Source organism: Pseudomonas sp. KNUC1026 (genome assembly GCF_021650705.1).
Classification (GTDB): domain Bacteria; phylum Pseudomonadota; class Gammaproteobacteria; order Pseudomonadales; family Pseudomonadaceae; genus Aquipseudomonas.
The window spans coordinates 4,081,374-4,312,059 of the sequence record NZ_CP087138.1; the positions used below are offsets into that span (position 1 = coordinate 4,081,374).

Here is a 230,686-nt window from a genome sequence, read left to right on the forward strand (position 1 = left end):
GCGTCTCGACGGTGGTGTAGCCGATCACCATCTGGCGGCCGTCACGCTGGGCGTGGGCCTGGGCGTTCTGCTGGACCTGGAACAGCGCAGGTTCACGGCTCCAATAGATGCCGATGCCAACGGCTATCAGCAGGTAAAGGCCCACCACGCCCAGCACCGCGCGGCTGAGCAGCAGCGCTTTCCAGTGGCCGCGGCGCGGCTGGCCAACGTTATCGGCGCGGCGATTTCGCCGATCTTTCTTCGAGCTGGCGTTCGCCGAAGCATTGCCCGAAGGGTTCGCGGCGGCGTCGGCGGCGGCATCGGAAGGGGCATCCGCTTTGCCCGTGCGCTTTTTCCAGTCCAGCATGGCGTGGTCCTTGTGCTGTGCGAATTCAACATCCTTCGACCACGCCACCCACTCAAGGTGCGGCCGGCCGAACGAGGCACATGATAATCCATCGGCCGCGACAGGGGCCGGGCCTTGAGCGACACTCATCGCCCCGTTCCGTCCGTCGCGCCACAGGCCCTTTGAGCCGGAACATGACGCGCGGCAGAGAACGTAATGGGATTGAGTGATATCATAGAGCCATCACCTTTCCACGCTGCCTCGGCACGGTCGTTGGCTTATGCACTTGCTCGAAGACACCACGCGCGATCGCCTGCACCGGCATCTGGCGCAACGGCTGGCCAACCAGGCGAGGGAGATTCTGGCGATCTGGCAGCGCCTGGGTGAAAAGGGTTGGGGCCATGCCGACCTCGCTCAGCTCGATGCTGCCAACGAACGCCTGGGCCGTAGCGCCGAGCGTTTACAGCAGGTCGAGCATCTGTTGCTGTCGATGGCACTGAGCGATTGCCTGGCGCGGCTGCGTGGCAACTCCGGGCAGTTGAGCCAGGACACCCTCGAAGACTTCAACCGTTTGATGAACAAGCTCGCCCGCAGCAGCCTGCGCCATGGCGACACCCTTGAGGGCACGCCGCTGCCCTACCCACCGGGGCCTGTGTACCTGATGCTGTTCAACCAGGACGCAGCCGAGCGCTTGGCGCGCCAGCTAGGCTCATTCGGCCTGGACGCCATCGCCCTGCCCAGCCCCCTGGCTGCCAGGCAAGCACTGGCTCATGCGCAACCTTCGGCAATGGTGGTGGACGTGGACTTCCACGGTATCGGCGGCGGCCTGGGCCTGGCCGCCGAAATCCAGGACGGGCTCGCCTCGCCCGTGCCGCTGCTGTTTTTCAGCCAGCAACCGGCCGATACCCCCACACGCCTGGCTGCCGTGCGCAGTGGCGGGCTGGATTTCTTCACCGGCGCCCTGGAAGCCTGGGCGCTGCTGGAGCGGCTGGAGCGGCTGACCCGCGTCACCCGTTTCGAGCCTTACCGGGTACTGGTGATCGACGACTCGCGCGCCCAGGCCATGAACAGCGAGCGCATGCTCAACAACGCCGGCATTCTCACCCGCTGCCTGAGCGACCCGATGCGCGCGATGGCCGAGCTGGCTGACTTCCAGCCCGACCTGGTGTTGCTGGACCTCTACATGCCAACCTGCTCAGGCCCGGAGCTGGCCCGCGTGATTCGCCAGAACGAGCGCTACGTGGGCCTGCCGATCATTTACCTGTCCACTGAAAACGACCTGGACCGGCAGCTGGATGCCCTGAGCGAAGGTGCCGACGATTTCCTGGTGAAGCCGGTGCGCTCGCGCCAGCTGATCTGCGCGGTGCGCACCCGTGCCGAACGCGCCCGCGAACTGCGTGCGCGCATGGTGCGCGATGGGCTCACCGGCCTGTACAACCACACCCACATCCTGCGCGAGCTCGACGATGCGTGTTTCACGGCACGGCGCAGCAAGGCACCGCTGTGTTTTGCGATGCTCGACCTGGACCACTTCAAAAAGGTCAACGACACCTACGGCCACCCTATGGGCGACCGGGTGATCAAGAGCCTGGCGCTGTTCCTGCGCCAGCGCCTGCGCAAGACCGACCTGATCGGCCGCTACGGCGGCGAAGAATTCGCCATCGTGATGCCGGGCACTGATGCAGCCTCGGCCTGCGCAGCGCTGAACGACATTCGCGAGCGTTTCGCCGAAATTCTCTATCCCGGCATGCCCGACGAGCTGCACTGCACCTTCAGCGCAGGCGTGGTGCAACTCAGCGGCGGCATCGACAGCCTGATGATGGCGTCGCTGGCGGACGAAGCGCTGTACCGTGCCAAGGCCGCCGGGCGGAATCGCGTCTTGCCGGCCGGCTGATAAGAGCGCCTTAATCGGCAGTTATAGATACAGCAGGTATGATCGGCCGCAGTGATTTGCCGTGAGACTGCCATGCGTCGTTTTTTCCTGCTCCTGCTGCTCTGCCTTGCCCTGCCTGCCGGCGCCGATGTGTTCGGCAGCCGCCCCAACCCCGGGCTGGGCGCCCCGCTGGACAACAGCAGCGATTTCCTGCCGGTGCGCGAAGCGTTCCAGCTGAGCCAGGCCGACAGCCGGCCCGAGCAGATCACCCTGCGCTTCGTGGCTGCCGAAGGCTACTACCTCTACCGCCAGAAGTTCGCGTTCAAGGCCGAGCCCGCCGGCGTAGTGCTTGGGCAACCTGAATTCCCGGACGGAGAGAAGAAGCACGACGAGTACTTCGGTGAGGTCGAGGTGTATCACAACATCGTCGATGTCACGTTGCCGCGCCCGGCGAACGCCCGTGGAGCTTTCACACTGCTGGTGACCTACCAGGGCTGCGCCGACAAAGGCTTGTGCTACCCGCCTGAAACTCAGCGGCTGGCCATTGCAGCCTTGCCTGGTGCGGAACCTGCCGGCAATGCCAGCGCTGTAGCACCAGCGCCCGCCTCTGGCTGGAGCTGGAAGGATTTCGCGTGGTATTTCCTGGCCGGCCTGGGCTTGACCTTCACCCCGTGCGTGCTGCCGATGCTGCCCATTCTCTCGGGAGTAGTGCTGCGTGGCCAAACCGGAGGCCTGCGCGGCTTCACCCTGTCCCTGGCCTATGTGCTGCCGATGGCAGCGTGCTTCGCGTTGCTGGGCGCGCTTATCGGGCTGTTCGGCGCCAGCCTCAACCTGCAGGCACGCCTGCAATCGCCTTGGGTGCTGGTGCCCTTCGCCCTGTTCTTCGTGGTGTTCGCCCTGGCGATGTTCGGGTTGTTCGAACTGCGCCTGCCGCGATCGATTACAGACCGCCTCGATGCCGTGGCCAATCGTACACAGGGTGGCTCCATCGTGGGAGCCGCAACGCTGGGCGTGCTATCCAGCCTGCTGGTATCGCCCTGTGTATCAGCGCCCTTGGCCGGCGCCCTGCTCTACATCAGCGCCAGCGGCGATGCAGTGGGCGGCGGCCTGAAGCTGCTGGCTCTGGGCCTGGGCATGGGCGTGCCGCTGGTGGTGGCAGGCACCGGCGGCGCAGCACTGCTGCCGCGCAGCGGGGCCTGGATGAATGGAGTCAAGGCGGCTGTCGGTGTGCTGTTGCTGGCGGTGGCGATCTCGCTATTGGAACGCGTGTTGCCAGGCCCGATGACCTTACTGCTGGCTGGCGCGCTGGCTGCGGGCTGCGGGTTGTTCCTGGGAGCGCTCGATTTCGTGCCCAAGCCGCCGCGCGAGCGCCTTGCACAGTTGCTCGGCCTGTTGCTGCTCTGCTATGGCCTGGCGTGCTGGTTCGGCGCATTGCAGGGCGGCGGCAACCCCCTGCAACCCCTGCCACAGCCCAGCGCCGCCACCGGGGCGCAGTCCGCAAGCCAACACCTGGCGCACCGTCACCACGGCGCAGGCGCTGGACGATGCCCTCGCCCAGGCCCGCAACGCAGGCAAGCCCGTGGTGCTCGACTGGTACGCCGACTGGTGCATCAGCTGCAAGGTGATCGAGCACGAAGTGCTGCCCGATGCGCAGGTGCAAGCCAGGCTCGCAGGCTACGAACGCCTGCGCTTCGATGTGACCGAGAGCAATGCCGAGCAACGCGCGGTGATGGACCACTACGGGCTGTTCGGCCCGCCTGCTATCCAGTTTTTCGCCCCTTCCGGCGAAGAACTGCGCAGTGCGCGGGTAGTGGGCGAAACGAACGCCGCCGATTTCACGGCGAACATTCCCGGCACTGCCGCTCAGTAGCGGCTATACCCCTGTGTAGCCGCATTTCGCCACTCCGTGACCGCAAGGCGATAATTAGTCATCTGTTTTCGCCCAACTTGCGGGTTACTGCGGCTAACTGGACAAAAGGGCCGGCTTTCCGGCATAGTCGCCGCCGTCGAACGATAACCAGAACCAAGGGAACGCCATGCCCACGACCTCGCGCCGGTTTTCATCCAGTGATCCATTCACGAACGTGACGTGCCAGCGCCGTTGAGCATCCCACTGTTCGATGCGCGTTTTTCACCTTGAGCATTCACAGACACTCTGGCCTCTGCCGACGAGCCCTTTCAGGCCCGGCGGCGGCCATCGGCCCACAAGCGGGCCGAACGCAATGGCTTGCATAGTCTGCCTTGAAACCCCTGAACATCCTTGGGAGTTGATGATTAATGGATATTCGTAAAGTCAAGAAACTGATCGAGCTGCTGGAAGAGTCCGGCATCGACGAACTGGAAATCAAGGAAGGCGAAGAGTCCGTACGGATCAGCCGCCACAGCAAAGCCCCCGCACAACAGTTCTACGCACCTGCGCCGATGCCTGCCCCGGCTGCCGCACCGGTCGCTGCTGCCGCCCCTGCTGCCGACGCCGCCCCTGCCGCGCCGAAACTCAACGGCACCGTGGCGCGCTCGCCGATGGTCGGTACCTTCTATCGCAAGCCTTCGCCCACTTCGCCCAACTTCGCTGAAGTCGGCCAGGTCGTGAAGAAAGGCGACACCCTGCGCATCGTCGAAGCCATGAAGATGATGAACCACATCGAAGCTGAAACCAGCGGCACCATCGAGTCGATCCTGGTAGAAGACGGCCAGCCGGTCGAGTTCGATCAGCCGCTGTTCACCATCGTTTGACGAAGGGAGAGCCTGCGATGTTGGAAAAAGTACTTATCGCCAACCGTGGTGAGATCGCCCTGCGGATCCTGCGTGCCTGCAAAGAGCTGGGCATCAAGACCGTCGCCGTGCATTCCACGGCCGACCGCGAGCTGATGCACCTGGGCCTGGCCGACGAGTCGGTCTGCATCGGCCCGGCGCCCTCGACACGTTCCTACCTGCACATCCCGGCCATCATCGCCGCTGCCGAAGTGACTGGTGCTACCGCTATTCACCCCGGCTACGGCTTCCTGGCCGAGAACGCCGACTTCGCCGAGCAGGTGGAAAAGTCCGGTTTCGCCTTCATCGGCCTAAAGCCGACACCATTCGCCTGATGGGCGACAAGGTATCGGCCAAGGACGCCATGAAAGCTGCCGGGGTGCCCACTGTGCCGGGTTCCGATGGCCCGTTGCCTGAAGACGAAGCCGAAGCGTTGCGCATCGCCCGTGAAGTGGGCTATCCGGTCATCATCAAGGCCGCTGGCGGCGGCGGTGGCCGTGGCATGCGCGTGGTGTACAAGGAAGAAGACCTGATCTCCTCGGCCAAGCTGACCCGGACCGAAGCCGGTGCTGCGTTCGGCAACCCGATGGTGTACCTGGAGAAGTTCCTCACCAACCCACGCCACGTGGAAGTGCAGGTGCTCTCCGACGGCCAGGGCAACGCCGTTCACCTGGGCGACCGCGACTGCTCGCTGCAGCGCCGTCACCAGAAGGTGCTGGAAGAAGCGCCGGCCCCGGGCATCGACGAGAAGGCCCGCCAGGAAGTCTTCAAGCGTTGCGTCGATGCCTGTGTCGAGATCGGTTACCGCGGTGCGGGCACCTTCGAGTTTCTCTACGAGAACGGCCGTTTCTACTTCATCGAGATGAACACCCGCGTACAGGTGGAACATCCGGTGTCCGAAGAAATTACCGGCATCGACATCGTCAAGGAGATGCTCAGCATCGCCGCTGGCAACAAGCTGTCGTTCACTCAGGAGCAGGTCACCTTCCGCGGCCACGCCCTGGAATGCCGGATCAACGCCGAAGATCCACGCACCTTCATCCCGAGCCCCGGCACCGTGAAACACTTCCACGCGCCGGGCGGTAATGGCGTGCGGGTGGATTCGCACCTGTACAGCGGGTACTCGGTACCGCCGAACTACGACTCGCTGATCGGCAAGCTGATCGTCTGGGGCAACACCCGTGACGAAGCCATGGCGCGCATGCGCAATGCGCTGGACGAGATCGTGGTCGACGGGATCAAGACCAACATCCCGCTGCACCGTGACCTCACCCGCGACCCAGGCTTCTGCAAGGGCGGCGTGAACATTCACTACCTCGAACACCTGCTCGAAGAAATGAAAGCAGCCAAGTGAGCGGCCAGTGAATGAAGGCAAACCCCGGTTAGCGTGAGCGGCCGGGGTTTGTTGTTTTTGGGCTCACTTGATTGCCGCTCATTGGCGAAATAGTTTCAGCATTCTTCAGGCTCAACGTTGATCGTATCTACACCGCAAGCGGCTGGCATCATCTCCTGCCTCTTTAGTGTGCATCGAGGCTTATGCGTTGGGGCTTTCAATCAAAGGCAAATTGGTCACTGTCGATCACGCAGTAAAGGAACACTTGATCACCACGGTGGACGGCAATCCAAAAAGCGATTTGCGCCGTTGCGGCCTGAGGGTTACATCAGTTGTTCACTCGTATCAAAAACTCCGCTAAAACAAGCCGTGACCGCAAACAGTCGGTGATAGGCGACAACTGCCCGCTTTTGTATGCATTGAAACGCAAACAGGGCCTGAATACCGATATCACCTCGATAAAAAGGCTCCTGGAAAGTGGCAACGCCATTCTGTCTACGCTTGCCCAACAACTTCAGGCAGACACCGTGGTGTACATGCCGTCCAGTCACAGCCTGAGCAAAATTGTCGCGAGGCGATGCGCATTGAAGTTCCAGGCGGCATTGGCCCATGAAGTGTTTGTAAAAACGACCAGATCTGAAGCCTGCCAGATGATCGAACTGGCTCTGGCGCAAGGCGCGATTACCACCCAAGATCGCAAGCGGCTCCACTTCCGCCTGAAGGCCGCAGACGTATTTTCGCTCAAGGCTATTCCAATAGGCTTTCGGCAGTTCTTCAGCCCGGTTCGCCTGAATGAACTCTGCGGTGACATGGCTATGGGCCGAGTGGTCATGGTGGATGATCTGCTTGCTACAGGCCGCACACTCAGTGTCGCCCGGCAACTTGTCCTGACCCTGCCCGGTGTCACTTCGGTGGAGGCGGTTTGCCTCTTCAGCGATGTTTGAGCTTTACATGCATTGACCACCTGGCTACGATTGCCGGCGAGTGTGCATGAGCCTCCCCGCTCTCTAAATCCAGATGAGGCCCGCGTAGCACCCCCCATGGTCGGCTCGTAAAGTGCAAGTAATGGGAAGGTTAGGCAGCGGCTAACCCCTCGACCTCAGGGTCGTTGATGTTTCAAGGGCCTGCCTGGCCCTGATCAATCAAAAGCCGAGCGAAAGCTCGGCTTTTCTTTGGCTATCGAAAACCTCTCCCGGCAATCTCGACTACTTCTGAACGCTGGCTATCTTTGCCGCTTACCCGGCATTTCGATCCCATGCTCGTTCACCCGCCGATACAAGGTCGCCCGGGAAATCCCCAATGCCTGCGCCGCATCTGCTGGCTTCCAACGATGCCGTATCAAGGCCTCTGAGCAGAAGCTGCCGCTGTGGATTGGCCACCGGGCTTTGTGCTGGCGAGCGTGTGCAACCACGAACTTCGGCGGGTAGGTCCGCCACCTGCACCGCCGAGCCCCCACACACCGCGCAGGCATAGCGCAGCACCTGCCGCAGCTGGCGCAGATTACCCGGCCACTGGTAACCCAACAGGCACTCCAGCGCTGCCGTGCTGAGCTGGGTCATCACGCCACAGGCTTTGGCTTCCTCGACCAGCACTTGATTGATCAGCCCCAGGCGGTCGCTACGCTCGCGCAAGGGCGGTAGTTCGAAGCGTGCGTTGCCCAGGCGGAAGTACAGGTCCTCGCGAAAACGGCCCTCTGCCACCAGGCTCGCCAGGTCCCGGTGCGTGGCGCAGATCACCTGGAGGTCGACCTGCGTGCGGCACGCCGCGCCGAGCGGGGCGATCTCGCCTTCGGCCAGCACGCGCAGCAGCCGTGTCTGCAAACCCAACGGCATGTCACCGATCTCGTCGAGAAACAGCGTGCCGCCGTCGGCCTGCTGCAACAGCCCGCGCATGCCTTTGGCGGCAGCGCCGGTGAAGGCTCCGGCGGTATAGCCGAACAGTTCACTCTCGATCAGGGTTTCAGGAATCGCGGCGCAGTTGAGCGCCACGAAAGGCGCGCCGCGACGTGCGCTCAGTGCATGTACCTGCCGGGCAAACACCTCTTTGCCTGCGCCCGTCTCGCCATGCACCAGCACCGGAAGGTTGCAATCCTTGACCCTCACGGCCAGGCGCAACTGTTCGGTAATGCGTGCGTCCGCCTGTGGCTGAGCCAGTGGTTTGGCCGCAGGGCGCCGGCGAGGCGAGCTGACCCGCACGTGCAACGGCTGCCCACCGGCCCAGGCCAACGGCTGGGCCGACTCATCCGCCAGGGCGCTGAGGTGCTCCATGTCGAACAACGCCCCTACGTGCGCAGGCACATGCCCCAACTGCCTGGCCAGCACCTGCCGGGCGCCGCTGTTGAGGGCGGTGAGCTGGCCGTGGGCGTCCCAGGCCATCAACACATCAGGCTGGCTGTCGACATAGCCCGGCGCACTGTGAGCGCGCAGCATCCACTGGCCCTGGGCACTGTGCATGAAGAATGCGTTCTCGATGCGCCGGGCGCTCTGGGCAACCATTTGCGCGATCAACACCTGGCTGCGGCGGTCATCCGGGGATTGCAGGGCCGAGGCGTCCAGCACTCCGAGCAGCTCGCCCTGCGGGTCGAACACGGGCGCGGCCGAGCAAGTCAGGCCGATAAAGGCAGCACGAAAATGGTCGCGCTTGTGCACCGTAGCCGCGACGCGGGTGGTCAGCACCGCAGCGACACCGCAGGTGCCCTCTTCTCCTTCGTCCCAACAGGTGCCCAGGTAAAGCCCGGCCCTGCGGCAATCGCTGCGGATGGTCGACTCCACTTGGTAGTCGATGGTGTTGCCCTGGGCGTCGGTGAGCATCACGCAGTAGTCGGCACCGCGTACCTGAGCATGCAGGCTTGCCACTTCTTCGCGAGCAATGCGCAGGAACAGCTCCGAGCGCTCACGGCACTCGGCCAGCATCGTCTGCGAAAGGATACGCGGGCCCTGCTGGGAGGCGGGGTCAAGGTGGTGTTGCTCCATCGACCGCCGCCAGGAGTCGACGATCAGGTGGGGCACCGGCAGCACGGGTTGGCGGCCGGCATTGCGCAGCACGCGGCTGACCGCGTCTACGTGAGCCCTGGAGTGTGCGGCAAGCATCAAGCCCTCCGTCTCTGGCTATTTATTGTTGTGCCTTCTCTATAGCGCCCGCGCGGGCTTTCGACAACCCGGGGGCGCCAGCCGGCTGGGTTGAGACGGGTTGTCTCAGAGTCTCGTCGCTGGCGCGCCCGGACTGGCACTGCGCGTCTCAGCCAGTGTGCACGCAAGGCGCGCCCTACCGCTCTGGCCCGGCCTGTCCGGCGAGGTTGGCACCGCTGTTGCTCCACTGCCCTGCAGCACCCAGCCCTACAAGGAGAACAACAAGATGGCCAACCTACTGAACCGCGAAAAGCTGCTGCACGCCTACAAGGTGATGCGCACCATCCGCACCTTCGAAGAACGCCTGCACACCGAGTTCGCCACCGGCGAGATTCCCGGCTTCGTGCACCTGTACGCAGGTGAGGAAGCCTCGGCCGCAGGTGTAATGGCGCACCTGGACGACGAAGACTGCATCGCCTCCAACCACCGCGGCCACGGCCACTGCATCGCCAAGGGCGTGGACGTGTACGGAATGATGGCCGAGATCTACGGCAAGAAGACCGGCGTGTGCGGCGGCAAAGGCGGCTCGATGCACATCGCCGATCTCGACAAAGGCATGCTCGGCGCCAACGGCATCGTCGGTGCCGGTGCCCGACTGGCAGCGGGTGCGGCACTGGCGGCCAAGCTCAAGAAAACGGCCGGGTGGCCGTGGTGTTCTTCGGCGACGGCGGCTCCAACGAAGGCGCTGTGTTCGAGGCGATGAACCTGGCCTCGGTCATGAACCTGCCGTGCCTGTTCATCGCCGAGAACAACGGCTATGCCGAAGCCACCGCGTCGAAATGGTCGGTTGCCTGCGACCATATCGCCGACCGCGCCGTGGGCTTCGGCATGCCTGGGGTCACGGTCGACGGCTTCGACTTCTTCGCCGTCGAGCAAGCCGCCAGCGAAGCCATCCGCCGCGCTCGCGCAGGCCAAGGCCCGAGCCTGATCGAGGTCAAGCTCAGCCGTTACTACGGCCACTTCGAGGGCGACGCGCAAACCTATCGTGCGCCGGATGAGGTGAAAAACATCCGCGACACCCGCGATTGCCTGATGCAGTTCCGTGAGCGCACCACCCGCGCCGGCCAGCTCGAAGCCTTGCAACTGGACCAGATCGATCAGGAAGTGGAGCAACTGATCGAGGACGCGGTGCGCCGCGCAAAGGCCGACCCCAAGCCCACCGCCGCCGACCTGCTCACCGACGTCTACGTCGCCTACGCCTGACCTGCCCAGAACAAGGAGAAGCCTCATGGCTCGCAAAATCAGCTACCAACAAGCGATCAACGAAGCACTGGCCCAGGAAATGCGCCGGGACGAAAGCGTGTTCATCATCGGCGAGGACGTTGCCGGTGGCGCCGGCGCACCGGGGGAGCAGGACGCCTGGGGCGGCGTGCTGGGGGTCACCAAAGGGTTGTATCCGCAATTCCCTGATCGGGTGCTCGATGCGCCGCTTTCGGAGATCGGCTACGTCGGCGCGGCGGTCGGTGCCGCCACCCAGGGCATGCGCCCGGTGTGTGAATTGATGTTCGTCGACTTCGCCGGTTGCTGCCTGGACCAGATCCTCAACCAAGCCGCCAAATTCCGCTACATGTTCGGCGGCAAGGCGCGCACACCCTTCGTGATGCGCACCATGGTCGGTGCCGGCCTGCGCGCTGCCGCTCAGCACTCGCAGATGCTCACCTCACTATGGACCCACATTCCTGGCCTGAAGGTGGTCTGCCCCTCCTCGCCCTATGAAGCCAAAGGCCTGTTGATCCAGGCGATTCGCGACGACGACCCGGTGATCTTCTGCGAGCACAAGCTGCTCTACAGCCTGCAAGGCGAGGTGCCGGAGGAGAGTTACACCATCCCCTTCGGTGAGGCCAACTTCCTGCGCGACGGCGACGACGTCACCCTGGTGACCTATGGGCGCATGGTGCATCTGGCCATGGATGCAGCCGCGAGCCTTGCCCGGCAGGGGATCAGTTGCGAAGTGCTCGACCTGCGCACTACCAGCCCGCTGGACGAAGACAGCATCCTGGAAAGCGTCGAGAAAACCGGCCGCCTGGTGGTGATCGACGAGGCCAACCCACGCTGCTCGATCGCCACGGATATCAGCGCACTGGCTGCGCAAAAGGCCTTCGACTACCTCAAGGCCCCCATCGAGATGGTCACCGCGCCGCATACGCCGGTGCCGTTCTCCGATGCGCTCGAAGACCTGTACATCCCTGACGCGGCCAAGATCGAAGCGGCTGTGCGCAAGATCGCCGAGAAGAGGAAAGCCGCATGAGCCAACTGCATACGCTGACCATGCCCAAATGGGGCCTGTCGATGACCGAGGGCCGGGTGGACGCCTGGCTCAAGGAGGAAGGCGACACCATCGCCAAGGGCGATGAAGTGCTGGACGTGGAAACCGACAAGATCTCCAGCAGTGTCGAAGCGCCCTTCGCCGGCGTGCTGCGCCGCTGCGTGGCGCAGCCGGATGAAACGCTGCCGGTCGGTGCGTTGCTGGGCGTGGTCGCCGAAGGGGACGCCAGCGATGCCGAGGTGGATGCACTGATTTCGCAGTTTCTGGCCGATTTCAAACCGGGCGAGGCCAGCGAGGCCGACAGCGGCCCAGCATCGCAAAAGGTGGAGTTGGGTGGGCGGATCGTGCGCTACCTGGAACTGGGCGAAGGTGGCACGCCCCTGGTATTGATCCACGGGTTTGGCGGCGACCTGAACAACTGGCTCTTCAACCACGCGCCACTTTCGGAAAAACGCCGGGTGATCGCGCTCGACCTGCCTGGCCACGGCGAATCGGGCAAGGCGTTGCAGGCCGGCACGCTGGATGAGCTGAGCCAGGCGGTGCTCGCATTGCTCGATCACCTTGGCATCGACAAGGCGCACCTGGCCGGCCATTCCATGGGTGGCGCGGTCAGCCTGAACCTGGCACGCCTGGCGCCGCAGCGAGTGGCCTCGCTCAGCCTGATCGCCAGCGCCGGGCTGGGCCGGGAGATCAACGGCGATTATCTGCAAGGGTTTACCGAAGCCAGCAACCGCAACGGCTTGAAGCCCCAGCTCACGCAGCTGTTCTCCGACCCCGGCCTGGTGACCCGGCAAATGCTCGAAGACATGCTCAAGTACAAGCGCCTGGAGGGCGTGGGCCAGGCCTTGGCCAGCCTGCGCGCTGCGCTGGCCGAGGGTAGCCAGCAACGCCACGACCTGCGCCAGGCCGCCGAAGGCATCCCCGTGCTGGTGATCTGGGGCGACGGCGACCAGATCATCCCTGCCATCCATGCGCAATTGCCTGGCGCGCAGGTCGAGGTGCTTTCCGGCCAGGGCCACATGGTGCAGATGGAGGCCGCCGAGCAGGTCAACGGCCTGATCCAGCGGTTCATCGACAACGCCTGATAACCACACGAGGGGCAAGACAATGACAACAGCCATCACCCCCACCCACATGCGCGCCGCGGTTTGGCACGGCCGCCAGGATATCCGCGTCGAAGACGTGCCCGTGCCCGGCGACCCAGCGCCGGGCTGGGTGCAGATCCGCGTGCACTGGTGCGGCATCTGCGGGTCGGACCTGCACGAATACGTCGCCGGGCCTGTGTTCATCCCCGTCGACAAACCCCACCCGCTCACCGGCATCCAGGGCCAATGCATCCTGGGCCATGAGTTCTGCGGCGAGATTCACAAGCTCGGTGCAGGCGTCGAGGGTTATGCGGTGGGTGATGTGGTGGCGGCGGACGCCTGCCAGCACTGCGGCCAGTGTTTCTTCTGCAAGAGCGGGCAATACAACCTCTGCGAAAACCTGGCCTTCACCGGGCTGATGAACAACGGCGCCTTTGCCGAGTGGGTGAACGTGCCGGCCAACCTGCTCTATGCGCTGCCAGCGGGGTTCCCGGCGGAGGCCGGCGCGCTGATCGAGCCGTTGGCGGTGGGCATGCACGCCGTCAAGAAAGCCGGTGACCTCAACGGGCGCAACGTAGTGGTGGTGGGCGCCGGCACCATCGGCCTGTGCACCATCCTGTGCGCCAAGGCCGCCGGGGCGAAACAGGTCATCGCCCTGGAAATGTCCTCGGCACGCAAGGCCAAGGCACGGCAGGTGCAGGCCGATCACATCCTCGACCCCAACGAATGCGATGTACTTGAGGAAATCAAACGCCTGACCGGCGGGCTTGGCGCCGATGTGAGTTTCGAATGCATCGGCAACAAGCGCACCGCGAAACTGGCCATCGACACCGTGCGCAAGGCCGGCACCTGCGTGCTGGTGGGGATTTTCGAGGAGGCCAGCGAATTCAATTTCTTCGAGGTCGTCGCAACGGAGAAACAGGTGATCGGGTCGCTGGCCTACAACGGCGAGTTCGCGGATGTGATCGCCGGGATCGCCGAGGGGCGGATCGATGTGAGTGCGCTGGTGACGGGGCGAATCGAACTGGAAAATATCGTGGGTGAGGGCTTCCAGGAGCTGGTCAACAACAAGGAGCAGAACGTCAAGATCATCGTCACACCACAAAACACCACCTGGCCCGCCGCAATCTGACTTGAACCCATAGCAACCGGACTGTACCGAGTGAAGAGGCCGTTGAAGCTCGCCGATCTTCGTGAGCTCCAACGGCCCTATCGCGCAGCGCAGTGGTGATACCACCGATTTCGCTCAATCTCTTGAAGCTTGCAGCTCGCGGCTTGAGGCTAAAACCCTGCCTTGGTGTAAACTCCCTGCCCTTTGCCCCTTCCCGAGGTAGCCGCCATGCCCTGGCTGCAAGTCCGCCTGGCCATCGGCCCGGAACACGCTGAAACCTATGAAGACGCCCTGCTGGAGATCGGCGCGGTATCGGTCACCTTCATGGACGCCGAAGACCAACCCATCTTCGAGCCTGAGCTCAACACCACTCCATTGTGGAAGCACACCCACCTGCTGGCGCTGTTCGAGGCCGATACCCAGGCCGAAGCGGTGTTCGCGCACTTGAAGCTGCTGACCGGCGAGCCATTGCCCGAGCATCACGCCGAGGTGATCGAAGATCAGGACTGGGAGCGCAGCTGGATGGACAACTTCCAGCCCATGCGCTTCGGCCGGCGGCTGTGGATCGTGCCGAGCTGGCACGAGGCACCGGAACCGGATGCGGTGAACCTGCTGCTCGACCCGGGCCTGGCCTTCGGCACCGGCACCCACCCCACCACTGCCCTGTGCCTGGAATGGCTCGACGGCCAGGCGCTGGAAGGTAGCCAGGTGCTGGATTTCGGCTGCGGTTCAGGGATCCTGGGCATCGCTGCCCTGCTGCTGGGCGCCCGCGAGGCGCTGGGTACCGACATCGACGTGCAGGCGCTGGAAGCCTCGCGCGACAACGCCGGGCGTAATGGCATCGCGGCCGAGCGGTTCCCGGTGTACCTGCCCAAGCACCTGCCAGCGGTACAGGCCGATGTGCTGGTCGCCAATATCCTCGCCGGGCCTCTGGTTTCGCTCGCACCGCAGTTGCAAACGCTGGTGCGCCCGGGCGGCCTGCTGGCACTGTCGGGCATCCTCGCCGAGCAGGGCCAGGAGGTTGCCGACGCCTACGCCGAAGCGTTCGAGCTCGACCCGATCGCCGAGCGCGAGGGCTGGGTACGCATCAGTGGCCGGCGCCGCCCATAAAACCTGGTGTGGTGCTTTTGCAAATACGGCCAATCATCTGCGAGTGGTTTTTGCGCTCAGGCAAGCCGCCACTCCTCGCCGTGGCCCAGCTACGGCGAGGAGTGGCAACGCAGCATGGGTACAAAAACGCCGCAGATTAGGGTCGTTATTTGTGAAACGCCACACTAAAATGCCCGCTTGCCCGACCCGGACCGCCGCATGACCGACAGCTTCGTCACCCAGTGCCCGCATTGCCAGACCCGTTTTCGCGTCAGCTACAACCAACTCGGCGCGGCGCGCGGTGCGGTACGTTGTGGCGCGTGCAAGCAGGTGTTCAATGCTGCTCGGCAATTGCTCGAACAGAGCGCGCAGGCACTGCCGCCGAATGCTCAGGCGGTGCCCGGAGAGTCGCTGCCACAACCGGTTGCGGTGGAGGTTCCCGTTGCGCTGGAACCTGCCGTACCTGCTGAAACGCCTCCTGCACCACCCCGGCAACCCCTGAACCAGCTCGAATGGCAAGCTGCCCACCTCGACCAGCTGGACCTGGACAGCGAGCTGGCGCACCTGGAGCACCGCAGCCCCGCTCCACGCCCCGCCATCGCTCCCGGCCTTAGCGCAAGCCGCGAGGCCGGGAAGAGCACTGGCACGAAGAACCGTTCGGCAGCCATCACCAAGAAGACGAACCCGCCGGAATACTGGTGCCGCCGGAGCTCGACCCGGTCCGCCAGGAGCCATCCTTCGAGGCCGGCCCGCTGGATGACTTCGACACACCGCCGCACTCCACGCGTGATGAAGGCCTGAGCGCCGAGCCCGAGCAAACCCTCGAAACCGAGCTGCTTTCGCAGGCTGCCGAGCAAGACCCACGCCTGGGCAATGCTCGCGACCTCGACGAGGAATACGACGAGCCCGCTCCCGTGCGTGGCAAGGCTGCACGCACCGAGCCCGGGTTGCACAACGAGCATCTGCTGGATCTGCAGGACGACCCGCTGCAGTTGCAGTGGCAACGCAGCCGCTCTTCCTGGGGCAAGCGCCTGCTGTGGAGCCTGTTGTCACTGCTGGCCGCACTTGGCCTGCTGGCCCAGTACCTGTTCTACCACTTCGACGAGGTCGCCCGGCAGGACCAGTACCGCCCTTGGGTACAAACCTTCTGCCAGGTCGCCGGCTGCACCTTGCCCTCGCGCGTGGACATCAACCAGATCAAGAGCAGCAACCTGGTGGTGCGCAGCCACCCGGATTTCGCAGGGGCTTTGGTCGTGGACGCGATCATCTACAACCGCGCGCCCTTCTCCCAGCCGTTTCCGCTGCTGGAGTTGCGTTTCGCCGACCTCAATGGCCAATCGATCGCCAGCCGGCGCTTCAAGCCTGCCGAGTATCTGGCCGGTGACCTTGCCGGCCAGGCCGACATGCCCCCGCAAACACCGATTCACATCGCCTTGGACATTCTTGATCCGGGCGCAAAAGCGGTGAACTACAGCCTCTCGTTCCGATCTCCAGAGTGAGTCGCGCCCGCCGCCCAATCGAGCGGCGGCAAAAAGTTGTTCAGATTTTATCCAGATCAATCTTTATCCGGTCATCGAGAGCGGGTATCATGCCCTCCCTTTTCGAACTCATGGCTTCGTACGAATCCGGCCTTACCACAGGTAATCAGCATGTCGGCGGTACGCATCGGCCCCTACACAATCAGCAACGGCCTGGTCCTTGCCCCGATGGCAGGGGTCACCGATCAGCCCTTTCGCCAGCTTTGCCGGCGGCTGGGTGCAGGGTTGGTGGTGTCGGAGATGGTCTCGGCCGACCTGTCGCTGTGGGACAGCCGCAAATCCCGGTTGCGCCGTATTCACCAGGGTGATGCCGAGCCGCGCTCGGTACAGATCGCCGGCGGTGATGCGGCAATGATGGCTGCTGCTGCCAAGGCCAATGTCGACGCCGGCGCGCAGATCATCGACATCAACATGGGTTGCCCGGCGAAAAAGGTATGCAACAAGGCGGCGGGCTCTGCCCTGCTGCGCGACGAAGCGCTGGTGGCCGAGATTCTCGAGGCCGTGGTCGGCGCCGTGGATGTACCGGTAACACTCAAGTTTCGCACCGGCTGGGACCGCGACAACCGCAATGGCGTTGCCATCGCGCGCATCGCCGAACAGTCCGGCATCAGCGCGCTGGCCGTTCACGGCCGCACCCGCGCCGACCTGTACACCGGCGAGGCCGAGTACGAAACCATCGCCGCGATCAAGCAGGCGGTGGCCGTTCCCGTCTTCGCCAATGGCGATATCACCTCGCCGCAAAAGGCCCGGTACGTGCTCGATGCCACCGGTGCCGACGGTTTGCTGATCGGCCGGGCTGCCCAGGGGCGGCCGTGGATCTTTCGGGAAATCGAGCACTACCTGCGCACAGGCGAAACGCTGCCTGCGCCGGGGCTGGAGGAAGTGGAGCAGATCCTGCTGGAGCACCTGGCCGCGCTGCATGCCTTCTACGGCGATGTGATGGGCGTGCGCATCGCCCGCAAGCACGTGGGCTGGTACCTGGCAACGTTGCCGGGCGCACGGGAATTTCGCGCCCTTTTCAATCAGCTGGACGATAAGCACGCGCAATGCGCCAACGTTCGCGAATTCATCCGCGAACATTACAAAAGCCTCGTCGCAGAGGACGCAGAAGGGGTGGCCGCATGACGATGATGACCGAAACAATAGTGAGTGGAACAACGCCCGTGAGCGACAACGTCAACCTCAAACAGCACCTGATCACGCCCAGTGAAGAGGGGCAGACCCTGCGCGGGAGCGTCGAGAAGGCGCTGCACAATTACTTCGCGCATCTGGAGGGGGCGACGGTCACGGACGTCTACAACCTGGTGCTGTCCGAAGTCGAAGCACCGCTGCTCGAATCGGTGATGCACTACGTCAAGGGCAACCAGACCAAGGCCAGCGAGATGCTCGGGCTCAACCGAGGCACTCTGCGCAAGAAGCTCAAGCAGTACGACCTGCTCTGAAACCCGCAAGATTCCGAAAAGGCGACGGCCAACAGGCTGCTCGCCTTTTTTGCCAACGCTCTGAATGGAACCTGAAATGACCGACCAGACCACCCGCCTGCCCGTTCGCCGCGCGCTGATCAGCGTCTCAGACAAAACCGGCATCCTCGAGTTCGCCCGTGAGCTCGAGGCGCTTGGTGTCGAGATCCTCTCCACCGGCGGCACCTTCAAGCTGCTGCGCGACAACGGCGTAGCCGCCGTGGAAGTGGCCGATTACACCGGTTTCCCCGAGATGATGGACGGCCGGGTCAAAACCCTGCATCCGAAAATCCACGGTGGCATCCTGGGCCGCCGCGGCACCGACGACGCCATCATGGGTGAGCACGGTATTCGCCCCATCGACCTGGTTGCGGTCAACCTGTATCCCTTCGAAGCCACTGTCGCCAAGCCTGGCTGCGACCTGCCCACCGCTATCGAGAACATCGACATCGGCGGCCCGACCATGGTCCGTTCGGCAGCCAAGAACCACAAGGACGTCGCCATCGTCGTCAACGCCAGCGACTACGCCGGTGTGGTCGAAGGCCTGAAGGCCGGCGGCCTGACCTACGCCCAGCGCTTCGACCTGATGCTCAAGGCGTTCGAGCACACCGCCGCCTACGACGGCATGATCGCCAACTACTTCGGCGCCATCGACCAGCAGGCCGCCACCCTGAGCACCGAAGGCCGTGGCGAGTTCCACGCACCTTCAACAGCCAGTTCGTGAAGGCTCAGGAAATGCGCTACGGCGAGAACCCGCACCAGAGCGCGGCGTTCTATGTCGAAGCCAAGCCTGCCGAGGCCGGCATCGCCACCGCAGTACAACTTCAGGGCAAGGAGCTGTCGTACAACAACGTGGCCGACACCGATGCCGCCCTGGAATGCGTGAAGAGCTTCACCAAGCCCGCCTGCGTGATCGTCAAGCACGCCAACCCGTGCGGCGTGGCCGTGAGCCCCGATGCCGAAGGCGGCATCCGCCAGGCCTACGAGCTGGCGTACGCCACCGACAGCGAGTCGGCCTTCGGCGGCATCATCGCCTTCAACCGTGAGCTGGACGCCGCTACCGCCAAAGCCATTGTCGAGCGCCAGTTCGTCGAGGTGATCATCGCCCCGAGCGTGAGCGAAGAAGCCCGCGCCATCGTCGCGGCCAAAGCCAACGTGCGCCTGCTCGCCTGCGGCCAGTGGGACGCCACTCGCGCCCGGCCTGGGACTACAAGCGTGTCAACGGCGGCCTGCTGGTACAGAGCCGCGACATCGGCATGATCGGCGCCGATGACCTGAAGGTGGTTACCCGGCGCGCCCCTACCGAGCAGGAAGTGCACGACCTGATCTTCGCCTGGAAGGTCGCCAAATTCGTCAAATCCAACGCCATTGTCTACGCCAAGGGCCGCCAGACCATCGGCGTCGGCGCTGGCCAGATGAGCCGCGTCAACTCGGCGCGCATCGCTGCCATCAAAGCCGAGCACGCCGGCCTGCAGGTCGAAGGCGCAGTCATGGCATCGGACGCGTTCTTCCCCTTCCGTGATGGGATCGACAACGCAGCCAAGGCCGGCATCCGTGCCGTGATCCAGCCAGGCGGCTCTATGCGCGACGCCGAAGTGATCGCCGCCGCCGACGAAGCCGGCATCGCCATGGTCTTCACCGGCATGCGCCACTTCCGCCACTAATTTCCAGCCCCAGCCCAGGCCGCCAGCGAAACGCTGGTGGCCTGAAGCTTGCAATTTCTCCGAAGGAGACCGAATTGAACGTCCTGATCATTGGTAGCGGCGGCCGCGAGCACGCCCTGGCCTGGAAAGTCGCGCAAGACCCGCGCATCGCCAAGGTGTACGTCGCCCCGGGCAACGCCGGCACCGCCACCGAAGCCAAATGCGAAAACGTCGCCATCGACGTGCTGGCGCTGGAGCAACTGGCTGAGTTCGCTGCTGCCAACGTGCAACTGACCATCGTTGGCCCCGAAGCCCCACTGGTCGCCGGCGTGGTCGACCTGTTCCGCGAGCGTGGCCTGGAGTGCTTCGGCCCCACCGCCGGTGCCGCCCAGCTCGAGGGCTCCAAGGCCTTCACCAAGGACTTCCTGGCCCGCCACAACATTCCCACCGCCGAATACCAGAACTTCACCGAGATCGAGCCCGCGCTGGCCTACCTGCGCGAGAAAGGCGCACCTATCGTCATCAAGGCCGACGGCCTGGCCGCCGGCAAGGGTGTGATCGTGGCGATGACCCTCGATGAAGCCGAAGCCGCCGTGCGCGACATGCTCGCCGGCAATGCCTTCGGCGACGCCGGTTCGCGCGTGGTGATCGAGGAGTTCCTCGATGGCGAGGAGGCATCATTCATCGTCATGGTCGACGGCGAGAACGTGCTGCCGATGGCCACCAGCCAGGACCACAAGCGCGTCGGCGATGCCGACACCGGCCCCAACACCGGCGGCATGGGCGCCTGCTCCCCGGCCCCGGTGGTCACCGACGCGGTGCACCAGAAGGCCATGGAACAGGTGATCATGCCGACCGTGCGCGGCATGGCCGCCGAAGGCAACGTCTACACCGGGTTCCTCTATGCAGGCCTGATGATCGACGCCGCCGGCAACCCGAAGGTGATCGAATTCAATTGCCGCTTCGGCGACCCGGAAACCCAGCCGATCATGCTGCGCCTGCAGTCGAGCCTGGTGTTGCTGGTGGAAGCGGCGCTGGCCAAGGCGCTGAACAAGATCGAAGCCCAATGGGACCCACGCCCGAGCCTGGGCGTGGTGATGGCCGCTGGCGGTTACCCGGGCGACTACGCCAAGGGTGACGCCATTCAGGGCCTGGCCGACGCAGCAGCCCTGCCGGGCAAAGTGTTCCATGCCGGCACCAGCCTCAAGGATGGCCAGGTGGTTACCGCTGGCGGCCGCGTCCTCTGCGCAACGGCGCTGGGCGATACCGTCCTCCAGGCTCAGCAGCAGGCTTACGCCCTGGCTGCGCGGGTGGATTGGAACGGTGCCTTCTACCGCAAGGACATCGGCTACCGCGCCATCGCCCGCGAGCAAGGCGGCAAATAAGCACCACCGGGCGGGAAATCCTTGTTTTCCGCCCGGCCAGGCGCGAGCCTGAGCACGGCCGGTTATACTTCCCGGCACCGTTTCCAGACTGCTGCCCCAGGGGCAGCTCAGCTTTCACGACAAGGACTTCACCTTCGTGCATCGGCTCAGGACCGCGCTGCTGCTGTGCTTCAGCCTGCTAATGCTGGCGGGCGCGCCGTCTTTTCACACGCCGAGCCTGCGACCGGCTGGTCAGCACTGCTCGACGACGATGCAACTCTCCAGCTGGCCGATATCCGCTCCGAACGCTTCCAGAACCAGTTCGCGCCCATCGACCTGCGCATGCTCAATGCTGCGCCCGCGCAAAGCGCGCAATGGCTGCATTACCGGCTCGCCCCACGCCAGCATGAAATGCTGTTGCGCCTGTTCGCGCCCGACCTTGCCCGCCTGGACCTCTACGTGCTCGACGGCGAAACACTGCTGTTGCACCGCCGAATCGGCTACGACGCCACGCAAGACCAACCCCCGACCCGCAGTGGCGACTTGCTGCTGCCGCTGCCCCGCGTGCCGGAGGCGGTCGACGTCTACTTGCGCCTGAGGTCCGAGCATCAGATCCGCCCCACCCTGTCACTGGAAAACGCCATCGACGCGGCCGCCAACCAGAGCGAGCCGTTGCTGTTCGGCCTGTTGATGGGCGCCATGTTCATGCTGATCGTCCACAACATCAGCCGCTACACCTACAGCCGCTCCACCAGCAGCCTGTGGCTGGCAGCCACCCAGGCGCTGGTGCTGGCCAGTGCGATGATCCTGGTCAACCTGGGCCTGCCCTCCGTGCCCTGGAGCCTGGCGCGTACGCCGGCGGCGTATCTGTGCATGCTGGCAGCGAGCATCTGCGCCCTGTTGTTCACGTTGCGGTTCTTCAGCGTGCGGCGCGAGCCCAAGGCCACACGGCTGCTGTTCGGCATGGTGGTGCTGATTGGCTTGAGCAGCGTTGTGTTGCTGTTCGTGAGCGCCTTGCCGCTGAACCTGATCACTTACACGCTGGTGGCAATGACCTGCCTCAGCATGCTGGCCACCAGTCTTTGGCATCTGCAACACGGTTATTACCCGGCACGCTTCTTCAGCATCGGCATGGCAGTGGTGTGCGCAACCTTCCTGCTTGTCATCCCCGCGTTGCTGGTGCTGACTCGCACGCCTGCGCAATGGCTGATCTTCGGCCTGCTCGGCAGCACGGTGGTGGCAGGGTTCTGGTTGAACCTGGCCCTGACCATCCGCCTTCGGCGCATCAGCGATGAACGCTACAAGGCAGGCCGCGCGCTGGCTGCAAGCGATGCCGAACACAACGCCAAGACCGAATTCCTGTCCCGGCTCAGCCATGAGATCCGAACGCCCATGAACGGTGTACTGGGCATGACCGAGCTGCTGTTGGGCACACCGCTGTCGGTCAAGCAACGTGATTACGTCCAGACCATCCACAGTGCAGGCAATGAACTGCTCACGCTGATCAACGAGATCCTCGACATTTCTCGGATCGAATCGGGGCAGATCGAGCTCGATGACGTGCAGTTCGACCTCAACGCGCTGATTGAAGACTGCTTGAACATCTTCCGTGGCAAGGCCGAGCAGCAGGAAGTGGAGCTGATCAGCTTTACCCAGCCGCAGGTACCGCGAGTGATCAGCGGCGACCCCACCCGCCTGCGCCAGGCCCTGCTGGCGATGCTCGACAACGCCCTGCGCCGCACCGACAAGGGCGAAGTGTTGCTGGCAGTGGCACTGGACCAGCGCAGCGGCCCGCCGCGCCTGCGCATCGCCGTACAAGACAGCGGCTGCGCCATGAGCGACGCAGAACGCGAGGCCCTGCTGCATACCGAGCTGCGCAGCCAGGACCTGCTGGCAACCGACAAACCCAGCGCCCAGCACCTGGGCCTGTTGATTGCGCGGCAGTTGGTCACGCTGATGCACGGGGACTTCGGCATCAAGGGCGGCGCCCACGATGGTTGCACCTTCTGGCTGACCCTGCCGCTGGACCCTCTGCGCATGGAGCATGGCATCCCCGACCTGGACAGCCCGCTCAAGGATGCCCGGGTGCTGGTGGTGGATGACAACGACACCTGCCGCAAGGTGCTGGTGCAGCAATGCAGCGCCTGGGGCATGAGCGTCAGCGCTGCGTCGTCAGGCAAGGAAGCGCTGGCGCTGCTGCGCACCAAGGCGCATTTGCGTGACTACTTCGACGTGGTGCTGCTCGACCAGAACATGCCCGGCATGACCGGCATGCAACTGGGCGCACGCATCAAGGAAGACCCGAGCCTGAACCACGACATTCTGGTGATCATGCTGACCGGCATCAGCAATGCACCCAGCAAGATCAACGCACGCAATGCCGGCGTCAAACGCATCCTGGCCAAACCTGTGGCGGGCTATACGCTCAAGACCACGCTTGCCGACGAATTGGCCCAGCGCAGCAAGAATGCTGTACCGCCGCCTGAACTGCCCGGCACCACAGCGCCCAGCGAGCCGGGCCTGCCGGGTGACTTCCGCATCCTGGTAGCCGAAGACAACTCGATCTCCACCAAGGTGATTCGCGGCATGCTCGGCAAGCTCAACCTGCAACCTGACACCGCGAGCAACGGCGAGCAGGCTCTGCGGGCCATGAAGGCCCAGCGTTATGACCTGGTATTGATGGATTGCGAAATGCCGATTCTCGACGGCTTCAGCGCCACCCAGCAGCTGCGTGCCTGGGAGCTGAGCAACCAGCGCCCACGCACGCCGATCGTTGCGCTGACGGCGCATATCCTCAGCGAGCATAAAGAGCGTGCCCGGCAGGCCGGCATGGACGGCCACATGGCCAAGCCGGTGGAGCTGTCACAACTGCGCGACCTGGTCGAGCACTGGGTGGAGCAACGTCAGGGCCGGGCATCGGCGCCAGGCGAGGCAGCCGAACCGGTTCAACCCTCCAGCAGCGACAGGTAGTCACTCTGGATTTTCTGGAAGCGCGCTCGGATTCTGGGCAGGTGAGTGGTTTCGAAACTGCGAACATCGAAGCGAACCAGGCCGATATGGGCCTGCGTCAGCAGCGGTGGCCGAGCAGCACTGAACAAGCCGTCGCTGCCGGCCAGGTCCAGCTCTTCGTGGTAAATCAGCAGCTCGATCCGGGAAACACCCGAGGGTGCCTTTCGCTGCGTACACGGCAACAGTTGAAACATCCCATGCTTGTGAGCCCTGGCGTGCTGCTGCAGGAACATACCGGCGGTGGGCGCCACACTCAGCGCCTGGCTGGCGCGCCGAGCAAGCGTTGCGAAGTGTTCACTCTGGCCTGCAATTGCCTTGCAGGCACGGTCGGTAACGGCCACCCGGCTCATGTCAGGGTTCCAGGCGTGGTCGGCGGGTTGAGCATCCCATCCCAGAAAGCGCAGTTGCCGACGGTAGTAGTCGTACCATTGCCCGCCGGTCTCGGCGTAGAGGTCCATGGCGGCCCGATGGGCGAAACGCAGTGCGTAGGTTACCGCCTCTCGCTGCGTCGGCTCGATGCTGGAATCGAAACTCAACAGCCCTGAACCCACCACACTCATGATTGCATTGCTCATGGTGCATCCTCATGCGGAGGGGCCCTGTTGCCAGAGCCCCGGGCGGCATCAGCCGATGAAGTCCAGGTAGGCATTGCGCTTGGTGGCCTTGACCCCATTCAGGCGCGCGTGGATGTCGCCCGCACCGTCCATCAGCTCGTTCACGCCGATGTTCAGTGCGATGGCGCCCTCGTAGGTTTCGCCGCAGCTGGAGTTCCAGTTCAGGATCAGCACTTCCTTGGGTGCCGAGTCACTGCGCACATCCATCACGCCCATCGCCAGGTACAGAGTGTTGTCGTCGAGCTTGGCGAAGCTTGCTACCGACACGCGGCCACCTGCGGAAGTCTTGCTGTTGGACTTGAACACGGCGTAGGCCTCGGCGTCCTCCGGCAGGCTCTCCAGCGCCTTGCTGGCGATGTCCAGCAACACGGCAGGAGCCGCCAGCTGCGCCTTGATCCCGCTCAGGGCGACACCCATCAGTTCGCCGATCACGTTATCGACGGTCAGGCCTTTATCGCTGTGGCTGTTGCTGTCGAACTGGTAATGCTGAGCCACCCAGCCCAGGTCGACCATCACGGTGTTGAATTGCTTGTACCAACCCTTGGGGTCGGCGTCCTTGTCGAACTTGGCATTGGCCACCAGGGTGGCGGTGCGGTAGAGGTTGCGCGCCGCGCTGACCTCTTCGGCGCTGAGGCCAGAACCGAAAGCGACGATAGCGTCATCCAGAACGGCGGCGTTGGCGAGTGTGGTCATGTCCATGATCCTTTGCTGTAGAAGTGGGCCCCCTCGATCAGGGGGCGGCCACTCTAGGGGCTTGCGGCAAGGCAATGGCGAGTGAAGGCTTTCCTCAGCGCGGCACCGCTGCTGGGTACCAACGCGGCGTATACACCCAGGGCGCCTGGCCTGGGCGTTCGATGAGGCGAGTGGTGGAGCTGCCAACGATCACCATGGTGCGCATGTCGACCATCTCAGGCTGCAGCTCGCCAAGGGTGACCACGCGCAGGCGCTGGCCTGGCCGCGCGACGTCGCGCCCAAGCACCACCGGCGTATGCGCAGCACGGTGTTGGCGCAGGATCTCCAGCGCGCGCCCCAACTGCCAGGGCCGGGAGCGCGAGATGGGGTTGTAGAACGCCATCGCCATGTCCGCCTCACCTGCCAGGTGCAGGCGCTGCTCGATCACCTCCCAGGGCTTGAGGTTGTCCGACAGCGAAATCAGGCAGAAGTCATGGCCCAGCGGCGCGCCGGCCCAGGCAGCGGTTGCCAGCGATGCGGAAATCCCGGGCAACACTTGCAGGTCGACTCCGTGCCAGGCTGGGTCGCTGGCGCCATCGAGCGCTTCCAGCACCGCGCTGGCCATGGCGAACACGCCGGGGTCGCCGGAGGACACCACCACCACATCGCGCCCCTGCGCTGCCAGCTCGAAGGCATGCCGCGCGCGCTGCAGCTCTTCGCGGTTGTCGGTGCAGTGCAGCACCTGATCGTGGCGAAACGGGCCGGCCATGCGCACGTAGGTTTCGTAGCCCAGAACATCCTGGGCGCGCGCAAGCTCGGTGCCCACGGCAGGCGCCATCAGCGTACGGTCGCCTGGGCCCAGGCCGATCACGGCGAGCCGGCCGCGGCGCTGGCCGAGGGCGTCCGGGGCTATCGGCTGAGCATGCACCTGCAATTCCAGGGCATCGCCGGCAGGCAGCGCTGGGGTAAAACGGACGGGCACGCCCAACGCCTGTGCACCGGCGTGCAGTTCAGGGTTCGCCATGATGTCCAGAGGCGCTAGCGAGCAGGCAAGGGAAGCTGCCGCCAAACCTTGTTCGGCGAGCTGCTGGCCGATCTGCTCGGCCAGGCCGGCACCCGCCTCACGCACCTGCGCCACGACACTGCGCGGGTGAATCACCAACTCGTCACGCGCGGCCGGGCGCGCATTCGGGGTCACATGGATCACCCGCGCTGCATCCTCGGCCAACGCCAGTGGCGCCTGCGCAAGCCACGGCGCCTGGCCTTCGACACGCACCGCCTCACCGGCCAACAGGTCGCTGACAAAGCGTTTGCCTTGCTCGATATCAGCCAGCGCGTAACCGGCAGGCGGGTCGAGCAGGCACTGGCCAAAGCGCAACTCGCCGCTGGTGGTGATCGCGGGCGCCACGGCCAGGCATTCGCCGATCTCACGGGCCAGCCGGTTGGCACCGGCCAGGCCACCGAGCAACGGCACCACGGCGCTGCCGTCTTCGGCCAGCGCCAGCACGGCCGGCTCGGCGAGCTTGGCAGCCAGCTCGGGCGCCAGGGTGCGGATGACGATACCCGCCGCGCACAGCGCGATGATCGGGGTGTCGGCACGGTAAAGCGCGCGCAGGGTGTCGCCGAAATGCTCGTACGCCTGATCGGCGCCTTGCACCCGCGTGGCTAGGCCCCAGATGCTGGCCTGTGGATAAAGCCCTTTGAGCTGGCGCGCGGTGGCCATGCCGCCCTGCCCGAGCAGGATGATCGCGGGGCTCACCCTTGCCACCGCTGGCCGGGCACCACGATCAGGGAAAAGTAAGGGGACGAGGCCGGGTCCACCTCGGCCAGTGGCACCACCTTCTGGTTGGCCATGGTCGCGCGTTCCACGTACAACGCACGGCCGTCGAGCCCCAGCTCGCGCAACACCGCGTACACCTTGGGGAAGTTGCGGCCCAGCTTCATAACAACCGCCGCATCGGCTTGCGCCAGCCGCTGCTTGAGGTCGTCGTGTGGCAGCACGCCAGAAAGCACCGACAACGACTGGTTGCGATACACCAGCGGCGCGCCGAGCACCGAGGCGCCGCCGAGCATCGAGCACACCCCGGCACCACTTCGGTGGCATGGCGTTCGGCGAGGCGGTCGTGCAGGTACATGTAGGAGCCGTAGAAGAACGGGTCACCTTCGCAGATCACCGCAACGTCACGGCCAGCGTCCAGGTGCGCCGCAACATCGAGGGCAGCCTGGTCGTAGAAGTCGCTGATGACCTGCTCGTACGACAGCGGCGCCGGCAGCACTTCGGTGGTGACCGGGTACACCAGCGGCAGCAAGGCCTGTTCAGGCTGAAGGTGCGCCTCGATGATGCCGAATGCATTGCCTTTCTTGCCTTTGGCCACGAAGTAGGCCACCACGGCGGCCTCGCGCAGCAGGCGCAAGGCCTTGACGGTAATCAGCTCAGGGTCGCCCGGGCCCACGCCCAGGCCGAACAGCCGCCCCCGTACCTCCATCACTCCACCTCCGTGGCCAGCGCGTTGACCGCAGCGGCAGCCATGGCGCTGCCGCCCGGCGCCCATTCACCACTACGAACGGCACGCCACGGCTGTCGGCCGCCAGCATCGCCTTGGACTCGGCCGCACCGACGAAGCCCACGGGGAAGCCCAGGATCAGCGCAGGTTCGGGCGCGCCGGCATCGATCATTTCCAGCAGATAGAACAACGCCGTCGGTGCGTTGCCGATCACAACCACACTGCCTTCCAGATGTGGGCGCCACAGCTCAAGGGCCAAGGCCGAACGGGTGTTGCCTGCCGCTTTGGCCATGCCCGGCACGCGCTCGTCCTTGAGGGTGCAGATCACCGGGTTGTTCGCCGGCAGGCGCGCACGGGTCACGCCCTCGGCGACCATGTGGGCATCGCACAGGATCGGCGCACCGCCCAGCAGCGCCTGGCGGCCAGCCGTGCCAGCGCCTTCGGAAAAGGCCAGTTCCTTGACCACATCGACCATGCCGCAGGCATGGATCACACGCACTGCGAGCTTTTCGAGGTCAGGCGGGATGCCACTCAGGTCGGCCTCGCGGCGGATGATGGCAAAGGAATTGCGATAGATTTCCTGGCCATCGCGGATGTAGTCGATCATCGGGTCTCGCTCCGTGGCAGGCCGTTCAACAAGGCAGCTGCCGCTTGCAGGGTCAGTTCGCGGGCGCGCAAGCGGCCAAGGCCAGGCTCGGCGCCATCGCGCAAAAAAGGTCATAGCGGCCTGGGGCGACCGCCAGCAGCGTGGCCGGCGCCACCTGGGCCGAGGCGCAGGAACGCGGGCAGCCGGTCAGGTGCACCGCGCGCGGCGGCGCTAGCAGGTTGGCCAGGTGGCGAGCATCGGCCTTGGTGTCGGCCAAGGCCTTGGCGCAGCCGGGCGAGCCGGTACAGGCCTGCATCTGCGCCAAGGGCGCTTCGGGCCGGGTGATGAACCCAAGCACTTGAAGGCTGGCTTGCAGCGCCGGCAGCTCCCGGACGGCCACGTTGGGGATGAGCACGCCCTGCCAAGGGGTGAGGTGCAGTGCCGAACTCCCGGCGTGCTCGGCGAGTGTGGCCAGGGCGCGCAGCTGGGGGGCGCTCAGCCGGCCCAGCTCGAAACGAGCAGCCAGCGCCTGGCTATCTGACGTGCCCACAGCGTGTACACCCAGATCGGCGACCGCCTCGCCGCGCACTGGCAGGTCGATCCGTTGCCCCGGTAGGCCTTGCAGAAACGCTTCGAGGCCAACTTCGGCAAGCAGCTCACGCATGCGTGCCTGTTGCGCAGAAGCCAATGCCAGAAAGCGCTCCAGCACCGCACTCACCAGCCCGAAACCGTCGGCCAGCGGCACGGCCAAGTGCATCCGGCCCTGCGAAAGGCTGCTGGCAAGGCCCAGCCCCAATGCAGTTCTCCCTCCAACTCGAAAGCCGACAGCCACAGGTCGTGCGCGTGCTCGCGCTGCACCAGCGGCTCGCCGCCATCGAGCTGCATTGCGAACTTGGGCGACAGCGCATGCAGGCGCGGCGTGGACTCGAGCCAGCCGAGCAATTGCGCCGCAAGGGGCCGGGTGTTGGCCAACCGTGCCGGGGCCAGGCCGGCCAGCGGGCTGAGCATCAGGTTGCGCACATCGTCAGCACCGGGTTCTTCGCTGCCCAGCCCTGCCGCCAGCAAGGCATCGGCTACCGCCTCGTCGACGATGCCGCGCAGCTGCAGGTTGCAGCGGTTGGTGGCCTCGATAACGCCATTGCCATATCGCTCGGCAGCGCTGGCAACGGCGCGGGCTTGCTCAAGGCTCAGCACACCGCCGGGCAGCTTGATCCGGCAGATGCCCCCGTCGCGCGCCGGCACGATGCGGCGCAACCCCGGGCAAGCCGAGGGGCGAACGCTGCGAGGGGGCACCGGTTCGTTCAGAGGGGGTCCATGAATCGTTAAAAGGCTGAAGGCGCGATATTATGCCTGCTTTGCCCGGCAGCATGAAAATCCAGCCTGCCGGGCGGGCATTGCATGAGGAAGTTTCATGTCGGCATGGCTGACGGTGATCGGCATCGGTGAAGACGGCTACAGCGGCCTGGGCAAGCAATCGCGGCGGGCACTGCTGGCCGCCAGCCGCGTGTTCGGCAGCCCGCGCCAGTTGGCCCTGTTGCCGCACTGCATGGGCGCACAGCGTGTGCCGTGGCCCAGCCCGTTCAGCCTTGAGCCACTACTGGCCCTGCGTGGCGAGCCGGTGTGCGTGCTGGCCAGCGGTGACCCGATGTTCCACGGCGTGGGCGCCAGCCTCAGCCGCCAACTGCCCGCCGATGAGCTGTGCATCCACCCTGCGCCCTCCTCCTGCTCACTCGCTGCGGCCCGCCTGGGCTGGCCGCTGGCCGACACCACGCTGGTGTCGCTGGTCACCCAACCGTTGCCCGTGCTGTTGCCCTGGCTTGCCAGCGGCCAGCGCCTGCTGGTGCTCAGCCGCGATGCGAGCAGCCCTGGCGAGGTCGCCCGCCTGCTGACAGCGCACGGTTACGGGCCAAGCCTGATGCATGTGTTCGAGCACCTGGGCGGCCCTCTGGAGCAGCATGCAGAGGGGCTGGCCAGCGACTGGCCACGCGCAACGTGCGCGGCGCTGAACCTGATCGCTCTGGACTGCCGTGCCGAGCTCTCCGCCGTGCGCCGCGCGCGAGTGCCCGGCCTGCCGGACGACGCCTTCCGCCACGACGGCCAGCTCACCAAGCGCGACGTGCGCGCGGTCACCCTCGCCCACCTGGCACCATTGCCCGGCGAGCTGCTCTGGGACGTGGGCGCCGGCTGTGGCTCGATCGGCATCGAGTGGATGCGCAGCCACCCGGCATGCCGGGCCATCGCCATCGAGGCCGATGCCGGCCGCCAGCGCCACATCGAATACAACAGGGATGCCCTGGGCGTGCCCGGCCTGCGCCTGGTGGAAGGCCAGGCACCGCAGGCGCTGGCCGGGCTGGAGCGGCCGGATGCGATCTTCATCGGCGGCGGCGTCACCGTGCCCGGCATGCTCGACACCTGCTGGGCAGCACTCAAGCCCGGCGGCCGCCTGATAGCCAACGCGGTTACCCTGCAAAGCGAGCTGGCGCTGATGCACTGGCGCGAGCGGCACGGCGGCGATCGACCCGCCTGCACGTGGCACACGCGCAGCCACTGGGCAGTTTCGACACCTGGCGCCAGGCCCTGCCGATCACCCTGCTCGACCTGGCCAAGCCTTTCGATGCGTGAAGAAACCCCCGAACGCCCAGCCCCGCTGCGCACCGGGCTGACCACCGGCAGTTGCGCCACGGTCACAAGCCTCGCCGCCGCGCGCCTGCTGCTGGGCGTGCCGTTCACCGATGCCGCCTGGATCACCCTGCCCGAAGGCAAAACGGTGCAGATGCGCCTGGAGTTCTGCCGCCTGGCCGGAGGCTGTGCCGAGGCCGGCACGCTCAAGGACGGCGGCGACGACCCCGACGTGACCCACGGCGCGCTGGTGCACAGCAACGTGCGGCTGAGTGCAGAGCCAGGGGTGCGCTTTCATGCAGGCCCAGGTGTGGGCACCGTGACCCGCCCGGGCCTGGTACTGGGCGTGGGGGAGCCTGCGATCAACCCGGTGCCACGGCGCATGATCGCCGAGCACCTCGGTGCTCTGGCCAATGAACAGCGCTACCACGGCGGCTTCGAGGTTACGGTGGGTGTTGACGGCGGCGAGGCGCTGGCGCTCAAGACCATGAACCCACGCCTGGGGATCCTCGGTGGGCTGTCGATTCTCGGCACCAGCGGCATCGTGCGGCCGTTCTCCTGCGCCGCGTACATCGCCTCGATCCATCAGGGCATCGACGTGGCCCACACCAATGGCTACACCCATATCGCCGCCTGCACCGGCAACGCCAGCGAGGACACCATGCGCAGCGTCTACGCCCTGCCCGACATCGCCTTGATCGAGATGGGCGATTTCGTCGGTGCCGTGCTCGAGCATTTGCGCAAAGTGCCTGTGGCGCGGTTGAGCCTGTGCGGCGGGTTCGGCAAGGTCAGCAAGCTGGCCGCCGGCCACATGGACCTGCACAGCCGCCACTCCAGCATCGACCTGCCGCAACTGGCCCGCTGGGCCGCCGAGCACGGCGCAAGCAGCGCACTGCAAACCGCAATCACCCAGGCCAACACCAGCCAGCAAGCGTTGGCACTGGCTCATGCAGAAGGCGTGGCGCTGGGCGACGCAGTGTGCGGCCACGCCCTGGCCTTCGCCCGCAGCGTGGTGCCGGCGCAGGTGGCGGTGGAGGTGTTCGCCATCGACCGCCAGGGTGGCATCGTCGGCCGTGCCGGGGGTTGGGCATGAGGCGCATCCTGCTGCTCGGCGGCACCACCGAAGGCATCGCCCTGGCGCGCGGGCTGGGTGCAAACGACCTCTACAGCCTGGCCGGCGTGGGCCTGGTGCCGCAGGGCCTGCCCTGCCCGGTGCGGGTGGGCGGCTACGGCGGTGCCGAGGGCCTGGCCGCCTTCATTCGCGCCGAAAGCATCAGCCTGCTGGTGGACGCCACTCACCCCTACGCGGCGCGCATCAGTGCCAATGCCGTGAATGCCGCGCGCATCAGCGGCATCCCGTGCTGGGCGCTGCGCCGGCCAGGCTGGGTGGCGCAGCCGGGGGATGATTGGCGTGAGGTCGCCGATTGGGCCGAGCTGGTGCAAGCGTTACAGCCGTTCAGGCATCCGCTGTTCACGCTCGGCCGCGAGCCCTTGCAGCACCTGAATCAGATTCCACCCCACCAGTTCTGGACCCTGCGCGCCCTGGAGGCAGTGCCGGGCAACGCACGCTGCGAAGTGATCGGCGCGCGCGGGCCTTTTGCCCTGGAAGGTGAGCGTGCCCTGTTCGAGCGCTGCCGAACCGATGTGCTCATCAGCAAGAACAGCGGCAGCGGTGCGACCGAGCCGAAACTGCAGGTCGCACGCGAACGCGGCATTCCGGTGCTGGTGTTGCGGCGCCCGCCCTTGCCTACCGCAGACCGTGAATTCTCGAGCGTCCAGGCGCTGGCGGCGGCTTTGTAGTATCCCGACCCAAACTGGCTTTTTACTTGAGCCAGGGCTTCTGGCTAAATGGCGGGCACCGTTTCCCTAGAGTTCGCGATCATGCGCAGCTTGCCAAGGTTGGCCTTCATTCCCCTGCTCCTGCTTACCGGCCAGGCCCTGGCCGCCATCACCGTGAGCGCGCCCTGGTCACAGGCGCTGCCGCCCGGCTCGCCTGCTATCGCCGCATACTTCACCGTGCACAACGACGGTACCGAGGACGACGTACTTACCGGTATCGCCTCCCCCATCGCCGGCGAGGCCGGCATGCGCCAGAGCACCGGCGAAGACGGCATGATGAAGATGCAGGCCATTTCCAGCGCGGTGGTGCCCGCCGCCGGCAACCTCACTTTCCAGCCTATGGGCTATCACGCGATGCTCATGGGCATCGCACCGGGCACCGAGCTGCAACCTGGTAGCCACTTCCCTCTCACGCTGCACTTCAAGCAGGCCGGCGACATTACCGTCGACGTGCAGGTGCTTCAGGACGCCCCGGCCCACGACCACGGCACCTGACCGCAACCCACCCTTCTGATTTCACCGCCTCCTCGGGCCCACGCACCCGGGGCAGGCACCCTCATGCCCACGATTTCTGACTGGATGAAACATGCCCGGATCGCCTGCTGCCCTCTGTTGCCTGCCGCTGATGCTGATAAGCCCTCTCGCCCTTGCCGACCCGGCAATTCCCGAGTTGGCACCCACGGTCATCACCGCCGTTGCGCCAGAGGCCAACACCACCCTCAGTGCCGATACCAAAACCGCGCGCCAGCCAGTGCCGGCCAGTGACGCCGCCGACTACCTGAAAACCTTCCCGGCTTCAGCGTGATTCGCAACGGCGGCGCCAATGGTGACCCGGTATTGCGCGGCCAATTCGGCTCCCGGCTCAACCTGCTCAGCAATGGCGGCAATGTGCTTGGCGCCTGCCCCGGCCGAATGGACGCCCCAGTGCTTACATCACCCCCGAAGCCTACGACCGCCTCACAGTGATCAAAGGCCCGCAAAGCGTGCAGTGGGGCCCCGGCGCATCGGCGGGAACGGTGATGTTCGAGCGCGACCCGGAGTACTTCAGCCATCTGGGCGGGCGCCTGTACAGCAGCGCCACCCTGGCCAGTGGCGGGCGTTTCGACAAGGTGCTCGACGCCGCCGCCGGTGGCCCGCAAGGCTACGCACGCCTGAGCGCCACCGACGCAGCCAGCGGCGACTACCGCGATGGCGACGGCCGCCATGTACCCTCCGCCTGGGGCAAATGGAGCAACGACGTGGCACTGGGCTGGCGGCCGCAACCCGGCACCCTGCTTGAGCTGAGCGCCGGCATGGGCGACGGCAGCGCCCGCTACGCCACCCGCGGCATGGACGGCAGCCGCTTTCGCCGCGAAAGCCTGGGCCTGCGTGCCGAGCAGGCGAACCCTGGGTTCGGCCTGGCTCGCCTCGAAGGGCAGTTCTATTACAACTACGCCGACCACGTGATGGACAACTACAGCCTGCGCAGCCTCGCACCCGGCCGAGAGCGAGCCAGCAATCCCGACCGCCGCACACAGGGTGTGCGCGTGAAAGGCACCTGGGAGGGCGAGCTATGGGAACTGCTGGCTGGCGTCGATGCCCAGGCCAGTGAGCACCGGCGGCGCGTGGCCATGGGCGTTGAGCGTTACCGGCAGTTGCCGCGCCAGGCTGATGCAAGCTTCACCCAGGCCGGCGTTTTCGGGGAATTCACCCGCCAACTGAGCGATAACACCCGGCTGGTGAGCGGAGTGCGCCTGGATCACCACCAGGCCCGCGACCTGCGCGTCCAAGGCGCCAGCAACACCCGCGCAGAGTTGCTGCCTGCCGGCTTCGCCCGCTGGGAGCACACCTTGCCCGGGGTGCGAGCCTGTACGCAGGCCTCGGCCACGTGCAGCGTCAGCCTGATTACTGGGAGCTGTTCTCACCTGCCAACTCGGCGTTCACCACCCTGCGCCCGGAAAAAGCCACGCAACTGGATGTGGGAGCGCAACGTCGCGGCGAATACACGCGCACGTGGGTCTCCGCCTACGCCGGGCAGGTGCGCGACTACATCCTGTTCGACTACACCGCACCCCGCAGCACCGCGCGCAACATCGACGCAACGATCTGGGCGCAGAGGCAGGCACCGACTGGCATTTCGCGCCGCATTGGGCGGCCGGTGCCAGCCTGGCCTACGCCCATGGCCACAACCGCAGCAGCGGCCAGCCGCTCCCGCAGATGCCCCCGCTGGATACCCGCGTGAGCCTCACCTGGCAGCATGACACATTCAGCGTGGGCGCCCTCTGGCGGGTGGTGAGCGCCCAGCGCCGCATCGACCCCGGCAAGGGCAATGTGGTGGGCAGGGATCGTGAGGCCTCGAGCGGCTTCGGGGTGCTCTCGCTCAACACCGCCTGGCAGGCGACGCGGCGTTTCAGGCTCAGTGCGGGGGTGGACAACCTGTTCGGCAAAACCTACACCGAACACCTGAACCTGGCTGGCAATGCAGGGTGGGGCTACCCGGCCCATGACCCGAAACGGATCAATGAGCCAGGCAGGACGTTCTGGACAAAGGCAGAACTGGAGATTTAGGCAGTTTCGAGCTGCAAGCTGCAAGCTGCAAGCTAGAAGCTAGAAGCTAGAAGCTAGAAGCTAGAAGCTAGAAGCTAGAAGCTAGAAGCTAGAAGCTAGAAGCTTAGCTTGCAGCTTTGCAGGTCGAAGGAGCCCAGTCGCCCAGGTCAGGGCTGCGGCACACCAGCTCCAGGGCTGCCTTGCCGGAGTCGGCAACCTGCTTGCTCTGGGCGCGGCTGGCGTTGGCTTTCTGCAGGCTGGTCTCGGTGCTGACCGCTTCAGCCGGCACGTTGGCGGCAGGCTTCTTCACCGGGGTGGCTTTTTTCTTGCCGGTGGTGGCGGCCGGTACCGGCGCTGGGGTGGCTGCGGCAACCACGTCCTGGCGCTGAACGCCCACTTGTTGCAGGTCTTTTTCGTAGGCCTGGGTGTAAGAGCTCAGGTCTTCGCTGGTGCGGCCATCGACCTGGGCGATCAGAGCGTTGGATTCCTGCAGGCCGGCAACGATTTCGGCCAGGCGCTTGCGGCCTTCGTCATCGCTGACGGTCTTGGCCTTGCGCGCTTGCAGCAGGTTGGCGAACTCGGTCTTGTAGCAGTTCTGCGAAGCCTGGGCGTAGGCAACGCTACGGTCGATCTGCTGGCGGCTGGCGTCGATGTCGCTGGCGTAGGAGCCGATGCGCTGTTTGTCGTCAGTGATCTGCTGCTGTTTCTGGTTGTAGTAACCCACTGCACCACCGGCCAGGGCACCACCGGCGGCGCCGAGGGCAGCGTTGCGGCCGCGCTTGTCCTTGTTGTCGGTTGCCAGGGCACCGGTAGCAGCGCCGAGCAGGCCGCCGATCACCGCACCGGTGGCGACCGACTTGGTCATGGCCGAGTCGCTGTCACGCAGTTGCTGCACCGGCTGGTAGCAGGTGGGGTAGTACTGCACCTGAGTGGTTTGCCCCACTTTGGAGCTGGGGTTACCGGCGCAGCCGCCGAGCACCAGGCCGAATGCGGCGCCCAGGCATGCATAGGCGTAACGGCGGGTCGAAAAAGCGGTCAGGGATACCTTCGGTTGCATGGTCATGGGTTTCCTTCGGTGGAGTGGCTGGTTGGGCGGCCGCTTGTGGCAAGCAGCTGCTTGAGGATTGCGGGCGCATCGGCCCGCTGGTTCTTGCGGTATTCGCTTACATGGCGAACGAACAACGTCGCGCGCGCGACCAGGCTGTCGCCCAGCACGGGTTTGCGTTCGAGTTCTTGCTTGACCCGCTGAAACTGCGCCTGGATCACCGCGTCGGTGTAGCGCGCGCCGCTGGCAAGGTTGTCGATGTAGATCGCCACGGCGCCGTCCAGCGCGTTGCGGCCATTGCCGATAGCGGCGTCGAACACCTGCGCCGCAGCCTGGTTGCCGGCAGCCTTGGCCTTGTCGCGGCCCTGGGCCAGGTTGGTCAGGCGAATGTTGTAGTTGTTGATGGTCTCGGCCACCAACGCAGCCGACTGGATTCAGGTTGCCGGCCGCCTCTTCACGCTGCTGGGCGATCAACGCCACGTTGCGCTTGAGCTCCTCGTTCACCTGGCCCAGCTCGGCCTGGAGCTTGGGGTCGGCGCTGGCGGCGGCGATGATGCCGTCCAGGCGCTGGGTAGGGTCCTGGGTGTTGTCGATGGCGTCGGTCAGGTTGGCCAGGCGGCCGTCCTTTTTCCACTGGTCGAACAGCTCCTTGTAGCGTGAGCGCGGTGCCGAGAGCGCGCCGATAGCCACGCGAAAGCCGGTGGTTTCGTTCTTCTGCTCGGTGCCGTCTGCACCGAACAGCGGGTACTCACGGCGCATGCCGGTGAACAGCGTCAGCTCACCTTCCAGGTAGTTGCCGCCCTTGACCACGAAACCGCCGTAAGCGCCCTGGCGGCGCCCGGCGCGCACCAGCTGGAACGGCTCCTGGACCATCTCGGCGGCGTTGCCGATCACGTCGAACAACCCCAGCGGGTTAGGCAGCTTGGTGCCTACCGGCAACAGCCGCGCGCCCTGGCCAGTGCCGCCAGCAACCTGGTTGAACACGGCATAGTCGGCCAACGGCGCATCCTGGTCGCTGCCCGGCTGGCGCCGTGGGAACAGGCGCGCTTCCAGCTCCTGCCGGCTCACCGCCTGGCCGCCGCGCGCGGCGTACTCCCACTCCACTTCCGTGGGCAGGCGCACGAAGCCCAGGCCACCGTCATCGCCCTTGCCATCACGGCCGCTGACCGGCAGCAGGTCCTTGTGGTAACGGTTGAGCCAGGCGCTGTAGACCGCCGCAAAACGTTCGGCCTCGAAGTGCGAAAGGTTCACCTCCGGCAGGCGCACAGCCATGCCCTCCTCGGCTTCGCACGCTGGCGCTTCGCCGCCGCTTGCCAGCGCGTCGGCCTGGGCCATCACTTGCTGATACTGGCGCCGAGTGACTTCGTACTTGCCCATGAAGTACATCATCGGTTTGAGCGGCGAACCGGCCTCGGGCTTGGGCAGCAGCGGGGTTACCGCCTTGCGCCAGCCAGTGGGCAGGTCGCCCACGGAGAACGGCCCGCTGATGTAGTCGCGCCGGTAACCCGACATGAACGACTGCTGGTAGCCCGGCTCGCCTTCGCTGAACGGGTAACCCAGATTGATTTCGCGGTCATCCAATGCGCCATGGGCCAGCACGTACACATAGCGGAACACCATCTCGCCATCGCATGGCAGCGGCAGGCTCAGGTCTCCGGCCAGCGGCTTGGGGTTGTCCGGGGTGCTTTCGGCCTCATCGGCCACAGCCCCCAGCGAGCACAGCGCCAGCATCAGCGCGATCAAGGTTCTAGACATCACGAATGCCCTCCGCGGGCTCGATTCGGGTGGTGCGCCAGCCGCCGGCGGTGGCCGCCAGGCCGCTGAGCGCCAAGGTGGCCAGGCACGCCAGCAGGTAATGGCCTGCCGCGAGGTAACAGGCAGTGTCGCCGCGTTCGCCTGCGAACAATTCGTTGAGCCAGCGCGAGGCCAGCAGGTACAGCACGCCACTGAGCAGGCTCGCCAGGGCAGCGCTGTACAGCGCCTGAAACTGCACGAACAGCAGCAATGCGGCGAGGGGAAAGCCCATCAGCCGCAGCACTGCCAGCGGTTTGCGCTTGCGCTCCACCGCTGCCAGGGTGCCTGCACCGATGGCGGCGAAGGCGCCACCGAGGGCCAGCGAAGCGATGATCCAGAACACCACCGACAGGTTGTGGCTCAACGAGCGCACCTGGGCGATGGATTCGGCCTGGGTGGCGACGGTGATGCCCTGGCTGGCGAACCACTGGCGTAGCGGCTCCACGTCGTCGAGGCCGCGCGCATACAGCCTGAACGCCGGGTACACCCGCGTGGCAGGGTTGGCAGGTTCCGCCCCTGGCCAGCCGAGTGATGGCACCGCGCGGCCGTCGCGATAGTCTTCGGCCGCTTCCAGCAAGCTCAACGAGGCGAACACGCCATCACGGGCGAATGCTTCGATGGGCAGCACCGCGCTGACCTGCAACGGCACCTGCCGGGCCTGCGGCTGGCCGGCCACTTGCCGGCCAATCGAGGCTTCGAGGTGGTCACCGGCCTGTGCGCCGAGCTTGGCGGCCAAGGTATGGCTGAGAATCACGGAGCCAAGCCCGGCGGGTGCCTGGGCCTCACCCAGCAAGGGGTCACCAGGCGCGGTGGGGATCATTTCGGCGGTGTTCAGCAAGGCTTCGCTACCGGTCTTGCGCAGCTCAAGCGTGGCGGCGATCTGCCGGGTCCGCGGGACCGCGAAGGCCACATCGCCGCGCATGGCCAGGCGGTCGACCTGCTCGCCGCTCAAGCGCGCGCCGGCCAACGGCACGATTTCACGGGTTTGTGGGCTGCGCTCCAACTGTGTGGTGAGGTTGCCGACCAGCCCGCCCTTGAGCCCGAACAGCACCAGCAGGGGGGCCAGCACGGCCACCAGCGCCAGCACTGCGCAGGCAGAGAGCCGCCATTCGTCGCGGTAATCCTGCCAGGCCAGGCGGCCGATCAACGAGGTGCGAATCATGCAGCCTCCAGGCGCGCGGTCACGCCGCCGTCGGTGTCGCGCTGCAGGTTGAGCCGGGCGATGCGCAGGCCCGCCGCACGCATGGCAGGTTCGTCGTGGCTGGCAATCACCAGGCCCGCCTGCTGTTCACGCACTTGCTCCAGCAGCAGGCTCATCACCCGCTCGGCATTGAGCGGGTCGAGCGCGGCGGTGGGCTCATCGGCCAACACCAGCGCCGGGCCATGGGCAAGCGCCCGCGCGCAACTCACGCGCTGGCGCTGGCCCACCGACAACTGCGACGGGCGCTGGCGCAGCAGCCCGGTGATGTCCAGCCGCTCGGCCAGGCGCTCGACCTCGCCACCATCGGCCAGCCCCAGCAGCTCACGGCTCAACGCGATGTTGCCGCGCACGCTCAGGTAGCCGAGCAGCCCGCCGGTTTGCAGCACATAGCCCAGGTGCTCGCCGCGCAGCCCGGCCAACCGCTCCTGCCGGCCTTGCTGCCACAGCCGCGCCACATCGTGTTCCACACCCGCCATGCGCCAGCTGAAGCGTTCGGCCTCGCTGGGCGCGGCCACCAGCGCCAGCAGGTCAAGCACGCTGCTCTTGCCGCTGCCGCTGGGGCCGACCAGCGCCCAGCGCTCACCCGGCGCGATGTGCCAGGCCGGCACTTCCAGGGTGTAGCGCTGGGCGCCCTGGCCACGCTGCTTGCGCACGTTGAGCAAATGAATCATGGCAGCGTCGACAGTGGCACGCGGTACAAGGCGTCGCCCGGTTCGGCATTGCCGAAGCGCACCCAGTTGGCCACGTCGTTGTGGAAGGTTTCGTACAGGCGGATCTTCGACTCCAGCTCGTCGATGAAGTCTTCCTGCTCGGCCACGCTCAGCGACAGCCAGAGGTCCTGGGTCATGCCCAGCACCTTGCTGCGATACGGCAGGCCTTGCAGGTATTCGCCCAGCACGCCGCTGGCCGCCAGGTTGCCGCCCTGGCGCAAGGCGCTGGGGTCGCGGCTCATGTAGGCGCTGGCACTGGCGATCTGCTGGAAGAAGTCCTTGGGTGAAGTTTTGGTGGCTCGCGCGGCATCGACGATCAGCTTGAGCGACTGCTGCAATTCGTTGAGCTGCAACTTGCTCGGCGGCGCGCACACCTGAAAGGCCGGCAGCGCCGGGTTGGCCAGGTCGCGGTCGGCGGTCCAGGCGCTGACCAGCGCGGGCGCACGGTTGTTGTCGTGGCGGCCGAGAAATCCATGTGCATCGCGTAGCCGACTGCAGCGGACTTATCCACAAGGCTCGGCGCGCCGGCCAGTTGTGGCGATGGCAGGGCCTGGCCCTGGCGCACCTGATGGGCGAGGTCGGCGAATACCGCACCGATCTCGCCCACACGCTCGCCGAAGCGGGCGACGTCGCCGCCGGGCACCGGCACATACAGGTCGCCGATGCGCGGGTTGGCGTCGGCAGTGAGGGTGCGGTACTGCTGCTCGGCAAAGCCGTGGTCGCGCGTGCCGGCCGGGGTTTGCAGGTGCAGCGCGAAAATCTTGATCTGCTTGCCGGCTGCGGCCTGGCGCACCTCGGCTTCGTTCATGCCGGTGGAGCTCAGCGGGTTGTTCTTGCGCAGGGCGCCGGCATCAGTGATCAACAGGATGACCCGCGCGCCATAGGGCGACCAGTCCATCTCATCGACCGCCTGCATCACGCCGGCGAAGGCGTCTTCATCGAACGAAGCGCTGTTGACGGCAGTGGCTTTGACCTGCCGCGCCTGGTTCAGAAACGCCTGCGGGTCGCTGCCCTTGCCCAGCGGGATGAGCGTTTTGGCCAGGTATTCCAGGCCCGGAGTTTTCTTCACGCTGTTACGAAAGCCCACCATGCCGAAATCGACGCTGCCCAGTTCGCCACGCTCGGCCATGCGCTGCTGGATGTTGCCCACCACCTCGTTGACCTGGTCGATGTACGGCTGCATCGACATGGAGGTGTCGACCACCAGCACCACGCCGGTACGGAAGGCCTGCGCCGCAGCGCCCGTGCTGGCGGGCGCCGCCTGGCCAGGGTCGATGGAGGCGATGTTGAGCAACTGCACCGGCAGGCCGTTCTGATCGAAGCTCTCTTTGGCCTCGAAGATCGGCAGCAGGTAGAAGCGATCCTGCGGCACAGCGCTGGCCTTGGGTTCCAGCGCCAGCACCTGGCTGTTGTCGCTGGGGTTGGCCTGGGCCTGGTCGAGTGCCTTGCGCGCGCTGCCGGGGTTGGCGAGCAGCTTCTCCACGGTTTTCGGGTCACGCAGGAACATCACCGGGTCGCGCCCGGAGCGCTCGGTGAACTTGAGCACCAGGCTTTGCTTCCAGTCACTGGCCTGGCTTGCAGGCAGCCAGCCTTCGGGCTGGCCGTCGCTGGAAGCGCCTACCTGCAACCACGGCTGGCCGTTCTGGTCCTGGCGCTGGTAGACGTAGAGCACCGAGAAGGTCGGGATCGCTGTGCCAGCGTTGCCACCGGGCTGCTCGCGCAGAGTAGCGCCGGGCTGGCTGAGCACGCGCTGGTACAGGGTTTTCTTACCCGGCATCAGCAAGGGATGGCTGCCGTTGTCCACAGGCGGTTGCGCTGCAGCCGGTGTGCCAGCCTGGGCGGCCACCGGCGCACTGGCCGGGGCCTTGCTGGCGCTGGCTGGCGCCTGGCCGGCGGGCTTGAACGACCACCAGCCACCGGCAGCCAGCGCCACGGCAAGCGCCAGTGCGCTCACTGCCAGCAACGGGCCACGGCCACCTTTGGCCGGGGGTGCCGGGCGCGTGGCGGCGGCAACGGCGGCAGGCGAAGCCGGCGCGCCTCGGGGAATGTCGATGCTGACCGGGGTCATGCCCGCCAGGCTCTGCTCGGTTGCCTGGGAAACCGCCGGCACCGGGCGGATCAAGGTGATTTCATCGTCGGCTGGCAGGGCATCCAGCGCTGCGACGAGTTCTTCGGCGGTGCTGAAGCGCTCGTCCGGCGCCTTGGCCAGCAACCGGCTGAGAATGGGCTGGTAACGCCCATGCAGCGGCGGCAGGGCCGGCAAGGGTTCGGTCAAATGCGCCAGTGCCGTGGACAGCGCATCGCTGCCGCGGTAGGGCAGCTCGCCCACCAGGATTTCATACATCACCACGCCGAGCGCGTAGAGGTCGGCGCGGCCGTCGACTTCCTGGCCGCGCGCCTGCTCCGGGCTCATGTAGCTGGGGGTGCCCACCGCGAAGCCGGCCTGGGTGAACTGGGTACGGTCATCGAGGGACTTGGCGATGCCGAAGTCCGACAGCACGGCTGTGCCGTCGGCACGAAACAGAATGTTGGCCGGCTTCACGTCACGGTGCACCAGGCCCTGGCGGTGCGCGTAGCCCAGGGCGCTGGCGATCTGCCGCAGCCATGCCAGGCCCTGCTCGGGCCTGATGCCTTCCGCCAGACGCTCGCGCAGCGTGCCGTTGGGCAGGTACTCCATGGCCATGTAGTACAGCTCGCCGACGTTGCCGATGTCGTGAATGGTCACGGTGCTGGGGTGCGACAGCCGCGCCAGCGTGCGCCCCTCGCGCAGGAAGCGCTCGCAGAACACCGGGTCAGCGGCCAGTGCCTGGCTCATCACCTTCAGGGCTACCTTGCGCTCCAGCGACACCTGGGTGGCCAGGTATACATTGGCCATGGCGCCTTCGCCGATCTCGCCGTCGAGGGTGTAGCCGGGGATCTGCACGTTAAGGGGGCTTTCATCGGCTGACCTTCACGACCACTGCGGTGATGTTGTCGGGGGCGCCGCGGGTCAGGCCCAGGTGGACCAGGCTGCGCACCACGGTGTAAGGGTCGGCATGGGCGAGCACGCCGCGGATTTCGTCGTCGTCGGCCGTCTTGTTCAGGCCGTCGCTGCACAGCAGGTAGGTATCGCCCTCGCGTACCTCGAAACTGGCGCTGTCCAGTTCGAGGTCGTCGGCCACGCCGACGGCGCGGGTGACGATGTTCGAGCGCGGGTGCAGCCGTGCGTCGGCCTCGCTGAGCAGGCCGCTGTCGACCAGGCCCTGCACGTAGCTGTGGTCCTTGGACAGGCTCTGCAAAGCGCCTTCACGCAGGCGATACAGGCGGCTGTCGCCGGCCCACAGGCGAAACCCCTGGGCCTCGCGCATGGCCAGCACCACCACGGTGCTGCCCATGCGCTGGCCGTCGACGCGCTGGCTCTGCTCGCACACCTGGGTGTTGACGCGGTCAAGCTCGGCGCACACCAGGCTGGTGAACACCGGCAGCGACAACGCGCTCTCCAGCCCGCGCAGGCGGTCGACGATCAGGTTGCTTACATAGTCGCCGGCCGCGTGGCCACCCATGCCGTCGGCCACCACCCACAGGCCTGCCGCTGGCAGATCCAGGCACGCGTCTTCGTTGACCTGGCGGACCATCCCGACGTGGCTGTAGCTGGCCGACTTGAATACCAACGCCACACTCATGCTCCTTGTGCGCCAAGCAGGCCGGCAAAGGCCGGCGCGGGAGGCAGGCCATCGCAGCGGCGCACGCCGGCGGCCACCTGCTCGCTGCCCTCGCCCCACCACAGGCTTGCGCCCTGGCAAGCCCAGTGCTGCAACCAGTGGCGCGCAACGTTGTTGTCCAGGCTGGCAAGCCGTGCCCAAGGGCCGTGCTGCTCGCCCTTGGCGGCCTGGCCCAACACCAGCGGCGGGAGCGCTTGCACGCCCGCCTCGAAAGCCTCGAACCCTGCGCCCTCCTCCAGGCTGTGCAGCATCAGCGCCTCGGCCTGGCCAAACCAGGCTTCATGCCCGCCCGGCAGGCCGGCGAGGTCTGCATCGGCCGGCAGCACGCAGGCCACCGTCAACGGAAAATACCGCCCCACGCGATCAACGCTGGGCATCACCACGCCGGCCACTGCCTGCTCGCCACACACACCGGGCGCCGCAGCGAATCGCCACAACGGGCTGACCAGGTAAGCCTGCAACCAGCCTTCGCCCATCGCCGCCTGGCTGTGGGCGATGCCCGCTGCCAGCCAGGCATCCCACGCAGTGATGAACGACGGCGGCAACCCGCGGCTGACGAAGTCGCCGCGGCTGGCGAGCTTGCCGTAGAAACCTGTGCCGCTCATAAACGCTCCGGCAGGCTGAACCCGGCCAGCGCCTGGTTGCGGAAAGGGTTGAAGGCACTGCTGGCGCGCAGCTCATAGCTGATGCTGGCGTTGTCGACCTTCAGGCGCAGGGTGAAGCGGTCAGGCGAGCCGCTGCTGGCCAGGTCCGACTGCTGCAACAGGCGGAACCACGCCCACGGGCCATCGAGGGTCAGGCCCGAGCGGCCGCTGGCAGGCGGTGGCGTGATCGCCAGGCGCACCAGGCCCGCGCCATTGGCACTGGGCCATTGCAACGCGACCGGCCGCGCGGGGCCGTGGTCGTAGCTCACTTGCTGGCCGTCCAGGTCGAGCAGGAACTGGCTGATCTCAGGGCTCATGTCGATTGGTTTGAGCTCGAAGCGCACAGAAGGCTGAGTGCCGCCGCTGCGAAACCAGGCATCGCGAATCGCCTGTGCACGCTGGAAGGTCGCCAGCGCGCCGGGCGAAATCCCCAGTTTCTGCGCAGCACCCGGCTGCCAGCGCCACGGGTTGGCGGAGGTGTCCACGTAGGGTTGCAGGTAGCGACGGAAGTACGTGTCCAGCACCCCACCCACGCCGAAGAACTGGCCGACATCATCCAGCGTGGCGTCGCGCGGGCTGCTGCTGACCAGCGGGTAGCGCCCGGCCAGCGACTGGCGCCAGACGCTGACCACATCGCTGGCCCAGGCGGCGTTGAGCTGGCTGCGCACGCCGCCCATGACCATGGCATTGGTGCTAGCGACCACCGACTTCACCATGCCCTGCAATACGGGCGGAGTGCGCTCGGCAGTCAGGCTGGCGCGCGCTGCGGCAGCGCCGGCCTGGTTCTTGGCTTCGCCCAGCAGCGCGTCGCCGCTGGCACCCACCATCCCGCTCACTTGCACGTACAGCGCGTTCAGGTCGCTGAGCAGCGCGTCGATCGGCGCCGGGCCATCGCCTTTGGCGACCATGGCGTTGAGCTCAGCGAAATGCGCCGTGACCGGGTCCGTACTGGCAACCGGTGCTTCGGCCGCCGCCGGCGCATCCTGGCCGACCAGCGCACCCAGGCGCTGGCGCAGCTTGTCGGCGGTGCCGTCAGCCGGCGCCACCTTGGCTACCAGCGCCTGGTCCTGGGCTTGCAGGTTGGTCTGCTCGGCCACCGCTTCAAGCAGCTTTTTCACTGGCGACGTAGGCCCGGAGATCACCCGCAGCACATCGGCGGCCTGGCCGATGCTGGTGACCGGCACGAAGTCGATGTCGGCCAGCGAGGCATCCCACTGCCGCTGGTAGTCGGCGAAGTAGAGCCGGCGTACGTCCTGCGCAAGGTTCAGCGCGTCCTCGGCGCCGTTGACGCTGCGCCCCAGCACCCACTGTTCCTCGGCAAGTGTGGTGGCCTGGCTCAGGCTGCCGCGCAGGAATACCTGGTGGTAGCCCTTGGCTGTGTAGAACCCGCTCAGCGGCTCGGCCAGGGGTTTGCCGCTCTTGCGGGTGAAGATCAGTGCAGCGTCGCGGCCGGCGGCATCGGCGATGCTGAAGCCGGGCACGTCGGCCGGCAGCTTCTGGCGCCTGATGCGGTCGTACACGCGCTGGGCCACCGGCAGTTGCGCCAGTTGCCGGCGCACGTCGTCGATCAGCCGTTGGTCGAGCCGGGCGCTGGGCGGTTGCTCGGCGAACAGCGCCTGCAGGTGCTCATCCAGGGCCGCGCGCTGTTGCGGGGTCACGGCGTTGCCCAGGTTGCGGTCCCAGTCCAGGCGAACCCAGGCCATCAGGAACTCCGGATCGTAATGCTCGCTGTCGCCGAGCATCAGGTAGGCCTTCAGGCCTTCGTAGAGAAAGTCCGAATGCCCGTCGCCGTGCAGTTGCTCCTCGACGCGGGTCACCAGGCGCGGCGCGAAGGTCGCGATCAGCAGCTTGCGGTACACGCTGGCCGCTTCGCTTTGCAGCATGTCGCCCTGGTACAGGCCGCTGCCCTGGGCCCAGGCCGGAGCGTCGCCGGCCAGGTGGCGGGTGGTGTCGAGCAAGGGCAGCGTGGCGATGATCTGCCGCTGTGCCGGGCTCAGTTGGCGCACCGCTTCGGCCAGCGGTGTCACTCGCTGGTCAACGGCATCGATGTAGGCGCGGTTGGCACGGTAGCTCAAGGCCCACACAACGCACACCGCCAATACCAGCACGGCGGTGGCCGCCAGGGTGCCACGAGCCACCCAGCGGCGGCGGCGCTCCACGGCCGGGTCGCTGCCTACCAGCCCGCGTTCGGCGAAGGCCACATCGTTGAACAGCCGTTGCAGGAAGTAGCTGCGGCCGGTGCCGTTCTGTCGCGCCAGGTGTTGCCGGTCCAGGTTCATGCTCTGGGCCATGGCGCCGATCATGCGGTCGATCGGGCTGCCCTCCTGGGTGCCGCTGGTGAAGTACAGCCCCCGCAACAAGGCAGGCTGCTCGTAGGGGTTGGGCTGGAACACCGCATTCAGAAAGCCGGCGAGCAAGGCTTTGAGGCCGGCGAACTGCTGCGGGAAGCCGTAGATCAGGTCGCGCCGCGCCGGGTCGCGCTCGTGTTGCAGGCGATCGACCAGGCGCTCGGTCAGGCGCTGCTCCAGTGCGTCCAGCTCGGCCGGCACCAGGCCGAGCGCGCCGTCTGCCTGCCTGGCGTCGTCGAGCGGGAAAGTCATGCCCCACACCTGCGCGCGGGCTTCGCGGTCCAGGTCGTCGTAGAACTCCATGAAGCCGGGCAGCAGGTCGAGCTTGGTGAGCATCACGTACACCGGGAAGCGCACACCCAGGCGGGTCTGCAGTTCCTGAATGCGCGCGCGGATCGCTGCGGCATGGGCGGCGCGCTCCTGCTCGCTGCCCAGCAACAGGTCGGCCAGGCTGATGGCAACGAACGCACCGTCGATGGGGCGCTGCGCGCGGTTCTGCTTGAGCAGGTCGAGACCCTGCCAGGCGGCCTTGTCGACCTGCGCGTGGCTGTCCTGGGTGGTGTAGCGGCCGGCGGTGTCGAGCAGCACCGCCTGGTCGGTGAACCACCAGTCGCAATGGCGCGTGCCGCCCACACCGCGCACAGCGCCGGCGCCCATCTGTGCGGCGAGCGGGAAGTTGAGCCCGAGTTCACCAGCGCCGTTGTTTTGCCGGCGCCGGGCGGGCCGATGATCACGTACCAGGGCAGCTCGTAAAGGCTGCGCCGCTCGTCACCGCCCAGGCGGGCCTTCTTGAGCAGGGCAACGGCTTCGTCCATGCGCTGGCGCAGGGTGGCCAGCTCTTCGGCGGTGGCGACGCTGGCGGCATCCGGCGGAGTGTCCTGGGCCATGCTGGCGAGCACCTTGGCCGCCTGCTGGCGCGCCTGCCACCAGCGCCAGGCGCGCCACAGGCCCCACAGCGCGAACAACAGCACGATCAGCGCCCAGCGGCGCCCTTCGGGCACCAGCGCATCGAACACCGGCCCGATGAACCAGATGATCAGCGACAGCGCGATCAAGCCCAGCACCGGGACTACCCAGCGCACCATGAACTGTAGAAACGCCTTCACTGCGCGCCCTCCGCGAATACGGTGATTTCCACTCGGCGGTTTTGCGCACGGCCGTCGGCGGTGGCGTTGCTGGCCTTGGGTTCGGTGTCGCTTCGGCCTTCGGCGCTGAAGCGTTGTGGCTGGCCGGTGGCGGCCACGAGAATCTGCCGCACTTCCTCGGCGCGGGCCTGGGACAGCTTCCAGTTCGACGGGAAGCGCAAGGTGGCGATCGGCTGGTTGTCGCTGTGCCCGGTGATCAGCACCCGGCCCTTGACCTGCCGCACCGCCTCGCCGATGCGCTGCATCAGCGGCTGGAAGTTGCCCTTGATACTGGCGCTGGCCGAAGCGAACAGCTCATCGCCCCGGATGGTCACGATGGAACGGTCGGCGGCGTCTTCGACCGACACCTTGCCTGCACGGATTTCCTCGGCCAGAAAGCCTGCCAGGCGCGGTTGCTCGACCACGCGCGGTGCCGGCACCGCAGGCGCGATCGACTGCACCGGGATTTCGCCCAGGGCATGAATGCGCTTGAACACCGGCTCCGCATCGGCCGCCAGCAACATGCGCAGCGTCACCAGCAACGCCAGCAGCAAGGCCACGGCGGCCGCCACGGCCACCCACGGCGGCAGGAACTGGCGCAGCCGATCAGCCGCCACCACCACGCCGCGCCAATGCGGCGACAGCTCGCGCTCGTGCTCGCCACGGGCGGTACGGATTGCTGCCGCCGTGCGCTCACGCAGCGCCTCAAGCTGGCTACGGCCGTTCTGCAGCACGCGATAACGGCCTTCGAAACCCAGGCTCATGCACAGGTACAACAGCTCCAGCAGGTAGAGCCGCTCACGCGGGCTTTGCAGGCAGTGCTCCAGCAACTGGAAAGACTTTTCACCGCCCCAGGCCTCGTTGTGCACGGTCACCAGCAGGCTCTGCTTGTTCCATTCGCTGCTGCTGCCCCATGGGGTGCTGAGTACGGCTTCGTCCAGCGCGGTGCACAGCACGTAACGCGCCAGCAGCACCTCGTTACGCGCCACGCCCGCGCCCTCGGCGCGTTGCTCGAACTGGCGCAGATGGCCCAACAGCTGGGCACGCAGGCTCGCCGGAGCAGGGTGCGCGAGGGTGTTGCGCAAGCGCGTGAGCAGCGCAAGCATCGGCGCGGCGGCGCTTTCGAGCGGGTTCATGCCAAGGCCCTGGCCCACCGGCAAAGGTGCGCCCTGAGGCACCGCCCGCTGTGGTGCGGGTGCAGGCGCGGGCTCGGCGGCAGGTGCGCCCCGCCCACCGGGGCGCGGCATGATCAGGGTGCGGTCGTTGATCGGCGGTTCCTGGCTCATTGCGGCTTACCCTCGGATGGCCCAGAAGGCCAGGCTCAGGCCAGGGAACTGGCCACCCATGTGGAAGGCGAAGCCGCCGGACTGCGCCAGTTGCTTCCACAGCTCGTTGCCTCGGTCCAGCTCGAAATAGCTGGAGCCTGCGTGATACGGCAGTTGCCGTGGCGCCACGGGCAGTGGCAGCAGGCCGATGCCGGGCAGTTGCAGGTTGACCAGGTCGCGGATGTGCTCCACCGGGCCGACCTTGCTTTGCTGCACGAAGTGGTTGCGCAGGGTGGTGGCGTCCATGTCGGCGCGCACCACCAGCACGAAGGTGGCGTTTTCGAGCAGGCTGCGGTCGTTGAGCATGGCCACGTGCACGCCGAAGGCTTTTTCGACGATGGGAATGGCCACCGCCTTGCTGTCGATCAGCATCGCCAGTGCCTCGCGCAGCGCGGCCATCAGCCGGGCATAGGTGCCTTGCAGGTCATCGTGGTTGTACACCGCGAAAGGCTCGGCGCGGCGCTCGGCACTGGAGAAGGTCGCGAACTCGCCGGCCAGCGCCAGCAGCTCGGTGTAAAGCCGTTCGGGGTGTACCGGGCTCAGGTTGGCCAGGTGGCTGAACAGCGGCTCGGTGCGGTTGCACAGTTGCAGCAGCATGAAATCGGCAATTTCCGAGGCACCACCGGCGCTGCTGGCGACGACCCGCCCGGCGAGGGCTTCGCCGCGCTGGCGCAGCAGGCCCGGCACTTCACGGGCGAAGTTCGACAGCACCGCGCTGGCGGCGATGTCGAGCACTGGCGGGATGTACTGTTCATCGAGCACCAGAGCGCGGTCGGCACGCTTCTCGCGCACCCGCACCACACCGATGGCCGCGTGCTCGGCCAGGCCGTCGGCCTCGGTGAGCAGGCGCAGCAACTGGCTGCCGACCGCCACCGGGGCGCGGTTTTCGAAGGCGGCATTATCGTCACGCACTTCACGCACCTGGCTCAGATAACGCGCGCCACCGCTCGGCTCGCCTTCATCGACGGTGTCGCGGCTGCCGGGCCGGCGCAGCGGCATCGCCAGGTACACCACGCCATCGCGCAGTGAATCGGCAATCGCCAGCGGTGCGGGGGCCGGATCGTGGCGCGGGATATCGAACGGCGTGCCATCGGGCAGCAGGCCCTTGGCCGAGACGATGCCCAGCTTGCCCTGGGCCAGCAGCGCGGTGTCGATCATCAGCTCGGAGAAGCCCCAGCCGCCTGCGCCGAACGGGCGGCTGCGCGCTTCCACCAGTTGCTCCAGGTAACGGTCGTGCTGCTGGAAGTGCTGCGGCCGCAGGAACATGCCCTCAGACCAGATCACACGGTTATTCCACGACATGCTGCCTCCCGGGCCTTACGGAGTGAGCACCGGCGCGCTGCGGATGGCATGCACGTCGAGGCTGATCTGATAGTCGCCGCGGCCGTCGGCCGGCAGCTCGATGACGTCGCGCCATTGCGCACGGTCCAGTGCGCGATAGCCCACCACGATGCCGACCTGGCGCGTGGCCGGGTTCACGCGGCGCACCAGGTCGCGCTGTTCGCCGGGTTGCACCAGCAGCTCGTCGCGGTCGATGAGGTCGTCGCCCAGCGCCTGGCCGGGTTGTTCGGCCAGCGCGAAGTAGTCGGCGCCGCGAAAGCGCCCGGCGTTGCGCAGCTCGAATACACGAACCCGCACCGGGGTCGGCTGGCCTTCAGTGCCAGGGTTGAGCGAAGGGTTGGCAGAAAAATGCAGCACCAACTGCGCCGGGCCCTGGTCGGCGGCAACCGGCTCATCGGGCTGGGCATGCCCACAGGCAGCCAGAGCAAGGGCGCAGGCCAGGAATAAACTGGCGCGGCGTGCAGCCATCAGTGGCTTGAGGATCGTCATGATCGGCAGTCTGTCCAGGCAGCTCTATTCTCGGCGCAGTCGTGCGCTCTGTTGTTCATACGCGCGGCTGAACTCCCGACCGAACAGGTCCTGGAAGTCGTCTTCTGCCTCGCGAGCGATGTTCTGGTAAAGCTCGGTGAATTGCTGCCAGTTGCGGGCGTCGCGTGAGCTGAGCAGGCCGGTGAGCCCGCCGGCCGGGGCCAGGCGGGCCTCCAGCGCCTTGGGCTCGAAGCGCTCCAGCAGATGCCGAATCGCCGCCTGCACACCGGCCATCACGGCCAGCTGGTGGGCACGCAGGTCATCGAAGCTGTCCTTGACCGCCTCGTCGGGGGCCATGAACGCCCGGTTGCCGTGGCGCAGCAGCAACATCAGCGCCTCGTCGGCATTGGGGGCGAACTTGAGCGGGTTGTTTTCCAACGGCTGGATGGTGGTCTGCTGCATGCGGAACTCGCCCTTGAGGCTGCTGCGCGCGCGCAGCACGTCGATCAGGCCTTCGACCATCAGCCGATAGCTGCGGCCCAGGTGCTCCATCTGCGCGGCAGCCTGTTCGGCGTCGATGCGCAGGTGTTCCAGCCGGGCGCCACGCAGAAAAGCCTGCAACACGGCGTCGCCGGCGGGGGCAGGTGTGGCCTGGGCAACAGGCGGCACGGGCGTGGCGGGCGCTACCGGGGTGGGCGGCAGGGTCTGCTGGGGCGGCGGGGCGGCTGGCTTTCGGGGCGGCTCGGGCACTGGAGCAGGCGCCGGCTCAGGCACCACTTGAGGCGCGGGCTCGTCGCTGAGAAAGTCCCACTCCGGCAGGATCGGCGCGCCACTCTGGGGCGCGGGCATGGGCTCGGGCGGCGGCGCAGGCGCCAGTGGTTGCGGCGGGCGGAAGTCATGCTGCTCGGCAGGTACGTGATCGTGGCGCGCATCCTGGGCCGGCGCAGCCGGGGCGAGGAAGTCGAACAGGTCTGGCAGGGTGTCCATCGCCGAAGCCTGTTCGAACTGCGCCGGAAACCGCAGCGGCTCGGGCGCCGGCGGCGGGTTGAGCAACGCCTCGAAACTCTCCACGCCCTGCCCGCCCAGGTCGAAGCCGGCAGCCGAAGCCTGCTCGATACCCACCTCGATCTCGTAGTCACCCAGGCGAATCACCTCGCCATGCTCCAGCCGCTCGCTGTTGCCCCGGCGCAGGCGAATGCCGGCCTTGAGCAGTTCGACGCCGTTGGTGCTGGTATCGGTGAGGTAGTAATGACCATCGCGGTACTGCACCAGGCAGTGGCGCGAGGAAACCAGGCGCTCGGGGTCGGGCAGCACCCAGTCGTTGTCGGTGCCGCGACCGATCGACAGCACACCTTCGCTCACCCACACCTCGGCGCGCTGGCCCGGGGTGATCTTGTGATAGCTGGTGATGGTCAGCTGCAGTGGCATCGAGTTCCTCTCTAGACCCGCCTCGACGTAGCGTGATGGGACGCGGGTACAACTACCCTGCCCATTTCGCCGACGGCTCTAATCCCTGATTTTGGCGGCTGTTTCGCTGGAGTTTGCCAGTACTTCGCGACAGCGAAAAGGCACGCATCCAACTTGCATAACAGTAAGGGCGCAGATTGTAGAGGGCATCACGCTTGTCAACAAGGACCAATCCGAAATCTTGACAACCCTGATACGAGCGTCCAACAATGCCGCACTTTTCGCCGCGATTCATAGTGGCATATCGATATTTACGGACGAAAAGCAGCGCGTAAATTCAGCGAAGTTTCGCTGAACTTTCTTTTATGAAAGCTGCGCGCTGCAACCGATAGGGAGATCGGAATTGCTGGACCTCACCTTGTTGCTCAGCGCGGTTTCCGAGGCATCGCCCTGCGGCGAAGACCTGGAGTACGACGCCGACTTCCTGCAACTCGAACGTGAAGCGAAGGGCCAGCCCGAGCGCGCCATGGGCGATTCGGTGCTGCCCGCCGAGCCACCGAAGTGGCGCGATATCCAGCAACTTTCGCTGCAACTTCTTGGCCGCAGCAGAGACCTGCGCATCACCCACTTTCTTACCCACAGCCAATTGGCCCTCGAAGGCTTCGCAGGCCTTGCCGATGCGCTGATGCTGGTACGGGAGCTGCTCGACCGTTATTGGGAGCCGCTCTACCCACAGCTCGACGCCGATGACCACAACGACCCTACCCTGCGCCTGAATGCGCTGATGGGCCTTTGCGGCGACACCACACTGCAATTGCTGCGTGACACCCCGCTGCTGCGCTCGCGCGCCTTCGGCCCGGTCACGCTGCGCGCGGCGGCCAACGCAGCCGGCCTGCAACACTGGCAGAGCGAAACCCTCACTGCCGAACAGTTCGGTGGTGCGCTGATCGACGCCGATGCCGACGCGCTGCAAGCCACCGTGGCCGCGCTGAACAACGCACTCGAAGCCCTGGACGCCATCGAAAGGATGGTCGGCGAGCACCTGGGCGCAAGCCAGGGCATCGACCTGGCCCCGCTGCGCCAGCCACTGCGCCTGGCGCGCCAGCTGTTGAGCGACGCTGTACCGGCCAGCACCGAAGCCGAGCCGCAGGCCGGCGACGCGCCAGCACATGACAGCCCCCAGCACGCCGTACAGCGCCCGGCCGGTGCGGTCGGCAGCCGCGACGACGTGCAACGTACCCTCGACCGCCTGCTGGAGTACTACCAGCGCCATGAACCCTCAAGCCCCGTCCCGGTATTGCTGTCACGGGCCCGGCAGCTGGTGCATGCCGATTTCGCCGCCATCGTGCGCAACCTGCTGCCCGATGGCATGAGCCAGTTCGAAACCCTGCGCGGGCCTGACCCGGAGTAAGCGAAGGGCCCAGCAACCCGCCCCTCACCCGCGCATGGGCCGTGGGGCAAGCCAATATGCCGCCTCGGCGACAAGGAGAAACCACGTGGCTAACACCAGTTCTCAGAAATTCATCGCGCGCAACCGCGCGCCACGCGTGCAGATCGAGTACGACGTGGAGCTCTACGGCGCCGAGAAAAGGTGCAACTGCCCTTCGTGATGGGCGTGATGGCCGACCTTGCCGGCAAGCCCGCCGAGCCGCTGGCGCCGGTGGCCGAGCGCAAGTTCCTGGAAGTGGACGTCGACAACTTCGACTCGCGCCTCAAGGCGATGCAGCCGCGCGTAGCCTTCACCGTGCCGAACGAGCTGACCGGCGAGGGTAACCTGCCGGTCGACATCACCTTCGAGAGCATGGACGACTTCAGCCCGGCCAACGTGGCGCGCAAGGTCGATGCCCTGCGCCAGCTGCTGGAGGCACGCACCCAACTGGCGAACCTGCTGACCTACATGGACGGCAAGGTCGGCGCCGAGGAAGCGATCCTCAAGGCCATCCAGGACCCTGCGCTGCTCAAGGCGCTGGTCGCTGCCCCGAAAAACGACGCTGAGCCCGCCTGAGGATAACCGCCATGAGCGAATTGAAAGCCCAGAACCAGGCCCAGGCCGGCACCACCGCCGAGGCCAGTGACTTCTCCGCCCTGCTGATGCAGGAATTCAAGCCCAAGACCGAGCGTGCCAGGGAAGCGGTCGAAAGCGCCGTGCGCACCCTGGCCGAACAGGCCCTGGCGCAGACCGACCTGGTCTCCAGCGACGCGATCAAGTCGATCGAATCGATCATCGCCTCGATCGACGCCAAGCTCACCGCCCAGGTGAACCAGATCCTGCACCACGGCGAGTTCCAGAGCGTCGAGAGCGCCTGGCGCGGCCTGCATTACCTAGTGAACAACACCGAATCCGACGAGCAACTGAAGATTCGCGTGCTGAACATCTCCAAGCCCGAGCTGCACAAGACCCTGAAGAAATTCAAGGGCACCGCCTGGGACCAGAGCCCGGTGTTCAAGAAGCTCTATGAAGAAGAGTACGGCCAGTTCGGCGGCGAGCCCTATGGCTGCCTGGTAGGCGACTACTACTTCGACCAGTCGCCACCGGATGTCGAGCTGCTCGGTGAGCTATCCAAAGTGTGCGCGGCGATGCACTCGCCGTTCATCTCTGCCGCCTCCCCTACCGTGATGGGCATGGGCTCGTGGCAGGAGCTGTCGAACCCGCGCGACCTCTCGAAGATCTTCACCACCCCCGAATACGCCGGCTGGCGTTCGCTGCGTGAGTCCGAAGACGCCCGCTACATCGGCCTGACCATGCCGCGCTTCCTGGCGCGCCTGCCTTACGGCGCCAAGACCGACCCGGTGGAAGACTTCGCCTTCGAGGAAAACGCCGACGGCGCCGACAGCAGCAAATACACCTGGGCCAACGCGGCCTATGCGATGGCGGTGAACATCAACCGTTCGTTCAAGCACTACGGCTGGTGCTCGCGCATCCGCGGCGTGGAGTCTGGCGGTGAAGTGCAGGGCCTGCCGGCGCACACCTTCCCCACCGACGACGGTGGCGTAGACGTGGAGTGCCCGACCGAGATCGCCATCAGCGACCGCCGTGAGGCCGAGCTTGCCAAGAACGGCTTCATGCCGCTGCTGCACAAGAAGAACACCGACTTCGCCGCGTTCATCGGCGCCCAGTCGCTGCAAAAGCCTGCCGAATACGACGACCCGGACGCCACCGCCAACGCCAACCTGGCGGCGCGCCTGCCGTACCTGTTCGCCACCTGCCGCTTCGCGCACTACCTCAAGTGCATCGTTCGCGACAAGCTGGGCTCCTTCAAGGAGAAGGACGAAATGCAGCGCTGGCTGCACGACTGGATCCTGAACTACGTCGACGGCGACCCGGCGCACTCCACCGAAACCACCAAGGCGCAGAAGCCGCTGGCCGATGCCGAAGTGGTGGTCGAGGAAGTCGAGGGCAACCCCGGTTACTACACCTCGAAATTCTTCCTGCGCCCGCACTACCAGCTCGAAGGGCTGACCGTGTCGCTGCGCCTGGTTTCGAAACTGCCGTCCGTCAAGGGCGCCTGATATCACAGCGCCGGCCATGAAGGCCGGCCGCTGCACAATCTGGAGGCATCATGGCCGTAGATATGTTCATCAAGATCGGCGACGTCAAAGGCGAAGCCCAGGACAAAGTCCACAGTGGCGAGATCGACGTCATCAACTGGGCCTGGGGCATGAGCCAGTCGGGCAACATGCACATGGGCAGCGGCGGCGGCGCCGGCAAGGTCGACATCCAGGACCTGCACTTCACCAAGTACCTGGACAAGTCCACCCCAACCTGATGATGGCCTGCTCCAGCGGCAAGCATTACCCCGAGGCCAAGCTGACCATCCGCAAAGCCGGCGGTGAAGCGCAGGTCGAGTACATGATCATCACCCTCAAGGAAGTGCTGGTGTCGTCGGTGAGCACCGGTGGCTCGAACCACGACGACCGCCTGACCGAGAACATCACCCTGAACTTCGCCCAGGTGAAGGTCGACTACCAGCCGCAGAAATCCGACGGTGCCAAAGACGGCGGCGCCATCAACTACGGCTGGAACGTTCGCCAGAACGTCAAGCTGTAATGCAACGTGCCCGGCGCCCACAGGCGCGCCGGGCTTGATCTCCGCGCTCGGTACCCCCGCCATGGCCACGCCGCTGACTTCTCGCGATCGCCTGCAACCTTCGTTGCTCGACCGGCTTCTGGACGATGCGCCCGGCCACCTGCAGGAAGGCCCGGAACAGCGGGTACTGAGCCGCACCCAGCTGAAAGCCTCGGTATTGCGAGACCTTTCCTGGCTGCTCAACAGCACCGCCCTGCTCGACGCCGAGGCCAGCCGTACGCTGCCGGCAGGCAGTTCGGTGATCAATTACGGCTTGCCGGCACTGGCCGGCCATAGCGCCTCGGGCATGGACGTGCACCAGCTCGAACAACAGATCCACCGCGCCATCGCCACCTTCGAGCCGCGCATCCTGCCCGGCAGCCTGCGTGTGCGTGCGCTGGAAGCCCCGACCAACGTGGCAACAACGCCCTGGCCTTCGAGATCGAAGGCGACCTGTGGGCAGAACCGGTGCCCTTGCGCCTGTTGCTGCAAACCGACCTGGACCTGGAAACCGGTGAAGTGAACGTCTACTCGGCCGAGCACCGGAGGCGCACGTGAACCCGCGCCTGCTGGAGCTGTACAACCAGGAACTGCAACACGTGCGCGACAGCGCTGCCGAGTTCGCCCGCGAATACCCCAAGATCGCCAGCCGCCTGTCGCTCGACGGCATGGAGTGCGCCGACCCTTACGTCGAGCGCCTGCTCGAAGGCTTCGCCTGGCTGGCCGCGCGCGTGCAGCTCAAGCTCGACGCCGAATACCCGACCTTCACCCATAATCTGCTGGAAATCGCCTACCCGCATTACCTGGCGCCTACTCCGTCGATGACCGTGGTGCAGATGCAGCCCGACGCTCAGGGCAGCGCGCTGGCCACAGGGTTCACCCTGCCGCGCGGCACTGCCTTGCGCGCGCCGCTCGCCGCCGGCGGGCAGACCGCGTGCGAATACCGCAGCGCCCACGAGGTAACCCTCTGGCCGGTGCAGGTGCAACACGCCGAGTACTTCGGCAACCCCGGCGCGCAACTGGGCCGCCTGGCCGCCAGCGAGCCGAACGCGCGCGCCGGCCTGCGCCTGCAACTGCGCACCAGCGGCGAGCTGCCGTTCAACCAGCTGGCGCTCGATGAGCTGCCGTTGTACCTGAGCGGCGCCGACGAGCAGCCGTTTCAGCTGTACGAGCGAATTGCTGGGCAACGCCTGCGCGGTATTCCTGCGCGAGCCGGGCGCCGACTGGGCCGAGCGCCTGCCGGCCAGCAGCCTGCGCCCGCGCGGCTTCGATGACCGCGACGCCGCCCTGCCGGTGGTGCCGCGTGCGTTCCAGGGCTATCGCCTGTTGCAGGAATACTTCGCGCTGCCGCAGCGCTTTCTGTTCGTCGAGCTCAGCGGGCTGCAAACCGGCGTGCGCCGTTGCAAAGGCCAGGTGCTCGAGCTGATCGTGCTGTTCGACCGCCACCAGGCGGCGCTGGAAGGCAGCATCGGCGCACAGCGCCTGCGGCCGTTCTGCACCCCGGCGATCAACCTGTTCAGCAAACGCCTGGACCGCATCCACCTGAGCGAGCGCAACCACGAGCACCAGGTGATTGCCGACCGCACCCGGCCGCTGGATTTCGAGGTGCACTCGATCACCGGCATCACTGGCCATGGCAGCGGGCCAGACCAGCCCTTTCTGCCGTTCTACGCGGTGCGCGACCCGTCCCATTACGGCCACCACCAGGCCTACTACCTGCTGCGCCGTGAGCAGCGCGTGCTGTCGAGCAACCAGCGGCGCAACGGCCCGCGCTCGAACTACATCGGCAGCGAAACCTTCGTCAGCCTGGTCGATGCGCGCCAGGCGCCCTGGCGCAACGACTTGCGCCAGCTGGGTGTGACCGCGTTGTGCACCAACCGCGACCTGCCGCTGTTCATGAACACCGGTGGCCAGAGCGATTTCACCCTTTCCGACAGCGCCCCGGTGCAAGCGGTGCGCTGCCTGGCCGGGCCGAGCCGGCCACGGCCCAGCCACGCCAACGAGAACCGCGCCTGGCGGCTGATCAGCCAGCTTTCGCTGAACTACCTGTCGCTCACCGAACAGGGCCAGGGCGCTTCGGCACTGCGCGAGCTGTTGCACCTGTATGGCGACGACAAGGACAGCGCGTTGCACCAGCAGATCGAAGGGCTGCGCAACGTGACGTGCCAGGCAGTGACCCGGCGCCTGCCGATGCCGGGGCCGATCGTGTTCGGCCGTGGCCTGGAAATCGGCCTGACCTTCGATGAAAACGCATTCCGTGGCACCGGGATCTTCCTGCTCGGTGCAGTGTTCGAGCGGTTCCTGGCGCGTTATGTGTCGATCAACAGCTTTACCGAGACGGTGCTCGACGGCGCCGACCGGGGCGAGGTGATGCGATGGAAAGCCCAGCCGGGCAAGCGCCCGACGCTGTGAAGCCGCAAACGGCGCTGGCCGGCGAGCCCTGGGAGCACGATTTCTTCCAGGCGCTGCGGCGTATCCAGTGCGAGCGCCCGGAGCTGCCTCGGCTCGGCCATTCGCTGCGCCTGGCTGAAGACCCCTTGCGCCTTGGCCAGCGCCCGGACATGGCCTTTGCGCCCTCGACGCTGGCCGCCTGGGTGCCGGGCGAGGATGGCGCACCGCCCAGGCTTGAGCAGCACTTCTTCGGCCTGACCGGCCCCAACGGCCCGCTGCCGCTGCACCTGACCGACTTCATCCGCGACCGTGAACGCAACCTCGGCGATGCCACGCCCAAGGCGTTTCTGGACCTGTTCCACCACCGCTTGCTCAGCCTCTTCTATCGCGCCTGGGCCGAAGCCCGGCCCACTGCCAGCCATGACCGCCCCGATGAGCGACTACTGGTCGCCGCGCCTGGCCGCCCTGCACCGGGCGCGGCATGCCGAGCCTGCGTGGCATCGGGCCGTTGCCGGAAGACGCCAAGCACCACTACGCCGGCCACCTGGCGGCGCAGACCGCTACCCCGACGGCCTGCGCGCGATTCTCAGCGAGTACCTGGGCGTGCCGGTGCAACTGGAAGAGTTCATCGGCCAATGGCTGCCGCTCCCTGAACACAGCCAGCTCGGCCGCTGCCAGCTGGGCGTGGACACCTGCCTGGGCAGCCACGTCTGGGACCGCCAGCATAAATTCCGCATGCGCCTGGGGCCGCTCACTCTGGCGCAGTACCACCACCTGCTGCCCGGCGCGGCCGCCTGGAACGACGTGGCCGCCTGGGTGCGCGAATACCAGGGCCTGGAGCTGGACTGGGAACTGAACCTGGTGCTCGGCCACGCGCACATCCCCGCGCTGCCGCTCGACGGCAGCGGCCGCCTCGGCTTCGACAGCTGGCTGGGCAAGCCTGTGGGCGATGCCGCCGACCTGTTGCTATCGCATCACTACGCCAACGACTTCAAGGAAAGAGACCGTACTCATGAGTGAGATCAGCCGCGCCGCCCTGTTCGGCAAGCTCAACAGCCTGGCTTACAAGGCCATGGAAGCCGCCACCGTGTTCTGCAAACTGCGCGGCAACCCGTATGTGGAGCTGGTGCACTGGCTGCACCAGGTGCTGCAACTGCAAGATAGCGACCTGCACCGGCTGATCCGCCACTTTCAGCTGGAGCCTGCGCGCCTGGCCAAGGACCTGACCGACGCCCTGGACCGCCTGCCGCGCGGTTCCACCGCCAGCGTGGACCTGGCTTCGAACCTGGAAGAGGCGGTCGAGCGCGGCTGGGTGTATGCCAGCCTCTCGTTCGGCGAGCATCAGGTGCGCGGTGCCTACCTGCTGATCGGCGTGCTCAAGACACCGAGCCTGCGCAACAGCCTGCTGGGCCTGTCGCGCGAGTTCGACAAGATCAAGCTCGAAGCCCTCACTGAACAGTTTGGCGCCATCCTCGGCGATTCGCCGGAAAGCGCGCTGGCCGCCAGCGACGGTTTCAACGCTGCCACACCGGGCGAAGCCTCCGGCGCCGTGGCACCTGCGCAGATGGGCAAGCAGGAAGCGCTGGCACGCTTCACCGTCGACATGACCGCCGCAGCGCGTGACGGCAAGATCGACCCGATCGTGGGCCGCGACGAGGAAATCCGGCAGATGGTCGACATCCTCATGCGCCGCCGGCAGAACAACCCGATCCTCACAGGTGAGGCCGGCGTTGGCAAAACCGCCGTGGTCGAGGGCTTCGCCTTGCGTATCGTCGCAGGCGACGTGCCGCCAGCGCTCAAGGACGTCGAGCTGCGCGCCCTCGACGTGGGCCTGCTACAGGCCGGCGCAAGCATGAAAGGCGAGTTCGAGCAGCGCTTGCGCCAGGTGATCGAAGAGGTCCAGGCCTCACCCAAGCCGATCATTCTGTTCATCGATGAGGCACATACGTTGGTGGGTGCTGGCGGCGCAGCCGGCACAGGTGATGCGGCCAACCTGCTCAAACCGGCGCTGGCCCGTGGCGCGCTGCGCACCGTGGCGGCCACCACCTGGGCCGAGTACAAGAAGCACATCGAGAAAGACCCGGCACTGACCCGCCGCTTCCAGGTGGTGCAGGTGCCCGAGCCGAGCGAGGACAAAGCCCTGCTGATGATGCGCGGCGTGGCCTCGACGCTGGAGCGCCATCACCAGGTGCAGTTGCTCGACGAGGCGCTGGAGGCGGCGGTGAAGCTGTCGCATCGCTACATCCCGGCACGCCAGCTGCCCGACAAGGCCGTAAGCCTGCTCGACACTGCCTGTGCCCGCGTGGCCGTGAGCCTGCACGCGGTACCGGCCGAGGTGGACGACAGCCGACGCCGCATCGAAGCGCTGGAAACCGAGCTTGCGATCATCGAGCGTGAAGGCGCCATCGGCATCGACACCGGCGTGCGCCTTGAAAAAACCCAGGCTGCACTGGAGGCCGAACGCACTCGCCTGCTGAACCTGGAGCAGCGCTGGAATGACGAGAAAGCGCTGGTCGACGAACTGCTGATGCTGCGTGCCAGCCTGCGCGAGCGCCATGGCAAGGTGGAAGGCGAAGACACCGAGCAACGCCGCCAACTGCAAGAAGTGCAGCAGCGCCTCGCCGCGCTGCAAGGCGAAAGCCCGATGATCCTGCCCAGCGTCGACTACCAGGCCGTGGCCTCGGTGGTGGCCGACTGGACCGGCATCCCGGTAGGCCGCATGGCGCGCAACGAGTTGCAGACCATCCTCGACCTCGACCGCCACCTGGCCCAGCGCATCATCGGCCAGGACCATGCCCTGAGCATGATCGCCCGTCGCATCCAGACCTCCCGCGCGGGGCTGGACAACCCCAACAAGCCTATCGGCGTGTTCCTGCTGGCCGGTACCTCAGGCGTCGGCAAGACCGAAACTGCACTGGCACTGGCCGAGGCGCTTTACGGCGGTGAGCAGAACGTCATCACCATCAACATGAGCGAGTACCAGGAAGCCCATACCGTCTCCACGCTCAAGGGCGCCCGCCCGGCTATGTAGGCTACGGCGAAGGTGGCGTGCTGACCGAAGCGGTACGCCGCCGGCCGTACAGCGTGGTGCTGCTCGACGAGGTCGAAAAGGCCCACCCGGACGTGCACGAGGTGTTCTTCCAGGTGTTCGACAAGGGCGTGATGGAAGACGGCGAAGGCCGGGTGATCGACTTCAAGAACACCTTGATTCTGCTGACCAGCAACGCCGGCACCGAACAGATCGCCGCGATGTGCGCCGGCAACGCCAAGCCCGACCCGGAAGACATCGCCAAGGCCCTGCGCCAGCCGCTGCTTGAGGTGTTCCCGCCAGCGCTGCTGGGCCGCCTGGTGACCATCCCCTACTACCCGCTATCGCCAGAGATGCTCAAGGCCATCGCCCGCCTGCAACTGGAGCGCGTGCGCAAGCGTGTGGAGGCGACCCACCAGGTGCCGCTGCGTTATGACGACGCGGTGCTGGCGCAGATCGTGGCGCGCTGCACCGAAGCCGAGAGCGGTGGGCGCATGATCGATGCCATCCTCACCAACACCTTGCTGCCGGCGCTGAGCCGCGAGTTCCTGGAGCGCATGCTCGCAGGCCGCGAGCCGGAGGCGGTGAACATCAGCGTGGTGGACGGCGACTTCCACTACCACTTCGGAGCCTGATCCCATGCAGTTGTCCCAGACCACCCGCCTGGCCCAGGTGCACACGCCGCTGGGCGATAACGTGCTGCTGTTGCAGAACCTGAGCGGCCACGAGGAACTGGGGCGGCTGTTCGACTTCAACCTGCAACTGGTGAGCTGGGACCAGAGCCTTGACCTCAACCAGTTGCTGGGCAAGCCGATGACCGTGCAGGTGCAACTGCAAGGCGGCGGCACGCGGCCGTTCCACGGCATCGTTGCGCACTGTGCGCAAAGCGCCGGCCACGGCCAGTACGCCGCCTACCGGGTGAACCTCAAGCCCTGGCTGTGGCTGCTCACGCGCACTTCGGACTGCCGCATCTTCCAGCACCAGACCGTGCCGCAGATCATCAAGCAGGTGTTCCGCGACCTGGGTTTCTCGGACTTCGAAGACGCCCTGAGCAAGCCGTACCGGGAGTGGGAATACTGTGTGCAGTACCGTGAGACGAGCTTCGAGTTCGTCAGCCGCCTGATGGAGCAGGAAGGCATCTACTACTACTTCCGCCACGAAGCCGACCGCCACGTGCTGGTGCTGGCCGACGCCTACGGCGCCCACAGCATGGCCCCCGGCTACGCCGAGGTGCCGTACTTCCCGCCTGACGGGCAGTTGCGCGAGCGTGACCATTTCAGCGACTGGACGCTTGCACGGCAGGTGCAGCCCGGCTCGCTTGAGCTCAACGACTACGACTTCGAGCGCCCCAGCGCGCGCATCGACGTGCGCTCGGCCATGCCGCGCCCGCACACTGCCGGTGACTACCCGCTGTACGACTACCCCGGCACCTACGTGCAGAGCGAAGACGGCGAGCACTATGCGCGCACCCGCCTGGAGGCGCTGCAGGCGCAGTTCGAGCAGCTGGAACTCAACGGCAGCGTGCGCGGGGTGGGCGCCGGGCACCTGTTCAGCCTGAGCAACATGCCGCGCCCGGATCAGAACCGCGAATACCTGGCAATCGGCAGCCGCTACTACCTGAGCCAGGAAGCCATGGAGAGCGGCGCGGGCAGCGACGGCGGCCAGTTCGAGTGCCAGGTCGGGTGCATCGAGGCGCAGCAGAGCTTCCGCCTGCTGGCCAGCACGCCAAGGCCGCTCATGCGTGGGCCGCAGACGGCCAAGGTGGTGGGGCCGGCCGGTGAGGAGATCTGGACCGACCAGTACGGCCGGGTGAAGGTGCACTTCTACTGGGACCGGCACGATCAATCCAACGAGAACAGCTCGTGCTGGATTCGCGTGTCGCAAGCCTGGGCCGGCAAGAACTGGGGCGCGATGCAGATCCCGCGCATCGGCCAGGAAGTGATCGTGAGTTTTCTGGAAGGCGACCCCGACCGGCCAATCATCACCGGGCGGGTGTACAACGCCGAGCAGGCCGTGCCCTACGACCTGCCGGCCAACGCCACCCAGAGCGGCACGAAAAGCCGCTCCAGCAAGGGCGGCGGCCCGGCGAACTTCGACGAAATCCGCATGGAAGACCGCCTCGGCGCCGAGCAGCTGTACATCCACGCCGAGCGTAATCAGGACATCGTCGTCGAGAAGGACGAAACCCATTCGGTGGGCAGCAACCGTGTCAAAAGCATCGGCATCAACGAGCAGGTGTTCATTGGCCAGGATCGCCTTCGCGCGGTACAGCGCAACGACAGCCTGGTGGTGGGCCTGAACAAGCGCGACAGCGTCAGCCAGCAGTACATCATCGAAGTGGGCCAGAACCTGCGCCTGGTGTGCGGCCAGAGCGTGCTGGAGCTCAACGCCAGCGGCCACATCAACCTCACCGGCACCAGCATCAACTTCTTCGCCAGTGGCGACGCGCAGATCGACACCGGCGGCCACTACAACATGAACGTTGGCGGCGACGCCGGCGCCAGCCCTGACGGCCAAGGGGTGCAAGGCACCATCGACGCGGCCGTCGAAGCGCTGTTCAAGAACGACCAAGGTGCCTGACATGACCCTCTACCGCCTCAACGAACTGGCCCTCGACCTGCCGGGCGAGGATTACCAGGACAGCTCGCTCAACGTGCTGCGCTTTGCGGCACTAGGCACCTCGCTGATCATCAGCCGCAGCCCGCTGCCGGCCGATAGCACGCTGCAGGCCACGTTCCTGGAGCAACTGAACAAGCTCAAGAGCCAGGTGCAGGGCTTCCAGGCCACCGAGCCGCAGGCCGTGAGTATCGATGGAGTAGCCGCTCTGGAAGTGCGCAGCCAGTTCAGCCAGGGCGGCAACCGGGTGTGGCAGTACCAGGCCGCGCTGGTGGTGCCGCAGCGCACGCAGCTGCTGGCGCTGAGCTATGTGAAGAACCAGCCGATGGGCGATGCCGAGGCGGCCCACTGGGCTCAGCTCAAGCAGAGCGCGCAGTTCCTCTGAGGCCGGTACATGTCTGACGCCCTCTTCGCCGCCCGCCTGGGCGACGACCTGTTTCACACCTCGTTCATGGCCGACCTCACCTCCGGTGTGCTGGAGCTGGCCGCCTATGCCGCCGTAGGCGCCGCCGCCACCGCACTGGCCGGCGCGGCCGTGGCGGCGGTGGGCCTGACGGTGCTCACGGCAGGCGTGGGCGCCTGCGTGCTCGGCGCCGTGGTCGGCATTGCGGTGGGCGTGGGCATGAGCCTGAGCGGCATGGACACCGGCCTCACCCACATGTGCGACGCCATCGGCAGCGGGCTGTTCCCGCCAACGGTGCAGGCGCACATCGCCACCGGCGCGAAAAGACTTTCACCAACGGCAAGCCCGCCGCCCGCGCTGCCGGCAAGCTCGGTGCGCCGCAGCCGCTGGCCGGCGAGGCGGCGATCAAGCAGGCCGAGCCCAGCTACCTGGACATCGCCAAGTCGATCTTCTCCGAGCTCTGGCAGCCCACGGTCGAACCGGCGCCGCACCCGCTCGCGGTGCCCTGCGACGACGACAAGATTCTCTGCGACAAACACCCGCCCGGCACGCCGCAGTACATGGCACAAGGCTCGAGCAAGGTCGGCATCGAAGGGCAACCGGCGGTGCGCAGTGGCGACAAGTCCACCTGCGAGGCCATCGTGGTGGACGCCGGCAACATCTCGCCCAATGTGCGCATCGGCGGGCCACCGGTCACGGTTCGGCCGATCAAGAGCGGCAAGACCCCAGGCATCGGCCTGGCCTTGACGGTGCTCGCGGCCCTGCGCGGGCGGCCGGGCAAATTCCTCAGCAAGCTGCCGTGCATGATGCTGGGCATGGTCAACGGCTTCGTGATGAGCCAGGTCACCAGCGCGATCACCCGCGCCATCAGCGCGTCGCCCAACCCGGTGCATGCCAGCACCGGCGCCAAGGTGCTGGGTGATGAACAGGAGCTGGACTTCAGCCTGCCGAGCCTGGTGCCGCTGGTGTGGCAGCGCTTCTACAACAGCCATGACGCACGACGCGAGGGCCTGCTTGGCGCCGGCTGGAGCCTGCCGTGGGAGGTCAGCGTACACAGCGCGCCGCTGGACGGGGGCGGCGAGCAACTGGTGTACACCGACGAGCAGGGCCGGCCCATCGAGATGGGCGCCATCGCTCCCGGCAGCGCCACCTACAGCGCAGGCTTCGGCCTGGTGGTGCGCCGCCACGCCAGCGGCGCGGTGCTGATCGAGGGCGACGACGGGCTGTACCGGCTGTTCGAGGCCACGCCCGGCCAGCCGGGGCGGATGCGCTTGGTGTTGCTCGGCGACCGCAACGGCAACCGCCTGCTGCCTGAATACGATGCGCTGGGCCGCCTATGTGCGCTGGCCGACGACAGCGGCCACTGGCGTGTGGAAATCGCCTTCGACCCGGTGCATGCACGGCGCGCCGCCAGCGTCAGCCAGGTGCTGGGTGAGCAACGCGACGTGCGCGTCAGCTATCGCTACGACGCCCAGGGCGACCTGGCCGAAGTGATCGACGCCGAAGGCCGCCTGTGCCGGCGCTTCGCCTACGACAGCGGCCGGCGCATGGTCTACCACCGCCGCGCCGAAGGCCTGGAGTGCCATTACCAGTGGGCCGGGTTCGGCGACCACTGGCGCGTGGTGCGGCACTGGACCGGCGAAGGCGAGCAGTACGATTTCCACTACGACCTGGCCCAACGGCGGATGCACGTGCGCGACGGCCTGGGCCGGGTGAGCCAGCGCCAGTGGAACGCGGCGAACCTGATCACCGACTACCACGACACCCTCGGCCAGCACTGGCAGTTTCGCTGGAACGACGACAGCCAGCTCATCGCCATGCTCGACCCGCAAGGCGGCGAGTGGGCCATGGCCTACGACGCGGCCGGCAACCTCAGCGAACGCCGCGACCCGCTGGGCCGGACCGTCAGCACGCAGTGGCTGGGGCACTGGCCACTGCCGGTCAGCGAAACCGACGCGGCCGGCCACAGCTGGCGCTACCAGTACGACCCGCGCGGCAACCTCAGCGCCGAGACCGACCCGCTGGGGCACGGCGCTCAGTACCGCTACGACGCGGATGGGCTGCCGGTGGAGATCATCGATGCCACCGGCAAACGCAAGGTGTTGCGCTGGGCCGCCAACCATCTGCTGGCCGAGTACACCGATTGCTCGGGCTACAGCACCCGCTACGCCTATGACGCGCAGGGCAACCTGGCCCAGGTGACCGATGCGCTGGGCGAGCGCACCCGCTTCAGCTACGACAGCCATGGCGCGCTGCTCAGCCAGCAGCTGCCCGATGGGCGCGTGGAGCGCTTCGAGCGCGATGCCGCCGGCAACCTGCTGCGCCACATCGACCCGGCCGGCAACGTGGTGCAACTGCGCTACAACGCCCGTGGCCAGGCGCAGGAGCGCATCGACCCGTTGGGCCGGCGCCAGCAATACCAGTACGACGCCTATGGCCGGCTGCAGCGACTGACCAACGAAAACGGCGAGCATTACGGCTTTGGCTGGGACATGGGCGACCGCATCGTGACCCAGGCCAACCTCGACGGCAGCGGCCAGCAGTTCGCCTACAACGCGCTGGATCAAGCCGTACAGGTTACCTGGCAACCCCGCCCGCAAGCCCCGGAAGCGCCCATTGCGCATGAGCTGGAGCGTGACGCCGCAGGCCAGCTCGTCGCCCTGCACACGGTCGACGGCACCACCCGCTACCAACTGGGCGCCAACGGCGAACTGCTCGAAGCCGCGTTCACCGACCTGGCGGGCAACCAGACCACGGCCGCCTTCAGCTACGACGCGCTGGGCCAGGTCACCGCCCAGCAGGGCACAGCCGGCACCCTGGCCTTCGCCTACGACGAGCTGGGCAACCGCCAGCGCACCGGGCTGCCGGACGGCCGCTGGCTGAACCGCCTGTACTACGGCAGTGGCCACCTGCACCAGCTCAACCTCGATGGCCAACTGATCAGTGACTTCACCCGCGACCGCCTGCACCGCGAGGTGTCACGCACACAAGGCGCGTTGCTGGCTCATAGCGACTATGACCGCTGCGGCCGCCTCACCGCGCGCAGCCGCCGGCCGCTGAGCACGCCGCCGCAACTGCCGGCACAAGCCCTGAAGCACCTGCGCTGGGACGCCAGCGACCAGTTGGTGCTGCGCCACGAACAGCGCCCGGCGCTGGACCTGCGCCAACACCTGCACTACGACGCCAGCGGCCGCATCATCGCCAGCCAGAGCAACCTGGCCCACGAACAATTCGCCTTCGACCCGGCCGCCAACCTGCTTGACCCGGCCCACCCCGGCGGCTACGTCAAACACAACCAGCTGCTCACCTGGCAAGACCGGCGTTACCGCTACGACGGCTTCGGCCGCCTGGCGGAAAAACGCAGCGGCAGCCAGCGGGTGCAACGCTTCGAATACGACGCCCAGCACCGGCTGATTGCCGTGCGCGACCGCCAGGGCCTGCGCGAAACCGTCACGCGCATGGCCTACGACCCGCTCGGCCGCCGCGTGGGCAAAACCCACAGCGACGCCAGCGGCCAGGTGCTCAGCGACACGCGGTTCCAGTGGGACGGCCTGAGCCTGCTCAGCGAACAGCGCCACGGCCGGGTGAGCCTGTACGTCTACGAAGACGACAGCTACACGCCGCTGGCGCGCATCGACGGCCAGGGCGAGCAGCAGCGCATCCGCTACTACCACGCCGACCTCAACGGCATGCCCGAGGAGCTGACCGACAGCGACGGCTCGACGGTGTGGAGCGCGCAGTACAAGGTGTGGGGCAGCACGCTGCACGAACAGCGCGACCCGGCGTTCATCGAGGAGCAGAACCTGCGTTTCCAGGGGCAATACCTGGACCGCGAGACGGGGCTGCACTTCAATACCTTCCGGTTCTACGACCCGGAGGTGGGGCGCTTTACTACACCGGACCCGATTGGGTTGGCGGGTGGGGTGAACCTGTATCAGTACGCGCCGGAGCCGATGGGTTGGGTGGATCCGTGGGGGTGGTGCTCTCGGAAACTGGGTCGAAACCTGAAAAACAGGCCCAAAGATTCGGCGGCTCACCATATCGTGGGCGATACCGCTAAACGCGCCGGACCGGCACGCAAGATTCTTCAAAGCCACGGTATAGATATCGACTCTGCGGAGAACGGCGTGTGGCTGCCGAACAGAAATAACAAAGGCAATTTGCCGGGAATTCTTCACAATGGAAAGCATCCGGATGCCTACTTCGACGCCGTCAATAAAAGGATCGTGAAAGCCGAGCGAGCAGGTGGTAAATCGGCGGTACTGAACGAACTCGGGCTTATCAAGCAGGAGCTTCTGGGGGCCCGAGAACCGCCGCCTGGGCAACCGTTATCTGAGGAAAACATATGAAAAAAATTTACCAAGTTGTCGTGAGTGACAAGCACAGGTCTTTCACATTCGAAGACAACGCAGACGACTCCGTAGCCTGGAAAGACTCAGACGCCAAATATGTTCTTGATCACTTCGGCACGCCCATGCCTGCTGAAAAGTTCCCCATGCGCATTGCGCAGGACCCAGCCCAAGCCAAAAAAAAATCTGCGGACGTCAACATACTGGGGGCCGACTCCATCATTGTGTTGAGCGCGCGCGCCCTGGATATTCTCGAAGAAAAGCTCAAACCACTGGGGCAATTTTTCCCACTGCATGAACCTTATATTGACTACGTAGGGTTTCATGTCACCCGTGTAGTGGAAAACTCAGTGATATGGGAGATGTCAAAGTTCCGAGAAGAGAGCGGCGGCAGGATTCTGTATACGCCGACTCTACGAGCAGGCGTTGTCGCCCATGAGTATCTTTTCATGATCCCGGAAGACAGGACCACTCTCTTCTTCTCGGACGATTTCAAAAAAGATGTAGAATCTCATAAGCTAAGTGGCATTGATTGGACGCCTGTCAAAATTGAGGTTTGAAAAATCGAATGCTCTTGCTAAGAGTGGATGAAAAATATCCCGAAAGCCTCGTACTTTTCTACGATCATGACAAAAGCAACGATCTGGTCGATTTCAGGATATGCCAGCCTGTCGAAGGTGACGTCATCGCTCTGTTTACGGGCAAGCCCAAGGCCAACATACAAAAACTGAAAAAAACAGACTTTATAGAAAGTGACGGCCCCTTACTCATCAGCCAAGCGATGGGCGAAGTAATAAAAAAGCATGCCGCACAAATAGAATTGTTTTCAGCTGAAATACGGATCGGCACTGAAATTATCACTGGATACTGCGTATTGAATATCCTGAAGCAAAAACCCTGTATCGATCTCTCTCGCTCAGATTACCGCCCCACTATTGAAGGGATGCCAGAGTACGGCCTGCGCTTCCATCATCTTCATTCGCTATCGGATACCGACCTGGCAAGCGACGGAATTGTGCGTGCGAGTGAATCGCATGGAGAAATATTCGTATCGACAGCACTCGGGGATGCATTGACCCACGCCCAGCTTTCAGGATTTTCGTTGATAGATGCTAGTGCTGGTGTGAATGTCTATTAGGATGGTCCGACACCGCCGCGAATCGCCGGCTATGATTGTTTGGGCTCATGATTGGCCAAGTATGCCGTGCCTGTTGCCTGTTTTTTGCGTCGAAATAACGTGTGACTGAAAATGGGTACTGGAACTGTGGGCAGGACGACGATCTCCGCGTCGCGCGGCACAGCCGCGCTCCTACCTGCTGAATTGCAAGTCAAAGAGCCGATCATGAACCTTGATACCGCCGCCGCAAGAGTTGACCAAGCTCGTACCCTACTGGCCCAGAGCACACTCCGCACAGTTCAGCAGGCAGGCCTCACAGTTGCCTTCTGGAGCAAAAGCCCGGCATATACAACGATGCCGCTGCTCATGGAGCTCTCAGGCTTTGCGCCGGGGCGGGTTTACCGCACCGAACCAAAATCCCGCAAGGGCATCTTTGCCTACTACACCACCCAAAACAAAGTCAGCCGCAGCGAGCAATACGATGCCAAGGAAAAACTGCTGGAAGTTGTGGGCTATGAATACACACCAGAGCGAATCATCAGCAGGAAATTCGACAAACGTGGCACGTGCGAAAGCCTCACGCTAACAGTGCTCGCCGACGAACAACCGTCCTGGGCTTGCCGCGTGGACAGCGACGGAGAGTACTGGTGCTATGAATACACCTGTAACGATGGCAGGGTGCAAAACCTGATCGCCTACGCCTCCAATAGCGTTCCAGGCACTGTGATCAACGTGGAATATGATGAAGAGGCTGTTGCCTGCCTCTGGTTTGAAGGCCCCAGCGGTCGGGTGGATATCTTCAGGAGGATGCAGTGAAAATGGAAACTTTTATTGGGAAAGTAAAGCTCATATGAGTAGGCGCACCGGAACCCCTTAAATGAAGTTGCTACAAAAGTTGAAATCCTCCATCAAAAAGAAAGACAACGCGTTCGTCCTCGACCAGTTGAGCAACGACCCCTCACTCGCCAGGGCCTCTTCAGACCCTGAACTGGGTGAATACCTGCTACACGTAGCCGCCGAAAAGGGTAACCGGGAGGTACTCGAGGCTCTGCTGGCCAACGGCTGCCCAGTGGATGTTCCCTACACGGATGAGGGAAATGCTACGGCGCTGGAAATTGCTGCGGACCACGGGCACCTGGAGGCCTGTGAGGTGCTGTTGGCGGCTGGCGCCAATATCAATGGCCAGCCGGACGGTTTGCTGAGCCCATTGATCGCCGCCACCATTGCCAATCGCAAAGCGGTCGTCGCCTGGCTGATCGAAAAAGGGGCCAGTTTGAACCGGCTGCATGCATGGGCTAACCGGACGGCGCTGGACCATGCCCTGGGTTGGGAACATGAGGCTATTGTCGAGCTGCTCAAGCACGCCGGGCAATGCAGCATTCAGGCCTCGGATGAGCCATCCCAGAGCGCTGAGGGCACTGTCGAGACCTTCATTCACAACACGATTGGCTGGGTAACGACGCAAGCGGTGGTCCCGCAGCCACGGCAGGGTACGGTGGGGTTGAAACTCAGCCTGGTGGAGGCCAAAAACAACCAGAAGGTGCTCTTTACATCGGGCCTGGTGAATCTCGAGCCGAGAATGGAGCTGCTGGTGTGCCTGGATGCTTGTTGGCCACTGCCCTGCGAAGGCATCCCCCAGATCACCCGGCTGCGTTTCCGGTGGAACTGCTGCAACGCCTTGCGCTTCGGCGGCAGCAAGGCGAGTTGTTCAGTGCAGGCCAGGTATTCCTGCCCACTGACCCTGGCTTGAGCGACCTGGCTTGGCCTGATGCAGACCATGCGATGGTATTGGTGGACAAATCCTGGACCGGCCAGCCTTCAGAGCAGGGCGATCAGGATGTAGTGACCTTACTCACGCTGTGTCCGGCGAAAGTGCCGAAAAAGGGCATGGACGGGGTCGAGTTCGCACATAAAAAGCGGGCGGCGAGCTGGAAGTCCATTGCATTGAAGTATGTGTCCAAACGGATGATTTGAGCAGTGGGTGGGATGGGCGCCATCGGGGGCGAATCAGGTCAGGACGCTCCTGGTGCTCATGTATTGAGCGTAGGGGTTCAGGGGACGAGACGTCGCCCGGCAAGCCGGCCTCCCACCACAGATGAGCGTCGCCCGTTAAACGGCGCCCGGCAAGCCGACCCCTCACTAGTTCATCAGGTGGGCGGCCTGCCGCGCGACATACGGGCAACCGCCCATGCTAACCTTGCCGCCCCGCCCTACCCGCCTGAGGCCCCCATGCCCATCACCTTGCGCGACGCCCACGAACCCGACCTGCCCCTGTTGCTCGAGATCTATAACGACGCAGTGCTCAACACCACTGCCATCTGGAACGAACAGCCGGTAGACCTGGCCAACCGCAAGGCGTGGCTGGACGCGCGCCGGGCGCAGGGATATCCGATTCTGGTGGCCGTGGATGAACAGGACCAGGTGCTGGGCTACGCCTCGTTCGGCGACTGGCGGCCGTTCGAGGGGTTCAAGCACAGCGTGGAGCATTCGGTGTACATCCACCCCAGCCAACGGGGAAAGGGCCTTGGCCCGTTGCTGATGGCTGCGCTGGTCGAGCGGGCGCGGGCCTGTGGCAAGCATGTGATGGTGGCGGCGATCGAGAGCGGCAACGCGGCTTCGGTTGCACTGCATAAAAAGCTGGGGTTCGACACCACCGGGCAGATGCCGCAAGTGGGGGTGAAGTTCGGCCGCTGGCTGGACCTCACCTTCATGCAGTTGATCCTCAACCCCGGCGCGCAGCCACCGGGCCGCTGATCAGCGGCCCCAGCCGGCGCGCGGGTCGAATGCCGCGCTCTTTGCGAGCTTTTCCACAGCTCGCGACTGGCTTCGCTGGCCGGTGGCATCACCACTTTCAACTGCACCAGCAGGTCGCCGCGCCCACCCGCCTTGGCGCGCAGGCCATGGCCCTTGGCACGCAGCCGCTGGCCGCTGTGGCTGCCCTCGCGCACGGTCAGGCTGAGCTTGCCGGAAAGGGTCGGCACCTCCACCTTGGCACCCAGTGCAAGCTCCCACGGGGCGACCGGCACTTCGACCACAAGGTCGGTACCTTCAACCTTGAACAGCGGGTGCGGGGCCAGCGTGAGGGTGATGAACAGGTCGCCTGCGGCACCGCCAGCCACGCCCGGGGCGCCCTGGCCCTTGAGGCGAATCCGCTCGCCGTCGCTGACGCCGGCCGGGATCTTCACTTTCAGGGTTTTGGTGACATCACTGGTGCGTTGCCCGGCGGCGTTGTACTGCGGCACCTTGAAAGTGACCTGCTTGGGCTCTTCGGACAGCGCCTCTTCCAGAAACACCGCCAGGTTCAGATCGACATCCTGACCATCGCGCGCAGCGGCGCGGCCCGGGCCTCGGCCGCTTCCGCTGCCAGCGCCGAACGGGTTGCCGGCGCCGCGCTGGTTGCCGAAGATCGCACTGAAGAAGTCCGAGAAGTCGCCAGCCCCCGCACCTGCACCGGGGCCACCACCAAAGCCGCCCTGCCAGCCGGGCGGCGCCTGGAACGGCCGACCGTGCTGGCCGCCGTAACGGCGGATTTCATCGTACTCGGCACGCTTGGCCGGGTCGCTCAGGGCCTCATAGGCTTCGGAGACTTCCTTGAACTTGTCTTCGGCGCCCGGCAGCTTGCTCTTGTCGGGGTGGTACTTGGCAGCGAGCTTGCGGTAGGCCGACTTGATTTCCTTCTCGTCGGCCGTGGGGTCTACACCCAGCACCTTGTAATAATCTTTGAAATCCATGGGAAAACTCACCTCGAAAGGGGCAATGCGCACGTCGGGCGCCCCACAGGCTGGGCGGGGCGAGAAAGTGTGCACGGTCAATGGCTCCAAGATTGGGGCCACCCGCCCGCTTTCAAGGCAGCGGGGCAGAAATAACGGACAACCTGCCTTCGATTCCGTGCCGTGCTGGCATACACTGCGCGGCCGTTTTCCCCAAGGGCAGCATCATGCAGCACACCACCCCAGCCCACGCCTTGGGCATCGACTTCGGCACCTCCAACTCCACCGCCGGCTGGCACCGCCCTGGCGTGCCCAGCCTGCTGGCGCTGGAAGGCGAACGTATCACCCTGCCCTCGGTGGTGTTCTTCAACGCCGAGGAGCGCCGCCCGGTCTACGGCCGCCTGGCCTTGCAGGAGTACCTGGAGGGCTACGAAGGTCGCCTGATGCGCTCGCTCAAAAGCCTGCTGGGCTCCAAGCTGATCAAGCACGACACCAGCGTGCTCGGCACGGCGATGCCGTTCAAGGACCTGCTGGGCCTGTTCATCGGTGAGCTGAAGAAACGCGCCGAGTCCAGCGCCGGCCGCGCCTTCGAGCAGGTGGTGCTGGGCCGTCCGGTGTTCTTCGTCGATGACGACCCGGCTGCCGACCAGGAGGCGCAGGACACCCTCGAAGCGGTGGCACGCAAAGTCGGCTTCAAGGACGTTTCGTTCCAGTACGAGCCGCTGGCTGCAGCGTTCGACTACGAGTCCGGCATCAATGGCGAGGAGCTGGTACTGATCGTCGACATCGGCGGCGGTACCTCGGACTTCTCGCTGGTGCGCCTGGCGCCTGAGCGCCACTTCGACAACGACCGCCAGCAGGACATCCTCGCCACCGGCGGTGTACACATCGGCGGCACCGACTTCGACAAGCAACTCAACGTACAGGGCGTGATGCCGCTGTTCGGCTATGGCAGCCGCATGAAAAGCCAGGCGCTGATGCCCACCAGCTATCACCTGAACCTGGCGACCTGGCACACCATCAATGCCGTGTACGCGCAGAAGTCACAGTTGGCCCTGGCCAACATGCGCTACGACATCGAAGACACCCTGGGCATCGACCGTTTGTTCCGCCTCATCGAACAGCGCGCCGGCCACTGGCTGGCCATGGAAGTGGAAGCCAGCAAGATCGAACTGACCGAGGTCACCCACCGGAATATCGACCTCACACGCATCGAGCCGAACCTGAGCGTGGACCTCACCCGTGAGCTGTTCGAAGCGTCGATCAATGGCTTGCTGGAACGCGTACGCGGCGGCGTGACCGAACTGCTGGCCCAGGCTGGCGTGGCCGCCGGGCAAGTCGACACGGTGTTCTTCACCGGCGGCTCGAGCAGCATCCCGGCCCTGCGCCAGAGCGTTGCAGCCCTCCTGCCACAGGCACGCCATGTGGAAGGCGACAACTTCGGCAGCATCGGCAGCGGCCTGGCTATCGAAGCCCGCCGCCGCTACGGGTAGGAGCTGCAAGCTGCAAGCCAAGAGCAAATCTGCTTTTACTTGCAGCTAGAAGCTAGAGGCTCGCAACTCAAACAAGGTTTGCCCCGCGCAGTTCGCTTTTGAGGTAGGCGTAGTAGACGGGGCCTGCCACCACGCCCGGCAGGCCGAACGCCGCTTCGAAGATCAGCATCGCCAGCAGCAGCTCCCAGGATTGGGCGCGGATCTGGCCGCCGACGATGCGGGCGTTGAGGAAGTACTCAACCTTGTGGATAAGGATCAGATACCCCAGCGCCGCCACCGCCACCCAGATCGAAATCGACAGGCCCACGATGGTGATGAGCGCGTTCGACATCAGGTTGCCGATCACCGGCAGCAGGCCCAGCAGGAAGGTCATGACGATCAGGGTTTTGGTCAGCGGCAGCTTGATGCCCAACATCGGCAGCACCACGGCCAGGAAAATCCCGGTGAAGGCGGTGTTGAGCGCGGAGATCTTGATCTGCGCGAAGACGATATTGCGAAACGCCTGCACCAACAGGTAAAGGCGGTCGAACAGAGCGGCGGCCAGAGGCTTGCGCTCGTGCAGCGCAGGGATTTGCTGCAGGGCGATGATGGCGCCCAGCACCATGCCGATCAGCAGGGTCACGAAGGTGTGAGCCGCATCGCGGCCGATCAGTTGCAGGTCGGAGAGGTGCTTGCTGCCCCAGGCGCCGATGGCCGTGCGAAATTCGGCAGCACTGGCCGGCAAGTAGGCGTCCACCGCCGGCGGCAGTTGGCCGCGGGCACGGTCGACCACAGTCATGAACTTGTCCAGCGAAGCACCGGGGTTTTCCACCTCATGCAGCACGAAGCTGATGGCGCCAGCGAATATCAGCGCCAGCACACTGACGATAAAGGTGCCGAGCAGAGCCACGGCAAGCCACCGCGCGCGGCGCCCGGCGATCAGGCGTTGCAGCTGCGGGGTGAGCATGTTCACCAGCTCGAACACCAGCAGGCCTGCCAGCAGGCTAGGCAACAATCGCAGAGGCAGTACCAGCAACAGGCCGGCAACCATGATCAGCAAACTGGCGATCTGAACGTGACGCTGGGAAAACGTGAGCATAGTGCCTCTGGTACGGCATGAGAGAGACGGCAGTCTGCCAGCCTTGCGGCAGGACAGCCAGCGCCGAACGACACCTCACCAACAGCCTGGGACCGCGGATTGAGCGGCTTTGCGGCAATTCTCGAAAAAACTGCTTACAAACCTTTAGCTCAACAGAAACATCGAACTCTCCGCGCGGGCTGTGGCTCTGAAAGAAGGACTGGGCCGCGAACGGCCATCTCGAAGGAGCGACGCCATGTACAAGCAAACATTGACCGCACTGTGCGTGGCCGGCCTGCTGGCCGGCTGTAATACCACCCCGCAAAACCCGGTGGATTTCGTCACCTATCGCAATGAGCCACTGGTCAAGCAAGTGGAAAAAGGCATGACCATGCAGCAAGTGACCGCAGTGGCCGGCCCACCCTCGACCGTGGTGGCGGGCACCGCTGGCTCGCCTGATGGCACTTGCAACAATTACATCCTCAACCGCGAAGGCCATCAGCAGCCTTACTACGTCAGCTTCGATCCCTCCGGGCACGTTGCGACCAAAGGCTTCATGACCTGCGAGCAGCGCAAGAACAACGAAAAAGCAGCAATGTAAGAGAGCGGCCCCACTTGTACCGTTCTTGCCGTTGGGCGCTGGAGGTAAAACTTTTCAGCGCCCCGGCCACTCCCATGAGAACTGATCACGCCGCCTAGAGCGAGACAGCTCCCCGTGACCATCAAGCCTTTTCTGGAGACTGAAATGACCAACGTGCAACTGACCGACAAGAACACCCTGCGTGAGCGTGCTCGCCAGCATGTGGACAACGGCGCCGTGACCGAGGGCTACCAGGCCGACCGCGAAGAGATCCTGCGCCTGCTCAATGAGTCGCTGGCCACTGAGCTGGTCTGCACCCTGCGCTACAAGCGCCACTACTTCATGGCCAACGGCCTGAAGGCGAGCATTGCCGCTGACGAGTTTCTGGAGCATGCAAACCAGGAGTCCGAGCACGCCGACAAACTCGCCGAGCGCATCGTGCAACTGGGTGGCGAGCCGGAGTTCAACCCCGACGTGCTGTCGAAGATGTCCCACGCCGAATACCGCGCGGGCAATACATTGAAAGAGATGGTGTACGAAGATCTGGTAGCCGAGCGCATCGCGATCGACAGCTACCGTGAAATCATCCAGTACATCGGCGACAAAGACCCGACCACTCGCCGTATTTTCGAAGACATCCTCGCTCAGGAAGAAGAGCACGCCGATGACATGGCGGACATCTACGAGGAGATCGAAGGCAGCAAATAAGCAGCCTTCGAGTTACACAATCGCCCGGCATTGCCGGGCGATTTGTTTTGTGGGCCTACCCGTTTGCCTCGATGAAATTCACCTCGTCGCGCGGCAAGCCGCCCTCCCACGGGCTATAGGGTGCTTCACGGCTTTGGAGGGAAGCCGGCTTGCCGGGCGCCCTTCCACCGCTTCACGGCTTTTGGTGGGAGGCCGGCTTGCCGGGCGATTGGCTTTGGGGCCTGCGTCCGTTTGCCTCGATGAAATTCACATCGTCGCTCGGCAAGCCGCACTCCCAAAGGTTGGACTTACGGCTTCACCGTTTTCGGCACTTTGCCTTCGCGCATCTGCTGCAACAGCGGGGCGCACTGGTTGGGCTCATCCCCGCTCGGTGCGACCAACGCCAGCAAGCCCGCAGCAGGCGCAACCACCGCGCCCAGCGCAACCATTCCGGCCCCGCGCAGAATCAGCGGCATGGCCTGCACGCCAGCCGAAGGCTTGGCGAACGGGCCGCGCACGTACAGCGGCGAGCGCAGCGAGATGATGCGAAAGCCCTTCGACTCCGGAGTGATCTTCATGTCCAGCTGTTCGTTCTTGAAGTTGGCTGTGCCATCTACATAGATAACAGCGTTCTCGGTATCGAACACAAACAGGTTTGTGTTGGCCAGGCCGTCCTTGATGCCGATATCAGCCGCGGCACAGTTGATCTTCACCTCTTTGTCGCCAAAGATCTTGCCCATGATGTAGTTACCCACGTTCAGGCCGGCGATCTCCATCAGGTCGCGGCTCACGGCACCGTCATTGATCACTGTGCGCAACTTGCCGTTGGCACCGCCGAGCAACGCTGCGACCGAGTTGCCGCTGCCGGCGATGTCGGCATCGCCGTTGAGCTGGCCGAAGCTGGTGCGCATGGGTTCGAAGTCCGGGAACAGCTGCTTGAGCTGGAAGCCGCGGGCCTTGAGCTGCGCCTGCGCTTGCAGCGGCGTCGCCCGGCCGTTGAGTGTGGCGCTGGCTTCGAGCTTGCCGCCGGCCATGCCGAAGTTCAGCGGCTGCAGGCTGAGCTTGCCGTCGTCGAGGATGATGTGCGTGTAGAGGTTGTCGAACGGCAGCTTCTCGCTTTTGACGATGCGCTTGCCAGTGAACTCGACGTCCGCATCCATGGCGCGCCAGCGATCGGTGCGGAACTCCTCGACCGGCAATACCTTACCGGTTGGCTGCTTGCTGGCACCGCCCCGGGCCTTCTGTTCCTGGTTCGAATCAGCCCCGATCAGCGGAGCGAGGTCGGAGAACAGCAGTTGGTTGGACTGCAACTTGCCGCTCAATTTCGGGCGGGGCTTGCCGGCGACGAACGCCAGGTCGCCGTGGATATCGCTGTCGCCGATCTTGCCGTTGAAGCCCTGGTACTGGAAATTCGCGCCGGCCGGGTCGTGAAGCTTGGCGACCAGGCGGCCGTCGGTTGCATAGGGCGGAGTGTCTGGCAGCGTGACGCCAGTGAGCGGGTAGAGGTTGCCCAGGCTGCTGCCGGCAAGCTTGAGCTGAAGGTCCAGCGCGCCGAGGTTGCGCGGGTCGGTCAAGGTGCCCACCACCTGCGCTTCGGTCTTGGCAATGCTCACACGCACTTGCACCGGAAACGGCTGCCTGGCGTCCTGCAGCGCCAGCAGGCCACCGACCTTACCGTCGCCGTCCAGAGGCATGCCCTTGTAATGGCCCTTGACCTTGAAGGCGAACGCGTAGTCCTGCGCATTGGCGCCACTGTCGCGCACGCTTTTGGCGGCGCCACTCTTGCCGGCCAGCTCGCTGAAGGGTACCGGCTTGCCAAGCGGATCGATCACCACGTCGGCGTCAGTGTTGAGGACCTGGTCGTTGTAGATCACATGGCCCTTGTCGAACTTGATCGCACCGATGTCGACCACCCATTTCGATGGTTCTGCGTTCGGGTCTTTAGGCCCGAAGTCGAACGTCCAGTTGTCACGGCCCTCCTTGAGGCGGAACAGCTCTGCATTGGGCTCGGTCAGGTCAATACGCGGGATCACGACCCGCTGCGCCAGCAACGGCAGGGGCGACAAGCGGAATTCGATCTTCTTCAGGCCTGCCATTTGCGGCTTCTGCGACCAGTCCGGGTTGCCCAGCGTGATGTCCTCGGCGACGAAACGCGGCCATGGTACCCAGGCGCGCCAACCGCCCTCTTCCTGTTCGCGCGCCCAATGCACTGCCAGGTTGCCATTGATCGCGAAAGGCCGGTGCAGCGCCTCGGAGACTTTGGCATTAAGAGTGGGCTTGATGCGGTTCCAGTCGAACGTTGCGATGAAGATCACCACGGCAACAATCAGCAGGACGAGAACCGCGGCGGTCCAGGACAGAATCTTTTGGGGCCGCGTCATGGCGGGTACTCCTTGTAAAAAAGCTTGAAGCTTAGAGCGCTGCGGGTTGCCAGCGGTTCGGCTCGATGATCGATACCACAGGTTTTTCGATAGAGGCGGCCGCACCGGCGCAGCGCAAAAAGTTCCTCGGCGCCCGGTAACAGGGCATTTCCGGAAGACCTTACCCTTTGATTAACCGAGCATTTACACAACAATCAATTCTGTTGATTGTTACCATTCTACCTATCGACTTTTGTATCGAAATACTGGGCGTAACATCTGCTCTGTGAACGACATTCAGCCCTTTTACGGAGCAACACTCATGAAACGCCAAATCCTTGCCCTGACCCTCTCTGCCATCGCCGCCAGCGTGATTGGCCTTCAAAGCGCCCAGGCTCGTAGCCTCTCCCACGACAGTGCTCAAGTGGAAACCACCACTTACACGCTGGTCGCTCAGGACGGTGCTGACCGCAGCCTCAACAGCGTCGCCCAAGACGGCGCCGATCGCACTCTGAACAGCGTTGCCCAGGACGGCGCCGACCGTACCCTGAACAGCGTTGCACAGGATGGCGCTGATCGTACTTTGAACAGCGTCGCTCAAGATGGCGCCGATCGCACGCTGAACGCCGTCGCTCAGGACGGTGCCGATCGTCAGCTTAGCGACGTTGCATGATCGCCTTGGCATGTAACGCCTCGACACGCCCGGCCCACAATGGCCGGGCTTGTACTTTCTGAGCACCCGCCACACCAGCCCATCCGATTTTGTTACATTGCGCCCCATGATCAGTCATGAACGCGCCGCCGCCCCTCTGTCCGCCCGCGCCGAGCAAAAACGCCAGACCCGCCAGGCCCTGCTGGACGCCACGCTGAATTTGATCGCCAGCGGCAAGGCCTTCGGAACCCTGAGCCTGCGCGAAGTCGCTCGGGCCTCCGGCATCGTGCCTACCGGTTTCTACCGCCATTTCGATGACATGGACGCTTTGGGCCTGGCCCTGGTGAATGAAGTCGGCGAAGCCTTCCGCGACACCATTCGCCTGGTGCGCCACAACGAGCTGGTGCTTGGCGGCCTCACCGACGCTTCTGTGCGTATCTTTCTGGACGCGGTCGACAGCCACCGCGCCCACTTTCTGTTCTTGGCGCGCGAGCAGTTCAGCAGCTCGGCACGGGTGCGACAGGGGCTATTGCGGTTACGTTCGGCCATCAGCTCCGACCTGGCGGCAGACCTCTCACGCATGCCGCGTTGGGCGCATCTGGATCGACCGTCGCTGGAAGTGATGGCCGACCTTGTAGTCAAAACGGTCTTCGCCACACTCCCCGAACTGCTTGAACCCGAAGGGCGCGACGGCACGGGCCTGGCGCCGGCCGACAAGATCCGCCAGCAGCTGCGCTTCATCTTCATCGGTGCCAAGCACTGGCCAGGTTTGGCGAGGCTGGCGCCGTGAAGGTGGCGATCTGGTACAGTGCGCGCTTTCGCTTTTCGCGCGACTGACGACCATGCCCGCCCAGACTTCCCTCCCTGCCGTTTTCCAGCGGGTTCACCGCCACTTCCTGGAACAGGTCGTCCCACTGTGGGAGGGCCCGGGCTGGAACGCGAGCCTGAGCCTTGCCTATGAAGCTCTGGGCCGCGACCTGGCGCCAATGCCGGTGCAACGCTACCGCGCCATGGCCTGCGCCCGGCAGTTGTTCCTGTTCACGTGCCTGAGCGAGCGCGAAGGCGCTGCGGAACGCGCCGCTACTCTGTTCCGCTCACTCGACCAATATTTTCTCGATGCCAGCCACGGCGGCTGGTTCTACAGCGTCGACGCTCGATCGCAGCCGCTGGATCGCAGCAAAGACCTGTACACCCATGCTTTCATCGTATTCGCCAGCGCTCACTACCTGGGCCTGGTGCGCACGGAGCAGGCTCAGGCACGGCTGGATGCCGCGCTGGCGGTGATTTTCGAACGATTTGCCAGTGGCGACGGCCTGTACTGGGCGGCGCTGGCCGAAGATTGGTCGAGCCTGGGCCAGGGCCCGCTGCAAAACCCGCTGATGCACCTGGCCGAAGCATTCCTTGCCGTGCTCAAGGTGCGCTCGGATGCACACTGCGAGGCCGCATTGGTCGCGCTATGCGACGCAATGCACGCGCAGTTCATCGACCCTGAGCACGGTGTGCTGATGGAAAAGCCGGCCGGCAGCCAGGGCAACTGGTTCGAACCCGGCCACCAGTTCGAGTGGTACTACCTGCTCAAAACCTCGCCGCTATTGAGCACGCACCCACTGTGTGCGCAGCTCGACAAAACCTTTGCCTACAGCGAGCGCATCGGTGTGGATAACGGCCACGTGCTGGCAATGCTGGCGGCCGATGGGGAGGTGAAAGACCCGACCCGGCGCATCTGGGCGCAGGCGGAGTACCTTCGCGCCCTCACTGTGCGCGAAAGCGCAGCCGGTCAGGTGCTTGAGCAACTCAGGCACTTTCAAGCGCACTACCTGCCTGCAGACGGCTGGTACGAATGCCGAGACGGCAAGGGAGAGGTGAGCCGGCATGACATGCCGTCCACCACCCCCTACCACCTCGCCACCGCCTACGCAGCCCTCAGCGATTACGGTCGATAGCGAAGCCGGCCCAGGACTGGCTCACCGGCATGATCTCCAGGCTGTTGATGTTCAGGTGCGCTGGCTGGTTCATGATCCAGAAGATGGTGTCTGCAATGTCTTGCGGCTGCACAGGCTCGGCGCCTTTGTAGGTGGCGTCGTACTTGCTCTGGTCGCCATTGAAGCGCACCAACGAAAACTCGCTTTCGCACAGGCCCGGCTCAAGGTTGGTTACCCGCACGCCAGTGCCTTGCAAATCACAGCGCAGGTTCAGCGAAAACTGCCCTACGAACGCTTTGGTGGCTCCATAAACGTGGCTGCCCGGGTAGGGATAATTGCCGGCGACCGAGCCCAGGTTAACGATGCTGGCGCCACGGCCGTGGGCGATCAAGCGTGGTAGCAGCAAGCGAGTCGCGTAGATCAGGCCTTTGACGTTGGTATCGACCATGGTGTCCCAGTCATCCAGGGAGCACTTGGGCGCAGGGTCCGTGCCCAAGGCCAGGCCTGCGTTGTTGATCAGGCCGGCCAGCTTATCGAATGGCGCTGGAAGGCCCTCGATGGCCGCTTCCATGGCTGCACGGTCACGCACATCCAGCACCAGCGGCAGCACCTGGGTTTTCTCGCCCAACTCACGGGCGAGCGCTTCGAGGCGGTCCTGGCGGCGGCCGGTGAGCACCAGTGCCCATCCAGCGTCTGCAAAGCGCCGCGCGCAGGCCTCGCCAAAGCCGGATGTGGCGCCAGTGATGAAGACGGTAGAAGCCATGCTGTTCTCCTTTAGTGGGTGCCGGTTCGGGCCAAGCGTTACAGAATGCATCGCTCAGGCACATCGCAGCAAGGCTGGCCCGCTATATGAACAAAAAATGACCAGCACTCTGAAAGCCTTGGTATGCAAGGCTCGGCGGGCCTTTCACCCAGTTTATCCACAGCCAGTTCCACAAAAACCGTGAGCAACATTGCTGCGGCAATATTCGCTCGAGATCTGCTGCCCATCGTTTGGCTGAAAATTTTCAGCTTGACCCAGGCACAAAGTGGCGCTCCACCGCCGGCCCTCGGAAAAGCCATTGACTTTCGAAGGCCTTGAAAATAGCCACTCGGGAAACTCTGCCCAAACCTTTCCCACAGAGTTATCCACAGGATGCGACAGCACTGTTACTGGATATTAAACCAGTTGACAAATTGAACCCTGAGGTATGAACACGAACACTGATCAAAAAACAACCACCCCTCTACAAGCCACGGCTCACGGGGGGTGTGGCCGTGTGCTACCAAGTTGCTAACAGGTGATTGCACACTTTTGGGGGATAACCAGGATGGCCTGCCTGAGCGCGAAAACCGCGCCCAAACGTCGCATTGCGAGGTATTTTTCAAAAGGTTTTCCACATTCAGCCTCCCTCGCATTGCACGAGGGAGGCATCGGTCAATGCCCGCCCAGATAGGCGTTGCGCACATCGTCGTTAGCCAGCAGTTCCTGCCCGGTTCCGGTCATGCGAATCTGGCCGTTGACCATCACGTACGCCCGGTCAGAAAGCTTGAGCGCATGGTTGGCGTTCTGTTCCACCAGGAAGATGGTCATGCCGGTCTTGGCCAACTCGCGCAGCGTGGCGAAGATCTGCTTGACCACAATCGGTGCGAGCCCGAGCGATGGCTCATCGAGCAGCAGCAGCTTGGGCCGGCTCATCAATGCCCGGGCGATGGCGAGCATCTGCTGCTCGCCGCCTGACATCGTCATCGCACGCTGATTGCGCCGCTCCTTGAGCCTGGGGAACAACTCGAACATGCGCTGCATGTCCTCGCTGGCATGGCGATCTCCGATGGGGATGGTGCCCATCATGAGGTTTTCTTCCACGGTCATGTCGGGAAACACCCGCCGCCCCTCAGGGGATTGAGCAATGCCGTTAGAGGCGATGTAGTGCGGGGTTTTGCGAGTGATGTCGGTGCCGTTGTAAAGGATCTGCCCCGACGTCGCACGGGGCTGCCCGAAGATCGACATCAGCAGCGTCGACTTGCCCGCGCCATTGGCGCCGATCAGGCTCACCGTCTCGCCCGGCTGAATGTGCAGCGACACCTTGCGCAGCGCCTGCACCGGGCCGTAGAACGCGTCCACATCGCGAAACTCGAGGATTGCGCCACTCATGCCACTTCCTCCTCGTCCGCACCCAGGTAGGCGGCGATCACTTTCGGATCATTGCGGATGTCTTCAGGTTTGCCTGCAGCGATCACGTTGCCGTGATCCAGTACCACGATGTCGTCGGAAATGCTCATCACCATGCCCATGTCATGCTCGATCAACACCACGGTCATGTCGTGGTGGTCACGCAGATGGCGGATCATCCCGCTCAGCGCTTCGGTTTCCTGAGGGTTGAGGCCCGCTGCTGGCTCATCCAGGCAGATGATCTGTGGACGCGTGCACATGGCCCGGGCAATCTCCAGGCGGCGCTGCTGGCCATAGGAAAGCTCCCCGGCAAGGCGATTGGCGTGGTCTACCAGGTCGACTACCTCCAGCCAGTAGAACGCTGTGTTGAGCGCATCTTCCTCGGCACGGCGGTAGCCGGGTGTATTGAGGATGCCGGCCACCAGGTTGCGGTTGACCCACATGTGCTGAGCCACCAGGAGGTTTTCCACCACCGACATCTCTTTGAACAGGCGGATGTTCTGAAAGGTACGCGCCATGCCGGCGCGGTTCACCAGGTGAGTACCACCGAACATCTTGTAATACAGCCGGCTGCCAAAGCGCGCGGGTGAGACGAAGTCGGCGCCCTGGAACGGCTCGCCCAGCAGCTTGATCACGTCCACCTGGCGGCCCCTGGCGTTGAGGTGGATCTTGCCGCCGGTGGCCCGGTAGAAGCCGGTGAGGCAGTTGAACACGGTGGTCTTGCCGGCGCCGTTGGGGCCGATCAAAGCAAAGATCGAATTGCGCCTGACCTGCAGGTTCACATCGGCCAGCGCCTTGATGCCACCGAACTGCATCATCAGGTGCTCGACGGACAGAATGATATCGTCGCTCATGGCGCCACTCCTTTGCGCGGGGTTACGCCGGTTCGGCCAACTCGGATCAGGCCGCGCGGCCGCCAGATCATCATCAGCACCATCATGATGCCCAGCAGCAGAACCCGGTATTCACCGAAGCTGCGCAGCAGCTCGGGCATGGTGCTGAGCACGAACGCTGCGATCACCACGCCAAGGGTCGAGCCCATGCCGCCCAATACCACGATGGCCAGAATCAGCGCCGACTCGAAGAAGTTGAATGAGGTTGGGTTGACGAAACCTGCGTAGCTGGCGAAGAACACGCCCGCGATACCCGCCGTGGAGGCGCCGAGGGTGAATGCGGAGAGTTTCACCAGCACGTGGTTCAGGCCCATCGCGCGGCAGGCGATTTCATCCTCGCGCAGCGCTTCCCAGGCACGCCCGACCGGCATGCGCGTCAGGCGGTGCTTGATGTACAGCACCAGCAGCACGATGAGAAACAACACACCGTAGAGGAAGACGAACTTGAGGTCACCGTTATAGGCGAAGCCGAAATACTCATGGATAGGCACCCCACCATCCTTGGCGCGGCGGCCGAACTCCAGGCCCAGCACTGTCGGCGATGGCACCGGCAGGCCATTGGGGCCGCCGGTGAAGTCGATCCAGTTGTTCAGCACAAGGCGAATGATCTCGCCAAAGCCCAGCGTCACGATGGCCAGGTAATCGCCGTGCATGCGTAACACCGGAAAGCCCAGGATGCAGCCCGCCAGCGCTGCTGCGATGGCGGCCAGCGGGATCGCGGACCAGAACCCCAGGCCCAGGTACTGATAGCCCAGCGCCAGGCCATAGGCGCCGATGGCGTAAAAGCCTACGTAGCCCAGGTCCAGCAGGCCGGCCAGGCCCACCACGATGTTCAGGCCCAGGCCCAGCAGCACGTAGATCAGGCCGATGATCACCACACCCAGCAGGTACTTGTTGGCGAACACCGGGAATACCAGTGCGATCACGATCATCAGCGGAATGATCCAGCGCAGGCGGCTCTTGTAGTCCGGCGGGCGCACGTGCACGCCGGCGCCGCCGCCTTCCAGGCTGTGCTGCATGGCCTTGCCTGCAGGCAGTTGCAGAAACAGGCTCAGCACGCCGCGGCCCGCCATGACGGCCAGCACCATCCAGGCGGTGCGCACGGGTTCGGTGGTGAACGTGTAACCGTCGAGGACCACGCCCATGACCGGGCCGAACACGATCAGCGCCATCAGGCCGGCGATGACCGCGTCGACGAGAACCTTCTTGAAATCGATAGGTGTTTGCTTGGTGGTTTCCATGATTTACACCTTCGTCACCAGCGGGCGGCCCAACAGGCCTTGGGGGCGGAAAATCAGGATCAGCACCAGCAGCGCGAAACTGAACACGTCTTTGTAGTCGGAATTGACCAGCCCGGAGAACTGCGACTCGGCCACCCCCAGGATCAGGCCACCGAGCATCGCACCCGGCAGCGAGCCGATACCGCCCAGCACTGCGGCAGTGAACGCTTTGATGCCGATGATGAAGCCTGCGTAGAAGTCGAAGGTGCCGTAGTTCATGGTCACCAGCACGCCGGCAAGGGCCGCCATGGAGGCGCCGATGATGAACACGTAGGAAATCACCCGGTCGGTGTTGATGCCCAGAATGGAGGCCATCTTGCGATCTTGCTGGGTAGCGCGGCACATCCGCCCCAGGCGGGTGTACTTGATGATGTAGGTGAGGATCGCCATGCCAGCGAACGCCGCGATGATGATGAACGCCTTGGTGTAGCTCAGTTGCACGAAGCCGGTGCCCACATCGAAGCGCCAGCCGCCTTCGAGCAGGGTCGGCACGCCTTGCTGGCGGGAGCCCTGGCTGAGCTGCACGTAGTTCTGCAGGATCAGCGAGATACCGATCGCACTGATCAACGGTGCCAGCCGCGTGGAGTTACGCAGCGGCTTGTAGGCCACCCTTTCGATGGCCAGGCCGTAGGTGGCGGTGACCACGATGGTGAATGCAAGGGTACCGAGGATCAGGAACGGGAAGGATTCCACCCCAAAGAAGGAAAGTACCGCCAGGCCGATGGCCGAGAGGTAGCAAGAGACCATATAAACATCGCCATGGGCGAAGTTGATCATGCCGATGATGCCGTAGACCATCGTGTAACCGATGGCGATCAGCCCGTAGACCGACCCCAGGGTCAGGCCATTGACCATTTGCTGCAGAAAGATACCGTCCATCTTGCGCTCTCGTGTACCGGGTGGGCTGCCACCCGCGGGCACGGGCCGAAGGCCCGGCGGGCGACCGGTGGCAGTTGAGGCAAAGGTTGCGGGCTGAGGCGGTAGCGCGGCGGGTTGGCCGCGCGCCGCCTGCATGGTTATTTTTGCTGTTCGAGCTGCTTGTACTTGCCGTCTGCGTTCCACTGATACACGACGTAGTCGGAGACTTTCAGGTCGCCCTTGCCGTCCCAGGTTTTCTCGCCCATCACGGTTTTGACAGGGTTGGCCTTGAGCCACTTGGCAGCGTCTTCACCCTTGTCGGACTTGGCGCCAGCGAAGCCCGCAGCCAGGGCCTGTACCGAGGCGTAGGCATACAAGGTGTAGCCTTCAGGCTCATAGCCGGTCTTGCGGAAGCTATCCACAACGGCTTTGGAGTCCGGCACCATGCGCGGGTCGGCGCCGAAGGTCATGTACACGCCATCGACGTATTGTTTGCCGCCTGCGGTGGTCACCAGCTCATCGGTCACGATGCCGTCATCGGACATGAACTTCACATCCTTCAGGCCTTGCTCACGCAGTTGGCGAACCAGCGGGCCGGCTTCAGGGTGCAGGCCACCGAAGTACACAACCTCGGCACCGGAGGCGCGGATCTTGGTCACCAGGGCGCTGAAGTCTTTCTCGCCACGGGTCAGGCCTTCTTCAAGCACAGGCTTCACACCGCGCTTGGTAAGTTCGGCAGAGGTGGCGTCAGCCAGGCCCTTGCCGTAGGTGTCCTTGTCGTTGATCACGGCCACTTTCTTGGCCTTGAGCACATCGACGATGTAGTCGCCGGCGACCACGCCTTGCTGATCATCACGGCCGCACATGCGGAACACTGCCGACAGGCCACGCTCGGTCACGGTGGGGTTGGTTGAGCCAGGGGTGATGACAATCACGCCGGCGTCGGCATACACCTCGGAGGCAGGGATGGTAGAGGACGAGCAGAAGTGCCCCACCACACCCTTGACCTTGTCCTGATCCACCAGGCGGTTCGCTACAGCCACGGCCTGCTTGGGCTCGCACGCGTCGTCGCCCTTGACCAGCACGATCTTCTCGCCGTTTACCCCACCCGCAGCGTTGATCGCATCCGCAGCGGCCTGCGCGCCCTTCATGTATTGCTCGCCAAACGAGGCGTTGGCACCGGTCATCGGGCCTGCCACGCCGATCTTGATGTCAGCCTGGGCAACGCCCGCGGTGCCGAGCGCGGCGGTGACAGCCAGCGCCAAAAAGCCTTTTGCGTAAAACGATTGCGACATGAGTGGTGCTCCTGATCATTATGGTTGGCACTACAACTTCAAGCGAACAGCTTCGGAGCAAGCGCCGTGCCATTGCTTTGAAGACTCGCCGAAAGTCTAGTGGGCAGCGGCAGTGAGCGGCGGGCATTGGCCATAGGTAACGGGACGTGCAACCGTCTAACTCCGAGGCGGTAGCACCCCGCACACCAAAAGGAGCAACTACAAAATGCCACTATTGCAACCGGGCACTTCGGACAAGTGCAACCCGATGGCCTGGGAGTGTTGTCACCTAAGTGCACAGTCGCGGTGCGCCACTGCTACGCCGCGCACTGTTTCGCCCACTTGCCGGCACCCTCAAGCATAGTGGCCGCGGCGCCATTACGCGGATGCATGAGTGTGTTGCCCTGATCCGGGGCACGCAGGTCTCGTCTGATGGAAATAGTGCTGGCCAGAGCGTCGGCAAATATGAGCAACTGTCGCTTTTGGAATGCCCGTCGGAGCCCTCATGACCGATAGCCCATTCGCCGATCGCCTGGTGCAGAACCTGCTCGACACAGATCTGTACAAGCTCTCGATGATGCAGGCCGTGCTGCACAACTATCCCAACGTCGAAGTGGAGTGGGAGTTCCGCTGCCGCAACGGCGAAGATCTTCGGCCTTACCTTGGCGAAATCCGCCATCAGCTCGAGCGCCTGGCGGAACTGGCACTGGACGATCAGGAGATGGCCTTCCTGGAAGGCATCAGTTTCATGAAGCCGGATTTCCTGCGCTTTCTGCGGCTGTTTCGCTTCAATCTGCGCTATATCCAGGCCGGCATCGAGAACGACCAGCTGTTCATTCGGCTGCGTGGGCCATGGTTGCACGTGATCCTGTTCGAAGTGCCATTGCTGGCGACAGTCAGCGAAGTGCGCAACCGTTACCTGCACCCGGATGTCGGGGTGCAAGACGCACTTGACCAACTCCATCGCAAGTTCGACTGGCTGCGCGCCAGCGCCAGTGCCGATGAGTTGGCAGGCTTGCAACTGGCTGACTTCGGCACACGCCGGCGCTTTTCATACAAGGTGCAGGAAGCCGTGGTGCGGGGGCTGCAAAGCGATTTCCCGGGGCGGTTCGTCGGCACCAGCAACATGCATCTGGCGCGGGTACTGGGGCTCAGGCCGCTGGGCACCATGGCGCATGAGTGGGTGATGGCTCATCAACAGCTGGGCCCGCGCTTGATCGACAGCCAGATCGCCGCCTTGGACTGTTGGGTGCGAGAGTACCGAGGGCTGCTCGGTATCGCCCTGACCGACACCATCACCATGGATGCCTTCCTGCGCGATTTCGACCTTTACTTCGCCAAACTCTTCGACGGCCTGCGCCACGATTCGGGTGATCCGCTGGCATGGGGAGAAAAGGCTATCGCCCACTACCGCAAGCTTGGCATCGACCCGCAGACCAAAACGCTGGTGTTCTCCGACGGGCTGGACCTGAAGAAGATGCTGGCCATCTACCGCGCGCTGCACGAGCGCATCAATGTGAGCTTCGGCATCGGCACCAGCCTGACCTGCGACATACCCGGCGTCACGCCCATGAGCGTGGTGATGAAGATGACCGACTGCAACGGCCAACCGGTGGCGAAGATTTCCGATGAAGCCAACAAGACCCAGTGCCGCGACGAGAACTTCGTGTCTTACCTGCGGCACGTCTTCAAGGTGGGCGCTTAGTCCACCAATTTGATGTCGCCTTTCATCTGGAACATGTGCGCCGGGTAGCTGCAGAAGAAGGTGTAACTTTCACCGGCGTTGAGTTTGGAGACATCGAAAGTGACAGAGGCTTTTTCCCCGGCGCCGATCATTTTCGTATGAGCGATGACGCGGTCATCGCCGGGTTTGAGGTAGTCGCTGTCCAGCCCGGCGCTCATGCCGTCCTGGCCGACCGCTTCCATGTCCCCTGCCTTGCTGAGCACCCAGTTATGGCCCATCACCTGCTTGGGCAGGCTGCCGGAGTGAGTGAGGTTCACGGTGAAGGTGCTGCAGCTTTTGCTGATGGAGATCTGTTGGGTGCTGTAGGTCATGGTGTCAGTGGAGTCGACAGTGACTTCGCACTCGGCTGCCATGGCCGAAACGCTGAGCAGCGTGAGCGTGGTGAACAAAGCGGCTTTGGTGAACATCGGTGTGCTCCAGAGCTGAAACGGCTCTATCAGGGAAATCGAAACATTTAACGAGCGTCATGATGCCTTGGTGGTCTACCGTCAACAACATCGACAGCAGGAGCCACGGTCATGAGCACATTGCTACAGAGTTTTCTTGCCGCTTACGCCAGCGCCGCCAGCGGCTGTGATTTTTCCGTTCAGAGCTGATGCAGTACCCTGTGCGGCTTGCACAGGAGAACTGCCATGGCTTTGAAATCCGTTTGCGTATTCTGCGGCGCCAGCAGCGGCACCAACCTCGCTTACAGTGAGGCCGCCAGGCAACTGGGGCGCGTGTTGGCCGAACGGGGACTGACGCTGGTCTACGGCGGCGGCAAAGTGGGGCTGATGGGCGTTGTCGCCGATGCCGCAATGGCTGCCGGTGGCGAGGTGATCGGGATCATCCCCGAGGCGCTCAAGGCGTTGGAGGTCGGCCATGCCGGGCTGTCACGCCTTGAAGTGGTGGATGGAATGCACGCGCGCAAAGCGCGCATGGCCGAGCTGTCCGACGCTTTCATCGCCTTGCCGGGTGGGCTTGGCACGCTGGAGGAGCTGTTCGAGGTCTGGACGTGGGGCCAGTTGGGGTACCACGGCAAGCCGCTGGGGCTGTTGGAGGTCAATGGCTTCTACGAGAAGCTCACCGGTTTTCTTGACCATTTGGTAGCGGAGAACTTCGTGCGCCAGGAGCATCGGGCGATGCTGCAGTTGGGGCATGAGGCCGATGGCTTGATCGATGGGTTGGAGCGGTGGGAGCCGACGGTGCTGCCCAAGTGGACGGATCGCATGCCTGATTGATTGAGGGCTGCTTGTCGCGCGGCAAGCCGCCCTCCCACCGTAAAACTCGGCCTGAACGTCGCGCGGCGAGCCGTTCTCCCCCGGGTGTTGTGGGAGGCCGGCTTGCCGGGCGACGCTCGGGCCTTGAGCTCAGCGAGGCAGAACAGGCTGGCGCGCCGGTTTTTTCTTGCCCTTGGTGGCAGGCTGGCCACGCTTCTCCTGCTGGCGCCGCGCCTCAGCCGCCGCCTTGGCTTCCTCCCGCTTGCTCCAAGGCTTGCTGCCATCACTGGCGCGCGGCGGCAGGCCGGTATGCTGGGTGAGCACCTTCTGGCCACCGCCCGCTTTGTGGCTGCCGGCAGGTGTCGAGTTCTTGCGCCGGGCACTGTGGTAGCTGTCGGTCTCGGGCTGATGCAGCGGAATCAACTGGTGCTTGCCCGGGCCAATCAGGTCGGCACGGCCCATGCGCTGCAATGCTTCACGCAGCATCGGCCAGCCTTTCGGGTCGTGGTAGCGCAGGAACGCTTTGTGCAAACGGCGCTGCTCATCGCTTTTGACGATCTCCACGCCTTCACTCTTGTAAGTCACCTTGCGCAGCGGGTTCTTGCCCGAGTGGTACATCGCTGTGGCCGAGGCCATGGGCGAGGGGTAGAACGCCTGCACCTGGTCGGCGCGGAAACCGTTGCCCTTGAGCCAAAGCGCCAGGTTCATCATGTCTTCATCGGTAGTGCCCGGGTGGGCAGCGATGAAGTAAGGAATCAGGTACTGCTCCTTGCCGGCTTCCTTGGAGAACTTCTCGAACATGCGCTTGAAGCGGTCATAGCTGCCGATGCCTGGCTTCATCATCTTGTCGAGTGGGCCACGCTCGGTGTGCTCCGGCGCGATCTTCAGGTACCCGCCCACGTGGTGGGTTACCAGTTCCTTGACGTACTCGGGCGACTCGACCGCCAGGTCGTAACGCAGGCCCGAGGCGATCAGGATCTTCTTCACACCCGGCAAGGCACGTGCCTTGCGGTAAAGCTCGATCAGCGAGCTGTGATCAGTGTTGAGGTTCTCGCAGATGCCAGGGAACACGCATGAAGGCTTGCGGCAGTGCTTCTCGATGTCCGCGCTTTTGCAGGCGATGCGGTACATGTTCGCGGTCGGGCCGCCGAGGTCGGACACCACACCGGTAAAGCCTGGCACCTTGTCGCGCATTTCTTCGATTTCACGGATGATCGAGTCGTGCGAACGGTTCTGGATGATCCGGCCTTCGTGCTCGGTGATCGAGCAGAAGGTGCAGCCACCGAAGCAGCCGCGCATGATGTTCACCGAGAAGCGGATCATCTCGTAGGCAGGGATCCGCGCCTTACCGTAGGCCGGGTGCGGTACGCGCGCATATGGCATGCCGAACACGTAGTCCATTTCTTCGGTGGTCATGGGAATGGGCGGCGGGGTGAACCACACGTCCACATCGCCATGCCTTTGCACCAGCGCCCGAGCGTTGCCGGGGTTGGTTTCCAGGTGCAGCACGCGGTTGGCGTGCGCGTAGAGCACCGGGTCGTTGCGTACTTTTTCGAACGACGGCAGGCGGATTACCGTCTTGTCGCGGGCAATGCTCGGGCTGGGCAGCAGCTGCACCACCTTGGCCTCGCTGGGGTCTTCAACCTCGCCCTTGGCCTGCTCGATGGCGCAGGCCTGGGTGTCCTGCGTGTTGACGTAGGGGTTGATGATCTTGTCGACCTTGCCCGGCCGGTCGATACGGGTAGAGTCCAGCTCGAACCAGCCTTCGGGCGTATCACGGCGCACGAAGGCAGTGCCGCGGATGTCGGTCATCGCTTCGATCGGCTCACCGGCCGCGAGGCGCTGGGCCACTTCGACCACTGCGCGCTCGGCATTGCCGAACAGCAGGATGTCGGCGCTGGCATCGATCAGGATCGAGTGGCGGACCTTGTCCTGCCAATAGTCGTAGTGGGCGATGCGCCGCAGCGAGGCCTCGATGCCGCCCAGCACGATAGGCACATGCTTGTAGGCTTCCTTGCAGCGCTGGCTGTACACAAGGCTGGCGCGGTCCGGGCGTGAGCCGGCCTGGCCGCCAGGGGTGTAGGCATCGTCGGAGCGGACTTTCTTGTCGGCCGTATAGCGGTTGATCATCGAATCCATGTTGCCGGCAGCAACGCCAAAGAACAGGTTCGGCTCCCCCAGCTTCATGAAGTCATCTTTCGACTGCCAGTCGGGCTGGGCAATCACCCCTACACGAAAGCCCTGAGCCTCCAGCAGCCGGCCGATGATCGCCATGCCGAACGATGGGTGATCGACGTACGCATCGCCGGTGACGATGATGATGTCGCACGAATCCCAGCCCAACTGATCCATCTCTTCCCGGCTCATGGGCAGGAAAGGTGCTGGCCCGAAACACTCGGCCCAGTATTTGGGATAGTCGAACAACGGCATGGCGGCTTGCATGGCTAGCACCGGTCAGTTAGGCAATGGGTTTTGAAATAACGCGAGGGCGCGCAAGATAGCACAAAAAATAACCAAAAACAGCCAGGAAGCTACGAGCTGCAAGCTTCAAGCCGCAAGCTGATCACCATACGCCGCAGCTCTGCGCTCACTTGAGGCCCGCAGCTGGAAACTCGCAGCTGCCTCTATTCGTCATCGAACTGGTAACTGCCAGGGGCGAGGTTTTCGAAGCGGGTGTATTTACCGATGAAGGCCAGGCGCACGGTGCCGATGGGGCCGTTACGCTGCTTGCCGATGATGATCTCGGCTACGCCCTTGTGCTCGGTCTCGGGGTGATACACCTCGTCTCGGTAGACGAACATGATCACGTCGGCGTCCTGCTCGATCGCTCCGGATTCCCGCAAGTCGGAGTTCACAGGGCGTTTATTGGGGCGCTGCTCCAGGGAGCGGTTGAGCTGGGAAAGCGCGATCACCGGGCAGTTGAATTCCTTTGCCAGCGCCTTGAGCGAGCGCGAAATCTCGGAAATCTCGTTGGTACGGTTGTCGCCACTGGAGCCAGGGATCTGCATCAGCTGCAGGTAGTCGACCATGATCATGCCCACCTCGCCATGTTCACGCACGATGCGGCGGGTGCGGGCGCGCATTTCCGATGGGCTGATGCCGGCGGTGTCATCGATGAACAACTTGCGGTCGTTGAGCAGGTTCACTGCACTGGTCAGGCGCGGCCAGTCGTCGTCTTCGAGCTTGCCGGTACGGACCTTGGTCTGATCGATGCGGCCCAGCGATGAGAGCATCCGCAGCACCAGCGAATCGCCTGGCATCTCCAGCGAGTAGACCAGCACCACCTTGTCGGTGCGCATCAACGCGTTTTCCACCAGGTTCATGGCGAAAGTGGTCTTACCCATCGAAGGCCGGCCGGCCACGATGATCAGGTCCGAAGGCTGCATACCGCTGGTCTTGTCGTCCAGGTCGGCGAAGCCGGTGGTGAGGCCCGTGATGGCGGCATCGGTGTTGAACAAGGTATCGATGCGGTCGATGGCCTTGGTCAGCAAGTCGTTCACCCCGACCGGGCCGCCCGTTTCAGGCCGCGCCTCGGCGATCTGGAAGATCTGCCGTTCGGCTTCATCAAGGATTTCACCGGCGTTGCGGCCTTCCGGGTTGAAGGCGCTGTCGGCGATATCGTTGCTGATGCTGATCAGCTGGCGCAGCGTGGCACGCTCGCGAACGATCTGGGCATAGGCCTTGATGTTGGCCACCGACGGGGTGTTGCGCGCCAGGTCACCCAGGTAGGCGAGCCCGCCTGTCTGGCTGCCCTGCCCTTCACGGTCGAGTTGCTCGGAAAGCGTGACCACGTCGAACGGCTGGTTCTGCTCGGCGAGCTTTGCGATAGCGCGGTAGATCAAACGGTGGTCATGGCGGTAGAAATCGCCGTCCGAAACCTGGTCCAGCACCCGCTCATAGGCATTGTTGTCCAGCATCAAGCCACCGAGCACGGCCTGTTCGGCCTCGATGGAGTGCGGCGGGACCTTCAACGCAGCGGTTTGCAGGTCGAATTGTTCGGGCGAGGAAATCTCGTTCATGGCCACGGGAATTCTTTAGGGGTAGAAAAACATGAAGGCGCGCATCGCATAAGCGAGCGCGCCTTCATCTTATTAGCCTGCCAGAGGGAATACCACCGGCGGGCTAAATGCCTGAGGGCAATCAGGCAGCGACAACGACCACGCGAACGGTGGCTTCAACGTCGCTGTGCAGGTGCACGGCTACGTCGTATTCGCCAACGTGACGGATGGTGCCGTTCGGCAGACGAACTTCGGCTTTAGCCACTTCGACGCCGGAGGCGGTCAGGGCATCAGCGATGTCGTGGGTGCCGATCGAACCGAACAGCTTGCCTTCATCGCCAGCGGTGGCGGTGATGGTGACTTCCAGCTCTGCCAGTTGGGCAGCGCGGGTCTCAGCCGAAGTTTTCTTGTCGGCGGCCAGTTTTTCCAGCTCGGCGCGGCGGGCTTCGAACGAGGCGATGTTCGCTTCGGTCGCAACGGTAGCCTTGCCTTGCGGCAGCAGGTAGTTACGGCCGTAACCACCTTTTACGCTTACTTTGTCGCCCAGGTTGCCCAGGTTGGCGATTTTTTCCAGCAGGATCAGTTCCATTTGGTATTAACCTCTTAACTTTTAACCTTCACCGTTCGCGGGGCCTTTGTCAGTGCCTCCAGGAGGCGCCAGGCGGCCGCGAAAATCAATCAGGCTGTCGACTATGGCCAGAAGCACCAGCAATGGATAGATAGCCTGCATGAACACGACAAGCATCAAGTACAACCCAACCAGCCAGAACCGGCCCAGCTTGCCCATCGCCACCAGCCCATGCATCAGGGCCAGCGCAGCGAACATCAGTGGCACACTGCACAACGGCGTGAGCATGGCGACCTGGGCACCGAACTGCGGCCCCACCAGCATCAACGCCAACAGCACCAGGGCCACGGCGCCGGGGATGCGAACCGCGCGAAACTCGCGGCCGAACCCACCGGGGTTATACAAGGTTGCTTGCCAGTAGCGGCCCAACATCAGGGCCAGCACACTGCACGCTTGCAGCACCGACGCTATCAAACCGTTGAGTACCGGGGCGATCAACGCCTCAAGGCGAGCCTGCTCCTCCAGCGTCAATCGCTGGTAGGCCCCCTCGAGCACCTGTGGCAGATGGGTTTGCACCATCTGCGCCAGGTCGTCGATCGGCTCGCGAAACACCGAGCCCAGGACCACGCCATACACCAGGCCAAGCCCGATGCTGGCAAGCAGCACGCGGCTCCAGGGCCAGCCGGCGCGCAACAGCTGCGCCAGCGCGACAGAACCAAGCAACACCATCAAGGTGCGCGGCTCGCCGAAATACCACCAGACCAACGCCGGCAGCAGGCCCCAGGCCAGGACGCCGAAAGCGCCCTCGAACCCCCGCCGCAGCAGCACAAGGCACGCAGCGGCAGCACTCAACCAGAACAACAGCGGCAATGCCGCACAACCAGCCACCACGAGGGTGGCCTGCACGCGACCGCGCATGATGAAATCAGCCAACGGGCGCATGGATCTATCCTTTTACTGCGTACTCAAGCCTGGTCTCAGCGGCCGTGGCTGTCGGTGTAAGGCAGCAGGGCCAGGAAGCGGGCGCGCTTGATAGCGGTAGCCAGCTGACGCTGATAACGGGCTTTGGTACCGGTGATGCGGCTAGGAACGATCTTGCCGGTTTCGGATACGTAAGCTTTCAGGGTGTTGAGATCCTTGTAATCGATCTCTTTGACGTTTTCTGCGGTGAAACGGCAGAATTTACGACGGCGGAAGAAACGTGCCATTTAACAGGCTCCTCTAAAGATCCGTGGATTACTCGTCAGCGTTGTCGTTGCTGTCGCTGTTATCGCTGTCGTCGCCTTCGGCGCTGTCAGCGTTCTCAGGACGCTCGCGACGCTCACGGCGCTCGCTGCGGTTCTCTTCAGCCTTCAGCATCTCGGATGGGCCGGTGACGGCTTCATCGCGACGGATGATCAGGTTGCGGATAACGGCGTCGTTGTAGCGGAAGTTGTCTTCCAGCTCGGCCAGGGCCTTGCCGGAGCACTCGACGTTCAGCATCACGTAGTGAGCCTTGTGAACGTTGTCGATTGCGTAGGCCAGTTGGCGACGGCCCCAGTCTTCCAGACGGTGGATCTTGCCACCTTCTTCTTCGATCAGCTTGGTGTAGCGCTCAACCATGCCGCCGACTTGCTCGCTCTGATCCGGGTGGACCAGAAAGATGATTTCGTAATGACGCATGAATGCTCCTTACGGGTTGTAGCCTGCCGCTTGCGCGATCAGACAAGGAGTGGATGTTCTCTAGCCTGCCTCGATGCGAGGCAGGGCAGACCCTGCCGCGACGGGCAAGGCGCGCAATTGTAGAGAAGGGTGCGAGGTGAAGCAAGGAAAACTGGCGATTATTTGAGCAACGGCCGGCGTTGGCGCACGGCCTCGAACAGGCACACGCCAGCGGCTACCGAAACGTTCAGGCTGCTGACACTGCCGCCCATGGGCAGCTTGACCAGGTAATCGCAATGCTCGCGAGTGAGCCTGCGCATGCCTTTGCCTTCTGCGCCCATCACCATCACCAGCGGGCCGGTGAGGTCCTGATCGTAGATCAGCGTCTGCGCTTCGCCGGCCGTGCCTACAACCCAGAGCCCGCGCTGCTGGAGCTTCTCCAGCGTACGCGCGAGGTTGGTGACCGCCACCAGCGGCACCACCTCAGCCGCGCCACAGGCGACCTTGCGAACCACCGCAGTAAGGGTCGCAGACTTGTCCTTGGGCACGATCACTGCGGTCACGCCGGCAGCATCGGCACTGCGCAGGCAGGCGCCGAGGTTGTGCGGGTCGGTCACGCCATCCAGCACCAAAAGGAGCGGCGGAGTTTCACTGCGCTCGAGCAGCTCTTCGAGCATCGCCTCGCCCCAGACCTGGCTGGGGCTAACGTCGGCAACCACGCCCTGGTGAACACCTTCGACCCAGGTGTCCATTTCTTTGCGGTCTACCGCACCTACCGTGACGCGGTATTGACTGGCCAGCTCAAGCAACGCCTGAAGGCGCGGTTCGCTGCGCCCTTCGGACAGCCAGATCTGCTTGACGCGCTTGGGATGGTGGCGCAGCAGCGCTTCAACGGCGTGGACGCCGTAGATTTTTTCCAGCTGGCTCATGCTTTACCTTTACTGCTGCTGCGCGACTTCGATGTGCCTTTGCGATGCTTCGTCGGCTTGGCGTCAGTTGCCTTCTTGCTCGAAGCCGGCTTGTTGCCGCCGTGGCGCGCTTCCGACATCAGCGCCTTCTTCATCTCGCGGCTCTTGCGCACTTCGGTGTTGTTGGCGATGGCGTGGGACGAATGGTAGGCATCGGCCACGGCAGGGTCCTTGTCGGCCTTGCGCTTGCGCGCTTTGGCAGGCTCCGCAGGCTCGGCGGCCGGCAACTCGTCGAAATGCGATTGCGGATTGGCAGGAGCAGACTCTTTCTTGGCGCCCCGCTTGCGCGGCTCATTCTTCGAGGACGGGTCTGCCAGCTCGAAGTCGATCTTGCGCTCGTCGAGGTCGACCCGCATGACCCGCACTTCGACGGTGTCACCAAGGCGGAAACTGCGACCAGTCCGCTCGCCGGTTAGGCGATGGTGCACCTGATCGTAGTGGTAATAGTCGCCCGGCAGTGCCGAAACATGCACCAGGCCCTCGACGTAGATGTCCTTGAGCTCGACGAACAGGCCAAAGCCGGTGGTCGCGGTAATCACGCCCGGGAAGCTTTCGCCCACGCGGTCGCGCATGTATTCGCACTTGAGCCAGTTCACCACATCACGCGTGGCTTCATCGGCACGCCGCTCGGTCATCGAGCACTGCTCGCCCAGTTGCTCCAGCGCCGGCTCATCGTACGGATAAAGCTTCGCCTTGGGCACGCTCGCAGCGCCCGCACGCACTACATGCGGGGTTTCGCGACGCGAGCGGATCACGCTACGAATGGCGCGGTGCACGAGCAGGTCGGGGTAGCGGCGGATCGGCGAGGTGAAGTGGGTGTACGCCTCGTAGTTCAGGCCGAAGTGGCCATTGTTCTGCGATGTGTACACCGCCTGGCTGAGCGAGCGCAGCATAACGGTCTGGATCAGCTGGAAGTCCGGGCGATCCTTGATGCTTGCAAGCAACTGCTGGTAGTCCTTGGGCGTCGGGCCGTCCTTGCCCTTGTGCAGGGACAAGCCCAGCTCGCCAAGGAAAGCGCGCAGTTTTTCCAGGCGCTCCGGGGGTGGGCCGTCGTGGACGCGGTAAAGCGCAGGGATCTCGTGCTTCTGGAAGAATGCTGCGGTTGCGACGTTGGCCGCCAGCATGCATTCCTCGATCAGCTTGTGCGCATCGTTGCGCTGGGTCGGGCGGATCTCGGCGATCTTGCGCTCGGCACCGAAGATGATGCGGGTTTCCTGCGTCTCGAAGTCGATGGCGCCACGCACGTGGCGCGCACCTACCAGCACCTTATAGAGCGCATGGAGCTGCTTGAGGTGCGGCACGACCTCGGCATATTCCTCGCGCAGGCCCTTGGCCTCACTGGTACGCGTATGCTCGAGCATGGTGCTGACCTTGTTGTAGGTCAGCCGTGCATGTGAATGGATAACCGCTTCATAGAACTTGTAGTCGACCATCTGGCCGGCCTTGTTCATGGTCATCTCGCAAACCATGGCCAGGCGATCGACTTTCGGGTTCAGCGAACACAGCCCGTTGGAGAGTTCTTCGGGCAGCATCGGCACCACGCGCTCGGGGAAGTACACCGAGTTGCCGCGCACCTGCGCCTCGTCATCGAGCGCAGACCCCACCTTCACATAGCTGGACACGTCGGCGATGGCTACATACAGGCGCCAGCCACCGCTGAACATCTTGAGCTTGCCCAAAGGCTCGCAATATACCGCGTCATCGAAGTCCCGAGCGTCTTCGCCGTCGATGGTCACGAAAGGCAGCCCGCGCAGGTCGACGCGGTGCTCCTTGTGTTTTTCCTCGACGAAGGACTTGAGCTTGGAGGCCTCGCGGGTTACACCCTCAGGCCATACATGGGGAATATCGTAGCTGCGCAGGGCAACGTCGATTTCCATGCCCGGCGCCATGTAGTTGCCCAGCACCTCGACCACGTCACCCTGGGCCTGGAACCGTGGGGTTGGCCAGTGAGTGATGCGGATTTCGACGAACTGGCCGATCCTGGCGCCGTTGTTGCGGCCATGAGTGACCAGTACTTCCTGCTGCACTTTCGGGTTGTCTGGCTGCACGAAGCCGATGCCGCCTTCTTCGAAGTAGCGGCCAACGATCGTTTCGTGGCCACGGCTGACGACCTCGACCAGCGCCCCTTCGCGGCGGCCACGGCGGTCCGTACCGGAAACCCGCGCCAAGGCGCGGTCACCGTCGAACACCGTGCGCATCTGGGCAGGGCTGAGAAACAGGTCGTCGCTGCCATCGTCAGGAATCAGGAAGCCGAAGCCGTCGCGATGGCCACTGACGCGACCGGCGATCAGGTCGAGCTTGTCGACCGGTGCGTAAGTGCCCCGGCGGGTGAAGATCAACTGAGCATCACGCTCCATGGCGCGCAGGCGACGGCGCAACGCTTCGATCTGGTCTTCTTCGCGCAGGCCGAATTCATCGGCCAGCTGTTCACGACTGGCGGGCGAGCCACGATCAGCCAGGTGCTGGAGGATCAATTCGCGGCTAGGGATGGGATTGTCGTATTTTTCCGCTTCGCGAGCGGCCTCGGGATCGAGGGACTGCCAGTCGGCCATTAGATAAGGTTCACCTTGTGCATAGTGCGGGTTAGTGTGGCATAGCTGCATTGAAACCGGAAATACAAGGGTTGGACAGCCCCGCCGGCACCTTTTTGCCGCGCCATTGGGCATGCGAAAAATATTTTTAAGCTCAGGGGTTTACACCCAAAAAGCTGCCCCGTATAGTGCGCGCCATTGCCCAGGTGGTGAAATTGGTAGACACGCCAGCTTCAGGTGCTGGTGACCTTACGGTCGTGGAAGTTCGAGTCTTCTCCTGGGCACCAATTTCAAGTCACTCACGTGACACCCCAAAGCCCGCGAAAGCGGGCTTTGTCGTATCTGGCTTTCAGAAATATTTTTTGCAGCAAGGGCTTTACAGCCCCCAAAGCGCCCCGTATAGTGCGCGCCATTGCCCAGGTGGTGAAATTGGTAGACACGCCAGCTTCAGGTGCTGGTGACCTTACGGTCGTGGAAGTTCGAGTCTTCTCCTGGGCACCAATTTCGAATACAAAAAACCCGCTCACTGAGCGGGTTTTTTCGTTTCAGGCCTTGAACTGCCCCAGGCTCGCCTTGAGCTGCGCAGCCAGCCCATCCAGAACCTGGCTACTGGCAGTGGTCTCCATCACCGCCTGCGCCGAGCGCTCAGCCTGGGCGTGAATCACCTCCACCCGGCTCTTGACCGCGTGTGCGCCCTCCGCCTGATGCTCGGATGCCTTCGTAGCCAGCCCGATAGCTGCATGAATTTCCTGCACCGAGGCCTGTACCGTTTGCTGCAGGCGGGCGCTGTCACGCAGTACCAACAAGCCTTCACTGGCCTGCCGGCCGGCCTGGCCGATGGCGGTAACTGCCTCTTTGGCGCCAGCCTGCAGAGCCACGATATGCGCTTGGATATCGCCAGTGGAGCTTTGGGTTTTGCTCGCCAGCGCGCGCACCTCATCGGCGACTACCGCGAAACCGCGTCCGGTTTCGCCGGCGCGGGCCGCTTCGATCGCCGCGTTGAGGGCCAGCAGGTTGGTCTGCTCGGCGATGCCGTGAATCACCTCCAGCACCACTTCGATTTGCTGGCTCTGATCGGCCAACCGCTCGATCACCCGCGAACCAGTCTGAACCTGGCCCGCCAAGGCTTCGATCAACGTGCCCACCTGGTTTGAGGCTCGGGTCGTTTCATCGGTTGCCTGGCGAATCTCAGCCACCTGGGCCAACGCCGCGCGCATGGCCTGGCTTTCCGCTTGAGCCTCGTCGGCCATCGTAGAGAGCGCATCCAGGCTCGCCGCCACTTCGTCGCGCTGGCGAGCAGCGGCTTGCCCGGCACCTGCACTGCGCTGCGCCATTGCGTTGATCTCCACGCCGGTGCGCTGGGCCACCTCTCCCGCCTCGCGCACGATGGGCTGCAGCTTGTCGATGAAGCGATTGACCGACCCTGCCATTTCGCCGATTTCATCGCGGCTGTCGATACTGACGCGTCGGGTCAGGTCGCCCTCCCCGGCTGCCAGGTCATCGAGCGCGGTAATCAGCAACCGCAATTTGCTCAGTACCCGACGCCCCAGCACCACCGCCACCACCAGCAACACCAGCACACCCACTACAGCCAGGCCCGCACCAATGCGCCAACGGAGAGTTTCGGCGGCTTCCGATACGGCGCTGTGTGTATTGGCCTGCATCTTCTCGGCTGCGCCTTGCGCCGCCTGTAGCCGGTCCCGCAGCACTTTGCCGCTCTGCGCAGCCGCGCCCGCCACACTCTCACCTACCAGGCGATCACTACTGGAAATCAGTGTATTGAAGCGCTGGTCGAGAGCGGCCAGCTGCGTATCGACGGAAGCAGTAGACACCGCCATGCGTATCTTGCCGATCTCTACGCCATTGGGGTTGATCGACTGTTCGGTGTAATACACGCCGGCATCCTTGGGTGCGGAGTCCAGCGCCTTGTCCATCGCCCGCTCGCCTTGGCCGTTCGCCACCAGGCGCTGGACGATCGGGTTTTCGCGGTTCAGATAGCGCGTGAGGTGCTCGCCCTGGGCGTCATCGTAGATCACGAACAACACATCGGGATTGCGCTGCGCGCGGCGGGCGAATTCGGAAAGCGTCGGAATGTCGTTGTCCCAGATCGCCCTGGGCGCTACCGAGGCCAGCAGCAGCGCCATATCATTGGCGGAATCCTTGAGATTCTGCTCAAGCGTCTCACGCAATTTTTTCTGCTCGTCCTGTAGGCGGCTCGACAGCCCGGCAGCAAGCGTCTTGCGTGTAGAGGCCGAAAGCTCATCCAGGCCACTGGTGACTTCGCGGCTCGCACTGTCGAGCTCGCTGGCAAGCTGCTGGCTGTCTGCACCCATGCGCTGGCCCAAGTCCTGTTCCAGAGCACCTACCGTGCTCCGTGTCAGCGCAACAGCCACAATCACCTGCACCAAAAGGGCAAGCCCCAACGCAATGAAGACGGGCAGCAGCAAGCGGCTGCGCAATAACGAGAGAACGGCCGACACGGTGAGATCCTCTGCTTGCATGCCATCAAAGTAATGGCTATTTCTTGTTCAGAGATCTATACAGCAAACACCGTGCCGTTGCAGCTATTTTGGCGCCAGAAAGACAAAGGGCCCCGGAGGGGCCCTTTGTCAGCCACGAGCTTGTAGCTGCAAGCTTCAAGACGAAGCAGATCTTGCTCTTACTTGCTGCTTGTAGCTCGTAACTCGTAGCTCCTAGTTGAAGGGGTGGCGCAGCACGATGGTTTCGTCGCGGTCGGGGCCGGTGGAGATGATGTCGATCGGGGCACCGACCAACTCTTCCAGGCGCTTGATGTAGGCGACGGCATTGGCTGGCAGTACATCGAGGGACTTGGCGCCCACGGTGTTCTCGCTCCAGCCCGGCATTTCTTCGTAGACCGGCACCAGGCCAATGTAGCTGTCGGCGTCGGTAGGCGCCTCGATCACATCGCCTGCTTCGTTCTTGTAGCCAACGCAGATGCGGATGGTTTCGAGGCCGTCGAGCACGTCGAGCTTGGTCAGGCACAGGCCGGAAATGCTGTTGATCTCGATGGCGCGGCGCAGAATGACGGCATCGAACCAGCCGCAACGGCGGGCACGGCCGGTGGTGGCGCCGAACTCATGGCCGCGCTTGGCAAGGTAGGCGCCAGTGTCATCGAACAGCTCGGTCGGGAACGGGCCAGAGCCGACCCGGGTGGTGTAGGCCTTGGTAATGCCGAGGATGTAATCCAGGTACATCGGGCCAAAACCGGAACCGGTGGAGATGCCGCCGGCGGTGGTGTTGGAGCTGGTGACGAAGGGGTAGGTGCCGTGGTCGATGTCCAGCAGCGAGCCCTGGGCGCCTTCGAACATGATGTCCTTACCGGCTTTGCGCAGCGCGTGCAGTTCGGCGGTGACGTCCTGCATCATCGGCTCGAGCTCGTCGGCATAGGCCATGCACTGATCGAGGGTAGCCTGGAAGTCGATTGGCTCTTCCTTGTAGTAATTGACCAGCACGAAGTTGTGGTAGTCCAGCAGCTCGCCGAGCTTGGCGGCAAAACGCTCGCGATGGAACAGGTCGCCCACACGCAGGCCGCGGCGCGCGACCTTGTCTTCGTAGGCTGGGCCGATGCCGCGGCCGGTAGTGCCGATCTTGTGCTCGCCACGGGCCTTTTCACGCGCCTGGTCGAGGGCGACGTGGTACTGCAGGATCAGCGGGCAGGCCGGGCTGATACGCAGGCGCTCGCGCACCGGAACGCCTTTTTCTTCGAGCTTGGTGATCTCGCGCAGCAGCGCGTCGGGGGCGACCACCACGCCATTACCGATCAGGCATTTGACGCCTTCACGCAGGATGCCGGAAGGGATCAGGTGCAGAACGGTTTTCTCGCCCTTGATCACCAGGGTGTGGCCAGCGTTGTGGCCCCCTTGGTAGCGCACCACGGCGGCAGCATGTTCGGTCAGCAGATCGACGATCTTGCCCTTGCCCTCATCACCCCACTGGGTGCCCAGGACGACGACATTCTTACCCATAACACTTGTCCTCATTCGCGCAAACGGTTGCCGGCGTGGCCGGCGGAAAACTTTCGATCAAAGGGCGGCGGCTTGCCATTGCCCGTCTTGCAAAACCAGTTGGCGGTCGCAGCCGGCCTCGTGCGCCGCGTTGAGCGGCTGGCCTGGCAACGCTTGCACCACGCGCAGCCCTTGCTCGCGCAGGCGGCGTACCGCTTGCCACAAAGTGGCATCGCCCGCTTCAGGAGCCCAGATGCCACCCGCCGGCAATTCGACTTCCACGTTGCCCAGCGTTACCAGGGTGCGCAGGTCGGTGGAAAAACCGGTCGCCGGGCGCGCCCGGCCGAAATCCGCACCGATATCATCGTAGCGGCCGCCTTGGGCAATGGAGCCTCCGGCGCTGGGTACGAACGCAGCGAACACCACACCGGTGTGATAGTGATAGCCGCGCAGCTCGCCCAGGTCGAAATACAGCGGCAGCTCTGGAAAGCGTGCCGCCAGGCGCTCGGCGATATCGAGCAATTCATCCAGGGCAGCCAGCACCGGTGCCGGCGCGCGCGCCAGCACCTGGCGCGCCTCGCCCAGCACCTCACGGCCACCGCACAGGCCCACCAGTGCACGCAGCATGGTCGCAAGCTCTGCCGGCAGATTGGCAGTCAGCTCGACCACCTCATCCAGCGCCTTGCGCTGCAAGGCGTCGAACAGCTGCTGTTCCGCATCACCCGACAGCCCAGCGGCCCGAGCCAGGCCGCGGTAGATGCCGACATGGCCGAGGTCCATATGGATATCCGGCACCTGCCACAACTCCAGCATAGCCAGCATCAGGCTGATGACTTCGACATCGCTGCTGGTGCTGGCGTCGCCGTAGAGTTCTGCACCCAGCTGGATCGGGCTGCGCGAGGTGGAAAGCGCTCGTGGCTTGGCATGCAACACACTGCCGGCGTAGCACAAGCGGCTTGGGCCCTTGCGCCGCAGCGAATGAGCGTCGATGCGCGCGACCTGTGGCGTGATGTCGGCCCGAAAGCCCATCTGCCGGCCGGAGAGAGGGTCCACTACCTTGAACGTGCGCAGGTCGAGATCATCGGAAGCCGCACTGAGCAGCGACTCCAGGTACTCGATATGGGGAGTGACGACGAATTCATAGCCCCAGTTCTGAAACAGGTCCAGCACCTTGCGGCGCGCGATCTCGATACGCGCTGCCTCAGGTGGCAGTATTTCTTCGATCCCATCCGGCAGTAGCCAGCGGTCTACCGTTGCCATGACGCCAATCCCCTTGTCTCGGGCGGCCAGCGCTGAGCCTGGCCCTCACGGAAGCAGACGCAGGCCACGGCCCCCGGCAGCTTGATCGCAGCCAGGCCCTGAGCCCGCATCCTCGATTGTTCATGGGTTTAGGCGGCCTCGAGGAGCACGCAAACCCGCAGACGCAAAAAAGCCGGGAATTTCCCGGCTGCCGCATCATACACACGTTTTGCCCAACGGGCACCCCGCCAGGCGGCTTGGCCGCCCGGCGGACGCTCATATCAGGGCTTGGCCTTTTCCATGTAGCGGAAGAATTCGCTCTTCGGATCCAGGACCAGTACATCGCTCTTGCTGGTGAAGCTGTCGCGGTAGGCCTGCAAGCTACGATAGAAACCGTAGAATTCAGGGTCCTGCGAGTAAGCCTTGGCATAGATCGCTGCGGACTGTGCATCGCCATCACCGCGCACTTCCTCGGACTCACGATAGGCCTCGGCCAAGAGCACACGGCGCTGGCGGTCAGCGTCGGCACGGATGCCTTCGGCCAGTTCGTTACCCTTGGCGCGATGCTCACGTGCTTCGCGCTCACGTTCGGTGCTCATACGCTCGAACACGCTGCGATTCACTTCCTTGGGCAGGTCGATAGCCTTGACGCGAACGTCCAGCACTTCAATACCCAGCTCGGAGCCCGCCATACGATTGAGCGACTGAGTAATGTCGTTCATCAGCGCATCGCGCTCCCCGGACACCACCTCATGCAGGGTGCGCTTGCCGAACTGGTCACGCAGCCCGGATTCAAGGCGACGAGCCAGGCGCTCATCGGCGATCTGCTTCATGCCGGAGGTGGCGGTGTAGAAACGCTCCGCATCCTTGACCCGCCACTTTGCGTACGCATCGACCATCACGGCCTTCTTCTCCAGCGTCAAGAACCGCTGGGTAGGCGCATCGAGGGTCATCAGGCGTGCGTCGAACTTGCGCACCTGGTTGATCACCGGCACTTTCACGTGCAGGCCCGGCTCGACGTTGGGCTGCACGACCCGGCCGAACTGAAGCAACACGGCCCGCTCGGTCTCCAGCACGATGTAGAAGCTGTTCCAGGCCACGATCGCGAGCACGATGGCGACGACCAGGCCGATTATGGATTTATTGCCCATCAGCGGCTCTCCCGGGTACGCAGATCACGCTGCTGTTGCTGGTCGGTGGCAGTACGTGCCGCAGCATCCGCCGAGTTGCCCGACGCGGGGCTCGAGGACGAAGCCGAAGGCGCGCGCGACTTCTCGATCATCTTGTCGAGCGGCAGATAGAGCAGGTTCTGCCCCTTGTCGCCATTGACCATGACCTTGCTGGTGTTGCTGTACACCTCCTGCATGGTCTCCAGATAGAGACGCTCACGGGTGACTTCAGGTGCCTTGCGGTACTCGCCGAGCAGCTTGCTGAAACGATCGGCCTCACCCTTGGCACGAGCTACCACTTCGTCGCGGTAACCGTTGGCGTCTTCGATGATGCGCTGCGCCTGGCCTCGAGCTTCAGGCACTACGCCGTTGGCATAGGTCTCGGCCTGGTTGCGCGAACGCTGTTCGTCTTCGCGAGCGCGGATCACGTCGTCAAAGGCTTCCTGCACCTCACGAGGTGCGGCCGCGCTTTGCACGTTCACCTGAGTCACGGTGATGCCGGTGCGGTAGGTGTCGAGGAACTTCTGCAGGCGCTCCTTGATTTCACCGGCCATCTGCTCGCGGCCTTCGGTCAGCACCTGATCCATCGCGGTAGAACCCACCACATGGCGCAGGGCGCTGTCGGTCGCGTGCTGCAGGCTGACTTCCGGCTGGTCGACGTTGAGCACGAAGTCACGCAGGTTGGTAATGCGGTACTGCACGGTCAGCGGCACCTCGACGATGTTCTCGTCTTCGGTGAGCATCTGGCCCTGCTTGGTGTACGCACGCTCACGTGTGACGTTTTCCATGTACTTGCGGTCGAACGGCGGGAAATAGATGTGCAGGCCCGCACCTTCGGTTTCGTAGTACTTGCCCAGGCGCAGGATCACTGCCTGTTCCTGTTCGTCGACGACGTAAATGGCACTGTACAGCCAGATAGCGGCGAGCACCGCCAGGCCGATGCCGAGCAGGCCGAAACCACCACCGCTGGATGAACCACCGCCGCCGCTACCGCCGCTGCGTTTTTTCCCACCGCCGAACAGGCCGTTCAGGCTGTCCTGCAATTTGCGGAAGGCTTCGTCCAGGTCCGGCGGCCCCTTGCGATCGCCGCCACCACCGTTGTTGCCGCGGCGGCCGCCCCAAGGGTCCTGGTTGTTCGAATTGCCACCCGGCTCATTCCAAGCCATAGCGCTCTCCATCTGATAAAGCAAAGACGCACCCGCTGGCGCGTCGGCCAATGCTACAGAATGCCCACGCCGCTCACCAAATGGCGGCGAAAAGCTTTTATTGCAAAGTGTGTTGCTCTACGAAGGCGTCGGGCTCCATCCCCTCGCGGCTGACAAGACGGTTGAGCTCGGCGCGAGGGATGCGAACCGCCAGCAGGCTTTGCCCTGCCTCGTCATGCCCCTCGCTTTGCACCGCGCCCATGGCGAAGAACTGAGCACGCAAGCGCCCCAGCTGCTGCGGCAAGCGTAGCGTAGCCACGAACAAGTCCTCGGCGAGCAATTCGGCGATTGCCTGCTCCAGTAGCTCGAGGCCCTTGCTGTCACGCGCCGACAGCCATACACGCTGAGGCTTGCCATCTTCGCCGCGCTGAATCTGCGGCTCGACGTTCTCAAGCAGGTCGACCTTGTTGTAGACCTCCAGGATCGGCAGGTCCTTGGCACCGATTTCACCCAGCACCGCCAGTACCTGCTCGATCTGCGCCTGCCGCTCCGGCTCATGGGCATCGATCACGTGAACCAGCAGGTCGGAGTTGCTGGATTCTTCCAGCGTGGCGCGGAACGCCTCGACCAGCTTGTGTGGCAGGTGGCGGATGAAGCCTACGGTGTCGGCCAGCACGATCGGGCCCAGGTCGGCCAGTTCCAGCCGGCGCAGGGTTGGATCGAGGGTGGCGAACAACTGATCGGCCGCGTACACATGGGCCTGCGTAACGGCATTGAACAGTGTGGACTTGCCAGCGTTGGTATAGCCCACCAGCGAAACCGAGGGAATATCGGCACGGCGCCGGCCACGGCGGGCCTGCTCACGCTGGCTGCGTACCTTCTCGAGGCGGGCCTTGATCTGACGCAGGCGTACTCGCAGCAGGCGGCGGTCGGTTTCGAGCTGGGTTTCACCCGGCCCGCGCATGCCGATACCGCCCTTTTGCCGCTCAAGGTGAGTCCAACCGCGGACCAGCCGCGTGCTCATGTGCTCGAGCTGGGCAAGCTCTACTTGCAGCTTGCCCTCGTGGGTGCGAGCACGCTGGGCGAAAATATCGAGGATCAGGCCGGTACGGTCGATCACACGGCACTCGAACGCCCGCTCCAGGTTGCGTTCCTGGCTCGGGGTAAGGGTGTGGTTGAAGATGACCAGATCGGCCTTCTCGGAATGGACGAGGTCGTGAAGCTCCTCGACCTTGCCGCTCCCGATCAGGAACTTGGCGGTCGGCTGGTGCCTGGAAACGTTGACGAAGGCCACCGTTTCAGCACCGGCCGAAGACACCAGGTCCTGGAACTCCTGCGGGTCTTCGCGCGCCTCAGGGTCTTGACCTTCCAGGTGAACGAGAATGGCTCGTTCACCACCTCCGTGGCGCTCAAAGAACAAAGCAGGCTCCTAAAGCAGGATTACGCGTTGCCAGGCTCGGCGTCGGCGCTGTCCGACTCACCGGCGCTGGGCAGGCGGATCGGGCGGGAAGGCACGACAGTGGAGATCGCGTGCTTGTAGACCATCTGGCTGACGGTGTTCTTGAGCAGGATAACGAACTGATCGAACGACTCGATGGAGCCTTGCAGCTTGATGCCGTTGACGAGATAGATCGAGACGCTGACCTTCTCTTTTCTCAATGTGTTCAAGTAAGGGTCTTGTAGCGAATGCCCTTTTGACATGTGCCGCACTCCTTTAAGGATCAATAGTAAAAAACGTCGAAAATAATGGCGCCTGCCGTGCCTCTTCCAAAGATAGACGGCAATTGCGGAACTCAGCCCAATATGGAGATTGACCCGAGGTATTTCAAGGACTGCGTCAGATTGTCGCAAGCCAGGCTATCGAGCCAGTGAAGGCCCTGCCAGCTACGCAGCCAGGTGAATTGCCGCTTGGCCAGTTGCCGCGTGGCGATAACGCCTCGCTCGCGCATCTGTTCATACGACAACGCGCCGTCAAGATGTTCCCAGACTTGCCGGTAACCCACCGCACGAATGGAGGGCAGGTTCGGATTCAGGTCGCCCCGCTCGCGCAAGGCGATGACTTCATCGACGAAACCTTGCTCGAGCATCTGGTCGAAACGCTGGGCGATGCGCCGATGCAACACCGCACGGTCCTGCGGGGCGATCGCCAAGTGGGCGACAGTATAGGGCAATTGTGCGCCCGGTGAGGCGCCTGTTTCGCGACTTTCGGCCAATTGCCGGGCGCGAAGTTCGGTCATGCTCAGGCCGCTGACGCGGTAAACCTCAAGCGCCCGGATCAAGCGCTGTGGATCATTGGGGTGGATACGCGCCGCAGACACCGGGTCGATAGCCGCCAACTGCGCATGCAGGGCGTGCAACCCTTCGCTGGCTGCCTCGGCCTCCAACGCCTGGCGTATGGCGGCGTCGGCGCTGGGCATGTCGGCCAGGCCTTCGCAAAGCGCCTTGAAGTAGAGCATCGTGCCGCCCACCAGCAGCGGTATCTTGCCGCGCCCGCTGATATCGGCCATTGCCTCCAGTGCATCGCGACGAAACTCGGCAGCGCTGTAGGGCTGCGAAGGGTCGAGGATATCGACCAGCCGGTGCGGATGGTGCGCCAGCACTTCGGCCGCGGGCTTGGCGGTGCCAATGTTCATGCCGCGATAAACCAGAGCCGAGTCGACGCTGACCAACTCACACGGCAGCACCTGCGACAGTTCGATCGCCAGGTCAGTCTTACCGGACGCCGTCGGCCCCATCAGGAAGATGGCGGGAGGAAGTTGAGCCATCTCAGCGGCCGCGCAGGAACAGTTTGTCGAGGTCGTCCAGGCCCATCTGGGTCCAGGTCGGCCGGCCGTGGTTGCACTGGCCGCTGCGCTCGGTGATTTCCATGTCGCGCAGCAAGGCGTTCATTTCAGGCACCGTGAGGCGCCGATTGGCGCGCACCGAGCCGTGGCAGGCCATGGTGCCGAGCAGCTCGTTCAGGTGTGCCTGGATGCGATCACTGCTGCCGTACTCCATCAGGTCGGTGAGCACGTCGAACACAAGGCGATTGGCTTCGGCCTGGCGAAGCAACGCGGGTATCTGGCGAATCGCCAGGGTCTCAGGCCCTAGCCGCTGCAGCTCGAAGCCCAGGCGCAAGAACCACGCCGCATGTTCCTCGGCGCAGTCGGCCTCGCGCTGGCTTACTGCCAGGGTTTCAGGCACCAGCAGCGGCTGCCCGCTCAGCCCCTCGCTGGCCATGGCCACCTTCAGGCGCTCATAGGTAGTACGCTCATGGGCGGCATGCATGTCCACCAGCACCAGGCCTTGAGCGTTTTCAGCGAGGATATAGATGCCTTTGAGCTGCGCCAGGGCATAGCCCAGAGGCGGGATGTCACTGTCACTGGCCGGCAGTGCAGGCGAGGAGGCGTTACCAGGCAGCGGCGCGAAAAAGGTTTTATAGACACCCTCGGCCTCTGCCGCCGGAAGCACCTGGCCTGGGCTGGGCCGCGGATTGAATCCGTAGCCGCTGCCACCGCCGGAGAAGCTTTGCCGAGCTGCCGGGCTGGGCTCCATGAGGTTGCCCGCCAGGCTCATCTCACCCTGCGGGCCGAACTCCCCGCCTGAGCGCCACCGGGGCGTGCGGCCTGCGGTTGCGCGGGATCGGCCTGGGCCAGGTGATCCTCCGGCCGCACGTCGGCTAGCGACCGGTGCAGGGTGCCATAGAGAAAGTCGTGCACCATGCGGCCATCACGGAACCGCACTTCATGCTTGGTGGGGTGAACGTTGACGTCCACCGCGACCGGGTCGACCTCAAGGAACAGCACGAATGTCGGGTGGCGACCATTGAAGAGCACGTCACGATAAGCCTGGCGCACGGCATGGGCGACCAGTTTGTCGCGCACTGCGCGGCCGTTGACGAAAAAGTACTGCATGTCGGCCTGGCTACGCGAAAAGGTCGGCAGGCCAACCCAGCCCCACAGCCGCAGGCCGTTACGCTCAACCTCGATCGGCATCGCCTGTTCGAGAAAGCCGGCGCCGCAAATCGCGCCAACGCGCCTCGCCTGAGCAGCCTCGTCATGCGCAGCATGCAGCGCCAGCACAGCCTTGCCGTTATGGCGCAGGTGAAAGGCCACGTCGAAGCGCGCAAGCGCCAGGCGCTTGATGACTTCCTGCAGGTGATCGAACTCGGTTTCTCGGCCTTGAGAAACTTGCGCCGGGCCGGCGTGTTGAAAACAGGTCGCAGACCTCGACCGAGGTACCCACCGGATGCGCTGCCGGCTGCACGCGCGGTGTCATCTCGCGGCCCTCGGTTTCCACTTGCCACGCCTGCTCGGCCTGGGCGGTGCGCGAGGTGAGCGTGAGCCTGGCCACCGAACTGATCGACGCCAGAGCCTCACCCCGAAAGCCCATGCTCATCACCCGCTCGAGGTCTTCCAGGTCGCGGATCTTGCTGGTGGCGTGGCGCTCGAGAGCCAGTGGCAGGTCGTCGGCTTCGATACCGCGGCCGTCGTCGCGAACACGCAGCAGTTTTACACCGCCCTGCTCCACATCCACATCGATGCGCGTGGCGCCGGAGTCGAGGCTGTTCTCCAGCAATTCCTTGACCACCGATGCCGGGCGCTCGACCACCTCACCCGCAGCGATCTGGTTGGCCAGGCGCGGGCTGAGCAGCTCGATGCGTCCGGTATCGCTCATCATTGGGCCGCCACTGTAGTCGCCGGCGGGATGGTCAGCATCTGCCCGGCCTTGAGTTCGTCGCTTTTGAGCCCATTGCTGCTGCGCAGTGCCTCGATCGGCACGTTATATCGCACCGCCAGCATTGCAAGGCTGTCGCCCGGCTCGACCCGGTGATCCCGCGAAGTGGCGGCGATCTTGCCCTGATCCCTGAGCCAGGCGATGTAGGTGCCGGGTGGCGGGTTCTGCTCGAAGAACGCCTTGACGCCCGCCCGAATCGACCGCGCCAGCGCCTGCTGATGCGCCGGGCTCTGCAATTTTGCGGCTTCTGCGGCGTTGGAGATGAACCCGGTTTCGACCAGGATCGACGGGATGTCAGGCGACTTGAGCACCATGAAGCCGGCCTGTTCGACACGCCCTTTGTGCAGTGAAGTCACCCGGCCAATGTTGTTGAGGACCTTCTGGCCGACGTTCAGGCTGCTGGTGAGCGTGGCGGTCATGGAGAGGTCGAGCAACACACCGGCGAGCATGCGGTCCTTATCGTCGAGGCTGACATTGCCCGCACCGCCGATCAGGTCGGAGCGGTTCTCGGTATCGGCCAGCCAGCGCGCGGTCTCGGAGGTGGCGCCACGGTCGGACAAGGCGAACACGGAGGCACCAAAGGCGGCGGACGACGGCGCGGCGTCAGCATGAATGGACACGAACAGGTCGGCGCCTTTCTTGCGTGCGATCTCGGTGCGCCCACGCAGCGGAATGAAGTAGTCGCCCGAGCGGGTCAGTTCGGCGCGGAAACCCTTCTCTTCGTTTATCTGCCGCTGCACTTCGCGGGCGATCTGCAAGGTGATGTCCTTCTCATGCTGGCCGCGGCCACCGGAGGCACCAGGGTCTTCACCGCCATGGCCGGCGTCGATTGCGACGATGATGTCGCGCTTGCCGCTGGGAGCAGGCGACAGCTTGATGTCTGGCCGGGCGGGCGTGACAGGCAGCGCAGGCGTGGTGGCCACTGCTGGCGGCGGCGTCGGCGCGCTGGCTTCGGCAGCATCGGAGGCCTGATCGTAGAGGTCGACCACCAGGCGGTTGCCATACTGCTGGTTGGGCGCGAGCATGAAGCTCTTGGGCGTTACCGACTTCTTGAGGTCGACGACCACACGCAGGTCTGTGGGCGTGCGCTGAGCAGTGCGCACGCTGGTGATAGGCGTGTTGGCAGTCGCCACGTTGATCGGCGCGGCCATGGTGGCGCCATTGATATCGATCACCAGGCGGTCAGGCGAGGTGAGCGTGAACACGCTGTGCTGAACCGGGCCAGACAGGTCGAAGACCAGGCGGGTATTATCCGGGGCGCGCCACAGGCGCATGCTCTTGACCTGGGAAACACCCCAGGCCTGGGCCGCGAACACCGCTAACAGCAGCCCCGCGACCAGTGCGCGAATGCGCATATTTACCCCACCCCTACATGAATTCGGTTGCCAGCTCGGCGGCCCATGCTTCGCCGACGGCGCTACAAGGCGCCAATTGCAGCGAACGCCCCGGCGTTTGGGCGCTTATGTTAATGACCATGTCGGGTTTTGGCAAAAAGCCGTGGCCTTTTTCGGGCCATTCGACCAAGCACAGTGCTGCGCCCTCGAAATAATCGCGGATGCCCATGTATTCGAGCTCTTCGGGGTCGGCCAGGCGGTACAGGTCAAAATGGAAAACCCGTACCGAGCCGATCTCGTACGGCTCTACCAGCGTGAAGGTTGGGCTCTTGACCGGCCCGTGGTGGCCGAGGCCCCGAATCATGCCGCGCGAGAGGGTTGTTTTGCCCATCCCCAGGTCGCCATTGAGAAACAGCGTGCCCTCCCCGCCGGTGAGCAGCCCCAAGCGAGCGCCGAAGGCGGCCATGGCGTCTTCGCCTTCGAGGTAAAGGGTTACTTCTTGCATGGTGCGTACTCTTCCAGCAATTGACGAATCATCGGGATCAGGTCGGTCGCCGCCAGTCCGCGCCCGGTGCTACCCAGTGCCTGGCCGGCACGGGCATGCAGCCATACGCCCAGGGACGCCGCATGGAATGGTGCCATGTGCTGGGCCATCAGCGCGCCGATCAGCCCGGCCAGTACATCCCCCAACCCGGCAGTGGCCATCGCCGGATGGCCATGGTTGCACAACGCCAGCCGGCCACCGGGTTCAGCTACCAGACTGCCGGAACCCTTGAGCACTACGACGCAAGCGTAGCGTTTGGCCAAGGCCTGGACCGCTGCAGGGCGGTCGGCCTGGACTTCTGCGGTCGAGATACCGAGTAACCTGGCAGCTTCACCCGGATGGGGCGTTATCACGCTGCCTGCAGGCACCGCCAGGCCGTGACTGGCCAACAGGTTGAGTGCGTCGGCGTCCCACACCTGGGGCAGGCCAGCCGAGGCCGCTACCGAAAGCAGACCGCGGCCCCACGCCCCCTGCCCCATGCCTGGGCCGACAACCAGCACCGAGGCCGCTTTCACCAGTGCCAGCAGTTGGTTGGCGGACTCTACCCCCGCCGCCATCACTTCCGGCAAACGCACAAGCGCCGGGCCCACATGCTCGGGGCGGGTCGCCAGGCTGACCATGCCGGCACCAGCGCGCAGCGCCATTTCCGCGCTCATCAGGCTGGCGCCCCCGGTACCGTGGTCGCCGCCAATGGCCAGCACGCGGCCGAACTGGCCTTTGTGGGCAACTGGCGAGCGGGGGGCCAGGCGGCGCAGGTTGCCCGCCGCCAAACGCTGCGCGCTGGCAGGCTGGGCAGCGACCAACGCCGTATCGGCCTGCAGGTCGTCGAATACCAGATCGCCCGCGCAGGCCAGGCCGTCACCCGTGAACAAGCCCAGCTTCAAGGCGATGAACGTGACCGTAAGGTTCGCTCTGACTGCCACACCCAGCACTCGCCCGGTATCAGCGCACAGGCCCGAGGGCAGGTCCACAGCCAGCACCGGCAGCTCGCTGTCATTGATGGCCTGGATGACATCCACATAAGGCTCGCGAACATCGCCCTTCAGGCCCGTGCCGAGCAGCGCATCGACCAGCACACCCTCGAGCACTGCGTCGGCATGCCAGGCGTGCATGGGAACGCCATCGGCCTGAGCCATGGCATAGGCCTGTGCAGCATCGCCACGCAGCCGCGCCGGGTCACCCACGATCAACAACCGAACGTTCCAGCCGGCGCGCTGGGCGAGGCTGGCAATCAGATAACCATCGCCTGCGTTGTTGCCATGCCCGGCTAATACCGTGACCGGGCGGCTCACCGGCCAACGGCGGCGCAGCGCGCGCCAGGCTGCACTGGCGGCGCGCTGCATCAGTTCAAGGCCGGGAGTGCCTGCGGCAATAAGGCGGGCATCGAGGTCGCGGACCTGTTCAGCGGTGTACAGCAGGTCGGGAAGTTCGCAGTGGGTGGGCACCGGGTTTCAACCTTTGGCGAGATGTCTGGCAGAATTATACCTCCGCTCAGCCGATTGCCTGCCCCATGCCCCGCTCCGTCGACGATCTTTCCGAACTGGCTGCCCAGATCAAGGCCTGGGCGCGCGAGCTCGGCTTTCAACAAGCCGGCATCAGCGGGGTGGAGCTGGGCGAGCATCAGGCGCACTTGCAGCGTTGGCTGGAGGCAGGCTACCACGGCGAAATGGATTACATGGCAGCGCACGGCAGCAAGCGCTATCGGCCCGATGAGCTATTGCCGGGCACCCTGCGGGTGGTGTCGTTGCGCATGGATTACCTGCCCGGCGACAGCGAGATGGCGCAGCGCCTGGCCCAACCGGAAAAGGCCTACATCTCGCGCTACGCGCTGGGCCGCGATTATCACAAGCTGATCCGCAAGCGCGCCACGCAGCTGGCCGAACGCGTCCAGCAGCACATCGGCCCGTTCGGCTACCGTGCCTTCGTCGACAGCGCGCCGGTGCTGGAAAAAGCCATCGCCGAGCAGGCCGGGCTGGGCTGGATCGGCAAGAACACCCTGGTGCTCAATCGCAAGGCAGGCAGCTATTTCTTCCTGGCCGAGTTGTTCGTCGACTTGCCACTGCCCGTGGACGAGCCTCACGCCAGCGAGCACTGCGGCCGCTGCCAGGCATGCCTGGACATCTGCCCCACCAATGCCTTCGCAGGCCCCTATCAGCTCGATGCCCGGCGCTGCATCTCGTACCTGACCATCGAACTGAAAAACGCCATTCCGCTTGAGTTACGCCCGCTGATCGGCAACCGGGTGTTCGGCTGTGACGATTGCCAGATCGTCTGCCCCTGGAATCGCTTCGCGCGCCCTTCGGGCGAGGCTGACTTCAAACCGCGCCACGGCCTGGACAACAGCGAGTTGGCCAGCCTGTTCCGCTGGGATGAAGAAACCTTCCTCACCCGGACGGAAGGCTCGCCCATTCGCCGGGCCGGCTATGAAAGGTTTTTGCGCAACATTGCGGTCGGGCTGGGCAACGCGCCGTCCAGCGTGCCTGTGCTGGAGGCCCTCAAGGCCCGCCAGCACCACCCTTCTGAACTGGTCCGTGAACACGTCCAATGGGCCATGGCTCGGCATGGCCTGGAGATCGAGGTTTAACGTTCAGTTGACCACTTCGACCCGGTCGACATCGATTTCACGGCTGGTCATTTCTTTGTCGACTTCACCGTAGAGGCGTACGCGAGTCTTCTCGTTCACCGCCACACCGGCAGGCCATTTGTCGTGGTCGATTTCAGCATGAATGCTGCCGGTGCTGTCGCGAAACTCGTAGGTGTCGCCTTTGACCTTCTGGATCACCTGCCCCACCAGCACCACCGGTGCATCATCCGGTGCGTTTTGCGCAGCGGCGACCGTTGTGATGTTGCCAGCGTTAGGGCCGGTGTAGCCGCCAGCGGCGGAGTTCGGGCCGGTGTAGTTGCCGGCATTCTGGGCATGGGCGGCGCCCGCGACCAGGGGCAGCAGGCAGAACAGCAGATGACGTGGTTTCATGGTTAAAGCCTCGTAGTGAGTGTCGATGGGTGGATCCTATCGAGGCTAACTGAAACCACGCTTAATTCAGTGGTGGTACTGAGCCGAAAGCTCATGCACCGCTTCGATGAACGCACCGGCGTGGGCCGGGTCGACTTCCGGCGTGATGCCATGGCCCAGATTGAAGACATGGCCGCTGCCATGGCCGTAACTCTGGAGGATTCGCCCCACCTCGGCGCGAATGGCCGCAGGCTTGGCATAGAGCACGGTCGGGTCCATGTTGCCCTGCAGCGCAACCTGATGGCCCACACGCTGGCGCGCTTCACCGATGTCGCACGTCCAGTCCAGCCCCAACGCGTCGGCACCCGCAGCGGCGATCTTCTCGAGCCACAGGCCACCGTTCTTGGTGAACAGGATCACCGGCACCGGGCGGCCTTCGTGCTCGCGGATCAGCCCGCTGACGATCTGGCGCATGTAGGCCAGCGAGAAGGTTTCATAGGCGGCACTGGAGAGGTTGCCGCCCCAGGTATCGAAAATCTGCACCGCCTGGGCGCCGGCACGGATCTGCCCGTTCAGGTAGCTGGTGACCGACTCGGCGAGCTTGGACAACAGCAGATGCAGCGCCTGCGGGTTGTCGTAGAGCATGGCCTTGGTTTTACGGAAGTCCTTGGAGGAACCGCCTTCGACCATGTAGGTGGCCAGCGTCCAGGGGCTGCCGGAGAAGCCGATCAGCGGCACGCGGCCATCGAGCGCCTGGCGAATGGTGCGCACGGCGTCCATCACGTAGCCCAGGTCTTTTTCTGCATCGGGCACCGGCAGCGCCTCGATGTCGGCCGGAGTGTCGATCACCTTGCGAAAGCGCGGGCCTTCACCGGTTTCGAAATACAGGCCCTGGCCCATGGCATCGGGGATGGTAAGGATGTCGGAGAACAGGATCGCCGCGTCCAGCGGGTAGCGCTCCAGCGGCTGCAGCGTGACCTCACAGGCGAACTGCGGGTTCTTGCACAGGCTCATGAAGTCCCCGGCCTTGGCGCGGCTGGCGCGGTACTCCGGCAGGTAACGGCCGGCCTGGCGCATCATCCACACGGGGGTCACGTCCACGGGCTGCTTGAGCAGGGCGCGAAGGAATCGGTCGTTCTTCAGGGCAGTCATAACGGCATCCGGGAGGAAAGTGCGGGCATTTTCGCAGAGCAGGCTATGAGAGGCCAGTAAAGCAGGTGGGTGATGGCATATCGGAGATGCGAATCTTCGTCGGCCCAGGCTATAGGCTCTACTACACGAGGCGTGAAGAAGTCGTTTACTTGCTGATCTGTGGCGGAGATAAATCTTCGCAAGCTCGTGACATACGCACCGCCAAATCCATCTTGGCCAAAATCGATCACGGAGAACGCCAATGACGCAACTCACCCGATTCGAAGCCTCGAAATATCTTGTCGACGAAGCGACCATCGGCGAATTCCTCTCTGCCGCCCTTGAGGACAGCAACCCCGATGTGTTTCTCCGGTCCCTCCAGGAAGTTGCGAAAGCACGCGGTATGGCGCAACTGGCCAAAGACGCGGGCATGAACCGCGAGAGTCTTTACAAAGCCCTGGCGCCGGGCGCCAAACCCAGGTACGACACGGTGCTACGCCTGATCAGCGCGCTGGGCCTGAGGTTGAGCGCCCATCCGAGCTGAAGCCTGCGGCCGCGGCAACCTTCCAGCCAGTGCCGCAGCCGCATCTTCAATCAGACCCCCAGATAATCCAGAATCCCTTCCGCCGCATTGCGCCCTTCATAGATCGCCGTCACCACCAGGTCAGAGCCGCGCACCATATCACCACCCGCGAAGATCTTCGGATTGCTGGTCTGGTGCTTGAAGGTCGCCTGCGCCGGTGCGACGACGCGGCCCTGGCTGTCGACACCGATGCTGTGCTGTTCGAACCACGACGCCGGGCTTGGGCGGAAGCCAAAGGCGATGACCACAGCGTCGGCCGGCAGGATCTCTTCGGAACCCGGGATCGGCTCAGGGCTGCGGCGGCCGCGCGCATCAGGCTCGCCCAGGCGGGTTTCCACCACCTTCACGCCCTCGACCCTGTCTTCACCGACGATTGCGATCGGCTGGCGGTTGTAGAGGAACTTCACGCCTTCTTCCTTGGCGTTCTTCACCTCTTTGCGCGAGCCAGGCATGTTGGCCTCGTCACGGCGGTAGGCACAGGTCACGGCCTTGGCGCCTTGGCGAATCGAGGTGCGGTTGCAGTCCATCGCGGTGTCGCCACCGCCGAGGACCACCACCTTCTTGCCCTTCATGTCGACAAAGTCTTCCGGCGCCTTTTCAAAGCCCAGGTTGCGGTTGACGTTGGCGATCAGGAAGTCCAGCGCGTCATGCACGCCAGGCAGGTCTTCGCCCGGGAAGCCGCCTTTCATGTAGGTGTAGGTGCCCATGCCCATGAACACGGCGTCGTATTCGGCAAGCAGTTGCTCGATGGTCACGTCCTTGCCGATCTCGGTGTTCAGGCGGAATTCGATACCCATCCCGGTGAACACTTCGCGGCGATTGCGCAGCACGCTTTTTTCCAGCTTGAACTCGGGGATGCCGAAGGTCAGCAGGCCGCCGATTTCAGGGTTCTTGTCGAACACCACCGGCGTCACGCCCGCGCGCACCAGCACGTCAGCGCAACCCAGGCCTGCAGGGCCAGCGCCGATCACCGCCACGCGCTTGCCGGTCGGCACCACGCGCGACATATCCGGGCGCCAGCCCATGGCGAACGCCGTGTCGGTGATGTACTTCTCGACCGAACCGATGGTCACTGCACCGAAGCCGTCGTTCAGGGTGCAGGCACCCTCGCACAGGCGATCCTGCGGGCAAACGCGGCCGCACACCTCAGGCAGGGTGTTGGTCTGGTGCGAGAGCTCCGCCGCCGCGAGGATGTTGCCTTCGGAGACCAGCTTCAACCAGTTGGGGATGAAGTTGTGGACCGGGCACTTCCACTCGCAATAGGGGTTGCCGCAACCCAGGCAGCGGTGCGCCTGTTCGCTGGACTGCTGCGGCTTGAAGGGTTCGTAGATCTCCACGAATTCCTTTTTGCGCTGGCGCAGCAGCTTTTTCTTCGGGTCCTTGCGGCCCACTTCGATGAATTGAAAATCGTTGCTCAAACGTTCGGACATGGTCGCCTCATAGGCGCAGCTACAAGCTTCAAGCTGCGAGCTGCAAGCAAAGTCGTAAGTGCGGCGGGCAGCCCTTGGGCATGCCCGCTAGGCGTCGGTTACTGCGGGTTGGCTCGCGTGCTCGAGAGCAGGCTCTTGAGGCTGGCAGCCTTGGGCTTGACCAGCCAGAAGCGGCGCAGGTAATCGTCGAGGTTTTCCCAGACGTTATGCCCCCATTCGCTACCTGTCTCTTTCACGTATTCGGCCAGCACGCCTTCCAGATGGCTACGGTAAGCCTCCATCGCCTCGCCGCTGATCCGCTGGATCTCCACCAGTTCATGGTTCACACGGTCCACGAAGCTGTTGTCCAGGTCCAGCACGTAGGCAAAGCCACCGGTCATCCCGGAGCCGAAGTTGTAGCCGGTCTTGCCCAACACGCACACGAAGCCACCGGTCATGTATTCGCAGCAATGATCGCCTGTGCCTTCCACCACGGTGTGAACACCGGAGTTGCGCACGGCGAAGCGCTCACCGGCGGTTCCCGCGGCGAACAGCTTGCCGCCGGTTGCACCGTACAGGCAGGTGTTGCCGATGATCGCCGACTCCTGGGTCTTGAACGGGCTGCCCTTGGGCGGCACGATCACCAGCTTGCCGGCAGCCATGCCTTTGCCGACGTAGTCGTTGGCATCGCCTTCCAGGTACATGTTCAGGCCTGCCGCGTTCCATACGCCGAAGCTCTGCCCGGCCGTGCCCTTGAAGCGGAAGGTGATCGGCGCATCAGCCATGCCCATGTTGCCGTAGCGGCGGGCGATCTCGCCTGAAATGCGCGCACCGATGGAGCGGTCGCAGTTGCAAAGGTCGAGTTCGAACTCGCCGCCCTTGCGGCCTTCGATGGCCGAGAGGGCCATGTCGACCATTTTCTCGGCAGTCTCGCCCTTGTCGAATGGTGGGTTGCGGTCCACCTGGCAGAACTGCGGCTTGTCTTCCGGGATGTGGTCGCTGCCCAGCAACGGGGTCAGGTCCAGATGCTGCTGCTTGGCGGTCTGGCCGCTGATGACTTCCAGCAGGTCAGTCCGCCCGATCAGCTCGCCCAGGCTGCGCACGCCGAGGCGCGCCAGCCATTCGCGGGTCTCTTCGGCCACGTAGGTGAAGAAGTTGATCACCATGTCGACGGTGCCGATGTAGTGATCCTTGCGCAGCTTCTCGTTCTGGGTGGCAACGCCGGTGGCGCAGTTGTTCAGGTGGCAGATGCGCAGGTATTTGCAGCCCAGGGCGATCATCGGCGCAGTGCCGAAGCCGAAACTCTCGGCGCCCAGGATAGCGGCCTTGATCACGTCCAGGCCGGTTTTCAGGCCGCCATCGGTCTGCACCCGCACCTTGCCGCGCAGGTCGTTGCCGCGCAGGGTCTGGTGGGTTTCGGCAAGGCCCAGCTCCCAAGGGGAGCCAGCGTACTTGATCGAGGTCAGCGGTGAGGCACCGGTGCCGCCGTCGTAGCCGGAGATGGTGATCAGGTCGGCATAGGCCTTGGCCACACCGGCTGCGATGGTGCCCACGCCCGCTTCGGATACCAGCTTGACCGACACCAGCGCCGCCGGGTTGACCTGCTTGAGGTCATAGATCAACTGGGCCAGGTCCTCGATGGAGTAGATGTCGTGGTGCGGCGGTGGCGAGATCAGCGTCACCCCAGGCACCGCATAGCGCAGCTTGGCGATCAGGCCATTGACCTTGCCGCCAGGCAACTGGCCGCCTTCGCCGGGCTTGGCGCCCTGAGCCACTTTGATCTGCAGCACTTCGGCGTTGACCAGGTACTCGGGGGTAACACCGAAACGGCCGGTGGCCACCTGTTTGATCTTCGAGCTGCGGATGGTGCCGTAGCGCGAAGGGTCTTCGCCGCCCTCACCGGAGTTGGAACGCGCACCCAAGCGGTTCATCGCTTCGGCAAGCGCTTCGTGCGCTTCAGGCGACAGTGCGCCCAGCGAGATACCGGCAGAGTCGAAGCGCTGCAGGATTGCGTCCAGCGGCTCGACCTCATCCAACGCCAACGGCTGCGCGGCTTCCTTGACCTTGAGCAGGTCACGGATCATTGACACCGGGCGCTGGTCGACCAGCGCCGAGTATTCCTTGAATTTCTCGTAGCTGCCCTTCTGGACGGCGGCTTGCAGCGTGTTGACCACGTCAGGGTTGTAGGCGTGATATTCGCCACCGTGCACGAACTTGAGCAGCCCACCTTGCTGAATCGGCTTGCGCGCGATCCAGGCTTCGTTTGCCAGAGCTTTTTGTTCGGCTTCCAGATCAACGAAGCGCGCACCCTTGATGCGGCTGGCCACACCCCGGAAGCACAGGTCGGTCACTTCATCAGCAAGGCCGATGGCCTCGAACAACTGAGCACCGCGGTAGGAGGCGATGGTGGAGATGCCCATTTTCGAGAGGATCTTCAACAGCCCCTTGGTGATGCCCTTGCGGTAGTTCTTGAAAACTTCGTACAGGTCGCCCAGCACCTCACCGGTGCGGATCAGGTCGCCCAGCACTTCGTAGGCCAGGAACGGGTACACCGCCGAGGCGCCGAAGCCAAGCAGCACCGCGAAGTGATGCGGGTCACGCGCGGTCGCAGTTTCGACCAGGATGTTGCTGTCGCAACGCAGCCCCTGTTCGGTCAGGCGGTGGTGAACGGCACCAGTGGCCATTGCCGCGTGCACTGGCAGCTTGCCAGGCGCGATATGGCGGTCGCTGAGCACGATCTGAGTGCAGCCCGAACGCACGGCTTCTTCGGCCTGATCGGCGATGTTGCGCACGGCAGCCTCGAGGCCGGTGGCTTCGTCGTAGTTCAGGTCGATGACGTAACGCTGGAAGCCTTCGCGCTCCATGGTCATCAGAGTGCGCCACTTGGCGGGCGAGATGATCGGCGAGCTGAGGATTACCCGCGAGGCATGATCGGGCGACTCCTGGAAAATGTTGCGCTCAGCGCCCAGGCAGATTTCCAGCGACATCACGATCGCTTCACGCAGCGGGTCGATCGGCGGGTTGGTGACCTGCGCGAACTGCTGGCGGAAGTAGTCGAACGGAGTGCGTACGCGCTGCGACAGCACTGCCATCGGAGTGTCGTCGCCCATCGAGCCGACCGCTTCGTAGCCCTGCTCGCCCAGCGGGCGCAGCACCTGGTCACGCTCCTCGAAGGTGACCTGGTACATCTTCATGTACTGCTTGAGCTGTTCAGGCGAATAGAACGCCGAACCATGGTCATGATCTTCGAGGGTGGCCTGGATGCGCTGCGCGCTCTTGCGCAGCCACTGCTTGTAGGGGTGGCGCGACTTCAGGCGGTTGTCGATGTCATCGGTTTGCAGCACCTGGCCGGTTTCTGTGTCTACCGCCAGGATCTGGCCTGGGCCTACGCGGCCCTTGGCGATCACGTCTTCGGGCTTGTACCCCCACACGCCGATCTCCGACGCCAGGGTGATATAGCCGTTCTTGGTGGTCACCCAACGCGCCGGGCGCAAGCCATTACGGTCGAGCAGGCACACCGCGTGGCGGCCCTCGGTCATCACCACACCGGCCGGGCCGTCCCACGGCTCCATGTGCATGGAGTTGAATTCGTAGAATGCGCGCAGATCCGAGTCCATCGTCTCGACGTTCTGCCAGGCCGGCGGAATGATCATGCGCACGGCACGGAACAGGTCGATGCCACCGGTGACCATCAGTTCGAGCATGTTGTCCATGCTCGAGGAGTCGGAGCCTACGCGGTTGACCAGCGGGCCCAGCTCGTCGAGGTCGGGAATCAGGTCGTTGGCGAACTTGGTGCGGCGCGCCACAGCCCAGTTGCGGTTACCGGTGATGGTGTTGATCTCGCCGTTGTGCGCCAGGAAGCGGAACGGTTGGGCCAGGGGCCACTTGGGCATGGTGTTGGTGGAAAAGCGCTGGTGGAACACGCAGATCGCGGTTTGCAGGCGCTCGTCGCTCAGGTCCGGGAAGAAGGCGGCGAGGTCCGCCGGCATCATCAGGCCTTTGTAGATGATGGTTTTGTGCGAGAAGGAGCAGATGTAGTGCTCGGTGTCTTCTGCGTTGGCGACCGATGAGCGGCGGCGAGCGCTGAACAGTTTGATGGCGAATTGCTGGTCGGTGAGGCCTTCACCGCCGATGAACACTTGTTCGATCTGAGGCAGGCGCTCAAGCGCCAGCTGGCCCAGCACGGAGGTGTCGATCGGTACCTGGCGCCAGCCGATCAGCTCAAGGCCGGCAGCGAGGATTTCGCGGTTCATGTTCTCGCGGGCAGCCTCGGCGCGGGCGCTGTCCTGGTTCAGGAACACCATGCCCACGGCGTATTGGCGGGGCAGCTCGCGGGCAAAGGCGTCTTTGGCCACCGCACGCAGGAACAGGTCCGGCTTTTGAATGAGCAAGCCGCAGCCGTCGCCCGTCTTGCCGTCGGCATTGATCCCACCACGGTGGGTCATGCACGTGAGGGCGGCGATAGCCGTATTCAGCAGATCATGGCTCGGGACGCCCTGCATATGGGCGATCAGGCCAAATCCGCAGTTATCCTTGAATTCATCGGGACGGTACAGACCTGTTTTCATAGACACTATCTCACCAGGCTCGCCTGTTATTCAGGCGAATTCTTTACGATTCAACCACTTACCATCCACGCTGAACGTACGCCAGCTTTGCGGGGCAAAAGGGCAGCCATTGTACACAGCAGGATTAAGCCTCACAAATTTTGCGACGAAATGCTGCAAATACGTGTCGCCAATCTGAATGTTTTTTGCAGAACTTTCGCGTATGCGACTCGGGCGAGTCTGCTGAAAAAACGTGCGAGGTGCAATGGGAGGGCGGCACGAGTGCGCCGCCTTGGGCAGAAAAGCCCGCCGAGCGAGGCGCGGCGGGCTTTGCAAAGAGAGCGAGAGGCGCGCCTGGGCGCCTCCTGTCAGTGGGAGGCGCTCAGCTCTTGCTGGACGCTTGCCACGGTGCGAGGCCAAGGTTTACCAGCCTGAACCTTCTCTGGCAAGTTCTTGATGGCCGCCTGTGCCGCGTCGCGGCTGGGGAAGCTGCCGTAGGTGATGACATACAGCGGTTTGCCCTGAAGGGTTTTCTTGAAGTAGCGGTACTGGCCGCCCTGCTCACGCACGTAAGCTTGCGCGGCGCTTTCGTTGCTGGTGCCAAGGATCTGCACCACATAGCTGCCAGGCGACTGGCTGGTGTACCAGCTGCTGCCGGCAGCGGCTGGCTTGGCCTCTGCGGCTTTCTCAACCGGCTTCTCAGCTGCCTTGGGCGCAGGCTTGGCCGTGGCCAGTTGCTGCTGAGCAGCAGGCTTGGCGGGCTGGGGCTTGTTGGCAGCAGGCTCGATCGGGCGCTGCGAAGGCACGGCGGCAGGCTGCGCGGGCACTGTATTCTGGGCGTTGGCGACCGAATTGGCCGGCGGCGCGCTGGTGGTCACGGTAGGGGGCGGAGTAGAACCGTTGGGCACGGGCACACCACCTTCATCGCTGTCACCACCGGCAGCCGAGGCCAGCGGCTCACGCATGACCGGCTGCTGGCCATTCATCGGCAGCGGGCGGCTGTTACCCGAGAACTCAACGGACGGGTTGCCATCCTGGTTAGGCTGGGCGTTGCCCGGCTGGCCCTGCCCCAGCGGCAACTGAGCCTGCACCGGTGCGTTGCTCGGCGCCTTGCTGCGGCCCGACATGATCCCTGCGGCGCCCGCAATCACTACTACGGCAGCGGCCACGCCAATCACATACTTCTTAGGCATCTTGAATTTGAACCCCATCGTTGGACGCTTCACCGCAGAGCGGCTGGCGATCATGGCCTCGATCATCGAGTCGCGGGCTACCTGGTTGATCGCCCCAGGCCAGCCACCGGACGCCTCGTGAATCTCGGCGATCTGGTCATTGGTGAACACCCCTATACCCTGCCCTGCTCCTTCCACGCGCTGGGCGAGGTACTCACGGGTCTCTTCCTCGGTATACGGCTGCAGTTCGATGATGTGATAGCGGTCTTCACCCACACTGGCCTGGCCAAGTGCGGCGATCAACGACGGCTCACCGAACAGGAACACGTGCGGGCGCCCTTCCGGCGTTCCCTGAGCCAGCGCCAGCAGCGCTTCGATCGCCGAATCGTCGAGTTGTTCCGCGTCATCGACCAGCAGGTAGACTTCCTGACCGGTCAGCCCGAGCTGCACCACCTGTGCCAGCGCATCGCCAACTTCAGGCTGAGCCACGCCCAAGGCCTGGGAAACCTGCCCCAGCACGCTGGCTGCATCCCCCGCGCCGCGGGCGGAAACCACGACGCTCTGAACCGACTGCTTGTTGGTGCTTGCCACCAGCGCCTGGCGCAACAGGGTTTTGCCACTGCCTTGCGGGCCAGTGACGACGAGCATCATCTGGCTGTAGCGCGCCAGGTGGTGCAGCTGCCCAAGCACCGGCTTGCGCTGGGCGGGGAAGAATTTGAAACCCGGGACACGAGGTGCAAACGGGTCATGATCAAGCTGGTAATGGCCGAGAAAAGCCTCGTCGGCATGAAGACTGGACATTGAACCCTCATTCACCTTGCAACTGGGCGGCGATGGCTGCGTAGTCGGCAGCCAGCGTGGCCTGAAGTACATCTTGTGGGTATTGATCGGTCACTGTCGCCTGGCCCATGGCCTGCAACAGCACCAGGCGCATACGCCCGTCGAGCACTTTCTTGTCGACGGCCATGTGCCGCAGGAAATCTTCGGGCGACATCTCGGCAGGCGGCACCACCGGAACACCGGCGCGCATCAATAGGCGGATGCCACGATCACGCTCGGCCTCGCCAATCCAGCCCAGGCGCATGGACATTTCCAGCGCCATGGCAGTGCCGGCGCCGACGGCTTCGCCGTGCAGCCATACGCCATAGCCCATGTGCGTCTCGATGGCGTGGCCGAAGGTGTGCCCCAGGTTGAGCGTGGCGCGCACGCCGGTTTCGCGCTCATCGGCATTGACCACATCAGCCTTGGCCTGGCATGAACGGCGAATGGCTTCGGTCAGCGCCGCAGGGTCGAGCGCCATCAGAGCCTCGACATTGCTCTCCAGCCAACCGAGAAAGGGCTCGTCGCAAATCAGCCCATACTTGATCACTTCGGCCATGCCGGCCGACAGCTCGCGGGCCGGTAGCGTGCGGAGGGTGGCGGTGTCGATGACCACAGCGTTGGGCTGGTAGAACGCGCCGATCATGTTCTTGCCCAGCGGGTGGTTGATGCCCGTCTTGCCACCAACGGAGGAGTCGACCTGGGACAGCAGGGTGGTCGGCACCTGAATGAACTCTACGCCGCGCTGATAGCAGGCGGCAGCGAAGCCCGCCATATCGCCGACTACCCCGCCACCCAGGGCGATGACAGTGGTGCGCCGATCATGGCGGGCGGTAAGCAGCCCGTCGAAGATCAGTTGCAGGGTTTCCCAGTTCTTGTGGGCTTCACCGTCCGGGAGCACCACGGAAATCACCGAGCGCCCCTCCAGTGCGGTGCTTAGCTGCTCAAGATACAAGGGCGCTACCGTTTCGTTGGTGACGATGGCCACCTGCTTCCCGGCCAGGTGCGGCACGAACCATTCGGGATTGGCCAACAGTTGCTCGCCGATGTAGATCGGGTAGCTACGCTCGCCAAGGTCAACCTTCAGTGTCTGCATTCAGTCCGCCAGATCGGGGCTGCGCCCCTGTGCATGTTCCGTTGCCTGCAACGCTCAACGCGGAGGCAGTTGCTTGAGCCGTTCGAGAATGTCCAGCACCACCATGCGCGGTGGGCGCTCGTCGGTTTCAACGATGATGTCTGCGATTTCCCGGTAAAGCGGGTCTCGCACCTCAAGCAGCGCACGTAGAGTACCCGCTGGATCGGCAGTGCGCAGCAATGGCCTATTGCGATCACGCGCTGTGCGGCCTACTTGCTGCTCGACCGAGGCGTGCAGGTAAACCACCCGCCCCCGGCGTGCAAGGCCTGGCGGTTCTCGTCGCGCATAACCGCACCGCCACCGGTGGCGAGCACGACACCGTCATAGGTGCACAGCTCGGACAGCATTGCAGTTTCGCGCGCGCGGAAACCCGCCTCGCCCTCTTGGTCGAAGATCCATGGAATGTCGGCGCCTGTACGCGCTTCGATTTCCTTGTCGGAATCGCGAAACGGCAACCGCAGTTCTTTGGCAAGCAAACGGCCGATGGTGCTCTTGCCAGCCCCCATCGGCCCAACGAGGATCAAATTTCGCACAGAATCAACGACTCACCGCAATCGCCTGGTTGTTCATGATACGCGGAGTCAGGAATACCAGCAGCTCGGATTTGGTCTCCGAAACGACGTCCCGACGGAAAAGGCGACCAACATACGGCACATCGCCAAGAAATGGCACCTTGTCGACGGTCTTATTCTGCGAATTGGAGAACACGCCACCGATCACGATGGTTTCGCCATCGTTGATCAGCACCTTGGAGTTCACCTCGTTCTTGTTGATCGGCGGCACGCCGAGCACTTCGTTGAGGTAGTCAGGCTCATCCTTGGTGACCTTCACTTCCATGATGATGCGATTGTCGGGCGTGATCTGCGGGGTTACCTCAAGTGACAGGGAAGCTTCCTTGAACGACACGGTGGTTGCGCCGCTGGAGCTGGCTTCCTGATAAGGCACCTCAGTGCCTTTGAGGATCTTGGCGGTTTCCTTGTCGGAGGTGATCACCTTGGGCTGCGAAACCACTTCGCCGTTACCGGTTTTCTCCATGGCGGAGAGCTCCAGGTCGATCAGAGTGTTGTTGGTCACGAATCCGATACCAATGCCGCTGGTGGCGCCGGCGGCGCCCAGGTCGACGAAAGGCACGTTGCTACCAGCGGCAGTGCCGGTCTTGCCATCGATATCGCCCAGCGCGTTCAAGCCTCCGACCGACGTGTTGCCATGGCCTCTGGATGTACCACCCCAACGTACGCCCAATTGCTTGTCGTAATCGACCGTGGCCTCGACGATGCGGGCCTCGATCATGACCTGGCGCACCGGGATGTCGAGCTGAGCGACGATGCGGCGAAGCTCGTCCAGGCTTTCCTGGGTCTGATAGGCAATGATGCTGTTGGTACGGTCGTCGACGGTGATCGAGCCACGATTGTCGCTGCCACTGTCGGCATTGCTACCGGCCTGGCCGTTACGCCCACTGGTGCCTGTGACCGACTGGAACAGCTTGGCAATGTCGGAAGCCTTGGCGTAGTTCACCTGGATCAGGTCGCGGCGCAGCGGCGCCAATTGCTGGATCTGCCGTTGCGACTCCAGTTCCTGGCGTTCACGCGCAGCGATCTCGTCAGCCGGCGCAACCAACAGCACATTGCCGACCTTGCGCTTGTCCAGGCCCTTGGTCTTGAGCACCAGGTCCAATGCCTGGTCCCATGGCACGTTCTGCAAGCGCAGTGTGATGTTGCCCTGCACCGTGTCGCTGGCGACCAGGTTCAGGTTGGTGAAGTCTGCGATCAGTTGCAGCACCGAGCGCACATCGATGTCCTGGAAATTAAGCGACAGCTTGTCGCCGGTGTAGATGTTCTTGTCCGCGTTGCGCTTGGCCAGGTCTTCGTTGGTCAACGGGCGCACGCTGATGGTCAGCCGGTTGTCGGTCTGATAGGCCGAGTAATCGTAAGTGCCGGCAGGTTCGATGCTGATAGCGGCGGAGTCGCCGGCCATGCTGGAGCTGACGTACTGCACCGGCGTGGCAAAGTCTTTCACGTCCAGGCGTACGCGTAACGGGTCGGGCAATTGCGTTTTGGCGAAGGTCAGCATGATCTTGCCGCCGACCTCCTTGATATCCGGGGCCACACCTTGCTCGCTGAGGTCGATCACTACATTGCCTTCACCCAGCTCACCGCGCTGGAAGTCGATGTTGCGGATGGCCTTGCCCACTGGCGCCTGCGCTGCGGCGGCAGCTCGGGCGCTGGCGACCGGCGGCGGCACATTGGCAGGGGAGCGATTGGCCGCTTGCAGGGCGCTTGCACCCTCACCGATCAGTACGTAGACATTGTTGCCTTCAGCACGGGTGCTGTAGGGCACCAGAGTATTGAGGCTGACGATGAGCCGCGTACGGTTTTGCGCCTCTACCACTACCAGGCTGCGTGCGTTGCCCGAACCCAGGTCGCGGCCACTGCTGGCCAGGCGATTGGTAACGCCGGGCAGGTCCAACGCGATGCGTGCGGGCTGGTCGGTGGTATAGCCGCGCGGGGCGGGCACCGGGCTGTCGAACGAGAGCTTGAGCTCCATGCGATTGCCGGGCAGATTCGCAACATCGATAGCCTTGAGGCTGGCAGCCAGCAGCGCCGGCGACAGCAATGCCATCCCTAGCGAAACGCCCAGCGCGCTAATAATTCTCTTCATTACCGAATTCCACTGTGCATGCTAGACCACACCATTACGAATGCTCCTTGAGCGGGATGCTGCGCGGCCGTTCTATCCAGCCTCCCTCGCCATCGGGCACCAGCTCCACCACATCGACTTCGCTGTCCGTAACCGCCACTATCTTGCCATCGTTCTGGCCAAGGTAGTCGCCTACCTTGACCCGGTGTACGCCACCTGCGCCCTTTATCAGGGCAAAACGCCCTTTGGGATTCTCCAGCAGGCCCACCATTTCGAACTGTTCGATATTGAAGCCTTCGAGAAACTGCTTGACCCGATTGGGGTCAGGCTTGATCAGGCGCGACCCCTTGGGCTTGTTCACCACGATACGCACCGGAGGCTCGAACGGGTTGCGCAGGTTCGATGCCTGGTAGGTGAATGGCTCGTAAGCCTGGAAGGTCGGGATCGGCTCGATCCGGCCCTTGGGCCTGGCATTGACCTCGGCCATCCACGCCTTGATGTCGGAAAACTCACCACCACCACAGGCGCTGAGCGCCAGGCAAGCCACCAGCGATACCCACGCCTTGCCCACACGCATCATGGCTTGGCCCCCTGCACGGGCGAAGCAGGCTTGGAAGCGTCAGCCTTCTCGTTATAGCGGTACGTTTTCGCCAGGATGGTCATGCGCAATGGGCTTGTGGAGTCTTTGTCAGCGGGTTGGATATCGAAATCGTGCAAGGTCACGATTCGCGACAAGCTCGAAATGCTGCTGACGAAGGTCGCCAGGTCATGATAGGTGCCGGTTACAGTCATCTGAATCGGCAGTTCGACGTAAAACTGTTGGGTCACTTCCGGCAACAGCTTGATTTCCTCGAAATCCAGGCCCGCGCCCAGGCCGGAGCGAGTAATGTCCTCCAGCAAGCCAGGCACTTCGGTATCGCTGGGCAGTTGCCGCAGCATGGTGCCGAAAGTGGTTTCCATTTCCTGGAGCTGCGCGGTGTAAGCCTCCAGGTTCGCAGCCTGGAACGACTTGTCCGTGTACTGCTGCTTGAGCTGTTCTTCCTGCGCTGCTCGGGTATCGAGGTCACCTTGCAGGTCCTGAAGGTGAAAGTAATACCCAAGCCCCAGCAGCAGTACAGCCAGCAAAGCGGCGCACAAACCTTTGATCACCCCTGGCCATGAGCCGATGTTGCTGGCGTCCAGCTCGCTGAGCTGAACTTCGCGCAGGCTGGCGACCCATCCTTTTATATCCAGGTTCATTGGGCATCAGCCTCCGCATCGGCGGGCGGGCGGGTCTGCTGAACTGTCAGCTGAAAGCGGTTGTTCTGCTCGGTTTCGCCAGTGCCGGCCTTGACCTCGGCCAGGCTAGGGGCATCCAGCCAGGGCGAGGCGTCGAGGTTGCGCATCAGTTCCGATACTCGGTTGTTCGATTCTGCGGCGCCACTGATGGAAATCTGTGTGCCCTGAAGCTTGACCTCGGTGAAATACACACCGTCCGGCAAGGTGCGGACCAATTGATCGAACACACGCCCGATCACCGGGCGGTTGCCTTGCAGGTCCTGGATGATCTTCATCCGCGCGATGAGTTGCTTGCGCCGGGCCTTGAGATCGCTGATCGCCTTGATGCGCACATCTAGCCGTGCGTTCTCTGACTGAATGAAATTGTTGCGGGCAGTCTGCGTAGCGATTTCGCTGCTGATCACCTGATCGGCGACGAACAACACCAGCAGGCAGAACGCCGCAACGCTGCCAAGCAGGATGAAGAACTGCTTCTTGCGCTCCTCACGGCGCTGCTCGCGCCACGGCAGCAGGTTGATAGTGGCCATCAGTCGAAACTCCTCAGGGCCAGGCCACAGGCAATCATCAGCGCAGGTGCATCGCTGGCCAGCGCACCGGCGTTGACCTTGCTGTTGAGTGCCATCTCCGCGAACGGGTTGGCGACCATGGTCGGGGTTCCGAGGCGCTGCTGTACCAGCTGATCGAGCCCTGCGATGGATGAGGTCCCCCCGCGAGCATTATGTAATCGACATCATTGTGCTGGCCGGCGGCGAAGAAGAACTGCAGCGACCGGGACACCTGCTGGACTACCGCGTCCTTGAAAGGCTGCAGCACTTCGCTCACGTAGTCGTCCGGCAAACCGCCCTGCTTCTTGGCGAGGCCGGCTTCTTCGAAGGTCAGCCCATAGCGACGTTGGATTTCCTCGGTCAACTGGCGCCCGCCGAACAGTTGCTCGCGGGTGTAGATGATGCGCCCGGCATGCAACACGCTGAGCGTGGTCATGGTTGCGCCGATGTCCATGACCGCAACGGTCAGGGGGCGATCACCCTGGGCAAACTGTGGAGCGATCAGCCCATAGGCGCGCTCGAGCGCGTAGGCTTCGACATCCACCACGCGCGCGGTGAGCCCGGCGATCGCGAGGGCAGCCTCGCGAACCTCCACGTTTTCCTTGCGGCAGGCGGCGAGCAACACTTCGACACGTTCCGGATTGCGTGGCGACACCCCCTGCACTTCGAAGTCGATGGCGACCTCTTCGAGCGGATAAGGGATGTACTGGTCGGCCTCGACCTTGATCTGGTTTTCCATCTCGTCTTCAGAGAGGCCGGTGTCCATCTCGATGGTCTTGGTAATCACCGCAGACCCGGCCACCGCAACGGCTACGGTGCGCGAAGCCGCCTTGGCCTTGACCAGCAGGCGTGCCAGTGCGTTGCCGACACCCTCGAGTTCGGCGATGTTCTTTTCGACCACGGCATTGGCGGGCAGCGGCTCCACGGCATAAGACTCCACCTTGAAACGGCCGCCAGAGCGGCTCAGTTCCAGGAGCTTGACCGTGGTGGAGCTGATATCGATCCCCAGAAGCGAATGCGCTTTTTTGCTGAAGAGTCCTAGCACTACCGATTCCCTAGCATTATCCGCGACTTACGGACCGTTTATGTTACAAGGCATTTAATAGCAGTCTTGACAGAAGCGCAAATGACGCTCAGTACCAAATTGCTTATAATGCCGAGCGCTTTTTTCCCTGCGCCGCCTGTGCGTGCCTAACTCATTATTTTCACTGGAAATCCGATTATCTTGATTCGCCTGCTCAAGTTCTTCTGCTGGTCAATCCTCGCCCTCGTGTGCGGGCTTTTGCTCGGGCTGAGCGGCGCGTACCTGTATCTTAGCCCCAGCCTGCCCTCCGTCGAGGCACTGAAGAGTGTCCAGTTGCAAATTCCGCTGAAGGTATACAGCAGCGATGGCAAACTGATTGCAGAGTTCGGCGAAATGCGCCGTTCGCCCATCAAATTCTCGGAAATCCCGCCGCAGTTCATCGCAGCGCTGTTGTCTGCCGAGGACGACAATTTCGAAAATCACTACGGCGTGGACCCCACCAGCCTTGTGCGTGCCGCCGGCCAGCTGGTGAGCAGCGGCCACATTCAGACAGGCGGTAGCACCATCACCATGCAGGTGGCCAAGAACTACTTCCTCAGCAGCGAGCGCAGTTTTTCGCGCAAGAGCACCGAGATCCTGCTGGCCCTGCAGATCGAACGCCAGCTCACCAAGGACGAGATCCTCGAGCTTTACGTGAACAAGATCTACCTGGGCAACCGCGCCTACGGTATCGATGCCGCTGCGCAGGTGTACTACGGCAAATCCATCAAGGATGTGTCGCTGGCACAGATGGCAATGATTGCGGGCCTTCCCAAGGCACCGTCGCGTTTCAATCCGCTGGCCAACCCGGTGCGCGCCAAGGAACGCCGCGACTGGATCCTGGGGCGGATGTATCGCCTGGGCAAGATCGACCAGAGCGCCTATCAGGCCGCGATCGCCGAACCGATCAACGCCAGCTACCACGTCCCTACTCCCGAAGTGAACGCCCCGTGGATCGCCGAAATGGCCCGCGCCGAGATGGTTGGCCGTTACGGCAGCGACGCTTACACCGAAGGCTTCCGTGTGACCACCACCATTTCCAGCGACCTGCAGGCCGACGCCAATACCGCAGTGCTGGCGGGGCTGGTGAGCTACGACGAACGCCATGGTTACCGCGGCCCGGAGGCACGGCTGCCTGGCAAACCACGTGACGCCTGGGTGAGTGAGCTGCAGCGCTTGCGCTCCTTCAACAGTATCGATCCAGCCATCGTCAGCCAGGTAAGCAAAGATGGCTTCACCGTGGTTACCCGCGAAGGCAAGGACGAGCACGTCGCCTGGGACACCATGAAGTGGGCCCGCCCGTATATCAACGCCAACAGCATCGGCCGCGCGCCTGCACAGCCTTCGGATGTCGCACAGGTTGGCGACGTGATTCGGGTGCAGCGCCAGCCTGATGGCTCGCTCAAGTTCAGCCAGGTGCCCAACGCCCAGAGCGCGCTGGTGTCACTGGATCCGCACGACGGCGCAATCAAATCACTGGTGGGCGGCTTCGCCTTCGAGCAGAGCAATTACAACCGCGCTACACAGGCCAAACGCCAGCCCGGCTCCAGCTTCAAGCCGTTCATCTATTGCGCGGCGCTGGACAGCGGCTATACCCCGGCCAGCCTGGTCAACGACGCGCCCATCGTCTTCGTCGATGACTACATGGACAAGGTCTGGCGGCCGAAGAACGATACCAACACCTTCCTCGGCCCCATCCGGCTGCGCGAAGCGCTGTACAAGTCACGCAACCTGGTCTCGATCCGAGTACTGCAAAGCCTGGGCGTAGACCGCACCATCGACTACATCACCCGCTTCGGCTTCAACAAGCAGGACCTGCCGCGCAACCTGTCGCTGGCGCTTGGCACTGCGACGCTCACCCCGATGGAAATCGCCACCGGCTGGAGCACATTCGCCAATGGCGGCTTCAAGATTCAGCCCTACCTGATCTCGAAAATCGAAAGCCGCAGCGGCGAAACGCTGTTCACCGCCAATGCGCCGCGCGTGCCCACCGCTCAGGAAGAAGCCGCCCGTCTGCAAGCCCAGGCTGCCAGCCCAGCCGTGCCGCTGGCAACCAGTGCCGGTGCCACCGACACCACCGCTGCCACCTCGGCTCCGGGCGTACCGGCTCCGGGCGTACCGGCTTCGGGCGTCCCGGCTTCGGGCGTCCCGGCCCTGGCAGAGCGCGTGGTCGACGGCCGAACGACCTTCATCCTCAACAGCATGCTCGAAGATGTGATCAAGAAGGGTACCGGGCGCCGCGCAATGGCCCTGAACCGCTCCGACATCGCCGGTAAAACAGGCACCACCAACGAGTCCAAGGACGCCTGGTTCTCTGGCTACAACGGCGACTACGTCACCACCGTATGGAGCGGCTTCGACCAACCCGACACCCTCGGCAAGCGCGAATTCGGCGGTACGGTGTCCTTGCCGATCTGGATGGACTACATGGGCGCCGCCCTCAAGGGCAAGCCTGCGAATACCCAGCCAGAGCCTGAAGGCATCATCAGCCTGCGGGTCGACCCGGTCAGTGGCCGCGCTGCCACCGCCAGCACCCCGGATGCCTACTTCGAGCTGTTCAAGAGCGAAGACACTCCTCCGTCGGTCAACGAAATCGACAATGGCCACGCACCTGGCAGCCCGCTGCCGGCAGATGAAGCGGCGCCTATGGACCTGTTCGAAGCCACCAACTCAGGCAATGCGCAATAAAAAGCCCGGCTGTCAACAGCCGGGCTTTTTTGTATCAGGCTGAGGATCAGCCGTTGAAAACGTCATCCACGCTCTGCAGCGGGTAGTGCTTCGGATACGGCAGGGTCGCAACGCCAGATTCGATGGCGGCCTTGGCCACGGCGTCGGAAACAATGGTGATCAGGCGGGCGTCGAGCGGTTTCGGAATGATGTATTCGCGGCCGAACTCCAGCGATTCGACGTTGTACGCCTGGCACACCTCCTTGGGCACCGGCAGCTTCGCCAGGTCGCGCAGGGCGACGGCGGCAGCGATCTTCATCTCTTCGTTGATGCGCTTGGCGCGTACGTCCAGGGCGCCACGGAAGATGAAGGGGAAGCCCAGCACGTTGTTGACCTGGTTCGGGTAGTCAGAACGGCCGGTGGCCATGATCACGTCGCTGCGCGTAGCGTGAGCCAGCTCCGGGGCAATTTCCGGGTCCGGGTTGGAGCAGGCGAACACGATCGGGTTGGCCGCCATGCTCTTGAGGCCTTCGGCGCTCAGCAGGTTCGGGCCAGACAGACCAACGAATACATCGGCGCCTTGCAGAGCGTCAGCCAGGCTGCGCTTGTCAGTCTCGTGGGCGAACACCGACTTGTACTGGTTCAGGTCATCACGGCCGGAGTGGATCACGCCCACACGGTCGATCATGAAGATGTTTTCGACCTTGGCGCCCATGCTGATCAGCAGCTTCATGCAGGAGATGGCAGCAGCGCCGGCACCGAGACAAACGATCTTGGCGCTTTCGAGCGATTTGCCGGCGATTTCCAAAGCGTTGAGCATGCCGGCGGCGGTGACGATGGCGGTGCCGTGCTGGTCATCGTGGAATACCGGGATGTCGCATTGCTCGATCAGCGTGCGCTCGATCTCGAAGCACTCGGGCGCCTTGATGTCTTCGAGGTTGATGCCACCGAAGGTGATGGAGATACGCTTCACGGTGTCGATGAAAGCTTGCGGGCTTTCGGCATCGACTTCGATGTCGAACACGTCAACGCCGGCGAAACGCTTGAACAGAACGCCTTTACCTTCCATCACCGGCTTGGACGCGAGTGGGCCAAGGTTGCCCAGGCCGAGGATCGCAGTGCCATCACTGATCACGGCGACCAGGTTGCCTTTACCGGTGTACTTGTAGGCCAGCTCAGGGTCGCGGCCAATTTCACGTACCGGCTCGGCAACGCCCGGGCTGTAAGCCAGGGACAGGTCGCGAGCAGTGGCGGTGGGCTTGGTGAGCTCTACGCTCAACTTTCCGGGGCGTGGCTGTGCGTGGTATTCGAGAGCGGCAGTTTTCAGGTCTGACATGGTGGCGTTCCGCTTTGACTGTTGAACTTTTTGGATCGCCGAGCATACGCGCTGAGGAAAATGCCCACAAGACTGGCCGGTCACGCCTGTCAAGTGGTAGGGAATTAGACTTTTAGCGCAGGTTGCCATGCGACCGCTTTTTCAACGGGCACGAAAAAGGCGCCCACACGGGGCGCCTTTTTCTGCTCTACCCGCCCCGAAAGGCAGGCTCGAAGCCTTACTTGGTCTTGGCACCGAAAACGCCGAAACGGTCGGTGAAGCGCTGCACGCGGCCGCCGGTGTCGAGGGTCTTCTGCTTGCCGGTGTAGAACGGATGGCACTCGTTGCACACGTCCAGGCTCAGGGAGCGCCCAGGGTGGAACGGGTTTCGATCACGTTGCCGCAGCTGCAGGTAGCGGTGATGGCTTCGTATTTCGGATGAACGTCAGGCTTCATGGGAAAATCCTCGTGTTTAGCGTGCCGCCACCCAGCACCATTGCCGGATACCGCACGTATAGGGGTGCGCATACTACCAGAGCCGCTTGGGGAATCAAGCTGCGCGCCACACCGGTGGTCTGTTCAGGCTTGCCCCCATTCCCCTCTGCCCCCGCGAGCCATTGCCTTGCCAAATGCCGTGCTGCGCCTTGCCCTGCCCTCGCCCCTGCGCCGGCTGTTCGACTACCTTCCGCCTACAGGGATGAGCACAAGCTCCTTCGAGCCAGGCATGCGTGTACGTGTGCCGTTCGGGCGGCGGGAAATGATCGGTGTGGTGATAGAGATTGCCAACGATTCCGAGGTGCCAGCAGGCAAGCTGCGCCCGGCCATTGGCCGCTTGGACGACAGCAGCCCGATGTCACCGGCCCTGATGCAGCTGTGCCTGTGGACGGCCCAGTATTACCAGCACAGCCTGGGTGACACCCTCAGCTGGGCGCTGCCGGTGCTGCTGCGCCAGGGGGAGCCTGCGCAGGCGCATCAGGAGCGGTTCTGGATCGCCGCACCCGCTGCGAGCCCCGACGACCCCAGACTCAAGCGCGCACCGCGCCAGCGTGAGGCGTTGACCACCTTGGCGCAGCATCCGCACGGCGTGGCGCACTCACTCCTGAGCCAGCTTCAGCTGGGCCGTGATGCACTCGATGGCCTTCTGACCAAGGGCCTGGCAGCGGTAGAGACTCGCACCCAGGCTGTGGCGCCGCGCCACGAGCACTGGCTGGCGCAGCCTGAGCTGCCGCTGAACACCGAGCAAAGCGCTGCTTTCGAGGCGATCCGCGCAGGCCTTGGCCATTACCACACTTACTTGCTGGCCGGCGTTACCGGCAGCGGCAAGACCGAGGTCTACCTGCAACTGATCCACCAATGCCTGCAAGCCGGCAAGCAGGCACTGGTGCTGATCCCGGAAATCAACCTCGGCCCACAGACCCTCAGCCGCTTCTCGCAGCGTTTCAATGCACGCATTGCCTTGCTGCATTCAGCGGTCAACGACCGCCAGCGCCTGGACGCCTGGCTTGCCGCGCGAGATGGCGATGCCGACATCGTGATCGGCACGCGCTCGGCACTGTTCACCCCGTTGAAGAACCCCGGCCTGATCATCATCGATGAGGAACACGATGGTTCCTATAAACAGCAGGAGGGCTTGCGCTACCACGCACGGGACCTGGCCATCGTCCGCGGCCATCAGGAAAACGTGCCAGTGGTGCTGGGCTCAGCTACGCCCTCCCTGGAAACCTGGCACAACGCCCACAGCGGCCGCTTTGCACTGCTTCGCCTCACTCAGCGCGCGGGCAACGCGCAGCCGCCGCGCTTTCTGCGCCTGGATGTGAAAAGCCGGCCACTGGACAGCGGCATCAGCGAGCCCTTGCAGCAAGCCATTGGCCAGACGCTCGCCCAGGGCCAGCAAGTGCTGGTGTTCCTCAACCGACGCGGGTTCGCGCCCACGCTGCTATGCCATGAATGCGGCTGGCTCTCGGAATGCCCACGCTGCGACGCGCGCACTACGCTGCACCAGCGCTCTGGCGAGCTGCGTTGCCACCATTGCGGCCATGTCGAATACAAACCACGGCATTGCCCGAGCTGCCGCTCCGTGGACCTGCGCCCGGTAGGCGCGGGCACCGAGCGTGCCGAGGAGCGCCTGCGAGTGCTGTTTCCCGATTACCCCGTGCACCGCGTCGACCGTGACACCACCACCGCCAAGGGCGCGATGGATCGCCTGTTTGCGACCGTTCATCAGGGCGAGCCTTGCATCCTGGTGGGCACGCAAATGCTCGCCAAGGGGCATCACTTTCCCCAAGTGACCCTGGTGGCGATTCTGGACGCCGACGGCGGGCTGTTTTCCGCTGACTTTCGCGCGCCCGAGCGCATGGCTCAACTGATCGTGCAGGTGGCCGGGCGCGCGGGGCGTGCCGAGATGCCAGGCAAGGTCATCATCCAAAGCCATCTGGCTGACCATCCGCTGCTGGTGCAGCTCACCGAAGATGGCTATTTCGCCTTTGCCGAGCAGGCGCTCAGCGAGCGCCGCGGCGCGGGCCTTCCGCCCTTCGCTCACCTGGCCCTGCTGCGCGCCGAGGCGCACAAACCTGGCCAGGCCGAGGATTTCTCGATCAGGCCTGCTCGCTCGCCGAAGGGTGGCTGGCCGAGCATGGCGTGCAGGGGTTGGAGCTGCTCGGCCCAGTGCCTGCGCCAATGGAGCGGCGTGCCGGGCGGTTTCGTGCGCAGCTACTGGTGCAATCCACGGCGCGCGCACCGCTGCACCGGTTGCTGGCAGCAATGATGGCGCAGGTGGAGGCGCTGCCGGCAGGCCGCGCGGTGCGCTGGTCACTGGACGTGGACCCGGTCGATCTGTTTTGAGCAGGGTTGGCAAGGCTGCCTGCGAACCGGATAATGCCCGGTTTTAAAGCCAGCCCCGGGCGACCTGCCCGCGCGCTCGAACGAGATACCCATGAAAGACACCATTCGCCTGCTGATCCAACAAGCCCTTGCCCGCATGGTGGCCGAGGGCGTGCTGCCCGAAGGCTTGAATGTGGCCATCCAGGTCGAGAACGCGCGCGACAAGGCCCACGGCGACTTCGCCAGCAACATCGCCATGATGCTCGCCAAGCCTGCCGGGATGAAGCCGCGGGACCTCGCCGAAAAACTCATCGCCGCCCTGCCCGCCGACGAGCAGGTGAACAAGGTCGTGATCGCTGGCCCCGGCTTCCTGAATTTCTTCCAGAACACTCAGGCCTTGGCCCAGCGCCTGGATGCCGCGCTGGCCGACGCCCACCTGGGCGTACGCAAGCCCGGCGCGCCTGAAAAGGTCGTCGTCGACCTCTCGGCACCTAACCTTGCCAAGGAAATGCACGTTGGCCACCTGCGCTCGACCATCATCGGCGATGCGGTAGCCAATGTGCTTGAGTTTCTGGGCGATACGGTCATCCGCCAGAACCACGTCGGAGACTGGGGCACCCAGTTCGGCATGCTGCTGGCGTACCTTCAGGAAAACCCCGCCGACAGCGACCAACTCGCCGACCTGGAAAACTTCTACCGCGCCGCCAAAAAGCGCTTTGACGAATCCGAAGCCTTCGCCAAGACCGCGCGCGGCCTGGTGGTCAAGCTGCAGGCAGGCGACCCGGATTGCCTGGCGCTCTGGACACGCTTCAATGCCATTTCGCTGTCGCATTGCCAGGCCACCTACGAGCGTTTGAACGTGCGCCTGACGCCCAACGACGTCATGGGCGAAAGCGCCTACAACGACGACCTGCCCAGCGTGGTCGCTGACCTGCGCAGCAAGGGCCTGCTTGAAGAAGACAACGGCGCTCAGTGCGTCTTCCTCGAAGAGTTCAAGAATGCCGAAGGCAACCCGCTGCCGGTGATCGTGCAGAAAGCAGGCGGTGGCTACCTTTACGCCACTACCGACCTGGCCGCCGTGCGCTATCGCAGCAATGTGCTCAAGGCAGATCGCGCGCTCTACTTCGTCGACCAGCGCCAGGCGCTGCACTTCCAGCAAGTGTTCGAGGTGGCTCGCCGGGCCGGCTTCATCACCAACGGCATGCGCCCCGAACACATGGGCTTCGGCACCATGAACGGCGCTGATGGCCGGCCGTTCAAGACCCGCGACGGCGGCACGGTCAAGCTGATCGACCTGCTCACCGAAGCCGAGCAGCGTGCGTACGCGCTGGTGAAAGAGAAAAACCCCGAGGTCGAAGAGGCCACCCTGCGTGAAATCGCTCGCGTGGTGGGCATCGGCGCGGTCAAGTACGCCGACCTCTCCAAGCACCGCACCAGCGATTACTCGTTCAATTTCGACCTGATGCTGAACTTCGAAGGCAACACCGCGCCTTACCTGCTCTACGCCTACACCCGCGTGGCAGGGGTGTTCCGCAAGCTGGGCAAGAGTTTCGAAGAGGCCGACGGGCACATCGAGCTGCACGCTGCGCATGAGCAGGACCTGGCCGCGCGCCTGGCGCAGTTTGGCGAGGTGCTCAACACTGTCGCCGACAAGGGCACGCCGCATGTGCTGTGCGCGTACCTGTACGACATCGCCGGGCTGTTCTCCAGCTTCTACGAGAACTGCCCGATCCTTACGGCCGAGACGCCCGCCCAGCAGGCCAGCCGCCTGCGCCTGGCGGCCCTGGCAGGCCGTACCTTGAAACAAGGCCTGGAACTGCTGGGCCTGGAAACCCTGGAGCGCATGTAAGTTGGCTGCGAAAAAACCAGCACCCAAACGAGGCGCCAGCCGCACCCAGCCTGCATCAAAGAAAAAACCGATTCCAGGATGGGTATGGCTGGCCGTGGGCCTCACGGTCGGCGCGTTCGTCGTATTTCTGATGAAACTCGACCCCAGCAAGGACGAGGTCAAGCGCACCCGGCCCGAACAGCAGAAGGCCGAGAAGATCGCCGAGGCGAACAAGACCCCGCCGAGCCCGACCCAGGTCAAGCCCAAGTACGACTTCTACACGCTGCTGCCTGAATCGGAGGTGATCGTACCGCCCGAAGCCGTGCCGGAGAAAACGCCCCCGGTACCGGCCCAGCCGGTAACGCCAGAAGTCGCTGCGAAAATCGACACCGCGCGCGCCCAGGCCGCCCTCTCCGGCCAGACGCCCCCCGGCACCGCCGGTCGCCAAACCGGCCGCCACCACGCAGTATTTCCTGCAGGCTGGCTCCTTCCGCCGACAGGCCGACGCCGACCGAGTGCGTGCGCAGATCATCCTGCTGGGCCAGGCGGTGCAAGTGGAATCCGGCACGGTGAAGGACGACACCTGGTACCGCGTACTGGTCGGCCCCTTCAGCAACCGCGAACAGCTCACCGCCGCGCAGAAGATGCTAGCCGGCAGCGGCTTCAACAACTTGCTGCTGCAACAACGGCAAAGCCGGTAGAGCAGCTGCGAGCTTCAAGCTGCAAGCTTCAAGAAAGAGCGGCTTGCGTAGTGGCGGGGATTGCGGCGTGCCTGCATCGACGCCGCAGTCCGCTCTTGCTTTCAGCTTGAGGCTTGAGGCTTGAAGCTTGAACCCGCCGTCCCTATATAGGTCTTCATCCGGGCATTTTCGCCCCGCTGCGTGGAGACAACCCCTTGACCACCATCGTATCCATTCGCCGCCACGGTAAAGTCGTCATGGGCGGCGACGGCCAGGTGTCGCTGGGCAACACCGTCATGAAAGGCAATGCCAAGAAGGTACGCCGCCTTTATCACGGCCAGGTCATCGCAGGCTTTGCCGGCGCCACTGCCGACGCCTTTACCCTGTTCGAACGTTTCGAAGGCCAGCTGGAAAAACACCAGGGCCATCTTGTCCGAGCCGCCGTCGAACTGGCCAAGGACTGGCGCACCGACCGTTCCCTCAGCCGCCTCGAAGCGATGCTGGCCGTCGCCAACAAAGACGCATCGCTGATCATCACCGGTAACGGCGATGTCGTCGAACCCGAAGACGGCCTGATCGCCATGGGTTCCGGTGGCGGCTACGCACAAGCCGCGGCCCGCGCGCTGTTGAAAAATACCGAACTCTCCGCCCGGGATATCACCGAGGCCGCGCTGAACATCGCTGCAGACATCTGCGTGTTCACCAACCACAACCTGACTATCGAGGAGCAGGACCTGGCGGAGTGATCCGCGCAAAGGTTCGCCTGACCCACATGTCCATGACCCCCCGCGAAATCGTCCACGAACTCAACCGCCACATCATCGGCCAGGATGACGCCAAGCGCGCCGTGGCCATTGCTCTGCGCAACCGCTGGCGCCGCATGCAGTTGCCGGCCGAGCTGCGCCCTGAGGTCACGCCGAAGAACATCCTCATGATCGGTCCCACCGGCGTAGGTAAAACCGAGATCGCCCGGCGCCTGGCCAAGCTTGCCAACGCGCCCTTCCTCAAGGTCGAGGCCACCAAGTTCACTGAGGTGGGTTATGTAGGTCGCGACGTCGAGTCGATCATCCGCGACCTGGCAGACGCTTCGCTCAAGCTGCTGCGTGAGCAGGAGGTGATCAAAGTGCGTCACCGCGCCGAGGACGCCGCCGAGGATCGCATTCTCGACGCCCTGCTGCCGCAGGCGCGTACTTTTGGTGACGACGCCCCTTCCAGTGCTGACTCCAACACCCGCCAGCTGTTTCGCAAGCGCCTGCGCGAAGGCCAGCTCGACGACAAGGAAATCGACATCGAGGTTGCCGAGCAGGTAGGCGTAGACATCTCTGCCCCGCCTGGCATGGAAGAAATGACCAGCCAGTTGCAGAACCTGTTCGCCAACATGGGCAAGGGCAAGCGCAAGACCCGCAAGCTCAAGGTCAAGGAAGCGCTCAAGCTGGTGCGTGAAGAAGAGGCCGGCCGCCTGGTCAATGAGGAAGAGCTCAAGGCCAAAGCGCTCGAAGCCGTCGAGCAGCATGGCATTGTCTTCATCGACGAAATCGACAAGGTCGCCAAGCGCGGCAACGTCGGCGGCGCTGACGTTTCGCGCGAAGGCGTGCAACGTGACCTGCTTCCGCTGATCGAAGGCTGCACCGTGAACACCAAGCTGGGCATGGTCAAGACCGACCACATCCTGTTCATCGCTTCGGGTGCCTTCCACCTGAGCAAACCCAGCGACCTGGTGCCCGAGCTGCAGGGCCGGCTGCCGATCCGCGTCGAGCTCAAAGCACTCACTCCAGGCGATTTCGAGCGCATCCTCAGCGAGCCGCACGCCTCGCTCACCGAGCAATACCGCGAGCTGCTCAAAACCGAGGGGCTGGGTATCGAGTTCGTCGACAGCGGCATCAAGCGCCTGGCCGAGATCGCCTTCCAGGTGAACGAGAAGACCGAGAACATCGGTGCCCGCCGCTTGCATACGCTGCTGGAGCGCCTGCTGGAGGAAGTCTCGTTCAGCGCCGGCGACCTGGCAGGTTCCCAGAACGGCGAGCCGATCCGCATCGATGCTGACTACGTCAACAGCCACCTCGGTGAGCTGGCGCAGAACGAAGACCTGTCTCGCTACATCCTCTGACTGCCAAGCGCCGGGGCCTGGCCCCGGCGCGCGAGGCCACACCATGCACAAACTTCCCACCGCGATCAACTTGCACAAAGCCAGCAAAACCCTGGTGCTCAGCTACGCCCCCGACGAGCAATACAGCCTGCCGGCGGAGTTGCTGCGCGTGCATTCGCCTTCGGCCGAAGTGCAGGGCCACGGCAAGCCCATCTTGCAGCACGGCAAGCTGAACGTAGGTTTGAGCAAGGTCGAGCCCGCTGGGCAGTACGCACTCAAGCTCAGCTTCGACGACGGGCACGACAGCGGGCTGTTCACCTGGGAGTACCTTTACGAGCTGTGTACCCGCCAGGAAGCACTCTGGGCAGACTATCTCGACGAGCTGCGCAAGGCAGGCAAGTCACGCGACCCGGCTGAATCAGTGGTTCGATTGATGCTTTGAAACGCTTGGCGCCCAGCGCCAGGTATCAACTATCAAGCGCCCCACGAACTTTGCGCGCCAGCTCACGGACGGTGAAAGGCTTGGGCAAGAAGTGAACACCGTGGTCGAGCATCCCGTTATGAACGATAGCGTTGCGCGTGTATCCGGTGGTGTAGAGGACTTTCAGCCCAGGATAGAGCAACCCGGCATGATCAGATAACTGCCTTCCGGTCATCCCAGGCATTATGACGTCCGTGAACAATAGCGAAATGGACGAGTTTGCTCTGAGAACATCGAGTGCGTCCGGGCCGTTACCAGCCTCCAGTACAACGTAGCCGAGAGTTGCCAGGGCTTCGACCGACAACGCACGCACCATGGCGTCATCCTCTACAACCAGCACCACTTCTCCGCTACGCGCGCGGTAGTCGTTGTGTTGTTCTTCCAGCTCTCGAATATGCGACTTGGCGACGGCGCCGCCATAGTAACGCGGAAAATAGAGCTTGAAGGTCGTCCCTACTCCAACTTCCGAATACACATTGATATGGCCGCCCGACTGTTTGACGAACCCATATACCTGGGCCAGGCCCAACCCAGTCCCTTTGCCTACACCTTTGGTTGTGAAGTAGGGCTCGAAGATACGCTCGATCAATTCCGGTTCGATACCGGTCCCGGTATCGGTAACCGCCAGCATGACATACTGGCCCGGCTTGATCTGATACGTGCTCGCGTAATGCTCATCCAAATAGATGTTCGCCGTTTCTATGGTGAGTTGCCCACCGTCGATCATCGCATCACGGGCATTGATAGCCAGGTTTACAACAATGTTCTCCAATTGCGCGGCATCGGCATAGGTATGCCATAGCCCGGCGTAGCGAACATTCTCGAACCCAACCTGATCGCCGAGCGTCCGCTCGAGCATATCGGCCAGGCCGGCGGTCAGGCGATTGATATCCAAAGGCTCAGGTGCCAATGGTTGCTGCCGAGAGAACGCCAGCAGCCGCTGTGTCAGCAAGGCTGCCCGCTGCGCCCCCTCCAAGGCTATGCCGCTGTACTTGAGAACATCCTGCTCGGTGCGATTTCGGCGCAGCCTCAACAATTCAAGGCTGGCAATCACTGTGGTCAACATATTGTTGAAGTCGTGAGCGATACCGCCGGTCAACTGGCCGACGGCCTCCATCTTCTGCAATTGCTGAACCTTGCCTTCGGCAGCCCGCAATGCAACCGCCTGCTCATTCAGGCGACGGCTCGAGTCAGCCATGTCGGCTTGATGCTGTCGACCTTCCGCTTCTAGCCCGTCGGAAACCCATTTCTGCCGGTTGTATTCAATCTGAAAGGCGTCGATGTCTGTGCAGGTGCCATACCACTGAAGAAGCTTGCCTTGCTCGTCGTAGATAGGTTGGGCACGGCTTAGAAACCACCGATAAATGCCGTCGCAGTCCCGCATGGAGAACGTAGCCTCGAACACTCGCCTCTGCAAAAAACACTGCTCGAGCAAGCTCAGAACTTCACTGCGTTGGTCGTCATGGATCATTGCAAGCCAGCCACGACGCATCAGCGCCGGATTGCTCAGGCCTGTGAGCACTTGCCAGCGCGAGTTGAACCAGCGTTCGTTACCGTACGCATCCGCTGTCCAGACCAGTTGCGGCATTGCATTGGTGAGGGAGGCGAACCTCGCTTCGGCCAATTGCTCGGCATCACGCTGTTTCAGCAGCGCTGCGAGCTGTTCAGTACCGTCACGGATGACTTTGAGCGCCCCAACGAACTGGCCTTTGGCGACCATCGGCATCATCGAGCCACTGGCCCAGAACGTAGAGCCGTCTTTGCGCAAATGCCAACGGTCGTCAGCCGCGCGCCCCTGGCTTAATGCGAGGCCGATTTCACGCTCGACTACAGCAGCCTGGCAATCGTCCTCGGTAAAAATCATCTGGATTGGCTGGCCGATGGCCTCATCGCGTGCCCAGAACAGAATGCGCTCAGCGCCTTCGTTCCACTCCACAATCTTGCCCGTCAGGTCGATTGCAATGATTGCGTAATCGACCGCGCTATCGAGGATCAGACGATGATATTCATGTGCATGCACAAGTTCTGCACGGGCTTCTATCAACGCCTGTTCTGGCTCCGATACGGTTTCGGGGAGATTGTTCGAATGCAAGGATGGGACCTGTGGCCGGTAGACGCTGGAAGGGGATTTGCCAGCAGAGAATAGGCACAGTATCCGAGAGGCGGAAACAACACTATCGTCTTTACAGAGCTGCGGCTACCACGGGCCCACTTTCAACGCTCAAGCACCTCGGGATGCCGAACCAACTTGAGAATCAGTGCCGACATAGTCTCGAGTGCCCATGGTTTGGGCACGAACGTGATGCCCGGGCCGAACCGGCCGGCTTCATCGCCAAAGCCGCTGGTAACGATGACGGGCAAGATCCGGATAACGCCGATGCAACATCAGTGCAAGCTCATCCCCGGCGATCTGCCCAGGCATCACCATGTCGGTGAACACCAGGCCGATCGTACTTTCATGGCGCATCACGAACATCAGGGCATCGTCTGCGGTTTTGAACCCATGGCACGGGAGGCCAAGCTCTTCGATCATGTCGACCATCAGGCTGAGCAACAGAGGGTCATCGTCGACAACTACGATGGCCCCGGCCGGCGCTCGATATTCGGTAGGTGCAAGCTTGGTCACAAGGCAGCTCCCAAAAACCGATCTGGTTCAGAGCACCGATGCGGGCTCTTCCTTCCTTGATAGGCCAGTTCAGGCTATCACGCCAGGTATTTGTCCAGCGCCTTGTTGATCTCGGCCTCGACCATGCCTCCCATCATCGACAGCATCATCCCCAGCTTGATCTCGACCCGCACCAGTGTTTCGGTGATAGCTACCTGCCCGGTAATGCCGCTGCGCTTGAGTTCTACGGTGTCGCCTTCCCATTCGGCTTGCATGTCATATTTGCTCTGCAACTTTTCCACAAGCTTGCCGGCGCGCTCGCGGGCGACTTCACGGCCCAGCGTGTGCTGGCGTTCAACGGTGATCTGGCTCATCGGCAATCTCGGTCAATTCAAAGGGGTTTATTCTACCCGGCACAGGGCCCTTCAAGACAAAGCCTGCATAGCGGGATTAGAATGGCCGGTAATTTTTTCCGGTGCAGGCGATATGACTGAACAGCGCAAAGGCAACGAAGCCGAACCCTCCACTCACTTTGGTTACCAGCACGTGCCGGAGAGCCAGAAGGCGGAGAAGGTCGCCGAGGTGTTCCACTCCGTCGCTGCCAAGTACGACGTGATGAACGACCTGCTATCTGGCGGGATGCACCGCTTGTGGAAGCGCTTTACCATTGAGCTGTCGGGCGTGCGCCCAGGCAACCGGGTGCTGGATATCGCTGGTGGCACTGGCGACCTTACCCGCCGCTTCTCCGATCTGGTCGGGCCGGCCGGCGAAGTCGTGCTGGCCGATATCAACGCTTCGATGCTGAAAGTCGGCCGTGACCGCCTGCTCGACCTGGGGGTGGCCGGCAATGTGCGCTTCGTGCAGGCCGATGCCGAGAAGCTGCCGTTCCCCGACAACCACTTCGATGTGGTGACCATCGCCTTCGGCTTGCGCAACGTAACCCATAAAGAGGACGCGCTGCGCTCGATGCTGCGTGTGCTCAAGCCCGGCGGCCGATTGCTGGTGCTGGAATTCTCCAAACCCACCAGCAAACTGATGGCCAAGGCTTACGACGCCTACTCTTTTGCCTTCATGCCACTGGTAGGCAAGCTGGTCGCCAACGACGCGGCAAGCTACCGATACCTTGCCGAGTCGATCCGCATGCACCCTGACCAGGAAACCCTGAAGGCGATGATGGCCGATGCCGGGTTCGACCGTGTCACCTACCACAATATGACCACCGGCATCGTAGCCCTGCACAGGGGTATCAAACCCTGATGCTCGAACGCGCCCTACTGGCCAGCGCCGAAGCCGGCATCAACCGCGCCCTGCGCCTCGATGCCACGGCGCTGCCGCGCCTGGCGCCATTGAGTGGCGCGGTCATCGAAATCGATTGCCCACGCCCCGCCCGCCGCGTGTTCATCCTGCCCGGCAGCCATGGCCTGACCCTGGCCAGCCACTGGGAGGCACCCGCCACCTGCACGCTGCGTGCACCGGCCGGGCGCTTGCTGGAGCTGGCCTTGCGCCGTGACAAGACTGCGGTGCTGCACAGTGCGGATGTCGAGCTGGAAGGCGATACCGGTGCACTGATGGCCTTGAGCGACGTGCTGCAGAACCTGGAGCTGGATCGGGAGCACGAAGTATCGCGCTGGCTGGGGCCGGTCGGCACCGCGCTACTCAGCGGCCACATGCGGCTGCGCGCGCGTTGGGCGAAAGAAGGCGCCGGCAGGCTGCGCGAAACACTCGCCGACTACCTGAACGAAGAAACCCGCGCATTGGTCGGAAAGCGTGAGGCCGAAGCGCGCTGGCAGGAGCTCGATGAGCTCAAGCTGGCCACCGACCGCATCGAGGCCCGCCTGGCGCGGTTGTTCCCCACCCCTGATTCCAGCGAAAACGCATGAAGCTGCTCGCCGTCCGCCGTCTGTTTCGTATCCTGCGCGTGGGCATCCGCTACCGCCTCGATGACCTGATTCTCGCGTTACCGCTGCCATGGTGGCTGCGCATCCTCCGCTTTGCCATGCCCTGGCGCGCCCTGCCGCGGCGCAATCGGCAGCTTTCGCGCGGGGCGTGCCTGCGCCTGGCCCTGCAAGATCTCGGGCCGATCTTCATCAAGTTCGGGCAGATCCTCTCCACCCGCCGTGACCTGCTGCCGGGCGACATAGCCGACGAGCTGATGCTGCTGCAGGACCGCGTGCCGCCGTTCGACCCCAAGCAGTCGATGCAACTGATCGAGGAGCAGCTTGGCGTGCCGATCAGCCAGGCCTTCAGCCGCTTCGACGTCGAGCCGCTCGCTTCCGCTTCGGTGGCCCAGGTTCACGCCGCGTGCCTGCGCACCGGCGAAGAAGTGGTAGTGAAAGTGGTACGCCCCGGCCTTCGCCCGATCATCAGCTCTGACCTCGCCTGGCTGTTCCTGCTGGCGCGGCTGGCCGAATGGCTCTCTGCCGACGCACGCCTGCTGCACCCGATGGACGTGGTCTCCGACTACGAAAAAACCATCTACGACGAGCTCGACCTGCTGCGCGAAGCCGCCAACGCCAGCCAGCTGCGGCGCAACTTCGAAGGCTCGCCGCACCTGTACGTACCGCAGATCTACTGGGACTGGTGCCGGCCCAAGGTGCTGGTGATGGAGCGCATCTACGGTGTGCCGGTCACCGACCTTGCCACCCTGGCCGATCAGCGCACCGACATGAAGCTGCTGGCCGAGCGCGGCGTGGAGATTTTCTTCACCCAGGTGTTCCGCGACAGCTTCTTCCATGCCGACATGCACCCGGGCAACATCTTCGTCAGCACTGTCAATCCCTGGGACCCGCAATACATCGCGATCGACTGCGGCATCGTCGGCAGCCTCACCCCGGAAGATCAGGAATACCTGGCCCGCAACCTGTTCGCCTTCTTCAAGCGTGACTATCGGCGCGTGGCGCAGTTGCACATCGATTCGGGTTGGGTGCCTGCGCAAACCAAACTGAACGAGTTCGAAGCAGCGATCCGTACTGTGTGCGAGCCGATTTTCGAAAAACCTCTGAAAGACATCTCCTTCGGCCAGGTGCTGATGCGCCTGTTCCAGACCGCGCGGCGCTTCAACATGGAAGTGCAGCCGCAACTGGTGCTGCTGCAAAAGACATTGCTCAACATCGAAGGCCTGGGCCGCCAGCTGTACCCCGACCTCGACCTGTGGAGCACGGCCCAGCCTTACCTCGAACGCTGGATGCGTGAGCGCATGAGCCCCAAGGGGCTGCTGCGAAATGCCCAGTCACAATTTGAACAACTGCCCTACATCGCCAGCATGACCCGCGACCTGCTGGAGCGCATGGCAACGCCTCATCGCGAAGACCCTCCACCGCCTTGGCGGCGCAGCAGCGAAGTATTCGCCCTGCGCCTGGTCGGCGGCATCCTGCTGGCAGGCGGCGGGGTAATGGCCAGCAGCGGCGCGGCGCTTCACACTGTGCAATCCTGGCCGGCCTGGATCATGCTCGCCGCAGGCCTGTATCTGGTCGTGCGTGGATAGCCACTGGCGCCATGCGCTGGCACTATAGGCGGCCATTGCCGCGGAGTAGACGATGAAAGACTGGCTGGACGAGATCAAATGGACCGATGACGGCCTGGTACCGGCCATCGCCCAGGATCACCGAACCGGGCGCGTGTTGATGATGGCCTGGATGAACCGCGAATCGCTGGCACTCACTGTCGCCGAGCAGCGTGCCATCTATTGGTCACGCTCGCGGGGCAAGCTGTGGCGCAAGGGCGAAGAGTCCGGCCACGTGCAAAAGCTGCACGAGCTGCGCCTGGACTGCGATGCCGACGTCGTCATCCTGATGGTCGAGCAGTTGGGCCAGATCGCCTGCCATACCGGCCGCGAGAGCTGCTTCTACCGCGTGTTCGAGAACGGCAACTGGAAGGTCGTCGATCCCGTGCTCAAGGATCCGCACGCCATCTACGCCGAGGGGCATCGCCATGAGTGACACCCTTCACCGCCTGGCCGAGGTGCTGGAAGCCCGCAAGCAGGCACCCGCCGACACGTCTTACGTGGCCAGCCTCTATCACAAGGGCCTGAACAAAATCCTGGAAAAGGTCGGCGAGGAGTCGATCGAAACCATCATCGCCGCCAAGGATGCGCAAAAAAGCGGAGATTTCAGTGATGTCATCTACGAAACCGCTGATCTGTGGTTCCATAGCCTGGTGATGCTGTCAGCGCTAGGCCAGCATCCACAGGCGGTATTGGATGAGCTGGATCGCCGCTTCGGTTTGTCGGGGCACGACGAAAAGGCTGCCCGCGAGCCCTCCGCCTGACTGTCTGAATTCGAGGAACTGTAAATGGGTATTTTTGACTGGAAACACTGGGTCGTCATTCTGATCGTCGTGGTGCTGGTGTTCGGCACCAAGAAGCTCAAGAACCTGGGCACCGACGTGGGCGAAGGCATCAAGGGCTTTCGCAAAGCCATGAACGACGGCGAGAAGGAAGAAGAAAAGCGCGAGCAGCAAGCTCACGCACAGGCGCAAACAAACGCCCAGCCCGGCGCGCCGCTGACCCCACCGCACACCATCGACGGCCAGCACCAGAAGGTCGAAGAGCCTGTGCGCAAGGATTGACCCATGTTCGGGATCAGTTTCAGTGAATTGCTGCTGGTAGGGCTGGTTGCCCTGCTGGTGCTAGGCCCCGAACGCTTGCCCGGCGCGGCACGCACGGCGGGTTTGTGGATCGGGCGGCTCAAGCGCAGCTTCAACTCGATCAAGAACGAGATCGAACGGGAGATAGGTGCGGACGAGATCCGCCGGCAACTGCACAACGAGCACATCCAGTCGCTGGAGCAGGAGGCTCGCAAGATCCTCAACCCCGAGGCTGAACACAAGCCCGAGCCAAAGCCCGCCGAGCCGCCGCCTGTTGTGCCCGAGCACAACCCTGCCCAGGGTGAGTTGCCATTGCCGCCAGTGATCAACCCGCCGCCGGCAGCTGCGGTAAACGAACCTGGGTTCGCACCGATACCAGCACCCGCAATACAACCGGCACCGGGGTCACAACCGGGATCGGAACCGACACCGGCAACGGAACCGAAAAAGCCCCATGAGTGACTTGCCCGAGCACGACCAGCCCATGCCGCTGGTGTCGCACCTGACCGAACTGCGCAACCGCCTGCTGCGCTGCGTGGCAGCCATCTTCCTTGTGTTCGCGGGCCTGTTTTCGTTTGCCCAGCAGATCTACACGATTGTTTCGGCGCCACTGCGCCAGTACCTGCCGCCTGGCGCAACGATGATCGCCACCGACGTGGCGTCGCCCTTTCTGACGCCGTTCAAGCTGACGATGATGGTTTCGCTGTTCGCAGCGATCCCTTTCGTCCTTTACCAGATCTGGGGCTTCATCGCGCCGGGCCTCTACCGCCATGAAAAACGCGTGGCCGTGCCGCTGCTGGTCTCGAGCATCCTGTTGTTCTACGCAGGCATGGCATTCGCCTACTTTCTGGTGTTTCCGCTGATGTTCAAGTTCTTTGCGGCGGCGACTCCAGAGGGTGTGTCGATGATGACCGACATCGCCAGTTACCTTGATTTCATCATGACGCTGTTCTTTGCCTTCGGCGTGGCGTTCGAAATTCCGGTCGCCGTGGTGCTGCTGGTATGGATCGGCGTAGTGGACGTGAAGTACCTGAAAAAAGCCCGCCCCTACGTGATCATCGGCTGCTTCGTAGTCGGCATGCTGCTCACCCCTCCCGACATCTTCTCGCAAACCCTGCTGGCCGTGCCGATGTGGATGCTGTTCGAAGTGGGCGTGCTGTGTGGTGGCCTGATTCGCAAGCGCAGTGACCATGACGAGGCCTCGGAGCCTGGCGATCAACCACCCGTGCCACGCGCGTGAACCTGCTGCTGCTCGAAGACGGCGACTTCATCGCCGAGAGGCGCGCCGTATTGCGTGACCGCCGACTGGTGCACATGCAGCAGGTGCAGCGCGTAGAGGCTGGCGACACCCTGCGTGTTGGCCAGCTCGGCGGCCTGATGGGCCAGGCCCAGGTGCTGCGCCTGGGCGAACGCGAGGCTGAGCTTGCCGTAACCCTGGAGCGCGAGCCGCCGGCCAAACTCGGCCTGACTCTGGTGCTGGCCGTGCCCCGGCCCAAAATGCTGCGCCGCGTGTTCCAGACAATCGCTACCCTGGGTGTGCCTCGGCTGATTCTGGTCAACAGCTACCGGGTCGAGAAAAGCTTCTGGCAAACCCCCTTTCTGGAGCCAGCGGCCATCCGCGAGCAACTGGTGCTCGGGCTTGAGCAGGCGCGGGACACAGTGCTGCCTGAAGTGATCATCGAAAAACGCTTCAAGCCCTTCGTGGAAGATCGCCTGCCTGCGATCACTCAAGGCACCCTGGGATTGGTTGGCCACCCTGGAGACTTCCCACCGTGCCCCCGTGCTGTGAGCCAACCGGTAACGCTGGCGATCGGCCCGGAAGGGGGCTGGATACCCTACGAAGTCGAACTGATGCAGCGTGCCGGGCTTTCGCCGGTGCAGCTGGGCGAACGCATTCTGCGTGTCGAAACGGCAGTCACCGCCCTGCTTGCGAGACTTTTCTGAGCATAAATGCCGTGGTTTTCTGGCCGCTTTGGCGGCCTTATTCCGGCGAAAATGCTTAATTCTGTGCCGATAACGCCAATGAAACATCCCGAAGCATTAGCCCCCTTCAGGATCTGATCCGCTGGCCGACGCACCCCCTTGTGTTCCCACCTCACAAGGAGTGTTTCCAATGCCATTACCGTCCCACGGGCTGCTGGCCAACCTCACCGTACAACGCAAGCTCACCCTGGGCTTCGGCCTGGTGCTGTGCCTCACTCTGGCCGTCACCGCAATAGGCTGGCTCGGCCTGTCATTGCTCACCCAACGCGGGGACAAGCTGGCCGAGGTCGCCGATATCGCCGACATGGCCCGCGAGATGCGCATTCAGCGCCTGAGGTACTCACTGCGCCCCTCCCGGCCGAGTCTCGAAAACTGCACGCTGCAATGGCGCGCCTGGGCGACGCCACCCAGTCGCTGCGTGGAAAACTCAGCGACCCGGACGACATTGCGCAGATGGACGTCATCCTCGCCGCTCTGAAGAAGTATCAAGAGCTGTTCAGTACCGTGGCGGCGATCCAGGCGGAACGCCCGATGGAAAGCCAGGCCATGCTCGACCAGATGAAAACCCTCGGCGACGACCTGATCGGCGCAAGCGAAGCCATCAGCCAGGCTCAGACACACAAGCGCGACAATGACACCACCAAGGCCAAGGCCCTGCTTGGCGGGATGTCGCTGCTCGCGCTCCTGCTGGGGATGGGCGCCGCGCTGTTGATCTCCCAGCAGATCATCGCGCCCTTGAGGCAAACCATCAAAACCGTGGATAAGGTCGCCGAAGGTGATTTGCGGGAAGTGAAAGCCTCTTCGCGGCACGATGAACTTGGCCAGTTGCAACAGAGCGTGGCAGGCATGAACCAAGGCCTGCGCGATCTTGTCGACGGCATCGGCGAGGGTGTCCAGCAATTGACCAATGCCGCAGAGCAACTCTCGGCCGTGACCGCTCAGACCAACGCAGGCGTGAGCGCGCAGAGGCTCGAAACCGATCAGGTCGCCACAGCGATGAACCAGATGGTCGCGACCGTACAGGATGTAGCGCGCAACGCCGAGCAAGCCTCCGAGGCGGCCACTGCCGCCACCCAGCAGGCGCGTGAAGGCGACCGGGTAGTCAATGAGGCGATCACCCAGATCGAAAACCTGGCCGACGAAGTCGAACGCTCTAGCGAAGCGATGACGCGGCTGGAGCATGAAAGCGGCAAGATCGGCGGGGTGCTGACGGTCATCAAATCGGTGGCCGAGCAGACCAACCTGCTGGCGCTGAACGCTGCCATCGAGGCAGCGCGGGCTGGTGAGGCCGGCCGGGGCTTTGCGGTGGTGGCCGATGAGGTTCGAAGCCTTGCGCAACGCACCCAGCAATCGACCGAAGAAATCGAAGGGTTGATCACGGCGCTGCAGAACGGTACCCAACAAGCCGTGAACGCCATGACTACCAGCCGCTCGCTCACTGAGAGCAGCGTGCAGCTCGCACGCCAGGCCGGCAGTGCCCTGGGCAATATCAACGAGACCGTGGCCAGTATTCAGTCGATGAACTATCAGATCGCAACCGCAGCCGAGCAACAGGCCACGGTGGCCGAGGCGATCAACCAGAACATCGTCAATGTGCGCGAGGTCTCGGAGCAGACCTCATCCGGCAGCGAAGAGACCGCTGCGTCCAGCGTAAGGCTGGTACGGCTGGGCAACGACCTGCGAACGCTGGTTTCACGCTTCAAGGTCTGAAGCCAGAAAGAAAAAGGCCCCGGCCGGGATTACCGGCCAGGGCCTTTCGTGCCAACGCGATCAGGCCGGCTGCGCCGAACCTTGAGGCTGCAACGGCAGCTGCGGCGCATGCGCGTCCGACGCGTGAGACTCACGCCAGGCCTTGAGCCACAACTCGTTGTGCTCTTCCCACACCCGCTGGTGCAAGCGAGCCAGGGCGACCGGGTCGCTCAGCAACGCCAGGCGATCATTGCCCTTGAGTGCTGCAGGGCCGCCCTCCAGCGCTTTGGCGATCCATTGCTCACGGTTCGCCTCGATCACTGCATTACCCGGCTTGTGCCGCGCGGTGGCCAGAGCACAGGCCAGCGCGTTCTGCCGAGGGTCGACGACGCTGCGCACGAAGCCATCCTTGAGCGCGTGGTAGCGGTTTTCCTGGGTGTACGCCTCGGTAGACGCCAGTGCCTGGGGCACTTCGTATTCCTCAGGGATCAGGAAGAACTTGTCGTCCTTGGCTTGCAGGCCGAGGTTGGTACGGCTCGAAATCACCGACACCGGAATCGCCAGAATCAGCGACACCACGATCGGCGCCAACCACCACAGGAAGCTGGGGTTCAGCCACCACACCAGCAGCGACCACAGCGCGCCGAGCACGAACTGCGAACCATGGCGGCGTACAGCTTCGCTCCACGGGGTGGAGTCGTCGTCACGCTGTGGCGAGTTCCAGACCGCTGCCCAGCCCAGGAACGCGGCCAGTACGAAACGGGTGTGGAACAGCATGCGCACCGGCGCCAGCAGCATGGAGAACAGCATCTCCATCAGCATCGAGGCGGTGACTTTCAAGCGCCCACCGAACTCCTTCGCCCCCTGGAACCAGATCAGCACCACGCTGAGCAGCTTGGGCAGGAACAACAGCACGGCAGTTGTCGAGAACAGCGCGATGGCTTTGTCCGGATGCCATTGCGGCCACAGCGGGTAAAGCTGGCGAGGCTCCAGGAAGTAGGCAGGCTCCATCAGCGTGTTCACTGCCAGCAGCGCAGTGGAGAGCACGAGGAAGAAGAACCACAACGGCGCCGACAAGTAGGACATCACGCCGGTGAGGAACACTGCGCGGTGCACCGGGTGCATGCCTTTGCCCAGGAACAGCCGGAAGTTCATCAGGTTGCCGTGGCACCAGCGCCGGTCGCGCTTGAGCTCATCGAGCAGGTTCGGCGGAAGCTCTTCGTAGCTGCCCGGCAGGTCGTAGGCGATCCACACGCCCCAGCCAGCACGCCGCATCAGCGCCGCTTCGACGAAGTCGTGCGAGAGGATAGCGCCCGCGAACGAGCCCTTGCCCGGCAACGGCGCCAAGGCGCAGTGCTCGATGAAAGGCTTCATGCGGATGATCGCGTTGTGGCCCCAATAGTGCGATTCACCCAGTTGCCAGAAGTGCAGGCCGGCCGTGAACAGCGGGCCATAGACACGAGTGGCGAACTGCTGCAGGCGAGCATAGAGCGTGTCCATGCCCGATGCCTTGGGCGCCGTCTGGATGATGCCGGCATCCGGGGATGCCTCCATCAGCCGAACCAGGCTGGTCAGGCATTCGCCGGTCATTACGCTGTCGGCATCGAGCACCACCATATAGCGGTAGTCCCCGCCCCAGCGGCGGCAGAAGTCGTCGAGGTTACCGCTCTTGCGTTTTACGCGGCGGCGGCGGCGGCGATAGAAGATGTGGCCGAAGCCGCCGGTTTCACGGCATACATCCATCCAGGCCTGCTGCTCGGCCACGGCGATGTCGCCATCGTAGGAATCGCTGAGAACGAAGAAGTCGAAACGGTCCAGATCGCCCGTGGCGGCGACCGACTCGAACGTCGCGCGCAAGCCGGCGAACACGCGCGGCACATCTTCGTTGCAGATTGGCATCACCAGCGCAGTGCGGGCGCCGGGTTCGATTGGCTCGTTACCGGCACTGGCGCCGGAAATCCGGTACTTGTCGCGGCCGGTAATCAACTCCAGGAAGCCCATCAAGGCAGTCCAGAAGCCTGCCGACACCCAGCAGAACAGGATCCCGAACAGGATCAGGATGCTGGTTTGCAGCACGTAGGGCAGTACTTGCTGTGCGCTGACCAGAATCGGCTGGCGCGCAACTTCCTGCAGGTCGATCAAGGCCCAGCCCTGGTAGGGCATGATGCCTTTCATGTAGTAGCCGGCGACGATGGTCTGGCCGATCATCAGCAGCAACAGGATGTAACGGCGGATAGAGCCCACTGTGCGCCAACGCGCCTTGGGCAGGTCGCGCACGTCACTGGTGGGCTGCGGAGCTGGGCGTTTGCCGGTCATGCGGCGCCAGCCACGGGTGACCACGTTGGTCTTCCACGGCTCGGGCACTACACGGGTACGGTTGATAGGCGGGGTAGCCTTGAGTTTCACTCGGCCAGCAGCGTCAAGCACGAGCATTTCCTGCTCCTGCAGATCGGCGGCACTGCCCACGGTCAGCCGCGCGCCTACCGAGCCCTGGCTGCCTTCGGCAGGCAAGGGGCGGTCAGGCGAGGCGTTCGTGAAGCTCGGCGAAGGAGGAGCAGCTCGCGAGTTCCGCGCGCTGCTGTTCACTCAAGGGCAGGTGGGCCAGGTACTCATCGAGCGACTCTGGCCTTGGCTGTGCGTTACTCATCGGCAGGCAACTGGTAGCTCCAGGTTTCAGTCAGGACTTCTTCAGTCGTGACCGGTTTTGCCGGCGCAGCGGCGTCGGCTGGCTGCTCAGCAGCGGCCTGGCCTTCTTCGGCCTTACCTTCGGCAGGCTTGTCTGAGGCGGCGACCTTGTCGTCAGCCTTCGCAGGCGCGGCCTTGTCGGCTTTGTCGGCCTTGGCTTTGCCTTTGCTCTCAGCCTTGGCGTCGTTGGCAGCGACCTTGGTTTCTTTGACTTCTTTGGCTTCTTCAGCCTTGGCAGCCGGCTTGGCGTCGTCCGGGTTGGTCACATCCTGCACCAGCGCAGCGCGCATCTCGACGTTCTTGCTCGGGTCTTTGACCTTGATACGCAGGGTCAAGCGCCAGCCCTGAGTCTCAGGGTTGTAGCGCACGTTGTTCTCGACCACATCGGCGTTGTCGCTCACGCTGACCTGGCCGCGCACCTGGGCGTCGTCCAGCATCGCCTTGAGCTTGGGCCCGGTGAAGTCCACCAGGAACGCCATGCTGCCGTCGGCCTGGCGAACCAGGTTGGACTGTTTCACGTCACCTGTGGAGCGCATGGTCTGCTTGACCCAGGCAACATCCGGCGAGTGCAGGGAGTCTTCGTCCATGCTCCAGTGCAGGCGGTAGTTGAACTCCAGCGGCTGGCCGGCTTCGGGCAGCTTCTCGGGGTTCCAGTACGCCACGATGTTGTCGTTGGTTTCGTCCGCAGTCGGGATCTCGACCAGGTTCACAGTGCCCTTGCCCCAATCGCCACGGGTTTCGACCCAGGCGCTCGGGCGCTTGTCGTAGCGGTCGTCGAGATCTTCATACCGGTAGAACTCGCGGCCGCGCTGCAGCAAGCCAAAGCCTTTGGGGTTCTCGATGGTGAAGCTGCTCACCGAGAGGTGCTTGGGATTGTTCAGTGGGCGCCAGATCCACTCGCCGTTGCCGTTGGCAATGGAGAGGCCGGTGGAATCGTGCAGCTCGTGGCGGTAGTTCAGAACCTTGGAAGGCTGGTTCTGGCCGAACAGGAACATGCTGGTCAACGGCGCGATGCCCAGGCGGCTGACCTGATCACGCAGATAAACGCGCGATTGCACGTCGACCACACTGTCGGTGCCGGGGCGCAGCACCAGTCGGTAGGCGCCGGTGGAACGCGGGGAGTCGAGCAGTGCGTAGATGATCAGCTGCTTGTCTTCGGGGTTGGGCTTCTCGATCCAGAACTCGCGAAAACGCGGGAATTCTTCGCCCGACGGGGCGGCGGTGTCGATAGCCAGGCCACGCGCGGACAGCCCGTATACCTGGCCCTTGCCCACTACGCGGAAGTAGCTGGCGCCCAACATGGTCATCACTTCGTCGAGCTTGTCGGACTTGTTGATCGGGTACATCACCCGGAAGCCGGCCCAGCCAACATTTTCAATACTTTTTGGATCGATCTGCAGATCACCGAAGTCAAACCGCTCAGGGTCGTACTTGATTTCCTCGACCGTCGAGGAGGTAACCTCGTTGATCTTCACCGGCGTGTCGAACTGCATGCCCTGGTGATAGAAGGAGAGCTTGAACGGCGTTTTGTCCTGGGCCCACTCCACCTTGTCGCGGCGGAAGTGGATCTTCTGGTAGTCAGCGAACTTCAGGTCGCGCAGGGCAGGTGGCAAGTTGCTCTTGGGTGCTTGAAACTTCTGCCCCGCCAGCTCCTTGGCCTTTGCCGAAACGTCTTCCAGGCTGAAGGCCCAAGCAGGCGCTGCGCCTAGCAGGCCCAGGAGCACGGAACCTGCCATCAGGGCAGAGAACAGTCGCTTTCCGGTTGTGGATTCTTTGGTACAAGCACTAGCAATCACGAGCTACCCTCGCCGAAAACAGATCATTTAACCAACGGCCAGCTGTCGAATAGCCAGGTTGGCGAGCATTGTTCCGACTCCAAAAGGGCTGAATGATTCCCTCCGGGATGCCGGCTCACCTCAGGTTTGAAAAAAACGGATCGGTAAAATCCTGGAACACTGGCGCGCGATTATCTCGTAGCGCGTTGAATCGCGCATCAGGGCAAGTGAAGAATTTATGCTACAAAACGGCATTTTTCCGCACTGCTGGCCGACTTTTTTTAATCAGGCCTGCAGCATGAATGTCACAGGGCCATCATTGATCAAATGGACCTGCATGTCAGCCCCGAACCGGCCGCTCTGCACAACCGGATGGCGCAGTCGCGCCTGCGCCAACAGGTAGTCGAACAGCTGCTCGCCCAACGCAGGCGGTGCGGCGCTGAAAAAGCTTGGCCGCATGCCGCTGCGAGTGTCGGCCGCCAGCGTGAACTGCGACACCAGCAACAAGCCGCCGGCGACATCCGCCAATGACAGGTTCATCTTGCCCTGAGCATCGCTGAACACACGGTAGTTAAGCAGCTTGTGCAGCAGTTTGTCGGCATGGGCTTGTGTATCACCAGGCTCGACAGCCACCAGCACCAACAAACCCTGGTCGATTGCCCCCACTACCTCACCTTCGACCTCCACTCGCGCGCAGCGCACACGCTGCAACAGCCCCTTCATGCTTCTTCGAGCGGCAGGTCGAGCAGGCGACGGGCCATGCGATCGGCGGCACGTACCAGCGCATCGGTGATGCCCGGTTCGGAAGCGGCGTGGCCTGCATCGCGGATGACGTTGAGTTCACTGCCAGGCCACGCCTGATGCAGTTCCCAGGCGTTCTCCAGCGGGCAGATCACATCGTAGCGGCCGTGCACCAGGGTCGCCGGCAAGTGCGCGATCTTGTGTACGTCACGCAGTAATTGGTTTGGCTCCAGAAACGCGCTGTGCTTGAAGAAGTGCGTTTCGATGCGGGCAATCGAGAGTGCCCGGGAAGGCTCGGAGAAGCGGTCGACCACCAACGGGTTCGGCCGCAGGGTCGCGCAGCGGCCTTCCCACAGGGACCAGGCCTTGGCCGCATGCATTTGCGCGATCTGGTCGGCACCGGTCAGGCGCTTGTAGAAGGCGCCGAGGAGATCGCCGCGCTCGTCCGCCGGGATCGGTGCCACGTAGTCATGCCAATAATCGGGGAACAGCCGGTTGGCGCCTTCCTGGTAGAACCACTGAATTTCCTGCGGGCGGCAGAGGAAGATGCCACGCAGGATGAGGCCATGAACGCGCTCAGGGTGTTTCTGGGCGTAAGCCAGCGCCAGTGTCGACCCCCATGAACCGCCGAACAGCACCCACTTGTCGATGCCCAGGTGCTCACGGATGAGCTCCATGTCCTGCACCAGGTCCCAGGTCGTGTTGTTCTCAAGGTTCGCATGGGGCGTGGAGCGACCGCAGCCGCGCTGATCGAAGGTCACGATGCGGTAGAGATTGGGGTCGAAATAGCAACGGCTCGCGGCATCGCAGCCCGAACCGGGGCCGCCATGGATAAACAGAACCGGCAACCCCTGCGGTGAGCCGCTTTCATCCACATAAAGCACATGAGGCTCATCCACGGCCAGATCATGCCGGGCGTAAGGTTTGATCTGAGGGTACAAGGTCTGCATCAGGCGCTCCGTCGGGGAAGATTCAGCCAGATGGCATCATAAACCCTTATCGGCGCAGGGAGATAGAAGCGCTTGGCCTTCTGCCAACCTGCGTCAATGCCGGATGTCGCTGTCAGGGGTACGCCAGATCAAGCGGCTGGTGTCGTAGCCCTGTTGCCGCGCCTTGGCCATGAGCAACTGGCGGATGTCCTCAGGCACGGTCCGGCTGCGGCTCAGCAGCCAGAGGTATTTGTGGCTGGGGTGCCCGACTATGGCGTAGCGATAGTCATCACTGAGATAGATGATCCAGTAGTCACCCGTGGCGATACCCGGCAGCACACCGGAAAACCATGTATCGAAGCTGACCTTGAGCCGATCATCAGTACCTGGCGAAACGCTCCGGGCGGTGCCGTGGGCCTCTTGCATCTGCCCCTCAAGCGTGCGGCAGCGGTTGAGCACATCGACATTGCCGTCAGCCTTGAGCTGGTAGTGAGCTTCGGACTGGGCGCAGTCACGCTGGAAGAACATCGGCAAGCGCGCCTGCTCGTACCACATGCCCTGGTACCGCTTGAGGTTCACCTTGCCCACGGTGTTGGGAGCCAGGTCTTCCCCCTGAGTCGCGCAGCCTGCAAGCACCATCAACCCTACAGCGGCCAGCCATGCCCTCATTGCAAGCCCTGCTCGGTATAGAGCACGACTTTGTCGGCGGCGTACTGAACACTCACGAAGCGCTGCTCGTCACCCCAGGTGCAACTGGCCATGCCAGCCGTGCCGGTGCATTTCTCGGGCTGCCCGAGCACCTGCTCGACAGCGGCCCGGCTCATGCCGGTTTCAATCTTCTTGTAATTTTCCAAGGTCAATTTGTTGCAACCGGCCAAAGCCAGGCACAACGCAAACAGAGCCAAAACGCGGGAATACATGGAACAACTCCGGAACAGGCGGTGTTCGTTTGAGGGGCAAAAGGGTTTCGGGTTCCCGACCACCGGGTAATTACCGCCTCGCTTGGCCACGACGAAAGGGCTCATCTTTTCCAAACACCTGCCGAAACGCCTGACAACGTGCACTTACGTCCAAAAAAATAATGCACGCCCCGTCCCCGCCCCTGCCTCGAGCCTACGTGCCATGCGAACTCAAAACATGAAATTCAGCCACAAGATCCTGCTGGTCGCAGCCTTGATCGTGGCCCTGGCCTTTGCCTGCTTCATCCTGTTCAACGACTACCGCCAACGCCAATCGCTGCGCCAGAACACCGAATCGACCATGAACGAGCTTGGTGCGTTGACCACCAGCAACGTGCAGACCTGGTTGCAAGGCAGGATCGAGCTGCTGCAATCGATGGCACAACAACTGGCTGCCCAAGGAACAGAGCCCGCCCAGTTGCCCGGCATCGTCGGGCTGCCGGTGTATCCAGCCAATTTCCAGCTGAGCTATTTCGGCAGCGCCGAAGGGCTCATGTTCTCGGTACCGGCCGGCAATCGACCCGCCGACTACGACCCGCGCGCACGCGGCTGGTACAAGGCGGCGACCGCCGCTGGCGCTGCAACCGTCACCGAGCCTTACATCGCGGCCTCCAGCGGCAAGATGGTGGTCACCGTGGCCGCACCCGTCCAGCGTGCCGGGCAGTTGATTGGTGTGGCTGGCGCAGACATCGACCTCGCCCGTATCAGCGAAATCATCAACTCGCTGAACTTCGAAGGCCATGGCCAGGCATTCATCGTCAGCGCCAGCGGCAAGATCCTGATCCACTCAGACCCCAAGCTGGTGCTCAAGCCGCTGATCGAGGCCTTCCCTCAGGGCGCGCCCTCACTCACCCCCGGCCTCAAGGAAGTGGAGTTCAACGGCAAGCCTCAGTTGATCTCTTTTACACAGGTCAGCGGCATCGCCAGCGCCAACTGGTACGTCGGCCTGATGCTGGAGAAGGACGCGGCCTACAGCATGCTCGGCGAATTCCGCACCTCGGCACTGATTGCAACGGCCATCGCGGTGCTGGTGATCATTGGCCTGCTCGGCGTGCTGATCCGTGTGTTGATGGCGCCTTTGCGCGTGATGGGCAAGGCCATGGAGGATATCGCCCAGGGTGAGGGCGACCTCACGCGCCGCCTGGCCATTCACGGCAACGACGAGTTCGGCCAGTTGGGCTCCGCCTTCAACCGTTTCCTGGAGAGGATTCACGAGTCGATCCGCGAAGTGTCCTCGGCGGCGGCACAGGTGCACGAGGTGGCCGGCCGTGTGGTGCAGGCATCCAACGCCTCGATGGGCAACTCCGACCAGCAGGCCCAGCGCACCAACAGCGTGGCGGCCGCGATCAACCAGCTTGGCGCGGCCGCTCAGGAAATCGCGCAGAACGCTGCCCTCGCCTCGCAGCACTCCAGCGACGCCCGCAACCTGGCGAGCCAGGGCCAGCAGGTGGTCGACAGCACCATCGCGGCGATGGGAGAACTGTCGGCGAAGATCAGCGACTCCTGCGGCACCATCGAAACTCTGAACACCAATACAGTGAACATCGGCCAGATTCTCGAGGTGATCACCGGTATTTCCCAGCAGACCAACCTGCTGGCGCTCAATGCGGCGATCGAGGCCGCACGCGCCGGCGAGGCCGGCCGCGGCTTCGCGGTGGTGGCAGATGAAGTGCGCAACCTGGCGCACCGCACCCAGGAGTCGGCGCAGCAGGTTCAGACGTTGATCGAGGAGTTGCAGGTGGGCGCGCGCCAGGCCGTCGGCAAGATGACCGAAAGCCAGGTGCAGAGCGAAAGCAGTGTTGGCATCGCCAATCAGGCGGGCGAACGCCTCAGCAGCGTGACCCTGCGCATTGGTGAGATCGATGGGATGAATCAGTCGGTGGCGACTGCCACGGAAGAGCAGACCGCCGTGGTCGACACCCTCAATCAGGATATTTCAGAGATCAACATGCTGAATCAGGAGGGTGTGGAGAACTTGCAGGCGACCTTGCGTGCCTGTGGTGATCTGGAGCAGCAGGTGAGCCGGCTCAAGCAGCTGGTAGGCAGTTTCAGGATCTGAAATAAAACCCCCGCAGATCATTCGGTGGGAGGGCGGCTTGCCGCGCGACATTCCAAGATGCCCATTGCACGTCGCCCGGCTAGCCGGCCTCCCACTTCGTGATCTGCGCTCCTGCAGTTCACCCCTGGGAGGGCGGCTCGCCGCGCGACATCTCAGGCTTTGGTTACTTGTGGTACCCGGTGATCCGCTCGACCTCTTCCTTCGAACCGAGGAACACCGCCACCCGCTGGTGCAGCCCCTCAGGCTGAATGTCGAGAATCCGCTGGTGCCCATCGGTAGATACGCCGCCAGCCTGCTCGACGATGAACGACATCGGGTTGGCTTCGTACATCAAACGCAGCTTGCCGGGTTTGGAGGGTTCGCGAGCGTCGCGCGGGTACATGAACAGACCACCGCGCGTCAGGATGCGGTGCACGTCGGCCACCATCGAGGCGATCCAGCGCATGTTGTAGTTCTTGCCCAGCGGGCCTTCCTTGCCTTCGAGCAACTCATCGACGTAGCGCTTGACCGGGGCTTCCCAGTGGCGCTGGTTCGACATGTTGATTGCGAATTCAGCGGTGCTTTCAGGGATCAGGATGTTCTCGTGAGTCAGCACGAAGCTGCCCATCTCGCGATCGAGGGTAAAGCCCTTCACGCCGTCACCCAGAGTCAGGATCAGCATGGTCTGTGGGCCGTAGATCGCGTAACCGGCCGCAACCTGCTTGGTGCCAGGCTGCAGGAAAGCTTTTTCATCGAGGCTGTCGTTCTGGCTCAGATAGCCCTCAGGGCAACGCAGCACCGAGAAGATGGTCCCGACCGACACGTTCACATCGATGTTGGAAGATCCATCGAGCGGGTCGAATACCAGCAGGTACGCGCCCTTGGGATATTTGCCGGGAATCTGGTAGGCGTTGTCCATTTCTTCGGACGCCATGCCGGCCAGGTGGCCGCGCCCACTCGTTGGCTTCCAGCAGAATTTCGTTGGAGAGCACGTCGAGCTTTTTCTGCACTTCACCCTGGACGTTTTCAGTGCCCATGCTGCCCAGTACGCCACCCAGGGCGCCCTTGGACACGGCGTAGCTGATTTCCTTGCAGGCACGCGCGACCACTTCGATAAGGAAGCGCAAATCGGCAGGGGTATTGTTGCTGCGAGTCTGCTCGATCAGATAGCGGCTGAGGGTAACGCGAGACATGGAGGAACTCCGGCTTCGAGGGGGATGTTGGAACCCGCGCAGTGTACACCAGCGCAGCCCGTCAGACCGTCCGGCACGGCGGAAGTTGCCTCCAGCTTCAAGCTTCAAGCAAGAGCCGCTGGTGCATCACCATGCGGCTCTGGCTCCACTTGAAGCTTTCGGCTTGCAGCTTTCGCCCCCAGGGCGCTTCTAGAGCGCTTTCCAGATGTCCTTGGCGTATTCGCCGATCGTGCGATCGGAGGAGAACCAGCCCATGCGCGCTGTGTTGTGAATCGCCGAACGCCACCATTGCTTGGGCTGGCGCCACAGTTCTTCCACGCGCATCTGGGCGGCCCAGTACGACTCGAAGTCAGCGCACAGCAGGAAACGGTCGTAGTTGAGCAGCCCCTCGATCAGGCCTGCATAGCGCGACGGGTCATCCGGCGAGAAAGTACCGCCACGAATCGCCTGCAGCACATCGTTGAGCCGGTGCGAATTGGCGGCCTCGCCGTGGGCGCTGAAATCGCCATTGTGCTTGCGTGCCTCCACCTTCATCCGCCGTCAGGCCGAAGATGAACATGTGCTCCTGGCCCACGTGGTCAGCCATTTCGACGTTGGCGCCATCCATGGTGCCGATGGTCAATGCACCATTGAGGCCAAACTTCATGTTGCTGGTGCCCGAGGCTTCATACCCTGCCGTGGAGATCTGCTCGGAAAGGTCGGCCGCCGGAATGATGCGCTCCGCCAGGCTTACGTTGTAGTTGGGCAGGAACACCACTTCGAGCAGGCCGCGCACGGTCGGGTCGTTGTTCACAGTGCGGGCGATGTCGTTGGCCAGCTTGATGATCAACTTGGCCTGGTGATAGCTGGCCGCTGCCTTGCCGGCGAAGATCTTCACCCGCGGTGCCCAAGGCTTCTCGGGCGTGGCGCGGATGGCTTGATACAGCGCCACGGTGTGCAACAGGTTGAGCAGTTGCCGCTTGTACTCGTGGATGCGCTTGACCTGCACGTCGAACAACGCTTTCGGGTCGACCGTCACACTCAGCCGCTCCTGAATGATCTGCGCCAACAACTCCTTGTTGTGCAGGCGCTGGTCGGCAAAGCGGCGCTGGAAGGTGGCGTCTTCAGCAAACTGGTCCAGCCCTTTGAGCTCGGTCTCGGGGTGATCGAGCACGCTCTCACCGAGTTTGTCGACCAGCATGGAGGTCAGCTTGGGGTTGGACTGGTACAACCAGCGGCGGAAGGTGATGCCGTTGGTCTTGTTGTTGATGCGGTCCGGGTACAGGCGGTTGAAGTCGGCGAACACGGTGCTGCGCATCAGTCAGTGTGCAGTGCAGACACACCGTTGATGCTGTGCGAGCCCAGGAACGCCAGGTTGCCCATGCGCACGCGGCGGCCGTTGGCTTCGTCGATCAGCGACACCGAGCGCAGCAGGTCGAAGTCATGCATCTCTTCGGCGCGCAGGCCATCGATGTGCTCAGCATTGATCAGGTAGATGATCTGCATGTGGCGCGGCAGCATGCGCTCCATCAGCCCTACCGGCCAGGTTTCGAGCGCCTCGGGGAGCAATGTGTGGTTGGTGTAGCTGAGGGTCTACCGTTACCTTCCAGGCTTGCGCCCATGGCAGCTCGTGGATATCCACCAGCAGGCGCATCAGCTCGGCCACGGCGATGGACGGGTGCGTGTCGTTCATCTGGATGGCAACGTGCTCACCCAGGTTGGTGACGGTGTTGTGCATATTGATGTGGCGGCGCAGCAGGTCTTGCAGCGACGCAGAAACGAAGAAGTACTCCTGGCGCAGCCGCAGTTCCTGACCTGCCTCGGTGCTGTCGGCGGGGTACAGCGCGCGCGAAATGCTTTCGGCGCGGGCCACGTCTGCAACTGCACCCAGGTGGTCGCCCGCGTTGAAGCGCTCCAGGTGCAAGTCTTCCATCGCCCGTGCGCGCCACAGGCGCAGTGTGTTCACGCTCTTGCCGCGCCAGCCCACCACAGGGGTGTCATAGGCCACTGCACGGACTGTTTCGCTCGGCACCCACACCTGCCGGCCCAGGCTGCTGGCCTCGACATGGCCACCGAAGCTGATCGGGTAGATCACCTCGGGGCGCTCGAACTCCCATGGGTTGCCGAAATCCAGCCAGGTCTCGGTCTGTTCCTGCTGCCAGCCATCGATCACGGCCTGGCGGAACAGGCCGTGTTCATAGCGTATGCCATAACCGTGAGCGGCCACACCCAGGGTCGACATGCTTTCCATGAAGCACGCTGCCAAGCGCCCCAGGCCACCGTTGCCCAGCGCCGCGTCCGGTTCTAGCACTTTGATCTTGTCGAAATCCACACCAAGGCTATCCATCGCCTCACGGGCGACATCCAACAGGCCCATGTTGCTCAGGCTGTCGGTGAGCAGTCGGCCGATGAGGAATTCCAGGGAGAGGTAATACACCCGCTTTTGCTGGCTGCGGTAGATCTGCCGGGTGTGGTCCATCCAGTGATCGACCATCTGGTCGCGGGCCGCCAGGGCGATGGCCTGAAACCAGTCGTGCTCAAAAGCGTGCTCGGGGTCCTTGCCCACCGCGTAGGTCAGTTTGGCGAGTACTGCATCACGAAATTCGTTTACATCGACGTTAACTTTGCGGGGTTCCTGAGACATGAGGCGTCCTCGGCACTGGAAAAGAAGGCGAATGAGATCAGACTAGACGCTCTGACAGAAGGCGGCGTGTCGGGTTCGAGTACATTTGCTCCCAAGAAAGCAAAAAACCGGCCGATGGATACTTATTGATCAGCCGCGCGGGTATCATCGCGCGCCTTCGTTGAACCTTGCGTGAATGCCATGAGACCGACCCTGATTGCCGCCGCTGAACTCGACCGCCTGGAAACCTGGCAGAAGTACGCCAGCCACATGTGTGGGAGCTGCATGTCCAGCTGCTGCACGTTGCCGGTGGAGGTGCGCATCAAGGACCTGATCCGCATCGGCGTGGTGGATGAGTTCGAAAAGGACGAACCACCGAAAAACGTAGCCAAACGCTTGCAGAAAGAAGGGATTGTGGAGCGGTTCAACCAGAAAAGCGGGATCTTCACTCTGGTACGCATGAGCAACGACGATTGCCTGTATCTGGACCGAAAGAGCCGGCTGTGCACCATCTATGAGCGCCGCCCTGACACCTGCCGCAACCACCCGAAGATCGGGCCACGGCCGGGGTATTGCGCCTATAAACCAAAACCGGCCCGCTGAGGGCCGGTTTTTAAGCTACAAGCTACAAGCAAACCAGCTTGCGGCTCGTAGCCAGAGGCTCGTAGCTCAAAGGCTCTTAGCCCTTCGAAGCACGCTTGCGCTCGTTCTCGTTCAGCAGTTTCTTGCGCAGGCGGATCGACTTCGGCGTGACTTCAACCAGTTCGTCGTCATCGATGAACTCCAGGGCCTGCTCCAGGGTGAACTTGATTGCCGGAGTGAGCTGGATGGTTTCGTCCTTGCCCGAAGCGCGCATGTTGTCGAGCTTCTTGCCCTTGGTGGGGTTGATCACCAAGTCGTTGTCGCGCGAGTTGATGCCGGCCAGCATGCCTTCGTAAACCTCGTCGCCTGGCGAGAGGAACAGCTTGCCGCGGTCCTGCAGGGTTTCCAGGAGTAAGTCAGCGCAGTGCCCGCTGCCATCGAAACCAGCACGCCGTTCTGGCGGTGGCCTACAGCGCCGCCTTTGATCGGGCCGTATTTTTCGAAGGTGCTGGTCAGGATGCCGGTACCGGAAGTCATGGTCAGGAAGGCGTTACGGAAGCCGATCAGGCCACGTGCCGGAATGACGTACTCCAGGCGCAGGCGGCCCTTGCCGTCCGGCACCATGTTGGTCAGCTCGCCCTTGCGCAAGCCCATCTGCTCCATTGCCGGGCCCTGGTGCTGCTCTTCGACGTCGATGGTGACGTTCTCGTAGGGTTCCTGCTTCTCGCCGTCCTTCTCGATGATCACCACTTCAGGGCGGCCAACGGCCATCTCGAAGCCTTCGCGGCGCATGTTTTCGATCAGTACCGAGAGGTGCAGCTCGCCACGGCCGGAGACCTTGAACTTCTCGGGCGAATCGCCTTGCTCGACGCGCAGGGCCACGTTGTGCAGCAGCTCTTTGTCCAGGCGGTCCTTGATGTTGCGGCTGGTCACGAACTTGCCTTCTTTACCGGCGAACGGCGAGTCGTTGACCTGGAAGGTCATGCTCACGGTCGGCTGGTCAACGGTCAGCGGCGGCAGCGCCTCAACGTTCTGCGGGTCGCACAGGGTCTCGGAAATGAACAGCTCGTCCATGCCGCTGACGCAGATGATGTCACCGGCTTCGGCTTCCTGAACTTCCATGCGCTGCAGGCCGTGGTGGCCCATGATTTTCAGCACGCGGCCGGTACGCTTGTTGCCGTCGTCGTCGATGGCCACCACCGGGGTGTTCTGCTTGATGCGGCCACGGGCGATGCGGCCGATGCCGATCACACCCAGGAAGCTGTTGTAGTCCAGTTGGGAGATCTGCATCTGGAACGGGCCGTCAGCATCGACGACCGGAACCGGCACGTGCTTGATGATGGCTTCGAACAGCGGGTCCATGTTTTCGGCCATGCTTTCCGGATCATCACCGGCGATGCCGTTGATGGCGCTGGCGTAAACGATCGGGAAGTCCAGTTGCTCGTCGGTGGCACCGAGATTGTCGAACAGGTCGAAGATCTGGTCGATGACCCAGTCAGGGCGCGCGCCCGGGCGGTCGATCTTGTTGACCACGACGATCGGGCGCAGGCCGGCCTTGAACGCCTTCTGGGTCACGAAGCGGGTTTGTGGCATCGGGCCGTCCTGGGCGTCGACCACCAGCAGCACGGAGTCGACCATCGACATCACGCGCTCTACTTCACCGCCGAAGTCGGCGTGGCCGGGGGTGTCGACGATGTTGATGTCGTAGCCGTTCCACTTCAGAGCGGTGTTTTTCGCCAGGATGGTAATGCCGCGCTCGCGTTCCTGGTCGTTGGAGTCCATCACCCGCTCGCCTTCGGCTTCTTTGCGGTCCAGGGTGCCCGACAGTTTCAGGAGCTTGTCGACCAGGGTGGTTTTGCCATGGTCAACGTGGGCGATGATGGCGATGTTGCGGAGATTGTTTCTCACAGGGCGTGTCTCGATCGATGAATGCGTAAGGCCGGCGCCAGTGCGCCAGGCAGAGTGAACGGGTGCAGCGGGCAGTTCAGGCGTCGGGAGGGCGGTGCCGAATGCTGCCGCCGTTCAGGCCCGGCACTTTATGCCGGACGATAAACGCGCACATTGGCGTGCCCCTCGCTGAGCAGGTGATGAGCATGCAGGCGGCTCATGACACCTTTGTCGCAGTACAGAAGGTATTGACGATCGGCGTCCAGCTCTTTGAAGCGGCTGTTCAGCGCATAGAAAGGCAAGGCCTTGACCTCGACGCCTTCCAGCGCCAGCGGTGCATCATCCTGAGCGTCAGGGTGGCGGATGTCGACCACTACCTGGCCCGGGAGCGCCTCAGCGACTTCTTCTACCTCGACTTCCTTGCCCAGCTCGTCGATCACATTGTCGATCGGGACCAGCCTGGCGCGCTCCAGGGCGCGCTCCAGTACCAGCATGTCGAAGCGTGCTTCTTCACGCTCGATGCGGTAGCCGCGGGCAGCAGTTGTGGGGTTCACCGAAATCACACCGCAGTATTCGGGCATGTGCTTGGCGAAGTCCGCAGTGCCGATGGCCGTGGCGGTGTCGATGATGTCCTGCTTGTGCGTGGCCAGCAGCGGGCGCAGCACCAGGCGGGGCGTGGCCGAATCGATGATCGACAGGTTGGTGAGCGTCTGGCTGGACACCTGCGAGATCGCCTCGCCGGTCACCAGCGCGTCGATCTGCAGCCGGTCGGCCAGGCGGGTGGCGGCGCGCAGCATCATGCGCTTGAGGATCACGCCCATCTGGCTGTCGTCGACCTGGGCGAGAATCTCGCCAACCACTTCCTCGAACGGCACGCTGATGAACAGCACGCGGTGCGAGCTGCCGTACTTCTTCCACGGAAGTGAGCCACTTCCATCACGCCCAGCTCGTGGGCACGGCCACCGAGGTTGAAGAAGCAGAAGTGCGTCATCAGGCCGCGGCGCATCATCTGATAGGCCGCCACGGTGGAGTCGAAGCCGCCGGACATCAGCACCAGTGTCTGCTCCAGCGCCCCGAGCGGGTAGCCGCCGATGCCCTGATGCTGGTTGTGCACCACGAACAGGCGCTGGTCGCGGATCTCGATACGCACTTCCACTTCCGGGCGCTTGAGGTCGATGCCGGCGGCGCCGCATTGCTGGCGAAGCTGGCTACCGACGTAGCGATCGACGTCCATGGAGCTGAAGCTGTGGTGGCCACCGCGCTTGCAGCGCACGGCAAAGATCTTGCCGGGCAACAGGTGGCCGAAATGCGTCTTGCACTTCTCGACGATGTCGTCGAAATCGCCCAGCGGGTACTCATCCACCTGCAGGAAATGCGCGATGCCCGGCGTGCAGCACAGGCGCTCGACCAGTTCGCGGCGGGCCTTCTCGCATTCGAGCCGGGTGTTGACTTCCAGGTTGTCCCATACGCCAGTCACCGCCAGGTCAGGGTCCAGGTCACGGGCCACCACGCGGATATTCTTGGCGAGCTGGCGGATGAAGCGCTTGCGCACCGGCCGGCTCTTGATGGTGATTTCTGGAAAGACTTTGACGATGAGTTTCATGGAGCCGCGTGCGCGATAAGCCTGGTGGAAAAAGGGGCGGCATTATAGCGGAAATTGTTCAACCTTTGACCAACTATTATGAGAGGCACGCCAAAGCACCAAATCAGTGCATTAAGAAAGTCCCGCGCACCAACACCGCCCACACTGATTGGCGATTATTCATACAAAGCCCCGCGAAAACAGCGATTTCGCCGCTCTGGCCCAACTTTGGGCACTGGCATGCAAATTGCTCCCTTGTGAGGCAGGTTGCCGCAGTCGACTATTGGTCGCCGGCCATCACCCCTATTGCAGGGCCGCACTCAACCTGGCCCTGATTACCCGGAGGACAACATGTCGAAGACGGTTCAACTCATCAAAGATCATGACGTCAAGTGGATTGATCTGCGTTTCACCGATACCAAAGGCAAACAACAGCACGTCACCATGCCGGCCCGTGATGCGCTGGACGACGAATTCTTCGAAAGCGGCAAGATGTTCGACGGCTCGTCGATCGCCGGCTGGAAAGGCATCGAAGCCTCCGACATGATCCTGATGCCGGACGACGAAACCGCTGTGCTCGACCCGTTCACCGAAGAGCCGACCATCATTCTGGTCTGCGACATCATCGAACCTTCGACCATGCAAGGTTACGACCGCGACCCGCGCGCCATCGCCCACCGCGCCGAGGAATACCTCAAGTCCACCGGCATCGGCGACACCGTGTTCGTCGGCCCCGAGCCTGAGTTCTTCATCTTCGACGGCGTGAAGTTCAAGTCCGACATCTCCGGCTCCATGTTCAAGATCTTCTCCGATCAAGGTTCGTGGATGACCGATGGCGACATCGAAGGCGGCAACAACCTGGGCCACCGCCCGGGCGTCAAAGGTGGCTACTTCCCGGTTCCGCCGGTCGACCACGACCACGAAATCCGCACTGCCATGTGTAATGCCCTGGAAGAAATGGGCCTGACCGTCGAAGTTCACCACCACGAAGTGGCGACTGCCGGCCAGAACGAAATCGGCGTCAAGTTCAACACCCTGGTGAAGAAGGCCGACGAAACCCAGACCCTGAAGTACGTTGTGCATAACGTCGCCGATGCCTATGGCAAGACCGCGACCTTCATGCCCAAGCCTCTGTATGGCGACAACGGCTCGGGCATGCACGTGCACATGTCGATCTCCAAAGACGGCAAGAACACCTTCGCAGGCGAAGGCTATGCCGGCCTGTCCGACATCGCGCTGTACTTCATCGGCGGCATCATCAAGCACGGTAAGGCCCTGAACGGCTTCACCAACCCGTCGACCAACTCCTACAAGCGCCTGGTGCCTGGCTTCGAAGCGCCGGTAATGCTGGCCTACTCGGCTCGCAACCGTTCCGCCTCGATCCGCATCCCGTACGTGTCGAGCCCTAAAGCTCGCCGCATCGAAGCGCGCTTCCCGGACCCGGCTGCCAACCCCTACCTGGCCTTCGCTGCACTGCTGATGGCCGGCCTGGACGGTATCCAGAACAAGATCCACCCAGGCGATGCTGCCGACAAGAACCTGTACGACCTGCCGCCTGAAGAGGCCAAGGAAATCCCGCAGGTGTGCGGCAGCCTGAAGGAAGCCCTGGAAGCGCTGGACGCTGGCCGTGCGTTCCTGACCAAGGGCGGCGTGTTCAGCGACGATTTCATCGACGCCTACATCGCCCTGAAGAGCGAAGAAGAGATCAAGGTCCGTACCTTCGTTCACCCGCTGGAATACGACCTGTACTACAGCGTCTGATCCCCGCGTAGCGTGTTGAAGAGGCCTCCTTCGGGAGGCCTTTTTCATTTCCGATTGCAGCCCGGAGCGCCCTGCTGGTGTTCCCGCTCCCCGAGCTGTTCTATGCTGGCAACCGAAGGCGGCCGCACAGGCTGGCCACCGTGCGAGTGTTCACCATGCGCTGTCTCGTTCTGTTGCTTGCCTTGCTGGCCTCATCGGTGAGCGTGGCGCAGATCTACAAATACACCGATGCCAACGGCAATACCGTGTACACCAACCAGCCACCGGGCGGCAGCAAGGCCAAGGAGGTCAACCTGCCTCCGCTCAACAGCGTATCGCCCAGCCCGCCAACAGCAGCTCCCGAGCCGGAGCCGGCCCCTCCCCCGGCCTCACGCCCTAACGCGCAGAGCCAGGCATACAGCGTACTTGCGCTGGCCGACCTGCCTAACGAAGAAGCCCTCCGAGCGAACAATGGCACGTTCACCGTGGGCGTAAGCCTGGTGCCCAAGCTCAAGCCCGGGCATATGTTGCAACTGGTGCTCGACGGCAACCCTTATGGGGAGCCTGGCAACGTGCCACGGCTGCAAGTGGTCAACGCCGACCGCGGCGAGCACAACCTGGCCGTGCGGGTGATCGCAGGCGATGTGATGGTGCAGCAGAGCGAAACCGTGACGTTCACCGTGCAGCGGGTACATCGTTGATGCGTGGCTGGCTGTTCCCTGTATTGCTTTCGATATGCACTGCAGCTTCGGCACAGGTCTATACCTACATCGACAGCAACGGTAACCGCGCCTATACCGACCAGCCCCGGCCGGGGGCCAAGCCGATGTCGATACCCACCACTCCCGCCATTTCGGTGCCCAAGGCGGCGCCCGCCGCAACTCCTGGCAAGGCCAGCCCGCGTCGCCAGCCGGCTCGTATCGCTCACTACGACCTGCTGCGCATTCTGTCGCCGGCCCCGAGGGTACCGTCAGCCATGCAGGCGGAGAGGTGGTGGTCACCCTGACCAGCGAGCCGGCGCTGATGCCGGGGGACCTGTTCGAGCTGCTGCTGGACGACAATCCCGTCGGCACCGCAGGCACCAGCCCGGTAATCCCGCTGGCGAACGTCGACCGGGGCGAGCATAGGCTGGCAGTGCGCATCATCGACGCTCAGGGCCGGGTGGTTGAGCAAACCGCCTCGCAAAGCTTCTTCATGCAGCGCATGTCGCTGTCGCAAAAGCGCCGAATGAAGCCCTGCCAGAAGGACGACTACGGCAGCCGGCCGGAATGCCCACCCTCGATGAAGCCTGCTGACGACTGATGCACCGAAAAGGCGCACAGCTGTGCACGGATTCGGCACATAATCGCAGCCTCCGCTTGCCCGCGAGCGACGCTCAGGCCCCTGTTTGCAGCGCGCGCCAATAATCCTGCCTGTTTTCAGAGCCTTGGTTTGGATTTTGCATTTTCAGTGCACCAGCGGATTGCCCGCGCCCAAAAACGGGACCGGCACCGGCTTGAGCCCGGCTGCCCTGTACCAAAAGAGGTCACACGCCCAACATGACCATCAGCGATGCGCTGCACCGGCTGTTACTGGACAACCTGACCACTGCAACGATTCTGCTCAATGCCGACCTGCGCCTGGAGTACATGAACCCTGCGGCCGAGATGCTGCTGGCGATCAGCGGCCAGCGCAGCCATGGCCAGTTCATCAGTGAGCTGTTCACCGAGTCGCCTGAAGCATTGGCATCCTTGCGCCAGGCTGTGGAGCACGCACACCCGTTCACCAAGCGCGAAGCGCAGCTCACGGGCATGACTGGCCAGAGCATCACTGTCGATTACGCCGTGACGCCCATCCTCAACCAGGGCCAGACCCTGCTGCTGCTTGAGGTGCTGCCGCGCGACCGCCTGCTGCGCATCACCAAGGAAGAGGCGCAGCTGTCCAAGCAGGAAACCACCAAGATGCTGGTGCGCGGCCTTGCCCACGAGATCAAGAACCCGCTGGGCGGCATTCGCGGGGCCGCCCAATTGCTGGCACGCGAGCTGCCTGAAGAGCAGCTCAAGGACTACACCAACGTCATCATCGAAGAAGCCGACCGCCTGCGAAACCTGGTCGACCGCATGCTGGGCTCGAACAAGTTACCGTCGCTCGCCATGTGCAACGCCCACGAGGTGCTGGAGCGCGTTTGCCACCTGGTGGACGCCGAAACCCAGGGCGGCGTGACCCTGGTGCGCGACTACGACCCGAGCATTCCGGATGTATTGATCGACCGTGAGCAAATGATCCAGGCCGTGCTCAACATCGTGCGCAACGCCATGCAGGCCATCAGCGGGCAAAACGAGCTGCGGCTGGGCCGCATCACCCTGCGTACGCGTGCCATGCGTCAGTTCACCATCGGCCACGTGCGTCATCGCCTGGTGGCCAAGATCGACATCATGGACAACGGCCCCGGTATCCCGGCCGAACTCCAGGAAACCATTTTCTATCCTATGGTCAGCGGCCGCCCGGACGGTACCGGGCTGGGGTTGGCCATTACCCAGAACATCATCAGCCAGCATCAAGGCCTGATCGAGTGTGAGAGCCACCCCGGCCACACGGTCTTCTCGATCTTCCTGCCGCTTGAACAAGGAGCCGCCTCGTCATGAGCCGTAGTGAAACCGTCTGGATCGTCGATGACGACCGCTCCATCCGCTGGGTACTGGAAAAAGCCCTGCAACAGGAAGGCATGACCACCCAGAGCTTCGACAGCGCCGACGGGGTGATGAGCCGGCTGGCCCGCCAGCAGCCCGACGTGATCATTTCCGACATCCGCATGCCGGGCGCGAGCGGCCTGGACCTGCTGGCTCGCATTCGCGAGCAGCATCCGCGCCTGCCGGTGATCATCATGACCGCGCATTCGGACCTCGACAGCGCGGTGGCGTCCTACCAGGGTGGCGCGTTCGAATACCTGCCCAAGCCATTCGATGTGGATGAAGCCGTTTCGCTGGTCAAGCGTGCCAACCAGCACGCCCAGGAGCAGCAAGGCCTGGAAGCTGCGCCCACGCTTACGCGCACGCCCGAGATCATCGGCGAGGCGCCCGCGATGCAGGAGGTGTTCCGCGCCATCGGCCGGTTGAGCCACTCCAACATCACTGTGCTGATCAACGGTGAGTCCGGCACCGGCAAGGAGCTGGTCGCCCACGCTCTGCACCGCCACAGCCCGCGTGCGGCCTCGCCGTTCATTGCGCTGAACATGGCGGCCATCCCGAAAGACCTGATGGAGTCGGAGCTGTTCGGCCATGAAAAGGGCGCCTTCACCGGGGCGGCCAACCTGCGCCGAGGCCGCTTCGAACAGGCCGACGGCGGGACGCTGTTTCTGGATGAGATCGGCGACATGCCGGCCGAAACCCAGACCCGCCTGTTGCGAGTGCTGGCCGATGGCGAGTTCTACCGCGTCGGTGGGCACACGTCGGTGAAGGTAGACGTGCGCATCATCGCGGCGACCCACCAGAACCTCGAAGGGCTGGTGCATGCCGGCAAGTTCCGCGAGGACCTGTTCCACCGGCTGAACGTGATCCGCATCCATATCCCGCGGCTCTCCGACCGCCGCGAGGACATCCCCACGCTGGCCAAGCACTTCCTGGGCCGTGCCGCGCAGGAGCTGGCGGTCGAGCCCAAACTGCTCAAGACCGAAACCGAGGACTACCTCAAGAACCTCCCATGGCCCGGCAACGTACGCCAGCTGGAGAACACCTGCCGCTGGATCACCGTCATGGCCTCGGGCCGCGAAGTGCATATCAGCGACCTGCCACCAGAGCTGCTGAGCGTGCCGCAAGACTCGGCACCGGTCACCAACTGGGAACAGGCCCTGCGGCAGTGGGCCGACCAGGCGCTGGCCCGTGGCCAATCGAGCCTGCTCGACAGCGCCGTGCCAAGCTTCGAACGGATCATGATCGAAACTGCGCTCAAGCACACTGCCGGCCGCCGGCGCGACGCGGCTGTGTTGCTGGGCTGGGGGCGCAACACCCTGACGCGCAAGATCAAGGAGTTGGGGATGAAGGTCGATGGCGGGGATGACGAGGACGGCGAGGATAGCTGAACAGCTGTGGGAGGCCGGCTTGCCGGACGCCGTGTAACGGGCGACGTGCCAGCTTGATCTGATCACACCGGCACGTCGCGCGGCGAGCCGCCCTCCTACGACCTGACTGGCCGAGCGCGTCACTGACTTGGCAAAACCCCGCGCCGGCGGGGTTTTTCATAAGTGTCATTTTGTTTCAGCACGGTGCACGGGCGCCCTATGTTGCACCGCGCGAAGGCGTACCACATAGCCAGCCGACACCGCAGGCATAGCCTGCTGAGCCAAAATATCAAAGATGTGAAATTAAGTTCTTTTAAATCAAAAAGTTAAAAAGAATACACACCCAAAATCAAAACCTGGCACGCACACTGCAATAGTCCAATCACAACCCGTTTAGGGGACCTTGGTACAGGCAGGCCGGGGAATCCCCACTTTATGACCGGGACTCGCAGGCCCAACTGGCCGTGAGCCCACCACGCTTTTGGGGGCCTTTGGTACAGGCAGGCCGGAGAACCCCCGCTTTACGTCGAAGGTTGTGGCAGCGCCACCCTTCATTCCCTTCGGGGACCCTGGTACAGGCAGGCCGGGTGCTCCCCTTCTTTATTGCTGCTCCCGGAGGCTGACGCTCAGCCTCCAGCGCCCATCGACCTTCTCCCCGTCCAATCCCCCTGCAAGTGCCGCGCAGCGACCACGCTGAGCAACAGCTGCTGCTGGCCGGCCTGGCGCACACGCCATTTGGCCGGATGCCCACCCACCAGCAATTCGCCTGAAGCGTCAGCGCCATGGGCCTGGAAGCGCACAGCGAAGGCGCCTTCGTAAGTATCGGCCTGCACCTCAGGCTCACGGTCGAACCACAGTACCAACTGGTCCGGGTGCAGCTCGATACGGTCCAGGGAGCTGGGCACGGTTTCAGTCAGGCGGCCGATCATCAACCCCACCATCAGGCCGACAATCGCCAGCGACACCAGCACCCGCGGCCACAGAGAGGCGCGTGGGGGGAGTGCTTCGGGGTTAGAATGGCGGCCGTCTTTTTGCTCGGAGCCGTGCATGTTTCACGTCATCCTTTTTCAACCGGAAATCCCACCGAACACCGGCAACGTCATCAGGCTGTGCGCCAACAGCGGTTGCCACCTGCACCTGATCGAGCCGCTGGGCTTCGAACTGGATGACAAACGCCTGCGCCGGGCTGGCCTGGATTATCACGAATACGCGCCGCTGCAACGCCATGAAAACCTTGAGGCATGCCTCGAAGCCTTGGGCAACCCGCGCGTGTTCGCGTTCACCACCAAAGGGTCGCAGCCGTTTCATGACGTGGCATTCAAGCCAGGGGATGCGTTTCTGTTCGGCCCGGAGAGCCGGGGCCTGCCAGAAGAGGTGCGTGAACAGTATCCGCCAGAGCAGCGGCTGCGCCTGCCAATGCGGCCGGGCAGCCGCAGCCTGAACCTGTCCAACACCGTCGCGGTGGCGGTCTACGAAGCCTGGCGCCAGCAAGGCTTCGCATAACCGCCGTGGCCCGGGGCTCAGGCCTCGGGCGCCTCGCCAGCGGCTTGCATGCGCTGCAGCTCTTGCGCGTACAGGGCGTCGAAGTTCACCGGGGCCAGCATCAGCGCCGGGAACGAACCGCGGACCACCAGGCTGTCGAGGGTTTCACGCGCGTAGGGGAACAGCAGGTTGGGGCAGAACGCACCCAGGGTGTGGCTCATGGACGGTGCGTCCAGGCCCTTGATCAGGAAGATGCCGGCCTGCTGCACTTCGGCGATGAAGGCTACTTCGTCGCCGTTCTTGACCGTTACCGAGAGGGTGAGCACCACTTCGTGGAAGTCGTTTTCCAGCGACTTCTGGCGGGTGTTCAGGTCCAGCGAAACGCTCGGCTCCCACGCCTGGCGGAAGATCGCCGGGCTTTTGGGCGCTTCGAACGACAGGTCACGCACGTAGATGCGCTGGAGGGAGAATTGCGGTTCGTTTTCCGCAGCGTTGTTCTGTTCGCTCATGGCATTGGCCTTCTTGGCGTGAGTTTGGGTAAGTCAGAGGCCCAGCAGCGTGTCGAGCTTGCCGGCGCGCTCCAGGGCGTAAAGGTCGTCGCAACCGCCGACGTGCTGATCGTCGATCCAGATCTGCGGCACCGAAGTGCGCCCGGCCTTGTTGGCCATTTCGGCGCGTACCGCAGGCTTGCCGTCGACCTTGATCTCCTGGAACTCGACCCCTTTGCCGGTCAGCAGGCCCTTGGCCCGCATGCAGTAGGGGCACCAGTCGCTGGAATAGACGATGACGTGTGCCATGTCACTTCACCACCGGCAGGTTGTCGCCCCGCCAGCTGGAGATGCCGCCGCTCAGGCGCGCGACGTTGAAGCCGGCCTTGAGCAGGTCGCGGCAGACGGCGCCGGCCTGCTGGCCCATGGCGTCGACGATGATGAGCGTCTTGGCCTTGTGCTTTTCAAGCTCGGCCATGCGCGCGGTGAGTTTGTCCTGGGGGATGTTGATCGCATCGACGATGTGGCCGCCGGCGAAATCCTTTTTGGTGCGGATGTCGATGACCACGCCTTTGTCGGCGTTGACCAGGGCCGTGAGTTCACGGGTGCCGATAGAGCGGCCACCGCCTTTCATTTCATGGGCCAGCAGCAAAGCGAGCAGCACGGCGAAGAGGCCGACGAGCAGGTAGTGATTGGTGGCGAATTCGAGCAGATGAGCGACCATCAAGCGGGTTCCACGGCGTTAAAATGGCGGCCAGTATACCGCGCCCGGCAGGGCCGGCCAAAGCCCGCCCGGCGCCAGTTTCACGGAACCGGGGCGGGCTTTGCCGGTCATTGGCAGGCTAGCCAACCTTTTTCGTCAGCCGCGGGCGTTTTGCCCTAAAATGCCCGCTTCCCATGACAACAGCCGCGAGCCCATCGCCATGACTACCACGCCCAAGCCCCTGGTCCTGATCATTCTGGACGGATTCGGGCACAGCGAGCACCACGAGAACAACGCCGTCTACGCCGCCAGAAAGCCCAACCTCGATCGCCTCGTGGCGCAGCAGCCCAACGGGCTGATCTCCGGCTCCGGCGAAGATGTGGGCTTGCCTGATGGGCAGATGGGCAACTCCGAGGTCGGCCACATGAACCTTGGCGCTGGCCGCGTGGTGTATCAGGACTTCACGCGGGTCACCAAGGCCATCCGCGATGGCGACTTCTTCAGCAACGAGCTGCTGGTGAGCGCGGTCGACAAAGCCGTGAAAGCTGGCAAAGCCGTTCACCTGATGGGCCTGCTCTCCGATGGCGGCGTGCACAGCCACCAGGACCACATCGTGGCCATGGCCAAACTGGCTGCCGAACGCGGCGCCGAGAAACTCTACCTGCACGTCTTCCTCGATGGCCGTGATACCCCGCCCAAGAGCGCACAGGCCTCGCTCGAGCTGATGGACGCCACTTTCGCCCAGCTGGGCAAAGGCCGCACCGCCAGCCTGATCGGCCGCTACTTCGCCATGGACCGCGACAACCGCTGGGATCGCGTAGCCGCTGCCTATGAGCTGATCGTCGACGGCGCTGCGCAATACCAGGCCGCAAGTGCTGTCGAGGGCCTGGAAGCTGCCTACGAGCGTGGCGAGAGCGACGAGTTCGTCAAAGCCACGGCCATCGGCGCCCCGGTCCGGGTCGAAGACGGCGACTCGGTGGTCTTCATGAACTTCCGCGCCGACCGTGCCCGCGAGCTGTCGCGCGTGTTCGTCGAAGACGGTTTCGCCGACTTCCCACGCAAGCGCCAACCCAAGCTTGCCGCCTATGTGGGCCTCACCCAGTACTCGGCGAAGATCCCAGCCCCGGCCGCCTTCGGCCCCAGCGGCCTGAACAACGTGCTGGGTGAGTACCTGGCCAAGAACGGCAAGACCCAGCTGCGCATCGCCGAAACCGAGAAGTACGCCCACGTCACGTTCTTCTTCTCCGGCGGCCGCGAAGAGCCCTTCGAAGGCGAGGAGCGCATCCTGATCCCTTCGCCGAAGGTCGCGACCTACGACCTGCAGCCTGAAATGAGCGCGCCTGAAGTCACCGACAAGATCGTCGATGCCATCGAGCACCAGCGCTTCGACGTGATCGTGGTCAATTACGCCAACGGCGACATGGTCGGCCACAGCGGCGTGCTGGCTGCTGCGGTCAAGGCGGTCGAGTGCCTCGACACCTGCGTGGGCCGCATCACCGCTGCGCTGGAGAAAGTCGGTGGCGAAGCGCTGATCACCGCCGACCACGGCAACTGCGAGAAGATGGAAGACGAAGACACCGGCCAGGCGCACACCGCGCACACCACCGAGCCCGTGCCCTTCATCTATGTGGGCAAGCGCAACGTGCGCGTCCGCGAAGGCGGAGTGCTGGCCGACGTGGCGCCCACCATGCTGTTCCTGATGGGCCTGGCCAAGCCGCAGGAAATGACCGGCACCAGCATCCTGGCCGACGCTTGAGGCAATAAGTGGGGCGGCCCGTGCCGCCCCTGTTTGATCTCGAAACATTTTCCCGGGGCGGGCATACTAGGCCGGTCCCCACTAACGGTGCCCTCCTCTCGATGCTTCGCACCCTCCTCGCCTTAGCACTGGCGTGCGTGATTCTGCCGGCCATGGCCGACGACGACCGCGCCCAGACCCAGCAGCAACTGGAAAAAACCCGCCAGGACATCGCCGACCTCAAGAAAACGCTGGGCCAGATCCAGCAAGAGCGCGGCGGTGTGCAGAAAAGACCTGCGCGATACCGAAACCGAAATGGGCAAGCTGGAAAAGCAGGTGGAGGCCCTGCAAAACGAACTAAAAAAGAGCGACAGCGAGCTGCAACGCCTCGACGGTGAGAAAAAAACTCCAGAGCGCGCGCACTGAACAGCAGCAACTGATCGCTATCCAGGCCCGGGCCGCCTACCAGGGCGGCCGCCAGGAATACCTCAAACTCCTGCTCAACCAGCAAAACCCCGAAAAATTCGCCCGAACGCTCACCTATTACGACTACATGAGCAAAGCGCGGCTGCAGCAGCTGCGCAGCTTCAACGAAACCCTGCGGCAACTGGCCGATGTGGAAAAGCAGATCTCCATGGAGCAGGCCCAGCAGTTGGTGCAGCAAAGCCAGCTGACCGAACAGCGCAGCGAACTCGACAAGGTGCGCCAGCAGCGCCGCGACGCGCTGGCCAAGCTCAACGACCAGTACAAGGCCGGCGACAACAAATTGCAGGCGCGCCGGCAAGACCAGGCCGAGCTGAACCAGGTCCTCAAGACTATCGAGCAGCGCATAGCCAAGGAGGCCGAAGAGGCTCGCCAGCGTGCGCTGCTCGCTCAGCAGGAAGAGGAGCGCAAGCGCCGTGAAGCAGCGGCTGCCGCATCACGCCCAGCGCCCAAGGATGACGAAGACGAAGCCCCTGCTCGGCCGCGCCGTAGCCCGGGCAGATGGTTTCAAGCGCGGGCGAGAATTTCGGCGGCGCATTTGGCGCGGCCCGTGGAAAACTTCCATGGCCTGTCGATGGTCGATTGTTGGCGCGTTTCGGCGATACACGCGGCTCGGACGAACGCACCAAATGGGATGGCGTCATGATCTCCGCCCCCGCCGGTGCTACCGTTCGAGCAGTACACGGCGGCCGCGTGGTGTTTGCAGACTGGTTGCGGGGCGCCGGGCTTCTGGTCATTCTCGACCATGGCGACGGCTACCTGACCCTGTACGGGCATAACCAGACGCTGCTCAAGCATGCCGGCGATGTGGTCAAGGCTGGCGAGGCGCTGTCTACCGTCGGCAACAGCGGTGGCCAGGATACGCCAGCGCTGTATTTCGCAATTCGCCAGCAAGGTCGGGCAACCGACCCTGCACAGTGGTGCCGCGGCTGACGCGGCGCCGGTAAATCGGATCAGGAGTTCGTTCGACATGCTGCATTTGCCCCGCCTTACCTCGCTGGCCTTCACCGTTGCCCTGGTGGCTGGCGCGCCCTTGGTGCACGCGGCCGAACCGGCACCTGCCAAGCCCGCAGCACCAGCGCCGGCGGCCACCGTCACCACCAAGGACCCGCTGCCGCTGGACGAGCTGCGCACCTTCGCCGAGGTGATGGACCGTATCAAGGCGGCCTATGTCGAGCCAGTCGACGACAAGACCCTGCTGGAAAACGCCATCAAAGGCATGCTCAGCAACCTCGACCCGCACTCGGCTTACCTGGGGCCTGAGGATTTTGCCGAGCTGCAAGAGAGCACCAGCGGCGAATTCGGCGGCCTGGGCATCGAGGTCGGCGTGGAAGACGGCTTCGTCAAGGTCGTCTCGCCCATCGACGACACTCCGGCCAGCCGCGCCGGCATCCAGGCTGGCGACCTGATCGTGAAGATCAACGGCCAGCCTACTCGCGGCGCCAGCATGAACGAGGCGGTGGACCGCATGCGTGGCAAGGTCGGCGAAAAAATCACCCTGACCCTGGTGCGTGACGGCGGCAACCCGTTCGACGTGACGCTTGCCCGCGCGATCATTCAGGTCAAGAGCGTAAAAGCGCAGATGCTCGAGGACGGCTACGGCTACCTGCGCATCACTCAATTCCAGGTCAAGACCGGCGATGAAGTAGCCAAGGCCCTGGCCCAGCTGAAGAAGCAGAACGGCAACAAGAAGCTCAACGGGCTGGTGATGGACCTGCGCAACAACCCGGGCGGCGTGCTGCAAGCGGCGGTGCAAACGGCGGACAACTTCCTCACTTCCGGGCTGATCGTCTACACCAAAGGCCGCCTGCCCAATTCCGAGCTGCGCTTCAATGCCGACCCGGTCGACCAGAGTGAAGGTGTGCCGCTGGTGGTGCTGATCAACGGTGGCAGCGCTTCGGCCTCCGAGATCGTCGCCGGCGCCCTGCAGGATCAGAAGCGCGCCATCCTGATGGGCACCGACAGCTTCGGAAAAGGCTCGGTGCAAACCGTGCTGCCGTTGACCAACGACCGCGCCCTCAAGCTCACCACGGCGCTGTACTTCACCCCCAATGGCCGCTCGATCCAGGCCCAAGGCATCACGCCGGACGTGGAAGTGCGCCAGGCCAAGGTCACCGCCGAGAGCGACAGCGAGAACTTCAAGGAAGCCGACCTGCAGGGCCACCTGGGTAACGGCAACGGCGGCGCCGACCGCCCGACCCGCAATGCCGCGCCAGGTACCAGCAAGAAGGCCCGCCCGCAGGATGACGACTTCCAGCTCAGCCAGGCATTGTCGCTGCTCAAAGGCTTGAAGGTAACGCGCGGCGGCAACTGAGATGTGGCGCGCCTGCCTGCTGGCCCTTGCAGCCCTGTTGCTGCCAGGCGCCGCCCATGCCGATGAGCCGCACAAGCATGCCTATATCGCGCTGATCATCGACGACCTTGGGCAAAACCTGCCCCGCGACCGCCGCGCCCTGGCCTTGCCGGGGCCGGTGACACTGGCGGTGATGCCTGACACACCTCACGCCGCCGAATTCGCCCGCGAAGCGCACAAGGCCGGCAAAACAGTGATGCTCCATATGCCCATGGACCCTGCCGGCGGCCCGTTCGCCTGGCGGCCTGACCTGCCCATGGCCGAGCTCTCCGAGCGGCTCGCCGCTGCGCTCAAGGCCGTGCCCTACGCTGCCGGCATCAATAATCACGAAGGCAGCCGCATGACCGCCCAGCCCGAGGCGATGGCCATGCTCATGCAAACACTGCAGCAGCGCGGGCTGTTCTTCATCGACAGCCGCACCAGCGCCAAGACGGTCGCTGCTGCCAAGGCTCAGGCCATCGACCTTGCCAGCGCATCACGGGATGTGTTCCTGGATGACACGCGCACCGCCGAAGCGATCAGCGGCCAGTTGCAGGCCGCTATTCGAGTGGCCAGGAAGCAGGGTTCGGCCGTGGTAATCGGCCACCCGTATCCGGTGACGCTGGATGTGCTGGAGCGCGAACTGCCGCGGCTGAAGGCTGCCGGGGTTGAGTGGATTCCGATCCGGCAGCTGATTGCCGAGCGCGGCAACCGGGCGATGGCCGGGCATGGGAAGGATGGGGTTTACCACTAGGGCCATTCGTTGCACGTTGCACGTTGCACGTCGCCCGGCAAGCCGGCCTCCCACTGGATGACTTGAGTTGAAACACAATCCAAGTGCGAGGGCGGCTCGTCGCCCGTCGCCCGGCTAGCCGGCCTCCCACTGGATGACTCGAGTTGAAACACAATCCAAAGTGGGAGGGCGGCTCGCCGCGCGACACGCGCAAGCCCTCTCAGCGAACCACAATGCCCCTCGCCGCCATGTAGGCCTTGGCTTCAGGCACGGTGTACTCGCCAAAGTGGAAGATGCTCGCCGCCAGCACGGCGCTGGCGTGGCCTTCGATAACCCCATCGGCCAGGTGCTGCAAGTTGCCCACACCGCCGGAGGCGATCACCGGGATGCCCAGTGCGTCGCTGATGGCGCGGGTGACGCCCAGGTCGAAGCCGTTCTTCATGCCGTCCTGGTCCATGCTGGTGAGCAGAATCTCACCGGCGCCCAGGCCTTCCATTTTCTTCGCCCACTCCACCGCGTCCAGCCCGGTAGGCTTGCGGCCGCCGTGAGTGAAGATCTCCCAGCGCGGCGTTTCGCCCGGCCCGGACACCTTCTTCGCATCGATCGCCACCACAATGCACTGCGAGCCAAAGCGGGCCGCAGCCTCGCCGACGAACTCAGGGTTGAACACCGCGGCGGTGTTGATCGACACCTTGTCGGCACCGGCGTTGAGCAGGTTACGGATGTCGTGCACGGTGCGTACACCGCCGCCAACGGTGAGCGGGATGAACACCTGGCTAGCCATGCGCTCGACGGTATGGAGCGTGGTGTCGCGGCCATCGACGCTGGCGGTGATGTCCAGGAAGGTGATTTCGTCGGCGCCCTGCTCGTCGTAACGGCGGGCGATCTCGACCGGGTCACCGGCATCGCGGATGTTCTCGAACTTCACGCCCTTGACCACCCGGCCGTTATCCACGTCCAGGCAAGGGATGATTCGCTTCGCTAAAGCCATGCTGCAAGCCTCCGGGGCGGTTACCGGTTATGCGTAGTTATCGCAGAACGCCTGAGCCTCGGCGACGTCGAGGGTGCCCTCGTAGATCGCGCGGCCGGTGATGGCGCCGATGATGCCCGGGGTGTTGGCCTTGAGCAGGGTTTCGATGTCGCCCAGGTTGTGAATGCCGCCGGAGGCGATCACCGGGATGCGCGTGGCTTCGGCCAATGCCTTGGTGAAGGGCACGTTGCAGCCTTGCATCATGCCGTCCTTGGCGATGTCGGTGTAGACGATCGCCGAGACGCCATCGGCCTCGAAACGACGGGCCAGGTCGATCACCTGTACGCTGCTGACCTCGGCCCAGCCGTCGGTGGCGACGAAGCCGTCCTTGGCGTCCAGGCCGACGATGACCTTGCCCGGGAACGCCTTGCAGGCTTCGGCCACGAACTCAGGCTGCTTGACCGCCTTGGTGCCGATGATCACGTAGCTCACGCCCGCGCGCACGTAGTGCTCGATGGTTTCCAGCGAGCGGATGCCGCCGCCGATCTGGATCGGCAGGTTCGGGTAGCGCTTGGCGATGGCGGTGACCACCTCGCCGTTGACCGGCTGGCCCTCGAAAGCGCCGTTGAGGTCGACCAGGTGCAGGCGGCGGCAGCCGGCGTCGACCCACTTGGCGGCCATGCTGACCGGGTCATCGGAAAACACCGTGGAGTCTTCCATGCGGCCTTGGCGCAGGCGCACGCAGGCACCGTCTTTGAGGTCGATTGCGGGGATGATCAGCATACGGGGGATTCCTTTGGAATCAGTTTCAAGCTGCAAGCTACAAGCTACAAGCGGTGTGCCGGTGTGGCGCAAAGCATTAGCCTGGCTCAAGGCTCAATGGGTTAACGGTGCCCTTGCGGGATGGAGCAAGCTTTAGGGGCTTTTAGCTTCTAGCTTCTAGCTTCTAGCTTCTAGCTTGAGGCTTTCAGCTTGCAGCTCCTACCAGCGGCCATCCCAAGCGATGAAGTTCTGCAGCAGCTGCAGGCCATGGGTGTGGCTTTTCTCGGGGTGGAACTGCACGGCGAAACGCGAGCCGTCGGCCAGTGCTGCGGCGAAGTCGAGGCCGTAATGGCCGCGGCCGACGACCTGGCCGGCCTTGGCGGCCTCGATGTAATAGCTGTGCACGAAATAGAACCGTGCGCGGTCAGGGATGCTGTGCCAGAGCGGATGGTCGACTGCCAGGAGACTTCGTTCCAGCCCATATGCGGCACTTTCAGGTGCTCGCCTTCTTCATGCAGATCCTTGCCGAAGAAACGCACCTTGCCCGGGAACAGGCCGATGCAGTCGACGCCGTCGTTTTCCTCGCTGTGGTCGAGCAGCGCCTGCATGCCCACGCAGATGCCCAGAAACGGGCGATCCTGGCTGACCTCGCGCACCAGGGCATCGAAGCCCAGGCGGCGGATTTCGGCCATGCAGTCGCGAATCGCGCCCACGCCGGGGAACACCACGCGGTCGGCCTCACGGATCACGGCGGCGTCGCTGGTGACCAGCACCTTGCCCGCCCCGACGTGCTCCAGCGCCTTGGCTACCGAGTGAAGGTTGCCCATGCCGTAGTCGATCACCGCTACCGTTTGCATCACAGCACGCCTTTGGTGGAGGGCATCTGCCCGGCCATGCGCTCGTCGACTTCCACAGCCATGCGCAGCGCGCGGCCGAAGGCCTTGAACACGGTTTCGATCTGGTGGTGGGTGTTGATGCCACGCAGGTTATCGATGTGCAGGGTGACCTGGGCGTGGTTGACGAAGCCCTGGAAGAATTCCTGGAACAGGTCGACGTCGAAGCGGCCTACCACGGCGCGTGTGTAGGGCACGTGCATCTGCAGGCCGGGGCGGCCGGAGAAGTCGATCACCACGCGCGACAGCGCTTCGTCGAGCGGCACGTAGGCATGGCCGTAGCGGCGGATGCCTTCTTGTCGCCAACAGCCTGGGCGAACGCCTTGCCCAGGGTGATGCCGACGTCTTCGACGGTATGGTGGTCGTCGATGGCAAGGTCGCCCTTGCACTCGATGTCGAGGTCGATCAGCCCGTGGCGGGCGATCTGGTCGAGCATATGCTCAAGAAAAGGCACGCCGATATCGAACCGGGCCTTACCAGTGCCATCCAGGTTGATCGAGGCTTTGATCTGGGTTTCCAGGGTGTTGCGCTCGACGAACGCCTTACGTTCGGCCATCACCAGCTCCGCAAAGAATCAAGGGCGAAAAGGCGGGCGGTATACGGCGTGAGAGGCCTGCATGCAGCAGGATTTCCCCGGCGCGCAAGGCTGCGCGTCGGGGAAAGGAGGGTCAGAACAGTACCGCGACCTTCTGCAGGGTGACGATCACACCCCAGGCCAGCGGAATGCCCACGGCCAGCCAGGCCAGGATCACCACCGGCCAGGTGCCGGAAGCGGCATGCCATTCCAGCACGTTGGCCGAACCTGCGGCCTTGTCATGGCTCAGCGCGCGTTCTGCGGCCAGCTGCTCGTCGCTCATGAAGTACTTGTCGGCGACCGGGCGCACCAGTGCGTTGCAGATGAAGCCCAGCACCAGCAGGCCTACCAGGATGTACAACGTCTTGTCGTACACCGCCGATGGCGGCACGCCGATCGACAGCTGGTATTCACGCAGGTAGTTCACCAGCACCGGGCCGAGCACGCCGGCAGCGGCCCAGGCAGTGAGCAGGCGGCCGTGAATCGCGCCGACCATCTGTGTGCCGAACAGGTCAGCGAGGTACGCAGGTACCGTGGCGAAACCGCCGCCGTACATCGACAGGATGATGCAGAACGCAGCCACGAACAGCGCGACGTTGCCCAGGTGGCCGAGGTTCGGCACCAGGCCGTAGAGCGCAGCGCCCAGTGCGAAGAACACGAAGTAGGTGTACTTGCGGCCGATGTAGTCGGAGAACGAGGCCCAGAAGAAGCGACCGCCGATGTTGAACAGGCTCAACAGGCCAGTGAAGCCGGCGGCGATTGCAGCCACTTGCTTGAGCTGGTCGGCCGACAGTTCCTTGAACGACAGCGTGGTGCCGATCAACTGGCCACCGAACACTTCCTGCAGCAGCGGCGACGCCATGCCGAGGATGCCGATACCGGCCGAAACGTTCAGGCACAGCACCAGCCACACCAGAGCGAACTGCGGGGTTTTCCAGGCCACGCTCACGTGTACGTGGCGGTCGGTGATCATGGTGTTGCCGGCCTTCTTGACCGGCGGCACCCAGCCTTCAGGCTTCCAGCCGGTCGGCGGCACGCGGTAGGTCAGTGCGCCACCGAGCATGAACACGAAGTAGATGACGGCCATCACCACAAAGGTCTGCCATACGCCAACGATGCCGGGGGCAGCGAAGTGGCTCATCAGTGCGGTGGCCAGTGGTGCGCCAACCATTGCGCCGCCGCCGAAGCCCATGATGGCCATGCCGGTCGCCATGCCGCGGCGGTCGGGGAACCACTTGATCAGGGTCGATACCGGCGAGATGTAGCCCAACCCCAGGCCGATACCGCCGATCACGCCCGAGCCGACCCACATCAGCCAGATCTGGTGGGTATAGACGCCCAATGCCGAAATCAGCAGGCCGCCGCACCAGCAAGCAGCCGACACCACACCCGCCTTGCGCGGCCCGGCGTGTTCCAGCCAGCCACCCCAGATGGCTGCCGAGCAGCCCAGGAAGATGAAGAACAGCGTGTAGACCCAACCCAGCATGGAAATTTGCCAGTCGCAGGTGCTGGCAAATACTTGGCTAATGAAATCCATTCCAACAGGGCAGGCCGTTCCTACGGCCTTCGACAGCGGCAGCCAGAAGACCGAGAAGCCATAGGCCATGCCGATGCACAGGTGGATCGCCAAGGCCGCCGGTGGCACCAGCCAACGGTTGAAGCCCGGCCGGGCGATGATGCGTTCCTTGGACAGGAACGAAGGCTGAGTGGCGTGGCCGCCACTCGGAACGCTTGCGCTCATTTTGTAATTCCCCAGATGAGATTTGGCTTTGCAGCACGAAGCAGCCCACGACCTTGTCTGCACGCAAGGCGGTGGTCGTTTTATCGGCAGGCTTTGGAAAAACGCGACACTCTGTCGCATCGGGTGCTGCAAGCGGGCCCGAGGTTACCATTTGTGACGGCCATTGAAGTCATTTCGATATCACCTTTTTTATTGTTTCTGTGACGGTGTTGACCAGCGGTCAAGCGGCGGCCTTGCGGCCGCCTCCAAAGCGTAGCCAAGCCCGCGCGACGCGGGCTGCAATGAACCGGCCATGTCGCTGTCAGACCAGCGAACCTCTGTGCCGTGGTTTTAACCATGCTGGCCCACCGCCTATACTGGGCCGCTCTCGAAATCCCCACACTCTTAAGGACACGCCCATGAAAGCGTTCGGCAAAATCCTGGGAATCTTCGTGCTCGGGTTGTTGTTGATCGTGGTGGCACTGGGCTTTGCCCTGACGCACCTGTTCGATCCCAACGACTACAAGGACGAGATCCGCCAACTGGCCCGGGACAAAGCCCACGTCGAGCTGACCCTGAAGGGCGACATCGGCTGGAGCCTGTTCCCCTGGCTGGGCCTGGAGCTGCACGATGCCAGCGTCGCCACCTTGCAGGCGCCCGACCAGCCTTTTGCCGACCTGCAGATGATCGGCCTGTCGGTGCGCGTGCTGCCGCTGCTGCGCAAGCAGGTGCAGATGAGCGATATCCGCGTAGACGGCCTGAACCTGAAGCTTGCGCGCGACGCCAATGGCCACGGTAATTGGCAAGACATCGGCAAGCCACTGGAGGCTGCCCAGGCCCCGGCCGGCGAACCCGGCGCTGCACAGCCATCGGCCCCTGCCGAGCAACCGCGCGAGCCTGCCAACGGCGGCCGGCGCATGAAACTCGACATCGACAGCCTCACGGTAAACAACGCAACCGTGACCTACAGCGACGAGCAGAGCGGCCGCAACTACACCGCCGAGAGCATCCAGCTCAGCACCGGCGCGGTGCATGAAGGCGCAAGCATCCCGCTCAAGCTCACTGCGTTCATCGGCACCAATCTGCCGCAGATGCGCGCGCGCACCGAGCTGGCCGGCCAGGTGCGCTACGACACCGCGCTCAAGCGCTACCAGCTCGAAGATATGCGCTTGTCCGGCGAAGTGTCCGGCGACACTCTGCAAGGCAAGACCGTGACCTACTCCACCCAGGGCCAGTTGCTGGTGGACCTGGCCGCCAACGTGGCGGACTGGAGCAACCTCAAGCTCTCGGCCAACCAGTTGCGCGCTTTGGGCGAGCTGCACGTGCGCAACCTCGACAGCGACCCGCAATTGAGCGGCGCCTTGTCGATTGCTCAATTCGACCTGCGAGCCTTCCTCGCTGGCATCGCCCAGCCGCTGCCAGCGATGGCCGACACCACGACGTTGAGCCAGGTCGAGCTGGTGGCGCGCCTGCAAGCCTCGCGTAACAGCCTGGCGCTGGAGGACCTGACGGCCAAGCTCGACGGCAGCACCTTCAACGGCCGCCTGGCGGTGGACGACTTCGCCCACCAGGCGCTGCGCGTGCAGCTCAAGGCTGACAGCTTCAACGCTGACCGCTACCTGCCGCCGGAAAGCAAGGACGCCCAAGGCCAGAGCGCTGCGCGCCAGGCCGAGGTGGACAGCACCGAGCAGGCCGCCATCGGCGCGGGCACTGGCCCGCTGCCTGATAAGCCGAGCAAGGGCGCGTGGAGCGACGACCGCCTGTTCCCCATCGAAACCCTGCGCGGCCTCGACCTGCAGGCAGACCTCGCCTTCGGCAAGCTGACCCTGAAGAAACTGGCACTCCAGAACGCCGGCCTGAAGGCGCAAAGCCAGGGTGGCCTGGCCACCCTGCAAACCCTCACCGGCGAGCTGGCCAGGGGCAGCTTCGAAACCCACGGCACCCTCGACGTGCGCCCTGAAGTGCCCAAGCTGGCGCTGCAAAGCCAGATCAAACGCGTGCCGGTGGAGCTGGTGCTGCAAACCCGCAACCCAGAGCCGCCGTTGCGCGGTGAGCTGGACCTGGCCAGCAACCTCACCGCCAGCGGCAACAGCCAGAAGGCGCTGATCGACACCCTCACCGGCACTGCGCGGTTCAACCTGGCCAATGGTGTGTTGGTCAACGCCAACCTTGAGCAACAGCTGTGCCGCGGCATCGCCACCCTCAACCAGAAGAGCCTGAGCAGCGAGCCTCGCGGCAAGGACACGCCTTTCCGCCAGCTCAGCGGCAACCTGAACTTCCAGAACGGCGTGGCCAGCAACCCCGACCTCAAGGCCGCCATCCCTGGCCTGACGGTCAACGGCCAGGGCGACGTGGACCTGCGCGTGCTCGGTATGGATTACACCCTCGGGGTGATCGTCGAAGGCGACAAGAGCGACATGCCTGACCCGGCCTGCCAGGTGAACGAGCGCTTCGCCAACGTCGAGGTCCCCATCCGCTGCCGCGGGCCGCTGGAGCTGGGCGCCAAGGCTTGCCGCATCGACCGCGAAGGCATGGCCAGCGTCGGTGCGCAGCTGCTGCGCAACCGTGTTGAAGACAAGATCGATGAAAAACTCGGCGACAAGGTGAGCCCGCAAGTGCGCGATGCGATCAAGGGGCTGTTCAAGCGATGAGCCCCGAGCAATTCTCCGGCGCCGTGCTGGCCTGGTATGACCAGTTCGGCCGCCACGACCTGCCCTGGCAGCAAGGCATCAACCCCTATCGGGTGTGGGTGTCGGAAATCATGCTGCAACAGACGCAGGTGAGCACCGTGCTCAACTACTTCGACCGCTTCATGGAGGCGCTGCCGACCGTGCAGGCGCTGGCCGAGGCGCCGGAGGACGAAGTGCTGCACCTGTGGACGGGCCTGGGCTACTACACCCGCGCACGCAACCTGCAGAAGGCAGCGAAAATCGTAGTGGCCGAGCACGGTGGGGAATTCCCCCGCGACCTCGAGCAACTGGAGGCGCTGCCTGGCATTGGCCGCTCCACAGCCGGTGCGATCGCCAGCATCAGCATGGGGCTACGCGCGCCGATTCTCGACGGCAACGTCAAGCGCGTACTGGCGCGCTTCACCGCTCAGGCCGGCTACCCGGGTGAACCTGCGGTGGCGCGGGCGCTGTGGGCCACCGCAGAGCGCTTCACGCCCCATGAGCGGGCCAACCACTACACCCAGGCGATGATGGACCTGGGCGCCACGCTGTGCACCCGTAGCAAACCCACCTGCCTGTTGTGCCCGGTGCAGCAGGGTTGCCGGGCGCACCTGCTGGGCCAGGAGGCTCGCTTTCCCGAGCCCAAGCCGCGCAAGGCCATCCCGCAGCGGCGCACGCTGATGCCGCTGCTGGCCAACGAAGAGGGCGCCATCTTGCTGTACCGCCGCCCTTCGAGTGGTTTGTGGGGCGGCCTGTGGAGTTTGCCGCAGCTCGACGAACTGGCCGAGGTCGATGACCTGGTCGAGCAGCACGCGCTAGTGCAGGTAGGCGCTCAGCCAATGCCGGGGCTGACACACACTTTCAGCCATTTCCAACTGGCCATCGAGCCTTGGCTGGTGCGGGTTCGCGCCACCGATGCGCACATGGCCGACGCCGACTGGCTCTGGTATAACCTCGCCACCCCGCCGCGCCTGGGCCTGGCCGCCCCGGTCAAGAAGCTGCTCAGGCACGCGGCCGATGCACTGAATGGAGAACCGCAATGACCCGCACCGTCATGTGCCGCAAGTACCACGAAGAACTCCCGGCACTGGATCGCCCGCCCTACCCCGGCCCCAAGGGCCAGGACATCTTCGAGCACGTTTCGCAGAAAGCCTGGGCCGACTGGCAGAAGCACCAGACCTTGCTGATCAACGAGCGCCGGCTGAACATGATGAACGCCGACGACCGCAAGTTCATTCAGCAGGAGATGGACAAGTACCTCTCCGGCGAGGACTACGCCAAGGCCGACGGCTACGTGCCACCCTCCGAATAACCCCGGAAAACCGGGCCAGGAACGTAAGCGCGTGGTTTGATTGAAAATTTTTTTCAAAACTTGCTTGACGCTTACCTGAAAAACCCGTTTAATGCGCCCCGTTGCCCAGGTAGCTCAGTCGGTAGAGCAGGGGATTGAAAATCCCCGTGTCGGCGGTTCGATTCCGTCCCTGGGCACCACTAATACCGAAAACCCCCGATATCGAAAGGTATCGGGGGTTTTGCTTTTTGGGCTGGGAATGGGTGTGTTTCGTCGCGCGGCAAGCCGCCCTCCCACTTTTTGATCTGCGCCCCTGAAGTTGGACACCATTCTGCTAGGCCATTGCCACCTGAGTCCTGTACGCCACAGGGCTCAGACCGCCCAGTTTCATCTTGATGCGATCGTGGTTGTAGTAATGGATGTACTCATCGATCGCAGCCGCCAGTTCTGCCGTGCTGGTGAAACGCTGTCGATAATACATCTCCGATTTCAACGTGCCGAAGAAACTTTCCATCGCCGCGTTATCCAGGCAGTTGCCCCGGCGTGACATGCTCTGCGTCAGCCCGCGTTCCGCCAGTCGATGGCGATAACGGTAGTACTGGTACTGCCATCCCTGATCCGAGTGCATCAACGGGCAAATGCCTTCGGGTAACTTCGCCAGGGCCTTGTCCAGCATCCGCCCGACCAGCGCGTAATGCGGCGAAGTATCGACCTGGTAAGCCACGATCTCTCCATTGAACAAGTCCAGTACCGGCGAAAGGTAAAGCCGCTCGCCGTTGACCTTGAACTCGGTGACGTCCGTGACCCATTTGCAGTTGGGTCGATCCGTGTCGAACTGCCTTTCCAGAATGTTCTCTGCAATGCGCCCAGGCTCCCCTCGGAAAGACTTGTAGCGCTTGGGGCGAACTGTGCACTTCAGGCCCAACTCGGCCATCAATCTGCGTACTCGCTTGCCGTTGACGACATGCCCCTCATTGCCCAGCGCAGCCTCTATCCGCCGATAACCGTATCGACCTTTATGCTGCGTCTGAATGCTCTGGATCAGTGCTTTCAGCGGGGCATGCTTGTCCGGGGCAGCCATTGCCTTGAGCTGGTAATAGTAAGTGCTGCGCGACAAGCCAATCAGGCTGAGCAGGTTATCCAGCGGAAACTGTGAGCGCAGCTCGCTGACTATCCGGGTTTTTTCTGCTCGAGTTCTCGTAGCCTCGCTTTCTCCTCGCGAAGCTCCTTGAGCTTTTTTAGGTAGGCGTTCTCCATGCGAAGGAATTCGACTTCTGCCAGCAAATTCTTGTAGGCGCGCTGTTCTTCGGTCAGGGGCGTGGCGACTTTCGACTTGGCGGGTTTCTTTGGCATGGCGGGAGGCTTTCCTATCTTTCGTGTAACCAAGGCTGGAAGTCCGCCACTGTAATACTGCTGCTCCCAGCTGCCTATCTGAGTGGAACAGACCAGGTTGAAAACCGCAGCGGTGCGGCGCAGTGACAGTTTCTCCCGCCACATGTGCTGGAGCACGGAAAGTTTGAACTGGGGGGTGTGATCCTTGCCACGTGGTTTGAGGCTGGCTTCGCCGTGCAGGCGATAAGCTTCGACCCAACGGCGAAGCAGTGAAGGGTCCATGCCGAATTGCTCGGCGATGAAGCGAAAGCCGAAGCCGCGCTCGAGGAAGGCCTGGATAGCGGACAGCTTGAACTGATGGGTGTACTTCTGCATGTGGAGCTCCCCTGGAGTTGGTTGGTGTGTCCAACTTCAGGGGCGCAGATCATTTTGATCTGCTCTGATTTCGATCAACTGCTCCCATTGTGAGGTGGGAGGCCGGCTTGCCGGGCGACGCGCCAATCTAGGCCCAGCTAAACCGACTTTCCATTACTTGAGCTTCCAGCTGCAAAAGACCTCCATACGCCGCAGCCGGCATCACCTCCTCGATACCTAACGCCACTGCAAACTCCGGCAACGTCCAGTTGAGCGCCTCTCGCAGCACCTCCACCTCCGCATCCGAACTCCCAAGCGAAGTAATCAAAGGCAAGCACGGGCTACGCACACTGCGCGCCAGCACTCTCAAGCCCTGAACCTCCTCGCTGTACTCGCGCGCCAGGTAGTCATAGGTAATGCTGTCCACCGCAGCAAGATCGCCCAGGCCTTGCCTGAGGCTGTGCATGCTCGCCCTGTGCCCACCCGTCACGATGACCTCAGAGAAAAACGCCCCATCGTGAACGGCCTGTAACGTGTGGCGAAACAGGTTCATGCCTGAATTCGAATCCCAACCATTGACCAACCCCCGGCTACCGACCGCATCTGCCAAGGTGACAAACGGCGCCTGCTCGCGGCACAGCACCAGGCTGCAGTGGGTGCCCCCGCTGCTGTGAACCAGCTCATACCGAGGCGTGCCGACAACCCTCACCTTCCCCCACAACTGCGTCACGAGCGGATAGCCGCAGGTGTGCGCCAGCCGCAGATCAGGCGCCAGCCATTGCGCCATGAGCTCATCGCCTTGAAACGGCTGCCAGGCTTCACCCATATAGCCAGCCGCCGCGCGCAGCCACGCTGCCTGCGCCTCGACCACTCGCGCAGGCGCCACATACATCGATAGGCCAGCCCTCACGGCGCCTGCAGGTGCGTGCTCACCCACTGTTCAGCCACTTTGGCCGGGTCCTTGTGGTCGATTTCTACCTGGCGGTTCAGGGCGATCAGTTGCTCATCGGTCAGCTTCGCGGAAAGGGCGTTGAGCGCCTTGGCCAGTTGGTCATTGAGCACGGCGGTGCGCACTTCAGGCACGACGTTCTGCGGTGGCTGCTGATGGCGGTCGTCCTTGAGCACTACCCAGTCTTCTGTGGCCAGGATGCCTTGAGTGGACACCACAGTCGCCACATCGATAGAGCCCGAGTTCAGCGCCAGGCGTGTCAGCGGGCCGCCCATGTCCAATGACTTCATCGACTTGAATTCGATGCCGTAGACCTTCTTCAGGCCCGGCAGGCCCAGCGCATTGGTTTTCACCTCAGGTGGGCCGCCCACTACCAGGTCCTTGGCGATCGGCGCCAGGTCGCTCATGTTGGCCAGGTGGTATTTCTCGGCGGTTTTCTTCTTCACCGCCCAGGCATCGATGGAGCCAGCTGGCGCGGGTTCAAGCAACGTAAGGTCCTTGCCCAGGTGCGGCTTGAGGGCCTCTTCGATCTTGCCCGCATCGGTGAGCGTATTGTTGCCATCGTGGAAGGCAAGTAACGCGCCGAGGTATTCCGGGACCACGTCAACTTCACCGGTCTCCATGGCCTTGGCGATGATCTGGCGGTTGCCCAGGTTGAGGCGGGTCTTCACCTCGAAGCCTTCTTTGCGCAAGGCTGCTGCGTAGAGGTTGGCGAGCACGGTTTGCTCGGAGAAGTTGGCACCGCCCACGGTGACGGTGGCTGCGTTCGCAGCGCTGCCTGCCATGAACAAGGCAAGCCCCGAAGCGATGGCGAGGGCCCAGCGTGGTTTCTTTCCTGCGGGTGTGGTGCGGGTCGGCTTCATGGCGTGGTCTCGGTTGAGGGCGCGGATGCGCGAGGCGGTTCAGTATTCGCTCTGCCACTGTATGCGGCAGGCTGGGAGGCGCGGCTCAAACGCCGCTGGATGCGTGCACATCCCCATTCGCTGAGGATGGCGACGGCGCACACCAGCAATGCGCCGGCGATGATCTGTGGAGTGTCGTTGCGCCCCAGGCCATCGATGAGGAAGCGCCCCAGCCCACCAAAGCCTACATATGCGGCGATGGTGGCCGTGGCGATCAATTGAATCAGCGCAGCGCGAATGCCTGCGAAAATCAGCGGCAATGCCAGCGGGCATTCGAGCTGCACGAACACCTGCCAGCGGTACATGCCCATCGCCACAGCACCGCGCTTGAGCTCACTGTCGACCTGCGAGATGCCGACGATGGTGTTGGTCAGCAGCAGCGGCAGCGTCATGATCACCAGCGCGAAGATCACTGTGCTGGGCGAATAGCCCACCACCATGATCGCCAGAATCACCACGCCCAGCGACGGCAGTGCACGGCCGACGTTGAACACGCCCACCGCGCACTGCGCGGCCTTGCGATAGTTGGCCAGCAACGCACCCAGCGGAATCGCGATGACCGCAGCGATGGCGATACTCAACGCCACGTAATACAGGTGCTCCAGCAGCCGGGTGAGCACGCCCTCCTCGCCCAGCCAGTGCTCAGGGTTGAGGAACCAATGGATCACGCCGGTCAGGATATCCATTACCTCTCCCACCGGATCACGGCTTTTTCCACAGCCCAGAACCCTGCATCCAGGCAGAGCGCCAGGGCCACCGTCAGCGCCAGGCTCACCACTACGGGCGTGGTGAAGCCCAGCGTAAGGCCGGTGATGAACAACTGCCCGAGGCCGCCCTGGCCAATGATGGCCGTGACCGTCACCAGCCCGACCAGGCTCACCGCCGTGGTGCGCAACCCGGCCAGAAAAGCCGGCATCGCCAGGGGCAGTTCAACGTGGACGAAGGTTTGCCAACGGGTATGGCCTAGCGCGCGGGCCTCTTCAATGATGTCTTGCGGGTTGCTGGCAAGGCCGGCCAGCACGTTCTGCAACACGATCAACAGCGAATACAGGCTCAGCCCGATCACCGAGGTGGTTTTCGAAAGCCCCGTGAACGGCATCAGCAAGATGAACATCGCCAGCGACGGCACCGTGAACAGCAGGCCGCTGATTGCAAGAAAGGGCGTAGCCAGCACCGGCCAGCGCAGGGTCAGCAGCACCATGGCGCTGGCGATGGCGGTGCCGATGGCCAGGGAGCTGGCCACGAACAACAGGTGGTCAAGCAGCAGGCTGACGATCTGCGAGCTGTTGTCCATCACCCAGGAGAAATCGATCATCGCGCAGGGCCGCCCACTATGAGTTCAAGGCTTTGTAGAGGCAGTAGCAGGTGACGCAACCTTTGTACCTGCCCTCGATGTCGACGTGTACAGCGGTGCTGCCAGCGTTGTTGAGGATCTTCAGCAGCGCCTGCTGCAAGGTTTCCTCGCCCGTGACCACAGCGAGCTTCGGCGCCTTGGCGCCATTGCTGCTGTGCCAGGCCAGCGGCTGCGAGCGCTCGTTCAACGCCAGAGTGAAGCGGCTGTCGAGCGGGTGGCCGATCGAAGCCACATGGCTGGTATCAGGCGCAGGCCCGGTTTCCAGGTCCGAGACCTTCATCAACGCCAGCCTTTTCAGCGATGGGTCGCTGCCTACGAACTGGCGCACGAAGTCGTTCTTTGGCTGAGCGAGCAACTGCGCGGGTGCTTCGAACTGCGCCAACTGGCCGTGCCCTTCGAACACCGCGATACGGTCGCCCAACCGCATGGCTTCGTCCATGTCGTGGGTCACCAGAATGATGGTTTTGCGCAAACGGCGCTGCAGGGCGACCAGCTCATCCTGCAGGTGTTCGCGAATCACCGGGTCGAGGGCTGCGAAGGGTTCATCCATCAATACCACCGGCGGGTCGGAGGCCAAGGCCCTGGCCAGCGCAACGCGGCTTTGCTGCCCACCGGAAAGCTGGCCCGGGTAACGGCCCAGCAACTCGGCCGGCAGCCCCAGCAAGGTGGTCAACTCTTCAACCCGCGCGCCGATGTCGGCAGGCTTCCAACCCAGCAGCCTTGGCACTGTGGCGATGTTTTCGCTGACGGTGCGATGCGGGAACAGCGCCGCGTTCTGCATCATGAAGCCGATGCTGCGGCGCAAGGTCACGACATCCATGGCGTCATTGGCCACGCCGTTCACGCGGATTACGCCGCTGCTCTGGGTTTCGAGCCGGTTGATCAGGCGCAGGCTCGTGGTTTTGCCGCAGCCGCTGGGGCCGATGAACACACACAGCTCACCGGCTGCAATTTCAAGGCTCAGGTCGCTGACCGCCGGCTCGCTCTTGCCTGGGTGAAACTTCGTAACGGCATCAAATTCGATCATCAAGCCTTTCCAGCCAGCGGTTTAGACGGGGAGCTGGCCGGGGTATCGAGGGAGTCGATCGGCCGGCTGAAGTGGCGGCGCAACAGCGCTGTGTAACCGCTCACCACATACCCGTCGTTTCGTGCGATCCAGCATAGCCGCCTGGCCCGATACACGCCTGGAAGGCAGTACCACGGCAACCTCGGCAGGTCATGGTGAACCAGGTGCAAGTTCAGATGCAGGAACAGACAACTCAACAGCCCACGTGACTCATTCAAAATCGTGCGGTGGGCCGGATCCGTGGCGGGGCGGTGCTCGCTGAACGACCGGATCAGGGTGATGGCCAGCGCCGGCAGCGACACGTAGCCGACATATTCCAGAGCGCTCAGGGCGCTGAATCGCTGGACGCAATACAGGATCACCGCCACCAGCAACAGGTGTATCAACCACACCCGCTGCTGGCCTTGCCGGCCTTTCAAGGCAGGCAGGATGTCGTCGCTCAGCAACGCCGCCAGGGATGTGAAAACCCCCAGCATCAGGCGCCCAGCGAGTGTTTTGTTGGCCCAGAGCAGCCACCGGGCGAAAGGGCCGGCCTCAGCCCAGCGTTGAGCCGTGACGTAGCGGCTTTCAGGGTCGAGCCCCGGCACGGTCAGGGTGTGCTCGTTGTGATGGGCCAGGTGCGAATCTCGGTAGAGCGGATAGGGGTACCACAGCGCGAACGGCAAATAGGCCAGGCACGCATTGAGGCGCGCCGACCTCGTCGGGTGGCCATGAATGCACTCGTGCTGCAATGACATCCACAACACCAGCAGCGGCACCAGCACCGCCACGCTGGCGGCTTTGCCCAGTGATGCTGCGCCGAAGATCACTGCAGCCCAGCTGGCATAGAACCCGATCAGCAACAGCCAGGTGGGCCATTCGCTACGGACAGTGAAGGTGCGGTGTAGCTGCGCAATGTCGTGACGGTGTGCGTCGTCGAGGTATCGGGCCATGAAAGCGTTGCACCAGAAAGTGTGAAGACACCTCTTGGTAACATGCGCTCATATTTCCTAAAAATAATAAAAAGTCTTTTGGATATTTCTTGAAACGATAAGCACCTATGGCGAAACCGTGCCGGGCGTCCTGCCCGACGGCCTGCCGGTGTCGGCGTTGTAGCCGGTTCGCAATCCCAGTAAACTCTGCCCTCGGCTGGCTTTGTGACACCTGTCAGGTTCACGGCGAAGCAGCTCGCGCCGGCGGTTTTATTCCGTCCCCGGCCAACCCTCTTCCGGCCCCCGATATCGCAAGGTATTGGGGGTTTTGCTTTGTACCGCTCCAACGCTCAGGAAACTGCCATGTCCTCCGCACGCAAGCAGCAGAAACAAAAAGCCCGCGCCTCGGCCAAGGCCAAGGAAAAGCGCATCGCCCGCAACAACGAACCGCGCCGCGATCCGTTCGCCGCTCAGGCATCCGACAACCCCATGAACGAGCATGGCGACGTCACCCCAGACCTGCTGCTTGATGCCATGGAAGACAGCGGCGAGCTGGACGAGCTCTTCCAGCAACTGGCCGAGGCTCACAAGCAGAGCCAGCAGGCCATGTGCGAAGCCTTCCTGCAGAGCAAGCCGATGGTGCGCCTGGCGCAGTTCTGGGATGAGGAGCCGCTTACCGACTTCATCTTCGGCAGCCTGCTCAGCTACAAGATCTGGCGCGACAAGTGCGATGAAGACACCGCTGTAGCCTGGATCGAAAGCGAAGCCTTCCAGCAGGACTACGTAGCGGCTTCAGAAGCCATCGTGGCGCGCAACAGTTCGGCGCAATGATTTTGTATCTGGCGATGACAAACTCTCGCCGATAGAATGCACCGCATATCCCCCGCCTCATGGAAGAACGAAGGAATGTGGAACGCTAATCGTGCTGTGGATTACCTCAACACCCACGCGACCGGCCATAGCCTTGGCCGCTGTGCGGAGTTCACCCGCAAGGCCGTTGAAGCCGGTGGCGTAACGCTGGCGCGGCACCAGTCCGCCAAGGACTACGGCCGCTCGCTGTTCCTGGTGGGCTTTCAGCCCATCGAGCTGAAGAACGAAAAAGGCGAGCAGACTCCGCTCAAGGCCGGCGACGTCGCGATCATCCAGCCCATTCCCGGCCACCCGCACGGCCACATGACCATGTACAACGGCAAGATCTGGATTTCAGACTTCCGCCAGCGCACCATGTACCCGGGGCAGTCGTACCGCAAACACCACCCGCCCTTTACCGTCTACCGCTACGCATACGCCTGCGCGGCTCCGTAAGGTCCTATCGATGAAAAAGCTATTCGCTCTGCTCATGCTGTTCTGCCTGCAAACCAGCCTGGCCATGGCGGATACTTCGCCCACGGCGCAGCAAACAACCCGCTCCTTCTATGCCTGGTACCTGGAGGCCTTCAGCAAGGACGAGGCGCCGTTGCAGGACGACCTCGACAAGATGAAGACCTACGTTGCCGACACCCTGCTTGCCGACCTGCGCAAGCAGATGGACAGCGACGAAGGCCTGGAAGAGGACTACTTCACCAAGTCCCAGGACTATGACGACAGCTGGCTGAAGAACATCAAGGTGACCGAGCAGTCGGTCAAGGGCAATGTCGCCACTGAAAGCGTGGTGCTCGGCACCACCCAGGAAAACGCCAATGCCCTGAGCGTTCAGCTCACCAAGGGTGCAAGCGGCTGGCGCATCAGCAAGGTCGACGGCGTAGCCACCGAAGCTCAGGACTGAGCATTTACTGTCGAGAACACACCCATGGCACGTTTCATCGCATTGTTCGCCGCGCTCTGCCTGCAGCAGAGCCTGGCCTGGGCTGACACCGCGCCCAGCGCCAAGCAGACCACCGAGCGCTTCTACGCCTGGTACCTCAAGACCCTGGCTGGCGACGGTAGCGTGAACCCGCTGACCGACAAGCCTGCGGACATGAAGAAGTACGTGGCCGACAGCCTGCTTGCCGACCTGAACAAGCAGGCCAGCAGCGACAGTGGGCTGGATGAGGACTATTTCCTCAAGGGCCCGGACTACGAAGAAAGCTGGGTGGGCCACGTGAAGGTGACCGAGCAGGCCAGCAAGGGCAATACCGTTACCGAGGATGTGGTGTTGGGCAATGACCCTGCCGAGAGCATCGACCTGACCGTAGAGCTGACCAAGGGCGCCGATGGCTGGCGGATCAGCAAGGTCGATGGGAATGGGACTGACGCGGACTGACCTCAGTACGCACGTCGCGCGGTAAACCGCCCTTCCACTCGATTCTCAAGGCACAACCTTGTACCCAGTGGGAGGCCGGCTAGCCGGGCGACGAGGCCTTCCCTGCACCACCGCCTCGCTTTACGCATTCTTTACCCAACCCAGACCCCGCCTTACAAACGGATGTCGTTTCATACACCCACGGCGAACGGTTTTCGCCGATGGAGAACGACATGTTTTCGAAGATGACAAAGATCCTGCTGCTGTCGGGGTGCCTGATCGGTGCGAGCGTCGCATCCACCAGCGCCTCAGCCCGGCCCAGTGACGTCATCGTCCCAGCCTTGGCCGGTGTGGCAGTCGGGGCGATCATCGCAGGCTCCATGGACGGCGGCGGTGGCCACCACCACTACCGCGAGCGCTATTACGAGCCACAACCGCAGCCGCGCTATTACTACGAGGCACGCCCGGTGTACTACGCACCGCCGCCTCCGCCGCCGCCACGGGTGGTGTATTACCAGCCAGGCCCGCCACCGCCCCCTCCGGGCTGGTACCGCCCCTGGTAAGCACAAACGAAAAGGCCGCTGCCTGTGAGGGCAGCGGCCTTTTCAGTGGCCTTGCGGCTTAGGCAGTGCGCGCGACGGAGCCGGCGGTGCCTTTCTTGCGGCGGTCGACGATCAGGCCGGCGATCACCACGGCAACGGTGAGAATGGCGGTAGCGACGATCTCGTAGCGGTGATCTTCACGCAGCGCCATCACGGTGAGGATGGCGATGATGAACAGGATCACAGCGTAGGTCAGGCCTGGGAACAGCCACATCTTGAACTCCAGCTTCTCGCCCTTGGCCTCGGCAGCACGGCGCATGCGCAGCTGCGAGAAGGCGATCACCAGGTACACCAGCAGCGCGATGGCGCCGGAGCTGGCCAGCAGGAAGTCGAACACGGCAGCCGGCGCGACGTAGTTGGCGAACACCGCCAGGAACGCAGCGGCGGTCGACATCGGCGCAGCGATGTGCGGCGTGCCAGCGCGGGTGGTGCGCTGGGAAGCTGCCGGAGCATCGCCACGTTTGCCCAGCGAGAACAGCATGCGCGAAGAGGTATACAGCGCCGAGTTCAGGCAGCTGGTCACCGCGACCAGCACGACGATGTCGACGATCAGCTTGGCGTGCGGAATGCCGATCAGGTCGAGCACGGCCTGGTACGAACCGATTTTTGGCAAAATCGGGTCGTTCCATGGCACCAGCGCGACGACCAGGAAGATCGACACGAGGTAGAACAGGAAGATACGGCCGATCACCGAGTTGGTGGCCTTGGAGATCTGCTTGCCAGGCTCGCGGGATTCCGACGCAGCGATGGTAACGATCTCGGTACCCATGAAAGAGAACATGGTGGTCAGCATCGCTGCGACAACCGCGCCCAGGCCGTTGGGCATGAAGCCAACAGTGTCGGTGAGGTGCTTGACGCCCGACACCTGGCTACCCGGGAACCAGCCGAACATGGCCACCAGGCCAACCACGATGAAAGCGATGATCGCCAATACCTTGATCAGCGCGAACCAGAACTCGAACTCGCCGTAGTTCTTCACACTGAACAGGTTGGTGATGGTCAGCGCGATGGTGATCACCAGGGTGTAGGCCCAGATGTCGATCGCAGGGAACCAGGAATTGAGAATTGCAGCAGCGGCGTTGGCTTCCAGTGGAATCACCAGCACCCAGAACCACCAGTACAGCCAGCCGATGGTGAAGCCGGCCCAATGGCCGATAGCGCGGTCAGCGTAAGTGGAGAAGGACCCGGTATCCGGTTGCGCGACAGCCATCTCACCCAGCATGCGCATGACCAGAACCACCAGCGCGCCCGCGGCAGCGTACGCCAGCAGAACCGCAGGGCCTGCGGAAGCGATGGCTTTGCCCGAACCGATGAACAGACCCGCGCCGATGACCCCGGCGATGGAGAGCATGGTCACATGGCGCTGCTTGAGCCCCTGTGCCAAGCCATTGTTAGTCGTGTTGCTCATAGAACTACCTTCAGGAGGAAATAGCGAACGTCCGGCACCTTACATCGTTTTCGTAAAAAGAAAACAACACGCCGTTGCAAATACTTTACGCAAGAACTGCGCCAAGAATTACAAAATGTTTCGCAAAGCGCGAATTTCGCGCCCTCCAGCCGGGTCTAGAAGCTCGGCAATCTTCGTAATAGGGAATTGTCCATTACCAGAATTCCCAAAACGCGCGCATGATCGCACCAAATCGAGGCAAAGGTAACACCCCGGTGCCAAACGGGTGCAACCGGCAGCGCAACCGCCCCTCATTTACTACCAAAGTACTAGAGGGTTACAGGTGCAACCTTTAAGGTAGGCCGGGCTATTTATTTGCCGCGCGTGATGTTTTTGCACTAATGAGTGTCCAAGTTTGTAATTTCCCGACTGCTTTGCGGAGCCCACGATGTACAGAATGATCACGTTTTGCCTGGCTGCCTTGCTGGCAGCGGGCTCGGCACAGGCTGCGGAAAAATTGCGCATGGGTATCGACGGTAGCCACCCACCGTTCAATAACGTCGACGCCAGCGGCCAGGTGGTGGGTTTCGACGCAGACCTGGGCGCCGCGCTGTGCGCCAAGATGAAGGTGGAGTGCGAAATCGTTACCACGCCTTCGGACCAACTGTTACCGGCACTCACCGACAACCAGTTCGATTTCGTCATGTCGTCGATGTCGATCACCCCCGAGCGCAAGGAAATCGCTGATTTCACCGACCCCTACTACATCAACCGCCTGCAGTTCGTGGCACCGGACGCCTCCGACGTAACCAACGACCCGGCCACGCTGATGGGCAAGCATGTGGGCGCGCAGCACGACACCTTGTCCTCGGCCTGGCTCGAAGCCAACGCTTCTCAGGTGGCTGACGTGCAACTGTTCGAAGATCAGGACCAGCTCTACAACGCCCTGGCCACCGGCCAGATCGATGCCGTGCTCACCGACAAGTACGCCACCTACGAATGGCTGCGTACTGACGCCGGCAAAGGCTTCTCGCTCAAAGGCGACCCGGTGGAGAACAGCGACCAGATCGGTATGGCCGTGCGCCTGAACGACCCACTACGCGCGCGCCTGAACCTTGCGCTCAAGGACGTGATCGCCGACGGCACCTTCAAGCGCCTGAACGACAAGTACTTCCCCTTCAGCATCCGCTGATGGCCGCCGAGGCACTGCGCGGCGCTGCCTTGCGCCAGCGCTTCGACGCGCTCGGCGCCTTCTTGCTGGAGCACCAGGGCATCTGGCGGCCGCGCCCGTTCACTCTGCTGCAGTGCCCTTGGGAACAGCAATGGCCAGCGCTCGCAACCTGGCTGCGCGAGCAAAGCCTGGAGCACGCCGAAGCGGCACACCACACGCCCGGTACCCTCGCCGCACCCGCGCCGCTCCCTGAGTGGGCGCGGCAAGCCCAGGCCTTGGCCGAGATTGGCCCCCTGCCCGTTCAACCTGCGCCACCGCCCGCCGCACGGCTGAGCGTGGATGTGCCGGGGCGCAAATGGCAGCAGATCGACGCTTTCGCCCAGCACCTGAGCTTTGCCCATACCCCTCGCCACTGGCTGGACTGGTGCGCCGGCAAAGGCCACCTCGGCCGCCGCCTGGCCCAGCCCGGCCAGCAGCTCACTTGCCTGGAATACGACCCCGCCCTGATAGCCAGTGGCACGGCCTTGAGCCAGCGCCTTGGCCTGCCCGCCGAACACATTCAACAAGACGTGCTCGCCAGCGCCTGCGAACAGCAGCTCAGCCCCGGCATGACTCCGGTCGCGCTACACGCCTGCGGCGATCTCCACGTGCGCCTGCTGGCCCTCGCCACTGAACGTGGCGTGCAACAGCTGGCCATCGCGCCTTGCTGCTACAACCGCATCCAGGCAAGCCATTACACCCCGCTGTCACAACCTGCCCGCGCACTGGGCCTGATGCTCGACAAGGACGACCTCGGCCTGCCCGCCAGCGAAACCGTCACTGCTGGCGCCCGCGTACGCCGCCAGCGCGACCAGTCGATGGCCTGGCGCCTGGCCTTCGACCTCTGGCAGCGCGAAGCCCAGGGCAGCGACCAGTACCTGCCTACCCCACCCCTGCCCAGCGCCGCCTTCGCCCAGCCCTTCCCGCAGTGGTGCCAGGCCATGGCAGCACTCAAAGGCCTGGCCTTGCCGGGTACGGACTGGGCCGTGCTGGAGGCACGCGGCTGGCAGCGCCTGGCTCACGTGCGCAATCTCGAACTGCCCCGCAACCTGTTCCGCCGCCCGCTGGAGCTGTGGCTAGCGCTGGACCGCGCCCTTTATATGCAGGAGCACGGATACGAAGCGGCCCTCGGCACTTTCTGCACGCGCGAGCTGACGCCTCGCAACCTGATGCTGCTCGCCGAGTTGCCTGGCTAAAAGCTGTGGATAACTCTGTGGAAAGGTGTGTGGACCAACCTTGGAAATGCTCCGTTTCGGCGCTTTTCCAAGGCTTGCCAATTGCGGATTATTGCCCTCAACCTCCCGCCAGCCGGCAACTTGCTGCTGCGAACATACCTTTATGAACTTTTGCCCCGCCGCTAGAGCAATTGTGAATAACCTTAAGTCACACCACCTTGTGCCGCTCGGCAATCAAGGCCAAGTCCACCACCGAACCCACCCTGAACTTCGCCAGCAAACGCGACTTGTGCGAGCTCACCGTCTTGCTGCTGATCTCAAGAAGCTCACCGATGGCTTTGTTACTCATTCCCAAACTCAAGTAACGAAAGATCTGAAACTCCCTGGCTGTCAGCGCCCCCAGGCACGAGGCCTCGTCGTGATGGCTCTGGCTCAGGGCTTGCGGCAGCAGGCTCACCTGCGGGAAGTACACATACCCGGAACGGATCGCCGCCACCGCCATGGAAAAATCAGCCAACTCCCCTTCTTTGCAAACATACCCACTGGCCCCGGCATTCACACAACGCGCCGCATAGAACTGCGCAGGAAACGAACTGAGCATCAACACTTTGGGCCGCGTTTCCACCGGCAACCGCTCCATCAATTCAAAACCGCCCAAACGCGGCATGTCGATGTCCAGCACCAACAGGTCCGGTGAAAATTCCCTGATCGGCGCAAACGCATCGATCCCATCCCCCGCCTCCGCCGTAACCTCGATGCCATCCTGGCAGAGCAATTCCCGCACGATCGCACGCACGAATGGATGGTCATCGATCACTACTGCAGTCTTCATGGGTGTTCCTTTTGTCTGGCAGCAGGGGACCATGCCGCAGTGGGCTGGCGGGGTTTTTGACCTGGGTCAAGGAAGGGGGTGGGCCGTTGCGCTACGGGGAAGGCATAACGGGGTTTACAGCGGCGATGAAGACGTTATAATCAGCGCCCTTGCCGGTATAGCTCAGTTGGTAGAGCAACTGACTTGTAATCAGTAGGTCCCGGGTTCGACTCCTGGTGCCGGCACCAAATCCAGCCTCGATGCGGTTCTTGCGAACGTGTTGGGGCTAACAGAAACCCGCCAAATTGGCGGGTTTTTTGTTGCCGCTAGAAAAGCCACATCGTGATACGAAATCGGCGGTTTTGCTGCCAATCACAGAGGAACGGCTGCTGTAGACTCGCGCATTTCACGGCAGTGATGCCAGCGACAGGTGTGAAAAGGAAGGCGCAATGGGCGGCAAACCTAGGCCTACACCCTCTATAGTCAGCGGCATGAGCGTTGCGTTTGTTGAGCTATGCCTGGAAGGCAGCGTGCTTGAGGAAGAAATCGACCGTTTTGTCGAAGACTGGCATGAGGGCCGCCAAGGTGCAGATATGGAACTGCACGAGTACTTGGGCATGAGTTGGGATGAGTACCAGCTCTGGGCGACAACCCCCTCGGTATTGGCGTTTGTCTTGACCACTAGAAAACGTGGCACGACGCTTGACCAGGAATTGGCCCAAGACCGCTACGCGATGGCAGCCTTGGCTGGCTCGGTGGCAGAAGCGACTAAAGTGGAAGCCTGTTGCGAAACGCTGGCAAGATCTGATGGTGCCAGAGGAGAAAATGGCACGTGGTGTGCTCGCCTTACGCAACTTATTACCACCGTTCGATCTAGATGCATTGGCGGCCGAGTACGCCGAGCTCGAATACCTCAACCTCCCATACGACGTTGACGGCATCACCATCGGGATAGGCCGGCCCGAAAAACCCCGGATACTGGTCAACGACGCGGCCCCGCCAACTCGCCGCAAATTCACCCTCGCACACGAATTGGGGCACATCGTCATTCCTTGGCATACCAGGACCATCGTTTCTCACCTCAACCCCCATCAAGCAGACGCTTCCTACCTGCGCATGGAGGCGGAGGCAAATCGCTTTGCGGCTGAGCTGCTCATGCCATCTGACTGGCTGACCGGACGGTTTGAGAAGGCAGGTAGCGTAGAAACCTACTTCCGAACGGTACTGAATACCGAGGCGACGCAGCATTACTATTGGCTGACGATCCGGCTGCTCGCTCGGTGCCTACAAACGTCATGGGCTTTCAAGCTCTGAGTGCAGCCTGATGGCCGCGACGAAAGCTCTCGCAGCCTAAATCGGCCAGCAAAATCCGTCCCCTTATCACACCCTCCCAATCTCCATGCCATCTCTCCTGAAGCGACACCGGCAGGATGGCATTCTGCCTTCAGCCGAGCTAAGCTAGATCGCTTTTTTGAGTGCACATGGAGAGGCTTATGGAACTGCTTGAAATTGAAAATTTCATATCTATTAAACGGGCGTCAATAAAACTTAATAAGATAAATATATTTATTGGACCTCAAGCAAAAGGCAAGAGCCTAATCTCAAAGATCATTCACTTCTGTAAAGAAGTGCCATTTGGCATTTTTGAAACAGTAGTAGAAGAAAAAAGCAAACGAGAGTTCGACAGAGAGCTTATAAGAAAATTCGAAAACATATTTCCAAATTACGCCTGGGAAAAAAGCGATTTTAAAATAAGTTATACCAGTGCACTGTATGGAGTAGAAATCAGTCACCAAAAGAACAACTCAAAATCCAAACTTTGCATTAAATATACAGAAGAAATAACTAGAGCGCTATCTGCAGCTCGAAGATGCTATCAGAAACTTTCTCAGCCTTACGACGGTGAAGCAAGATCGGTTCTAGGACGTAGAAATGCTGTGTATCGGGAAATGCGGGAACTTATTGCTTCCAATCTTTCTAGATTTGGAGGCTCTAAAATCGAGCAAGTTATCTACATCCCAGCAGGCAGATCTTTTTTTGCCAACTTACAAAAAAACGTTTTTTCATTTCTCTCGACCAGCATTCCAATTGATTATTTCCTAAAAGAATTTGGCGCAATTTACGAACAAACCCGGGATAAAGGCTTTCGTAACTTCGTTGATCCGCAACGTCCCAAAAGCGTAAGCAAGCTTGTCAACGATCTTATCTGCGGAAGCTATCAAAGTGAGAAAGGGCAAGACTGGATTATCACGGATCACGGCCGTGTTAATGTCTCAAACTCTAGCTCTGGCCAACAGGAAGTTCTGCCAATGGCGATGGTACTTTCCAATTGGCCCTTTGCGAACTCGTCAGTCTACAGAAGAAGCTTTGTAATCGAAGAACCAGAAGCTCATCTATTCCCTATAGCCCAAGGACAGGTAGCTTCTTTAATAGCATGCGCATATAACGCTCACAACCGTCAAGGCACATTCACGATTACAACTCACAGCCCGTATATATTAACGGCAATAAATAATCTAATTCAGGCCGCAAACGCATCGAAACAACCCAACGCAGACAAGGCATCAATCAATGAAGTGGTTCCGTCTGATCAAGCCATTGAATTTGAACATATATCAGCTTACATAGTAGACAAAGGCACTACAAAATCAATTCTCGATGAAGAATTAAAATTAATACAAGCAGATGCAGTAGACGTAGTTTCTCAGTATTTCTCCGAAAAATTCGAAAAACTTATCGAACTTGAAATACAAGCTTCGCAAGTAGAGGATTGAGTAAATGACTGCATCCTGCTCTATTAGCACAAACAACAGCATTGAAAAGTTCGAAGAAAACAGATCAATACTAAGAATCCATAACCAAAACAGGAAAAAATTATTGCGCCACCAAGTTGATGGCTGCCTCATAAAAAGCGGAATTAAGTGCGATTGGATGCTTGTGGAAGAAAAGACAAAAACTGAAATATACATCGAACTTAAAGGTTCAGATGTTGAGCATGCCGTAGATCAGATAAGCAAAACCGTTGAGCAGCTTAGCGACTCGCCACCAAAAAAATGGGGATACGTAATCTGTACTCGGTCACCAATGAGCGCCACTGAGATTCAGCGCGCAACCAAATCAATAGCTAAAAGCCATGGTGTCACGCTTAGAATACGTAAAACGATCCACGATGAAAATATTGAAAACTTAATCAGGTGACAAGCAGGTAAGGGGATAGATTTCGGTGTTGTTTTATGAAGTCCTCCTCTTCTTGCCTTTAGTTTACTCTCATACGTGGCATAAACAACCTTCATGAGCTTGCTCTTAAGCGTTTCGGCACAGAACGCATGCAGGTCGACTAATTTTATTAAAACGTCCACTTTTTTCTCGCTACGATGCATTGATCAACGCCCGGGAAAAGGATATTCGAAGAGATAAATCCTTTTGAATAATTCAATAAAAATTATATTAATCAAATATATATAAATTAGTTAGGCTCTTGGTGCCGCCATATGCATCTCACCGTACGGCTAACGCAGTCGGCTGGCTCGCAGTACTATCTAACGCTGAATACAATGTGACGCACCATATCCGCCATGCCTATAGATTGCATCGGCTGTCAAGCACAAATCGAGCTTTTTTACACCTGACAGCTTGTATAAGTTCATTTGAGTAACCCTATTAGACAGTTTGGTGCTAGTAGCTTGACTTAAGCATCGAGGCAACCCCAAAACATCGCTGCCACTGGTCTCGAATTCAAACTCGCCGCTAGCAGTTTAATCTTATATTACTCAAACGGAACTTATAGATAGTTTTTCTTCAATATGTAGACTTCGCAGTTGGTCGCAAGCTTTTTTCATGGAATCTGAGCATGAGGCATGACTAGGTTTACACGACACTTCGAAAGCCCACATATTTAACTCGCGCCTACAAGTCATCTAACGAAATTTTCAGCCGCCGTAAACTTACCAACCGTTTGCGAACTTTTGCAATTAGGGCCTTGTCATCCTCAGTTTTCGGCATTGGCTTGAGAGTTAGACGCCCTTGCTCAGCTATTTTTTGCGATGCCTGACCCACTGGCGCTGAAAAAGCTATTATGCGACTTGCTAAATCCTGATTTTCGCAAGCTTGTATTTCGTCCACATAGATATCAGTAACCCTTACCACCTCGACTTCGCCAAGATTATTTTTATCTTTGCGATTATTCATTTTTTCTCCCTATGCGAGCACCTTAGCTAAGCCCATGCATTTGAGACATTTACTTTAATTGATTCTATATTTTGCTCAATAGCTCCATTATCGCCGACAAGCCATTATTTCATGCATGACCGAGCTTAACCACTAAGCAACTCTTAGCACAAAGTGCTCAGAAATCTGAGAGCCTATTGGTCCTTGGGCCAGGATACAATTCTTACATTCAATGAACGTTATGAGGAGAGAAAGCCGGAAACTACTTATCATGATGGGTACCACTGCGCAAACACCGGCAGTAGATTAGAGTGGGGAAATAACTGACGACCCGACGTCAACCCAATATGTACTCAATCCGCCAGACTAGTCGTGCAGAAAATCGTCAGATATGAAATTCCGTGATAGCGGTTTCAGGAGGTTGCTGTGACTACGCGTGATATAGGATACATACCAAAAACTCGTGAGCGTGAAAGGGCAGTGATTCAGATTGGGGAAGTGGACGATGCGCTGGCGCTATTGATGGTGTTGCTCGATGCCGCTCACGACCAGAAGATGAGCGCGGAGCAGGTGCGGTGCTTGTTGGGGCCGTTGCAGGAGAAGCTTGAAGGCGCCTTGGAGCGTTTGCGGGATGGGTTTCGGTGTGGCTGAGAATGGCGCGTCGCGCGGCGTAGCCTCGCTCCTACACGTTGCTTCGCGGCTTGGTGTGATCAGGCACAGCGCGCAGGTGACGGCCTGGGGCTGCCACCTGTGTGCTCCGGCTGGCGCTGCTGTCAGGCATCTGCCGCGCGAACCAACAACTTCCATGTCATGGACCCGTGCCCGCAGTTACTGCAGGGCGGCGAGGTGCATTCACGGTTGATGACGTCTTCGCAAGTGCAGACCTGGCATTTGTAGATCCCTGGGTATTCTGGAGTGTTGCCGGGCTTCCAGACTTTTTCGTACTCACCCTTGCGTTGGTCAGCTGTTCTTAGAACGTTTGAGGTGTCGCGATACCATGCCATGGTTTTTCTCCATTCATGCGAAATTAGATTTCGGTCGGATTTCTTTTGCACTGAAGTTTCTCAGGCAGGGAATGTTCCTTTATTGATACCTAGGTGCGGCTATGGCCTTTGTTGCGCCGCTATTTGAAGATGCCTCATGAAGCGGAGGCCAGTTGATGACCGAGGTCATGGTTTCAACTTATGCAAGGCAGAGAGTGTGGAGTTGGGGTGTGTAGCTGAGTTCGGCGCGTCGCGCGGCGTAGCCGCGCTCCTACGTCGTAGAGGGCTTGCGGGATTCGTGCTCTGCGCAGGGTTTGGCAAAACCGGCGATCATCTAGCAGGCTGATATTCGATTGCAACGTGCTTTCGAATTATTAGACTTTTCCCAACGCTCGCAACGCTTCAAAACAATAACTCAGAACTCTCCCGCTTATATCCGCCCCACCCCGCCGCTACCATTCCACCCCGTAATTCGCGCACTCCCGGCAATACCCGTGCGCCCCATTCCAATAACTCAAAAGGATCACCCCCCATGTTCAAACAAGGTGCGCTCGTGCTCGCCATGGCAGCGTTCGTTGCCGGTTGCCAATCCACCGGTGAGGAGTACCAGGCCGATGTGTTCGATTCGGCGCAGGTGAACACGCAGCAAGAGGCCAAGACGGTGAAGATCGTTACGGTCTCGCCCACCAGGATCAAAGTGGACAACACCCGCAATCGCCAAACTGCGCAGTTGGTCGGCGGTGCATTGGGCCTGGTGGCAGGCGGTGCCTTGGGGGCGCAGAACAATCGGGATACGGCGATCGTCGGCGGTGTGGCGGGTGGCGGCGCAGGGGTGTTGGCGGGGTCGATGGTGGATTCCACTTCTCTGGTGCCGGGTGTGCTGATCGGCTATGCCGAAGGCGGCAAGATCTATACCTCGGCGCAGGTGGGCAAGTTGTGCGAGTTCAAGGTGGGTGAGGTGTCGTTGATGGTGAAGACGATGCGCAATGAAACACGTATTCAGCCCAATGCGACTTGCCCGGAACCCGCTAAAAGCTGAGGTGCGCAATGAAGAGCCGATACCTGGGGTTGGCCTTGTTGCTGGCCGCTTCGCCAGCGCTGGCCGGGCCGTTCGATCAGTTGCAGCAGATCGAAGTGCAGCAGAAGCAGGCCGAGGACGCGCGACGGGCCGAGCAAAAGCGAGCGTATGACGCGGAAGTGGCGCAGCAACGTGCGCAGGCACAGGCCGCGGCACGCAAGCGCGAAGCGATAGCCGAGCAGAAGCGAGCTGAACAAAAGCGCCTGCAGAACCGCGACGAGAAGTTCGTGGATGAAGAGCGCGCCATGGCGCTGGAAGAGCGGCGGCTGAAGCTGGATGCGATGAAAGCGCGTACGGCACGCACCAATGACTACATCGATGCCGAGTTGCGCGAGAAGGCAGCGCGCTCGGATGTGATTCAGTCGGAGGCGGACGCCAACCGCAATATCAGCACCGGTGCCAAGTCGCTGATGGAAAGCACGGGCGATGCCGAGGTGAACAAGTCCAAGAGCTGGTTCGGCAGTTGAAGCACTCGAACTACCGAAACAGCCACGAAGAGCGGCGGGCATTGCCCCGCCGCTTTTCGTTAGAGGATCAGAAGATGCTGATCGGGTATTCCACGAATGCGCGCACTTCGTTGCCGGAGACGTTGTAGGCACTGGCGTTGTCCGAAACGCGCAACCACGAGCCGCGCAGTTTCAGCTTGAGGTCTTTGGCCGGGCCGCTCTGCACTACGTATTGCAGCTGGTTGAAGATCTCGCGCTCTTTGCCTTCGCCGTCGTTGGTGCGGATGTTGTCGCCACGCACGTAGGCCACGCGGTAGCTCAGGCCCGGCAGGCCGTAGGCGCTGAAGTCCAGGCCGTAGGCCAGTTGCCAGGAGCGCTCGTCTTCGGCGTTGAAGTCCGACCAGTAGGAGTTGGCGAGGTAGATGGTGCTGCCGCCGTCGCCCACGTAGCCGGCGCTGCGGTAGCCGCCATAGACGTAGCCGGCATCACCGGTGCTGCGCTGGTGAGCCAGGGTCAGCGAGTGCGGGCCGAAGGCCCAGGTGGCTGCCAGGCTCCAGATCTTGTTGTCCTGGCCGCTGCCGATGGAGTCGGCGAAGCCTTGGTTCAGGTGGGTGCGGTAGCCGTTGAAGTCGAAGGTCAGCGACTGGTCGGCTTGCAGCGGCAGCACGTAGGTGGCGCCCAGGTACTGGCGCTTGAGGCGGTCTTCGACGTCGGAGGCGTAGAGAGCGGCGCTGAGGCTTTCGGTGAACTGATACTTGCCGCCGAGTACGTCGATCTGCTTCAGATCACCGCTGTCACGGCCTTCGGCGCTCTTGCGCGCTTCAGAGGTGAAGTGGCCGGCGTTCAGTTCCAGGCCCTTGATCTCCTTGGAGGTGATCATGGTGCCGGTGAAGCTCTCGGGCAGCAGGCGCGAGTCGTCGTGGTTGAGCACCGGCAGGGTCGGCATCATGTCGCCGTATTTGAGCACGGTGTTGGAGACGCGGAATTTAACCGCAGCGCCGGCGCGGGCCAGGTCGTTGGCGGCAGCACCGGTGCCGTCGTCGCCACGCTTGAAGAAGTCGATGCCACCGGCGCCGCTGCGGCCCTTGCCGCCGTCCAGGCGCAGCCCGTACAGGCCGAAGGCATCGACGCCCACGCCGACGGTGCCCTGGGTGAAGCCGGAGCTGAAGTTGGCGATGAAGCCCTGGCCCCACTCGGCGCGGTCGGTGCGGTTGTGGTCGTAGTCGCGGCTGATGTAGGCGTTGCGCAGCAGCAGGTTCAGGTGGCTGTCTTCGACGAACCCCTTGGCGTCGGACTGGTCACTGGCCATGGCTTGGCTTGCGGCCAGAACGCTCAGGGCGAGCGCGCCCAAACGGTAATTCAGCATTTTCTTTTCCTTGTTGGCAGGCAGACTGGCGCGCGTGGCCCGCGTAGAAACGCAAAAGCCCGCAACAGGGCGGGCTTGGGCAGAAGGGGCAACGGTTGGCTCCGGGCGCGCGGCGGCATGCTAGCCAGCAGGTCCAGGTGTGTCAATTGAAGGGGCCGAGCTTCAGAAAAGGCTTAAAAGGAGGGTGGCTCCCTGCCACAGGTGCTTTACGGCTTGAACACGCCCGCGAGCACTTCCATCTCGGCATCGCTGAACAAACCGCGTGGGTAGCGTTCGCTCATCAGCTTGCGTGGGTCGGTATGGAGGATCTGCCGGCCGCCGTTGGCACGCAGCCACAGGGCAAGCATTTGCAGGGACACAGGGTCATTTTTAGGCTGCGCCGCGCCGTGGGTCGGGTTCATGGTGGCACTCCCGGTTTTCAACGAGCGCTAAAGCTATCCAATGTTTATGACAGGTTGGCGACATGGGCCTGCGGCCAACCTGCTGAACAAAACGATACAAAAGCTGTGCCAGCTGATTGCCCGTATCTGGCGCGATAGAGGCAATCGGAACCGGTTATTTCGGCTGCTGTTGAGTGAGGCAGTGGATGTTGCCGCCACCCAACAACAGCTCACGGCCCGGCACCATCACCACTTCGTGCTCGGGGAAGATCTTGCGCAGGATCGCCTCGGCCGTGGCGTCCAGCGGGTCGCCGAAGCTCGGAGCAATGATCCCGCCGTTGACGATCAGGAAGTTTACGTACGAGCCGGCCAAGCGCACGGAGGGGTTGCGCTCCTGGCTGCCGGCGGCCTGGTCGACGCCTGCACATTCTTCTTCGGTGGCATACAGCGGCCCCGGAATCGGCATCTTGTGCACCACCAAGGTGCGCCCACGGGCGTCGGGGGTGCTTTCGAGCACCTTCATCGCCGCCTGGCAGCGTGCGTAGTTGGGGTCTTCGGGATCATCGGTCCAGGCCAGTAACACCTCGCCGGGGCGTACGTAACAGCAGAAGTTGTCGACGTGGCCGTCGGTTTCGTCGTTGTACAGGCCGTCGGGCAGCCAGATGACAGTGTCCACGGCCAAGTGATCGCGCAGCACCGCCTCGATCTGCTCGCGGTTCAGGTGCGGGTTGCGGTTGGCGTTGAGCAGGCACTCTTCGGTGGTGATGACTGTGCCTTCGCCGTCGACATGGATCGAACCACCTTCGAGCACGAAGCCAGGGGTGTGGTAGCGGTCGCAATGCTCGATCTCCAGCACCTTGGCGGCCAGCTCCTCGTCACGGTTCCACGGGCTGTAGAGGCCGCCATTGAAACCGCCCCAGGCGTTGAAAGCCCAATCCACGCCACGCACCCGGCCTTTGCCATCGATGACGAAGGTGGGGCCGGTGTCGCGCACCCAGGCGTCGTCATTGCTGATCTCGACCACGCGGATATTCGGCACGTCGAGGCGGGCGCGGGCATTGGCATACTGTGCGGCCGACACGGCCACGGTGACCGGCTCGAAGCGCGCGATGGCCTTGGCCAGCGCTACATGGGCCGCCTGCACTGGCTTGCCACCCAGGCGCCAGTTGTCCGGGCGCTCGGGCCATACCATCCAGGTCTGGCTATGCGGAGCCCATTCGGCGGGCATGTGGAAGCCGTCGGCCCGTGGCGTGGTGGTCAAAGTAGCCATGCGGTGTGCGCTCCTGGTATTGGGTAAACGTGGTTTATACCGGATAGAAGTCGGCTTATGAATGGCAAGAGAACCAAAACATTCTTCACCAGGCGCACTTTGACCGATTAATGTCGGCAAATGGTTGGGCTCATATTCCCTCAGACAGCACCCGCGCCACACTGTCCACGAAGAAATCCACGCTCTGCCGAGTGGTGTTCATCGGCGGCTTGATCTTGAGAATGTTCAAATGATCGCCGGTCGGCTGCATGAAGATGCCCAAGTCGCGAAGGCGGTCGCACAGGCGCGCGGTTTCCTCGGTGGCCGGCGCGAGCGTCTCGCGATCCCGCACCAGCTCAAGGCCCAGGTAGAAGCCCGAGCCGTGAGCGGCGCCCACCAGCGGGAAGCGCTCCACTAATGCCTCAAGGCGTGCCTTGAAGTAGCGGCCGGTCTCACGCGCATTGTTCCACAGCCCCTCCTCCTCCATTACATCCAGCACCGCCATGCCGACCTGGCAGCTGACCGGGCTGCCGCCAGCCGAGGAGAAGAAGTACCCCTGCGCCTCCAGCGCCTCGGCGATCTCGCGGCGGGTGATCACCACCCCCAGTGGCTGGCCGTTGCCCATGCCTTTGGCCATGGTGATGATGTCGGGCACCACGCCCTGCTCTTCGAAGCCCCAGAAGTGTTCGCCAAGGCGGCCATAGCCCACCTGCACTTCATCGGCGATGCACACGCCGCCGCGCGCGCGGACCTTGCCGTACACCGCCTCAAGGTAGCCCGGCGGCAAGGCGATGCCGCCGGCGTTGCCATAGACCGGCTCGCAGATGAACCCCGCCAGCGGCCTTGCGCTCTGGTCGATGGCGGCCAGAGCCTCATCGACGCTGCGCAGGTAATCGGCAGTGCTGCCGGGGCCGCGATAGGCGCCACGGTAAGTGTTGGGCGCCATCACCGGATGCACCCAGCCCGGGCGCGTGCTGAGTGCTTGCGGGTTGTCGGCGATGGAGGTGGAGATGGCGTCGGTTGCCACCGACCAGCCGTGGTAGGCCTCAAGCACGCTGAGCATGTCGCGCCCGCCGCTGTAGGCCCAGGCCAGGCGGATGGCCAGATCGTTCGCCTCGGTGCCGCTGTTGACCATGAACACTCTGTCCATGCCGGCTGGCGCCAACTTGAGCAGGCGTTCGGAGAACTCGGCGATGGCCGCGTAATGAAAGCGCGAATTGGTGTTGAGCAGCGACCACTGCCTGGCGGCCACCTGGGCCATGCGCGGGTGGCCGTGGCCGAGCGTGGCGACGTTGTTGAGCATGTCCAGGTAGGAGCGGCCCTGCAGGTCGATCAGGTGGTTGCGCCAGCCCCGCTCGATGCGCGGCGGAGCGGCGTAATAATGCTTTTGCGAGCGGGCGAAGCTGGCGTCGCGGCGAGCCAGCAGCGCTTGTGCATCTTCGAAGGCGGGCGCGTCGCAATCCCAGCCCAGCAGCGCGGCGGGCGATGGGCACAGCTGGCGCCACGCGGCAGCGCGCACGGCGGTGCAGAACAGCGGTGCGCTGCAAAGGCCTGCGCGCAGCAATTGCACCCGCGCGGGGCCGCTCAGGGTGCCCAGTGCATCGCCAGCCTGTAGCGGGCCTTCATCGATCGGTGCCAGCCCCCACAGGCGCAAAGTCAGGTGCTCGCCACACAGCTGCGCGCCGCCCTCGGGATGCTCACGCCAATGGCCGCTGAACGGCGCCCGCACCTCAGCCGGCTCGGCCAGCATCAGGTCTACGTGCAGGGCAAAGGTTTCAGGGGTGTGCGGGCAGTCCACCAGCGTGCGCGCCAGGCGGTACTCGCCGTAGCGCGAGCTGGCCGGCGCGTGCTCGGCGAGCAGCACCGCTTCGATACCTGGCTGCTCCCAGTTGCCGGCCTCGAAATGTGGGCTGAGCACGCTCAGGTCTACGCTGCGCATAGCGCCAGCCACTGGCTCGGCAAACAACTGCCCCGGGCACACCGGCGTAGCCGCCAGCTCGAAACCGCAGGCCTCGATAATCGCGGCCTCCATCAGCGCCAGTGGCAACGTCTGGGCGGCTTCGAGCATCTCCAGTTCATTCGCGGCGTTGGCCTGCACGTAAGTGTTGCCAGGGTCGAGGGCGAGCTGGCGCGCACCGCTGAGCACCACGACTACCGTGCGGCCGACGATGATCGGCCAGAGCGCCTGTGCCTCTCCGCGGGTGAGCGGGCATTCGGCGTGCCACGCGCGGACGGCCGGCAGGATGGCGAACGGGTCTCCCTCGCTGTGATGCAGCAGCGCCGAGCAGGTGACAGCCAGCTCGGCCACGCGCCAGGTGTGGCTCAGGTCGCCGAAATCGATCACCCCGTGCAGCGCCCACTCCCGCTGCTCATCCAGCTTCCAGACACTGTTGTCGTCGCTCAGGTCCAGGTGAACAGCCTGTTGGGGCAGCGAATCGGCCAAAGGTTGCAATCGCGCCCAGGCTTGCCTGGCGCAGGCTTCAGCTCGCTCACGCAGCTCGGTGTCGGCCAGGCTTGGCAACAAATGCTCGGTCATTGCCCACGCGTGGCGCGGGTCCCATTGCAAGGCGCGCGCAAGGCCGGGGTGCTCGAAACTGGCCAGCGCCAGGCTCATGCGCACGGCCATCTGCCCCATGCGTATGTTCAGCGCTTCGCCGAACCAGCCACGGTCGGTGAGCGGCTGGCCGTCCAGGTAACTGAGCAGGCGCACGAACGCCCCCTGAACATGAATGATGCCTTCTCCGTTCAGGCTGGCAATCACGCGAGGCACCGGCAAACCGTGCTCGGCGAGATGCGCCATGGCCTGGTGCTGGGCTTGCAGCTCGGCCAGGCTGTAGTCATCCCGGCAGGCCTTGAGCACAAAGCAGCCCTGCGGCGTTTCCAGGAGGAAGTTGCGATCCTGCTGGCTGCCCAACGGCGTGAGCTGCCCACTCAGGCCGTAATGCTCCTCCAGCAGCGCCATGGCGCCATCAGCGCTCAGGTCGGGCGGGAGCAGGCTGGCACGGTGGGTGAGCGATTCGATCAGCATGGGAGCAGGCCTCGGCGATTTTCAGGCGCCAATAACGCCATGCCCGCTCGCGCCGCGCAAGGGCCTGCCTATAAAGGTTAAGTAGCACGTCAGTTTCCCGGCAGGCGGCGCAGCTACACGCGTCAAGCTTGCGTCCAACCCGCGATCCTTCCAAGCTAGCCCGCACGTTGCACCCTTCGACTCAAGGAACAGTCAACACATGAGAATTCTCGTCACCGGCGGCGCCGGCTTCATCGGTTCGGCGGTGGTCCGCCACCTGATCGCCAACACCGAGCATGAGGTGTTGAACCTCGACAAGCTCACCTACGCCGGCAACCTCGAATCGCTGCAACCGATCGCCAGCAACAGCCGTTACGAGTTCGTGCAGGCCGACATCGCCGACCAGCCCACCGTAGCCAGGCTGCTGGCTCGCTTCGAGCCGGATGTGATCATGCACCTGGCGGCCGAGTCGCACGTTGACCGCTCCATCGATGGGCCGGGCGACTTCATCCAGACCAACGTGGTCGGCACCTACGCGCTGCTCGAAGCCACCCGAGGCTACTGGAGCCAGTTGCCCGAGGCGCGCCGTTCGGCGTTTCGCTTCCACCATATTTCCACCGACGAAGTGTACGGCGACCTGCATGGCGTGGATGACCTGTTCACCGAAACCACGCCCTACGCCCCCAGCTCCCCGTACTCCGCCAGCAAGGCTGCGTCCGATCACCTGGTCCGCGCCTGGCACCGCACTTACGGGCTACCGGTGGTGGTCACCAATTGCTCGAACAACTACGGCCCTTATCACTTCCCGGAAAAGCTCATCCCGCTGGTGATCCTCAATGCGCTGGAAGGCAAGCCGCTGCCGGTGTACGGCGATGGCAAGCAGGTGCGCGACTGGCTGTTCGTCGAAGACCACGCCCGCGCGCTGGTCGAAGTGGCGACCCGTGGCAAGGTCGGCGAAACCTACAACATCGGCGGCCACAACGAGCAGCAGAACATCGAGGTGGTACGTGGCATCTGCACCCTGCTCGAAGAGCTGGCGCCCCAGCGCCCGGCAGGCGTTGCCCACTTCGCCGACCTGATCACCTTCGTCAAGGACCGCCCCGGCCACGACCAGCGCTACGCTATAGATGCGAGCAAGATCAAGCACGACCTGGGCTGGGTACCGGCTGAAACGTTCGAAACCGGCCTGCGCAAAACCGTGCAATGGTACCTGGCGAACCTTGAATGGTGCCGCCACGTACAGGACGGCAGCTACCAGCGCGAACGCCTGGGCAACACTGAACACAAGGATCTGATTGCATGAAAGGCATCATTCTGGCCGGCGGTTCCGGCACCCGGCTGCACCCGATCACCCTGGGCGTTTCCAAGCAACTGCTGCCGATCTACGACAAGCCGATGATCTACTACCCGATCTCGGTGCTGATGCTGGCCGGCATCCGCGAGATTCTGGTGATCTCCACGCCCGTCGACTTGCCGCAATTCCGCAACCTGCTGGGCGACGGCAGCCAGTTCGGCGTAAGCATCAGCTACGCCGAGCAGCCCTCGCCCGATGGCCTGGCCCAGGCCTTCCTGATCGGTGAAGAGTTCATCGGCAGCGACTCGGTATGCCTGGTGCTGGGCGACAACATCTTCCACGGCCAGCACTTCTCCGACCAGCTCAAACGGGCGGTTTCGCACCCCAGCGGCGCTACCGTGTTCGGCTACTGGGTCAAAGACCCACAGCGTTTCGGCGTGGTGGAGTACGACGCCAACGGCAAAGCGCTGTCGATTGAAGAGAAGCCCAAGGAGCCCAAGTCCAGCTACGCGGTGACAGGGCTGTACTTCTACGACAACGACGTGGTGGAGATTGCCAAGGCAGTCAAGCCCTCACCGCGCGGCGAGCTTGAAATCACCGACGTCAACAACGCTTACCTCGCCCGTGGCGACCTGCGTGTGGAGCGCTTCGGCCGCGGCTTTGCCTGGCTCGACACCGGCACCCACGACAGCCTGCTGGAAGCCTCGCAGTACGTGCAGACGGTCGAGCACCGCCAGGGCCTGAAAGTCGCCTGCCTCGAAGAGATCGCCTACCAGCAGGGCTGGATCGACCAGCATCAGCTGCTGGCCCGCGCCGAAGCTTTCGGCAAGACTGGCTACGGCCAATACCTGTTCAGCCTGGTGAGAGACGACCGATGAAAGTGACCCCTACGGCCATCCCAGATGTGCTCCTGATCGAGCCCCGGGTATTCGGCGATGATCGTGGATTCTTTTCGAAAGCTTCAATGCCCGCGCCTTCGAAGAGGCCACCGGGCATGCCCTCGAATTCGTTCAGGACAACCACTCCCGCTCGCAAAAAGGCGTGTTGCGCGGCCTGCACTATCAGGTGCAGAACGTGCAGGGCAAGCTGGTGCGGGTGGTGGCTGGCGAGGTGATCGACATCGCGGTGGACATCCGCCGTAGCTCGCCGACCTTCGGCCAGTGGGTCAGCGCCCGGCTGTCGGCCACCAACCAGCATCAGTTGTGGGTGCCGCCGGGGTTCGCCCACGGTTTCGTGGTGGTGAGCGACTATGCCGAGTTCCTCTACAAGACCACCGACTACTACACCCCCGCCGCCGAGCGCTGCATCGCCTGGAACGACCCGGACCTGGCCATCGACTGGGAGCTGGGCGATATCACCCCGCAACTGTCGGCCAAGGACCAGAACGGCACGCCGTTCAAAGCGGCGGAGACCTTTGCGTGAAGATCCTCATCACTGGCGCTCAGGGGCAAGTCACCCTTGCCTTGCAGGCGCGCCTGGCGGGCCTGGGCGAGGTGCACGCGCTGGGTCGCCAGCAACTGAACCTCGCCGACCCGCAGGCGATCCGCACACAGGTGCGTGAGCTCGCGCCGGCCCTGATCATCAACCCGGCGGCCTACACCGCCGTAGACCAGGCCGAGAGCGAAGCGCCGCTGGCACAGGCGATCAATGCCATCGCTCCCGGCGTGCTCGCCGAAGAGGCCGCGCGCCTGGGCGCACCGTTGATTCACTACTCCACCGACTACGTGTTCGACGGCGCCAAAGCCGAGCCTTATGTGGAGAGCGACGCCACCGGCCCATTGGGTGTATACGGCGCCAGCAAGCTGGCTGGCGAGCAGGCGATCGCGGCTGTGGGCGGTGAGCATCTGATCCTGCGGACCAGCTGGGTGTATTCGCTCACCGGCCGCAACTTTCTGCTGACCATGCAGCGCCTGTTGCAGGAGCGCGAAGAGCTGCGCGTGGTCGCCGACCAGTTCGGCGCGCCCACCTGGGCCGGCACCATCGCAGAAAGCACCACCGCGCTCATCGAGCGTTGGCAGGCAGGCCAGGCCGGCGCCTGGGGCACCTATCACCTCACCGCAAGCGGCAGCACCTCCTGGTTCGGCTTTGCCGAGGCGATCGGCGAGCAGCTCAAAGCGGCCGGCAAACCTTGTGCCCGGTTGCTGCCGATCGATACCGCGCAGTACCCAACGCCCGCCAAGCGCCCAGCCAATTCCCGGCTCGATTGCACCCTGCTGCAACAACAGTGGGGCGTGAGCCAGCCTGAGTGGCACTCCGCCCTGCTGCACTGCCTGGCCTGACGCGCCCGCGCGCATGGGGCATAATCGCCCCATGCCGACCACCCCCACCGCCAACGCCTTGCCCCGCCGCCCTCGCTGGCGCAGCCTGGCCATTCTCGCCCTGTGCCTGGCCCCGATGTTGTGGCCGGTGCAGCAGCTCGCCGACCGTTATTACCGCAACGAGCTGGCCAGCCAGAACCGCCAGACCCTCGACCTGTACGTAGCCAACCTGCTCGGCACCTTGCACCGCTACGAAACCCTGCCGCAGATCCTCAGCGGGCTGCCTGCCTTGCGCCATGTGCTGGAGGCCCCGGCCGACAAGCAGGCTGCCGATAACGCCAACGCCCTGCTCAAGCAGATCAGCCAGCAGACCGGCGCTGAAGTGATGTACCTGATGGACGCCACCGGCGAGACGCTGGCGGCCTCCAACTGGGACCAGAAAGACAGCTTCCTGCGCCGCAACTTCGCCTTCCGGCCCTACTTTCGCGACGCCGTCGATGGGCGCCTGGGGCGGTTCTTCGGGCTGGGCACCACCTCGGCCAAGCGAGGTTACTTTTTCGCAGCCGCCGTGCGCGATGGCGAGCGGGTGATCGGCGTGCTGGTGGTGAAGGTCGACCTGGATCACACCGAGCGCCTGTGGGTAAAACGCCTGAACAATTGGCGCTGACCGACGACTACGGGGTGGTCATTCTCACATCGCGCCCCGACTGGCGATATCGCGCCACGCGAGCGCTCAGCGAAAGTGAGCACCTCGCTATCGAGGCGAACCTGGCCTACCCCACCCGCGATCCGCAGCCCCTGGCGCTGGATGAAAACGCCTGGGTGGTACAAAGCCGCGCCATTACCGAAACCGGCTGGACCGCCAACCTGCTCGCCCCGCGCAGCCTGATCGACCGCCCGGTGCGCAGCGTGCTGGCGATCGCCACCGGAGCGCTGCTCGCCTTGATGCTGGCGCTGGGGCTGATGATGCAGCGCCGGCGCAATTACCTGGACCGCATCGCCTTCGAAGCCCGCGCGCGCCAGGAGCTGGAAATGCGCGTGGCCGAGCGGACCAGCGCGCTCGAGCGGCTCAACACCCGGCTCAAGCAGGAAGTGCTCGAACGCGAGCACGCTCAGCAGAAGCTGTTCCAGGCCCAGGATGAGCTGGTGCAGGCCAGCAAGCTGAGCGCGCTGGGCACCATGTCGGCCAGCATCAGCCATGAGCTCAACCAGCCGCTGGGCGCTATCCGCAGCTACGCTGAAAACGCCGAGGTGCTGCTCGACCACCAACGCACCGACGACGCCCGCGGCAACCTCAAGCTGATCACCGAGCTGACCGCGCGCATGGCGTCGATCATCGCTCACCTGCGCGCCTTCGCCCGCCGCGATCACCACGCGCCGGAAAGCGTGGCGCTGCAACCGGCCATCGAGGATGCCCTGGCGCTGCTCGCCAAACGCCGCCGTGCCATGGACGTGGAGCTGATTCGCGACTTGCCCGATGCTCCGCTGTGGGTTCAGGCCGGTGAAACCCGCCTGCGCCAGGTGCTGGGCAACCTGCTGGCCAACGCGCTCGATGCGCTGACGGAAAAAGCCAACCCGCGCCGGCTGTGGATCAGTGCCGAGAAAACCGCCCAGGGCGTGAACCTGTACATCCGCGACAACGGCCCAGGCTTTACCCGTGAGGCCCTGGCCCGCGCGCGTGAGCCGTTCTTCACCACCAAAACCCGCACTCAGGGGTTGGGGCTGGGCCTGGCCATCTGCGAGACCCTGATGCGCGCGCTCGGCGGCGAGCTGGTGCTGGCCAACCATCCCCAGGGCGGGGCGCTGCTGACCCTGCGCCTGCTTCCCGCCCGCCCCGGCGCTAATCTGCAGCCACCCGAGGAGTTCGCATGAGCGCCGGCATTCCCATCGACAGCCAAGTGGAAGTCATCCTGGTCGATGACGACCCGCACCTGCGCCGCGCCCTGAGCCAGACCCTCGACCTGGCTGGCCTGGCTGTGCTGCCGCTGAGCGATGCAGCGGGCCTTGCCGAGCGCGTCCACAAGGACTGGCCGGGCGTGGTGGTGAGCGACATTCGCATGCCTGGCCTGGACGGCCTGCAGCTGCTCGAGCGCCTGCACGGGGTAGACCCGGAGCTGCCGGTGCTGCTGATTACCGGCCACGGCGACGTGCCGCTGGCGGTGCAGGCCATGCGCAGCGGGGCGTACGACTTTCTGGAAAAACCATTCGCCAACGATGCGCTGCTCGACAGCGTGCGCCGCGCGCTCGGCGTTCGCCGGCTGGTGCTGGAGAACCGCAGCCTGCGCCTGGCCCTGAACGACCGCCAGGAGCTGAGCACGCGGCTGATTGGCGCGTCAGCCCCCATGACGCGGCTGCGCGAGCAGGTCGGCGCGTTGGCCAACACCAAGGCCGATGTGCTGATCCTGGGTGAGACCGGGGCCGGCAAGGAAGTGGTCGCGCGAGCACTGCATGACCTCTCCCCGCGCCGGGCCGGGCCGTTCGTGGCGATCAACGCCGGT

The 230,686-nt window shown here is 63.3% G+C and carries 162 protein-coding genes, 4 tRNA genes and 43 pseudogenes (2 of these 209 only partly in view); 107 read left to right on the forward strand and 102 right to left on the reverse strand.

Annotated features, from left to right (window positions below; translation table 11 throughout):
• A pseudogene (locus tag LN139_RS19300) lies at positions 1-346 on the reverse strand (DUF2333 family protein); it reaches 808 nt to the left of the window's first position.
• 259 nt (positions 347-605) lie between these two features.
• Here LN139_RS19300 and LN139_RS19305 point away from each other — a divergent pair.
• The 5 genes and pseudogenes from LN139_RS19305 to LN139_RS19325 all read left to right on the forward strand — a co-directional run bounded on the left by LN139_RS19305 (position 606) and on the right by LN139_RS19325 (position 7,226).
• Positions 606-2,219, forward strand: coding sequence for a GGDEF domain-containing response regulator (locus LN139_RS19305; protein WP_236355646.1), 1,614 nt, complete (start codon positions 606-608; stop codon positions 2,217-2,219).
• A gap of 72 nt (positions 2,220-2,291) precedes the next feature.
• A pseudogene (locus LN139_RS19310) lies at positions 2,292-4,068 on the forward strand (protein-disulfide reductase DsbD).
• Positions 4,069-4,475: 407 nt separating this feature from the next.
• Positions 4,476-4,931 (forward strand): acetyl-CoA carboxylase biotin carboxyl carrier protein, encoded by a 456-nt coding sequence (gene accB, locus LN139_RS19315; protein ID WP_236355647.1) that lies wholly within the window; start codon positions 4,476-4,478, stop codon positions 4,929-4,931.
• A 17-nt stretch (positions 4,932-4,948) separates the two neighbouring features.
• Positions 4,949-6,303 (forward strand): annotated as a pseudogene (gene accC / locus LN139_RS19320) (acetyl-CoA carboxylase biotin carboxylase subunit).
• A 311-nt stretch (positions 6,304-6,614) separates the two neighbouring features.
• A complete protein-coding gene (locus LN139_RS19325; protein WP_236355648.1) occupies positions 6,615-7,226 on the forward strand; it encodes a phosphoribosyltransferase in 612 nt (203 codons plus the stop codon).
• Positions 7,227-7,504: 278 nt separating this feature from the next.
• On the opposite strand, the pseudogene LN139_RS19330 reads toward LN139_RS19325, so the two are convergent.
• Positions 7,505-9,371 (reverse strand): annotated as a pseudogene (locus tag LN139_RS19330) (sigma-54-dependent Fis family transcriptional regulator).
• Between the two features lie 313 nt (positions 9,372-9,684).
• Here LN139_RS19330 and LN139_RS19335 point away from each other — a divergent pair.
• The 11 genes and pseudogenes from LN139_RS19335 to LN139_RS19385 all read left to right on the forward strand — a co-directional run bounded on the left by LN139_RS19335 (position 9,685) and on the right by LN139_RS19385 (position 23,936).
• Positions 9,685-10,613: pseudogene (locus LN139_RS19335) on the forward strand (thiamine pyrophosphate-dependent dehydrogenase E1 component subunit alpha).
• A gap of 25 nt (positions 10,614-10,638) precedes the next feature.
• The gene (locus LN139_RS19340) at positions 10,639-11,658 is read left to right on the forward strand and encodes an alpha-ketoacid dehydrogenase subunit beta (protein ID WP_236355649.1); all 1,020 of its coding nucleotides are present in this window, start codon (positions 10,639-10,641) and stop codon (positions 11,656-11,658) included.
• Complete coding sequence (locus tag LN139_RS19345; RefSeq protein WP_236355650.1) at positions 11,655-12,761, forward strand: acetoin dehydrogenase dihydrolipoyllysine-residue acetyltransferase subunit; 1,107 nt, start codon at positions 11,655-11,657, stop codon at positions 12,759-12,761. Before LN139_RS19340 ends, LN139_RS19345 begins: the two co-directional genes overlap by 4 nt.
• Before the next feature lie 49 nt (positions 12,762-12,810).
• Positions 12,811-13,893, forward strand: coding sequence for a 2,3-butanediol dehydrogenase (locus LN139_RS19350; protein WP_236360520.1), 1,083 nt, complete (start codon positions 12,811-12,813; stop codon positions 13,891-13,893).
• Positions 13,894-14,100: 207 nt separating this feature from the next.
• Positions 14,101-14,982 carry a 50S ribosomal protein L11 methyltransferase gene (prmA, locus tag LN139_RS19355; protein WP_236355651.1) on the forward strand — a complete coding sequence of 294 codons (882 nt, stop codon included), beginning with the start codon at positions 14,101-14,103 and terminating at the stop codon, positions 14,980-14,982.
• A 198-nt stretch (positions 14,983-15,180) separates the two neighbouring features.
• Positions 15,181-16,460 (forward strand): annotated as a pseudogene (locus LN139_RS19360) (DUF3426 domain-containing protein).
• A 150-nt stretch (positions 16,461-16,610) separates the two neighbouring features.
• On the forward strand, positions 16,611-17,624 hold the full coding sequence (gene dusB / locus LN139_RS19365; protein WP_236355652.1) for a tRNA dihydrouridine synthase DusB: 1,014 nt from the start codon (positions 16,611-16,613) through the stop codon (positions 17,622-17,624).
• Complete coding sequence (gene fis / locus LN139_RS19370) at positions 17,621-17,941, forward strand: DNA-binding transcriptional regulator Fis (RefSeq protein WP_236355653.1); 321 nt, start codon at positions 17,621-17,623, stop codon at positions 17,939-17,941. Before dusB ends, fis begins: the two co-directional genes overlap by 4 nt.
• Before the next feature lie 76 nt (positions 17,942-18,017).
• Positions 18,018-19,623, forward strand: a pseudogene (gene purH / locus LN139_RS19375) (bifunctional phosphoribosylaminoimidazolecarboxamide formyltransferase/IMP cyclohydrolase).
• A gap of 74 nt (positions 19,624-19,697) precedes the next feature.
• Entirely contained in the window at positions 19,698-20,987 is a 1,290-nt protein-coding gene (gene purD / locus LN139_RS19380) for a phosphoribosylamine--glycine ligase (protein ID WP_236355654.1), read from the forward strand.
• 136 nt (positions 20,988-21,123) lie between these two features.
• Positions 21,124-23,936, forward strand: a pseudogene (locus LN139_RS19385) (response regulator).
• Here the strand turns inward: LN139_RS19385 and LN139_RS19390 are convergent.
• The 6 genes and pseudogenes from LN139_RS19390 to cobG form a co-directional block, all read right to left on the reverse strand.
• Positions 23,912-24,550: a hypothetical protein gene (locus tag LN139_RS19390; RefSeq protein ID WP_236355656.1), complete on the reverse strand. Its 639-nt coding sequence runs from the start codon at positions 24,548-24,550 to the stop codon at positions 23,912-23,914. The pseudogene LN139_RS19385 and the gene LN139_RS19390 overlap by 25 nt on opposite strands.
• A 48-nt stretch (positions 24,551-24,598) precedes the next feature.
• On the reverse strand, positions 24,599-25,282 hold the full coding sequence (locus tag LN139_RS19395; RefSeq protein ID WP_236355657.1) for a hypothetical protein: 684 nt from the start codon (positions 25,280-25,282) through the stop codon (positions 24,599-24,601).
• Between the two features lie 94 nt (positions 25,283-25,376).
• A complete protein-coding gene (gene cobJ, locus LN139_RS19400; RefSeq protein ID WP_236360522.1) occupies positions 25,377-26,984 on the reverse strand; it encodes a precorrin-3B C(17)-methyltransferase in 1,608 nt (535 codons plus the stop codon).
• Positions 26,985-27,016: 32 nt separating this feature from the next.
• Positions 27,017-27,747, reverse strand: a pseudogene (locus LN139_RS19405) (precorrin-2 C(20)-methyltransferase).
• Positions 27,747-28,372 (reverse strand): annotated as a pseudogene (locus LN139_RS19410) (precorrin-8X methylmutase). The pseudogenes LN139_RS19405 and LN139_RS19410 overlap by 1 nt, the downstream one beginning before the upstream one ends.
• Positions 28,369-29,671 (reverse strand): annotated as a pseudogene (gene cobG, locus LN139_RS19415) (precorrin-3B synthase). Before cobG ends, LN139_RS19410 begins: the two co-directional pseudogenes overlap by 4 nt.
• Positions 29,672-29,762: 91 nt before the next feature.
• Here cobG and cbiE point away from each other — a divergent pair.
• The 5 genes and pseudogenes from cbiE to LN139_RS19440 all read left to right on the forward strand — a co-directional run bounded on the left by cbiE (position 29,763) and on the right by LN139_RS19440 (position 35,356).
• Positions 29,763-30,973 (forward strand): annotated as a pseudogene (gene cbiE / locus LN139_RS19420) (precorrin-6y C5,15-methyltransferase (decarboxylating) subunit CbiE).
• Entirely contained in the window at positions 30,966-32,063 is a 1,098-nt protein-coding gene (locus LN139_RS19425; RefSeq protein WP_236355658.1) for a cobalt-precorrin-5B (C(1))-methyltransferase, read from the forward strand. Before cbiE ends, LN139_RS19425 begins: the two are co-directional and overlap by 8 nt.
• Complete coding sequence (locus LN139_RS19430; RefSeq protein ID WP_236355659.1) at positions 32,060-32,770, forward strand: cobalt-precorrin-6A reductase; 711 nt, start codon at positions 32,060-32,062, stop codon at positions 32,768-32,770. The genes LN139_RS19425 and LN139_RS19430 overlap by 4 nt, the downstream gene beginning before the upstream one ends.
• Positions 32,771-32,851: 81 nt before the next feature.
• Entirely contained in the window at positions 32,852-33,304 is a 453-nt protein-coding gene (locus LN139_RS19435; protein ID WP_236355660.1) for a copper chaperone PCu(A)C, read from the forward strand.
• Positions 33,305-33,395: 91 nt separating this feature from the next.
• Positions 33,396-35,356, forward strand: a pseudogene (locus tag LN139_RS19440) (TonB-dependent copper receptor).
• 103 nt (positions 35,357-35,459) lie between these two features.
• Here LN139_RS19440 and tagQ read toward each other — a convergent pair.
• The 12 genes and pseudogenes from tagQ to tagH all read right to left on the reverse strand — a co-directional run bounded on the left by tagQ (position 35,460) and on the right by tagH (position 52,464).
• The gene (gene tagQ / locus LN139_RS19445; RefSeq protein WP_236355661.1) at positions 35,460-36,392 is read right to left on the reverse strand and encodes a type VI secretion system-associated lipoprotein TagQ; all 933 of its coding nucleotides are present in this window, start codon (positions 36,390-36,392) and stop codon (positions 35,460-35,462) included.
• 2 nt (positions 36,393-36,394) lie between these two features.
• A pseudogene (locus LN139_RS19450) lies at positions 36,395-38,111 on the reverse strand (formylglycine-generating enzyme family protein).
• Between the two features lie 16 nt (positions 38,112-38,127).
• Entirely contained in the window at positions 38,128-39,333 is a 1,206-nt protein-coding gene (locus tag LN139_RS19455; protein WP_236360524.1) for an ABC transporter permease, read from the reverse strand.
• Positions 39,333-40,046, reverse strand: coding sequence for an ABC transporter ATP-binding protein (locus LN139_RS19460; protein ID WP_236355662.1), 714 nt, complete (start codon positions 40,044-40,046; stop codon positions 39,333-39,335). Before LN139_RS19460 ends, LN139_RS19455 begins: the two co-directional genes overlap by 1 nt.
• Positions 40,043-42,960 (reverse strand): annotated as a pseudogene (locus LN139_RS19465) (serine/threonine-protein kinase). The gene LN139_RS19460 and the pseudogene LN139_RS19465 overlap by 4 nt, the downstream one beginning before the upstream one ends.
• A 61-nt stretch (positions 42,961-43,021) precedes the next feature.
• Positions 43,022-43,741 (reverse strand): PP2C family protein-serine/threonine phosphatase, encoded by a 720-nt coding sequence (locus LN139_RS19470; RefSeq protein ID WP_329610973.1) that lies wholly within the window; start codon positions 43,739-43,741, stop codon positions 43,022-43,024.
• 2 nt (positions 43,742-43,743) lie between these two features.
• Entirely contained in the window at positions 43,744-44,391 is a 648-nt protein-coding gene (tagF, locus tag LN139_RS19475; protein ID WP_236355663.1) for a type VI secretion system-associated protein TagF, read from the reverse strand.
• A pseudogene (gene tssM / locus LN139_RS19480) lies at positions 44,388-47,884 on the reverse strand (type VI secretion system membrane subunit TssM). Before tssM ends, tagF begins: the two are co-directional and overlap by 4 nt.
• Positions 47,881-49,188 (reverse strand): DotU family type VI secretion system protein, encoded by a 1,308-nt coding sequence (locus LN139_RS19485; RefSeq protein WP_236355667.1) that lies wholly within the window; start codon positions 49,186-49,188, stop codon positions 47,881-47,883. The pseudogene tssM and the gene LN139_RS19485 overlap by 4 nt, the downstream one beginning before the upstream one ends.
• 6 nt (positions 49,189-49,194) lie before the next feature.
• Positions 49,195-50,529, reverse strand: a complete 1,335-nt coding sequence (tssK, locus tag LN139_RS19490) for a type VI secretion system baseplate subunit TssK (protein WP_236355679.1) — start codon at positions 50,527-50,529, stop codon at positions 49,195-49,197.
• Positions 50,530-50,544: 15 nt separating this feature from the next.
• The gene (tssJ, locus tag LN139_RS19495) at positions 50,545-51,057 is read right to left on the reverse strand and encodes a type VI secretion system lipoprotein TssJ (RefSeq protein ID WP_236355690.1); all 513 of its coding nucleotides are present in this window, start codon (positions 51,055-51,057) and stop codon (positions 50,545-50,547) included.
• A 24-nt stretch (positions 51,058-51,081) separates the two neighbouring features.
• Positions 51,082-52,464 (reverse strand): type VI secretion system-associated FHA domain protein TagH, encoded by a 1,383-nt coding sequence (gene tagH / locus LN139_RS19500; protein ID WP_236355696.1) that lies wholly within the window; start codon positions 52,462-52,464, stop codon positions 51,082-51,084.
• 385 nt (positions 52,465-52,849) lie between these two features.
• On the opposite strand from tagH, the gene tssA reads away from it, so the two are divergent.
• The 11 genes and pseudogenes from tssA to LN139_RS19550 all read left to right on the forward strand — a co-directional run bounded on the left by tssA (position 52,850) and on the right by LN139_RS19550 (position 64,929).
• Positions 52,850-53,854: a type VI secretion system protein TssA gene (gene tssA / locus LN139_RS19505; RefSeq protein ID WP_236360528.1), complete on the forward strand. Its 1,005-nt coding sequence runs from the start codon at positions 52,850-52,852 to the stop codon at positions 53,852-53,854.
• Positions 53,855-53,888: 34 nt separating this feature from the next.
• A pseudogene (gene tssB / locus LN139_RS19510) lies at positions 53,889-54,448 on the forward strand (type VI secretion system contractile sheath small subunit).
• Positions 54,449-54,459: 11 nt separating this feature from the next.
• Complete coding sequence (tssC, locus tag LN139_RS19515) at positions 54,460-55,953, forward strand: type VI secretion system contractile sheath large subunit (protein ID WP_236355707.1); 1,494 nt, start codon at positions 54,460-54,462, stop codon at positions 55,951-55,953.
• 50 nt (positions 55,954-56,003) lie between these two features.
• Positions 56,004-56,491 (forward strand): annotated as a pseudogene (locus tag LN139_RS19520) (Hcp family type VI secretion system effector).
• Between the two features lie 61 nt (positions 56,492-56,552).
• A pseudogene (gene tssE / locus LN139_RS19525) lies at positions 56,553-57,067 on the forward strand (type VI secretion system baseplate subunit TssE).
• Positions 57,064-58,921: pseudogene (tssF, locus tag LN139_RS19530) on the forward strand (type VI secretion system baseplate subunit TssF). Before tssE ends, tssF begins: the two co-directional pseudogenes overlap by 4 nt.
• Positions 58,885-59,277: pseudogene (locus tag LN139_RS24965) on the forward strand (type VI secretion system baseplate subunit TssG); the annotation flags it as partial. The pseudogenes tssF and LN139_RS24965, both read left to right, overlap by 37 nt.
• Positions 59,278-59,332: 55 nt before the next feature.
• Positions 59,333-59,920, forward strand: a complete 588-nt coding sequence (locus LN139_RS24970) for a type VI secretion system baseplate subunit TssG (RefSeq protein WP_268944883.1) — start codon at positions 59,333-59,335, stop codon at positions 59,918-59,920.
• A pseudogene (gene tssH / locus LN139_RS19540) lies at positions 59,913-62,563 on the forward strand (type VI secretion system ATPase TssH). The gene LN139_RS24970 and the pseudogene tssH overlap by 8 nt, the downstream one beginning before the upstream one ends.
• 4 nt (positions 62,564-62,567) lie before the next feature.
• Complete coding sequence (locus tag LN139_RS19545; protein WP_236355708.1) at positions 62,568-64,508, forward strand: type VI secretion system Vgr family protein; 1,941 nt, start codon at positions 62,568-62,570, stop codon at positions 64,506-64,508.
• Position 64,509: 1 nt separating this feature from the next.
• Positions 64,510-64,929, forward strand: coding sequence for a DcrB-related protein (locus LN139_RS19550; RefSeq protein ID WP_236355709.1), 420 nt, complete (start codon positions 64,510-64,512; stop codon positions 64,927-64,929).
• Positions 64,930-65,033: 104 nt separating this feature from the next.
• Here the strand turns inward: LN139_RS19550 and LN139_RS19555 are convergent, their stop codons facing one another.
• Positions 65,034-65,183, reverse strand: a complete 150-nt coding sequence (locus LN139_RS19555) for a hypothetical protein (RefSeq protein WP_236355715.1) — start codon at positions 65,181-65,183, stop codon at positions 65,034-65,036.
• A gap of 21 nt (positions 65,184-65,204) precedes the next feature.
• Between LN139_RS19555 and LN139_RS19560 the strand changes: the two genes are divergently transcribed.
• The 7 genes from LN139_RS19560 to LN139_RS19590 all read left to right on the forward strand — a co-directional run bounded on the left by LN139_RS19560 (position 65,205) and on the right by LN139_RS19590 (position 73,167).
• Positions 65,205-69,296, forward strand: coding sequence for an RHS repeat-associated core domain-containing protein (locus LN139_RS19560; RefSeq protein WP_236355720.1), 4,092 nt, complete (start codon positions 65,205-65,207; stop codon positions 69,294-69,296).
• On the forward strand, positions 69,293-69,856 hold the full coding sequence (locus LN139_RS19565) for a hypothetical protein (RefSeq protein WP_236355721.1): 564 nt from the start codon (positions 69,293-69,295) through the stop codon (positions 69,854-69,856). The genes LN139_RS19560 and LN139_RS19565 overlap by 4 nt, the downstream gene beginning before the upstream one ends.
• 8 nt (positions 69,857-69,864) lie before the next feature.
• On the forward strand, positions 69,865-70,434 hold the full coding sequence (locus LN139_RS19570; RefSeq protein ID WP_236355723.1) for an imm11 family protein: 570 nt from the start codon (positions 69,865-69,867) through the stop codon (positions 70,432-70,434).
• A gap of 204 nt (positions 70,435-70,638) precedes the next feature.
• Complete coding sequence (locus tag LN139_RS19575) at positions 70,639-71,229, forward strand: hypothetical protein (protein WP_236355724.1); 591 nt, start codon at positions 70,639-70,641, stop codon at positions 71,227-71,229.
• 61 nt (positions 71,230-71,290) lie between these two features.
• On the forward strand, positions 71,291-72,163 hold the full coding sequence (locus LN139_RS19580; RefSeq protein WP_236355726.1) for an ankyrin repeat domain-containing protein: 873 nt from the start codon (positions 71,291-71,293) through the stop codon (positions 72,161-72,163).
• The gene (locus tag LN139_RS19585) at positions 72,160-72,387 is read left to right on the forward strand and encodes a hypothetical protein (protein WP_236355729.1); all 228 of its coding nucleotides are present in this window, start codon (positions 72,160-72,162) and stop codon (positions 72,385-72,387) included. The genes LN139_RS19580 and LN139_RS19585 overlap by 4 nt, the downstream gene beginning before the upstream one ends.
• A gap of 255 nt (positions 72,388-72,642) precedes the next feature.
• Positions 72,643-73,167, forward strand: a complete 525-nt coding sequence (locus LN139_RS19590) for a GNAT family N-acetyltransferase (protein ID WP_236355730.1) — start codon at positions 72,643-72,645, stop codon at positions 73,165-73,167.
• Here the strand turns inward: LN139_RS19590 and LN139_RS19595 are convergent.
• Positions 73,168-74,144, reverse strand: a pseudogene (locus tag LN139_RS19595) (DnaJ C-terminal domain-containing protein).
• Between the two features lie 206 nt (positions 74,145-74,350).
• Between LN139_RS19595 and LN139_RS19600 the strand changes: the two are divergent.
• Positions 74,351-75,616, forward strand: coding sequence for an Hsp70 family protein (locus tag LN139_RS19600; RefSeq protein ID WP_236355731.1), 1,266 nt, complete (start codon positions 74,351-74,353; stop codon positions 75,614-75,616).
• Positions 75,617-75,683: 67 nt separating this feature from the next.
• Here LN139_RS19600 and LN139_RS19605 read toward each other — a convergent pair whose 3' ends face one another.
• Positions 75,684-76,694, reverse strand: a complete 1,011-nt coding sequence (locus LN139_RS19605; RefSeq protein WP_236355732.1) for an AI-2E family transporter — start codon at positions 76,692-76,694, stop codon at positions 75,684-75,686.
• A 235-nt stretch (positions 76,695-76,929) separates the two neighbouring features.
• On the opposite strand from LN139_RS19605, the gene osmE reads away from it, so the two are divergent.
• Together osmE and LN139_RS19615 are read left to right on the forward strand one after the other, a co-directional pair.
• Positions 76,930-77,274 carry an osmotically-inducible lipoprotein OsmE gene (osmE, locus tag LN139_RS19610; RefSeq protein ID WP_236355733.1) on the forward strand — a complete coding sequence of 115 codons (345 nt, stop codon included), beginning with the start codon at positions 76,930-76,932 and terminating at the stop codon, positions 77,272-77,274.
• 144 nt (positions 77,275-77,418) lie between these two features.
• Complete coding sequence (locus LN139_RS19615; RefSeq protein ID WP_236355734.1) at positions 77,419-77,961, forward strand: ferritin-like domain-containing protein; 543 nt, start codon at positions 77,419-77,421, stop codon at positions 77,959-77,961.
• Positions 77,962-78,248: 287 nt separating this feature from the next.
• Here the strand turns inward: LN139_RS19615 and LN139_RS19620 are convergent, their stop codons facing one another.
• Positions 78,249-80,321 carry an AsmA family protein gene (locus LN139_RS19620; RefSeq protein WP_236355735.1) on the reverse strand — a complete coding sequence of 691 codons (2,073 nt, stop codon included), beginning with the start codon at positions 80,319-80,321 and terminating at the stop codon, positions 78,249-78,251.
• Positions 80,322-80,622: 301 nt separating this feature from the next.
• On the opposite strand from LN139_RS19620, the gene LN139_RS19625 reads away from it, so the two are divergent.
• The 3 genes from LN139_RS19625 to LN139_RS19635 all read left to right on the forward strand — a co-directional run bounded on the left by LN139_RS19625 (position 80,623) and on the right by LN139_RS19635 (position 82,895).
• Complete coding sequence (locus LN139_RS19625) at positions 80,623-80,973, forward strand: hypothetical protein (protein WP_236355736.1); 351 nt, start codon at positions 80,623-80,625, stop codon at positions 80,971-80,973.
• A gap of 136 nt (positions 80,974-81,109) precedes the next feature.
• Positions 81,110-81,742: a TetR family transcriptional regulator gene (locus LN139_RS19630; protein ID WP_329611054.1), complete on the forward strand. Its 633-nt coding sequence runs from the start codon at positions 81,110-81,112 to the stop codon at positions 81,740-81,742.
• A gap of 52 nt (positions 81,743-81,794) precedes the next feature.
• On the forward strand, positions 81,795-82,895 hold the full coding sequence (locus LN139_RS19635; RefSeq protein WP_236355739.1) for an AGE family epimerase/isomerase: 1,101 nt from the start codon (positions 81,795-81,797) through the stop codon (positions 82,893-82,895).
• Here the strand turns inward: LN139_RS19635 and LN139_RS19640 are convergent.
• From LN139_RS19640 to LN139_RS19665, 6 genes are all read right to left on the reverse strand, one after another.
• Complete coding sequence (locus LN139_RS19640) at positions 82,876-83,637, reverse strand: SDR family oxidoreductase (protein ID WP_236355741.1); 762 nt, start codon at positions 83,635-83,637, stop codon at positions 82,876-82,878. The two genes, LN139_RS19635 and LN139_RS19640, sit on opposite strands and share 20 nt — an antisense overlap.
• A gap of 654 nt (positions 83,638-84,291) precedes the next feature.
• Complete coding sequence (locus tag LN139_RS19645; protein WP_236355742.1) at positions 84,292-85,008, reverse strand: ABC transporter ATP-binding protein; 717 nt, start codon at positions 85,006-85,008, stop codon at positions 84,292-84,294.
• Entirely contained in the window at positions 85,005-85,880 is an 876-nt protein-coding gene (locus LN139_RS19650; RefSeq protein WP_236355751.1) for an ATP-binding cassette domain-containing protein, read from the reverse strand. Before LN139_RS19650 ends, LN139_RS19645 begins: the two co-directional genes overlap by 4 nt.
• Positions 85,877-87,160 carry a high-affinity branched-chain amino acid ABC transporter permease LivM gene (gene livM / locus LN139_RS19655; RefSeq protein ID WP_236355752.1) on the reverse strand — a complete coding sequence of 428 codons (1,284 nt, stop codon included), beginning with the start codon at positions 87,158-87,160 and terminating at the stop codon, positions 85,877-85,879. Before livM ends, LN139_RS19650 begins: the two co-directional genes overlap by 4 nt.
• 3 nt (positions 87,161-87,163) lie before the next feature.
• Positions 87,164-88,078 carry an ABC transporter permease subunit gene (locus tag LN139_RS19660; RefSeq protein WP_236355759.1) on the reverse strand — a complete coding sequence of 305 codons (915 nt, stop codon included), beginning with the start codon at positions 88,076-88,078 and terminating at the stop codon, positions 87,164-87,166.
• A gap of 137 nt (positions 88,079-88,215) precedes the next feature.
• Positions 88,216-89,352, reverse strand: a complete 1,137-nt coding sequence (locus LN139_RS19665; RefSeq protein ID WP_236355760.1) for an ABC transporter substrate-binding protein — start codon at positions 89,350-89,352, stop codon at positions 88,216-88,218.
• 484 nt (positions 89,353-89,836) lie between these two features.
• Between LN139_RS19665 and pncB the strand changes: the two genes are divergently transcribed.
• Complete coding sequence (gene pncB, locus LN139_RS19670; RefSeq protein WP_236355761.1) at positions 89,837-91,036, forward strand: nicotinate phosphoribosyltransferase; 1,200 nt, start codon at positions 89,837-89,839, stop codon at positions 91,034-91,036.
• Here pncB and azu read toward each other — a convergent pair.
• On the reverse strand, positions 91,033-91,482 hold the full coding sequence (gene azu / locus LN139_RS19675; RefSeq protein ID WP_236355762.1) for an azurin: 450 nt from the start codon (positions 91,480-91,482) through the stop codon (positions 91,033-91,035). The genes pncB and azu overlap by 4 nt on opposite strands.
• A gap of 225 nt (positions 91,483-91,707) precedes the next feature.
• On the opposite strand from azu, the gene LN139_RS19680 reads away from it, so the two are divergent.
• Positions 91,708-92,295: a TIGR00730 family Rossman fold protein gene (locus LN139_RS19680; protein WP_236355769.1), complete on the forward strand. Its 588-nt coding sequence runs from the start codon at positions 91,708-91,710 to the stop codon at positions 92,293-92,295.
• Between the two features lie 129 nt (positions 92,296-92,424).
• Here LN139_RS19680 and LN139_RS19685 read toward each other — a convergent pair whose 3' ends face one another.
• The 8 genes from LN139_RS19685 to rnr all read right to left on the reverse strand — a co-directional run bounded on the left by LN139_RS19685 (position 92,425) and on the right by rnr (position 102,001).
• A complete protein-coding gene (locus tag LN139_RS19685) occupies positions 92,425-94,716 on the reverse strand; it encodes a YgiQ family radical SAM protein (RefSeq protein WP_236355771.1) in 2,292 nt (763 codons plus the stop codon).
• Between the two features lie 182 nt (positions 94,717-94,898).
• Positions 94,899-96,293, reverse strand: coding sequence for a replicative DNA helicase (gene dnaB / locus LN139_RS19690; RefSeq protein ID WP_236355773.1), 1,395 nt, complete (start codon positions 96,291-96,293; stop codon positions 94,899-94,901).
• Positions 96,294-96,414: 121 nt separating this feature from the next.
• Positions 96,415-96,861, reverse strand: coding sequence for a 50S ribosomal protein L9 (rplI, locus tag LN139_RS19695; protein ID WP_236355778.1), 447 nt, complete (start codon positions 96,859-96,861; stop codon positions 96,415-96,417).
• Positions 96,862-96,882: 21 nt separating this feature from the next.
• Positions 96,883-97,782 (reverse strand): hypothetical protein, encoded by a 900-nt coding sequence (locus LN139_RS19700; protein WP_236355780.1) that lies wholly within the window; start codon positions 97,780-97,782, stop codon positions 96,883-96,885.
• 35 nt (positions 97,783-97,817) lie between these two features.
• Entirely contained in the window at positions 97,818-98,048 is a 231-nt protein-coding gene (gene rpsR / locus LN139_RS19705; RefSeq protein ID WP_040260021.1) for a 30S ribosomal protein S18, read from the reverse strand.
• Between the two features lie 28 nt (positions 98,049-98,076).
• Complete coding sequence (rpsF, locus tag LN139_RS19710) at positions 98,077-98,502, reverse strand: 30S ribosomal protein S6 (protein ID WP_097089059.1); 426 nt, start codon at positions 98,500-98,502, stop codon at positions 98,077-98,079.
• 158 nt (positions 98,503-98,660) lie between these two features.
• Positions 98,661-99,410, reverse strand: coding sequence for a 23S rRNA (guanosine(2251)-2'-O)-methyltransferase RlmB (gene rlmB, locus LN139_RS19715; RefSeq protein ID WP_236355781.1), 750 nt, complete (start codon positions 99,408-99,410; stop codon positions 98,661-98,663).
• The gene (gene rnr / locus LN139_RS19720) at positions 99,407-102,001 is read right to left on the reverse strand and encodes a ribonuclease R (RefSeq protein ID WP_236355782.1); all 2,595 of its coding nucleotides are present in this window, start codon (positions 101,999-102,001) and stop codon (positions 99,407-99,409) included. Before rnr ends, rlmB begins: the two co-directional genes overlap by 4 nt.
• A 179-nt stretch (positions 102,002-102,180) precedes the next feature.
• On the opposite strand from rnr, the gene LN139_RS19725 reads away from it, so the two are divergent.
• Positions 102,181-102,267, forward strand: a tRNA-Leu gene (locus LN139_RS19725).
• A 127-nt stretch (positions 102,268-102,394) separates the two neighbouring features.
• A tRNA-Leu gene (locus LN139_RS19730) sits at positions 102,395-102,481 on the forward strand.
• Between the two features lie 44 nt (positions 102,482-102,525).
• Here the strand turns inward: LN139_RS19730 and LN139_RS19735 are convergent.
• The 12 genes and pseudogenes from LN139_RS19735 to LN139_RS19795 form a co-directional block, all read right to left on the reverse strand.
• A complete protein-coding gene (locus LN139_RS19735) occupies positions 102,526-104,460 on the reverse strand; it encodes a methyl-accepting chemotaxis protein (protein ID WP_236355783.1) in 1,935 nt (644 codons plus the stop codon).
• Between the two features lie 213 nt (positions 104,461-104,673).
• A complete protein-coding gene (locus tag LN139_RS19740) occupies positions 104,674-105,966 on the reverse strand; it encodes an adenylosuccinate synthase (RefSeq protein ID WP_236355785.1) in 1,293 nt (430 codons plus the stop codon).
• A gap of 57 nt (positions 105,967-106,023) precedes the next feature.
• Positions 106,024-107,205, reverse strand: a complete 1,182-nt coding sequence (locus tag LN139_RS19745) for an ATP phosphoribosyltransferase regulatory subunit (RefSeq protein WP_236355787.1) — start codon at positions 107,203-107,205, stop codon at positions 106,024-106,026.
• 260 nt (positions 107,206-107,465) lie between these two features.
• Complete coding sequence (gene hflC / locus LN139_RS19750) at positions 107,466-108,335, reverse strand: protease modulator HflC (RefSeq protein WP_236355789.1); 870 nt, start codon at positions 108,333-108,335, stop codon at positions 107,466-107,468.
• Complete coding sequence (gene hflK / locus LN139_RS19755; protein WP_236355799.1) at positions 108,335-109,519, reverse strand: FtsH protease activity modulator HflK; 1,185 nt, start codon at positions 109,517-109,519, stop codon at positions 108,335-108,337. Before hflK ends, hflC begins: the two co-directional genes overlap by 1 nt.
• A 97-nt stretch (positions 109,520-109,616) precedes the next feature.
• Positions 109,617-110,918 (reverse strand): ribosome rescue GTPase HflX, encoded by a 1,302-nt coding sequence (gene hflX / locus LN139_RS19760; protein WP_236355802.1) that lies wholly within the window; start codon positions 110,916-110,918, stop codon positions 109,617-109,619.
• Positions 110,919-110,938: 20 nt separating this feature from the next.
• On the reverse strand, positions 110,939-111,199 hold the full coding sequence (hfq, locus tag LN139_RS19765) for an RNA chaperone Hfq (protein WP_236355809.1): 261 nt from the start codon (positions 111,197-111,199) through the stop codon (positions 110,939-110,941).
• Positions 111,200-111,291: 92 nt separating this feature from the next.
• The gene (miaA, locus tag LN139_RS19770; RefSeq protein ID WP_236355811.1) at positions 111,292-112,263 is read right to left on the reverse strand and encodes a tRNA (adenosine(37)-N6)-dimethylallyltransferase MiaA; all 972 of its coding nucleotides are present in this window, start codon (positions 112,261-112,263) and stop codon (positions 111,292-111,294) included.
• A 1-nt stretch (position 112,264) separates the two neighbouring features.
• A pseudogene (gene mutL / locus LN139_RS24975) lies at positions 112,265-114,154 on the reverse strand (DNA mismatch repair endonuclease MutL).
• Entirely contained in the window at positions 114,154-115,569 is a 1,416-nt protein-coding gene (locus tag LN139_RS19785) for an N-acetylmuramoyl-L-alanine amidase (protein WP_236355815.1), read from the reverse strand. The pseudogene mutL and the gene LN139_RS19785 overlap by 1 nt, the downstream one beginning before the upstream one ends.
• A 13-nt stretch (positions 115,570-115,582) precedes the next feature.
• A complete protein-coding gene (gene tsaE, locus LN139_RS19790) occupies positions 115,583-116,053 on the reverse strand; it encodes a tRNA (adenosine(37)-N6)-threonylcarbamoyltransferase complex ATPase subunit type 1 TsaE (RefSeq protein ID WP_236355821.1) in 471 nt (156 codons plus the stop codon).
• Positions 116,041-117,537, reverse strand: a complete 1,497-nt coding sequence (locus tag LN139_RS19795; RefSeq protein ID WP_236355822.1) for an NAD(P)H-hydrate dehydratase — start codon at positions 117,535-117,537, stop codon at positions 116,041-116,043. The genes tsaE and LN139_RS19795 overlap by 13 nt, the downstream gene beginning before the upstream one ends.
• Positions 117,538-117,602: 65 nt before the next feature.
• Here LN139_RS19795 and queG point away from each other — a divergent pair, with 65 nt between their 5' ends.
• Positions 117,603-118,676: a tRNA epoxyqueuosine(34) reductase QueG gene (gene queG / locus LN139_RS19800; RefSeq protein WP_236355823.1), complete on the forward strand. Its 1,074-nt coding sequence runs from the start codon at positions 117,603-117,605 to the stop codon at positions 118,674-118,676.
• A gap of 3 nt (positions 118,677-118,679) precedes the next feature.
• Here queG and LN139_RS19805 read toward each other — a convergent pair whose 3' ends face one another.
• The gene (locus LN139_RS19805) at positions 118,680-119,066 is read right to left on the reverse strand and encodes a YgiW/YdeI family stress tolerance OB fold protein (protein ID WP_236355824.1); all 387 of its coding nucleotides are present in this window, start codon (positions 119,064-119,066) and stop codon (positions 118,680-118,682) included.
• A gap of 66 nt (positions 119,067-119,132) precedes the next feature.
• The gene (gene hemE, locus LN139_RS19810; protein WP_236355825.1) at positions 119,133-120,197 is read right to left on the reverse strand and encodes a uroporphyrinogen decarboxylase; all 1,065 of its coding nucleotides are present in this window, start codon (positions 120,195-120,197) and stop codon (positions 119,133-119,135) included.
• 56 nt (positions 120,198-120,253) lie between these two features.
• Here hemE and LN139_RS19815 point away from each other — a divergent pair.
• Both LN139_RS19815 and LN139_RS19820 read left to right on the forward strand, forming a co-directional pair.
• Positions 120,254-120,442, forward strand: a pseudogene (locus LN139_RS19815) (type II toxin-antitoxin system RelE/ParE family toxin); the annotation flags it as partial.
• Positions 120,439-120,720, forward strand: a complete 282-nt coding sequence (locus LN139_RS19820; protein ID WP_236355826.1) for an addiction module antidote protein — start codon at positions 120,439-120,441, stop codon at positions 120,718-120,720. The pseudogene LN139_RS19815 and the gene LN139_RS19820, both read left to right, overlap by 4 nt.
• Before the next feature lie 50 nt (positions 120,721-120,770).
• Here the strand turns inward: LN139_RS19820 and LN139_RS19825 are convergent, their stop codons facing one another.
• The 10 genes and pseudogenes from LN139_RS19825 to LN139_RS19870 form a co-directional block, all read right to left on the reverse strand.
• Positions 120,771-122,189, reverse strand: coding sequence for an FAD-dependent oxidoreductase (locus LN139_RS19825; protein WP_236355827.1), 1,419 nt, complete (start codon positions 122,187-122,189; stop codon positions 120,771-120,773).
• A gap of 98 nt (positions 122,190-122,287) precedes the next feature.
• Positions 122,288-126,736: a glutamate synthase large subunit gene (gltB, locus tag LN139_RS19830; protein WP_236355828.1), complete on the reverse strand. Its 4,449-nt coding sequence runs from the start codon at positions 126,734-126,736 to the stop codon at positions 122,288-122,290.
• Between the two features lie 347 nt (positions 126,737-127,083).
• Complete coding sequence (locus LN139_RS19835) at positions 127,084-128,688, reverse strand: AAA family ATPase (protein WP_236355829.1); 1,605 nt, start codon at positions 128,686-128,688, stop codon at positions 127,084-127,086.
• Between the two features lie 7 nt (positions 128,689-128,695).
• Complete coding sequence (gene aroB, locus LN139_RS19840; protein ID WP_236355830.1) at positions 128,696-129,802, reverse strand: 3-dehydroquinate synthase; 1,107 nt, start codon at positions 129,800-129,802, stop codon at positions 128,696-128,698.
• Between the two features lie 54 nt (positions 129,803-129,856).
• A pseudogene (gene aroK / locus LN139_RS19845) lies at positions 129,857-130,374 on the reverse strand (shikimate kinase AroK).
• A gap of 4 nt (positions 130,375-130,378) precedes the next feature.
• The gene (gene pilQ / locus LN139_RS19850; protein ID WP_236355831.1) at positions 130,379-132,499 is read right to left on the reverse strand and encodes a type IV pilus secretin PilQ family protein; all 2,121 of its coding nucleotides are present in this window, start codon (positions 132,497-132,499) and stop codon (positions 130,379-130,381) included.
• Between the two features lie 34 nt (positions 132,500-132,533).
• Entirely contained in the window at positions 132,534-133,055 is a 522-nt protein-coding gene (locus LN139_RS19855; RefSeq protein ID WP_236360530.1) for a pilus assembly protein PilP, read from the reverse strand.
• Positions 133,055-133,711 (reverse strand): type 4a pilus biogenesis protein PilO, encoded by a 657-nt coding sequence (locus LN139_RS19860; RefSeq protein ID WP_442964452.1) that lies wholly within the window; start codon positions 133,709-133,711, stop codon positions 133,055-133,057. The genes LN139_RS19855 and LN139_RS19860 overlap by 1 nt, the downstream gene beginning before the upstream one ends.
• A 2-nt stretch (positions 133,712-133,713) precedes the next feature.
• A complete protein-coding gene (locus tag LN139_RS19865; RefSeq protein ID WP_236355833.1) occupies positions 133,714-134,283 on the reverse strand; it encodes a PilN domain-containing protein in 570 nt (189 codons plus the stop codon).
• Positions 134,283-135,346 (reverse strand): annotated as a pseudogene (locus LN139_RS19870) (pilus assembly protein PilM). Before LN139_RS19870 ends, LN139_RS19865 begins: the two are co-directional and overlap by 1 nt.
• Before the next feature lie 183 nt (positions 135,347-135,529).
• On the opposite strand from LN139_RS19870, the gene LN139_RS19875 reads away from it, so the two are divergent.
• The gene (locus tag LN139_RS19875) at positions 135,530-138,052 is read left to right on the forward strand and encodes a penicillin-binding protein 1A (protein ID WP_442964453.1); all 2,523 of its coding nucleotides are present in this window, start codon (positions 135,530-135,532) and stop codon (positions 138,050-138,052) included.
• 46 nt (positions 138,053-138,098) lie between these two features.
• Here LN139_RS19875 and LN139_RS19880 read toward each other — a convergent pair whose 3' ends face one another.
• Entirely contained in the window at positions 138,099-139,367 is a 1,269-nt protein-coding gene (locus LN139_RS19880; RefSeq protein ID WP_236355835.1) for a malic enzyme-like NAD(P)-binding protein, read from the reverse strand.
• Between the two features lie 217 nt (positions 139,368-139,584).
• A pseudogene (gene rpmE / locus LN139_RS19885) lies at positions 139,585-139,802 on the reverse strand (50S ribosomal protein L31).
• A gap of 166 nt (positions 139,803-139,968) precedes the next feature.
• Between rpmE and LN139_RS19890 the strand changes: the two are divergent.
• From LN139_RS19890 to LN139_RS19915, 6 genes and pseudogenes are all read left to right on the forward strand, one after another.
• A pseudogene (locus LN139_RS19890) lies at positions 139,969-142,187 on the forward strand (primosomal protein N').
• A 91-nt stretch (positions 142,188-142,278) separates the two neighbouring features.
• On the forward strand, positions 142,279-144,015 hold the full coding sequence (argS, locus tag LN139_RS19895; protein ID WP_236355836.1) for an arginine--tRNA ligase: 1,737 nt from the start codon (positions 142,279-142,281) through the stop codon (positions 144,013-144,015).
• Between the two features lies 1 nt (position 144,016).
• Positions 144,017-144,695, forward strand: a pseudogene (locus tag LN139_RS19900) (SPOR domain-containing protein).
• A gap of 194 nt (positions 144,696-144,889) precedes the next feature.
• On the forward strand, positions 144,890-145,420 hold the full coding sequence (hslV, locus tag LN139_RS19905) for an ATP-dependent protease subunit HslV (RefSeq protein ID WP_236355837.1): 531 nt from the start codon (positions 144,890-144,892) through the stop codon (positions 145,418-145,420).
• Positions 145,421-145,446: 26 nt separating this feature from the next.
• Positions 145,447-146,781: an ATP-dependent protease ATPase subunit HslU gene (hslU, locus tag LN139_RS19910; protein WP_236355838.1), complete on the forward strand. Its 1,335-nt coding sequence runs from the start codon at positions 145,447-145,449 to the stop codon at positions 146,779-146,781.
• A 43-nt stretch (positions 146,782-146,824) separates the two neighbouring features.
• Entirely contained in the window at positions 146,825-147,202 is a 378-nt protein-coding gene (locus LN139_RS19915; protein ID WP_236355839.1) for a gamma-butyrobetaine hydroxylase-like domain-containing protein, read from the forward strand.
• A gap of 25 nt (positions 147,203-147,227) precedes the next feature.
• Here the strand turns inward: LN139_RS19915 and LN139_RS19920 are convergent, their stop codons facing one another.
• The 3 genes from LN139_RS19920 to LN139_RS19930 form a co-directional block, all read right to left on the reverse strand.
• Positions 147,228-149,333: a hybrid sensor histidine kinase/response regulator gene (locus tag LN139_RS19920; RefSeq protein WP_236355840.1), complete on the reverse strand. Its 2,106-nt coding sequence runs from the start codon at positions 149,331-149,333 to the stop codon at positions 147,228-147,230.
• A 234-nt stretch (positions 149,334-149,567) separates the two neighbouring features.
• The gene (locus tag LN139_RS19925) at positions 149,568-149,867 is read right to left on the reverse strand and encodes a response regulator (protein ID WP_236355841.1); all 300 of its coding nucleotides are present in this window, start codon (positions 149,865-149,867) and stop codon (positions 149,568-149,570) included.
• Positions 149,868-149,944: 77 nt separating this feature from the next.
• Positions 149,945-150,220: a polyhydroxyalkanoic acid system family protein gene (locus LN139_RS19930; protein WP_236355842.1), complete on the reverse strand. Its 276-nt coding sequence runs from the start codon at positions 150,218-150,220 to the stop codon at positions 149,945-149,947.
• A 112-nt stretch (positions 150,221-150,332) separates the two neighbouring features.
• Here LN139_RS19930 and ubiE point away from each other — a divergent pair, with 112 nt between their 5' ends.
• From ubiE to LN139_RS25845, 11 genes are all read left to right on the forward strand, one after another.
• Positions 150,333-151,103 (forward strand): bifunctional demethylmenaquinone methyltransferase/2-methoxy-6-polyprenyl-1,4-benzoquinol methylase UbiE, encoded by a 771-nt coding sequence (gene ubiE / locus LN139_RS19935; protein WP_236355843.1) that lies wholly within the window; start codon positions 150,333-150,335, stop codon positions 151,101-151,103.
• A complete protein-coding gene (locus LN139_RS19940; RefSeq protein WP_236355844.1) occupies positions 151,103-151,726 on the forward strand; it encodes a ubiquinone biosynthesis accessory factor UbiJ in 624 nt (207 codons plus the stop codon). The genes ubiE and LN139_RS19940 overlap by 1 nt, the downstream gene beginning before the upstream one ends.
• A complete protein-coding gene (gene ubiB, locus LN139_RS19945) occupies positions 151,723-153,330 on the forward strand; it encodes a ubiquinone biosynthesis regulatory protein kinase UbiB (protein WP_236355849.1) in 1,608 nt (535 codons plus the stop codon). Before LN139_RS19940 ends, ubiB begins: the two co-directional genes overlap by 4 nt.
• Before the next feature lie 52 nt (positions 153,331-153,382).
• Entirely contained in the window at positions 153,383-153,784 is a 402-nt protein-coding gene (gene hisI / locus LN139_RS19950; RefSeq protein ID WP_236355859.1) for a phosphoribosyl-AMP cyclohydrolase, read from the forward strand.
• The gene (locus tag LN139_RS19955) at positions 153,777-154,112 is read left to right on the forward strand and encodes a phosphoribosyl-ATP diphosphatase (RefSeq protein WP_236355861.1); all 336 of its coding nucleotides are present in this window, start codon (positions 153,777-153,779) and stop codon (positions 154,110-154,112) included. Before hisI ends, LN139_RS19955 begins: the two co-directional genes overlap by 8 nt.
• 24 nt (positions 154,113-154,136) lie before the next feature.
• Positions 154,137-154,412, forward strand: a complete 276-nt coding sequence (locus LN139_RS19960; protein WP_236355863.1) for a twin-arginine translocase TatA/TatE family subunit — start codon at positions 154,137-154,139, stop codon at positions 154,410-154,412.
• A gap of 3 nt (positions 154,413-154,415) precedes the next feature.
• Positions 154,416-154,892: a Sec-independent protein translocase protein TatB gene (tatB, locus tag LN139_RS19965; RefSeq protein ID WP_236355865.1), complete on the forward strand. Its 477-nt coding sequence runs from the start codon at positions 154,416-154,418 to the stop codon at positions 154,890-154,892.
• On the forward strand, positions 154,885-155,670 hold the full coding sequence (tatC, locus tag LN139_RS19970; protein WP_236355875.1) for a twin-arginine translocase subunit TatC: 786 nt from the start codon (positions 154,885-154,887) through the stop codon (positions 155,668-155,670). Before tatB ends, tatC begins: the two co-directional genes overlap by 8 nt.
• The gene (locus LN139_RS19975; RefSeq protein WP_236355878.1) at positions 155,667-156,374 is read left to right on the forward strand and encodes a 16S rRNA (uracil(1498)-N(3))-methyltransferase; all 708 of its coding nucleotides are present in this window, start codon (positions 155,667-155,669) and stop codon (positions 156,372-156,374) included. Before tatC ends, LN139_RS19975 begins: the two co-directional genes overlap by 4 nt.
• A gap of 169 nt (positions 156,375-156,543) precedes the next feature.
• A complete protein-coding gene (locus tag LN139_RS25840; protein WP_442964342.1) occupies positions 156,544-156,891 on the forward strand; it encodes a hypothetical protein in 348 nt (115 codons plus the stop codon).
• A gap of 215 nt (positions 156,892-157,106) precedes the next feature.
• On the forward strand, positions 157,107-158,123 hold the full coding sequence (locus LN139_RS25845; RefSeq protein WP_442964454.1) for a methyl-accepting chemotaxis protein: 1,017 nt from the start codon (positions 157,107-157,109) through the stop codon (positions 158,121-158,123).
• A gap of 60 nt (positions 158,124-158,183) precedes the next feature.
• Here LN139_RS25845 and mdoH read toward each other — a convergent pair.
• From mdoH to LN139_RS20010, 6 genes and pseudogenes are all read right to left on the reverse strand, one after another.
• Positions 158,184-160,749: pseudogene (mdoH, locus tag LN139_RS19985) on the reverse strand (glucans biosynthesis glucosyltransferase MdoH).
• Entirely contained in the window at positions 160,742-162,583 is a 1,842-nt protein-coding gene (locus tag LN139_RS19990) for a glucan biosynthesis protein G (RefSeq protein ID WP_442964343.1), read from the reverse strand. The pseudogene mdoH and the gene LN139_RS19990 overlap by 8 nt, the downstream one beginning before the upstream one ends.
• Positions 162,584-162,847: 264 nt before the next feature.
• Positions 162,848-163,285 (reverse strand): D-aminoacyl-tRNA deacylase, encoded by a 438-nt coding sequence (dtd, locus tag LN139_RS19995; protein WP_236355888.1) that lies wholly within the window; start codon positions 163,283-163,285, stop codon positions 162,848-162,850.
• Positions 163,282-164,253, reverse strand: coding sequence for a prolyl aminopeptidase (gene pip, locus LN139_RS20000; protein ID WP_236355890.1), 972 nt, complete (start codon positions 164,251-164,253; stop codon positions 163,282-163,284). The genes dtd and pip overlap by 4 nt, the downstream gene beginning before the upstream one ends.
• A 93-nt stretch (positions 164,254-164,346) precedes the next feature.
• Positions 164,347-164,901, reverse strand: coding sequence for a lipocalin family protein (locus LN139_RS20005; RefSeq protein WP_236355892.1), 555 nt, complete (start codon positions 164,899-164,901; stop codon positions 164,347-164,349).
• Positions 164,898-165,152 (reverse strand): outer membrane protein assembly factor BamE, encoded by a 255-nt coding sequence (locus LN139_RS20010; protein ID WP_236355894.1) that lies wholly within the window; start codon positions 165,150-165,152, stop codon positions 164,898-164,900. Before LN139_RS20010 ends, LN139_RS20005 begins: the two co-directional genes overlap by 4 nt.
• Before the next feature lie 217 nt (positions 165,153-165,369).
• On the opposite strand from LN139_RS20010, the pseudogene LN139_RS25850 reads away from it, so the two are divergent.
• Positions 165,370-166,395, forward strand: a pseudogene (locus LN139_RS25850) (HAMP domain-containing protein); the annotation flags it as partial.
• A 90-nt stretch (positions 166,396-166,485) separates the two neighbouring features.
• Positions 166,486-167,250, forward strand: a complete 765-nt coding sequence (locus LN139_RS25855; RefSeq protein WP_442964455.1) for a methyl-accepting chemotaxis protein — start codon at positions 166,486-166,488, stop codon at positions 167,248-167,250.
• Positions 167,251-167,413: 163 nt separating this feature from the next.
• Here LN139_RS25855 and LN139_RS20020 read toward each other — a convergent pair.
• Positions 167,414-168,422, reverse strand: a pseudogene (locus LN139_RS20020) (class 1 fructose-bisphosphatase).
• A gap of 189 nt (positions 168,423-168,611) precedes the next feature.
• A pseudogene (locus LN139_RS20025) lies at positions 168,612-171,045 on the reverse strand (glycogen/starch/alpha-glucan phosphorylase).
• 180 nt (positions 171,046-171,225) lie between these two features.
• On the opposite strand from LN139_RS20025, the gene LN139_RS20030 reads away from it, so the two are divergent.
• Positions 171,226-171,627 (forward strand): YkgJ family cysteine cluster protein, encoded by a 402-nt coding sequence (locus LN139_RS20030; protein ID WP_236355899.1) that lies wholly within the window; start codon positions 171,226-171,228, stop codon positions 171,625-171,627.
• 76 nt (positions 171,628-171,703) lie between these two features.
• On the opposite strand, the pseudogene typA reads toward LN139_RS20030, so the two are convergent.
• Together typA and thiI are read right to left on the reverse strand one after the other, a co-directional pair.
• Positions 171,704-173,514: pseudogene (gene typA, locus LN139_RS20035) on the reverse strand (translational GTPase TypA).
• Positions 173,515-173,642: 128 nt separating this feature from the next.
• Positions 173,643-175,096, reverse strand: a pseudogene (gene thiI / locus LN139_RS20040) (tRNA uracil 4-sulfurtransferase ThiI).
• Between the two features lie 330 nt (positions 175,097-175,426).
• On the opposite strand from thiI, the gene glnA reads away from it, so the two are divergent.
• From glnA to ntrC, 5 genes and pseudogenes are all read left to right on the forward strand, one after another.
• A complete protein-coding gene (glnA, locus tag LN139_RS20045; RefSeq protein ID WP_236355901.1) occupies positions 175,427-176,836 on the forward strand; it encodes a glutamate--ammonia ligase in 1,410 nt (469 codons plus the stop codon).
• 155 nt (positions 176,837-176,991) lie between these two features.
• Positions 176,992-177,516 carry a DUF4124 domain-containing protein gene (locus LN139_RS20050; protein WP_236360533.1) on the forward strand — a complete coding sequence of 175 codons (525 nt, stop codon included), beginning with the start codon at positions 176,992-176,994 and terminating at the stop codon, positions 177,514-177,516.
• Positions 177,516-178,117 (forward strand): annotated as a pseudogene (locus LN139_RS20055) (DUF4124 domain-containing protein). The gene LN139_RS20050 and the pseudogene LN139_RS20055 overlap by 1 nt, the downstream one beginning before the upstream one ends.
• A gap of 236 nt (positions 178,118-178,353) precedes the next feature.
• Positions 178,354-179,439 (forward strand): nitrogen regulation protein NR(II), encoded by a 1,086-nt coding sequence (gene glnL / locus LN139_RS20060; protein ID WP_236355904.1) that lies wholly within the window; start codon positions 178,354-178,356, stop codon positions 179,437-179,439.
• Positions 179,436-180,872 (forward strand): nitrogen regulation protein NR(I), encoded by a 1,437-nt coding sequence (gene ntrC / locus LN139_RS20065; protein WP_236355914.1) that lies wholly within the window; start codon positions 179,436-179,438, stop codon positions 180,870-180,872. Before glnL ends, ntrC begins: the two co-directional genes overlap by 4 nt.
• Before the next feature lie 605 nt (positions 180,873-181,477).
• Here the strand turns inward: ntrC and LN139_RS20070 are convergent.
• A complete protein-coding gene (locus LN139_RS20070) occupies positions 181,478-181,900 on the reverse strand; it encodes a hypothetical protein (protein WP_329610975.1) in 423 nt (140 codons plus the stop codon).
• Between LN139_RS20070 and trmL the strand changes: the two genes are divergently transcribed.
• Entirely contained in the window at positions 181,899-182,354 is a 456-nt protein-coding gene (trmL, locus tag LN139_RS20075; RefSeq protein ID WP_236355924.1) for a tRNA (uridine(34)/cytosine(34)/5-carboxymethylaminomethyluridine(34)-2'-O)-methyltransferase TrmL, read from the forward strand. The two genes, LN139_RS20070 and trmL, sit on opposite strands and share 2 nt — an antisense overlap.
• A 17-nt stretch (positions 182,355-182,371) precedes the next feature.
• Here the strand turns inward: trmL and secB are convergent, their stop codons facing one another.
• From secB to LN139_RS20090, 3 genes are read right to left on the reverse strand one after another with little or no spacing between them, the layout of a single operon-like run.
• Positions 182,372-182,842 carry a protein-export chaperone SecB gene (gene secB, locus LN139_RS20080; RefSeq protein WP_236355926.1) on the reverse strand — a complete coding sequence of 157 codons (471 nt, stop codon included), beginning with the start codon at positions 182,840-182,842 and terminating at the stop codon, positions 182,372-182,374.
• Between the two features lie 33 nt (positions 182,843-182,875).
• The gene (gene grxC / locus LN139_RS20085) at positions 182,876-183,130 is read right to left on the reverse strand and encodes a glutaredoxin 3 (protein ID WP_236355936.1); all 255 of its coding nucleotides are present in this window, start codon (positions 183,128-183,130) and stop codon (positions 182,876-182,878) included.
• Position 183,131: 1 nt separating this feature from the next.
• Complete coding sequence (locus LN139_RS20090) at positions 183,132-183,545, reverse strand: rhodanese-like domain-containing protein (RefSeq protein WP_236355938.1); 414 nt, start codon at positions 183,543-183,545, stop codon at positions 183,132-183,134.
• A 199-nt stretch (positions 183,546-183,744) separates the two neighbouring features.
• On the opposite strand from LN139_RS20090, the gene gpmI reads away from it, so the two are divergent.
• From gpmI to LN139_RS20110, 4 genes and pseudogenes are all read left to right on the forward strand, one after another.
• On the forward strand, positions 183,745-185,280 hold the full coding sequence (gene gpmI / locus LN139_RS20095; protein ID WP_236360535.1) for a 2,3-bisphosphoglycerate-independent phosphoglycerate mutase: 1,536 nt from the start codon (positions 183,745-183,747) through the stop codon (positions 185,278-185,280).
• A 101-nt stretch (positions 185,281-185,381) separates the two neighbouring features.
• Positions 185,382-186,675: pseudogene (locus LN139_RS20100) on the forward strand (murein hydrolase activator EnvC family protein).
• A gap of 37 nt (positions 186,676-186,712) precedes the next feature.
• A complete protein-coding gene (locus tag LN139_RS20105; protein WP_236355940.1) occupies positions 186,713-188,056 on the forward strand; it encodes a S41 family peptidase in 1,344 nt (447 codons plus the stop codon).
• 1 nt (position 188,057) lies between these two features.
• Positions 188,058-188,828 carry a divergent polysaccharide deacetylase family protein gene (locus LN139_RS20110; protein ID WP_236355942.1) on the forward strand — a complete coding sequence of 257 codons (771 nt, stop codon included), beginning with the start codon at positions 188,058-188,060 and terminating at the stop codon, positions 188,826-188,828.
• Between the two features lie 199 nt (positions 188,829-189,027).
• On the opposite strand, the gene hisF is transcribed toward LN139_RS20110, so the two are convergent.
• The 5 genes and pseudogenes from hisF to LN139_RS20135 form a co-directional block, all read right to left on the reverse strand.
• Positions 189,028-189,798: an imidazole glycerol phosphate synthase subunit HisF gene (gene hisF, locus LN139_RS20115; RefSeq protein ID WP_236355953.1), complete on the reverse strand. Its 771-nt coding sequence runs from the start codon at positions 189,796-189,798 to the stop codon at positions 189,028-189,030.
• A gap of 27 nt (positions 189,799-189,825) precedes the next feature.
• Positions 189,826-190,560, reverse strand: coding sequence for a 1-(5-phosphoribosyl)-5-[(5-phosphoribosylamino)methylideneamino]imidazole-4-carboxamide isomerase (gene hisA / locus LN139_RS20120; protein WP_236355955.1), 735 nt, complete (start codon positions 190,558-190,560; stop codon positions 189,826-189,828).
• Between the two features lie 198 nt (positions 190,561-190,758).
• Positions 190,759-191,396: pseudogene (gene hisH, locus LN139_RS20125) on the reverse strand (imidazole glycerol phosphate synthase subunit HisH).
• A pseudogene (hisB, locus tag LN139_RS20130) lies at positions 191,396-191,988 on the reverse strand (imidazoleglycerol-phosphate dehydratase HisB). Before hisB ends, hisH begins: the two co-directional pseudogenes overlap by 1 nt.
• A gap of 112 nt (positions 191,989-192,100) precedes the next feature.
• A complete protein-coding gene (locus LN139_RS20135) occupies positions 192,101-193,747 on the reverse strand; it encodes an OFA family MFS transporter (protein ID WP_236355957.1) in 1,647 nt (548 codons plus the stop codon).
• Between the two features lie 398 nt (positions 193,748-194,145).
• Between LN139_RS20135 and LN139_RS20140 the strand changes: the two genes are divergently transcribed.
• The 4 genes from LN139_RS20140 (at position 194,146) to LN139_RS20155 (ending at position 197,886) form a co-directional block, all read left to right on the forward strand.
• Positions 194,146-196,377 carry an AsmA family protein gene (locus LN139_RS20140; protein WP_236355959.1) on the forward strand — a complete coding sequence of 744 codons (2,232 nt, stop codon included), beginning with the start codon at positions 194,146-194,148 and terminating at the stop codon, positions 196,375-196,377.
• A complete protein-coding gene (mutY, locus tag LN139_RS20145) occupies positions 196,374-197,438 on the forward strand; it encodes an A/G-specific adenine glycosylase (protein WP_236355961.1) in 1,065 nt (354 codons plus the stop codon). The genes LN139_RS20140 and mutY overlap by 4 nt, the downstream gene beginning before the upstream one ends.
• The gene (locus tag LN139_RS20150; RefSeq protein WP_236355963.1) at positions 197,435-197,707 is read left to right on the forward strand and encodes an oxidative damage protection protein; all 273 of its coding nucleotides are present in this window, start codon (positions 197,435-197,437) and stop codon (positions 197,705-197,707) included. The genes mutY and LN139_RS20150 overlap by 4 nt, the downstream gene beginning before the upstream one ends.
• A gap of 103 nt (positions 197,708-197,810) precedes the next feature.
• Positions 197,811-197,886, forward strand: a tRNA-Phe gene (locus LN139_RS20155).
• Between the two features lie 134 nt (positions 197,887-198,020).
• On the opposite strand, the gene LN139_RS20160 is transcribed toward LN139_RS20155, so the two are convergent.
• From LN139_RS20160 to LN139_RS20195, 8 genes and pseudogenes are all read right to left on the reverse strand, one after another.
• Positions 198,021-199,181: an IS3 family transposase gene (locus tag LN139_RS20160; RefSeq protein WP_236355973.1), complete on the reverse strand. Its 1,161-nt coding sequence runs from the start codon at positions 199,179-199,181 to the stop codon at positions 198,021-198,023.
• Positions 199,106-199,393: pseudogene (locus LN139_RS20165) on the reverse strand (transposase); the annotation flags it as partial. The gene LN139_RS20160 and the pseudogene LN139_RS20165, both read right to left, overlap by 76 nt.
• A 127-nt stretch (positions 199,394-199,520) precedes the next feature.
• The gene (locus tag LN139_RS20170) at positions 199,521-200,243 is read right to left on the reverse strand and encodes a phosphate/phosphite/phosphonate ABC transporter substrate-binding protein (protein ID WP_236355975.1); all 723 of its coding nucleotides are present in this window, start codon (positions 200,241-200,243) and stop codon (positions 199,521-199,523) included.
• 35 nt (positions 200,244-200,278) lie between these two features.
• Positions 200,279-201,184: an ABC transporter substrate-binding protein gene (locus LN139_RS20175; protein ID WP_236355977.1), complete on the reverse strand. Its 906-nt coding sequence runs from the start codon at positions 201,182-201,184 to the stop codon at positions 200,279-200,281.
• Entirely contained in the window at positions 201,181-201,909 is a 729-nt protein-coding gene (locus LN139_RS20180) for an ABC transporter permease (RefSeq protein WP_236355979.1), read from the reverse strand. Before LN139_RS20180 ends, LN139_RS20175 begins: the two co-directional genes overlap by 4 nt.
• Positions 201,909-202,538 carry an ABC transporter permease gene (locus tag LN139_RS20185; protein WP_236355981.1) on the reverse strand — a complete coding sequence of 210 codons (630 nt, stop codon included), beginning with the start codon at positions 202,536-202,538 and terminating at the stop codon, positions 201,909-201,911. The genes LN139_RS20180 and LN139_RS20185 overlap by 1 nt, the downstream gene beginning before the upstream one ends.
• A gap of 16 nt (positions 202,539-202,554) precedes the next feature.
• The gene (locus tag LN139_RS20190) at positions 202,555-203,604 is read right to left on the reverse strand and encodes an ABC transporter ATP-binding protein (protein WP_236355990.1); all 1,050 of its coding nucleotides are present in this window, start codon (positions 203,602-203,604) and stop codon (positions 202,555-202,557) included.
• Positions 203,604-204,575, reverse strand: coding sequence for a fatty acid desaturase (locus LN139_RS20195; protein ID WP_236355999.1), 972 nt, complete (start codon positions 204,573-204,575; stop codon positions 203,604-203,606). The genes LN139_RS20190 and LN139_RS20195 overlap by 1 nt, the downstream gene beginning before the upstream one ends.
• Positions 204,576-204,917: 342 nt before the next feature.
• On the opposite strand from LN139_RS20195, the gene LN139_RS20200 reads away from it, so the two are divergent.
• From LN139_RS20200 to LN139_RS20220, 5 genes are all read left to right on the forward strand, one after another.
• Positions 204,918-205,385, forward strand: coding sequence for a hypothetical protein (locus LN139_RS20200; protein ID WP_236356001.1), 468 nt, complete (start codon positions 204,918-204,920; stop codon positions 205,383-205,385).
• A 75-nt stretch (positions 205,386-205,460) separates the two neighbouring features.
• Positions 205,461-205,859: a CHAP domain-containing protein gene (locus LN139_RS20205; protein ID WP_236356003.1), complete on the forward strand. Its 399-nt coding sequence runs from the start codon at positions 205,461-205,463 to the stop codon at positions 205,857-205,859.
• A gap of 10 nt (positions 205,860-205,869) precedes the next feature.
• Positions 205,870-206,319 carry a DUF3828 domain-containing protein gene (locus LN139_RS20210; RefSeq protein ID WP_236356005.1) on the forward strand — a complete coding sequence of 150 codons (450 nt, stop codon included), beginning with the start codon at positions 205,870-205,872 and terminating at the stop codon, positions 206,317-206,319.
• A 24-nt stretch (positions 206,320-206,343) separates the two neighbouring features.
• Entirely contained in the window at positions 206,344-206,796 is a 453-nt protein-coding gene (locus LN139_RS20215) for a DUF3828 domain-containing protein (protein WP_236356006.1), read from the forward strand.
• Between the two features lie 212 nt (positions 206,797-207,008).
• Positions 207,009-207,338: a hypothetical protein gene (locus LN139_RS20220; RefSeq protein WP_236356008.1), complete on the forward strand. Its 330-nt coding sequence runs from the start codon at positions 207,009-207,011 to the stop codon at positions 207,336-207,338.
• A 58-nt stretch (positions 207,339-207,396) separates the two neighbouring features.
• Here the strand turns inward: LN139_RS20220 and gabP are convergent, their stop codons facing one another.
• A complete protein-coding gene (gabP, locus tag LN139_RS20225) occupies positions 207,397-208,785 on the reverse strand; it encodes a GABA permease (RefSeq protein WP_236356018.1) in 1,389 nt (462 codons plus the stop codon).
• A gap of 427 nt (positions 208,786-209,212) precedes the next feature.
• Here gabP and LN139_RS20230 point away from each other — a divergent pair, with 427 nt between their 5' ends.
• Together LN139_RS20230 and LN139_RS20235 are read left to right on the forward strand one after the other, a co-directional pair.
• Positions 209,213-209,956: a transporter substrate-binding domain-containing protein gene (locus LN139_RS20230; protein ID WP_236356020.1), complete on the forward strand. Its 744-nt coding sequence runs from the start codon at positions 209,213-209,215 to the stop codon at positions 209,954-209,956.
• The gene (locus tag LN139_RS20235) at positions 209,956-211,170 is read left to right on the forward strand and encodes a methyltransferase (protein ID WP_236356023.1); all 1,215 of its coding nucleotides are present in this window, start codon (positions 209,956-209,958) and stop codon (positions 211,168-211,170) included. The genes LN139_RS20230 and LN139_RS20235 overlap by 1 nt, the downstream gene beginning before the upstream one ends.
• 187 nt (positions 211,171-211,357) lie before the next feature.
• On the opposite strand, the gene LN139_RS20240 is transcribed toward LN139_RS20235, so the two are convergent.
• Positions 211,358-211,981, reverse strand: a complete 624-nt coding sequence (locus LN139_RS20240) for a response regulator transcription factor (protein ID WP_236356027.1) — start codon at positions 211,979-211,981, stop codon at positions 211,358-211,360.
• A gap of 151 nt (positions 211,982-212,132) precedes the next feature.
• Between LN139_RS20240 and LN139_RS20245 the strand changes: the two genes are divergently transcribed.
• The 4 genes from LN139_RS20245 (at position 212,133) to LN139_RS20260 (ending at position 215,158) form a co-directional block, all read left to right on the forward strand.
• A tRNA-Thr gene (locus LN139_RS20245) sits at positions 212,133-212,208 on the forward strand.
• A 559-nt stretch (positions 212,209-212,767) separates the two neighbouring features.
• Positions 212,768-213,274: an ImmA/IrrE family metallo-endopeptidase gene (locus LN139_RS20250; RefSeq protein WP_236356037.1), complete on the forward strand. Its 507-nt coding sequence runs from the start codon at positions 212,768-212,770 to the stop codon at positions 213,272-213,274.
• Positions 213,275-213,453: 179 nt separating this feature from the next.
• Complete coding sequence (locus LN139_RS20255; protein ID WP_236356039.1) at positions 213,454-214,734, forward strand: AAA family ATPase; 1,281 nt, start codon at positions 213,454-213,456, stop codon at positions 214,732-214,734.
• A 4-nt stretch (positions 214,735-214,738) separates the two neighbouring features.
• Complete coding sequence (locus LN139_RS20260; protein WP_236356041.1) at positions 214,739-215,158, forward strand: hypothetical protein; 420 nt, start codon at positions 214,739-214,741, stop codon at positions 215,156-215,158.
• A 708-nt stretch (positions 215,159-215,866) separates the two neighbouring features.
• Here the strand turns inward: LN139_RS20260 and LN139_RS20265 are convergent.
• Positions 215,867-216,148 (reverse strand): type II toxin-antitoxin system RelB/DinJ family antitoxin, encoded by a 282-nt coding sequence (locus LN139_RS20265; RefSeq protein WP_236356043.1) that lies wholly within the window; start codon positions 216,146-216,148, stop codon positions 215,867-215,869.
• Between the two features lie 459 nt (positions 216,149-216,607).
• Between LN139_RS20265 and LN139_RS20270 the strand changes: the two genes are divergently transcribed.
• The 3 genes from LN139_RS20270 (at position 216,608) to LN139_RS20280 (ending at position 218,655) form a co-directional block, all read left to right on the forward strand.
• Complete coding sequence (locus LN139_RS20270) at positions 216,608-216,778, forward strand: DUF1484 family protein (RefSeq protein WP_236356048.1); 171 nt, start codon at positions 216,608-216,610, stop codon at positions 216,776-216,778.
• Between the two features lie 864 nt (positions 216,779-217,642).
• Positions 217,643-218,149: a hypothetical protein gene (locus LN139_RS20275; RefSeq protein WP_236356052.1), complete on the forward strand. Its 507-nt coding sequence runs from the start codon at positions 217,643-217,645 to the stop codon at positions 218,147-218,149.
• A gap of 8 nt (positions 218,150-218,157) precedes the next feature.
• Positions 218,158-218,655 carry a DUF5384 family protein gene (locus LN139_RS20280; RefSeq protein WP_236356057.1) on the forward strand — a complete coding sequence of 166 codons (498 nt, stop codon included), beginning with the start codon at positions 218,158-218,160 and terminating at the stop codon, positions 218,653-218,655.
• Positions 218,656-218,722: 67 nt separating this feature from the next.
• On the opposite strand, the gene LN139_RS20285 is transcribed toward LN139_RS20280, so the two are convergent.
• From LN139_RS20285 to LN139_RS20300, 4 genes are all read right to left on the reverse strand, one after another.
• Entirely contained in the window at positions 218,723-220,000 is a 1,278-nt protein-coding gene (locus tag LN139_RS20285) for an OprD family porin (RefSeq protein WP_236356062.1), read from the reverse strand.
• Between the two features lie 206 nt (positions 220,001-220,206).
• Complete coding sequence (locus tag LN139_RS20290; RefSeq protein WP_236356068.1) at positions 220,207-220,401, reverse strand: hypothetical protein; 195 nt, start codon at positions 220,399-220,401, stop codon at positions 220,207-220,209.
• A 154-nt stretch (positions 220,402-220,555) separates the two neighbouring features.
• Positions 220,556-221,650 carry an agmatine deiminase gene (aguA, locus tag LN139_RS20295; RefSeq protein WP_236356083.1) on the reverse strand — a complete coding sequence of 365 codons (1,095 nt, stop codon included), beginning with the start codon at positions 221,648-221,650 and terminating at the stop codon, positions 220,556-220,558.
• A gap of 130 nt (positions 221,651-221,780) precedes the next feature.
• Positions 221,781-224,657, reverse strand: coding sequence for an aminotransferase (locus LN139_RS20300; protein WP_236356096.1), 2,877 nt, complete (start codon positions 224,655-224,657; stop codon positions 221,781-221,783).
• A 199-nt stretch (positions 224,658-224,856) separates the two neighbouring features.
• On the opposite strand from LN139_RS20300, the gene rfbB reads away from it, so the two are divergent.
• The 6 genes and pseudogenes from rfbB to LN139_RS20330 form a co-directional block, all read left to right on the forward strand.
• Positions 224,857-225,939 carry a dTDP-glucose 4,6-dehydratase gene (rfbB, locus tag LN139_RS20305; RefSeq protein ID WP_236356101.1) on the forward strand — a complete coding sequence of 361 codons (1,083 nt, stop codon included), beginning with the start codon at positions 224,857-224,859 and terminating at the stop codon, positions 225,937-225,939.
• The gene (rfbA, locus tag LN139_RS20310) at positions 225,936-226,808 is read left to right on the forward strand and encodes a glucose-1-phosphate thymidylyltransferase RfbA (RefSeq protein WP_236356114.1); all 873 of its coding nucleotides are present in this window, start codon (positions 225,936-225,938) and stop codon (positions 226,806-226,808) included. Before rfbB ends, rfbA begins: the two co-directional genes overlap by 4 nt.
• Positions 226,805-227,352, forward strand: a pseudogene (gene rfbC, locus LN139_RS20315) (dTDP-4-dehydrorhamnose 3,5-epimerase). The gene rfbA and the pseudogene rfbC overlap by 4 nt, the downstream one beginning before the upstream one ends.
• Positions 227,349-228,209 (forward strand): dTDP-4-dehydrorhamnose reductase, encoded by an 861-nt coding sequence (rfbD, locus tag LN139_RS20320; RefSeq protein ID WP_236356119.1) that lies wholly within the window; start codon positions 227,349-227,351, stop codon positions 228,207-228,209. The pseudogene rfbC and the gene rfbD overlap by 4 nt, the downstream one beginning before the upstream one ends.
• A 31-nt stretch (positions 228,210-228,240) precedes the next feature.
• Positions 228,241-230,060: pseudogene (locus LN139_RS20325) on the forward strand (sensor histidine kinase).
• Positions 230,057-230,686: the beginning of a sigma-54-dependent transcriptional regulator gene (locus LN139_RS20330; RefSeq protein ID WP_236356126.1), read on the forward strand. 759 nt of this gene lie beyond the right edge of the window; only the first 630 of its 1,389 coding nucleotides appear in the window; it begins with the start codon at positions 230,057-230,059; its stop codon lies off the right edge, out of view. The pseudogene LN139_RS20325 and the gene LN139_RS20330 overlap by 4 nt, the downstream one beginning before the upstream one ends.

Excerpts from the sequence above, each read along its gene's own strand:
- LN139_RS19305 (WP_236355646.1), top strand. The coding sequence starts at position 606 with ATGCACTTGCTCGAAGACACCACGCGCGATCGCCTGCACCGGCATCTG.
- accB (WP_236355647.1), top strand. The coding sequence starts at position 4,476 with ATGGATATTCGTAAAGTCAAGAAACTGATCGAGCTGCTGGAAGAGTCC.
- LN139_RS19340 (WP_236355649.1), top strand. The coding sequence starts at position 10,639 with ATGGCTCGCAAAATCAGCTACCAACAAGCGATCAACGAAGCACTGGCC.
- LN139_RS19345 (WP_236355650.1), top strand. The coding sequence starts at position 11,655 with ATGAGCCAACTGCATACGCTGACCATGCCCAAATGGGGCCTGTCGATG.
- LN139_RS19350 (WP_236360520.1), top strand. The coding sequence starts at position 12,811 with ATGCGCGCCGCGGTTTGGCACGGCCGCCAGGATATCCGCGTCGAAGAC.
- prmA (WP_236355651.1), top strand. The coding sequence starts at position 14,101 with ATGCCCTGGCTGCAAGTCCGCCTGGCCATCGGCCCGGAACACGCTGAA.
- dusB (WP_236355652.1), top strand. The coding sequence starts at position 16,611 with ATGTCGGCGGTACGCATCGGCCCCTACACAATCAGCAACGGCCTGGTC.
- fis (WP_236355653.1), top strand. The coding sequence starts at position 17,621 with ATGACGATGATGACCGAAACAATAGTGAGTGGAACAACGCCCGTGAGC.
- LN139_RS19390 (WP_236355656.1), bottom strand. The coding sequence starts at position 24,550 with ATGAGCAATGCAATCATGAGTGTGGTGGGTTCAGGGCTGTTGAGTTTC.
- LN139_RS19395 (WP_236355657.1), bottom strand. The coding sequence starts at position 25,282 with ATGACCACACTCGCCAACGCCGCCGTTCTGGATGACGCTATCGTCGCT.
- cobJ (WP_236360522.1), bottom strand. The coding sequence starts at position 26,984 with ATGGCCACCGCGCGCCAGCTCAAAGGGCTTTATCCACAGGCCAGCATC.
- LN139_RS19425 (WP_236355658.1), top strand. The coding sequence starts at position 30,966 with ATGCGTGAAGAAACCCCCGAACGCCCAGCCCCGCTGCGCACCGGGCTG.
- LN139_RS19430 (WP_236355659.1), top strand. The coding sequence starts at position 32,060 with ATGAGGCGCATCCTGCTGCTCGGCGGCACCACCGAAGGCATCGCCCTG.
- LN139_RS19435 (WP_236355660.1), top strand. The coding sequence starts at position 32,852 with ATGCGCAGCTTGCCAAGGTTGGCCTTCATTCCCCTGCTCCTGCTTACC.
- tagQ (WP_236355661.1), bottom strand. The coding sequence starts at position 36,392 with ATGCAACCGAAGGTATCCCTGACCGCTTTTTCGACCCGCCGTTACGCC.
- LN139_RS19460 (WP_236355662.1), bottom strand. The coding sequence starts at position 40,046 with ATGATTCATTTGCTCAACGTGCGCAAGCAGCGTGGCCAGGGCGCCCAG.
- tagF (WP_236355663.1), bottom strand. The coding sequence starts at position 44,391 with ATGAGCGGCACAGGTTTCTACGGCAAGCTCGCCAGCCGCGGCGACTTC.
- LN139_RS19485 (WP_236355667.1), bottom strand. The coding sequence starts at position 49,188 with ATGAGCCAGGAACCGCCGATCAACGACCGCACCCTGATCATGCCGCGC.
- tssK (WP_236355679.1), bottom strand. The coding sequence starts at position 50,529 with ATGTCGTGGAATAACCGTGTGATCTGGTCTGAGGGCATGTTCCTGCGG.
- tssJ (WP_236355690.1), bottom strand. The coding sequence starts at position 51,057 with ATGACGATCCTCAAGCCACTGATGGCTGCACGCCGCGCCAGTTTATTC.
- tagH (WP_236355696.1), bottom strand. The coding sequence starts at position 52,464 with ATGCCACTGCAGCTGACCATCACCAGCTATCACAAGATCACCCCGGGC.
- tssC (WP_236355707.1), top strand. The coding sequence starts at position 54,460 with ATGAGCGAATTGAAAGCCCAGAACCAGGCCCAGGCCGGCACCACCGCC.
- LN139_RS24970 (WP_268944883.1), top strand. The coding sequence starts at position 59,333 with ATGAGCGACTACTGGTCGCCGCGCCTGGCCGCCCTGCACCGGGCGCGG.
- LN139_RS19545 (WP_236355708.1), top strand. The coding sequence starts at position 62,568 with ATGCAGTTGTCCCAGACCACCCGCCTGGCCCAGGTGCACACGCCGCTG.
- LN139_RS19550 (WP_236355709.1), top strand. The coding sequence starts at position 64,510 with ATGACCCTCTACCGCCTCAACGAACTGGCCCTCGACCTGCCGGGCGAG.
- LN139_RS19555 (WP_236355715.1), bottom strand. The coding sequence starts at position 65,183 with ATGCCGCTCAGGCTCATGCCCACGCCCACCGCAATGCCGACCACGGCG.
- LN139_RS19565 (WP_236355721.1), top strand. The coding sequence starts at position 69,293 with ATGAAAAAAATTTACCAAGTTGTCGTGAGTGACAAGCACAGGTCTTTC.
- LN139_RS19570 (WP_236355723.1), top strand. The coding sequence starts at position 69,865 with ATGCTCTTGCTAAGAGTGGATGAAAAATATCCCGAAAGCCTCGTACTT.
- LN139_RS19575 (WP_236355724.1), top strand. The coding sequence starts at position 70,639 with ATGAACCTTGATACCGCCGCCGCAAGAGTTGACCAAGCTCGTACCCTA.
- LN139_RS19580 (WP_236355726.1), top strand. The coding sequence starts at position 71,291 with ATGAAGTTGCTACAAAAGTTGAAATCCTCCATCAAAAAGAAAGACAAC.
- LN139_RS19590 (WP_236355730.1), top strand. The coding sequence starts at position 72,643 with ATGCCCATCACCTTGCGCGACGCCCACGAACCCGACCTGCCCCTGTTG.
- LN139_RS19600 (WP_236355731.1), top strand. The coding sequence starts at position 74,351 with ATGCAGCACACCACCCCAGCCCACGCCTTGGGCATCGACTTCGGCACC.
- LN139_RS19605 (WP_236355732.1), bottom strand. The coding sequence starts at position 76,694 with ATGCTCACGTTTTCCCAGCGTCACGTTCAGATCGCCAGTTTGCTGATC.
- osmE (WP_236355733.1), top strand. The coding sequence starts at position 76,930 with ATGTACAAGCAAACATTGACCGCACTGTGCGTGGCCGGCCTGCTGGCC.
- LN139_RS19615 (WP_236355734.1), top strand. The coding sequence starts at position 77,419 with ATGACCAACGTGCAACTGACCGACAAGAACACCCTGCGTGAGCGTGCT.
- LN139_RS19620 (WP_236355735.1), bottom strand. The coding sequence starts at position 80,321 with ATGACGCGGCCCCAAAAGATTCTGTCCTGGACCGCCGCGGTTCTCGTC.
- LN139_RS19625 (WP_236355736.1), top strand. The coding sequence starts at position 80,623 with ATGAAACGCCAAATCCTTGCCCTGACCCTCTCTGCCATCGCCGCCAGC.
- LN139_RS19635 (WP_236355739.1), top strand. The coding sequence starts at position 81,795 with ATGCCCGCCCAGACTTCCCTCCCTGCCGTTTTCCAGCGGGTTCACCGC.
- LN139_RS19640 (WP_236355741.1), bottom strand. The coding sequence starts at position 83,637 with ATGGCTTCTACCGTCTTCATCACTGGCGCCACATCCGGCTTTGGCGAG.
- LN139_RS19645 (WP_236355742.1), bottom strand. The coding sequence starts at position 85,008 with ATGAGTGGCGCAATCCTCGAGTTTCGCGATGTGGACGCGTTCTACGGC.
- LN139_RS19650 (WP_236355751.1), bottom strand. The coding sequence starts at position 85,880 with ATGAGCGACGATATCATTCTGTCCGTCGAGCACCTGATGATGCAGTTC.
- livM (WP_236355752.1), bottom strand. The coding sequence starts at position 87,160 with ATGGAAACCACCAAGCAAACACCTATCGATTTCAAGAAGGTTCTCGTC.
- LN139_RS19660 (WP_236355759.1), bottom strand. The coding sequence starts at position 88,078 with ATGGACGGTATCTTTCTGCAGCAAATGGTCAATGGCCTGACCCTGGGG.
- LN139_RS19665 (WP_236355760.1), bottom strand. The coding sequence starts at position 89,352 with ATGTCGCAATCGTTTTACGCAAAAGGCTTTTTGGCGCTGGCTGTCACC.
- pncB (WP_236355761.1), top strand. The coding sequence starts at position 89,837 with ATGACCGATAGCCCATTCGCCGATCGCCTGGTGCAGAACCTGCTCGAC.
- azu (WP_236355762.1), bottom strand. The coding sequence starts at position 91,482 with ATGTTCACCAAAGCCGCTTTGTTCACCACGCTCACGCTGCTCAGCGTT.
- LN139_RS19680 (WP_236355769.1), top strand. The coding sequence starts at position 91,708 with ATGGCTTTGAAATCCGTTTGCGTATTCTGCGGCGCCAGCAGCGGCACC.
- LN139_RS19685 (WP_236355771.1), bottom strand. The coding sequence starts at position 94,716 with ATGCAAGCCGCCATGCCGTTGTTCGACTATCCCAAATACTGGGCCGAG.
- dnaB (WP_236355773.1), bottom strand. The coding sequence starts at position 96,293 with ATGAACGAGATTTCCTCGCCCGAACAATTCGACCTGCAAACCGCTGCG.
- rplI (WP_236355778.1), bottom strand. The coding sequence starts at position 96,861 with ATGGAACTGATCCTGCTGGAAAAAATCGCCAACCTGGGCAACCTGGGC.
- LN139_RS19700 (WP_236355780.1), bottom strand. The coding sequence starts at position 97,782 with ATGCGCCCGTTGGCTGATTTCATCATGCGCGGTCGCGTGCAGGCCACC.
- rpsR (WP_040260021.1), bottom strand. The coding sequence starts at position 98,048 with ATGGCACGTTTCTTCCGCCGTCGTAAATTCTGCCGTTTCACCGCAGAA.
- rpsF (WP_097089059.1), bottom strand. The coding sequence starts at position 98,502 with ATGCGTCATTACGAAATCATCTTTCTGGTCCACCCGGATCAGAGCGAG.
- rlmB (WP_236355781.1), bottom strand. The coding sequence starts at position 99,410 with ATGAGCCAGCTGGAAAAAATCTACGGCGTCCACGCCGTTGAAGCGCTG.
- rnr (WP_236355782.1), bottom strand. The coding sequence starts at position 102,001 with ATGGCCGACTGGCAGTCCCTCGATCCCGAGGCCGCTCGCGAAGCGGAA.
- LN139_RS19740 (WP_236355785.1), bottom strand. The coding sequence starts at position 105,966 with ATGGGTAAGAATGTCGTCGTCCTGGGCACCCAGTGGGGTGATGAGGGC.
- LN139_RS19745 (WP_236355787.1), bottom strand. The coding sequence starts at position 107,205 with ATGGCAACGGTAGACCGCTGGCTACTGCCGGATGGGATCGAAGAAATA.
- hflC (WP_236355789.1), bottom strand. The coding sequence starts at position 108,335 with ATGGGCAATAAATCCATAATCGGCCTGGTCGTCGCCATCGTGCTCGCG.
- hflK (WP_236355799.1), bottom strand. The coding sequence starts at position 109,519 with ATGGCTTGGAATGAGCCGGGTGGCAATTCGAACAACCAGGACCCTTGG.
- hfq (WP_236355809.1), bottom strand. The coding sequence starts at position 111,199 with ATGTCAAAAGGGCATTCGCTACAAGACCCTTACTTGAACACATTGAGA.
- miaA (WP_236355811.1), bottom strand. The coding sequence starts at position 112,263 with ATGGCTCAACTTCCTCCCGCCATCTTCCTGATGGGGCCGACGGCGTCC.
- LN139_RS19785 (WP_236355815.1), bottom strand. The coding sequence starts at position 115,569 with ATGCGCATTCGCGCACTGGTCGCGGGGCTGCTGTTAGCGGTGTTCGCG.
- tsaE (WP_236355821.1), bottom strand. The coding sequence starts at position 116,053 with ATGCAAGAAGTAACCCTTTACCTCGAAGGCGAAGACGCCATGGCCGCC.
- queG (WP_236355823.1), top strand. The coding sequence starts at position 117,603 with ATGCCCCGCTCCGTCGACGATCTTTCCGAACTGGCTGCCCAGATCAAG.
- LN139_RS19805 (WP_236355824.1), bottom strand. The coding sequence starts at position 119,066 with ATGAAACCACGTCATCTGCTGTTCTGCCTGCTGCCCCTGGTCGCGGGC.
- hemE (WP_236355825.1), bottom strand. The coding sequence starts at position 120,197 with ATGACTGCCCTGAAGAACGACCGATTCCTTCGCGCCCTGCTCAAGCAG.
- LN139_RS19820 (WP_236355826.1), top strand. The coding sequence starts at position 120,439 with ATGACGCAACTCACCCGATTCGAAGCCTCGAAATATCTTGTCGACGAA.
- LN139_RS19825 (WP_236355827.1), bottom strand. The coding sequence starts at position 122,189 with ATGTCCGAACGTTTGAGCAACGATTTTCAATTCATCGAAGTGGGCCGC.
- gltB (WP_236355828.1), bottom strand. The coding sequence starts at position 126,736 with ATGAAAACAGGTCTGTACCGTCCCGATGAATTCAAGGATAACTGCGGA.
- LN139_RS19835 (WP_236355829.1), bottom strand. The coding sequence starts at position 128,688 with ATGTCCAGTCTTCATGCCGACGAGGCTTTTCTCGGCCATTACCAGCTT.
- aroB (WP_236355830.1), bottom strand. The coding sequence starts at position 129,802 with ATGCAGACACTGAAGGTTGACCTTGGCGAGCGTAGCTACCCGATCTAC.
- pilQ (WP_236355831.1), bottom strand. The coding sequence starts at position 132,499 with ATGAAGAGAATTATTAGCGCGCTGGGCGTTTCGCTAGGGATGGCATTG.
- LN139_RS19855 (WP_236360530.1), bottom strand. The coding sequence starts at position 133,055 with ATGCGTGTGGGCAAGGCGTGGGTATCGCTGGTGGCTTGCCTGGCGCTC.
- LN139_RS19865 (WP_236355833.1), bottom strand. The coding sequence starts at position 134,283 with ATGGCCACTATCAACCTGCTGCCGTGGCGCGAGCAGCGCCGTGAGGAG.
- LN139_RS19880 (WP_236355835.1), bottom strand. The coding sequence starts at position 139,367 with ATGTCAGACCTGAAAACTGCCGCTCTCGAATACCACGCACAGCCACGC.
- argS (WP_236355836.1), top strand. The coding sequence starts at position 142,279 with ATGAAAGACACCATTCGCCTGCTGATCCAACAAGCCCTTGCCCGCATG.
- hslU (WP_236355838.1), top strand. The coding sequence starts at position 145,447 with ATGTCCATGACCCCCCGCGAAATCGTCCACGAACTCAACCGCCACATC.
- LN139_RS19915 (WP_236355839.1), top strand. The coding sequence starts at position 146,825 with ATGCACAAACTTCCCACCGCGATCAACTTGCACAAAGCCAGCAAAACC.
- LN139_RS19930 (WP_236355842.1), bottom strand. The coding sequence starts at position 150,220 with ATGAGCCAGATCACCGTTGAACGCCAGCACACGCTGGGCCGTGAAGTC.
- ubiE (WP_236355843.1), top strand. The coding sequence starts at position 150,333 with ATGACTGAACAGCGCAAAGGCAACGAAGCCGAACCCTCCACTCACTTT.
- LN139_RS19940 (WP_236355844.1), top strand. The coding sequence starts at position 151,103 with ATGCTCGAACGCGCCCTACTGGCCAGCGCCGAAGCCGGCATCAACCGC.
- ubiB (WP_236355849.1), top strand. The coding sequence starts at position 151,723 with ATGAAGCTGCTCGCCGTCCGCCGTCTGTTTCGTATCCTGCGCGTGGGC.
- hisI (WP_236355859.1), top strand. The coding sequence starts at position 153,383 with ATGAAAGACTGGCTGGACGAGATCAAATGGACCGATGACGGCCTGGTA.
- LN139_RS19955 (WP_236355861.1), top strand. The coding sequence starts at position 153,777 with ATGAGTGACACCCTTCACCGCCTGGCCGAGGTGCTGGAAGCCCGCAAG.
- LN139_RS19960 (WP_236355863.1), top strand. The coding sequence starts at position 154,137 with ATGGGTATTTTTGACTGGAAACACTGGGTCGTCATTCTGATCGTCGTG.
- tatB (WP_236355865.1), top strand. The coding sequence starts at position 154,416 with ATGTTCGGGATCAGTTTCAGTGAATTGCTGCTGGTAGGGCTGGTTGCC.
- tatC (WP_236355875.1), top strand. The coding sequence starts at position 154,885 with ATGAGTGACTTGCCCGAGCACGACCAGCCCATGCCGCTGGTGTCGCAC.
- LN139_RS25840 (WP_442964342.1), top strand. The coding sequence starts at position 156,544 with ATGCCATTACCGTCCCACGGGCTGCTGGCCAACCTCACCGTACAACGC.
- LN139_RS25845 (WP_442964454.1), top strand. The coding sequence starts at position 157,107 with ATGGGCGCCGCGCTGTTGATCTCCCAGCAGATCATCGCGCCCTTGAGG.
- dtd (WP_236355888.1), bottom strand. The coding sequence starts at position 163,285 with ATGAAGGGGCTGTTGCAGCGTGTGCGCTGCGCGCGAGTGGAGGTCGAA.
- pip (WP_236355890.1), bottom strand. The coding sequence starts at position 164,253 with ATGCAGACCTTGTACCCTCAGATCAAACCTTACGCCCGGCATGATCTG.
- LN139_RS20005 (WP_236355892.1), bottom strand. The coding sequence starts at position 164,901 with ATGAGGGCATGGCTGGCCGCTGTAGGGTTGATGGTGCTTGCAGGCTGC.
- LN139_RS20010 (WP_236355894.1), bottom strand. The coding sequence starts at position 165,152 with ATGTATTCCCGCGTTTTGGCTCTGTTTGCGTTGTGCCTGGCTTTGGCC.
- LN139_RS25855 (WP_442964455.1), top strand. The coding sequence starts at position 166,486 with ATGGGCAACTCCGACCAGCAGGCCCAGCGCACCAACAGCGTGGCGGCC.
- LN139_RS20030 (WP_236355899.1), top strand. The coding sequence starts at position 171,226 with ATGAGACCGACCCTGATTGCCGCCGCTGAACTCGACCGCCTGGAAACC.
- glnA (WP_236355901.1), top strand. The coding sequence starts at position 175,427 with ATGTCGAAGACGGTTCAACTCATCAAAGATCATGACGTCAAGTGGATT.
- LN139_RS20050 (WP_236360533.1), top strand. The coding sequence starts at position 176,992 with ATGCGCTGTCTCGTTCTGTTGCTTGCCTTGCTGGCCTCATCGGTGAGC.
- glnL (WP_236355904.1), top strand. The coding sequence starts at position 178,354 with ATGACCATCAGCGATGCGCTGCACCGGCTGTTACTGGACAACCTGACC.
- ntrC (WP_236355914.1), top strand. The coding sequence starts at position 179,436 with ATGAGCCGTAGTGAAACCGTCTGGATCGTCGATGACGACCGCTCCATC.
- trmL (WP_236355924.1), top strand. The coding sequence starts at position 181,899 with ATGTTTCACGTCATCCTTTTTCAACCGGAAATCCCACCGAACACCGGC.
- LN139_RS20070 (WP_329610975.1), bottom strand. The coding sequence starts at position 181,900 with ATGCACGGCTCCGAGCAAAAAGACGGCCGCCATTCTAACCCCGAAGCA.
- secB (WP_236355926.1), bottom strand. The coding sequence starts at position 182,842 with ATGAGCGAACAGAACAACGCTGCGGAAAACGAACCGCAATTCTCCCTC.
- grxC (WP_236355936.1), bottom strand. The coding sequence starts at position 183,130 with ATGGCACACGTCATCGTCTATTCCAGCGACTGGTGCCCCTACTGCATG.
- LN139_RS20090 (WP_236355938.1), bottom strand. The coding sequence starts at position 183,545 with ATGGTCGCTCATCTGCTCGAATTCGCCACCAATCACTACCTGCTCGTC.
- gpmI (WP_236360535.1), top strand. The coding sequence starts at position 183,745 with ATGACTACCACGCCCAAGCCCCTGGTCCTGATCATTCTGGACGGATTC.
- LN139_RS20105 (WP_236355940.1), top strand. The coding sequence starts at position 186,713 with ATGCTGCATTTGCCCCGCCTTACCTCGCTGGCCTTCACCGTTGCCCTG.
- LN139_RS20110 (WP_236355942.1), top strand. The coding sequence starts at position 188,058 with ATGTGGCGCGCCTGCCTGCTGGCCCTTGCAGCCCTGTTGCTGCCAGGC.
- hisF (WP_236355953.1), bottom strand. The coding sequence starts at position 189,798 with ATGGCTTTAGCGAAGCGAATCATCCCTTGCCTGGACGTGGATAACGGC.
- hisA (WP_236355955.1), bottom strand. The coding sequence starts at position 190,560 with ATGCTGATCATCCCCGCAATCGACCTCAAAGACGGTGCCTGCGTGCGC.
- LN139_RS20135 (WP_236355957.1), bottom strand. The coding sequence starts at position 193,747 with ATGAGCGCAAGCGTTCCGAGTGGCGGCCACGCCACTCAGCCTTCGTTC.
- LN139_RS20140 (WP_236355959.1), top strand. The coding sequence starts at position 194,146 with ATGAAAGCGTTCGGCAAAATCCTGGGAATCTTCGTGCTCGGGTTGTTG.
- mutY (WP_236355961.1), top strand. The coding sequence starts at position 196,374 with ATGAGCCCCGAGCAATTCTCCGGCGCCGTGCTGGCCTGGTATGACCAG.
- LN139_RS20150 (WP_236355963.1), top strand. The coding sequence starts at position 197,435 with ATGACCCGCACCGTCATGTGCCGCAAGTACCACGAAGAACTCCCGGCA.
- LN139_RS20175 (WP_236355977.1), bottom strand. The coding sequence starts at position 201,184 with ATGAAGCCGACCCGCACCACACCCGCAGGAAAGAAACCACGCTGGGCC.
- LN139_RS20180 (WP_236355979.1), bottom strand. The coding sequence starts at position 201,909 with ATGGATATCCTGACCGGCGTGATCCATTGGTTCCTCAACCCTGAGCAC.
- LN139_RS20185 (WP_236355981.1), bottom strand. The coding sequence starts at position 202,538 with ATGATCGATTTCTCCTGGGTGATGGACAACAGCTCGCAGATCGTCAGC.
- LN139_RS20190 (WP_236355990.1), bottom strand. The coding sequence starts at position 203,604 with ATGATCGAATTTGATGCCGTTACGAAGTTTCACCCAGGCAAGAGCGAG.
- LN139_RS20195 (WP_236355999.1), bottom strand. The coding sequence starts at position 204,575 with ATGGCCCGATACCTCGACGACGCACACCGTCACGACATTGCGCAGCTA.
- LN139_RS20200 (WP_236356001.1), top strand. The coding sequence starts at position 204,918 with ATGTCCTCCGCACGCAAGCAGCAGAAACAAAAAGCCCGCGCCTCGGCC.
- LN139_RS20205 (WP_236356003.1), top strand. The coding sequence starts at position 205,461 with ATGTGGAACGCTAATCGTGCTGTGGATTACCTCAACACCCACGCGACC.
- LN139_RS20210 (WP_236356005.1), top strand. The coding sequence starts at position 205,870 with ATGAAAAAGCTATTCGCTCTGCTCATGCTGTTCTGCCTGCAAACCAGC.
- LN139_RS20215 (WP_236356006.1), top strand. The coding sequence starts at position 206,344 with ATGGCACGTTTCATCGCATTGTTCGCCGCGCTCTGCCTGCAGCAGAGC.
- LN139_RS20220 (WP_236356008.1), top strand. The coding sequence starts at position 207,009 with ATGTTTTCGAAGATGACAAAGATCCTGCTGCTGTCGGGGTGCCTGATC.
- gabP (WP_236356018.1), bottom strand. The coding sequence starts at position 208,785 with ATGAGCAACACGACTAACAATGGCTTGGCACAGGGGCTCAAGCAGCGC.
- LN139_RS20230 (WP_236356020.1), top strand. The coding sequence starts at position 209,213 with ATGTACAGAATGATCACGTTTTGCCTGGCTGCCTTGCTGGCAGCGGGC.
- LN139_RS20235 (WP_236356023.1), top strand. The coding sequence starts at position 209,956 with ATGGCCGCCGAGGCACTGCGCGGCGCTGCCTTGCGCCAGCGCTTCGAC.
- LN139_RS20240 (WP_236356027.1), bottom strand. The coding sequence starts at position 211,981 with ATGAAGACTGCAGTAGTGATCGATGACCATCCATTCGTGCGTGCGATC.
- LN139_RS20250 (WP_236356037.1), top strand. The coding sequence starts at position 212,768 with ATGGTGCCAGAGGAGAAAATGGCACGTGGTGTGCTCGCCTTACGCAAC.
- LN139_RS20255 (WP_236356039.1), top strand. The coding sequence starts at position 213,454 with ATGGAACTGCTTGAAATTGAAAATTTCATATCTATTAAACGGGCGTCA.
- LN139_RS20260 (WP_236356041.1), top strand. The coding sequence starts at position 214,739 with ATGACTGCATCCTGCTCTATTAGCACAAACAACAGCATTGAAAAGTTC.
- LN139_RS20265 (WP_236356043.1), bottom strand. The coding sequence starts at position 216,148 with ATGAATAATCGCAAAGATAAAAATAATCTTGGCGAAGTCGAGGTGGTA.
- LN139_RS20275 (WP_236356052.1), top strand. The coding sequence starts at position 217,643 with ATGTTCAAACAAGGTGCGCTCGTGCTCGCCATGGCAGCGTTCGTTGCC.
- LN139_RS20280 (WP_236356057.1), top strand. The coding sequence starts at position 218,158 with ATGAAGAGCCGATACCTGGGGTTGGCCTTGTTGCTGGCCGCTTCGCCA.
- LN139_RS20285 (WP_236356062.1), bottom strand. The coding sequence starts at position 220,000 with ATGCTGAATTACCGTTTGGGCGCGCTCGCCCTGAGCGTTCTGGCCGCA.
- LN139_RS20290 (WP_236356068.1), bottom strand. The coding sequence starts at position 220,401 with ATGAACCCGACCCACGGCGCGGCGCAGCCTAAAAATGACCCTGTGTCC.
- aguA (WP_236356083.1), bottom strand. The coding sequence starts at position 221,650 with ATGGCTACTTTGACCACCACGCCACGGGCCGACGGCTTCCACATGCCC.
- LN139_RS20300 (WP_236356096.1), bottom strand. The coding sequence starts at position 224,657 with ATGCTGATCGAATCGCTCACCCACCGTGCCAGCCTGCTCCCGCCCGAC.
- rfbB (WP_236356101.1), top strand. The coding sequence starts at position 224,857 with ATGAGAATTCTCGTCACCGGCGGCGCCGGCTTCATCGGTTCGGCGGTG.
- rfbA (WP_236356114.1), top strand. The coding sequence starts at position 225,936 with ATGAAAGGCATCATTCTGGCCGGCGGTTCCGGCACCCGGCTGCACCCG.